Source organism: Arthrobacter sp. CJL-S3 (assembly GCF_056711635.1).
Window position 1 is genome coordinate 2850864 of record NZ_CM160046.1, and the last position, 230686, is coordinate 3081549.

General features: G+C 68.3%; 197 protein-coding genes, 3 tRNA genes, 1 other RNA gene, 1 pseudogene and 2 riboswitches (2 of these 204 only partly in view). Of the genes and pseudogenes, 80 read left to right on the plus strand and 122 right to left on the minus strand.

The genetic code is table 11. The features are described from left to right. The 4 genes from atpB to AC06G6_RS13000 form a co-directional block, all read right to left on the minus strand. A protein-coding gene (atpB, locus tag AC06G6_RS12985) for a F0F1 ATP synthase subunit A (protein WP_479822648.1) crosses the window boundary here: on the minus strand, positions 1–481 show its 5' portion. Its footprint begins 320 nt before the window's first position; the window shows 481 of its 801 coding nt (coding positions 1–481); it begins with the start codon at positions 479–481; the stop codon falls past the left edge of the window. A gap of 91 nt (positions 482–572) precedes the next feature. Further along, entirely contained in the window at positions 573–902 is a 330-nt protein-coding gene (locus tag AC06G6_RS12990; protein ID WP_479822650.1) for a hypothetical protein, read from the minus strand. Then, a complete protein-coding gene (locus AC06G6_RS12995; protein ID WP_479822652.1) occupies positions 895–1380 on the minus strand; it encodes a hypothetical protein in 486 nt (161 codons plus the stop codon). Before AC06G6_RS12995 ends, AC06G6_RS12990 begins: the two co-directional genes overlap by 8 nt. 123 nt (positions 1381–1503) lie before the next feature. Next, a complete protein-coding gene (locus AC06G6_RS13000; RefSeq protein ID WP_479822654.1) occupies positions 1504–2637 on the minus strand; it encodes an MraY family glycosyltransferase in 1134 nt (377 codons plus the stop codon). A gap of 296 nt (positions 2638–2933) precedes the next feature. On the opposite strand from AC06G6_RS13000, the gene AC06G6_RS13005 reads away from it, so the two are divergent. Next, positions 2934–3830, plus strand: a complete 897-nt coding sequence (locus tag AC06G6_RS13005) for a glycosyltransferase (RefSeq protein ID WP_479822656.1) — start codon at positions 2934–2936, stop codon at positions 3828–3830. Here AC06G6_RS13005 and AC06G6_RS13010 read toward each other — a convergent pair. The 10 genes from AC06G6_RS13010 to argS form a co-directional block, all read right to left on the minus strand. Then, positions 3827–4594: a WecB/TagA/CpsF family glycosyltransferase gene (locus AC06G6_RS13010; RefSeq protein WP_479822658.1), complete on the minus strand. Its 768-nt coding sequence runs from the start codon at positions 4592–4594 to the stop codon at positions 3827–3829. The two genes, AC06G6_RS13005 and AC06G6_RS13010, sit on opposite strands and share 4 nt — an antisense overlap. Beyond that, positions 4591–5439, minus strand: coding sequence for an L-threonylcarbamoyladenylate synthase (locus AC06G6_RS13015; protein WP_479822660.1), 849 nt, complete (start codon positions 5437–5439; stop codon positions 4591–4593). The genes AC06G6_RS13010 and AC06G6_RS13015 overlap by 4 nt, the downstream gene beginning before the upstream one ends. Before the next feature lie 33 nt (positions 5440–5472). Then, on the minus strand, positions 5473–6345 hold the full coding sequence (gene prmC, locus AC06G6_RS13020; protein WP_479822662.1) for a peptide chain release factor N(5)-glutamine methyltransferase: 873 nt from the start codon (positions 6343–6345) through the stop codon (positions 5473–5475). A gap of 17 nt (positions 6346–6362) precedes the next feature. Next, positions 6363–7436 (minus strand): peptide chain release factor 1, encoded by a 1074-nt coding sequence (gene prfA, locus AC06G6_RS13025; RefSeq protein ID WP_282382400.1) that lies wholly within the window; start codon positions 7434–7436, stop codon positions 6363–6365. Positions 7437–7625: 189 nt separating this feature from the next. Continuing rightward, complete coding sequence (gene rho, locus AC06G6_RS13030; protein WP_479822664.1) at positions 7626–9827, minus strand: transcription termination factor Rho; 2202 nt, start codon at positions 9825–9827, stop codon at positions 7626–7628. 325 nt (positions 9828–10152) lie between these two features. Next, positions 10153–11139 (minus strand): homoserine kinase, encoded by a 987-nt coding sequence (gene thrB, locus AC06G6_RS13035; protein ID WP_479822666.1) that lies wholly within the window; start codon positions 11137–11139, stop codon positions 10153–10155. Positions 11140–11141: 2 nt separating this feature from the next. Continuing rightward, entirely contained in the window at positions 11142–12248 is a 1107-nt protein-coding gene (gene thrC / locus AC06G6_RS13040; RefSeq protein WP_479822668.1) for a threonine synthase, read from the minus strand. Further along, positions 12249–13583, minus strand: coding sequence for a homoserine dehydrogenase (locus AC06G6_RS13045; RefSeq protein WP_479822670.1), 1335 nt, complete (start codon positions 13581–13583; stop codon positions 12249–12251). Continuing rightward, a complete protein-coding gene (gene lysA, locus AC06G6_RS13050; protein WP_479822672.1) occupies positions 13584–15068 on the minus strand; it encodes a diaminopimelate decarboxylase in 1485 nt (494 codons plus the stop codon). Between the two features lie 5 nt (positions 15069–15073). Beyond that, positions 15074–16738 (minus strand): arginine--tRNA ligase, encoded by a 1665-nt coding sequence (gene argS, locus AC06G6_RS13055; RefSeq protein WP_479822674.1) that lies wholly within the window; start codon positions 16736–16738, stop codon positions 15074–15076. Positions 16739–16910: 172 nt separating this feature from the next. Here argS and AC06G6_RS13060 point away from each other — a divergent pair, with 172 nt between their 5' ends. The 6 genes and pseudogenes from AC06G6_RS13060 to yidC all read left to right on the plus strand — a co-directional run bounded on the left by AC06G6_RS13060 (position 16911) and on the right by yidC (position 22998). Beyond that, positions 16911–17345, plus strand: coding sequence for an FMN-binding protein (locus AC06G6_RS13060; RefSeq protein WP_479822676.1), 435 nt, complete (start codon positions 16911–16913; stop codon positions 17343–17345). An 11-nt stretch (positions 17346–17356) separates the two neighbouring features. After that, a complete protein-coding gene (locus AC06G6_RS13065; RefSeq protein WP_479822678.1) occupies positions 17357–18229 on the plus strand; it encodes an FAD:protein FMN transferase in 873 nt (290 codons plus the stop codon). 20 nt (positions 18230–18249) lie between these two features. Then, positions 18250–19760 (plus strand): annotated as a pseudogene (locus AC06G6_RS13070) (FAD-dependent oxidoreductase). A gap of 77 nt (positions 19761–19837) precedes the next feature. After that, positions 19838–19910, plus strand: a tRNA-Arg gene (locus tag AC06G6_RS13075). Between the two features lie 159 nt (positions 19911–20069). Further along, positions 20070–22094 carry a carboxypeptidase regulatory-like domain-containing protein gene (locus AC06G6_RS13080; RefSeq protein ID WP_479822680.1) on the plus strand — a complete coding sequence of 675 codons (2025 nt, stop codon included), beginning with the start codon at positions 20070–20072 and terminating at the stop codon, positions 22092–22094. A 157-nt stretch (positions 22095–22251) separates the two neighbouring features. After that, positions 22252–22998, plus strand: coding sequence for a membrane protein insertase YidC (yidC, locus tag AC06G6_RS13085; protein WP_479828667.1), 747 nt, complete (start codon positions 22252–22254; stop codon positions 22996–22998). A 27-nt stretch (positions 22999–23025) separates the two neighbouring features. Here the strand turns inward: yidC and AC06G6_RS13090 are convergent, their stop codons facing one another. Further along, positions 23026–23481: an SRPBCC family protein gene (locus AC06G6_RS13090; protein WP_479822682.1), complete on the minus strand. Its 456-nt coding sequence runs from the start codon at positions 23479–23481 to the stop codon at positions 23026–23028. A gap of 199 nt (positions 23482–23680) precedes the next feature. On the opposite strand from AC06G6_RS13090, the gene AC06G6_RS13095 reads away from it, so the two are divergent. Beyond that, complete coding sequence (locus AC06G6_RS13095) at positions 23681–24739, plus strand: M4 family metallopeptidase (RefSeq protein WP_479822685.1); 1059 nt, start codon at positions 23681–23683, stop codon at positions 24737–24739. A gap of 57 nt (positions 24740–24796) precedes the next feature. After that, the gene (locus tag AC06G6_RS13100) at positions 24797–25111 is read left to right on the plus strand and encodes a protealysin inhibitor emfourin (protein ID WP_479822687.1); all 315 of its coding nucleotides are present in this window, start codon (positions 24797–24799) and stop codon (positions 25109–25111) included. A 52-nt stretch (positions 25112–25163) separates the two neighbouring features. Here the strand turns inward: AC06G6_RS13100 and AC06G6_RS13105 are convergent, their stop codons facing one another. After that, positions 25164–26132, minus strand: coding sequence for a GlxA family transcriptional regulator (locus AC06G6_RS13105; protein ID WP_479822689.1), 969 nt, complete (start codon positions 26130–26132; stop codon positions 25164–25166). 92 nt (positions 26133–26224) lie between these two features. Here AC06G6_RS13105 and AC06G6_RS13110 point away from each other — a divergent pair, with 92 nt between their 5' ends. Both AC06G6_RS13110 and hrpA read left to right on the plus strand, forming a co-directional pair. Then, positions 26225–26392, plus strand: coding sequence for a hypothetical protein (locus tag AC06G6_RS13110; protein ID WP_282382371.1), 168 nt, complete (start codon positions 26225–26227; stop codon positions 26390–26392). A gap of 145 nt (positions 26393–26537) precedes the next feature. Then, positions 26538–30602: an ATP-dependent RNA helicase HrpA gene (gene hrpA / locus AC06G6_RS13115; protein WP_479822692.1), complete on the plus strand. Its 4065-nt coding sequence runs from the start codon at positions 26538–26540 to the stop codon at positions 30600–30602. A 51-nt stretch (positions 30603–30653) separates the two neighbouring features. Here the strand turns inward: hrpA and AC06G6_RS13120 are convergent, their stop codons facing one another. Next, on the minus strand, positions 30654–31082 hold the full coding sequence (locus AC06G6_RS13120; protein ID WP_479822694.1) for an HIT family protein: 429 nt from the start codon (positions 31080–31082) through the stop codon (positions 30654–30656). Continuing rightward, on the minus strand, positions 31079–32236 hold the full coding sequence (locus tag AC06G6_RS13125; protein ID WP_479822696.1) for an NAD(P)-dependent alcohol dehydrogenase: 1158 nt from the start codon (positions 32234–32236) through the stop codon (positions 31079–31081). Before AC06G6_RS13125 ends, AC06G6_RS13120 begins: the two co-directional genes overlap by 4 nt. A gap of 164 nt (positions 32237–32400) precedes the next feature. Here AC06G6_RS13125 and AC06G6_RS13130 point away from each other — a divergent pair, with 164 nt between their 5' ends. Further along, the gene (locus AC06G6_RS13130; protein WP_479822698.1) at positions 32401–33981 is read left to right on the plus strand and encodes an HNH endonuclease; all 1581 of its coding nucleotides are present in this window, start codon (positions 32401–32403) and stop codon (positions 33979–33981) included. 124 nt (positions 33982–34105) lie between these two features. Here AC06G6_RS13130 and AC06G6_RS13135 read toward each other — a convergent pair whose 3' ends face one another. After that, complete coding sequence (locus tag AC06G6_RS13135; RefSeq protein WP_479822700.1) at positions 34106–34978, minus strand: sulfurtransferase; 873 nt, start codon at positions 34976–34978, stop codon at positions 34106–34108. Positions 34979–35026: 48 nt separating this feature from the next. Here AC06G6_RS13135 and AC06G6_RS13140 point away from each other — a divergent pair, with 48 nt between their 5' ends. Beyond that, a complete protein-coding gene (locus AC06G6_RS13140; protein WP_479822702.1) occupies positions 35027–36160 on the plus strand; it encodes a PLP-dependent cysteine synthase family protein in 1134 nt (377 codons plus the stop codon). An 11-nt stretch (positions 36161–36171) separates the two neighbouring features. Here AC06G6_RS13140 and AC06G6_RS13145 read toward each other — a convergent pair whose 3' ends face one another. Then, positions 36172–36828, minus strand: coding sequence for an MBL fold metallo-hydrolase (locus tag AC06G6_RS13145; RefSeq protein ID WP_479822704.1), 657 nt, complete (start codon positions 36826–36828; stop codon positions 36172–36174). A 105-nt stretch (positions 36829–36933) separates the two neighbouring features. On the opposite strand from AC06G6_RS13145, the gene AC06G6_RS13150 reads away from it, so the two are divergent. Next, positions 36934–37392 carry a Fur family transcriptional regulator gene (locus tag AC06G6_RS13150; protein WP_479828669.1) on the plus strand — a complete coding sequence of 153 codons (459 nt, stop codon included), beginning with the start codon at positions 36934–36936 and terminating at the stop codon, positions 37390–37392. Here the strand turns inward: AC06G6_RS13150 and AC06G6_RS13155 are convergent. From AC06G6_RS13155 to AC06G6_RS13190, 8 genes are all read right to left on the minus strand, one after another. Next, positions 37389–39014: an MDR family MFS transporter gene (locus tag AC06G6_RS13155; RefSeq protein WP_479822706.1), complete on the minus strand. Its 1626-nt coding sequence runs from the start codon at positions 39012–39014 to the stop codon at positions 37389–37391. The genes AC06G6_RS13150 and AC06G6_RS13155 overlap by 4 nt on opposite strands. Beyond that, complete coding sequence (locus AC06G6_RS13160; protein ID WP_479822708.1) at positions 39011–39640, minus strand: TetR/AcrR family transcriptional regulator; 630 nt, start codon at positions 39638–39640, stop codon at positions 39011–39013. The genes AC06G6_RS13155 and AC06G6_RS13160 overlap by 4 nt, the downstream gene beginning before the upstream one ends. Before the next feature lie 94 nt (positions 39641–39734). Beyond that, positions 39735–40625: a metal ABC transporter permease gene (locus AC06G6_RS13165; protein WP_479822710.1), complete on the minus strand. Its 891-nt coding sequence runs from the start codon at positions 40623–40625 to the stop codon at positions 39735–39737. Continuing rightward, positions 40626–41441: a metal ABC transporter ATP-binding protein gene (locus AC06G6_RS13170; RefSeq protein WP_479822713.1), complete on the minus strand. Its 816-nt coding sequence runs from the start codon at positions 41439–41441 to the stop codon at positions 40626–40628. It lies immediately after the preceding gene. Positions 41442–41495: 54 nt separating this feature from the next. Next, the gene (locus tag AC06G6_RS13175; RefSeq protein WP_479822715.1) at positions 41496–42467 is read right to left on the minus strand and encodes a metal ABC transporter solute-binding protein, Zn/Mn family; all 972 of its coding nucleotides are present in this window, start codon (positions 42465–42467) and stop codon (positions 41496–41498) included. Positions 42468–42566: 99 nt separating this feature from the next. After that, entirely contained in the window at positions 42567–43631 is a 1065-nt protein-coding gene (locus AC06G6_RS13180; protein ID WP_479822717.1) for a hemolysin family protein, read from the minus strand. Beyond that, entirely contained in the window at positions 43628–44965 is a 1338-nt protein-coding gene (locus tag AC06G6_RS13185) for a hemolysin family protein (RefSeq protein ID WP_479822719.1), read from the minus strand. Before AC06G6_RS13185 ends, AC06G6_RS13180 begins: the two co-directional genes overlap by 4 nt. Before the next feature lie 352 nt (positions 44966–45317). Beyond that, the gene (locus AC06G6_RS13190) at positions 45318–46820 is read right to left on the minus strand and encodes a GuaB1 family IMP dehydrogenase-related protein (RefSeq protein WP_479822721.1); all 1503 of its coding nucleotides are present in this window, start codon (positions 46818–46820) and stop codon (positions 45318–45320) included. 304 nt (positions 46821–47124) lie between these two features. Between AC06G6_RS13190 and AC06G6_RS13195 the strand changes: the two genes are divergently transcribed. The 5 genes from AC06G6_RS13195 to AC06G6_RS13215 all read left to right on the plus strand — a co-directional run bounded on the left by AC06G6_RS13195 (position 47125) and on the right by AC06G6_RS13215 (position 53473). After that, complete coding sequence (locus AC06G6_RS13195; RefSeq protein WP_479822723.1) at positions 47125–50913, plus strand: multifunctional oxoglutarate decarboxylase/oxoglutarate dehydrogenase thiamine pyrophosphate-binding subunit/dihydrolipoyllysine-residue succinyltransferase subunit; 3789 nt, start codon at positions 47125–47127, stop codon at positions 50911–50913. A gap of 128 nt (positions 50914–51041) precedes the next feature. Then, positions 51042–51641 carry a GDSL-type esterase/lipase family protein gene (locus tag AC06G6_RS13200; RefSeq protein ID WP_307459791.1) on the plus strand — a complete coding sequence of 200 codons (600 nt, stop codon included), beginning with the start codon at positions 51042–51044 and terminating at the stop codon, positions 51639–51641. A 130-nt stretch (positions 51642–51771) separates the two neighbouring features. Beyond that, on the plus strand, positions 51772–52599 hold the full coding sequence (locus AC06G6_RS13205; RefSeq protein ID WP_479822726.1) for a DUF4097 family beta strand repeat-containing protein: 828 nt from the start codon (positions 51772–51774) through the stop codon (positions 52597–52599). Continuing rightward, positions 52599–53219, plus strand: a complete 621-nt coding sequence (locus AC06G6_RS13210; protein ID WP_479822728.1) for a PadR family transcriptional regulator — start codon at positions 52599–52601, stop codon at positions 53217–53219. Before AC06G6_RS13205 ends, AC06G6_RS13210 begins: the two co-directional genes overlap by 1 nt. 179 nt (positions 53220–53398) lie before the next feature. Continuing rightward, positions 53399–53473, plus strand: coding sequence for a 50S ribosomal protein bL37 (locus AC06G6_RS13215; RefSeq protein ID WP_104061284.1), 75 nt, complete (start codon positions 53399–53401; stop codon positions 53471–53473). A 103-nt stretch (positions 53474–53576) separates the two neighbouring features. Here AC06G6_RS13215 and rsrA read toward each other — a convergent pair whose 3' ends face one another. Continuing rightward, complete coding sequence (gene rsrA, locus AC06G6_RS13220) at positions 53577–53837, minus strand: mycothiol system anti-sigma-R factor (RefSeq protein ID WP_479822730.1); 261 nt, start codon at positions 53835–53837, stop codon at positions 53577–53579. Continuing rightward, positions 53834–54709: a sigma-70 family RNA polymerase sigma factor gene (locus tag AC06G6_RS13225; RefSeq protein ID WP_479822732.1), complete on the minus strand. Its 876-nt coding sequence runs from the start codon at positions 54707–54709 to the stop codon at positions 53834–53836. The genes rsrA and AC06G6_RS13225 overlap by 4 nt, the downstream gene beginning before the upstream one ends. A 322-nt stretch (positions 54710–55031) precedes the next feature. On the opposite strand from AC06G6_RS13225, the gene AC06G6_RS13230 reads away from it, so the two are divergent. The 12 genes from AC06G6_RS13230 (at position 55032) to AC06G6_RS13285 (ending at position 65267) form a co-directional block, all read left to right on the plus strand. Beyond that, on the plus strand, positions 55032–55613 hold the full coding sequence (locus AC06G6_RS13230) for a DoxX family protein (protein ID WP_479822734.1): 582 nt from the start codon (positions 55032–55034) through the stop codon (positions 55611–55613). A 7-nt stretch (positions 55614–55620) separates the two neighbouring features. Continuing rightward, positions 55621–57069, plus strand: a complete 1449-nt coding sequence (gene aroA, locus AC06G6_RS13235; protein WP_479822736.1) for a 3-phosphoshikimate 1-carboxyvinyltransferase — start codon at positions 55621–55623, stop codon at positions 57067–57069. Further along, on the plus strand, positions 57053–58168 hold the full coding sequence (gene rsgA / locus AC06G6_RS13240) for a ribosome small subunit-dependent GTPase A (RefSeq protein WP_479822738.1): 1116 nt from the start codon (positions 57053–57055) through the stop codon (positions 58166–58168). The genes aroA and rsgA overlap by 17 nt, the downstream gene beginning before the upstream one ends. A 55-nt stretch (positions 58169–58223) precedes the next feature. Next, the gene (gene hisN / locus AC06G6_RS13245; RefSeq protein WP_282381733.1) at positions 58224–59036 is read left to right on the plus strand and encodes a histidinol-phosphatase; all 813 of its coding nucleotides are present in this window, start codon (positions 58224–58226) and stop codon (positions 59034–59036) included. A gap of 105 nt (positions 59037–59141) precedes the next feature. Continuing rightward, positions 59142–60476, plus strand: coding sequence for a glutamyl-tRNA reductase (locus AC06G6_RS13250; RefSeq protein WP_479822740.1), 1335 nt, complete (start codon positions 59142–59144; stop codon positions 60474–60476). A gap of 132 nt (positions 60477–60608) precedes the next feature. Further along, positions 60609–60722: riboswitch (SAM riboswitch) on the plus strand. Between the two features lie 34 nt (positions 60723–60756). Next, on the plus strand, positions 60757–62223 hold the full coding sequence (locus tag AC06G6_RS13255; RefSeq protein ID WP_479822742.1) for an aminotransferase class V-fold PLP-dependent enzyme: 1467 nt from the start codon (positions 60757–60759) through the stop codon (positions 62221–62223). A gap of 146 nt (positions 62224–62369) precedes the next feature. Continuing rightward, positions 62370–63128 (plus strand): class I SAM-dependent methyltransferase, encoded by a 759-nt coding sequence (locus AC06G6_RS13260; protein ID WP_479822744.1) that lies wholly within the window; start codon positions 62370–62372, stop codon positions 63126–63128. A 36-nt stretch (positions 63129–63164) separates the two neighbouring features. After that, complete coding sequence (locus AC06G6_RS13265; protein WP_479822746.1) at positions 63165–63872, plus strand: metal-dependent transcriptional regulator; 708 nt, start codon at positions 63165–63167, stop codon at positions 63870–63872. Further along, positions 63865–64278: a fluoride efflux transporter FluC gene (locus AC06G6_RS13270; RefSeq protein ID WP_479822748.1), complete on the plus strand. Its 414-nt coding sequence runs from the start codon at positions 63865–63867 to the stop codon at positions 64276–64278. Before AC06G6_RS13265 ends, AC06G6_RS13270 begins: the two co-directional genes overlap by 8 nt. Further along, entirely contained in the window at positions 64275–64649 is a 375-nt protein-coding gene (locus AC06G6_RS13275) for a fluoride efflux transporter FluC (protein WP_479822750.1), read from the plus strand. The genes AC06G6_RS13270 and AC06G6_RS13275 overlap by 4 nt, the downstream gene beginning before the upstream one ends. Before the next feature lie 62 nt (positions 64650–64711). Continuing rightward, the gene (locus AC06G6_RS13280; RefSeq protein ID WP_479822752.1) at positions 64712–65083 is read left to right on the plus strand and encodes a hypothetical protein; all 372 of its coding nucleotides are present in this window, start codon (positions 64712–64714) and stop codon (positions 65081–65083) included. Between the two features lie 49 nt (positions 65084–65132). After that, complete coding sequence (locus AC06G6_RS13285; protein ID WP_307459832.1) at positions 65133–65267, plus strand: hypothetical protein; 135 nt, start codon at positions 65133–65135, stop codon at positions 65265–65267. Between the two features lie 134 nt (positions 65268–65401). Here AC06G6_RS13285 and AC06G6_RS13290 read toward each other — a convergent pair whose 3' ends face one another. From AC06G6_RS13290 to AC06G6_RS13355, 14 genes are all read right to left on the minus strand, one after another. Continuing rightward, positions 65402–66190, minus strand: a complete 789-nt coding sequence (locus AC06G6_RS13290) for a CatB-related O-acetyltransferase (RefSeq protein WP_479822754.1) — start codon at positions 66188–66190, stop codon at positions 65402–65404. Between the two features lie 150 nt (positions 66191–66340). Further along, positions 66341–66709, minus strand: a transfer-messenger RNA (tmRNA) gene (gene ssrA / locus AC06G6_RS13295). A 129-nt stretch (positions 66710–66838) separates the two neighbouring features. Continuing rightward, positions 66839–67309, minus strand: coding sequence for an SsrA-binding protein SmpB (gene smpB / locus AC06G6_RS13300; protein ID WP_226759107.1), 471 nt, complete (start codon positions 67307–67309; stop codon positions 66839–66841). Between the two features lie 108 nt (positions 67310–67417). Beyond that, positions 67418–68830: a peptidoglycan DD-metalloendopeptidase family protein gene (locus AC06G6_RS13305; protein ID WP_479828672.1), complete on the minus strand. Its 1413-nt coding sequence runs from the start codon at positions 68828–68830 to the stop codon at positions 67418–67420. 34 nt (positions 68831–68864) lie between these two features. Beyond that, positions 68865–69779, minus strand: coding sequence for a permease-like cell division protein FtsX (gene ftsX, locus AC06G6_RS13310; RefSeq protein WP_479822757.1), 915 nt, complete (start codon positions 69777–69779; stop codon positions 68865–68867). Beyond that, positions 69776–70582, minus strand: a complete 807-nt coding sequence (gene ftsE / locus AC06G6_RS13315) for a cell division ATP-binding protein FtsE (protein ID WP_479822759.1) — start codon at positions 70580–70582, stop codon at positions 69776–69778. Before ftsE ends, ftsX begins: the two co-directional genes overlap by 4 nt. 243 nt (positions 70583–70825) lie before the next feature. After that, positions 70826–71941: a peptide chain release factor 2 gene (prfB, locus tag AC06G6_RS13320; RefSeq protein WP_282381705.1), complete on the minus strand. Its 1116-nt coding sequence runs from the start codon at positions 71939–71941 to the stop codon at positions 70826–70828. 65 nt (positions 71942–72006) lie between these two features. Next, complete coding sequence (locus AC06G6_RS13325; protein ID WP_307459848.1) at positions 72007–72420, minus strand: pilus assembly protein TadG-related protein; 414 nt, start codon at positions 72418–72420, stop codon at positions 72007–72009. An 89-nt stretch (positions 72421–72509) separates the two neighbouring features. After that, positions 72510–73055 carry a hypothetical protein gene (locus AC06G6_RS13330; RefSeq protein WP_479822762.1) on the minus strand — a complete coding sequence of 182 codons (546 nt, stop codon included), beginning with the start codon at positions 73053–73055 and terminating at the stop codon, positions 72510–72512. Further along, complete coding sequence (locus AC06G6_RS13335; protein WP_307459854.1) at positions 73036–73434, minus strand: TadE/TadG family type IV pilus assembly protein; 399 nt, start codon at positions 73432–73434, stop codon at positions 73036–73038. The genes AC06G6_RS13330 and AC06G6_RS13335 overlap by 20 nt, the downstream gene beginning before the upstream one ends. Positions 73435–73437: 3 nt before the next feature. Further along, on the minus strand, positions 73438–73686 hold the full coding sequence (locus AC06G6_RS13340) for a hypothetical protein (protein ID WP_479828832.1): 249 nt from the start codon (positions 73684–73686) through the stop codon (positions 73438–73440). A 78-nt stretch (positions 73687–73764) separates the two neighbouring features. Then, complete coding sequence (locus tag AC06G6_RS13345) at positions 73765–74706, minus strand: type II secretion system F family protein (protein ID WP_479822764.1); 942 nt, start codon at positions 74704–74706, stop codon at positions 73765–73767. Next, on the minus strand, positions 74703–75557 hold the full coding sequence (locus tag AC06G6_RS13350) for a type II secretion system F family protein (RefSeq protein ID WP_479822766.1): 855 nt from the start codon (positions 75555–75557) through the stop codon (positions 74703–74705). Before AC06G6_RS13350 ends, AC06G6_RS13345 begins: the two co-directional genes overlap by 4 nt. Then, a complete protein-coding gene (locus AC06G6_RS13355; RefSeq protein WP_479822768.1) occupies positions 75557–76780 on the minus strand; it encodes a TadA family conjugal transfer-associated ATPase in 1224 nt (407 codons plus the stop codon). Before AC06G6_RS13355 ends, AC06G6_RS13350 begins: the two co-directional genes overlap by 1 nt. 557 nt (positions 76781–77337) lie before the next feature. Here AC06G6_RS13355 and AC06G6_RS13360 point away from each other — a divergent pair. From AC06G6_RS13360 to AC06G6_RS13370, 3 genes are all read left to right on the plus strand, one after another. After that, entirely contained in the window at positions 77338–79758 is a 2421-nt protein-coding gene (locus tag AC06G6_RS13360) for a GH25 family lysozyme (RefSeq protein WP_479822770.1), read from the plus strand. Between the two features lie 82 nt (positions 79759–79840). Then, positions 79841–81517, plus strand: a complete 1677-nt coding sequence (locus tag AC06G6_RS13365; protein ID WP_479822772.1) for a DUF2142 domain-containing protein — start codon at positions 79841–79843, stop codon at positions 81515–81517. Further along, entirely contained in the window at positions 81514–82083 is a 570-nt protein-coding gene (locus AC06G6_RS13370; RefSeq protein ID WP_479822774.1) for a GtrA family protein, read from the plus strand. Before AC06G6_RS13365 ends, AC06G6_RS13370 begins: the two co-directional genes overlap by 4 nt. A gap of 85 nt (positions 82084–82168) precedes the next feature. Here the strand turns inward: AC06G6_RS13370 and AC06G6_RS13375 are convergent, their stop codons facing one another. Together AC06G6_RS13375 and rfbB are read right to left on the minus strand one after the other, a co-directional pair. Further along, positions 82169–83578 carry a sugar nucleotide-binding protein gene (locus tag AC06G6_RS13375; RefSeq protein ID WP_479822776.1) on the minus strand — a complete coding sequence of 470 codons (1410 nt, stop codon included), beginning with the start codon at positions 83576–83578 and terminating at the stop codon, positions 82169–82171. Between the two features lie 3 nt (positions 83579–83581). Continuing rightward, complete coding sequence (rfbB, locus tag AC06G6_RS13380) at positions 83582–84580, minus strand: dTDP-glucose 4,6-dehydratase (protein WP_479822778.1); 999 nt, start codon at positions 84578–84580, stop codon at positions 83582–83584. Positions 84581–84637: 57 nt separating this feature from the next. Here rfbB and rfbA point away from each other — a divergent pair, with 57 nt between their 5' ends. Then, positions 84638–85507 carry a glucose-1-phosphate thymidylyltransferase RfbA gene (rfbA, locus tag AC06G6_RS13385; protein ID WP_479822780.1) on the plus strand — a complete coding sequence of 290 codons (870 nt, stop codon included), beginning with the start codon at positions 84638–84640 and terminating at the stop codon, positions 85505–85507. Between the two features lie 53 nt (positions 85508–85560). Then, the gene (locus AC06G6_RS13390; protein WP_479822782.1) at positions 85561–87075 is read left to right on the plus strand and encodes a DUF2142 domain-containing protein; all 1515 of its coding nucleotides are present in this window, start codon (positions 85561–85563) and stop codon (positions 87073–87075) included. A gap of 53 nt (positions 87076–87128) precedes the next feature. Here the strand turns inward: AC06G6_RS13390 and AC06G6_RS13395 are convergent, their stop codons facing one another. The 4 genes from AC06G6_RS13395 to AC06G6_RS13410 all read right to left on the minus strand — a co-directional run bounded on the left by AC06G6_RS13395 (position 87129) and on the right by AC06G6_RS13410 (position 92583). Next, positions 87129–89006: a DUF7657 domain-containing protein gene (locus tag AC06G6_RS13395; RefSeq protein ID WP_479822784.1), complete on the minus strand. Its 1878-nt coding sequence runs from the start codon at positions 89004–89006 to the stop codon at positions 87129–87131. A gap of 166 nt (positions 89007–89172) precedes the next feature. Continuing rightward, a complete protein-coding gene (locus AC06G6_RS13400) occupies positions 89173–89610 on the minus strand; it encodes a DUF2304 domain-containing protein (RefSeq protein WP_479822786.1) in 438 nt (145 codons plus the stop codon). Between the two features lie 2 nt (positions 89611–89612). Then, positions 89613–90314 (minus strand): glycosyltransferase family 2 protein, encoded by a 702-nt coding sequence (locus tag AC06G6_RS13405; RefSeq protein WP_479828673.1) that lies wholly within the window; start codon positions 90312–90314, stop codon positions 89613–89615. Between the two features lie 61 nt (positions 90315–90375). Next, entirely contained in the window at positions 90376–92583 is a 2208-nt protein-coding gene (locus tag AC06G6_RS13410; RefSeq protein WP_479822788.1) for a hypothetical protein, read from the minus strand. 248 nt (positions 92584–92831) lie between these two features. Between AC06G6_RS13410 and AC06G6_RS13415 the strand changes: the two genes are divergently transcribed. The 4 genes from AC06G6_RS13415 (at position 92832) to AC06G6_RS13430 (ending at position 96332) form a co-directional block, all read left to right on the plus strand. Beyond that, positions 92832–93887 carry a glycosyltransferase gene (locus AC06G6_RS13415; RefSeq protein ID WP_479822790.1) on the plus strand — a complete coding sequence of 352 codons (1056 nt, stop codon included), beginning with the start codon at positions 92832–92834 and terminating at the stop codon, positions 93885–93887. Between the two features lie 10 nt (positions 93888–93897). Continuing rightward, positions 93898–94833 carry an NAD-dependent epimerase/dehydratase family protein gene (locus tag AC06G6_RS13420; protein ID WP_479822792.1) on the plus strand — a complete coding sequence of 312 codons (936 nt, stop codon included), beginning with the start codon at positions 93898–93900 and terminating at the stop codon, positions 94831–94833. Between the two features lie 129 nt (positions 94834–94962). Beyond that, positions 94963–95475 carry a GtrA family protein gene (locus AC06G6_RS13425; protein ID WP_479822794.1) on the plus strand — a complete coding sequence of 171 codons (513 nt, stop codon included), beginning with the start codon at positions 94963–94965 and terminating at the stop codon, positions 95473–95475. Beyond that, entirely contained in the window at positions 95472–96332 is an 861-nt protein-coding gene (locus AC06G6_RS13430) for a glycosyltransferase family 2 protein (protein WP_479822796.1), read from the plus strand. The genes AC06G6_RS13425 and AC06G6_RS13430 overlap by 4 nt, the downstream gene beginning before the upstream one ends. Positions 96333–96453: 121 nt before the next feature. Here the strand turns inward: AC06G6_RS13430 and AC06G6_RS13435 are convergent, their stop codons facing one another. From AC06G6_RS13435 to glf, 5 genes are read right to left on the minus strand one after another with little or no spacing between them, the layout of a single operon-like run. Then, a complete protein-coding gene (locus AC06G6_RS13435) occupies positions 96454–98667 on the minus strand; it encodes a glycosyltransferase family protein (RefSeq protein ID WP_479822798.1) in 2214 nt (737 codons plus the stop codon). Beyond that, the gene (locus AC06G6_RS13440; RefSeq protein WP_479822800.1) at positions 98664–99434 is read right to left on the minus strand and encodes an ABC transporter ATP-binding protein; all 771 of its coding nucleotides are present in this window, start codon (positions 99432–99434) and stop codon (positions 98664–98666) included. The genes AC06G6_RS13435 and AC06G6_RS13440 overlap by 4 nt, the downstream gene beginning before the upstream one ends. A 1-nt stretch (position 99435) precedes the next feature. Further along, positions 99436–100305 (minus strand): ABC transporter permease, encoded by an 870-nt coding sequence (locus AC06G6_RS13445; protein WP_479822802.1) that lies wholly within the window; start codon positions 100303–100305, stop codon positions 99436–99438. Then, the gene (locus AC06G6_RS13450) at positions 100306–102297 is read right to left on the minus strand and encodes a glycosyltransferase (RefSeq protein WP_479822804.1); all 1992 of its coding nucleotides are present in this window, start codon (positions 102295–102297) and stop codon (positions 100306–100308) included. Further along, complete coding sequence (gene glf / locus AC06G6_RS13455; protein WP_479822806.1) at positions 102294–103481, minus strand: UDP-galactopyranose mutase; 1188 nt, start codon at positions 103479–103481, stop codon at positions 102294–102296. Before glf ends, AC06G6_RS13450 begins: the two co-directional genes overlap by 4 nt. Before the next feature lie 187 nt (positions 103482–103668). On the opposite strand from glf, the gene AC06G6_RS13460 reads away from it, so the two are divergent. Beyond that, the gene (locus AC06G6_RS13460) at positions 103669–107616 is read left to right on the plus strand and encodes an FtsK/SpoIIIE domain-containing protein (protein WP_479822808.1); all 3948 of its coding nucleotides are present in this window, start codon (positions 103669–103671) and stop codon (positions 107614–107616) included. A gap of 55 nt (positions 107617–107671) precedes the next feature. Here the strand turns inward: AC06G6_RS13460 and AC06G6_RS13465 are convergent, their stop codons facing one another. Further along, a complete protein-coding gene (locus AC06G6_RS13465) occupies positions 107672–108163 on the minus strand; it encodes a hypothetical protein (RefSeq protein WP_479822810.1) in 492 nt (163 codons plus the stop codon). 240 nt (positions 108164–108403) lie between these two features. Here AC06G6_RS13465 and AC06G6_RS13470 point away from each other — a divergent pair, with 240 nt between their 5' ends. Next, positions 108404–108652: a WhiB family transcriptional regulator gene (locus AC06G6_RS13470; protein WP_003804966.1), complete on the plus strand. Its 249-nt coding sequence runs from the start codon at positions 108404–108406 to the stop codon at positions 108650–108652. Positions 108653–108797: 145 nt separating this feature from the next. Here AC06G6_RS13470 and AC06G6_RS13475 read toward each other — a convergent pair whose 3' ends face one another. The 4 genes from AC06G6_RS13475 to AC06G6_RS13490 are packed head-to-tail and all read right to left on the minus strand — an operon-like array spanning position 108798 to position 117234. Continuing rightward, positions 108798–110267: a sensor histidine kinase gene (locus AC06G6_RS13475; RefSeq protein ID WP_479822812.1), complete on the minus strand. Its 1470-nt coding sequence runs from the start codon at positions 110265–110267 to the stop codon at positions 108798–108800. 36 nt (positions 110268–110303) lie between these two features. Continuing rightward, a complete protein-coding gene (locus AC06G6_RS13480; RefSeq protein ID WP_479822815.1) occupies positions 110304–115178 on the minus strand; it encodes an NAD-glutamate dehydrogenase in 4875 nt (1624 codons plus the stop codon). A gap of 59 nt (positions 115179–115237) precedes the next feature. Then, positions 115238–116593, minus strand: coding sequence for a CpaE/TadZ family protein (locus AC06G6_RS13485; protein ID WP_479822817.1), 1356 nt, complete (start codon positions 116591–116593; stop codon positions 115238–115240). After that, positions 116590–117234, minus strand: coding sequence for a CpaB family protein (locus tag AC06G6_RS13490; protein WP_479822819.1), 645 nt, complete (start codon positions 117232–117234; stop codon positions 116590–116592). The genes AC06G6_RS13485 and AC06G6_RS13490 overlap by 4 nt, the downstream gene beginning before the upstream one ends. 148 nt (positions 117235–117382) lie before the next feature. On the opposite strand from AC06G6_RS13490, the gene AC06G6_RS13495 reads away from it, so the two are divergent. Next, complete coding sequence (locus AC06G6_RS13495) at positions 117383–117598, plus strand: helix-turn-helix domain-containing protein (RefSeq protein ID WP_307459933.1); 216 nt, start codon at positions 117383–117385, stop codon at positions 117596–117598. Between the two features lie 37 nt (positions 117599–117635). On the opposite strand, the gene AC06G6_RS13500 is transcribed toward AC06G6_RS13495, so the two are convergent. After that, positions 117636–118244 (minus strand): hypothetical protein, encoded by a 609-nt coding sequence (locus tag AC06G6_RS13500; protein WP_479828674.1) that lies wholly within the window; start codon positions 118242–118244, stop codon positions 117636–117638. Positions 118245–118382: 138 nt separating this feature from the next. On the opposite strand from AC06G6_RS13500, the gene AC06G6_RS13505 reads away from it, so the two are divergent. Together AC06G6_RS13505 and AC06G6_RS13510 are read left to right on the plus strand one after the other, a co-directional pair. Further along, positions 118383–119198: a LysM peptidoglycan-binding domain-containing protein gene (locus tag AC06G6_RS13505; RefSeq protein ID WP_479822821.1), complete on the plus strand. Its 816-nt coding sequence runs from the start codon at positions 118383–118385 to the stop codon at positions 119196–119198. A gap of 115 nt (positions 119199–119313) precedes the next feature. Further along, entirely contained in the window at positions 119314–119841 is a 528-nt protein-coding gene (locus AC06G6_RS13510) for an Rv3235 family protein (RefSeq protein ID WP_479822823.1), read from the plus strand. Positions 119842–120000: 159 nt separating this feature from the next. Here the strand turns inward: AC06G6_RS13510 and secA are convergent, their stop codons facing one another. The 7 genes from secA to mtrA all read right to left on the minus strand — a co-directional run bounded on the left by secA (position 120001) and on the right by mtrA (position 130685). After that, on the minus strand, positions 120001–122736 hold the full coding sequence (gene secA, locus AC06G6_RS13515; protein WP_479822825.1) for a preprotein translocase subunit SecA: 2736 nt from the start codon (positions 122734–122736) through the stop codon (positions 120001–120003). Positions 122737–122806: 70 nt separating this feature from the next. Then, on the minus strand, positions 122807–124072 hold the full coding sequence (locus AC06G6_RS13520; RefSeq protein ID WP_479822827.1) for a winged helix-turn-helix domain-containing protein: 1266 nt from the start codon (positions 124070–124072) through the stop codon (positions 122807–122809). A gap of 32 nt (positions 124073–124104) precedes the next feature. Further along, positions 124105–124830: a ribosome hibernation-promoting factor, HPF/YfiA family gene (gene hpf, locus AC06G6_RS13525; protein WP_479822829.1), complete on the minus strand. Its 726-nt coding sequence runs from the start codon at positions 124828–124830 to the stop codon at positions 124105–124107. Positions 124831–124992: 162 nt separating this feature from the next. Continuing rightward, on the minus strand, positions 124993–126012 hold the full coding sequence (locus AC06G6_RS13530) for a ComF family protein (RefSeq protein WP_479822831.1): 1020 nt from the start codon (positions 126010–126012) through the stop codon (positions 124993–124995). A 125-nt stretch (positions 126013–126137) separates the two neighbouring features. Then, the gene (locus AC06G6_RS13535; protein WP_479822833.1) at positions 126138–127859 is read right to left on the minus strand and encodes an LpqB family beta-propeller domain-containing protein; all 1722 of its coding nucleotides are present in this window, start codon (positions 127857–127859) and stop codon (positions 126138–126140) included. Next, complete coding sequence (mtrB, locus tag AC06G6_RS13540) at positions 127856–129979, minus strand: MtrAB system histidine kinase MtrB (RefSeq protein WP_479822835.1); 2124 nt, start codon at positions 129977–129979, stop codon at positions 127856–127858. The genes AC06G6_RS13535 and mtrB overlap by 4 nt, the downstream gene beginning before the upstream one ends. A gap of 31 nt (positions 129980–130010) precedes the next feature. Beyond that, a complete protein-coding gene (gene mtrA / locus AC06G6_RS13545) occupies positions 130011–130685 on the minus strand; it encodes an MtrAB system response regulator MtrA (RefSeq protein WP_024365603.1) in 675 nt (224 codons plus the stop codon). 184 nt (positions 130686–130869) lie between these two features. On the opposite strand from mtrA, the gene AC06G6_RS13550 reads away from it, so the two are divergent. Further along, positions 130870–131583, plus strand: coding sequence for a DUF4166 domain-containing protein (locus tag AC06G6_RS13550; RefSeq protein ID WP_479822838.1), 714 nt, complete (start codon positions 130870–130872; stop codon positions 131581–131583). 66 nt (positions 131584–131649) lie between these two features. On the opposite strand, the gene AC06G6_RS13555 is transcribed toward AC06G6_RS13550, so the two are convergent. From AC06G6_RS13555 to mnmA, 7 genes are all read right to left on the minus strand, one after another. Continuing rightward, positions 131650–132645, minus strand: coding sequence for a uroporphyrinogen decarboxylase/cobalamine-independent methonine synthase family protein (locus tag AC06G6_RS13555; RefSeq protein ID WP_479828675.1), 996 nt, complete (start codon positions 132643–132645; stop codon positions 131650–131652). 44 nt (positions 132646–132689) lie between these two features. After that, a complete protein-coding gene (locus tag AC06G6_RS13560) occupies positions 132690–133172 on the minus strand; it encodes a chorismate mutase (RefSeq protein ID WP_479822840.1) in 483 nt (160 codons plus the stop codon). Positions 133173–133349: 177 nt separating this feature from the next. Continuing rightward, positions 133350–135053, minus strand: coding sequence for an ABC transporter ATP-binding protein (locus AC06G6_RS13565; protein WP_479822842.1), 1704 nt, complete (start codon positions 135051–135053; stop codon positions 133350–133352). Beyond that, complete coding sequence (locus tag AC06G6_RS13570) at positions 135050–136075, minus strand: ABC transporter permease (protein WP_479822844.1); 1026 nt, start codon at positions 136073–136075, stop codon at positions 135050–135052. Before AC06G6_RS13570 ends, AC06G6_RS13565 begins: the two co-directional genes overlap by 4 nt. 1 nt (position 136076) lies before the next feature. Then, entirely contained in the window at positions 136077–137168 is a 1092-nt protein-coding gene (locus AC06G6_RS13575; protein ID WP_479822846.1) for an ABC transporter permease, read from the minus strand. A 131-nt stretch (positions 137169–137299) separates the two neighbouring features. Then, positions 137300–138934, minus strand: coding sequence for an ABC transporter substrate-binding protein (locus AC06G6_RS13580; RefSeq protein WP_479822848.1), 1635 nt, complete (start codon positions 138932–138934; stop codon positions 137300–137302). Positions 138935–139321: 387 nt separating this feature from the next. Beyond that, complete coding sequence (mnmA, locus tag AC06G6_RS13585) at positions 139322–140503, minus strand: tRNA 2-thiouridine(34) synthase MnmA (protein WP_479828677.1); 1182 nt, start codon at positions 140501–140503, stop codon at positions 139322–139324. Positions 140504–140781: 278 nt separating this feature from the next. Between mnmA and AC06G6_RS13590 the strand changes: the two genes are divergently transcribed. After that, complete coding sequence (locus tag AC06G6_RS13590; protein ID WP_479828679.1) at positions 140782–142026, plus strand: NAD(P)/FAD-dependent oxidoreductase; 1245 nt, start codon at positions 140782–140784, stop codon at positions 142024–142026. Positions 142027–142055: 29 nt separating this feature from the next. On the opposite strand, the gene AC06G6_RS13595 is transcribed toward AC06G6_RS13590, so the two are convergent. Beyond that, positions 142056–143303 carry a cysteine desulfurase family protein gene (locus tag AC06G6_RS13595; protein ID WP_479822850.1) on the minus strand — a complete coding sequence of 416 codons (1248 nt, stop codon included), beginning with the start codon at positions 143301–143303 and terminating at the stop codon, positions 142056–142058. A 50-nt stretch (positions 143304–143353) separates the two neighbouring features. Between AC06G6_RS13595 and AC06G6_RS13600 the strand changes: the two genes are divergently transcribed. Then, positions 143354–144250, plus strand: coding sequence for a DMT family transporter (locus AC06G6_RS13600; RefSeq protein WP_479822852.1), 897 nt, complete (start codon positions 143354–143356; stop codon positions 144248–144250). Here AC06G6_RS13600 and AC06G6_RS13605 read toward each other — a convergent pair. After that, positions 144247–144996, minus strand: a complete 750-nt coding sequence (locus tag AC06G6_RS13605; RefSeq protein WP_479822854.1) for a helix-turn-helix domain-containing protein — start codon at positions 144994–144996, stop codon at positions 144247–144249. The genes AC06G6_RS13600 and AC06G6_RS13605 overlap by 4 nt on opposite strands. Before the next feature lie 90 nt (positions 144997–145086). Here AC06G6_RS13605 and AC06G6_RS13610 point away from each other — a divergent pair, with 90 nt between their 5' ends. Next, the gene (locus AC06G6_RS13610) at positions 145087–145500 is read left to right on the plus strand and encodes a hypothetical protein (protein ID WP_479822856.1); all 414 of its coding nucleotides are present in this window, start codon (positions 145087–145089) and stop codon (positions 145498–145500) included. 11 nt (positions 145501–145511) lie between these two features. Here AC06G6_RS13610 and AC06G6_RS13615 read toward each other — a convergent pair whose 3' ends face one another. Together AC06G6_RS13615 and AC06G6_RS13620 are read right to left on the minus strand one after the other, a co-directional pair. Further along, complete coding sequence (locus AC06G6_RS13615; protein ID WP_479822858.1) at positions 145512–146246, minus strand: hypothetical protein; 735 nt, start codon at positions 146244–146246, stop codon at positions 145512–145514. A 165-nt stretch (positions 146247–146411) separates the two neighbouring features. Next, on the minus strand, positions 146412–147314 hold the full coding sequence (locus tag AC06G6_RS13620; RefSeq protein WP_479822860.1) for a diacylglycerol/lipid kinase family protein: 903 nt from the start codon (positions 147312–147314) through the stop codon (positions 146412–146414). A 125-nt stretch (positions 147315–147439) separates the two neighbouring features. On the opposite strand from AC06G6_RS13620, the gene AC06G6_RS13625 reads away from it, so the two are divergent. The 4 genes from AC06G6_RS13625 (at position 147440) to AC06G6_RS13640 (ending at position 150613) form a co-directional block, all read left to right on the plus strand. Next, entirely contained in the window at positions 147440–148396 is a 957-nt protein-coding gene (locus AC06G6_RS13625; RefSeq protein ID WP_479822862.1) for a J domain-containing protein, read from the plus strand. A 21-nt stretch (positions 148397–148417) separates the two neighbouring features. Continuing rightward, entirely contained in the window at positions 148418–148885 is a 468-nt protein-coding gene (locus AC06G6_RS13630) for a tRNA (cytidine(34)-2'-O)-methyltransferase (RefSeq protein WP_307460005.1), read from the plus strand. A 230-nt stretch (positions 148886–149115) separates the two neighbouring features. Continuing rightward, positions 149116–149721: an ECF RNA polymerase sigma factor SigK gene (sigK, locus tag AC06G6_RS13635; protein WP_307460007.1), complete on the plus strand. Its 606-nt coding sequence runs from the start codon at positions 149116–149118 to the stop codon at positions 149719–149721. A 1-nt stretch (position 149722) separates the two neighbouring features. Next, positions 149723–150613, plus strand: coding sequence for an anti-sigma factor (locus AC06G6_RS13640; RefSeq protein WP_479822865.1), 891 nt, complete (start codon positions 149723–149725; stop codon positions 150611–150613). Between the two features lie 114 nt (positions 150614–150727). Here AC06G6_RS13640 and AC06G6_RS13645 read toward each other — a convergent pair whose 3' ends face one another. From AC06G6_RS13645 to AC06G6_RS13665, 5 genes are all read right to left on the minus strand, one after another. Further along, positions 150728–151288 (minus strand): gluconokinase, encoded by a 561-nt coding sequence (locus AC06G6_RS13645; protein WP_479822867.1) that lies wholly within the window; start codon positions 151286–151288, stop codon positions 150728–150730. Between the two features lie 72 nt (positions 151289–151360). Then, on the minus strand, positions 151361–152140 hold the full coding sequence (locus AC06G6_RS13650; RefSeq protein ID WP_479822869.1) for a PIG-L deacetylase family protein: 780 nt from the start codon (positions 152138–152140) through the stop codon (positions 151361–151363). 4 nt (positions 152141–152144) lie between these two features. Beyond that, a complete protein-coding gene (locus AC06G6_RS13655) occupies positions 152145–153098 on the minus strand; it encodes an electron transfer flavoprotein subunit alpha/FixB family protein (protein ID WP_479822871.1) in 954 nt (317 codons plus the stop codon). Between the two features lie 14 nt (positions 153099–153112). Further along, entirely contained in the window at positions 153113–153913 is an 801-nt protein-coding gene (locus AC06G6_RS13660; RefSeq protein WP_479828681.1) for an electron transfer flavoprotein subunit beta/FixA family protein, read from the minus strand. Between the two features lie 246 nt (positions 153914–154159). Beyond that, positions 154160–155818 (minus strand): S1C family serine protease, encoded by a 1659-nt coding sequence (locus AC06G6_RS13665; protein WP_479822873.1) that lies wholly within the window; start codon positions 155816–155818, stop codon positions 154160–154162. Between the two features lie 295 nt (positions 155819–156113). Between AC06G6_RS13665 and AC06G6_RS13670 the strand changes: the two genes are divergently transcribed. The 3 genes from AC06G6_RS13670 to AC06G6_RS13680 all read left to right on the plus strand — a co-directional run bounded on the left by AC06G6_RS13670 (position 156114) and on the right by AC06G6_RS13680 (position 160698). After that, positions 156114–158153, plus strand: a complete 2040-nt coding sequence (locus AC06G6_RS13670; protein WP_479822876.1) for a TPM domain-containing protein — start codon at positions 156114–156116, stop codon at positions 158151–158153. Positions 158154–158303: 150 nt separating this feature from the next. Next, positions 158304–159089, plus strand: a complete 786-nt coding sequence (locus tag AC06G6_RS13675; protein WP_307460029.1) for a PspA/IM30 family protein — start codon at positions 158304–158306, stop codon at positions 159087–159089. A 169-nt stretch (positions 159090–159258) separates the two neighbouring features. Further along, positions 159259–160698 (plus strand): cryptochrome/photolyase family protein, encoded by a 1440-nt coding sequence (locus AC06G6_RS13680; protein ID WP_479822879.1) that lies wholly within the window; start codon positions 159259–159261, stop codon positions 160696–160698. Between the two features lie 70 nt (positions 160699–160768). On the opposite strand, the gene AC06G6_RS13685 is transcribed toward AC06G6_RS13680, so the two are convergent. The 4 genes from AC06G6_RS13685 to AC06G6_RS13700 form a co-directional block, all read right to left on the minus strand. After that, positions 160769–160842 (minus strand) — tRNA-Met (locus AC06G6_RS13685). Positions 160843–161043: 201 nt separating this feature from the next. Continuing rightward, positions 161044–161117: transfer RNA gene (locus tag AC06G6_RS13690), tRNA-Met, on the minus strand. 215 nt (positions 161118–161332) lie between these two features. Next, positions 161333–164353: a UPF0182 family membrane protein gene (locus AC06G6_RS13695; protein WP_479822882.1), complete on the minus strand. Its 3021-nt coding sequence runs from the start codon at positions 164351–164353 to the stop codon at positions 161333–161335. A 172-nt stretch (positions 164354–164525) separates the two neighbouring features. After that, complete coding sequence (locus tag AC06G6_RS13700) at positions 164526–165674, minus strand: YlbL family protein (protein ID WP_479822884.1); 1149 nt, start codon at positions 165672–165674, stop codon at positions 164526–164528. A gap of 235 nt (positions 165675–165909) precedes the next feature. Between AC06G6_RS13700 and AC06G6_RS13705 the strand changes: the two genes are divergently transcribed. Beyond that, a complete protein-coding gene (locus tag AC06G6_RS13705) occupies positions 165910–167433 on the plus strand; it encodes a zinc-dependent metalloprotease (RefSeq protein WP_479822886.1) in 1524 nt (507 codons plus the stop codon). An 80-nt stretch (positions 167434–167513) separates the two neighbouring features. Here the strand turns inward: AC06G6_RS13705 and AC06G6_RS13710 are convergent, their stop codons facing one another. The 3 genes from AC06G6_RS13710 to nudC form a co-directional block, all read right to left on the minus strand. Beyond that, complete coding sequence (locus tag AC06G6_RS13710) at positions 167514–168146, minus strand: M48 metallopeptidase family protein (protein ID WP_479822889.1); 633 nt, start codon at positions 168144–168146, stop codon at positions 167514–167516. Beyond that, a complete protein-coding gene (locus tag AC06G6_RS13715) occupies positions 168146–170290 on the minus strand; it encodes an ATP-dependent DNA helicase UvrD2 (RefSeq protein WP_479828683.1) in 2145 nt (714 codons plus the stop codon). The genes AC06G6_RS13710 and AC06G6_RS13715 overlap by 1 nt, the downstream gene beginning before the upstream one ends. Positions 170291–170459: 169 nt before the next feature. Then, positions 170460–171527: an NAD(+) diphosphatase gene (nudC, locus tag AC06G6_RS13720; protein WP_479822891.1), complete on the minus strand. Its 1068-nt coding sequence runs from the start codon at positions 171525–171527 to the stop codon at positions 170460–170462. 190 nt (positions 171528–171717) lie between these two features. Here nudC and AC06G6_RS13725 point away from each other — a divergent pair, with 190 nt between their 5' ends. Continuing rightward, positions 171718–173175: a macrolide 2'-phosphotransferase gene (locus tag AC06G6_RS13725; RefSeq protein WP_479822893.1), complete on the plus strand. Its 1458-nt coding sequence runs from the start codon at positions 171718–171720 to the stop codon at positions 173173–173175. Here AC06G6_RS13725 and AC06G6_RS13730 read toward each other — a convergent pair. The 3 genes from AC06G6_RS13730 to AC06G6_RS13740 form a co-directional block, all read right to left on the minus strand. Further along, positions 173172–176801 carry an ATP-dependent helicase gene (locus AC06G6_RS13730; protein ID WP_479822895.1) on the minus strand — a complete coding sequence of 1210 codons (3630 nt, stop codon included), beginning with the start codon at positions 176799–176801 and terminating at the stop codon, positions 173172–173174. The two genes, AC06G6_RS13725 and AC06G6_RS13730, sit on opposite strands and share 4 nt — an antisense overlap. Then, positions 176798–180106, minus strand: coding sequence for an ATP-dependent helicase (locus AC06G6_RS13735; protein ID WP_479828685.1), 3309 nt, complete (start codon positions 180104–180106; stop codon positions 176798–176800). The genes AC06G6_RS13730 and AC06G6_RS13735 overlap by 4 nt, the downstream gene beginning before the upstream one ends. 158 nt (positions 180107–180264) lie before the next feature. Then, the gene (locus AC06G6_RS13740; protein ID WP_479822897.1) at positions 180265–180681 is read right to left on the minus strand and encodes an MGMT family protein; all 417 of its coding nucleotides are present in this window, start codon (positions 180679–180681) and stop codon (positions 180265–180267) included. Positions 180682–180833: 152 nt separating this feature from the next. Here AC06G6_RS13740 and AC06G6_RS13745 point away from each other — a divergent pair, with 152 nt between their 5' ends. From AC06G6_RS13745 to AC06G6_RS13760, 4 genes are all read left to right on the plus strand, one after another. Continuing rightward, entirely contained in the window at positions 180834–181544 is a 711-nt protein-coding gene (locus AC06G6_RS13745; protein WP_479822900.1) for an exonuclease domain-containing protein, read from the plus strand. Between the two features lie 312 nt (positions 181545–181856). Further along, positions 181857–182930, plus strand: coding sequence for a methionine ABC transporter ATP-binding protein (locus tag AC06G6_RS13750; protein WP_479822902.1), 1074 nt, complete (start codon positions 181857–181859; stop codon positions 182928–182930). Further along, on the plus strand, positions 182930–183601 hold the full coding sequence (locus tag AC06G6_RS13755; protein WP_354351424.1) for a methionine ABC transporter permease: 672 nt from the start codon (positions 182930–182932) through the stop codon (positions 183599–183601). The genes AC06G6_RS13750 and AC06G6_RS13755 overlap by 1 nt, the downstream gene beginning before the upstream one ends. Before the next feature lie 164 nt (positions 183602–183765). Continuing rightward, positions 183766–184608 carry a MetQ/NlpA family ABC transporter substrate-binding protein gene (locus tag AC06G6_RS13760; RefSeq protein ID WP_479822905.1) on the plus strand — a complete coding sequence of 281 codons (843 nt, stop codon included), beginning with the start codon at positions 183766–183768 and terminating at the stop codon, positions 184606–184608. A 107-nt stretch (positions 184609–184715) separates the two neighbouring features. Here AC06G6_RS13760 and hemL read toward each other — a convergent pair whose 3' ends face one another. From hemL to hemE, 10 genes are all read right to left on the minus strand, one after another. After that, the gene (hemL, locus tag AC06G6_RS13765) at positions 184716–186047 is read right to left on the minus strand and encodes a glutamate-1-semialdehyde 2,1-aminomutase (protein ID WP_479822907.1); all 1332 of its coding nucleotides are present in this window, start codon (positions 186045–186047) and stop codon (positions 184716–184718) included. Between the two features lie 18 nt (positions 186048–186065). Then, positions 186066–187169, minus strand: coding sequence for an LLM class flavin-dependent oxidoreductase (locus tag AC06G6_RS13770; protein ID WP_479822909.1), 1104 nt, complete (start codon positions 187167–187169; stop codon positions 186066–186068). Then, on the minus strand, positions 187169–188149 hold the full coding sequence (gene hemB, locus AC06G6_RS13775; protein WP_479822911.1) for a porphobilinogen synthase: 981 nt from the start codon (positions 188147–188149) through the stop codon (positions 187169–187171). Before hemB ends, AC06G6_RS13770 begins: the two co-directional genes overlap by 1 nt. Then, a complete protein-coding gene (locus tag AC06G6_RS13780; protein ID WP_479822914.1) occupies positions 188146–189105 on the minus strand; it encodes a uroporphyrinogen-III synthase in 960 nt (319 codons plus the stop codon). The genes hemB and AC06G6_RS13780 overlap by 4 nt, the downstream gene beginning before the upstream one ends. 20 nt (positions 189106–189125) lie before the next feature. Beyond that, complete coding sequence (gene hemC, locus AC06G6_RS13785; RefSeq protein ID WP_479822917.1) at positions 189126–190124, minus strand: hydroxymethylbilane synthase; 999 nt, start codon at positions 190122–190124, stop codon at positions 189126–189128. Further along, a complete protein-coding gene (locus AC06G6_RS13790; RefSeq protein ID WP_479822920.1) occupies positions 190121–191401 on the minus strand; it encodes a ferrochelatase in 1281 nt (426 codons plus the stop codon). Before AC06G6_RS13790 ends, hemC begins: the two co-directional genes overlap by 4 nt. Continuing rightward, a complete protein-coding gene (gene hemQ / locus AC06G6_RS13795; RefSeq protein ID WP_479822922.1) occupies positions 191398–192111 on the minus strand; it encodes a hydrogen peroxide-dependent heme synthase in 714 nt (237 codons plus the stop codon). The genes AC06G6_RS13790 and hemQ overlap by 4 nt, the downstream gene beginning before the upstream one ends. Positions 192112–192241: 130 nt before the next feature. Further along, positions 192242–193087 (minus strand): hypothetical protein, encoded by an 846-nt coding sequence (locus AC06G6_RS13800; protein ID WP_479822925.1) that lies wholly within the window; start codon positions 193085–193087, stop codon positions 192242–192244. 110 nt (positions 193088–193197) lie between these two features. Continuing rightward, on the minus strand, positions 193198–194676 hold the full coding sequence (hemG, locus tag AC06G6_RS13805) for a protoporphyrinogen oxidase (RefSeq protein ID WP_479822927.1): 1479 nt from the start codon (positions 194674–194676) through the stop codon (positions 193198–193200). Positions 194677–194680: 4 nt separating this feature from the next. After that, a complete protein-coding gene (gene hemE, locus AC06G6_RS13810; RefSeq protein ID WP_479822929.1) occupies positions 194681–195778 on the minus strand; it encodes a uroporphyrinogen decarboxylase in 1098 nt (365 codons plus the stop codon). A 181-nt stretch (positions 195779–195959) separates the two neighbouring features. On the opposite strand from hemE, the gene AC06G6_RS13815 reads away from it, so the two are divergent. Next, positions 195960–197297: a glutamyl-tRNA reductase gene (locus AC06G6_RS13815; RefSeq protein WP_479822933.1), complete on the plus strand. Its 1338-nt coding sequence runs from the start codon at positions 195960–195962 to the stop codon at positions 197295–197297. Positions 197298–197494: 197 nt separating this feature from the next. Here the strand turns inward: AC06G6_RS13815 and AC06G6_RS13820 are convergent, their stop codons facing one another. Next, entirely contained in the window at positions 197495–199255 is a 1761-nt protein-coding gene (locus AC06G6_RS13820) for an HNH endonuclease signature motif containing protein (RefSeq protein WP_479822936.1), read from the minus strand. A gap of 357 nt (positions 199256–199612) precedes the next feature. Here AC06G6_RS13820 and AC06G6_RS13825 point away from each other — a divergent pair, with 357 nt between their 5' ends. Continuing rightward, positions 199613–200140, plus strand: a complete 528-nt coding sequence (locus tag AC06G6_RS13825) for a hypothetical protein (protein ID WP_479822938.1) — start codon at positions 199613–199615, stop codon at positions 200138–200140. A 102-nt stretch (positions 200141–200242) separates the two neighbouring features. Here the strand turns inward: AC06G6_RS13825 and AC06G6_RS13830 are convergent, their stop codons facing one another. Beyond that, positions 200243–200680 carry a VOC family protein gene (locus AC06G6_RS13830; RefSeq protein ID WP_479822940.1) on the minus strand — a complete coding sequence of 146 codons (438 nt, stop codon included), beginning with the start codon at positions 200678–200680 and terminating at the stop codon, positions 200243–200245. A 200-nt stretch (positions 200681–200880) separates the two neighbouring features. Continuing rightward, positions 200881–202101, minus strand: a complete 1221-nt coding sequence (gene moeB, locus AC06G6_RS13835; protein ID WP_479822942.1) for a molybdopterin-synthase adenylyltransferase MoeB — start codon at positions 202099–202101, stop codon at positions 200881–200883. 84 nt (positions 202102–202185) lie between these two features. On the opposite strand from moeB, the gene AC06G6_RS13840 reads away from it, so the two are divergent. The 3 genes from AC06G6_RS13840 (at position 202186) to AC06G6_RS13850 (ending at position 203500) form a co-directional block, all read left to right on the plus strand. Then, the gene (locus AC06G6_RS13840) at positions 202186–202851 is read left to right on the plus strand and encodes a TetR/AcrR family transcriptional regulator (RefSeq protein ID WP_307460101.1); all 666 of its coding nucleotides are present in this window, start codon (positions 202186–202188) and stop codon (positions 202849–202851) included. A 52-nt stretch (positions 202852–202903) separates the two neighbouring features. Then, the gene (locus tag AC06G6_RS13845; RefSeq protein WP_307460103.1) at positions 202904–203128 is read left to right on the plus strand and encodes a DUF3107 domain-containing protein; all 225 of its coding nucleotides are present in this window, start codon (positions 202904–202906) and stop codon (positions 203126–203128) included. A 69-nt stretch (positions 203129–203197) separates the two neighbouring features. Beyond that, complete coding sequence (locus AC06G6_RS13850; protein ID WP_282383970.1) at positions 203198–203500, plus strand: hypothetical protein; 303 nt, start codon at positions 203198–203200, stop codon at positions 203498–203500. Between the two features lie 32 nt (positions 203501–203532). Here the strand turns inward: AC06G6_RS13850 and AC06G6_RS13855 are convergent, their stop codons facing one another. The 4 genes from AC06G6_RS13855 to AC06G6_RS13870 all read right to left on the minus strand — a co-directional run bounded on the left by AC06G6_RS13855 (position 203533) and on the right by AC06G6_RS13870 (position 206866). Continuing rightward, positions 203533–204207 carry a 4a-hydroxytetrahydrobiopterin dehydratase gene (locus tag AC06G6_RS13855; RefSeq protein WP_479822945.1) on the minus strand — a complete coding sequence of 225 codons (675 nt, stop codon included), beginning with the start codon at positions 204205–204207 and terminating at the stop codon, positions 203533–203535. Between the two features lie 18 nt (positions 204208–204225). After that, complete coding sequence (locus AC06G6_RS13860; protein ID WP_479822947.1) at positions 204226–205062, minus strand: thiazole synthase; 837 nt, start codon at positions 205060–205062, stop codon at positions 204226–204228. Between the two features lie 5 nt (positions 205063–205067). Beyond that, entirely contained in the window at positions 205068–205304 is a 237-nt protein-coding gene (thiS, locus tag AC06G6_RS13865; RefSeq protein ID WP_479822949.1) for a sulfur carrier protein ThiS, read from the minus strand. Beyond that, a complete protein-coding gene (locus tag AC06G6_RS13870) occupies positions 205301–206866 on the minus strand; it encodes an FAD-dependent oxidoreductase (RefSeq protein ID WP_479822951.1) in 1566 nt (521 codons plus the stop codon). Before AC06G6_RS13870 ends, thiS begins: the two co-directional genes overlap by 4 nt. After that, positions 206860–206991, minus strand: a riboswitch (TPP riboswitch). It overlaps the preceding gene by 7 nt. 26 nt (positions 206992–207017) lie before the next feature. On the opposite strand from AC06G6_RS13870, the gene thiE reads away from it, so the two are divergent. Then, the gene (gene thiE / locus AC06G6_RS13875) at positions 207018–207713 is read left to right on the plus strand and encodes a thiamine phosphate synthase (protein WP_479822953.1); all 696 of its coding nucleotides are present in this window, start codon (positions 207018–207020) and stop codon (positions 207711–207713) included. Positions 207714–207825: 112 nt separating this feature from the next. Here thiE and AC06G6_RS13880 read toward each other — a convergent pair whose 3' ends face one another. Continuing rightward, on the minus strand, positions 207826–208497 hold the full coding sequence (locus AC06G6_RS13880) for a ferritin-like fold-containing protein (protein ID WP_479822955.1): 672 nt from the start codon (positions 208495–208497) through the stop codon (positions 207826–207828). A gap of 41 nt (positions 208498–208538) precedes the next feature. On the opposite strand from AC06G6_RS13880, the gene AC06G6_RS13885 reads away from it, so the two are divergent. The 3 genes from AC06G6_RS13885 to AC06G6_RS13895 all read left to right on the plus strand — a co-directional run bounded on the left by AC06G6_RS13885 (position 208539) and on the right by AC06G6_RS13895 (position 213086). Continuing rightward, positions 208539–210104 (plus strand): RNB domain-containing ribonuclease, encoded by a 1566-nt coding sequence (locus AC06G6_RS13885; RefSeq protein ID WP_479822957.1) that lies wholly within the window; start codon positions 208539–208541, stop codon positions 210102–210104. A gap of 301 nt (positions 210105–210405) precedes the next feature. Next, on the plus strand, positions 210406–212205 hold the full coding sequence (locus AC06G6_RS13890; protein ID WP_479822961.1) for a DEAD/DEAH box helicase: 1800 nt from the start codon (positions 210406–210408) through the stop codon (positions 212203–212205). Positions 212206–212213: 8 nt separating this feature from the next. Then, positions 212214–213086, plus strand: coding sequence for a DNA-methyltransferase (locus AC06G6_RS13895; protein ID WP_479822966.1), 873 nt, complete (start codon positions 212214–212216; stop codon positions 213084–213086). Positions 213087–213170: 84 nt separating this feature from the next. On the opposite strand, the gene AC06G6_RS13900 is transcribed toward AC06G6_RS13895, so the two are convergent. Next, positions 213171–214016, minus strand: coding sequence for a PHP domain-containing protein (locus tag AC06G6_RS13900; RefSeq protein WP_479822968.1), 846 nt, complete (start codon positions 214014–214016; stop codon positions 213171–213173). A gap of 92 nt (positions 214017–214108) precedes the next feature. Between AC06G6_RS13900 and AC06G6_RS13905 the strand changes: the two genes are divergently transcribed. Beyond that, complete coding sequence (locus AC06G6_RS13905; RefSeq protein ID WP_479822970.1) at positions 214109–215692, plus strand: aminopeptidase P family protein; 1584 nt, start codon at positions 214109–214111, stop codon at positions 215690–215692. Positions 215693–215759: 67 nt separating this feature from the next. Here the strand turns inward: AC06G6_RS13905 and AC06G6_RS13910 are convergent, their stop codons facing one another. Next, positions 215760–216677: a YflT domain-containing protein gene (locus tag AC06G6_RS13910; RefSeq protein ID WP_479822972.1), complete on the minus strand. Its 918-nt coding sequence runs from the start codon at positions 216675–216677 to the stop codon at positions 215760–215762. A 77-nt stretch (positions 216678–216754) separates the two neighbouring features. Between AC06G6_RS13910 and AC06G6_RS13915 the strand changes: the two genes are divergently transcribed. Genes AC06G6_RS13915 through AC06G6_RS13925 form a run of 3 tightly spaced genes read left to right on the plus strand, consistent with a single transcriptional unit; the run spans position 216755 to position 220036 of the window. Beyond that, entirely contained in the window at positions 216755–218038 is a 1284-nt protein-coding gene (locus AC06G6_RS13915; protein ID WP_479822974.1) for a magnesium transporter MgtE N-terminal domain-containing protein, read from the plus strand. Then, positions 218019–218858, plus strand: a complete 840-nt coding sequence (locus tag AC06G6_RS13920; RefSeq protein ID WP_479822976.1) for a DUF1003 domain-containing protein — start codon at positions 218019–218021, stop codon at positions 218856–218858. The genes AC06G6_RS13915 and AC06G6_RS13920 overlap by 20 nt, the downstream gene beginning before the upstream one ends. An 11-nt stretch (positions 218859–218869) precedes the next feature. Beyond that, entirely contained in the window at positions 218870–220036 is a 1167-nt protein-coding gene (locus AC06G6_RS13925) for an Mrp/NBP35 family ATP-binding protein (RefSeq protein ID WP_479822978.1), read from the plus strand. Here the strand turns inward: AC06G6_RS13925 and AC06G6_RS13930 are convergent. From AC06G6_RS13930 to sigE, 3 genes are all read right to left on the minus strand, one after another. Further along, positions 220033–220428, minus strand: a complete 396-nt coding sequence (locus AC06G6_RS13930; RefSeq protein ID WP_479822981.1) for a twin-arginine translocase TatA/TatE family subunit — start codon at positions 220426–220428, stop codon at positions 220033–220035. The genes AC06G6_RS13925 and AC06G6_RS13930 overlap by 4 nt on opposite strands. A 156-nt stretch (positions 220429–220584) precedes the next feature. After that, positions 220585–221751, minus strand: coding sequence for a hypothetical protein (locus AC06G6_RS13935; protein WP_479822983.1), 1167 nt, complete (start codon positions 221749–221751; stop codon positions 220585–220587). An 8-nt stretch (positions 221752–221759) separates the two neighbouring features. After that, positions 221760–222392: an RNA polymerase sigma factor SigE gene (gene sigE, locus AC06G6_RS13940; protein WP_479822985.1), complete on the minus strand. Its 633-nt coding sequence runs from the start codon at positions 222390–222392 to the stop codon at positions 221760–221762. 282 nt (positions 222393–222674) lie between these two features. On the opposite strand from sigE, the gene AC06G6_RS13945 reads away from it, so the two are divergent. Then, positions 222675–223307 carry an O-methyltransferase gene (locus AC06G6_RS13945; RefSeq protein WP_307460162.1) on the plus strand — a complete coding sequence of 211 codons (633 nt, stop codon included), beginning with the start codon at positions 222675–222677 and terminating at the stop codon, positions 223305–223307. Positions 223308–223452: 145 nt separating this feature from the next. On the opposite strand, the gene AC06G6_RS13950 is transcribed toward AC06G6_RS13945, so the two are convergent. From AC06G6_RS13950 to AC06G6_RS13965, 4 genes are all read right to left on the minus strand, one after another. Then, on the minus strand, positions 223453–223620 hold the full coding sequence (locus tag AC06G6_RS13950) for a DUF3117 domain-containing protein (protein WP_160664543.1): 168 nt from the start codon (positions 223618–223620) through the stop codon (positions 223453–223455). A 232-nt stretch (positions 223621–223852) separates the two neighbouring features. After that, positions 223853–225136, minus strand: a complete 1284-nt coding sequence (locus AC06G6_RS13955) for a hypothetical protein (protein WP_479828687.1) — start codon at positions 225134–225136, stop codon at positions 223853–223855. Between the two features lie 95 nt (positions 225137–225231). Continuing rightward, positions 225232–225594, minus strand: coding sequence for a DivIVA domain-containing protein (locus AC06G6_RS13960; RefSeq protein ID WP_479822986.1), 363 nt, complete (start codon positions 225592–225594; stop codon positions 225232–225234). A 43-nt stretch (positions 225595–225637) separates the two neighbouring features. Then, positions 225638–226372 (minus strand): LOG family protein, encoded by a 735-nt coding sequence (locus AC06G6_RS13965; protein WP_479828688.1) that lies wholly within the window; start codon positions 226370–226372, stop codon positions 225638–225640. A gap of 426 nt (positions 226373–226798) precedes the next feature. Here AC06G6_RS13965 and AC06G6_RS13970 point away from each other — a divergent pair, with 426 nt between their 5' ends. The 4 genes from AC06G6_RS13970 to AC06G6_RS13985 all read left to right on the plus strand — a co-directional run bounded on the left by AC06G6_RS13970 (position 226799) and on the right by AC06G6_RS13985 (position 230074). Next, positions 226799–227554, plus strand: a complete 756-nt coding sequence (locus AC06G6_RS13970) for an amino acid ABC transporter ATP-binding protein (protein ID WP_479822987.1) — start codon at positions 226799–226801, stop codon at positions 227552–227554. A gap of 59 nt (positions 227555–227613) precedes the next feature. Continuing rightward, positions 227614–228495, plus strand: coding sequence for a glutamate ABC transporter substrate-binding protein (locus AC06G6_RS13975; protein ID WP_307460172.1), 882 nt, complete (start codon positions 227614–227616; stop codon positions 228493–228495). A 98-nt stretch (positions 228496–228593) separates the two neighbouring features. Further along, positions 228594–229244 carry an amino acid ABC transporter permease gene (locus AC06G6_RS13980; RefSeq protein WP_307460175.1) on the plus strand — a complete coding sequence of 217 codons (651 nt, stop codon included), beginning with the start codon at positions 228594–228596 and terminating at the stop codon, positions 229242–229244. After that, positions 229241–230074, plus strand: coding sequence for an amino acid ABC transporter permease (locus AC06G6_RS13985; protein ID WP_479822990.1), 834 nt, complete (start codon positions 229241–229243; stop codon positions 230072–230074). Before AC06G6_RS13980 ends, AC06G6_RS13985 begins: the two co-directional genes overlap by 4 nt. A gap of 169 nt (positions 230075–230243) precedes the next feature. Here AC06G6_RS13985 and dapE read toward each other — a convergent pair whose 3' ends face one another. Next, positions 230244–230686 carry the end of a succinyl-diaminopimelate desuccinylase gene (gene dapE / locus AC06G6_RS13990; protein WP_479822992.1) on the minus strand. It continues 712 nt past the right edge of the window, so 443 of the gene's 1155 nt are visible here — the last part of the coding sequence; the start codon falls outside the window, past its right edge; its stop codon occupies positions 230244–230246.

The following is a 230686-nucleotide window of genomic DNA, read 5'->3' on the forward strand; positions in this document are numbered from 1 at the left end:
ACGGCACGGTGGCCAGCTTGAAGTACTTCAGGCCGTTCTTCTTGACGCCGATGGCGATCCACGTGACATACACGATTCCGGCCATCACGTAGGCGCCGCCGACATGCGAGAAGGTGGGGAGCTGGATCAACGGAATGGCGCCGTAGATGTTGTTCACCAGGATGAAGAAAAACAGGCTGAACAGCAGCGGGACGTACTTCATGAAGTCTTTGCCGCCGATGATGTCCTTGCCGATGCCGTTGCGGACGAAGCCGTAGGCGGCCTCACCGGCGAACTGGAGCCTGCCGGGGACGAGCTGACCCTTGCGGGCAGCCATCAGAAAGAATGCGGCGATAATAACGACCGAAAGGATTACCAGCAGCATCTGCTTGGAGAATCCGTCGGCCGCCCCCCACGGCACGATTGCCGGCAGGTGGATTTCTTCAATTCCAGGAGGCGTAAAAGTTCCTGAATTCTGGGCCGGGAGCGCAAGCGCGATCAACGCGTTTCCTCTCTGCAGTGTCCATCATTGGGCGTTGGCCGGGGAAAGGCGACGTTGCTGTCGCATTCTCCCCGTGTGAAATTATTTGGCATTACTGATCCTCGTCCTGAGACGGGCCACGTGCAGCATTGTCCCCGCCGGCGGATTTATCCGGGCTGGTGAGGCCGTGCATATGAGAAAGATAGAACCCTCCCGCGGCTCCCAACAGGGCGCCTGCGAGCACAATCCAGCGGGTTCCCCACAGATTATCCAGACCCCACCCTATCAAACTCCAGACGAGGATTCCGCCAACAATGTAGCTGAAGACGGCGATGCCGGCGTTGTATCCGCCGTCGCGTCCGTTGTCGGAAACGCCGGGGGCTCCGGAGGTGTTTTCCCGGGTGCGGGGCTTGTTCTTGGGGCGCTCTTTGCGGCTAAACATCGGTGCCGCCTTCCGGGGTCTCGGGGTCGTTGTAGAGCTGGAGCCGGGCCTTGCTGAAACCATAGATTTCGGCGGCCTGCCACAGGACCACGGTCACGACGGCGCCGGCCAGGAACCAGCGCCCGCTCAGCCACTCGGGGCTGCCGATGGCAAACAGCACCACGGCAAAACCGACGACTTTGATGAAATAGGTGGCCGCGAACAGTCCGATGGCCCCGGAGGAGTGATTGCGCCCGCCGAAGTGGCCGACCAGGAGGCTGATCGAAAAGAAGGCGATAACCAGCACGCCGCCAAAGAAGGACGACAGCGCCGCAGCCATACTGTCGAAAAGGAGCGCCGCCAGGCTGGTGAGCAGCAGGGCGCCGCCGGCAACGGCCGAACTGATGGCCAGGAGCCGCAGCCACAATGATTTTGTGGGACCTGAGACACCAACGTCTCCGGCGCCGGACGTTCGTCCGGGTTCGGCGTTGGAGGTCATGAGATCCCAATCGTCGAGGCGTGGTGTGCTGGTCAAAGTGGCGCGGCGAAGTACCGCACATGAATTCTACATGAGATAGAAATTATTCGGAAAAGACCTGCGGAGGGCGGTTCCGCTGCGGCGTCATACGTCCTCGGCCGAAGAACGCGGCCCCAGTCCCGGAGCCCGGTGGCGCAGGTACGGCCACGCCGTCACGCCGGCCATGACGGCCATCGCCGCCCCGCCGACGACCATGACGACCTGCCACTGGAAGATGGCGAGGGCGAGGCCTCCAAAGGCCAGCACACAGGTCCACAGGTACATCAGGATGACGGCACCGCGGTGCGAATACCCGATATCCAGGAGCTTGTGGTGCAGGTGGCCGCGGTCCGCCGACCACGGCGACCGCCCGAGCGCGGTGCGGCGCACGACGGCCAGGCCAAGGTCGAGCAGCGGCAGGAACAGGACCGCAAAGGGAAGGAGGATCGGGATGATGGTGGGGATGCCGTTGGCCCGGTCGTACAGCCCGGATGTGATCTGGCCGGTGGACACAATGCCCGCCGAGGCCATGATCAGGCCGATCAGCATCGCGCCGGAGTCACCCATGAAGATCTTGGCGGGGAACCAGTTGTGCGGCAGGAAGCCGATGCAGGCGCCCACGAGGACGGCGGTCAGCAGGGTGGCCAGGTCCGAGCGGTCCAGCAAAATGGCCGTCCGGTGCACCCAGTACGCCGTCAGGAAGAACGCCGTGCCCCCGATGATCGCCACGCCCGCAGCCAGCCCGTCCAGGCCGTCGATGAAGTTGAACGCGTTCATCGTCGTCACAATCAGCCCGGCCGTCAACGCGATGCTCACGGCATCGCTCTCTATCACATAGGGCTCCGGGACGAACGGAATGATGGTCATCCGGACGCCCCAGATCGCCACCACCAGGGCCGCGGCGCTTTGGCCGATGAGCTTGACCCACCAGCGCAGGTCCAGCAGGTCATCCGCCACGCCGACCAGCACGATCACGGCTGCGCCCGCGAGGATCCCCCAGGGTGCGTCATTGTTGCGGTAGATGTCCTTGACGAAGAAGGACTGGCTGGCGATCAGCAGTGCCACAAAGAACCCGGCAAAGATTCCCAGGCCGCCGAGCCTGGACACGGGGGTCGAGTGCATGTCCCGGCTGCGGATCGGGGAGAACAGCTCCATCCGGTTGCCGACGTAGCGGGCACCCCAGGTCGCTGTGTAGCTCACGACTGCCGCTGAGAGCATCATGAGCAGGTACATAATCACTGCGGAGACACCCGCTTGGAGCCGTCCGCGCAGGGCACACCCGGTTGCACAGCCCGGAGCCACGGTGATGCTGCGTGGCTCCGGGGGTGGGGTGAACTCAGTTGCTGTGGGTCTGTCTTGCGATAAATGAAACTTCTCCGTCGCCGTGCGCAGGGCAGGCAGTGCGTAGTGCCTGACAGGGCTGTATTACAGTGGACTCTAGTCAAGATACTAACGCCAACGGCCACTTGTCTTCGCGTCACACGGCCTATCGCCGGCGGGAAAACCACCGGCGGCCGTGCTGAAAGGAACACTCGATGACCCTGTCGGTTGCAGTTGCCGCCGTGACGTTTGACCGTCCCCGGGAGCTGGCAGTTCTGCTGAACGCCATCAACAACCAGACGGCATCGGTTCGTTCAATCTGCCTTGTCGACTCCGGCACGGTCCCCGCCCAGGATGTCGCGCGGGCGCACGAAAACGTGGACTACGTCCGGTCCGAGGCCAACCTCGGCGGTGCCGGAGGCTTCTCCCTCGCGATCCTCAAGGCGGTCGCCACCGGGGCCGAGTGGATCTGGATGATGGACGACGACGCCGAGCCCGCCGACCCGGAATGCCTCGCCACGCTCGTCCGCGAGGCGGAGGCCCGGGACCTCGAAGCCGTTGTTCCGCTCGTGGTTGCCCCCGGCCACCCCGACCGGCTCTCCTTCTTCTTCCGCCTGGACGGCAAGGTCACCCACGACCGCGCCGAGGTGGAGAAGATCGGTTTCCTGCCGGACGACGGCCACTTCTTCAACGGCGCGCTGATCCGCTCGGATGTCTTTTTCAAGGTCGGCCTGCCGGACATGCGCCTGTTCATCCGCGGGGACGAGGTGGACTTCACCATCCGGCTCCGCAAGGCCGGCATCCGCTTCGGCACCGTCACGACGACGGCGATCACGCACCCCCACGCTTTTTCCGAGACCAAGCACGTTTATGGCGCCCGGTGGCACGTCATCGTGCCGGAGTCGACCTTCAAGCGCTACTTCTACTACCGGAACCGCGGGTACCTCATCCGCCGCCACTTCCGGATTAAGTCGTTCGTCGCGGATGTTGGCGGCTACCTCGGCTATTTCCTGCAGCGCGGCGATCTCCGCGGCCTGGCCGACTGGTTCGGGGCTTTTTCCGCCGGACTGCGCGGCAAGGGCTTTGGCCCCCTCAAGGACCAGAAGTTCTAGCGCCCGGGCAGTAACCGGCGCCGGATCAGCAGCCCGGCGAGCAGCCAGGGCTCGCCGAAGACCCGGTAGGCGACCCGCCGGGGGTGCAGGACCAGCCGCCAGGCCCACTCCAGGCCGAGGCGTCCGAGCCACCGCGGTGCCAGTTTCTGGATCCCCGCAATCTGCTCGATCGCGCCGCCAACGGCACAATAGACCGCCGGGGGCAGCGTTGCCAGCCGGCGCGTGAGAACCTGTTCCTGCAGCGGCATGCCCAGCCCGAGCAGCACCAGCTGCGGCCGGAACTCCGCGAGCCAGGTGACGGCCGAGTCCTCGAGCTCCTCGTTCCAGCCCTCCCCCGGCAGTCCGGCCACCCGGGCCCGCGGGACCAGGGCCGCGAGCCGGGCCACGGCCTGGCAGTTCGCCGCGGGTCCGGCTCCGATCACGGCGATCCGCTCCAGACCCTCGACGTCGGCCAGCGCAGGGATCCAGTCCGTGGAACCCAGCCGGTAGTCCATGACAGGCCCCCCGCCGTGCCGTGCGCCGTTGCCGCGGGCCCAGAGCATCAGCACCGGCGCGCCGTCGATCAGGACCACGTCGCTTTGGTCGTAGAACGCCCGGAAGGCCGGGTCGGAGTGGCACAGTGTGACGCTGTGCAGGTTGTGTCCCACAACCGTGCGGGTGGTGCCTTCGGCCACGAAGCGGTTCAGGACCCCTGTCAGTTCAGGAACAGTCAGGGGCGTCGCGTCCACGTCAAGGACGGGGACGCCTTGTCGCTGGAGGATCATGCGGTGCCGGCCCCCGCGCTGGGACGTTCGACGGGTTCGACCGGTTCAGGATCTGCGGCAGGTTCCGCAGTATCAGCCGGTTCAGGATCTACTGCGGGTTCCGCAGTTTCAGCCGGAACCACGGCAGCTTCCGCGGGCTCGGCAGCTTCCGCCGCAGTGGCCACGTCCTCTACAGCTTCCGGTTCCTCGCCGACGCCCAGCACGGACGGGACGACTTCGCGGAGCCGTTCCAGGCTGATGGCGCCCTGGCGGACCACCCGCAGCGGCACAGCGGTGGCGTCAACAATGGTGGACGGCAGGGCGTCGGCGCCCTCGGCCGGACGCGGGCCGCCTTCGAGGTAGACCTCCACGGACTCCGCGAGCTGGGCTTCGGCCTCGGCGGCGGTCAGCGCGGCCGCCTGGCCCGTGCGGTTCGCCGAGGACACGGCCAGGGGCCCGGTCAGTGTCAGCAGGTCCTGGGCGACGTCGTCGGCCGGGATCCGGAGAGCCACGGTGCCTTTGGTCTCGCCAAGGTCCCAGTCCAGGGACGGCTGGGCATGCAGGATCAGCGTGAGTCCGCCCGGCCAGAACGCCTCGGCCAGGCGCCGGGCCTCGGCCGGAACGTCCGTGGCGAGGCCGTCGAGGGCATTGAGCCTGGGGATCAGGACCGGCGGCGGCATTTTCCGGCTGCGGCCTTTCGACGCCAGCAGCAGGGTCACCGCGAGGGGGGAGAACGCATCGGCGGCGATCCCGTACACGGTGTCCGTCGGGAAGACCACGCACTTGTGGTCCCGGATGGCCCGCTGGGCATGTTCAAGTCCGGCAGCGCGCTGCTCAGCTGCTGTGCAATCGTAGCTAGTCGTCACTGGCCTATTCTTTCATCACTTCGTTTGCCCGTTTCACCGTAAGGCGGCCGGGTCGGCAAGGACGGCGCTGGTGGCCCGGTCCCTGCCGTTGAGGTCACGATGGGTGGCCACCTCGGCCCACAGCCCGGAGCGCTCCAGCATCGCGGCGATCCAGCCGGCCTGGACTTCGGCGTGTTCCATCACGAAGTAGCCGCCGGGGACCAGGAGCCGGGCCGCGGAGACTGCGGCCGCCGTCGGAAGCTCCATGCCGTCCGCTCCCCCGCCGTACAGTGCCTCGGGGGGATCGTGCAGTGCCACTTCGGGTTCGTTGGGGACCGCTTCGGCGGGAATATAGGGCGGATTGGACACGACGACGTCGAAGGTCCCGTTGTGCTCCGGCAGGGCATCGCGCAGATCACCGCGGATCAGGTGGACACCGAGGGGCCGCAGGTTCCGGGCAGCCCAGGCGTGCGCGAACTCGCTGAATTCGACGGCGTGGACCTCCGCGCCGGGAACCTCGTGCGCGATCGAGCCGGCGATGGCCCCGGACCCGGTGCCCAGGTCCACCACCTTGGGATGCGCCTGGCCCTGCAGCCGGTCGATCACAAGCTGCACGACGGACTCGGTTTCGGGGCGGGGTATGAACACTCCCGGCCCGACGGCCAGTGCCAGGTAGCGGAAGTGCGCGACGCCGGTGATGTGCTGCAGCGGAATGCGCTGGGCGCGCTCGGCGATGAGCTCCTCGTAGCCGTCCGGGGCAGCGGTGTCGCCCAGCATCAGGACCCGGAGCCGGCCGAGCCCGACGCCGAGCAAATGCTCGGCGAGGAGTTCGGCGTCGGCCCGGGGACTCGGGACGCCCGCGGCGGCCAGGACGGCTGTGCCCTCGCGGACCGCGTCCGCAAGGCTCAGCACGGTTCCTTCTGTCATCACTGCGCGGCCCGGGATCAGTCGCCGATGGCGTCGAGGCGGGCCTGTTCGTCCATCTCGATGGCCGACTGGATGACCGGCTCCAGGTCGCCGTTCATGACCTGGTCCAGGTTGTAGGCCTTGTAGCCCGTGCGGTGGTCCGCGATCCGGTTCTCCGGGTAGTTGTAGGTCCGGATGCGCTCCGAGCGGTCCATGGTGCGGATCTGCGACTTGCGCTGGGCGGAGTTCTCGGCGTCGATCTGTTCCTGCTGGTGGGCCAGGATGCGGGCGCGGAGGACGCGCATGCCGGCTTCGCGGTTCTGCAGCTGCGACTTCTCGTTCTGCATGGCAACCACGATTCCGGTGGGAAGGTGGGTGATCCGGACGGCGGAGTCGGTGGTGTTCACGGACTGGCCGCCGGGGCCGGAGGAACGGTAGACGTCAATTTTGAGGTCGTTCTGGCTGATGTCCAGTTCTTCGGGTTCGTCTACTTCCGGGAGCACCAGCACGCCGGCAGCGGAGGTGTGGATGCGGCCCTGGGATTCCGTCACGGGAACGCGCTGCACACGGTGCACGCCGCCTTCGAACTTGAGCCGCGCGTAGACGCCCTCGGCCGGATCGTTCGAGTTGCCCTTGATGGCCACCTGGACGTCCTTGTAGCCGCCCAGGTCGGATTCATTGGCGGAAATCATCTCGGTCTTCCAGCCGCGGGATTCCGCGTACCGGGTGTACATCCGCAGCAGGTCGGCCGCGAACAGGGCGGCCTCGTCGCCGCCCTCCCCACCCTTGACTTCGAGGATCACGTTGCGGGCGTCGTCCGGGTCGCGCGGGATCAGCAGCCGGCGCAGCTTGGCCGCGGCCGTCTCCAGCGCAGCCTCCAGCTCAGGCACCTCGGCAGCAAACTCCGGGTCCTCCCCCGCCATTTCCTTGGCAGCCGCAAGGTCATCCTGGATGCCGTGCCAGGCATGGTACGCCTCGACAATGCCGTTCAGCTGGGCAGAACGCCGCCCCAGCTTCCGGGCCAGCTTCTGGTCAGCATAAACAGCAGGATCCCCAAGCTGTGCCTGGATAGCGTCATGCTCATCCAACAGGCCCTGTACGGACTCAAACATTTCAAAACCTCTTTCGACTCTTACAAGTCTAGTAACGCGACAGCGAAGGTGGGCAAACAGCGAAGCCGCTCAAAATATGCCGGCCAGGGAGTGGCTTCGGGCCTGCCGGAGCCGGGTGGCTGACGATCGTAGATCGTCGGCCACCCGGCGGAGGGGCGGGGCCGGCATATTTTGAGCGGCTAAAGCCAGCTACTTGTCGTTATCGGACTTCGCACCAAGCGTCGTCTTCTGCACCTGCATGAGGAACTCGACGTTGCTCTGGGTCTCCCGGATCTTGTTGGTCAGCAGCTCAAGGCTCTGCTGCGTTTCGAGTCCGGAAAGGACGCGGCGCAGCTTCCACATGATCTTGACTTCCTCGGGGGACAGCAGGTTTTCCTCGCGGCGGGTACCGGACGCGTTGACGTCCACGGCCGGGAAGATGCGCTTGTCCGCGAGCTGGCGGGACAGGCGCAGTTCCATGTTGCCGGTGCCCTTGAACTCTTCGAAGATGACCTCGTCCATCTTGGAACCGGTCTCGACGAGCGCGGTTGCCAGGATGGTCAGTGAGCCACCGTTTTCGATGTTGCGGGCTGCACCGAAGAAGCGCTTCGGCGGGTACAGCGCTGCGGAGTCGACGCCACCGGAGAGGATACGGCCGGACGCCGGCGCCGCCAGGTTGTAGGCACGGCCCAGGCGGGTCATCGAGTCGAGGAGAACCACAACGTCCATGCCCATTTCCACGAGGCGCTTGGCACGCTCGATGGAGAGTTCGGCCACGGTGGTGTGGTCGTCGGCGGGACGGTCGAAGGTGGAGGCAATGACCTCACCCTTGACGGTGCGCTGCATGTCCGTGACTTCTTCGGGGCGTTCGTCAACGAGCACCATCATGAGGTGGACCTCAGGATTGTTGGTGGTGATGGCATTGGCGATGGACTGCAGGATGAGCGTCTTGCCGGCCTTCGGCGGCGAAACGATCAGGCCGCGCTGGCCCTTGCCGATCGGGGCAACCAGGTCAATGACGCGGGGGCCGATCTTCTTCGGGTCCGTCTCGAGGCGCAGGCGCTCGGAGGGGTACAGCGGGACGAGCTTCGCGAATTCAACGCGGTCCTTGAGTTCCTCGGGGGTCTTGCCGTTGACCGAGGTGACGCGGACCAGGGCGTTGAACTTCTGCCGTGCGGTCTGCTGCTGGCCGCCCTGCGGGGCCTCGCCTTCACGCGGTGCGCGGATGGCACCGACGACGGCGTCGCCCTTGCGCAGGTTGTACTTCTTGACCTGGGCGAGGGACACGTAAACGTCGTTCGGGCCCGGCAGGTAGCCGGACGTGCGGATGAACGCGTAGTTCTCCAGCACGTCCAGGATGCCGGCAACGGGCACCAGGACGTCGTCCTCGGTGACCTCGACGTCGTCGACGTCCGGTCCCTGGACGCGTCCCCGACGGCGGTCGTTGCGGTCGCGGAAGCGGTCGTTGCGCGAGGCGTTGTCGCGGCTGTCCTGCCCGCCGGAGCGCTCGGGACGGTCATTGCGGTCGTTGCGGTCACGCCGGTTCCGGCGGTTCCGGCGGCTGCCGCCGTCGCTGTCGTCGCTGTCGCGGGTGTCGCGGTTGGCTGAGCTGTCGCGGGTATCGCGGCTGCCGGCAGCCTCGTCGCGGCCGCCGCGGGTGCGGGTGCCCTCACGGCGCTGGCCGTCTTCGCTGCCCTGCTCTGCCTGGCGCTGTTCGGTGCGCTGTTCAGTGCGCTGTTCGGTGCGCTGTTCAGTGCGCTGTTCGGTGCGCTGTTCAGCCTGACGCTGGTCGGCCGGAGCCTCGACTGCGGTCGCGGCCGGGGCTGCGGACTGCGCTGCGCCCTGTCCTGCGGACTGCTCGGCGGCATCGCCGCGGCGGCGGTTGCGGGTGCGCGGCTGGCGGGTGCGGTCGCTGCCTTCCGTCGAGGAAGCAGCGGAGCCGTTCTCGGCAGAGCCAGCCTCGGCGGACGCCGCGGGGGCCTCCACGGCCGGGGCGGCTGCGGGTGCCTCGGCGGCGGGAGTCGTGATGACGCCGTCGCTGCCGGCGCGGCGGCTGCGGCCACGTCCACGGGCACGCGGGTTCTCCTGGGCCGGGGCCTCGGAGTCGGCGGCGGCAGGCGCGGCGGCCGGGGACGACGCCTGGGCGACGGTCCCGTTGTCGGTAGCCTTCTCAGCACCGCGGGCCGGAGCCTTGCTGACCGGAGTACCGGCGCGGTGGGCGGAAATGGCCGACACAAGGTCGCCCTTCCGCATCCGCGAACCGCCGGAAATCCCCAGCTGGCTGGCAAGAGCCTGGAGCTGGGCGAGCTTGAGGCCGGCAAGGCCGCTGCTCTTGGCGGGTGCTGCCGTAGACGATCCGGCAGCAGAAGATGATGTTTCCACAGCTGAAGACAGCTCAGTGGTTTCGGTCACGAAGGATCCTTCCCCCTCGACGGCGTCCAGGCTAGGAGCTGGACGCGATGATTTGATCTGGGCTGCAGTTCAGATCTGCAGCCGGGATTTCGGCCTTGCCGGATGGATATTGGCCAGCACGGCCGGTTATAGCTCCACCTGGCGCGTTCCGGAAGAGAAGGAACGGCGGGCTGACGTTTTCAGGGGTGCAGAGATTGTTTCTGCGGATTCCTGCGTCAGACCAAAAGCAGGTGGCACCGGAAAATATTGCGCAGTGAAAGATGAGAGAGGCAACTAGGCCAACATCGCGGTCTTTTGAACAGTAACTGAATTACTGCCTGCGTGATTACCGCCGGTGCACTTCCACTTTAGCACCTTCGACGTCCACAGCCAGCTTCATCACACGCCAGCCCACGTCCGGCGTGTTGCCGGACGTGAAGGTGCCGATGAACCCGACGGCGGCATCGGCCTGGGCCTCTCCGTTGGCGAGGACCAGCACCGTGGGTCCGGCGCCGGAGACGACGGCGGCAAAACCCGCCCGCCGCAGGGCTGCGATCAGGTCCGCGCTCGGGCGCATGGCGGCGGCGCGGTAGCTCTGGTGCAGGTAGTCCTCGGTGCCGGCCAGCAGGAACTCCGGTTTTTGCGTCAGGGCGTGGATCAGCAGGGCCGCGCGTCCGGAGTTCATGGCGGCGGCGTGGTGGCCCACCGAGGCAGGCAGCAGCGCCCGGGCGGCTTCGGTGGAAAGTTCGAAGTCCGGCACGGCAACCACCGGAATGACGGCGGAGGCGACCGCCGCGCAGGTGCTGCTGTACTGGTCACTGTCCTGCCACGACAGCGCCAGTCCGCCGAAAATGGCGGGTGCGACGTTGTCGGGGTGTCCTTCCATTTCGCTGGTGAGCTGCAGGACCCAGTTCTTGTCCCGGCGGGCCGCCTCCGGGACCAGCGCATTGGCGGCGGTGACCGCGGCGACGACGGCACAGGCCGAGGAACCCAGGCCGCGGCCGTGCGGGTTGATGTTGTCGGCCGTGATCCGCAGGCCGTCGTGCCGGAAGCCCAGGCGGTGCAGGGCCTCGGTGATGGCCCTGACCACCAGGTGGCTGGCATCGCGGGGCAGGGATTCCGCCCCTTCGCCGCTGAGTTCGAATTCCAGCTCGCCGCTGTCCAGGGTTTCCACCGTCAGCGTGTCGAACAGCGTCAGCGCCAGGCCGAGGCTGTCATACCCGGGGCCGAGGTTCGCGCTCGTGGCCGGCACACGGACCGTCACGAGCTGCCCGGCCGGAACCGCCGGCGTGTCGGCGGCGGACTCGGCCGGGATGGTGAGGGTGGTTTCCACGGTTACTTTTCTTCCAGTCCCAGGGCCGTGGCCACGGTGACCACGTCGTTCGAGACCTTGACCGGCTGCACTTCGCTGCCGTCCTCGGTGCGGAGCGCCCACTGCGGGTCCTTGAGGCCGTGGCCGGTGACCGTGATGACGATGGTCTTGCCGGCCGGCACTTCGCCGGCGGCGTGCTTCTTGATCAGGCCTGCGACGCCGGCGGCGGAGCCCGGCTCGACGAAGACGCCTTCACGGGCGGACAGCCAGCGGTGGGCGGACAGGATTTCCCCATCCGTCACCGCTTCGATCACGCCGCCGGACTCGTCGCGGGCGGCGATGGCGGAGTCCCAGGACGCGGGGTTGCCGATCCGGATGGCGGTCGCGATCGTGTCGGGTTCCGTGATCGGGTGGCCGGCGACGAACGGTGCGGCGCCGGCGGCCTGGAAGCCCCACATGACCGGGGTCCGGGTGGAGACGGCGGCCAGCGTTCCGGCGGTGGCGGACTCGAACGGCGCGCAGTATTCCTTGTAGCCCTTCCAGTACGCGGTGATGTTGCCGGCGTTGCCCACCGGGAGCACGTGGAAGTCCGGGGCGTCACCGAGCCAGTCGACCACCTCGAAGGCGCCGGTCTTCTGGCCCTCGATCCGGGCCGGGTTGACCGAGTTGACCAGGAACACCGGGTAGGACTCCCCCAGCTTGCGGGCAATGTCGAGGCAGTCGTCGAAGTTGCCGTCGACCTGCAGCAGGGTGGCGCCGTGCGCGATCGCCTGGCTCAGCTTGCCCATCGAGATCTTGCCTTCGGGCACCAGCACGACGCACTTGAGCCCGGCCGCGGTGGCATACGCGGCGGCGGAGGCGGAGGTGTTGCCGGTGGAGGCGCACACGACGGCCTTGGCCCCGGCGGCGACCGCCGCGGTCATGGCCATGGTCATGCCGCGGTCCTTGAAGGAGCCGGTCGGGTTCATCCCCTCGACCTTGAGATAGACCTCGCTGCCAGTGAGCGCGGAAAGCTGCTGCGCGTGGACCAGGGGGGTGCCGCCCTCCCCCAGGGTGATGACCTTGGTGGCCTCGGTGACCGGCAGTCGTTCGGCGTATTCGCGGATAACGCCGCGCCATTGGTGAGCCACTTAGACTCCTTCTACCCGCAGTACGGATGTAACTGAATTGATGACGTCCAGGCCCTTGACGGCCTCGACGGTGGCTGCCAGTGCAGCCTCGCTTGCGCGGTGGGTCACGATCCGCAGTTCCGCTGACTCGACATTCGAATCGGCATCGCGGTGGATGGTCTGCCGCATGATTTCAATGGAGACGCCGTGGTCGGCGAAGAGCCGGGCGATCTTGGCCAGCACGCCGGGCTGGTCCGCGACGTCGAGTCCGATGTAGTAGCTGGTGACCGCGGCGGTGATGGGAAGCGCGGACACCTGGCCGGTCGTGGTCTCGGCACGGCCGGGACCGCCCAGGACGATGCTGCGGGCAGCGGAGATGAGGTCACCCATCACGGCGGAGGCGGTCGGCTTGCCGCCGGCGCCCTGGCCGTAGAACATCAGCTCGCCGGCGTTTTCGGCCTCGATGAAGACGGCGTTGAAGGCTCCGTGCACCGCGGCCAGCGGGTGTTCGCGCGGCAGCAGGGTCGGGTGCACGCGGACGGACACACCGGTATCGCCGTTGGCGCCTGTTTCTGTGCCTGCGGCGGTCAGCTTCTCGGCGATCGCCAGCAGCTTGATGACGAAGCCGGCGTCCTTCGCCGCGGCGATGTCCGCGGCGGTGACGGAGCTGATGCCCTCGCAGTACACGTCGTCCAGGGAGAAACGCGTGTGGAAGGACAGCGAGGCAAGGATCGCGGCCTTGGAGGCGGCGTCGTAGCCCTCGACGTCGGCGGTGGGGTCGGCTTCCGCGTAGCCCAGCCGCTGGGCCTGGGCCAGGGCGTCGGCGAACTGCGCCCCGGTCGAGTCCATCTGGTCCAGGATGAAGTTGGTGGTGCCGTTGACGATGCCGAGCACCCGGGTGATCCGGTCGCCGGAGAGGCTGTCGCGGATGGGCCGCAGGATGGGGATCGCGCCGGCCACGGCGGCCTCGTAGGACAGCTGCACACCGGCCTTGTCCGCTTCCTCGTGGAGGGTGGGGCCGTCCTTGGCAACGAGCGCCTTGTTGCCGGTGACCACGCAGGCGCCGTTGCGCATGGCGGTCAGGATCAGGGTCCGGGCGGGTTCGATCCCGCCCATCAGCTCGATCACGAGATCGGCGTCCTTGATCAGGGTCTCGGCGTCGGTGGTGAACAGCCCGCGGGGCAGCTCCACCTCGCGGGGGGCGTCGAGGTTGCGCACGGCGATGCCGACCAGCTCCAGGCGGGCGCCGGCGCGCGAGGCCAGCATGTCGGCGTCGTCAAGGAGAATCCGCGCGACCTGGGCCCCGACGTTGCCACAGCCCAGCAGGGCTACTTTCAGGGTTCGCAATTCGGTCATTCAGACTCCCATGTCGCGGTTGAGCAGATCTTCTTCGGTTTCCCCGCGGACAATGAGCCGGGCAGATCCGTCGCGCACAGCGACAACGCCCGGCCGGGCCAGATAGTTGTAGTTGCTTGACAGGGCCCAGCAGTAGGCGCCGGTACCCGGTACAGCGAGCAGATCACCGGCTGCCACGTCCTCGGGCAGATATACATCTCTAACAACTATGTCGCCGCTCTCGCAATGTTTGCCCACTACGCGGGACAGCTGCGGGGCCGCGTCCGACGTCCGGGAGGCCAGAATTGCGGAGTAATCCGCGTCGTAGAGCACCGGACGCGGGTTATCGCTCATGCCGCCGTCCACCGACACATACCGGCGCGGGTACGTAACGCTGCCGCCGGCTTTGCCGGCTTCGCCGGGCGCCGGGGCATCGACCCGGACGGTCTTCAGCGTGCCCACCTCGTAGAGCGTGAAGGTGGTGCTGCCGACGATCGCACGGCCCGGTTCGATCGAAATCCGCGGGGCGGCAATCCCCAGTTCGGCGCATTTGGAGCGGACGACGGCGGCCATCGCCTGGGCGATTTCGGCGGCCGGGCGCGGGGTGTCCACGGGAGTGTAGGCGATGCCGTAACCGCCGCCGAGGTCCAGTTCGGGGAGCACGATCGAGTACTTGGTCTGCATCGCGGCGAGGAAGTCCAGCAGCTTCTCCGCGGCGAGGGCGAAGCCGTCCGGCTCGAAGATCTGCGAACCGATGTGGCAGTGCAGGCCCAGCAGTTCGATGCCGGGGTAACCGGACGCCGCGGCCACGGCTTCCTCGGCTGCGGACAGCCCGGCCTGCTCGGTGGAGTCCCCGGCCATGGAGAGGCCGAACTTCTGGTCCTCGTGGGCCGTGGCGATGAATTCGTGGGTGTGGGCGTGCACGCCCGGGGTCAGCCGCAGCATGACCTTCGCGGTTTCACCGCGGGCGTCGGCGATCTTGGCGACGCGCTCGAGTTCGGCGAGGCTGTCCACCACGATCCGCCCCAGTTTCAGGTCCAGGGCGCGGTGGATCTCGCCGTCGGACTTGTTGTTGCCGTGCAGCGCGACGTCCGGGCCGGGGATCCCGGCGCGGGCGGCGACGGCGAGTTCGCCGCCGGAGGCCGTGTCCAGCCGCAGTCCCTCTTCCTCCACCCAGCGGACCACTGCCGTGCACAGGAAGGATTTGCCGGCGTAGTAGACGTCCACTCCCCCGCAGATGTCGGCGAAGGCGTCGTTGAACGCATCGGAAAAGGCACGGGCCCGGGCCCGGAAGTCGTTCTCGCTCATCACAAACAGGGGTGTGCCGAACTGGCGCTGGAGCTCGCTGACGGTGATGCCGTCAATGGCGAGTTCGCCGGCGTCGTTCCGGGTGACCCCGCCGGCCCACAGCGGCTCGTGCAGGGCATTGAGGTCGGCGGGGACCTGCAGCCATTCCGGGGCGAGCGGGGAGGCTGCGCCGGCGGTGGTGGACGGGTTCGTGGTCATGGCAGTTACATCCGTTCCGGCGCCGAGACGCCCAGCAGTTCCAGTCCGTTGGCCAGCACCTGGCTCGTGGCGTCGTTGAGCCACAGCCGGGTGCGGTTGAGATCGGTGATCGGCTCGTCGCCCAGCGGGGCGACACGGCAGGCGTCGTACCAGCGGTGGTAGGCGCCGGCGATGACCTCGAGGTGGCGGGCCACGCGGTGCGGCTCGCGCAGTTCGGCGGCCTTGGCCACAATCGAGGGGTAGCTGCCGAGGTAGGAGAGCAGCTCGTTCTCGGTCGCGTGCTCCAGGAGGGACGCCTCGAAGCGGTCGTTGCCGTCCACACGGCGCTCTACCCCGGCGGCAACGGCGTTGCGGGCGGTCCCGCGGGACCGGGCGTGTGCGTACTGGACGTAGAACACCGGGTTCTCGTTGCTGTGCTTCTTCAGCAGTTCCGGGTCCAAGGTCAGCGGCGAATCGGCGGGGAAGCGGGCCAGCGAGTAGCGGACCGCGTCCTTGCCCAGCCAGGAGATGAGGTCCTTGAGCTCGATGATGTTTCCGGCACGCTTGGAGAGCTTGGCGCCGTTGACGGAGACCAGCTGGCCGATCAGGACCTCGATGTTGACCTCGGGGTCGTCCCCGGCGGCGGCCGCAATGGCCTTGAGCCGGTTGATGTAGCCGTGGTGGTCCGCGCCGAGCAGGTAGATCTTCTCGGTGTAGCCGCGGTCCTTTTTGGACAGGTAGTAGGCGGCATCGGCGGCGAAGTACGTCGGCTCGCCGTTCGCGCGGATCATCACGCGGTCCTTGTCATCACCGAAGTCCGTGGTGCGCAGCCAGACCGCGCCGCCGTCGTCGTAGACGTGGCCCTGTTCCCGGAGCCGCGCCACGGCGTCCTCGATCGCCCCGCCGTCGTGGAGTTCCTGTTCGGAGAAGTAGACATCGAAGGCGACGCCGAACTCGGCCAGGGTGCGCTTGATGTCGTGCAGCTGTGCTTTGTAGGCCGCGCCGCGGATTACCGGCAGCGCGGCGACGTCGGTCAGCTCGCGGATGTCCGGGTGCTGGGTCAGCACCTCGTGGCCAAGATCCGCGATGTACTCGCCGGGGTAGCCGCCCTCCGGGACCCCGCGGCCGTGCAGCCGGGACAGTACCGAGTGGGCGAAGACGTTCATCTGCGACCCGGCGTCATTGATGTAGTACTCGGCCGTGACATCGGCGCCGGAGGCCCGGAGCACGCGGGCAATCGCGTCACCCAGGGCCGCCCAGCGGGTGTGGCCGATGTGTAGCGGGCCGGTGGGGTTGGCGGAGACGAATTCCATGTTGACCTTGTGGCCCGCGAGCGCGGTGTTCGTGCCGTACTCCGGCCCCGCCTCGACGATGGCCTTGGCGAGGGCACCGGCGGCGGCAGCGTCGACGGTGATGTTCAGGAACCCCGGGCCGGCGATGTCGACGGCGGAGACCCCGTTGATGGACTTCAGCCGGGCACTCAGGACCGAGGCGAACTCCCGCGGGTTGGTGCCCGCCGTTTTGGCCAGCTGCAGGGCGATGTTGGTGGCCCAGTCGCCGTGGTCCCGGTTCTTCGGTCGCTCAACGCGCACCTCATCCGGGACATCGGATGCGGGGAGGGAGATTTCACCGGCGGCGACGGCGTCCTTCAGGCAGGCGGATATGGCGAGGGAGAGTTCTTCTGGGGTCACGGTTCCAGCCTACCGGTGGCCTGCAGTGTGGCGGAATTGAGGCCGGTTCACGGGGTGAACCACTACGCTGATTCATACGTTGTCATGGGAGTATCCGCTGCGGGCCTCCGCGTGCGGGTCACTGCTTCCCGTCATTCCCCCTTCCGACCGTCGCCAGAGAAATGAGCAGCGCATGAACACCTCTCTCCGCAAAAGCGTTTTCGTCGGCATTGCTGGACTGTCCCTGGCCGGGTCCGCCGCTGGCTGCGCCCCGGGACAGGCCACCGGCACCCCGGCAACGCCCGCCGCGCCGTCAGCCGCCGCGGGCAGCGCCAGCTACAAGGACGGCACCTACAGCGCGGACGGCAACTACGTCTCGCCGAACGGCACCGAGACCGTGGGCGTGACCCTGACCCTGGCCGGCGGCGCCGTGTCCGACGTCCAGATCACCCAGCATCCGTCCAACCCCAACACCAAAAAGTTCCAGGGCGAATTCGCCGGCGGCATCCAGTCCCAGATCGTCGGCAAGAGCCTCGACGAGATCAAGGTCTCCAAGGTGGCCGGTTCATCGCTGACCAGCGGCGGCTTCAATCAGGCCGTGGAAAAGATCAAGTCCGAGGCCCAGTAGCAGGAGGAAACGTGCCGCATCCGGGCTGGGCGGATTTCAGTTTCGACGGGATCGGTACCCGCTGGGACATCTCAACACCGTCCCCGCTCTCCGGCGCGCTCCGCCGCCGGCTGCTGGATGCGGTGGCGGACTATGACGCCGCGTGGTCCCGCTTCCGGCCGGACTCCCTGATTGCGGCCGCCGCGCGGGAGCCGGGCCGCTACACGCTGCCGGCCGGGGCAGCCGACCTGGGGCCGCTCTACGCAACCCTGTACCGGCTCAGCGCCGGGGCCATGACCCCGCTGATCGGCGGCAGCCTCGAACACCTCGGCTATAACGCCACCTACTCCCTCCGCCCGGGCGGACCTCCGCTGCCCGCCCCGCCCTGGGACGGCGTGCTCGACTGGCAGGGCACGGTCCTGACCACAAGCGCCCCGGTGGTGATCGACGTCGGGGCGGCCGGTAAGGGCCAACTGGCGGACCTGCTGTCCGCCGAACTGCGCGACGGGGGCATCAGCGAGCACTTCATCGACGCGAGCGGCGACCTGGTCAACGCCGGATCCGTACCGGTACAGGTGGGCCTGGAGCATCCCTATGATCCGGCCCGGGCCATCGGCGTCGTCAGCCTCGGGGCCGGGGCGCTCTGCGCCTCCGCGGCCAACCGGCGCGCCTGGGGCGACGGGCTGCACCACGTGCTGGACGGCACCACCGGCGCCCCGGTGCGCACCGTCGTCGCCAGTTGGGCGATGGCGGCGAGCGCCATGGTGGCCGACGCGCTGGCAACCGCGCTGTTCTTCGTCGAGGGGCCCCGCCTGCGGGAGGAATTCGACTGTTCCTGGCTGACCGTCTACTCGGACGGCCATGCGGAGTATTCGGCCGATTTTGAAGGGGTGTTGTTTACATGACCGCCACCATCTCCACGCCCATGGGTTCGCGGCTGGACACGGCCCTGGGCAGGTTCACGATGTACCGGCTGGTCCTCTGGGTCCTCGCCGTGCTCGCCGTCTACAGCCTGCTGCTCGACGTGCTCGGCTGGCTGACCTTCGGGCTGCCGGAGATGGTCGCGCACCTGGCACTCTGCCTCGGCCTGACGTATGCCTCCAACCGGGTGATCGCGGCGGTGTTCCGCGTGCGGCCGCACTCCGAGTCGTCCCTGATCACGGGCCTGCTGCTGTACTTTCTCTTCTGGCCGACGCAGTTCTCGGCGGGATTGCAGTACCTGGACCTGGCCGGCGTTGCCCTCGCCTGTGTGCTCGCGTCGGCGTCCAAGTACGCCCTGGCCTGGCGCGGCCGCCACATATTCAATCCGGCGGCGGCCGGCGCTTTTATCACCGGGCTGACCGGACTCAATATCGCCACTTGGTGGGCCGCCACGCCCGCGATGCTCTGGCTGGTGCTGCCGGGGGTGCTGCTGGTGCTCTACCGGGTCCGGAAGCTGCTGATGGCGTCCGTGTTCACCGTGGTGGCGGTGTCGATCGTGTCGGTGGAACTGCTGCGCGCCGGCATGGGGCCGGCGAAGCGCTGTGGCAGTCCATCGCCCAGCGCCCGGTCCTGTTCTTCGTCGGCTTTATGCTGACCGAGCCGCTCACCCTGCCGCCGCGCCGCTGGCAGCAGCTGGCGCTTGCCGCCGTCGTCGGACTGCTGTTTGCCATTCCCTACAACCTGGGTTTCGTGGCCAATTCCCCCGAGCTGGCGCTGCTCGTGGGAAACGCGCTCGCCTTCGCCGCCGGCCAACGTGGCCGCATTCTGCTCCGCTTCCGGGGCTCGCGCCCGCTGACGCCGACGACGACGGAGTTCAGCTTCCAGCCCGAGCGGCCGCTCCGCTTCACCCCGGGGCAGTACATCGAGCTGAATCTGCCGGAGGGGAAGGCCGACCACAAGGGCCGGCGGCGGGTGTTCAGCCTGACCAGTCCCCCGGACTCCCCGGAACTGACCATCGGCGTGGGAACGGCCGAACCGCGGTCCACGGCGAAGCGGTCGCTCCTGGCCCTGGAGCCCGGTGACGAACTGACGGCCACCACCGTGGGCGGCGACTTTGTCCTGCCGCGGAGTCCGGAGGAGCCGGTGCTGCTGATAGCGGCCGGCATCGGCATCACCCCGTATCTGGCCCAGCTGTCCGGGGGCACCGCCGGGGGCCGGGATGTGGTCCTGCTGTACCTGGCAAGGACGGCCGCCGAGCTGGCCTACGCCGGGGAACTCGAACGCACCGGGGCCCGGGTCATCGCCCGGCTGGCCGACGGTTCCGCGCCGCCGTCGTTCATGCAGGATGCGGGCGCCGTCCGGATCGACGGTGCCACGCTGAAGGACCTCGTCCCCGATATCGCGGGCCGCAGTGTCTATGTCTCGGGCTCGCCGGCGAGTGTCCGCTCCCTGCGTGCCGCCGCCCGCCGGGCCGGGGCACGGAAGATCCATGTGGACTCCTTCGCGGGCTACTAAGCCGCCGATTTTCCCTTCGAGCCCACCTTCCTGCTAAGCTCTAGGACGTCCCGCCGGAAACGGCAGGAACCCTGACTGCCCTCGTAGCTCAGGGGATAGAGCGTCTGCCTCCGGAGCAGAAGGTCGTTGGTTCGATTCCAATCGAGGGCACAGAAAAAACCCCGTCACTTCATGGAAGTGGCGGGGTTTTCGCTTGTCCGCCTGACAGTGCTCCCCAGCCTGATTTGAGCACGTGTAAAGTTCGATCGTCTGCTAGTGGCAGGCACCGGGTGTTGCGGGTCTGTCCGTCGCACGACCATGGGGGTTAGTATGCGCGACCGCGCCCTGAGATTTGGCCTGATCGTCGCGGTCATAGCCATGCTTTTCAGCGCCCTGGCAGGGGCGGGAACTGCCCCGGCACAGGCGGCACCCGCCCCGGCCAGCATCAGCGGCACGGTGACCGTACCGGCCGGCGTAGATGCCGGGTTGGTGGAGGTGTGGGCTGTCCTCGACCACGTTTATGAACCTGAGCAGTCAACAACACTCAACCCGGACGGCTCCTACCAGCTTTCCGGGCTTCCGCCAGCCAGCTACCGGCTGAAATTCACCGGAAGAAGCGGGGCACTCGAACAGTGGTACAACAACGCCTCCTCGCCGCTCACGGCAGACGACGTCACGGTGACGGACGGCGAGCAAGCCACCGGGATCAACGCCACGCTGGTCAAGGCTGCCACAATCAGTGGCACGTTGACTGCGCCGTCGGGGGTGTCCCTGACCGCTACCAAGATCTACGCCAGTGGTTCCGATGGCAGTTGGCCGGTGGCCGTAGACGGCACGTACAAAGTCGTAGGTCTCAGGGCCGGGCCACACACGCTGTGGTTCTCCGGCGACGGTAATGCCCTTGCCCAGTACTACAACAACGCCACCTCCGCCGAAACGGCCACTGCCGTCAGGGTCGCGGAAGGACAGGATGTCACTGGCATCGACTCGATCCTGGACAAGGGAGCCAGCATCAGCGGGACGGTCACCGCTCCAGCCGGGGTAACGCTCAGTGACACCCGCGTTGAGGCCGCCGTTCCGGGCGAGAGGGGCTGGACCGGACACACCACAGTCGCCGCAGACGGCAGCTACCGCATCACCGGGCTACCTCACGGTGAGTACATCGTGAACTTCAGCGTCAGCGGAGCCCTGGGGCAGTGGTACAGCGCCGCAACGTCCCGGCGCACCGCCAAGGCCATCAGCGTCGCAGCGGGCCAGGACGTGACCGGCATCGACGCGGCGCTGGTCAAAGCGGCCAGCATCAGCGGCACCGTCACCGTCCGGCCCGGAGTGGAGGCGGGCAAGGTGATAATCTCCGCCTACGCAACAGGGAATCCGTCCGCGTCCGTGGGGTCGACCTACCTGAAGGCCGACGGAAGATACTCGCTCAATTACCTGCCTGCCGGATCCTACACAGTCGAGTTCGCCACCGTGTACTCCACTGATTTCCAGGACCAGGACAGCGGCGCCCAGGTCCAGTGGTACAACGACGCGGATTCCTTTGACGACGCCACCGCCATCGTGCTGGGCACCGGCGAGGACAGGACCGGGGTTAATGCCTCTCTCGTTAAAGGTGCGTCCATCAGCGGAAAGGTGAAAGACCCCGACTCCACCGGTGAGTATCAGACCACCGTAAGCCTCTTCGCCTCCGGCACCCCGGGAGTGGCTCTCGAGACTGCGGTCATTAATCAAAGCGACCCGCAGTACGTGTTCAAAGGGTTGCGCGCAGGCTCCTACGTTGTGGGATTCTCCGACGAGAGGAATTTATCGCAAAGCCAGTGGTGGGAGAACGCCGATACGTTTGAATCGGCCAGTGTCATTACGGTCACCCGTGGCCAGGAGGTGGCGGGCATCGATGCCGTCCTGGTGAAGACGGTCAGCAGCGGCGCCCCGGCCCCTGGTTCCGCCCCGGAAACGGTGACACCCGCAGAAACGGGCGCCGAGATAGATGCGGGTCTTGCCCCGGCCGCCGCACCGGTGCGGGTCTCGCCGCCCCGGCCGAACGACCTCAACGATGCCGGCGCCGACGTCACAACCGCGGTTACCGGAGCCCGCGAGCCCACCGGCGGCGAACCCACCGAGGCGCCCGAGTCCAACGTCGGCGAACCCACCGTTGCCGCCGAGCCCGCCGGCGCCGGGACAGCGGAAGAGAGCGAACGGGACAGTGGCGCGGTGGCCCGGCCCAACCCGGACGCCAAGACCGCTGAATCGGCGAACCACCCATACCTGGCAGCAGGCTGGTTCGCGCTGGCTCCGATCCTCATCGCCGGGGCTGTCTTTTACCGACGGCGCCAGGAGTTACCTCCGGCGCGCTGACCGGGCCCGGGAATCCGCTGGCTTCTGGGCGCCCTTTCGTGTTGGCTGACAGAACGCAAGGTCAGACGCCGCGCTGCTGCGGCTCAACGAATGGGGGGATCGGGTGGACTTTGGCGCAGCGCTGCTGTATCCGTTCCAGTGGCTGGTGTCGGCCATCATGGTGGGACTCCATGAGGGCTTGACCGCACTCGGCATGCCCGCAGCCAGCGGCTGGACGTGGACGCTGTCCATCATCGGGCTGGTGCTGGTGATCCGGGCCGCCCTGATTCCGGTAGCGCTGCAGCAGGTGAAGGCCCAGCGCCGCATGCGCCGGCTGCAGCCGGAGCTGAGGAAACTGCAGGACAAGTACAAGGGCAGGACGGACCCGCTCTCCCGCCAGGCCATGGTGCAGGAGCAGATGGCCCTCTACAAGCAGCACGGCACCAACCCGCTGTCGGCGTGCCTTCCGCTGCTGATCCAAGTGCCGTTCTTCTTTGCCCTCTTCACCGTGTTGTCCGGTATTACGACGGCGGCCATCAGCGGTAAGGGCATTGGCGCTATGAGCCCCGAGCAAGTAGTGCAGTTCGACGAGTCGAGCATCTTCGGCGCCCCGCTGTCCGCCTCCATGCTTCACGGCACGCCCGGGGGCGGCAACGTGGTCGCGGTGTGGATCCTCTCGGTCGGGATGATTCTGGCCATGACGGCGGCGCAGTTCATCACGCAGAAGCACATCATGGCCAGGACGGTGCCCGCCGAGTCCGCGGCGGACCCCTTCATGCGGCAGCAGAAAGCGGTGCTCTACGCCCTGCCGATTGTTTTCGGCATTGGTGGCATTGTCTTCCCCATCGGTGTCCTGATCTACTGGACCACCACGAATTTGTGGACCATGGTCCAGCAGTTCGTCCTTGACCCGCGCGCGCCCTGAGAGGCCCGGCGGGAGATTCCGGCCGGTTCAGCTCCGGGCCTCCACGATCTCCTTGAGCTTGTCCAGCGCCAGCGGCCAGGCCTCGTCGAACATGGCGACGAACTCGTCCTCACTGTCGAGCTCCACGTCCACTGTCGTCACCCCGCCGGCAGCCCTGAAGGCGTACTTCTCATGGGCGCCCATAAAAGCTTTCGCGGCCGCGCTGGTGGTGTCATCCTCGCCATTGACCACCTGCCCGATGTAACGCAGGGAAATGAGCTCGTTCGGCCTGTTTTCCTCGACCGTGGCGATCATCCCCGCCAGCGAGCCGTCGCCGTCGGGTCCGAGGAAACGGATTTCGCTGCCCTGGCTCCAGTCCCCCTCATAGTAGGAATCACTGTTGAAAACGCTGGTCCACTCCCGGTACGTGGCATCGTTCAGCATCGTGGTCCACACGTCCTGCACGGGGGCGTTGATCGTCACCGAATACCTTAACTTTTCCATGCGTGATTTTACGTCCGGGCGCGAACTGCAGAACAGGCCGGGTGCGGACCAGCGAAACCAGGCGCGCCACCCTGCCAATTGTCGGTGCCCGCTCGTAGGCTGTCTGCATCGGCAGCGGGGTTCCGGCGGCCGGGTGGCTGGACTGGGTGCCCGCCGCCGCACCACCACGGGATCCCGCCGAAGGACTAAGGGGTCTCACATGCACTGTTCCATCATTCCTCCGTACATGCTCCGCCGCCTGGCGGCCCAGCGCGAACCCGAGCTCTCCGCCGCCGCCCGCGCGGCAAAGGAAGCCCTGCACCACGTCCCGAGCTTCCAGGCGTCCCGCGCCGTGCCCGGGCCCGGCAGCCATCCGGGACTGCGGGAACCCCAGCCGGCCCCGCCGGAACGGACGGTCTACGACGCCAAGTTCGCCGAGCAGCTCCCCGGCAGTGTGGTCCGCAAAGAGGGGGAACCTCCCACCGGCGATCCTGCCGCCGACGAGGCCTATGACGGGCTGGGGCACACCCACCGCCTCTACGCAGAAGCCTTCGGCCGGAACTCGATCGACGGCAACGGCCTCCACCTTGAGGCCACGGTCCACTACGGCCGCCTGTACGACAACGCGTTCTGGGACGGCCGGCAAATGGTGTTCGGCGACGGCGACGGCCAGGTGTTCCAGCGCTTCACGAAATCCTTGAGCGTGATCGGCCACGAACTCGCCCACGGCGTCACCCAGTACTCCGCGGGTCTGGTCTACCGCAACCAGGCCGGCGCGCTGAACGAATCGATGTCCGATGTCTTTGGGGCGCTCGTTGAGCAGCACGTCCGGCAGCAGTCGACGGCGGAGGCCAGCTGGCTGATCGGCGAGGGCCTCTTCACGGACAAGGTCCAGGGGACCGCCTTGCGTTCCCTCAAGGCCCCGGGGACCGCGTACGACGACGACGTGCTCGGCAAGGACCCGCAGCCGGACTCCATGGACGGCTATGTGCACACAAGCGCTGACAACGGCGGCGTGCACATCAACTCCGGGATCCCCAACCGGGCGTTCTGCCTGGTGGCCACGGCGCTGGGCGGCAACGCGTGGGACGCACCGGGCCGGATCTGGTACGAGACCCTGACCGGCGGCACGCTGGCCCCGACCGCCACCTTCGGGGCCTTCGCCAAGGCCACAGCGGCCTCCGCCAGGGAGCTGTTCGGGGCGGACTCCACGGAGCATGACGCCGTGCGGTCCGCGTGGGAAACTGTGAAGGTAAAGTTCCCTGGAGCCAGACGGTAACCAAGCTCATGGCGCCTAAACCCATGAACGTTGCCGTCTCCCGACGATCCGAGACCGATGAAAATCACTGTGCAGCGCAGCGGCGGCATGGCCGGCATGAAGCGGACGTGGACCGTGCAGCCCACACCGCCGGAGGATACGGACCTCTGGCAGCCCCTCATCGAGGCCTGCCCGTGGGACGCCGTCCCCAAGTCGGGCCGGAGTGCCGCCGCGGGCCAGCCGGACCGGTTCCTGTACAACATCCGGGCCGGACAGCACCGCGCCACCCTGCCCGAACAGGCCGTCACCGGGCCCTGGCGGGACCTCGTCGAGACGGCCAAAGCGGCGGCCGAGCCCCCGCCGTCGGACGGGCTGCCGGAACCCCGGCGCTGACGCCCCCGGACCGGCCGGGCCGGTATCTCGCCGTGCCTGATGGGAGGAGTCTCTAGACCGCCGCGGCCAGGTGTCCGCGGAAGGTCCGGCGGTAGGACTGCGGGCTGGTGTCCAGCACCTTGGCGAAGTGGTGCCGCAACAGCACCGAGTGGCCGAAGCCGGATTCGCGGGCGATTTCGTCGATGTTCAGGTCCGTGGTCTCGAGCAGTTCCTGGGCCCGCAGCACGCGCTGTGAATTGAGCCAGGCTGCGGGGGTCGCTCCCGTTTCGGAACGGAAGCGCCGTGCGAACGTCCGCGGCGACATGTGGACCCGCGCGGCGAGTTCGTTGACCGAATGGTCCTCCTCCAGATGCCGCACCATCCATTGCAGGAGTTCCTCCATGGGCTCGGAGCCGCAGCGCGCGATCGGCCGGTCGATGAACTGGGCCTGGCCGCCGTCGCGGTGCGGCGGAACTACCATGTCACGGGCAATGGCCGCCGCCACGTTCGCGCCGAACTCCACCCGGACCAGGTGCAGGCAGGCGTCGATGCCCGCGGCCGTGCCCGCGCTCGTAATGATCCGGCCGTCCTCGACGTACAGGACGTTTTCGTCCACCAGGGCAGCGGGGTAGCGGCTGGCGAGCTCCTGGGAGTAGTGCCAGTGCGTGGTGCAGCGGCGGCCGTCCAGCAGGCCTGCCCGGGCCAGCGCAAAGGCCCCGGTGCAGATGGACATGACCCAGGCCCCGCGGGCGTGGGCGTCCCGCAGGGCGTCCAGGACAGATTCGGGGACCGACTCGTCGTTGCCGAAGGGCGTCATGATGACGAGGTCGGCGTCGCCTGCAGCATCCAGCCCGAGACCCACGTGCAGGGACAGCCCGGACTTCATCGGGACCTCGCCCGGCACCGGGGTGCAGACCCGGAAATCAAACGCCGGGACGCCGTTACCGCGCGCCGAGCGGTCTATGCCGAACACTTCGAAGGCGGTCGCGAACTCGAAGATCGAGAAGTTGGGGACCACGATCATCGCCACTGATTTGATCATGAATCCATTCTGGCAGAACAGTGGCAGAAATTATAGCTTTTTGGGCATTTCTGCCACTTCTTCTGCCTCCCCGACCGGAGAACCATAGAGGTATGGAACTCATCGGAATCGCCCTCATTGTCCTCATCGTCGTCGGCCTCGCCGCTACCGTCGCAGCCCTCCGCAAGGACGGGCTCGGCCACAACCCGCCGGTCCGCTCGGAAGACTACTGGACCGCGCTGGACCTGCCCAGCACCAACTACACCTTCCGGATCTTCTGAGCCCTGGCCAAGACCCGGTCACACACCATCCCGTCCCCTACCCGCCACAACCGTCCCCCGCCCGCTGCCCGGCCCCGACAGGGACCGGGCACTTCTCCGTCCCGGAACCGCCGCGCGGACAGTTCCCAGTAGACTGTGTGCAGCCATGACACTGCATATCTCCTACCCCGCCGAGCTGCCGGTCTCCGAGCGCCGCGAGGACCTGATGGCCGCCATTGCGGCCAACCAAGTGACCATCATCGCCGGCGAGACCGGTTCCGGTAAGACGACCCAGATTCCGAAGATGTGCCTGGAGCTTGGTCTCGGCGAGAACGGGCTCATCGGCCACACGCAGCCGCGCCGGCTGGCCGCCCGCACGGTCGCGGAGCGCATCGCGGAGGAACTCGGCGTCGAAATCGGCCAGGAAGTCGGCTTCCAGGTCCGCTTCACCGGGGAGGTCGGCCGCAACACCAAGGTCAAGCTCATGACCGACGGTATCCTGCTGGCCGAAATCCGGCGCGACAAGCTGCTGCGCCGGTACAACGCCATCATCATTGACGAGGCGCACGAACGCAGCCTGAACATCGACTTCATCCTCGGGTACCTCAAACGGATCCTGCCGCAGCGGCCGGACCTGAAGATCATCATCACCTCGGCCACCATCGACCCGCAGCGCTTCGCCAAGCACTTCGGCAGCGAGGAGGAGCCCTCGCCCATCATCGAGGTCTCCGGGCGCACGTACCCTGTCGAGATCCGCTACCGCCCGCTGTCCCAGCCGGCCGGCGGGGCCGCCGGTGACAGCACCGACGACGCCGCGCTAGCGGCCTCGGACGACGAACTGGAAGAGGACCGCGATCCGCTGGACGCCGTCTGCGACGCCGTCGACGAACTCGCGCAGGAAGCGCCCGGCGACATCCTGATCTTCTTCTCCGGCGAACGCGAAATCCGCGACGCCGCCGAGGCCCTCAACGGCAGGATCCAGTCCAACCGCAAACTGGCCGGCACCGAGGTGCTCCCTCTCTTCGCGCGGCTGAGCTTGCAGGAACAGCACAAGGTCTTCCACCCCGGCAGCAAGCGCAGGATCGTGCTCGCCACCAACGTCGCCGAGACCTCCCTGACGGTTCCCGGCATCAAGTACGTCATTGACACCGGCACCGCCCGCATCTCGCGGTACTCGCACCGCACCAAGGTCCAGCGCCTGCCGATCGAGCGGGTCTCGCAGGCGTCCGCCAGCCAGCGCTCCGGCCGCTGCGGCCGCGTCTCCGACGGCATCGCCATCCGGCTGTACTCGGAGGAGGACTTCGAGTCCCGGCCTCCGTTCACCGACCCCGAAATCCTGCGCACCAACCTCGCCGCCGTCATCCTCCAGATGACCGCGATGGGCGTCGCCCGGGGGCCCAAGGATGTGGAGAACTTCCCGTTTGTGGAACCGCCGGACTCCCGGGCCATCAACGACGGCGTCACCCTCCTGCGCGAGCTCGGCGCTTTGAGCGCGGCGCGTCCGCAGGAGGAGACGGGCGACGGCACCGGCGACGGAGACGGCCGCCCCGGCCGGCGGCCGGCTGCCGGAAGAAGCGGCGGCGGGCTGACCGCCGTCGGGCAGCAGCTTGCCCAGCTTCCCGTGGACCCCAGGCTCGGCCGGATGATCGTCGAGTCCGGCAAGCGCGGCTGCGTCCGCGAGGTCATGATCCTGGCTGCGGCGCTGACCATCCAGGACCCGCGCGAGCGCCCGACCGACAAACAGCAGCTCGCCGCGGAGAAGCACGCGCGTTTCCGGGACGAGAACTCGGACTTCACCGGGTTCCTGAACCTCTGGAACTACATCCAGGAGAAGCAGCAGGAGCTCTCCTCCACGGCCTTCCGCCGGCTCTGCCGTGCCGAGTTCATCAACTACCTGCGCGTGCGCGAATGGCAGGACCTGTTTGCGCAGCTGCGCCAGCTGGCCCGGCCGCTCGGCATCAGCCTGGACAACAAGCGCCTGGCCGATCCGGTGGGCAACCATGAGGGCATCCACATCAGCCTGCTCTCGGGCCTGCTGAGCCACGTGGGCATCCTCGATGAGCGCAAGCGCGAGTACGCCGGCGCCCGCGGCAGCCGCTTCGCGATCTTCCCGGGCTCGGCCCTGTTCAAGAAGTCCCCCACGTTTGTTATGGCCGCGGAGCTCGTGGAGACGAGCCGGCTGTGGGCCCGGGTGGCCGCGAAATTCGATCCGCTCTGGGTCGAACAGGTGGCGCCGGACCTGGTCAAGCGCAGCTACAGCGAACCGCACTGGTCCAAGAAGATGGGCTCGGTGATGGCCCATGAGAAGGTCACCCTGTACGGGGTGCCCATCATCCCGAGCCGCCGGATCAACTACGGCAAGGTGGATCCGGAGCTCTGCCGGGAGCTGTTCATCCGTCATGCCCTGGTGGAGGGCGACTGGCAGACCCACCACAAGTTCTTCCACCGCAACCGCGCCCTGCTGCTCGAAGTCGAGGAGCTCGAGGCGCGGATGCGGCGCCGTGGCATCCTGGTGGACGACGAGACGCTCTTCGAGTTCTACGACGCCCGGATCGGCAAGGACGTCGTGTCCGAGCGGCACTTCGACAAGTGGTGGAAGGAAGCGCGGCAGCAGGACCCCACGCTGCTCGACTTCGACCAGGCGCTGCTGATCAGCGAGGACGCCGATGCCCTGGATGACTCGGCCTACCCGAAGACCCTGCTGCACAAGGGCTTTGAGCTGCCGCTGAGCTACGAGTTCCACCCTGTGGCCCCCGGATCCCCGCCCAACCCGTCCGACGGCGTCACCGCCGAAGTGCCCGTGCTGTTCCTGAACCAGCTCGACGACGCCGCGTTCCGCTGGCTGATTCCCGGCCAGCGGGTGGAACTGGTCACGGCCCTGATCAAGTCCCTGCCCAAACAGGTGCGCAAGAACTTCGTGCCGGCCCCGGACGTCGCCCGGCAGGCCGTCGCGGCCTTGGAGGCGGACTTCGATCCGGCCACCGATGAGCTGGAGGCCTCCCTGGAGCTCGTCCTGCGCCGGATCCGCGGCCAGGTCATCCCGCCGAAGTCGTGGAACTGGGACGCCGTTCCGTCGCACCTGCGCGTCAGTTTCCGCGTCGTGGATTCGCAGGGGAAGGTGCTCGACGAGGGCAAGGACCTCGGAGTGCTGCAGGAACGGCTGGCACCGGCCACCCGCCGGGCGATCGCCGAGTCGCTCGGAGCCACGCCCGCGACGACGGCTCCCGCCACGATCGGCACGTCCAACGGAAGGTCCAGCGGCAAGACGGCAGCCAAGACGGCAGCCATGGCAGCAGCCCAGTCCGCCGGAGCGGCGCCGGGGACCGCCGCTTCCGCTGTGGCGGCGGCCGCAACCGGTTTTGCCGAGCAGGCGGGGCTGACCTCCTGGTCCTTCGGAACCCTGCAGCGCCAGGTCCAGGGCACGGTGAAGGGGCACACCGTCACCGGCTACCCTGCGCTCGTGGATGAGGGCCAGTCCGTTGCCCTTCGGCTGTTCCAGACGCGGTCTGAACAGGAACAGGCCATGCGCGGCGGCGTCATCCGACTGCTCGCCCTGAAGGTGCCGCCGCCGGACCGCTACGTCCTGGAACACCTGAACAACACCGAGAAACTCACGTTCAGCCAGAACCCGCACGGTTCCGTCACGGCACTGATCGCCGACTGCGCCCTCGCCGCCATCGACAAGCTCACCCCGGCGGAACTGCCGTGGGACGAGGCGTCCTTCAACGCGCTGTACGAGAAGGTCCGGGCCGAGCTGATCGACACGGTCTTCACCGTCACCGCCGTCGTGGAGCGCATCCTGGCCAGTACGCGGCGGATCGAGAAGGCACTCAAGGGCACCACGAGCCTGGCCCTGATCAGCGCCCTCAACGACATCAAGAGCCAGCTGGAGCAGCTCGTGTTCCCGGGTTTTGTGGCACGCACGGGCTACAGCCAGCTCAGCCAGCTGCCGCGCTACCTTGCCGCGATCGAGAAGCGGCTCGAGAAACTCCCGACCAACGTCCAGCGGGACGCCCAGAACATGGCCGCGGTCCAGGCCCTGGAGGACGACTACGACGACGCCGTGTCGGCACTGCTCCCGGGCCGGCGGGCCGGCGCGGAGTTAACCCAGGTCCGCTGGATGATCGAGGAGCTCCGGGTGAGCCTCTTCGCCGTCGAACTCGGGACCGCGTATTCCGTCTCCGAGAAGCGGATCCGCGCGGTGCTTAACAAGGCGCTGGCGCCGGTCTGACACCCGGAAAGGGGCGGCAGACCCGCGCCAGCGGGTGGTCACTACGGCGGGCTACGACTCCGGAACGTGGGCCGCGTGTCCGGCTTTCCTAAGGCCGTTGCGGAGCTTCTCGGCGTTGGCGTCCAGCTGCGCGGGATCCGGGTGGTGGTCCACCGAACCGAAATCGAAGTCCGCCATGGTGTTGGACGGCCACACGTGGACGTGCAGGTGGTTGATCTCATAGCCGGCCACAATGAGTCCGGCGCGCGCCGCGTCGAACACCTCGACCTGGACGGCGCCGATCTTCTGGGCCACCTGCATCACACGGGCCAGCAGCTCGGGGGACGCATCGGTCCAGCGGTCCACTTCCTCGGTCGGCACCACGAGAGTGTGGCCGTCGGCGAGGGGGCCCATGGTCAGGAACGCCACAACGTCGTCCTCGCGCCAGACGAAGCGGCCGGGGATCTCGCCCTTGATGATCCTGGTGAAGAGAGTGCTCATGCGTCTGCCCTTTCCGAGGGTGTTCCGAGGGTACTGGTGTCCAAAACAAAACGGTACTTCACGTCGCCGGCAACCATACGGTCATAGGCCTCGTTGAGCTGGTCGGCACGGACCACTTCAACATCGGAAGTGACCCCGTGCTCGGCGCAGAAGTCCAGCATCTCCTGGGTCTCGGCAATGCCTCCGATCAGCGAGCCTGCGTACGCGATCCGGCGCCGGATCAGCGCACCGGGATTCACCGGGGGCATGTCCTCCGAGGGGAGCCCGAGCTGGAAGAGAGCCCCGTCAACGCGCAGGGTGCGGAAGTACGGGTTGAGGTCGTGGGGCGCGGCGACGGTGTCGATGATGACGTCGATGCTCCGGTTCGCGGCGGCCATCGCGGCCTCGTCGCGGGACAGGAGGACCTCGTCCGCGCCGAGTTCGAAGGCTGCGGCGATTTTGGACTCCGAAGTCGTGAAGACCTTCACTTCGGCGCCCATGGCCTTGGCCAGCTTCACGGCCATATGGCCCAGACCGCCCAGGCCGACAACGCCGACGACGTCGCCCTCCTCGACGTCGAAGTGGCGCAGCGGAGAGTAGGTGGTGACGCCGGCGCACAGCAGCGGCGCGGCCGCGGCGGGATCGAGGCTCTCCGGGACGTGCAGCACGTAGCGGCGGTCCACCACGACGGAGGTGGCGTAGCCGCCCTGCGTGATGGCGTCCCCGTTGCGGCGGTCCTTCGAGCCGTAGGTCCCGGTCATGCCGTTTTCGCAGTACTGCTCGAGGCCGTCGAGGCAACTGTCGCATTCACGGCAGGAATCGACCAGGCAGCCGACGCCGACCAGCTCGCCGGGGGTGAAGTCGTCGACGGCGGACCCGACGCGGCTGACCCTGCCCACGATTTCGTGGCCGGGGACCAGCGGGTAGTTCTGGTGTCCCCATTCGCCCCGGGTGGCGTGGACGTCCGAGTGGCAGAGTCCGCAGAATTCGACGGCGATCTCGACGTCGTCTTCCTTCGGCGCGCGGCGAGCCACTGTCAGGGGAACCAGGCCGCTGTCGCTGGCTGTCGCACCGTACGCCGCAGCAAGGCGCGGGCCGTCATTGAGTTCGTCCGGCGCATCGAGGTCGGGCAGCGGCTTGGCGAGGGGCGGTGGTACGGGGCGTCCAGGAGTCATGGCTCGACGCTACCCCCGGTGACGGAACTTACCCAATGAGCACGGGCACACGGGCGTGCTTAGGCCCGGGTCCCGGCGGTGCCAATCGGGCGGGGAAGCCGTGGAGATGCCTACGCCGGATCAGCCGGCGTCTTAGTGTCGGAGGTGCCCGATAGCGTGGTTCCATGGACGGCAATCAGGGGCCCGACCAGCCTCAGCCAGAACAAGCTCAGCCAAGACAGGCTCAGCCAGAACAGGTGACAGTTCTGGATGCGGCCCGTTCGCTGGCCGCTGTCCGGCCGTCCGGGGACGTGCCGGAGCTGGACGGTGCGCGTTTGATTGCTGAAATCCGGTCCCTGGAGGACCAAAAGTCTGCCCTGGCTGCCCGCCAGGCCCGCCTGTCCGTCGCCTTCGACCTGCTCCAGCGCCGCGAACAGCGGGACCGTGGGATACCGGCCGCGGAGCTGGGCTCCGGGGTCGGCGCGCAGATCGCCCTGGCCCGGCGGGAATCCCCGGCCCGCGGCGGCCGGCTCCTGGGCCTGGCGAAAGCCCTCGTCACCGAAATGCCCCACACCCTCACGGCCCTGGACACCGGGCAGCTCAACGAATGGCGCGCCACCCTGCTGGTGCGGGAAACCGCGTGCCTGTCCGCGGAGGAACGGGCCGCTGTCGACGAGGAGCTCGCGGCCGACGCCGGGACCTTCGACGGCGCCGGGGACCGGGGAATCATCGCCGCGGCCCGGGCCGCGGCGTACCGGCGGGACCCGCGCTCGGTCACCCAGCGCGCCAGCCACGCGAGCACCGAACGGCACGTCAGCCTCCGCCCGGCCCCGGACACCATGTGCTACCTCACCGCCCTGCTCCCCGTCGCGGCCGGGGTCGCCGTCTACGCCGGCCTCACCCGGCACGCCGACACCCTCCGTTCCGCCGGAGACCCCCGCACCCGCGGGCAGCTCATGGCCGACACCCTCATCGAACGCGCCACCGGAAAAGCCGGCGGGATCAGCGGGATCGAAATCCAGCTCGTCATGACCGACCGCACCCTCTTCCAGGGCGACAGCGAACCCGCCCGCCTCCCCGGCTACGGCATCGTCCCCGCCGGCTGGGCCCGCGACCTCCTCACCAACGCCGGAAAAGACGCGGGAACCGCCGCGGCTGAACTCGGAGCGGCGCGTGCGGCGGGACAGGGCGCCGCGGGAACCGGTACCCAGCCCGGGGACACCGCCGCCGGGGATGCCGCCTTGAACAGCACCGGGGACAGGGCCATGAACGTCTGGCTCCGCCGGCTCTACACCGCCCCCGGCACCGGCGAGCTCACCACCCTCGACTCCCGCGCCCGGCTCTTCCCGGCCGGGCTCCGCCGCTTCCTCACCGCCCGCGACGACACCTGCCGCACCCCCTTCTGCGACGCCCCCATCAGACACTTCGACCACATCATCCCTTGGCACCATGACGGCACCACCACCCAGGACAACGGCGCCGGACTCTGCGAGGCCTGCAACCACACCAAAGAAACCCCCGGCTGGTCCTCCAGACCACGCCCCGGACCCCGACACACCCTCGACGTCACCACCCCCACCGGCCACATCTACCACTCCACCGCCCCGCCCCTGCCGGGAACACCGCCCCTGCCGGGAACCCCTCTCCGCCACGCCGAACCGAACGCGGACCTGGCCGCGGCCAAAAGCCCGGACCACCGCCGCCAACGCCACCGCCGAGCCAACGACATCCACCGCACCCGAAGACAAGACCAACCCGCGGCCTGACCAAACAACCGTGGAGCCCCGCAGCTGAACAAAGGGCCGACAGCCCGAACAAATAACCGGCTGCCTGCAGAAGCAACCTGCAGCGCGGCCGGCCTGCCTGGATGGTGCCGCCGTCGGACTCCGCTTAGTCCGCGGCGGTGCCGTCGGCGTAGGGTGCATCCCCGGTGACAACGGGGTTCGAGTCGTTGTTGGACCATTCCGAGAATGACCCCGGATAGAGCGCGGCAGGGAATCCGGCGATTTCGAGGGCCGCAATTTCGTGGGCTGCCGTGACGCCGGAACCGCAGTAGACAGCGGTGGGGACGTCGGCGCGCACTCCCAGGCCGGTAAAGCGCTCCCGCAAGGCCGCCGGGGACAGGAACCTGCCGTCGGCTCCGAGGTTTCCGGTGGTGGGGGCGCTTACGGCTCCAGGGATATGGCCGGCCCGCGGGTCCACCGGTTCGAAGTCGCCCCGGTACCGCTCCCCCGCCCGGGCGTCCAGCAGCAGTCCCCGCTGTCCCCAGGAGGCCGCCTCTCCGGCGTCGATCATGGGCATGGCACCGCCCGTCAGCACAACGTCCCCGGGCACTGCGTGGCGTTCGCCGCTTTCGACGCCGAAGCCCGCCCCGCGCCAGGCGGCCAGTCCGCCGTCGAGCAGGTAAACGTCGGCAAAGCCGGCGTTCCGCAGCATCCACCAGAGCCGCGCGGCGGCCTGGTTGCCGCTGTCGTCATAGGCCACCACGACGTCACCGCTGCGGACGCCCCAGGAGCGGACGGTTGCTTGGAACTGGTCCAGGGTCGGGAGCGGGTGCCGGCCGCGGCCCGGATCTGCGGGTCCGGCCAGTTCGGTGGCGAGGTCCACGAAGACGGCGCCGGGGAGGTGTCCGGCAAGGTAGTGGTCCCGGCCGTGCGGGTCGCCGAGCGCCCAGCGCACATCCAGCACCACGGTCCGCCCGCCGGTGTTGTCGGCTGCGTCCAGCCGGTCCTTCAAGGTGGCTACATCCATGAGGGTCTGCATCCGCCAACTCTATCCATCGGAATCTGCCGCCGCGGGTAGGCTGGTGCGGTGATCAGAGGGCGACAGCAGGACAGGGCGTGGGCCGCCGAGGCCATCCGCAGAATCAACGCGGAGAACAACCGGTCCGCGGACACCCACCTGTACGCAGTCCCGCTGCCCCAGCAGTGGGGTGTCCAGCTCTACCTCAAGGACGAGTCAACGCACCGGACCGGCAGCCTGAAGCACCGGCTGGCCCGCTCGCTGTTCCTCTTCGGCCTGGTCAACGGCTGGATCTCGGAGGGCACCACCATCGTTGAGGCCTCCAGCGGCAGCACGGCGGTGTCGGAAGCCTATTTCGCCCAGCTGCTGGGGCTGCCGTTCATTGCGGTGATGGCCCGGACCACCAGCCGGGAGAAAATCGCCCTGATCGAGCAGTTCGGCGGCTCCTGCCTGCTCGTGGACCACCCCTCGGAGGTCTACGAGGCTGCCGCGGAACTCGCCCGGAGCACCCGCGGGCACTACATGGACCAGTTCACCTACGCCGAACGGGCCACCGACTGGCGCGGCAACAACAACATCGCCGAGTCCATCTTCGACCAGCTGGCCCTGGAGGAGCACCCGATCCCCCGCTGGATTGTGGTGGGCGCCGGCACCGGCGGCACCAGCGCCACCATCGGCCGCTACTTGCGGTACCACCGCCACGACACGGAACTCGCCGTCGTGGATCCGGAGAACTCCGCGTTCTACCCCGGCTGGCTGGAAAGCCGCCAGGCTGCCGACGGCGGACGCCCCTCCGATACGGCGGACCCCGCCGCGGCCCCGGCGGGCCTGCCTTCCCGGATCGAGGGAATCGGCCGGGCACGGCTGGAACCCAGCTTTGTCCCGGCCGTCATCGACCACATGGTCCAGGTCCCGGACGCGGCCTCGGTGGCCGCGATGCGCCATCTGCTCGAGCACGCCGGCTTGCACGCCGGACCCTCCACCGGCACCAACTTGTGGGGCGTCTGGCAGCTCATCGCGGACATGATCGACCAGGGCCGCCGCGGCAGCGTCGTGTCGCTGATGTGCGACGGCGGAGACCGCTACGCCGGGAACTACTACAACCCGCAGTGGCTGCAGTCCCAGGGCCTGGACCCCGCACCGCATGAAGCGACGATCCGGGAATTCTTCGCCACCGGCGTCTGGCCGGCCCGGTCGTCCTAGTTGAACTGGACCTAGACCTCGACGCTGTCCCCGCTGGAGAGGTGCCGGTATTCGGTGCCGTACTTGGCGCCGATCCGGGTCACGTGCCCTTCCACGATGCCGCGCCCGTTGTCGTTGAGCAGCGCGTCGTGGATCGGGAAGGCTTTGGGGGCGCGGACTCCGATCACGAAGTCGACCACCTCCCCCACCTTGTTCCAGGGCGCGTGGATCGGCACCAGCAGCGTCCGGACGTCCGCGCCGTCGGGCACGATGAACGAATCTCCCGGGTGGTAGACGTTGGAGTCCACGAAGTAGCCGATGTTGGCCACCACCGGAATCTGCGGATGGATCAGCGCGTGCTGCCCGCCAAAGCACCGGACGGAGAACCCTGCCGTCTCAAAATCCTCGCCGGGGGCGACGGCATGGATCCGCGGCCCGGCGCCGGGGGCCTTGTCGCGCAGTTGTGCCGCGACGCCGACCGGCGCGTACAGCTGCAGGGACGTGCCGGCCGACAGTGCGGCAGCGACGGCGTCGACGTCGATGTGGTCGGCATGTTCGTGGGTGATCAGCACGGCGTCGGCACCGGCGAGGGCCTGGTCGGTCTCGGAGAAGTTCCCCGGATCGAACACCAGCACCTTGCCGTCCTTCTCGAGCCGGACACAGGCATGCGTGAACTTCGTCAGCAACATCTAGCCAGCCTAGGGTCCCGCCCCGGCGGTGTCCACGCGCCCGGCTGGTAATCTGGGACCTTGCCACCACCCCGTATCGAGACCACCAGCGAAGCGAGTTCCACGATGTCCCACGGCGCCACAACCGACGGCAGCCGGGCCACGGTGCCGGCTCCTGCCGCGGCCAAGGAGCAGCGCGTCACCAAGCAGCGCGTCGCCGTCAGCGCCGTCCTCGACGAACTGACGGACTTCGTCAGCACCCAGGAGCTGCACCGCATCCTGCAGGACCGCGGCACCTCGGTGTCCCTGGCCACGTCCTACCGGATTCTGCAGTCCCTCGCGGACGAGGGCCTGGTGGACGTCCTCCGGAACGCCGACGGCGAGGCCGTGTACCGGCGTTGCGCCGTCACCGGCCACCACCACCATCTGCTGTGCCGCAGCTGCGGCAAGGCCGTTGAGGTCGAGGCACCCGCGGTGGAGGCCTGGGCCGCACGGACGGCAACCGAGCACGGCTTCACCTCGGTCGAACACACGGTCGAGATCTTCGGGCTGTGCCCGGACTGCACGGCCCGGGCTGCCGGCTAGACCTTGGCCCTGCTGGCCGGAACTTGGGCCTCGTCGTCGGCGTCGTCGGCGGTGATCAGGATGTTGCCCTCCGAAATGGATTCGGACAGAACGTCGTGCTCAATGGCGGTGGCCAGCGGCTTTTGCTTGACAAAGCACATCAGTACGGCGGCGACCAGCGCCAGCGGAACCATCCAGACGAAGATGGGTGTCAGCGCGTCGTTGTAGGAGGAAATGATGGCCTCCTTGATCGGCGCGGGCAGCTGGCTGACCACCGCCGGAGTCAGCGAGTTTGATCCTCCGGGCGCGCCGCCGCCGGCGGCCGAGGCCGGAAGACGTTCGGCCAGCAGCTGGGCCAGCCGGCTCGCGAAGAGGCTGCCGACGACGGCGGAGCCGAGGGTGGCGCCGATCTGCCGGAAGAAGTTGTTCGACGCCGTCGCGGTGCCGACTTCGCGCAGCGGGAAGGAGTTCTGCACGATGAGCACCATGATCTGCATGCTCAGCCCCAGGCCCAGTCCCATCACGGCCAGGTAGGCGCAGATTTCCCAGAGCGGTGCTCCCGGCTGGAGGGTGGAGAGCAGCACGAGGGCGACGGCGACCAGCACGCCGCCCGCAATCGGCATCCACTTGTAGCGGCCGGTCCGGCTGACCATCTGCCCGGAGACCACCGAGGCAACCAGCAGGGCGCCCATCATCGGGATCATCAGCAGCCCGGATTCGGTGGCGTTGACGCTGAATGCCATCTGCAGGTACGTCGGCAGGTAGCCGATGGCGCCGAACATGGCCACGCCGATCAGCAGGCCGGCGACCGTCGCAAGATTGAAGTTGAGGTCCTTGAACAGGTGCAGCGGGATGATCGGCTCGGCCGTGCGGCGCTCCACCAGGACGAAGGCGACCGCGCTGAGAACCGTACCGGCGATCAGCGCGAGGATGACAGGGTCGCTCCACGCGTACTTGCTGCCGCCCCAGGTGGCAAACAGCACGAGGCAGGTCGTGGCGATCGCCAGCAACAGCATCCCGCCGAGGTCCAGCCGCGGTTTGCCGCTGTGCTTCGGAAGCTTGAGGAAGAACACGGCGCCGGCCAGCGCAAGCAGTCCCAGCGGGATGTTGATCCAGAACACCCACCGCCAGCCGGGCCCCTCGGTAAACCAGCCGCCCAGCAGCGGGCCGGCAACGGAGGCAATGGCGAAGACGCCGCCCATCATGCCCATGTACTTCCCGCGTTCGCGGGGCGGTACGACGTCGGCGATCACGGCCTGCGACAGGATCATCAGCCCGCCGCCGCCGAGTCCTTGGACTACCCGTGCGGTGATCAGCACGCCCATGTCGTTGGCCAGGCCGCCGATGACGGACCCGATCATGAACAGGATGATGGCAGCCATCAGCAGGGCCTTGCGTCCCATCAGGTCACCGAGTTTGCCGTAGATGGGCATGGTGATGGTGGAGGCGAGAATGAAGGCGGTGATGACCCAGAGCATGTCGCTGACGCCGTGGAGTTCGCCCACGATCGTGGGCAGGGCTGTACTGAGCACGGTCTGGTTCAGGGCGGCCAGGAGCATCGAGAGCATCAGGCCCACGAAGAGCAGCACCATGTGCTGCTTTCCTTCGGCCGGTCCCGCTGCGGGGACAGCGTGCTTGGTCATGAAAGTTTCCTTAGTAAATGGTGGAGCAGTGTCAACGACGGTTCGAGGGTCTCCTCGGAGATTCCCTCGACGGGGTCGTAGTCAGCTGACGAAAGATTGAAGCGGATGGGAACGCCGGCGATCATGACCAGCATGCGCGCGGCCTCCTCCGGACTGAAGCCCTCGGCACCGTCCGTCCAGGACGGGTCCCGGGCCAGCACGCCGGAGATCCCCTGGGTGACGAGCCTCTCGGCCTTGACCATGTAGTCCATATGGCGGCGGCCCAGGTTGGGGTACCGGGCAATCAGTTGGCGGCGGCGGGTGCGGTCGGTGCCCCCGATCGCCGTCCAGGCGACCGTCATCAGCAGCCGCGACACCTGCCCGACCAAATCATCGGCCGTGGTGGAGATTCGGGACAGTTGTTCCTCGTCGAGGACAGGCTCACGCAACCCCACGATCGCGTCTTCCTTCACCGGAAAATAGTTGAAGAAGGTCCGCGGGGAGACGCCGGCACTGGAGGCGATGGCCTCCACTGTGGTCTGGTCCACGCCGTCTCGCAGGGCAAGCGAGGCGGCCGCCTCATGGAGGGCGGTCCAGGTCTCGGCTTTTTTGCGCTCACGCAGGGGCACAGGAGCGGCGGCAGTCATGGGTTAAAGAATTGCACGACTGCAAAGATTGCACAAATGCATTCTTGCAGTGATGCACTAATGCCCCCGGGGAGGGTCCGCAGGTCAGGCCGGCTCAGGCGGCTGGCACTGCCGCGCTGCGCAGCACCCGGCCGTTGATCCCGCGCTTGGCACGGATCCCGCCGATAACCCGGCAGACGACGTAGATCAGGAAGGACAGCGTGGTCACGTACGGGCTGATGGGAATCCGGCCGCCGAGGGCCAGCAGGATGCCGCCGACGGTGGCCGTCATGGCGAAGGCCACGCTGAGAATCACCACCAGCCGGGGCGAAGACGTCACGCGCATGGCCGCCGCCGCGGGAGTGATCAGCAGCGCCAGCACAAGCAGGGCGCCGACGATCTGGATGGAGAGCGCCACGCTGACGCCGAGCAGCAGCATAAACCCGATGGCCAGCGCCCGCACCGGCACCCCGCGGGCCGAGGCGACGTCGGGATCCACGCTGGCGAAGGTCAGCGGACGCCAGATCGCCACCAGGGCAATCATCACCACGACGGCGGCGATGGCCAGGACCTGGAGCTGGACGGTTCCGACGGATACGATCTGGCCGGTGAGCAGGCCGAACTTGTTGGCGGCGCGCCCCTCGTACAGGGAGAGGAACAGGATGCCCAGGCCCAGCCCGAACGGCATGATGACCCCGATGATCGAGTTCTTGTCCCGGGCGCGGACGCCCAGCAGGCCCAGCAGGAGCGCCGCCAGGACCGATCCCACCAGGGAGCCCAGGACGATGTCGGCCCCGATGAGCAGGGCAAAGGCCGCGCCGGCAAAGGACAGCTCTGAGATTCCATGGACGGCGAAGGCCAGGTCACGCTTCATCACGAAGGTGCCGATCAGCCCGCCCAGCAGGCCCAGCACCGCACCCGCCCAGAGGGAGTTCTGCACCAGCGCGAGGAGTTCGCCGTAGTTTTCGAAGTTGAAGATTGAATTGAGCAGGCTGTCCAGGTCCATCTAGCCCATCTCCCCCGCCACCGCGTGGGCGTCCTCGTGGTGGTGCGTTGTGGCGTCCGGCAGTCCGACGACGATCAGCCGTCCGTTGGCGTTGATCACTTCGACGTGGCTGCCGTAAAGGTCGGACAGGACTTCGGTGGTCATGACCTCTTCCGGCGGGCCCACCCGGAAGCGTCCGCCGGCCAGGTACAGCACCCGGTCCACGTAGTCCATGATCGGGTTGATTTCGTGCGTCACGAACACCACGGCGCTGTCCTGGTCGTGGCATTGTTTGTTGATCAGGGCACTCACGGCCTGCTGGTGCTGCAGGTCGAGGGACAGCAGGGGCTCATCGCAGAGCAGCACCTTGGGATCGGTGGCAAGGGCCTGCGCCACCCGTAACCGCTGCTGTTCGCCGCCGGAGAGCTGCCCGACGGGGACGCGTGCGTAATCGGCGGCTCCCACCAGATCGAGGAGCTCATCGATTCTGCGGTTCACTTTCGCGGCGCCGAGCCGGAGCCCCCAGCGGTGGCCGTCGACGCCGAGCCCAACGAGGTCGCGGGCGCGCAGCGGCGTGTCGGGGTCGAAGGACTTCTGCTGCGGGACGTAGCCGATCCCCCGGCTGCCGCGCTCCACGGGCCGTCCCGCGAGCATGGCCGTGCCGGAGCTCAGCTCCTGCAGGCCCAGCAGCACCTTGAGGAACGTCGTTTTGCCGCTGCCGTTGGGTCCGAGGACAGCGAAGAATTCACCCGGGTTGATGTCCAGATCCAGGCCCTCCCACAGCGTGCGCTTGCCGAACGCAAGGGAGGCGCCACGGAGGCTCACTACGGGTGTCAACTTGGCTTTCCTCGAATTCTGCACAAGCCGCCGGCTCACGCTGTCCAGCTAATCTTAGGCCAGTGCCTTGCCGATGTTGTCGACGTTGTCCGTCATCCACTGCAGGTAGGACTTGCCCTCCGGCAGGGTCTCGCTGAAGTTCACCACCGGGACGCCGGCTGCTGCCGCCGCGTCCTTGACGGCGACCGTCTGCGGGCCTTCGGTCTGCTGGTTGTAGGCCAGCAGCCTGATGCTGCCCGAGCCCATCAGGTCGGTGGTTGCCTTCAGCACGGCGGGCGGAACATCGGTGTCTTCTTCGATCGCTGCGGTGTACTCATCCGGGGTCTGGTTTTCCAGTCCTACGGCTTCGAGCAGGTAGAGCGGCACCGGTTCCGTCACGGCGACGGGCGCTTCACCGGCGGACGCCTTGATTCCCGCGAGTTTGGTGTCGAGGCCGCCGAGAGACTCCTTGAAGGCTGCGGCGTTACTGCGGAAAGTCTCGGCGGAGGACGGTTCCAGCTCGCCGAGCTTGGCCGCGACCGCGTCAGCCACCCGTGCCATGGCCGGCAGGCTGTACCAGACGTGCTCGTTGAATCCGGCATATTCGTGGCCGTGGCCGTCGGCGGTGGCGGACGGGTCTGCGGTCTCTTCCGGGGCGAGCCCGGACAGCTCCACGGCATTCAGGACGTTGGCGTGGTCCAGCCCCGTGTCGTCCGCGAGTTTGTGGATGAAGCTGTCGTATCCGCCGCCGTTTTCGACCACGAGTTCGGCTTTGGACACCGCCAGCTTGTCCTGTGTGGTGGCCTCGTAGGAGTGCGGGTCCTGGCTGGTGCGCGTGATGATGGAGTTGACCCGCACCTTGTCCGCGCCGATGGTGCTGACGATGTCCCCGTAGACGCTGGTGGAGGCGACCACCTCGACGATTCCGTCGCCGGCACCGGCGGAATTCCCGGAGGCGGAGTTTCCCGACGTCGGGGTGCAGGCCGTCAGCAGCAGGGTGGCGCCGGCAAAAGCGGCGGCGATGGCACGGGCAGCGGGACGGTGCACGGAAGACCTCGGATCTGTTATTGAGAATCAGGAGCAATAGCAACAGCTCCGAGTGTATCCCTAAATAGGAATGATTCCTATTTAGGGATACACCGGCGGCTACTGGTCCTGGCCGAGCCTCCGGTAGCCGGTGGCCTGGGTGGCGTCCCGGATCTCGCCGACGAGCTGCTCTATGACGTCCTCCAGGAAAAGGACGCCCTGGGTGAGACCGTCGGGGCCGATCACGCGGGCCAGGTGCGAGCCGGTCCGCTGCATGACGGACATGGCCTTCTCGATTTCGTCGTCCATCGCCAGGTTCGCCAAGGACCGGATGTGGCTCTCCGCGATCGGCTGGTGATACGCCGCGTCGGGGATGGAGAGCACGTCCTTGATGTGCAGGTAGCCGGAGAGCATCCCGTCGTCGTCGAGCATCGGGAAACGGGAGAACCCGGTGCGGCTCACGGCCTTCTCGAACTCCACCGGAGTGGTGTTCGATTTCATCATCACGAGCTTGTCGAGCGGGACCATCACGTCGGCCGCGGTGTGTTCGGAGAACTCCAGTGCACCGGTGATGAGTCCGGCGTCGTCGTCCACGAGCCCGTGGCGGGTGGATTCCTGCACGATCGACTGGACTTCCTCGAGCGTGAAGGAGGAGGTGACCTCATCCTTCGGCTCGATCCGCATCAGTTTCAGGATGTGGTTCGCGGACCAGTTGAGCGCCACGATCACCGGTTTCACCAGCCGGGCGATGAACATCAGCGGCGGAGCCAGCAGCAGGGCTGCCTTGTCCGCCACGGAGACCGAAATGTTCTTCGGGACCATCTCGCCGATGGTGACGTGCAGGAAGGTGACCAGCAGCAGGGCGACGGCGAAGGCGACAATGTCGGCGATTTCCACCGGGATGCCAGCCGCCTCCAGCGGCACGGCCATCAGGTGGTGGATGGCCGGTTCGGCCACCTGCAGGATCAGCAGCGAGCAGACCGTGATCCCGAGCTGAGCGCAGGCGAGCATCAGCGATACGTTTTCCATCGCCCGCAGAGTAGTTTGAGCCCGCTTGGATCCCGCCTCGGCGAGCGGCTCGATCTGGCTCCGGCGCGCGGACATGACTGCGAATTCGGCACCAACGAAGAAGGCGTTGCCGAGCAGCAGCACCACCAGCCAGAGGATTCCCGCCCAGTCGCTCATGCGGCACCGACCTGGCCGTTGGAGTGCTCCCCGTGGTGCACGCGGACCGGCTTGAAGCAGATCCGGTCAATCCTGCGCCCGTCCATGCGGGTGACGGCCAGGGTGCCGCCGTCGACGTCGACCGTGTCCCCCACCGCTGCGATCCGGCCCAACTTGCTCATGACGTAGCCCCCCACCGTTTCGTAGGCAGACTCGTCGGGCACGGTCAGGCCCGGGATCTGTTCGGAGAGTTCATCGGGGCGAAGCAGCCCCGGGAAGTACCAGTCCCCCGATGCGCTCTGCAGCAGCCCCGGGCGGACCTTGTCGTGCTCGTCGGCCACTTCCCCGACGATTTCCTCGACCAGATCCTCCAGGGTGGCGATGCCGGCGGTGCCGCCGTACTCATCCAGGACCACGGCCAGCTGCAGATTGCCTTCGCGCAGTTCGGCCAGCAGGGCATCCAGGTGAATAGTTTCCGGAACGCGGAGCACATCGGTCATGATGGCACCGGCCTCCAGCTTGGCGCGCCGGCTTGAGGGTACGGCGATGGCCTTCTTGATGTGCACCACGCCGCGGATGTCGTCCGAGGATTCCCCGATGACCGGGAAGCGCGAGTAACCGGTGCGGCGTGCGGCCTCCACAATGTCGGAGACCGGCTGGTCCCCGTCGATGGTCTCGACCCGGATGCGGGGAGTCATGACGTCCGCCGCTGTCCGGCCCGAGAACTTCAGGGTCCGGGCGATGAAGTTGGCGGTCCCGGCGTCGAGGGTTCCCATCGCCGCCGAGCGGCGCACGAGGGAGGCCAGCTCGGCCGGTGTCCGGGCACCCGAAATCTCCTCCTTGGCCTCCAGGCCGAAGATGTTGAGCACCTTGTTGGAGAAGCCGTTGAGCACCACAATGGCGGGTTTGAAGACCGCCGTGAACATCAGCTGCGGCCGGGCGAGGGCTTTGCCGACCTGGAACGAGAGCGCAATGGCCATGTTTTTCGGGACCAGCTCGCCGATCAGCATGGACAGGAGGGTCGCGAAGGCCATCGCCATAACCAGCGACACGGAGGAAACTGCCGCTTCCGGCAGGCCCAGGGCGCCCAGCGGGGCTTCGAGCAGTTTGCCCACCGACGGCTCCATGACGTAGCCGGTGAGCAGGGTGGTGATGGTGATGCCCAGCTGGCAGCTGGAGAGCTGCGTGGACAGGGACTTGAGGCATTTGAGCAGGGGCGCGGCGGCGGTATCGCCGTCATCCACGGCCCGCTGGACGGTGGCCTGGTCGAGGGCCACAAGGGAAAATTCAACGGCTACAAAGAAGCCGGTTCCGAGGATGAGCAGCAGACCTGCTCCGAGAAGAAGCCACTCCATTTAGCGGCCTGCTTCCGGTGCGGCGGCGCGGCGTGGCGCCCGGCTGCCGGGGTGCGGGGACGGGCCCGGCGGAGGATGGTCGGCCGCGGCCGACCCTGTTTCCTGGAAGGTCCCGGGTTTCTGAAAGGCACTTGGCTGGCGTGCCGCCGGGGAGTGATGGGCGCGTGAACGGGGTTTGCCGGCTCTTCGGGTGGACTGCGCGGGAACGGTTTCCGTTCCCGCCTGACAGCCCCCAGGCCGGCACCTAGATTTACTGTCCATAAGAGTTTCAGTCTACAGGAGCGGGGGGCGCCGGCCGCCGTCGGACACCGCAGGTGACGCCCGACGGCGGCCGCTCCGCCGGCGCCGCGGCTCACCAGCTCTGCGGGACCGGACGGCCTTCCTCATACCCGGCTGCGGACTGGATCCCCGCCACGGCGCGTTCCCGGAACTGTGCAAGATCCGCAGCGCCGGCGTAGCTCATCGAGCTGCGGAGCCCGGCCGTGATCATGTCCAGCAGGTCCTCCACGCCGGGCCGCGCCGGATCGATGAACATCCGGGAGGTGGAAATGCCTTCCTCGAAGAGGGCCTTGCGGTCCTTTTCGAAGGCTCCCTCGCGCTGGTTGCGGTTCTGCACGGCGCGGGCGGACGCCATCCCGAAGCTTTCCTTGAACTGCCGCCCGGTGGCGTCCTGCTGCAGGTCCCCGGGGCTCTCGTGCGTGCCGGCAAACCAGGATCCGATCATCACCTGGCTGGCGCCGGCCGCCAGGGCCAGCGCGACGTCGCGCGGGTAGCGGACGCCGCCGTCGGCCCACACGCGCCCGCCGGCAGCCCGCGCGGCCGCGGAGCACTCGAGCACAGCGGAGAACTGCGGCCGGCCCACGGCCGTCATCATGCGCGTCGTGCACATCGCCCCGGGCCCCACGCCGACCTTGACGATGTCCGCGCCGGCCTGGATGAGTTCGCGGGTCGCCTCCGCCGTGACCACGTTCCCTGCCACCACGGGCACACCGGGATTGAGCCCCTTCACCGCGGCCAGGGCATCAAACATCTTCTGCTGGTGGCCGTGCGCGGTGTCGAGGACCAGCACGTTGACCCCGGCGGCCAGAAGTTCCGCGGCGCGCCCGGCGACATCGCCGTTGATCCCGACGGCGGCGGCCACCTTGAGCCGGCCGGCCGGGTCCAGCGAGGGCCGGTACAGCGTGGAGCGCAGGGCGCCCTTCCGGGTCAGGACGCCGGCCAGGACGCCGTCCCGCTGCACCGGCGCGAAGTCGGTCCCGGCGGCGTCCATCGCGTCGAAGGCGCGGCGCAGCCCGGCCCCGGGCCCGGTGCCGGTCCCGCCGCCGGACCCGTTGCCGGACCCGCCGCCGTCGGGGGCGTCTTCCAGCAGTGCCGCGTCCAGCACCAGCGGCTGGTGGCGCATCACCGAGGCGAGCGAGGCGAACCGGTCCTGGCCCTCACAGTCGGCGGCACGGACGATGCCGGTGACGGCACCGGAGTCATCGACGACCATGACTGCCCCGTGCGGGCGCTTTCCCATCAGGTGCAGGGCATCAATGACTGTGTCGGCCGGCGACAGTGTGACCGGGGTTTCCAGGACGGGGTGGCGGGTCTTGATCCAGGACGTGACGTCGCGGATCACATCGAGCGGCACGTCCTGCGGCAGGACCGCCAGCCCGCCGCGCCGGGCCATGGTCTCGGCCATGCGCTTGCCCGTCACCGCGGTCATGTTGGCCGCGACGAGGGGAATCGCGGAACCGGTCCCGTCGTCCGCCGCAAGGTCCACGTCCAGCCGGGAGGTGACGTCGGAACGGGACGGTACAAGGAAGAGGTCCGAGTAGGTCAGGTCGGTGGTGGGCTCGGTCAGGAAACGCACGGCTGCTCCTTAAATGGCATTCCGGTGCTCAACGGGTTCTCAGTGTGATTCTAGCGAGGCTTTCGACGCGTCCCGGCACCGGTCCGGGCGGCCGCTGCGGGCGGCTCAGGAGGGCAGGATGGGGTGCCGTGACGGCGCGTTGAGGCGACTTCATGATTTGAGTCACCCTTATTGGCGGTTTGGCAAGAATCGTCACTAGACTGGCAGAGGTCTGGGTTCACTGGACGCGGAGACTGGTTCAATCGTCGTGCTAAGGCACCGTGAAACCAGTGGGAATCAAACTCATGGAAGAGGCGTAATTCAAGTGCCAGAGCAGCCTAGCCACCGTCTACCAGAGGAATTTGGCGGAAACGAGTGGCTCGTTGACGAACTGTACGAGCGGTATCAGCAGGACAAGAACACGGTGGACGCCAAGTGGTGGCCCTTGTTCGAATCTTTCGGCGCCGACGACAGCTCGTCCACCAACGGAGCCTCAGGCGCAGCGACAGTTGCGCACCCCGCCACCCGCGAACTTCCCGTAGTAGCCCCGGCTGCCGCGGCGGCAACGCAGCCGCCGGCGCCCGCCCCTGCCCCCGCCGCACCGGCCCCCGCCCCGGCGAAGAAGGCCCCGGCCACCGTTGCCCGCGACGGCTCCAAGACCTCGGACGCCGGCCCCGGCACCGCGCCGATCCCGGCCCAGCTCCCCAAGAACATCAAGGCCCCGACGGCGCCCGAGGAAGACGTCGTATCCGTCCTCCGCGGACCGGCCAAGGCCATCGCCACCAACATGATCACCAGCCTGGAGGTTCCGACCGCCACCAGCGTGCGGGCGATCCCGGCGAAGCTGCTGATCGACAACCGCGTCGTCATCAACTCCAACCTGGCCCGTGCCCGCGGCGGCAAGGTGTCCTTTACGCACCTGATCGGCTACGCCGTCATCCGCGCCCTGGCCCAGTTCCCGTCGATGAACGTTTATTACGATGAGGTCGACGGCAAGCCTGTCGCGGTCCAGCCGGCGCACGTGAACTTCGGCATTGCCATCGACATGCCGAAGCCCGACGGCTCCCGCCTGCTGATGGTGCCCAACATCAAGAAGGCGGAGACCCTCAACTTCTCCGAGTTCTGGCACACGTACGAGGACCTGATCAAGCGTGCCCGCGCCGGCAAGCTGACGGCCGACGACCACTCCGGCACCACGGTCTCGCTGACCAACCCCGGCGGCATCGGCACCGTGCACTCGGTGCCGCGCCTGTCCAAGGGCCAGGCCGCCATCATCGGCGTCGGAGCACTGGACTACCCGGCCGAGTTCCAGGGCGCCAGCGCGAAGATCATTGCGCACAACGCCATCAGCAAGGTCCTCACGCTGACCTCCACCTATGACCACCGCGTCATCCAGGGTGCCGGCAGCGGCGAGTTCCTGAAGCTTGTGCACCAGCTCCTGCTCGGCGCGCAGAACTTCTACGACGAGATCTTCGAATCCCTGCGCATCCCCTACGAGCCCGTGCGCTGGAGCCCGGACCTGCAGGTGGACCCGGCCGACGAGATCAACAAGGTCGCCCGGATCCAGCAGCTCATCCACGCCTACCGCGTCCGCGGCCACCTCATGGCGGACACCGACCCGCTCGAGTACGTGCAGCGCAAGCACCCGGACCTCGACGTCCTGACCTACGGCCTCACGCTGTGGGACCTGGACCGCGAGTGGCCCACCGGCGGATTCGGCGGCAAGCCCATGCTCACCTTCCGCGACATCCTCGGCGTGCTCCGCGACGCGTACTGCCGCACAGCTGGCATCGAATACATGCACATCCAGGACCCGGAAGAACGCAAGTGGTTCCAGGACCAGATCGAGCACCCGTACTCCAAGCCGAGCCGCGACGAGCAGCTCCGCATCGTCTCCAAGCTCAACGCCGCCGAGGCCTTCGAGACCTTCCTGCAGACGAAGTTCGTCGGCCAGAAGCGCTTCTCGCTCGAGGGCGGCGAGTCGCTGATCCCGCTGCTGGACGCCATCATCTCCGACGCGGCCGACGACGAACTCGACGAAGTGGCGATCGGCATGGCCCACCGTGGCCGGCTCAACGTGCTCACGAACATCGCCGGCAAGACCTACGCCCAGGTCTTCCGCGAATTCGAAGGCACCCAGGACCCGCGCTCCGTGCAGGGCTCCGGCGACGTGAAGTACCACCTCGGCACCGAGGGCACCTTCACCTCGGACAACGGCAAGGAGACCAAGGTCTACCTCGCCGCCAACCCGTCCCACCTCGAGGCCGTGGACCCCGTCCTCGAAGGCATCGTCCGCGCCAAGCAGGACCGCCTCGACCAGGGCGAAGCCTTCCCCGTGCTGCCGATCATGGTGCACGGCGACGCCGCCTTCGCAGGCCAGGGCGTCGTGGCGGAGACGCTCAACCTCTCCCAGCTGCGCGGCTACCGCACCGGCGGCACCATCCACATCGTGGTCAACAACCAGGTCGGCTTCACCACCGCCCCGTCGTCGTCGCGTTCCTCCACCTACTCCACGGACGTCGCCAAGATGATCCAGGCGCCGGTGTTCCACGTGAACGGCGATGATCCGGAAGCCGTGGTCCGCCTTGGACAGCTCGCCTACGAGTTCCGCCAGCGGTTCCATAAGGACGTTGTCATCGACATGGTCTGCTACCGCCGGCGGGGCCACAACGAGGGCGACGACCCCTCGATGACCCAGCCGCTGATGTACAACCTGATCGAGGCCAAGCGTTCGGTCCGCAAGCTGTACACCGAATCCCTGATCGGCCGCGGTGACATCACCGAGGAAGAGGCCGAACAGCTGCTCCGGGACTACCAGGAACGGCTGGAGCGTGTCTTCGCCGAAACCCACGCCGCGCAGACCTCCCCGATCCCGATCATCAAGGTGGATTCCGCCGCGGTGTCCGATCTGGAGCGCCCGCTGGCCCAGCAGGCCGATTCCGGCACCAGCGCCCCGGCCTCGACGGCGATTTCCGCCGAGACCCTTGCACGCATCGGCAAGGCCCACATCGATATCCCCGAGGGCTTCACGGTCCACGCCAAGCTCAAGCAGCTGCTGGAGAAGCGTGAAGTGATGTCCCGTGAAGGCGGCATCGACTGGGGCTTCGGCGAACTGGCCGCCTTCGGATCGCTCATCATGGAGGGCGTTCCCGTCCGGCTCGCCGGCCAGGACTCGCGCCGCGGCACGTTCGTGCAGCGCCACGCCGTCTTCCACGACCGCGCCAACGGCGACGAATGGCTGCCCCTGGCCCACCTCTCCGACGACCAGGCCAAACTCTGGATCTACGACTCCCTGCTGTCGGAATATGCGGCCATGGGCTTCGAGTACGGCTACTCGGTGGAACGCCCGGATGCCCTGGTGCTCTGGGAAGCGCAGTTCGGTGACTTCGTCAACGGCGCGCAGACCATCATCGACGAGTTCATCTCCTCGGCCGAGCAGAAGTGGGGTCAGAGCTCCTCGCTCGTGCTGATGCTGCCGCACGGCTACGAGGGCCAGGGACCGGACCACTCCTCCGCCCGGATCGAGCGCTTCCTGCTGATGTGCGCCGAAGAGAACATGATCGTGGCCAACCCCACGACCTCGGCGTCGCACTTCCACCTGCTGCGCCGCCAGGCGTACAGCCGGCCGCGGAAGCCGCTGATCATCTTCACGCCGAAACAGCTGCTCCGCCTCAAGGCCGCGGCGTCGTCGGTGGAGGATTTCACCACCGGCACCTTCCGGACGGTCATCCCCGAGCACGAGCAGCTGCAGGGTGACGCCGTCGAGCGTGTCCTGCTGGTGTCCGGCCGCCTCTACTACGATCTGCTGTCCACCCGGCAGAAGACCGGTGACAAGACGACGGCGATCGTCCGGGTCGAGCAGCTTTACCCGCTGCCGGCCGCCGAGATTGCCGCCGAGCTTGCCAAGTACCCGAACGCCGAGGTCGTCTGGGCACAGGACGAGCCCGCCAACCAGGGCCCGTGGCCGTTCATCGGCCTCAACCTGCCGGACGCCCTGGACCGCCGGGTCCGCCTGGTTTCCCGCCCCGCCTCGGCTTCCACCGCGGCAGGGTCGATGAAACGCCACGCAGCCGAGCAGGACTCGCTGCTCAAGCAGGCTTTCGCACGTAAGTAAGGTCAGCGCTGCCCGGCCGGAGATGGAAATACGCAACTCCGGCCGGGCACCGTTGTTTAACCGGCTTTGTCCCCTCCATCGCGGATGGTGGGGACGGCTAATGGACGCTCTGAAGTGAAGAGGTAGTCGTGGAAGATCGAAAGCTGCGGATCGCAGCCGTGGGCGATGAAATGCTGGCCGGCCTGGGAGACCCCCGCGCGCTGGGCTGGCTGGGGCGGGTGCTGGCGCGCACGCCGCAGGACGGGCTGTCCCTGGAGTGCTATTCCCTGCCCTGCCCGCAGGAAGGCACGGAAGGCCTGGCCGCCCGCTGGTTCCAGGAAGCCGGCCGGCGCTTCAACGACCACCACGAGAACCGGCTGGTGATCGGGCTCTCCGGACGCGATGTCGAGTTCGGGCTCTCCACGGCACGCAGCCGGCTCAACCTCGCCAACATCCTCGATTCCGCGTCGCAGAACAAGATCGAGGTCTTTGTCGTGGGCCCGCCGCCGACCCTGGACCCGACCCAGAACCGCAGGCTCGGGGAGCTCAACACCGCCTTCGCCGACGTCACCACGCGGCGCAAACACCTCTACGTCGACACGTTCTCCCCCCTGCTGAACCACGAGCAGTGGCGCCAGGACCTCGCCGCCAACGGCGGCACCCCCGGCCAGGCCGGCTACGGGCTGATGGCCTGGCTCGTGCTGCACCGCGGCTGGTTCCAGTGGCTGAGAATCGACGCCCCGGAGTAGCCTGCCCACCCGCGGCCGCCGGGGCACTTCGCGATATATCTTGACTCTGCAAATCCGGCGATATATCGTGACTTCATAGTCACGATATATCGCAATGATTCGCAGCAGTATCGCCCCGCCCGGAGGAACCATGGCAGAGAATTACTGGACCGTCACCGGTCCGCAGACCATCGACGTCGACGGCGTCAGCTCGCTTAAGCTCGGCATCGTCCGGGGCCGCTTCGACATCGTCCGGCACGATGAGCCCGTCACCCGGGTCGAGGTGTCCGACGTGCACGGCGACCCGCTGGCGATCAGCCTCGTCGACGGCCGCCTGGAGGTCCGGCACCAGCTGCACGGGCCCCAGGGATGGTTCAAGAACCTCATGGGCACCGTCAACAACAGCAGCAGCAACTCGGTGGTGGTCAGCATCGCCCTGCCCGCCGGCGTCGAGGTCGAGGCCGGCACCGTCAGCGGCGACGGCATGGTCTCGGGGATCAGCGGGCGCACCCGGCTGAACACGGTGTCCGGTTCCGTCCTGGCCGACGGCACCTCCGGGGACTTGTCCGTCAGCACCGTGAGCGGCGAAGTGATCGCCCGCAACCACCACGGTGTGCTGACGGCCAAAAGCGTCTCCGGCGAGGTCACGGCCTCCGGTGATTTCAGCCACATCCGTGCCAACACCGTCAGCGGGGACCTGAGCTTCGACCTGCACGGCTTCACCGAGGACTTCGGGGCGAATTCGGTGTCGGGTGATGTCACCATCCGCCTCCCGCACGACGTCGGCGTGGACATCATCGCCAAGTCCGCCAGCGGCGCCATCGTGATCAACGACCAGCGGTACAACCAGCCCAGCGGGAGCGTGCAGACCATTGCCGGCCCCGACTCCCAGCTCATGCTGGTCCGCACCAACTCCGTCTCGGGGAAGACATCGATCTTCCACGGGCGGCCGGGCGCTGATCCCACGAAGGGCCCCTGATGCCTCCGGTTTTTGCCCACGGGGCGCTGCGCCTCTATCTGCTCGCGCTGCTGGAATCGGGTCCGAAGCACGGCTACGAACTCATCAAGGCGCTCAGCGAACGCTTCGGCGGCACCTACTCCCCCAGTGCCGGCACCATCTATCCGCGGCTTGGCAAACTCGAGGAGGAGGGGCTGGTGGCCACCCACACCGAGGGGCGCCGGACGTACTACAGCATCACCCCGGACGGCCTTGCGGAGCTGGACAGCCGGCGGGACGAACTCGCCGGCGTGGAAAACGACATCTCCGCATCGATCCGGCGGCTCGCGGACAACCTGCGGCAGGACATCAAAGTCAACATGCGCGGGCTGCGCGCCGACCTCGCCGCCACGGCCGAGGCCGCGCGTTCCTCGGCCCGTGCGGCCGGATCAACGGTCGCCTCGCTGGCAGGCCAGCGCTACTCGCAGGAGGGCGACAGCCGGCTGCGTGAGGCGGAGATGCTGGTCCAGGCCTTCCGCGATGACATCCGCGTGGAACTGCGCCGGCACGGCGGCCGGCATCCGATCACGCCCATGACGCTGGAGACCGTCAAGACCGTGCTGGACCAGGCACGGATCTCCATTCGCAACTCCCTGGACTGAGCCCCGGCCGTGATCGCCCCACTGCTTGCCCCTGCGCTTGTCGCTGCGGTTGTCCCGGCGCTTGTCCCTGTGCTTGTCCCTCCGGGGGCGCTTCCCGCCCCGCCGGTTCGCGGCGGGTGCCCTGATGTGGGAGACTTGAGGGCAGCTCTTTTGAGTACCAAAAATTAAGGAGGCCAGCTATGAGCAAGCGTGCACGTAAACGTCGTGACCGTAAGCGTGGCGGCGCGAACCACGGCAAGCGCCCCAACGCCTAAGCAAAGCTTGGAATGACAGCTTTAACCGAATGACCCCGGAAACCTCACGGTTTCCGGGGTCATTCGTTTGTGACGGGCAGGACGTCGGGACGTCCCCGCCGGGTCAGGCCTCGACCGGGTTGCTGTTGTGAATCCGGTCCAGGATCGAGTTCTTGAGGTTCTCCGGGGCAGCCTCGGTGCAGGAACGCTTCACTATGACGCGGATGACACATTCGAGGTCGTACTGCTCAAAGCACTCCGGGCACCCATCCAGGTGGTCCTTGATCTCGGCGATGTCATCGTGTGTGAGGGCACCATCCAGATACTCATAGATACGTTGCATCCGGGCGTCGTCGCAATCGCCCAGTCCCTGGCAGTCGCTCATTTCCTGTTCTCCTGTTTGTTGCTTCCGGCCGCCGCAGTGGCATCGGCGCCCTTGAATCCCCGCTCGGCGGCGTAGTCGGCGAGCATGTCCCGCAGCATCTTCCGGCCCCGGTGCAGGCGGGACATCACGGTCCCGATCGGGGTGTTCATGATGTCTGAAATTTCCTTGTACGCGAAGCCCTCGACGTCGGCGAAGTAGACTGCCAGCCGGAATTCCTCCGGGATGGCCTGCAGTGCGCGCTTCACGTCCGAGTCCGGCAGGTGGTCCAGTGCCTCCGCCTCCGCCGAGCGGAGCCCGGAGGAGGTGTGCGACTCGGCCCGGGCGAGCTGCCAGTCCTCGATGGTGTCCGAGTTCGACTGCAACGGCTCGCGTTGCCGCTTGCGGTAGAGGTTGATGTACGTGTTCGTCAGGATGCGGTACAGCCAGGCCTTCAGATTGGTGCCCGGCTTGTACTGGTGGAACGCGGAAAACGCCTTCGTGTAGGCCTCCTGGACCAGGTCCTCGGCATCAGCGGGATTCCGGGCCATCCGCATGGCGGCGGAGTACAGCTGGTCCACGTACTGCATGGCGTCGCGCTCGAACCGTACCCGGCGTTCCTCCGTGGTCTCCGTCGCCACGTCCAGGGCCTGGCCGTCCACGATCGTTTCCCGGGCGGCAGCATCCCGCACGGCGTCAGCCGCGGCGGTGTCCGCTACCGGGGCGCCCGTTACAGGGGCACCCGTTACCGGGGCACCGGACTCCGGGACCGCTCCAGCTTCGGGGGCAGGTTCGGGGAGTGCGCCGGCGGGGCCGGCTACAGGTGACTTCGCGGGCGTGGCGCCGTTTCCGGCGACCTCGTGCATGGCCGCAACGGCCGGATCCATGGTGCTCATTGCGTCCCAGTCTACTGTCACCTTGCTGCGGGCGCCCGGAACAGCCGGAACTGCCGGACTTGTTCGGTCCTGCCGGGCCATGGGCCACAATTCCGCGGGTTCCGCCTCCAGTTGCGCGTCCTTCACCAGAATCAAATGTCCGCCTCCCTGCTCATCATCAGCTCGTCATCAGCTCGTCATCAGCTCATCGTCCGGCCGCAAACCGGCGGCCGGGACCTTTCATGCACAACCCCGCCGGGCAGGCAAATATTCCGCAAAAGTGCAAGACTAGAACCGGTTCTCCCGCATTGATTCCGCGGTTCGTCCATCCAGGAGGAAATTCATGTCGTTTGTCCGCTTTCTCGCCCGTCCCATGCTCGCCTCCAGTTTCGTCCTTGCAGGCATGGACAAGCTCAAGAACGCGGATGACACGGCCACGCAGCTGTCACCCCTGCTGCGCCGCGCGGCTGAATCCCTGCCGTTCCAGACCAACGAAAAGGTCCTGGCCCGCGTTATCGGCGGCACCCAGGTCGGAGCGGGCGTGCTCTTCGCGCTCGGCAAGTCTGCACGCCTCGCAGCGACCATCCTGGCCGTCATCTCCGCACTCAACGGCTACGTTGAATGGCGCAGCGCCGACATCACCTCCAAGGAGGGCCGCGAGGCCCGCCGCAAGCAGCTCCTCAAGAACGTCTCCCTGACCGGCGGCGTGCTGCTGGCTGCCGTCGACACGAACGGCCGGCCCAGCCTGGCCTGGCGCGCCGAGCACCTGGCCGCGGACGTCAAGAAGTCCACCGGCCACCTCGCCGCCGACGTGAAGAAGTCCACCGGCCACCTCGCCGCCGATGTCAAGAAGACCACCGGCAAGCAGCTGAAGAAGGCCGACAAGGCCGTGCGCAAAGCCGTAGACCACACCGTCGGGGCCTAAGACAGCAATGACAGGCACCACCCCCACCGCAGCTGCCACCCCCGCAGCCCATGCCGTTCCGGCAGCAGGCGCTCCGCTCTGGCGGGCGCCGTTCGCCGGACAGCCGCTTGACGCAACCGTCACCGTTCCGGGATCCAAGTCCCTGACCAACCGGTACCTCGTGCTGGCCGCACTCGCCGACGGACCCTCACGGTTGCGCGCGCCGCTGCATTCCCGGGACTCAGCGCTCATGATCGAGGCACTGCGGCAGCTCGGGGCCACCATCACGGAGGTTCCGGGGGACGGCGATTTCGGTCCCGACCTGGCCATCACGCCCATCGGCCTGGACGCCGCCGCGGCCCGGACCGGTATCGACTGCGGACTGGCCGGGACGGTCATGCGGTTCGTGCCGCCCGTCGCGGCCCTGCGCCGGGGCGTGACGCTGTTCGACGGCGACCCGCACGCGCGCAAGCGCCCGATGGGGCCGATCATCGAGGCCCTCACCGGGCTGGGCGTCGCCGTCACCGCGCCCGACGGCGGCCCCGCCACCTCACTGCCGTTCGCCGTCGACGGCACCGGCGAAGTGCGCGGCGGCCACCTCGTCATCGACGCCAGCGCTTCCTCGCAGTTTGTCTCCGCGCTGCTCCTGGCCGGAGCCCGCTTCACCGAGGGACTGCACCTCGAACATCGGAGCAGGGACCAGGCCGGGACGCCCGTCCCCAGCCTGGACCACATCAACATGACGGTCGCGGTGCTCCGCGGAGCCGGGGTGGCCGTGGATGACTCCCGCCCGAATCACTGGATTGTCTCCCCCGGGCCGATCCGAGCCTTTGACCTCAGGATTGAACAGGATCTCTCCAACGCGGGCCCCTTCCTCGCGGCGGCCCTGGCCACCCGCGGCACCGTCCGCATCCCCAACTGGCCGGCCGAGACCACCCAGGTCGGCGATCTGTGGCGCAGCATCCTCACCACGATGGGGGCCACGGTGACGTTCACGGACGGCACCCTGACCGTCACCGGCGGCCCGGAGATCAAGGGCGCGGACTTCGACGAAACCAGCGAACTCGCCCCCACGGTCGCCGCGCTCTGCGCCCTGGCCAGCGGCCCCTCGCGGCTGAGCGGCATCGCCCATCTCCGCGGGCACGAAACGGACCGGCTGGCCGCGCTCGTCACCGAAATCAACCGCCTGGGCGGCGACGCCGAGGAGACCTCCGACGGCCTCATCATCCGGCCCGCACCGCTGCACGGCGGTGTCGTCCACAGCTACGCCGACCACCGCATGGCCACGGCCGGAGCCATCCTGGGCCTGGCCGTTCCCGGCATCGAGGTCGAGGACATTGCGACCACCGCCAAGACCATGCCGGACTTCCCGCAGCTCTGGCAGTCCATGCTCGCCCAGGGCTCCGCCGGCAGCGCCGCCCCCGCAGCAGACGCAGCCCACGCCGAGAAGGGCACGTCCGGTGGCACGCAGCACTGACTCCTGGGACGAATCCGACGTGCGGATCCGCCCCAATAAGAAGGGCACCCGGCCGCGCACGAAGGACCGGCCCGCCTACGACGACGCAGTTACCGGGCGGATCATCACGGTGGACCGCGGACGCTACACGGCCGTCGTCGCCGAGGGCACCCCCGAGGAACGCAAGATCATCGCCGCCCGGGCCCGGGAACTGCGCCGCAACCCCGTCGTCGCCGGCGACTTTGTCTCCCTCGTCGGGGACGTCACCGGCGAACCGGACACCCTGGCGCGGCTGGTCAAGATCCAGGACCGCAGGACGCTGCTGCGGCGCAGCGCGGACGACACGGACCCGATCGAGCGCGCCGTCGTCGCCAATGCCGACACGCTGGTGATCGTGGTGGCGGCCGCCAATCCGGAGCCGCGGACCGGGTTCATCGACCGGGCGCTCGTGGCCGCGTATGACGCCGGGATCGAGCCCCTGCTGCTCGTCACGAAGGCCGACGTCAAGGATCCCGCGGAACTCCTCGCCAACTACCAACACCTTGCCTTCCCGGTGATCATCTCCAAGACGGCGGACTCCGCCGCCTCCGGCATCGATGCCCGCTCGGATGACGGGCTCTCCGCCCGGCTGGACAAGGACGCCGTCTCCCAGCTGCGCGCCCACCTCGACGGGAAGGTCACCGTCATGCTGGGCCACTCCGGCGTCGGCAAGTCCACCATGGTCAACGCCCTGACCGGCGCCGAGCGCGCCACCGGCGGCGTGAACGCCGTGACCGGGCGCGGCCGCCACACCTCCTCCTCCGCCGTGGCCCTCAAGGTCAACGACGCGCCGCCGGGCAGCTGGATCATCGACACCCCCGGCATCCGTTCCTTCGGCCTGGCCCATGTGGACCCCGACCGGATCCTGCGGTCCTTCCCCGACCTTGAGCCCGGCACGGACGACTGCGAGCGGGGCTGCAAGCACGATTCCAGCGCCGTCAACTGCGGCGTGGACGCCTGGGTGGCCGCGGGCCATGCCGGCGAATCGGGCCCCGCCAGGCTCGCCTCGCTCCGCCGCCTTCTGGGGACCGACCCGCGGATGGAAGCGCAGGACGTCAAGGAACTGGGCACCGTCTCCTAGCGGGCTGCGGCGCAGCCTACCGCCCCGCCGCCCGCTTTGGCGGTAGTTTGGAACCATGAGTCAACCCGCTTCGAGCTACAACGATGACCTGCGCCTTGCCCATGTACTGGCAGATTCCGTAGATTCCCAGACCATGAGCCGCTTCAAGGCGCTCGACCTTCGGGTGGAGACGAAGCCGGACCTGACGCCGGTGACCGACGCCGACAAGTCGGTCGAGGAAGCCATCCGCGGCCAGCTCTCCCGCTCCCGTCCCCGCGACGCCGTCCTCGGCGAGGAGTTCGGCAGCTCTGGCCACGGCTCCCGCCGCTGGATCATCGACCCGATTGACGGGACCAAGAACTTCGTCCGCGGTGTCCCCGTCTGGGCCACGCTGATCGCCCTCGTCGACGAGGGCGAGCCGGTCGTCGGCGTCGTCAGCGCTCCGGCGCTGGGCAAGCGCTGGTGGGCCGCCAAGGGCGCCGGAGCGTACATGGGCCGTTCCCTGGCGGCCGCCACCCGGCTGAAGGTCTCCAACGTCGCCAAGCTCTCGGACGCCTCCCTGTCCTATTCGAGCCTGGGCGGCTGGAAGCAGCGCGGCAACCTCGACGAGTTCCTGGGCCTCACCGAGGAGGTCTGGCGCACCCGCGCGTACGGGGACTTCTGGTCCTACTGCCTCGTGGCCGAAGGCGCCGTCGACATCGCCTGCGAGCCCGAATTGAACCTCTACGACATGGCCGCGCTGGTCCCGATCGTCACGGAGGCCGGCGGGCGCTTCACGTCCCTCGAAGGCGAAGACGGCCCGTTCGGCGGCAACGCCCTCGCCACCAACTCCATCCTGCACTCGGAGGTCCTCAAGCGCCTCAACCCGGGCCTGGACGACCTGCTCTAGCAGCCTGCCTCCAAGGATTCCCCAACCTCCCTGTAGGACTCTTTCCAAGACGGCGGCCTGACGGCCTGCCTCAAAGGTAGGGCATCTTTTGGGAGGAGAGCAGCCTTGTCTGACACGCTTCAAGCCGTGGTCCGCGGCACCGGCGGAAACGGCACGGTCCTGCTCGTGTTCGTGGCGAAGTACCGGGATCTGGACATCGGATCCGCCGCCGCTCTGCACGCCGCTTCCGCCGGGCTCGCGCCCCAGCTGGTCTCCGACCGTTCGACCATCACCGCGTCGGTGGTCTTGTCCACGTGCAACCGCTTCGAAATCTATTGCGAAGTTTCGTCCGCGACCGGCGTTGAGGCCGCCCGCGCAGAGGTCCTCGATTCGGTCCACCGCAGCTCCGGGCTGCCCACGGTCCTCCTGTCGGCCCTTTTCGAGGAACTCCGGGGTGCCACGGCTGTCGAACATCTATTCGCCGTTGCCGCCGGTTTGGATTCAGTTGTCGTGGGTGAGCGCGAAGTTGCCGGCCAGGTCCGGCGTGCGCTCGCCGACGCACAGGCCGCCGGAACCAGCAGCGGGCGATTGGCCAGGCTGTTCCAAGCCGCGTCCCGCACAGCGAAGGACGTGGGGGCCCGGACTGCTCTCAGCAGCGCGGGCAGATCCATCGCTGCTGTTGCCCTGGACCTTGCCGCCGCCGGAACAAGGCGGGCCGGGATCGCCGGGACGTCGGCCGTTCTCTTCGGTACCGGCGCCTACGCCGCGTGCGTGGCGGAGCTTCTCAGGCACCGAAATTGTTCCGAGATTTCTGTCTTCTCCCATTCCGGCCGTGCGGAGGCCTTCGTGGCGTCCAGGGGAGGTCGCGCCCTCTCCGCGCAGCAACTGCCGGCAGCCGTTGCCGGAGCCGACCTCGTCATTGGCTGCAGCGGTTCAGGTGCCCGCATCGGTGCTGCCGCCCTCGCCCGGTGGCGTGCGGACGGCGCCCGCCCCCTCGCCGTCATCGACCTGGCACCCAGCCATGATTTCGACCCACAGGTTATGGAGCTGCCAGGTGTGGACCTCATCACGCTGGAGTCGGTCCACATCGCTGCTCCCCCCGCGGACGCCGAGGCGCTGCGCCACGCCCGCGCCCTGGTCCGCCGGGCGGCACGCCAGTTCGAGGAACAGGATGCCGTCCGCGCCGTGGATCCGGCCGTCGTCGCCCTGCGCGAGCACCTCCATCAGGTCCTCCTCAGCGAAATGGAGCGCGTCAACAGGCAGCATGCCCGGGGCGCCTCGGCTGAAGACGTCAACCACGCCCTGCGGCACATGATCCGTCGCCTGCTCCATACCCCGACGGTCCGCGCCCGGGAGCTCGCCGCACTCGGACGTCAAGATGACTACACCGCTGCGCTGGATGCCCTGTTCGGCCTCAGGGTCCAGACCGGAAGCCTGAGCGCGGCTGCCGAGGACTCCTAGCGCGGATTGCTGCCGCCGGACCGTCGCGCCGGGTCGGTGGTTTGGCTGCCCGGCGGGCACCGGCGTAACAAACGGCTTCACATTAAGCCCGCGCCTTTCCGCCGGAACGGGGTATGACCTACGCTCGAAGCAGGTCACGAGTGCCAGCGCGAAACCCCGGTTTGCTGGCCGGCAACCCTCCATTCGCGGTGGGGTGCCCCGGGTGACGACCTGGCCGGTCCGGAACGGACCCGGCAAGCGCGGATCCCCGGCGTGTGGGGTCCTTTTCGAGCGAGGTCCCATGACGACTGCCACCATTCCCGCCACTCCTGAATTCCAGGCCGGCGCCACCGAGTCCCGTCCCGACGCGCGGTTCGCCGACGCCCGCCGGCCGCTGGCCGCCGTGACCGGCGCCGAGATCCAGGCACCGCTGATCCAGGGCGGCCACGTCCGCTACGCCAACCTGGACTACGGCGCCTCGGCCCCTGCCCTGTCCGTCGTCTCGGCCTACCTCAACGAGATCCTGCCGTTCTACGCCAGCGTCCACCGCGGCGCCGGCTACGCCTCGCAGATCAGCACCTCGGTCTACGAAAACGCCCGCACCATTGTCCGGGAGTTCGTGGGCGGCCGGCCGGACGATGCGGTGATCTTCACCCGGAACACCACCGATTCACTGAACCTGCTGGCCGGGTGCCTGCCCGCCGCCGGCGGCGTGCACACCGGCGAGGTGCTGTACCTCGACATCGAGCACCATGCCAACCTGCTGCCGTGGCAGCGCGTCCCGCACCGCAGCGTCATCGCCGCCCCCACCCTCGCCGCCACGCTGGAGCTGCTCCGCGCGGAGCTCGCCCACGGCGGCGTCAGCCTGCTCGCCGTGACCGGCGCCTCCAACGTCACCGGAGAGATCCTGCCGATCCGGGCCCTGGCCGCCCTGGCCCACGACTACGGCGCCAGGATCGTCGTCGACGCCGCCCAGCTGGCGCCGCACCGGCGGATCGACATCGCCGCGGACGACGTCGACTACCTCGCCTTCTCGGGGCACAAGCTCTACGCACCGTTCGGCGCCGGCGTCCTGGTCGGCCGCCCCGACTGGCTCGACGCCGGCACCCCGCACCTGGCCGGCGGCGGGGCCGTGCAGGACGCCCGGATTGACAGTGTCAGCTGGACCACCGGCCCCGCCAGGCATGAGGGCGGCTCGCCCAACGTCCTCGGCGCCGCCACCCTCGCCCGGGCCACCCAGGTGATCGCCGACCTGGACGTGGACCAGTGGCACGCGCACGAAAACGCGATCCGGTCCTTCCTCGTCGAGGGCCTCGCCCGGATCGACGGCGTGACGGTCCACCAGATCTTCTCGGACAGTGCTTCCTTCGACGCTCCGGCTGGCGCCGGGCCGGACACCGCCGCGGGGACAGGCACGATCGGCGTCGTCAACTTTTCGCTGGAAGGCTACGACGCGGGCCTCGTGGCGGCGTACCTGTCGGCCGAACACGGCATCGGCCTGCGGGACGGCCGCTTCTGCGCGCACCCCCTCCTCCGGCGGCTCGGGCTGCCCTCGGGCTCCCTGCGGGCCAGTTTCGGTCTGGGTTCCCGGCTGGAAGACGCCCAGCGGCTGCTCGCCGCCCTCCAGGAGCTGCGCCGGACCGGCCTCGGCTGGGACTACGTCGTGGACGCCGGACGCTGGGTGCCGTCCAACGACACCCGCACCTACCCGCACTGGGCCCCCAACACGCCCGGCACCGCCGGCGCGGCCCCCTGCACCCAGGACTGACGGCGCCGCTGCAGCCCCTACGGTCCCGCTGCGGTCCCGCAGCGGTCCCGCAGGGGGCCCGGTGGCGTCCCGGTGCGGAACCACCGCCCCCACGCGTGCGGTAAATTCGAAAGGTACCCATCCGGACCTGCCGAAGGAGAACGCTCGTGGCACGCGGCGGACCCAAACTGCATGAGGAACGCCGCCAGGAGCTGGGGCAGAGCTTCCAGGACGGCGGGGAACACTACGAACGTGTCCGCCCCGGGTATCCGGCCGAATCGGCTGACTGGCTGATCCCCCCGGGCGCGAGGGACGCCGCGGACCTCGGCGCCGGAACCGGGAAGTTCACGGCGCTATTGGTCGGGCGCGGCCTGCACACGGTCGCGGTGGACCCTTCCGCCGACATGCTGGACCAGCTGCGCCGGACGTTCCCGGGCGTCACCGCCGTCGTGGGGACCGCCGAGCACACCGGGCTGCCCGCCGGTGCGTTCGACGTCGTGACCGTCGCCCAGGCCTGGCACTGGTGCGATCCGCTCCTGGCCAGCACGGAAATCGCACGGATCCTCCGCCCCCACGGTGTGCTGGGGCTGATCTGGAACCAGCTGGACACCTCCGTTCCGTGGGTGCACCGCCTCTCGCGCATCATGCATGCCGGCGATGTCCACAAGGCGGATTTCAGGCCGCCCCTCGGCCCGGAATTCACGGGACTGGAGAGCCACCTCACGCGCTGGGAAGATCCGGTGCGCACCGCCGACATCATCGAGCTGACGAAGTCCCGCAGCTACTACCTGGCGGCCGGTGAGGCGACCCGGGCCAAGGTCCTGGGCAACCTCGACTGGTATCTGCACGAGCACCTCGGCCACCACCCCGGCGAGGTCCTCCCGCTCCCCTACCTGACGCAGAGCTGGCGGGCCGTCCGGGCCTGACGGCCTCCGGCGCCGCCTGACGGTAGGCTGGAAACTGTGAAGACCAGTCTGCCCTCCTCCTCGATCGAGGACTACGTCAAGGTCATCTACTCCTTTACGGAGTGGCAGGACAAGCCCATCACCTCCACCCAGCTGGCCCAGCGACTTGGCGTGGCCAACTCCTCGGTCTCCGAGATGGTCCGAAAGCTCAAGGACCAGGGCCTCGTGGACCACCAGCCCTACAGCGCCATCACGCTGACGGCCGACGGCGTCCGGCTGGCGTTGTCCATGGTCCGGCGGCACCGGCTCATTGAAACGTTCCTGGTCCGGGAGCTCGGCTACCGCTGGGACGAGGTCCACGACGAGGCCGAGCTCCTGGAACACGCCGTCTCGGACACGTTCATCGAACGGATGGCAGCCAAGCTCGGGAACCCGGTCCGGGACCCGCACGGCGATCCGATCCCGGCGGCGGACGGTTCCGTGCAGGTGCCCGCGGCCCACCGGATGAGCGACCTCGACGACGGCCACACGGGCCGGATCACCCGGATCAGCGACGAGAACCCCGAGCTGCTGCGCTACCTTTCGGCCGAGGAGATCGACCTGGACGCCGAGGTCGAGGTCCTGGGCCGCAAGCCGTTCGGCGGTGCCCTGGTGGTGCGCATCGGTTCCGGTGCGGCCCGGCATGAGTTCGACCTCGCCGAGGAAGTCGCCTCCGCCCTCTGGGTCCACAGCGAGTCCGGCCATCCCGGCTGCAGCCTTGGGTGACACCAACGCCTGGCGCGCGTGGGCGGCGGTCGCCGTCGGCGGCCTGATCGGAACGGAACTGCGCTACGGTGCCGGCCTGGTGTTTCCCGAGACAACCGGCGCAATCCCCTGGACCACCCTGGTAATCAACGTCGTCGGCAGCTTTGTCCTGGCGTCCCTCACCACGGTCTGGATCGCCCGGCCGAAGACAGCGTTCTGGCTCCGGGCCGGGCTGGGGCCCGGACTGCTGGGCTCCTTCACCACGTTTTCGGCCGTGGTGTTCGCCGTCGACCAGCAGTTCCGTGCCGGTTTCCACGCCGGCTGGCTGGCGTACCTGGGCCTGTCGCTGGGCCTGGGCCTGGGCGCCGCGGCCGCCGGCTGGAAAACCGGCAAGGCCCTGGCCGACCTCAGCGGCGGAGCCGCATGATCACCGCCGTGCTGGTGGGCATCTTCGGCGTGGCCGGCGCCCTGCTGCGTTTCGCCGTCGACTCCTGGTTTGCGCACCACCCGGGGCGCCACCCGCACTGGCCCTGGGCGACCCTCACCGTCAACGTGACCGGCTCCTTCATCATCGGCGCCGCGCTGGGGATCACCGGGCAGCTGGGACTCGGGGCCGAGTGGCAGACCGGCCTCACGGCCGGGCTCGCCGGCGGCCTCACCACGTTCAGTTCCTGGACCACCGCCACGGTGCGGCTGGTGAGCGAGACGCGCTACCGCGCCGCCGCCCTCAACATTGCCGCGAACCTGCTCGCCGGCCTGGCGGCGGCGGCGCTCGGGCTGGCCCTCACAGGGCTGTGACGAGCCTAACGCCGGCGCCCTGACGGCGATGCGGGGACCCTCCCATCCCGTATCGTTGAAGGATGGTTACCCGACGTGAAGCAGCCCAGATCCTCGACATTCCGCTGGAAATGGCCCACCGTCACGGCATCCCGTCCCGGCTGAGCGACGCCGAACTCGGCGACCTCCTGGACAACCCGCCGGCCTGGCTCGTCCAGTCCAAGGCCAACCGCACCGGCAAGCGCCCCATCTGGGTCCAGCTGACCTGCGCGGTCTGCGGGTTCTCCGAGGCAGCCCGGCCGAAGAAGTGGTGGCCGGAGTTCACCTACGTATGGTGCGCCCACCACGCGCCGTACGAGGTCCCCGGCGTCGCCGCCGGGCTGGTCCGCAGCGAATATGAGGGCGTGGGCAGCCGCTTCGTCGGCATCGTGGACGTTGCGGTGCCCGAGGCGTAACTTAATATCACGGGGCCATCCCGGCCCCCTGCTGTTAGGGAGCGCCCACATGCCTGACAAAACGCCGCACCAGAGCACGGCCAAGAAACCGGTAAAAACCATCAAGGAAAAACGCGCCGAGAAGAAGTCCAAGAACGTCGCGGAAACGCACACGGACCCCGTCGCCCACATCAAGAAGCGCTAACCACGGCCCGCCAGCCGGGCAGTGCAGGCAAAGCAAAAGGCCGGAAGCTGACGCTTCCGGCCTTTTGTGTGGAACCTGTTACGTCCGTTGGGGCAACGGGTTCCCGGGGTTCCTCCCCGCGTATCTGCGAGCTGCTAGGGTGCCGCGGGCAAGGTGACCTGAGCGAACGGGTAGGGGCTGAGGTCCCCCGCGTCGATGCCTTCCAGCAGTTCCGTGAAGTCCGTTCCGAGCGAGTGGAACACCTGGCGCGGATCGTAACTCCACCAACGGCTGCTCAGCAACCGTTCAATGGTGGCTTCGTCGAAGCGGTATTTGATGACCTGTGCGGGGTTGCCGCCCACGATCGCGTAGGGGGGAACGTCCCTGGTGACGGTGCTGTTGGTCGCAACAACTGCGCCCGTCCCGATTTCGATTCCCATCGCGAGAGTGACGTTAGATCCAATCCAGACGTCATTTCCGATGCGCGGGTATGGCTTATCCGGTGTGGTCGAGTATCCGGCTGCGTGTTCCGTGATCGCGTCGGTGACAAACTCGCGGAAAAGGTGGTTTGCGGGGCGGAAGGTGAGAGCGGACGTGGTCAGTAGCTCGAGCGGGTGGCTTGAATCGATGAACCGGAGGCCGCCGGAAATGGAGCAGTATCGTCCGACACTCGCACCGTCAGGCAGCCCGGAATACGAGTACGTAAATGCGCCGACGGAAGCAAGCCCGGATGCTCGCCGCCCGCCGATCATGGGCATGTACGCGCCGCCGTAGAGCCCGACATTCTGCTCGATGACAACGTCGTTGAACAACGTGAGCTCGGCACCCTCAGTGAGCCAGCCGTACGTCCCGCCCTTCGGCGCCGGGCTGTCGCGCCGGAGGAGAATCGTCTTATCGAAGAGTTCCGCTGTGAGTTCGGGCGTTACCGTAAGTCGAGTCTGCATCCCTAGAGCGTACTTTGAGCCTTACGGGATTGTGTCCCTGCACGACTGCCGCAGGTGAGTCCAGCCGCGCTGATTCACCGGCAAGAATCGGGCCTCACGCCAACGGGCAAAAAGAAAACCCCTGGATCACAAGGATCCAAGGGTTTTCTCAGGTGGAGATGGGGGGAATTGAACCCCCGTCCGATGTCGTGTTGTCAGGTCTTCTCCGGGCGCAGTTTGCGTCGGATTTTCTCGGCCCCAGCCATGCTGCAAACAGCTGGCTGATCCGGGCCCAGTCATCAAAGAGTCCCGTTCACCCCGATGACGGGGGTAAACAGCAGTGGCTATTTAAATGACGCCAGGATCCGGGGCAATAGCAACCTCGGGCTGACGGACTGTCTTACTGCTTAGGCAGCGAGAGCGAAGTCAGTGCGTTTTGATTCGGCACTTATTGGTTTGCAGACAGCGTTTACGAGATAATTCTGCATCCTCGGCCCGCTTCACCTGTCGCGACTAACATCGTCGAAACCGATCATCCCCGTATTTTTTTATCAAACCCGGACAGGCCTGGCGCTTGACCGCTGCTGCGGTTTCCGCGCCGTTCCTTCCCGGACTATTAGCATAACGCACGTCCCCGCGGAATCATTCCCGGGTTTCGGGTCTTTGTCCCTAGCGCCGGTTCCGCTCGCGCATAACGCGCAGGGCCTCGCGCTTGTCCTGCTGCTCGCGCAGGGTCTGGCGCTTGTCGTATTCCTTCTTGCCGCGGGCGACGCCGATCTCCACTTTGGCCCGGCCGTCCAGGAAATACAGCTGGAGGGGGACGATCGTGAAGCCTGATTCGCGGATCTTGTGCGAGATCTTGGTGAGTTCGTCGCGGTGCAGCAGCAGCTTCCGGCGGCGGCGGGCGGCGTGGTTGGTCCAGCTCCCCTGGTGGTACTCGGGGATGTGGATGCCCTCCATCCACAGCTCGTCGTTGTAGAAGGTGCAGAAGCCGTCAACCATGGAGGCGTGGCCCTCACGGAGGGACTTCACCTCGGTGCCCATGAGCGCGATCCCGGCCTCGTAGGTGTCGAGGATCGTATAGTCGTGCCGGGCCTTACGGTTGGTGGCCACTACCTTACGGCCACTTTCTTTCGGCACGGTAGAACTCCTTGAATCGGTGGGTGGGCCCGCTGCCGGGGCGGCGCGGGCTTCTTCCAGTTTACGGCAGAGCAGCAGCCCAGCCGCGGGCCTTCCGCTCCGGGCGGATCAGAGCAGGTTCATCGGGTCCACGGCGCGGCCGTTGAGCCAGGTCTCGAAGTGCGAGTGGCAGCCGGTGGAGTTGCCGGTGGTTCCCGAATACGCGATCAGCTGTCCCTGGCTGACCTGCTGTCCGGGGGAAACCGTCACACTGACGTTGTGGTAGTAGATGGTGGTCAGCGAGTTTCCCTGGACGACTCCGTGCGAGATCTTCACGTTGTTGCCGCCGCCGTCGTTGGCCCACCCGGCTGAGAACACGTTGCCGGCCGCCGCGGCGTAGACCGGCGTGCCGCAGGCCGCGGCGAAGTCGATGCCGGTGTGCATGTAGCCACCCTGGCCGTAGAAGTCGGTGGTGCCCGGCGGCGTCACGCGCCAGCCGAAGCCGGAACTGATCCGCACGCCGTTGAAGGGGTGCCGCAGCCCGAACGCCGACGGGTTTCCGGGCGGGGCGGGGACGTACGGAGCCGGGGGCCTGACCTGCCCGGCGGCACGGGCGGCGGCGGCCGCGGCTGCCGCGGCGGCCTCGGCGATCCGGCGCTGTTCGGCTTCCCAGGCCTCGCGCAGCTTGCGGTCGCGTTCGACGATGTCCGCCGCGACGGCGTCCTGCTGGGCCTTGACCTGGGCGATCTGGGTCTGGATGGCGGGCTTCGCGGCCTGGAGTTCGGCGTCGAGCCGGGTGGTGTCGGCGATGAGCTGGTCCACCTGGGCCTTTTTGGCCTCGGCCTCGTCACGGGCGGCCTGTTCACGGGCCAGGGCGGCGTCGGCCTTGGCCTTGAGATCCTTGATTTCGGCTTCCACGGCTTCGAGCCTGGCCTGGGAGTTGACGTTGGTGGCGTTCTGCTGGGTCAGCTTGCCCATCGCCGAGTTCTGGCTGCGCATGGCCTGGTCGGCCAGGTCGATGGTCTCCGTGAGGCTGCCGCCGTTGTTCGAGCCGAAGAACAGCGACAGGTTGGAGGGCACTCCGCCGGACTTGTAGGCCTGGGTGGCGATCTGCCCGATCAGCTTCTTGGTGTCGGCGATTTTCTGCTTGTCCGTCTCAAGCTGCTGGGTGATCTTGGCCTTGTTCTGCTGGGCGAGGTCCACGCGCGCGGCGAGGGCCTCGGCCTCCTTCACGGCGCTGGCCACGCGGCCCTGGGCCTCCAGCAGGGCCTGCTGCGCACCCGGGAGCTGGCCCTGGTACAGGACGAGGTCCGAGGCGGCCTGCGCGATCTTGGAGTCCACGAATTCGAGGGAATGCTGGACCCGGGCCGCTTCCTCGCGGAGCGCGGCCTGCTGGTCCTCGAGGGTATCGGCGAACGCCACCGGGGTCGGGGCGCCAAGGCTTGCCGCCAGAATGAGCGCCAGCGCGGCGCTGACAACGCGGCTGCGGCGGCCGGCCGCCGGGAGCCGGGTCGAAACCGGCCGGGAGGCGGGTCGGTGCATCCGTGTCATGGGTGTTCCCTTTTCGTTGCGCACTCTAAACCCTCAGGTATCGCCGGAGGGTCAGGAGCGATGATACTCCTGCCAGCAGGACGCCGAGGCCGATCAGGGCCGGGGCCAGGATCAGCGTCTGAGCTGCGGAGATAAAGGCGGTGTCCGGATACTGCTGGGACAGGTAGCCGCCGAGGAAGAAGTGCGCCACGGCCCACAGCGTTGCCGAGGCCAGCGCCGCGCCGATCACGGCGGCAATCACGCCTTCCAGAATGAACGGCAGCTGGATCACAACTTTCGACGCCCCGACCAGGCGCATGATCCCGGTCTCCCGCCGCCGGCTGAAGGCCGAGAGCCGGATCGTGGTGGCAATCAGCAGGATCGCGCAGACGATCATCACGCCGGCGACACCGACGGCCACGAGCGACGCGGCGTTCATGACCGAGAAAAGCCGTTCCAGGAGCTGGCGCTGGTCGATCACGGTTTCAACGCCGGCCTGGGAGGAGAACGTCTCGCTGATGATCTGGTACTTCTCCGGGTCCTTCATGTTGATCCGGAACGAGGCCGGGAGCTGGTCCGGCGTCACGGAGTCCACAATCGGGGAGTTGGAGAACTGCTCCTTGAAGTGCTTGTACGCGTCGTCCTTGGACTCGAACTGGAAGTCGTTAACGTACTGGGCCACAGCGGGCGATTCCAGCAGCTTGCCCAGGTTGTCCTGCTGCTCCGGGGTGGCGGGGCCGGTGGCGCAGCCGGCCGCCGTCGAACCGTCACTGCAGAGGAAGATGGCGACCTGGACCTTGTCGTACCAGTAGCCCTTCATCTGGTTGATCTGGAGCTGCAGCATGCCGGCGGCGCCCACGAAGGTCAGGGACACGAACGTCACCAGGATGACCGAGACCACCATGGAGAGGTTGCGGCGCAGGCCGCTGCCGATCTCGGCCAGGACAAACTGGAGCCTCACAGCTGGCCCTCCCCTGCGGCGCGGGCGTCGGGCCCGGTGAAGGCGGCCGGGACGGCAGCGGGTTCGGGTTCCCGTCCGCTCGCATCCCGCAGACGGCGTGACTGTCCCACGATCGGAATCATGGAGGTGTAGAGGGCCTTGGCCTCGTCCCGGATGATGACGCCGTTGCGGAGCTCGACGACGCGTTTGCGCATCTCGTTGACGATGTCGTCGTCGTGCGTGGCCATAACGACGGTGGTGCCGTTCTGGTTGATCTTGTCCAGCACCCCCATGATGCCCATGGAGGTGGTGGGGTCCAGGTTGCCGGTGGGCTCATCGGCGAGCAGGATGCCCGGCCGGTTGACGACGGCGCGGGCGATCGCCACGCGCTGCTGCTCGCCGCCGGAGAGTTCGTGCGGAAGGCGGTTTTCCTTGCCTTCGAGGCCGACGGTCTTGAGGACCTCGGGAACGGTGTCGCGGATGACGCTGCGGCTCTTGCCGATGACCTGCATGGCGAAGGCGACGTTGGCGAACACGGTCTTCTGCGGCAGCAGGCGGAAATCCTGGAAGACGACGCCGATCCCGCGGCGGAGCCGGGGCACGCGCCAGCTGGAGATGTTGGCTACGTTCTGGCCGGCGACGTAGACGGCACCGGAGGAGGCGCGGTCCTCTTTGAGGACAAGGCGCAGGAAGGTGGACTTGCCGGAACCGGAGGCCCCGACCAGGAAGGCGAATTCGCCACGGTCGATCTCAAGGTTGATCGAATCCAGCGCCGGTCGCGCCTTCTGGTCATAGACCTTGGTGACATTTTCGAAACGAATCATGGCCCTAAGTACCCTGCAGGACGTGGACGGGTACGGCCCTGTTCTGCTGCCGGCGCGAGGGCTTTCTAGTGGGGGAAGTAGAGCTCCGGCTTCTCGACTATACGCACGGGTCCCGGCGGATCGGCCTGAGCGCCGGGGCGTGTCGCAGGATTAGCCCGGAGGGGCGGGTGTGGCACAGGTGGCAATAGGGGCGCACGCCAAGGACGCCGGGGCAGCTCTGCCGTCGGCGGGAATAGCCCGAGGCTACTTGTCCGCGTTGCGGTTGTCGGTCCGCCAGCGGATGCCGGCGTCGATGAAGTCGTCGATCTCGCCGTCGAACACTGCGGAGGTATTGCCGACCTCGTGCTCGGTGCGGAGGTCCTTGACCATCTGGTACGGGTTCAGGACGTAGGAGCGCATCTGGTCGCCCCAGGAGGCCTTCACATCGCCGGCGAACGCCTTCTTCTCGGCGTCCTCCTGCTCCTTCTTCAGCAGCAGCAGCCGGGACTGCAGCACACGCAGGGCCGCCGCGCGGTTCTGCAGCTGGGACTTCTCGTTCTGCATGGACACGACGGTGCCGGTCGGGATGTGGGTCAGGCGGACGGCCGAGTCCGTGGTGTTGACGGACTGGCCGCCCGGGCCGGAGGACCGGAAGACGTCGACGCGGATCTCGTTGTCCGGGATGTCGATGGAGTCCGTCTGCTCGATCAGCGGGATGACCTCGACGGCGGCGAACGAGGTCTGGCGGCGGCCCTGGTTGTCGAAGGGGCTGATCCGGACCAGGCGGTGCGTGCCGGCCTCGACGCTGAGCGTGCCGTAGGCATACGGGGCCTTGACCTCGAAGGTGGCAGACTTCAGCCCGGCCTCTTCGGCGTAGGAGGTGTCCATGATGGTGGTCGGGTAGCCGTGGCGTTCGGCCCAGCGCAGGTACATCCGGAGCAGCATTTCGGCGAAGTCCGCCGCGTCCACGCCGCCGGCGCCGGCGCGGATGGTCACGACGGCTTCGCGCTCGTCGAATTCGCCGGACAGCAGGGTCACGACCTCGAGTTCCTTCAGTGCCTTGCGGATCGATTCCAGCTCGACGGCGGCCTCACCCATGGAGTCGGCGTCGTCCTCGTCCTGGCCCAGCTCCACCAAGACCTCAAGGTCGTCGATCCGCGAGGTGAGGGAGTCCAGCCGGGCCAGTTCGGACTGGCGGTGCGAGAGCCTCGAGGTGATGACCTGGGCGGCCGCGGGGTCGTCCCACAGATTGGGTTCGCCGGCGCGTTCGCTGAGTTCGGCGATGTCTTCCTTCAGCGCCTCGACATTCGAAACGTTCTCGATGGAGGCGTAGGTGGCGCGCAGGGCGCGGATTTCTGCGGGAAAATCAATGTTTGCCATGGTTTTTTAAGCCTACGCTATCCGTGCGAGCCGCCCGGACTGGGTTGCGGGGCCCGCCCGGGCACTTACCGCGTGAGCTGGGAACGCGCCGTCGAACTCGCTTCGATCCTGATGCCGTCGGGGACCAGGAAGTTGACCACGGGCGGGTGGACGGCGGCGCTGAGCACCACGACGGCGGTGGAACCGTCCGGGCTGCCCGTTCCCGGCCCGAGGGCGAGGCCGCTAAACCGGGCGGAGGCGCTGCTGCGGTCCAGGAACTCGACGGCGGCGCCCCGCACGCGGGCTCCGGTCAGGACGGCGGTGGGGCTGCCGCCGCCCGTTTCAAGCTGCCCAAGGGTGAAGCTGTCCGCGGCGGCCACCGAGGCGCCGTCCGCCAGCGACAGGAGCTTTTTGTGTTCGATGTAGACGCTGGAGGCGGCCACGACCACGGTGGCCAGAAGCAGCGCGAGCAGCACGAAGCCGATGATCAGCACCGTCATTTGCCCGGCGTCGCTGCCTTGGCCGCGGGGTGGCGGAGCCGTTTCCGGTCCCTGCCGCGGGCGCCCTGTGAGCTGCCTCCGGGGACGGCTCATCGGAAGCGGCCCACCAGTTGTGTGGCGGAGGCGCTGAGCTGCCCGGCGTTCAGGTTGAGCGTCTCGCTGAACGGGACGAAGGGCAGCGGCACCGTCAGGTGGACGGTGACCGTCACGGCCGATCCCGCGGCCAGGCAGTCCGCGGGGGCGCAGCTGGTTTCGACCCGGGCATTCGACGCGGCGTGCCCGTGGTCGGCGAGCGCCAGCAGGACGGCCTGCTCGGCGGCGGCCCGGCCGGCGCCGGCATCGGTCTGGGCAACGAAGACCTTCGCGGCCTGGTCCGCGGCGCCGACGACCGCGAAGGAGCCGCCCTGGAGCTGGCCCATCGTGATGATGAAGTAGACCAGCGGCACCATCAAGAGCGCCGACAGGAACGTGAACTCGACGACGGCGCTTCCCCGTTGTGCATCGTCGGGGACACGGGCGTCCGCTGTCGCGGCCTCTCCCCCGGGCCCGCGGCCCGGCCCGTCAGGGGCGGCCGGCGCGTCAGGGCGGCCCGGCCCGTCAGGGCTGGCCGGCCAGTCAGGGCTGGATGGCCGCATGCCCTTTCACCTCCAGGACTGCGCGGGGACCGATCAGCCCGATCACGGGCAGCGGCGCGCGGACCGTGACTTCCAGGGTCCGGATGCCCTGGTACGTCGCTTCGCTCGTCGTCACGTCCTGGGCGAACGCAGGGTTGAGCGCGACGCCAATCAGCTGCGCCGTCCGTTCCTTGGCGTCAACGGCACTGCGATCCGCGAGGGTGCCGTATCTGGCGCCCGACGCCGCGGCGTCGATCAGCGTGTTCCGGACGTGCAGGACGAGGGTGAGCTGGACGATGGCGAGAAAGAACAGCGTCAGCAGCCCTCCCACGAGGACGAAGTCCACCACCGCCGACCCTCGTTCGTCCGTTTTGCCCCAGCCGGCGCCGGGCAGGCGCACGCGCTACTGCCCGACCTTGTCCATGGCCTGGTTGAACAGTCCTTCCAGGGCAGGGACTGCGATCGCGAGGAGTGCGGCGACGAGGACGGCCGACATCAGGGTGATCATCACCCAGCCGGGCACATCGCCCCGCTCGCGGGGACCACCGGGTGGTTCGGGCTTCCGGGCCATGGCCGAATGCGCCCTGACAACCCCGGGCACCAGGCTGATGGTGCACAGCAACAGCGCCATGCGGTTAAGGATCCGTTTCACGTTCTCCCCTTTTCGTTGGTGCTTCGTTGGTGCTTCGTTGGTCTTCCTGCGCCTTCCCGGCTGTTCCTGGTGCGGTTGTTACAGACCCATGCTGATGGCGGCCAGCCCCGGAAAAACTGCGAACACGACCGTCAGCGGCAGCACGCCGAAAACGACGGGAACCATCATGCCGATTTCCTTCTTGCCGGCCGACTCCATCAATTCCCGCTTTGCCGTGTCCCGGACGTCCTGGGCCTGGGCCCTGAGCACATCAGCGAGGGGCGTCCCGCGTTCGACCGCCACGATCAGCCCGTCGACGAAACGCAGCAACGGGCCAAGCTCCGTCCGTGACGAGAACTCCTGCAGGGCTTCTACGAGTGGTTTCCCTGCCCGGGTCTCTGCCAGGACGCGGGTGAAGTCCTTGGACAGCTCTCCCCGGGCACTGCGGCACACCCTGTCCAGTGCCCCCGTGGCGCTTTCTCCCGCGCTGACGGCCAGGGCCATGAGCTCGGCGATGCTGGGGAACTCCGCCATCATGCGCGCCTCGCGCTTCCTGACCTGGGCGCCCAGCAGGTAGTCGCGCAGCAGAAATCCACCGGCGGCGCTGCCAAGGACCAGCACGACGGCGAGCAGGGGGCTGGACCGTCCGGCCGCACCTAAGCCCGTCACAGCACCGACCGCCGCGACAAAACCGCCAGCGCCCCAGAGAAGCTGTTCTGCCCGGAAGTCCGCCGGCGACTTGTCGCCCCCGGCCCTCGCCAGGCGGCGGTCCAGGGCGGCGGAGCCGGGGTTCAGCCGTCCCAGCCACGAGACGGCATCGCCAAGGACCGGGCGCAGGATCCGTTCCAGCGGACCGAACGGAGTGAAGTTTCGCGGCACGGCGCGCAGGAGCCGGGATTCCAGGTTGTGGGACTTAAGCTGCGGACGGATGCGCTCCACGAAGGTGGTCGGCCGCAGGAACGGCAGCCTGATCAGCAACAACCAGGCACCGCAGCCAAGGACCACGCCGCAGGCGGCGGCAGCCGCCATCTGCCCTGTCATCGGAGGACCCGCTCGTCTGCCGGCAGCGCTCCAATGCGCAGCATGGCGGCATAGGAGACCAGGGACACCGCCAGCCCGCCAATCAAAACGGCGGCGCCGAGGGGCGTGTTGTAGGCCGCCACCGCCTCGGGCCGGCTGGCCAGCAGCATCAGGACGATCCAGGGCGCGGCCACCGCCAGCCGTGCGGCGTTGACGGTCCAGGACTGCCGGGCCTCCAGCTCGCTCCGGGTCCGGGCACTTTCGCGCAGGAACTCCGCCAGCGTGCCCAGCAGCCGGCCGAGATCCGAACCGCCCACTTCCCTGGTCAACCGCAGCGCCTCCACGATCCGGTCGGCGACCGGATCCGCCAGCCGATCCTTCAGCCGGGTCAGGGAGGGATCGAACTGTCCTCCGGCGCGATAGTCGGAGCCAAACTCGCGGAACACATGACGGAGTTCTTCCGGGCCTTTGTCGCCCAGCTGGATGAGGGCTTCCGGCAGCGACAGGCCGGCGCGGATCGCCGAGCGGAGGTGGTCGACGACGTCGGGCCACAGCTGGCGCAGGACAGCCGTGCGCTTCCGCGCGCGCCACTTCACGATGGCCAACGGCAGCCAGCCCCCAAAGAGGCCAAAACAGCCCGCGATCGGCCACGACCGGGTCACCGCAAAGAACACGAGCGTCGTGAACGCTCCAACGCCGAGGCAGCTTGCCAGCAGGCCAGGTCCGCTGACCCTTTCGATTCCGGCGGACCGCAGCAGATCCTCCAGACGGCCGGGGCCAGGCCGGCGTCTGGCCGCCTTCGGCTGTTCCCAGGCGGACCACCAGATCAGCAGGAGTCCGGCACCGGCAAGCATGCCCAGCAGCGCCGCCATCAGCGCTGCTCCAGCAGTGCGGCGACGTCGTGCCCTGCCCGGGCAAACTTCTCGGCCGACGGCATCGAGTTGGCCCTGGGCTGCAGCCGGCCGTCAGCGAGCGCGAACACCATGGACGACTCGATAATGCCGTTCTCCACCCTCCGGCCCAACGACAATATCTCCGTCACTTCCCTGCGCCCGCTGGCGTGGCGGGCGCAGTGGACCACGAGGTCGATGCAGGAAGCAACCGTCGGAACCACAAAGGCACTGGAGATGTTCTCGCCGGCCAGCAGCGGGAGCGTGCAGATCTTGGTCACCGCGTCGTGGGCCGAGTTCGCGTGGACGGTGCACATCCCGGGCAGCCCGGAGTTCAGGGCGATCAGCATGTCCAGGCTCTCGGCCTCCCGGACCTCGCCCACCACCAGCCGGTCGGGGCGCATGCGCAGGGCCTCCTTGACCAGCCGGCGCATGGGAATTTCGCCTTCGCCCTCCAGATTCGGCTGCCGGCACTGCAGCCCCACAACGTCCCGCAGCGGAAACTGCAGCTCGAAGATCTCTTCGACAGTGATGACGCGCTCGCGGGTTCCGATGCTGGCCGCCAGACAATTGAGCATGGTGGTCTTGCCCGCCTGGGTGGCTCCGGAGACCAGGATGTTCAGCCCACTGGCCACGGCAGCGCCGAGGAACCGGGCCGCCTGCGGCGTCAGCGTGCCCAGTTCCACCAGGTGTTCGAGCCGGCTGGCCTTCACCACGAACTTGCGGATGTTGACTGCCCAGTGCCGCCGCGTCACGTCCGGGATAACGACGTGCAGGCGCGACCCGTCGGGCAGCGCGGCGTCCACGAACGGAGAGGACATGTCGAGGCGGCGCCCGGAACTCTTGAGCATCCGCTCCACGAGGTCCCGGACTTGCTGGTCCGTGAGCGAGACCGATGTCAGCTCGGACTCACCGTTCCGTGCCACGAAGATCTCGTTGGGAGCGTTGAGCCAGATTTCCTCAATGGCCGGGTCGTCCAGCAGGGGCTGCAGGGCACCGAACCCCGCCACCGCGTCAAAGACGAACCTTCTGGCGGTCTCCAGCGGCCCGATCGGCGGGAGTGGCCCCAGCAGGGCGCGCTCATCGTAATCCAGTACCGCTGCCTCCACGAGGCGGCGGACTTCACCGGCCTGCCTGAGCGGGTCGAGGCCTCGCCGGCGCATCAATTCGCGGACTTCGTCCTCGACAATGCGTACAGCCTCCACGATGGCCCCCCATATGACTGCCGCCCTGTCCCGGGGCGCTGCAGTTGGCTTAAAGCTATGGGTGGGAGGTCCTCCGGACAAGGGCCCGCAGGCTCACATGTGGAAAACCGACACCACGATTCACAACAATTGTCACACCAGTAACAACAGAGACTCTGGTCCCTTTTAACCGGCGGTGTTAGGGTGAGCGCGACAAGTCAGACATTCTCACATCCGGGCAGCCTCGTCTGCTATCCACCGGGCGCGGGATCACTATGACACTGCCATGAGCGTGTTGTTCCGGAGCGGCAAATGAAGCGGACCTTACTTCCCCCCAACAGTCACCTCGGCAGCCGGGTCGGGGCCGCGCTGCTTGCCGTCTCCCTGATCGCCGGCCCCGGCCTGGCCTCGCCGGCAGCCGCCGTCGAGCCGGCACCAACGGCAACCCCTTCCACAACGGGTGCCGCGACAGCGGCACCGGCCACGCCTGCCCTGGCCACGGCGGCGCCGGCCCCACGCCGGCGGCAAGCAGTGCCCCGGCAACGGTTGACAAATCCACGGAGGCCTACCGGAGCGCCATGGCCGAGGCCACCAAGACCGGCGGGGCGGAGATGGGGCAGGGAACGCGCGCCGCCGACGCATCGCTCGACGGGGACAAGGCCGCGGGCACCGAGGCGCTGGCCACCGAAGGCACCTGGACGCCCAGCTACGGGGTCCAGGGACTCGACGTCAGCAAGTACCAGGCCGGCATCAACTGGCAGACCGAGTGGAACATGGGCGCCCGCTTCGCCTACATCAAGGCCACCGAGGGGAACTACTACACCAGCACCACATTCAGCGACCAGTACCTGGGCTCCAGGGCTGTTGGCATGATCCGCGGCGCCTACCACTTCGCCAACCCGGCGGCCTCCTCCGGGGCCGACCAGGCCCGGATCTTCGTCCAGAACGGCGGCGGCTGGAGCGCCGACGGGTACACCCTCCCTCCCGTGCTCGACTTTGAGGGAAACCCCTACGCCGGCCAGACCATTGGCGGCTACTACCAGGGCAACACCTGCTACGACATGACCCCCGCCCAGCTGACGTCCTGGGCCCGCGACTTCGGCAACACCATGCAGGCCCTGACCGGCCGGCTGCCGGTCATGTACACCACCACCACATGGTGGAACTACTGCACCGGCGGACCCTCCGGTTTCGGCGACTGGCCGCTGTGGATCGCCCGCTGGCCCAGCTCGTTCAGCGACAGCCCGGGCGCCCTGCCCTCCAGCTGGGCCAACTTCAGCTTCTGGCAGTACAGCGAGTCCGGCCCCTTTGCCAACGGCGGCGACTCCAACGTCTGGAACGGGGACTACACCTCGCTCAAGCGCTTCGCCACGGGCAGTGCCCCACCTCCCCCGCCGCCCCCGCCCGCCCCGCCGGTCCCGACCGATCCGACACGCAGGCTTGTCTCGCCCGGCGATTTCGACGGCGACGGCCTGGCCGACCAGATCCAGCGCAGGGCCGACGGCGAGCTCTGGTTCTACCCAGGCAACGGCGCCGGACAGTACCTGGCCGGGCGGCGGATCGGCTCCGGCTGGGGGATCTATGACCGGGTCCTTGGTGTGGGTGACTACAACTCCGACGGAAGGAACGACCTGGTCGCGAGGAGGCTCGACGGCTCACTGTGGTTCTACGCGGGCACCGGCAGGGTGTCGGCCACCGACGAGGGCTACCGTCCCGTCGTCAGGATCGGGGAATTCGGCTGGGACGCCTTTGACAGTCTCCTCGGCGTCCGGGATTTCGACGGCGACGGAAAGACCGACCTGGCGGCACGCACCCCGGACGGAAGCCTGTACCTCTACTCGGGGACCGGCGCCGGGCAGACCGGCACGGCACGCAAGATCGACCACGGCTGGCAGATCTTTGACCAGCTCATCGCGATCCAGGACTTCGACGGTGACGGCACCAACGACCTCGCGGCCCGGCATCCCAACGGCGACTTGTATCTTTACTCCAACACCGGCCGTGCCGTCCTGGTCAACGGGCGCCAGATAGGGGCCGGCTGGGGAATCTACAACGACATCGTGGGGACCGGCGACGGCAACGGCGACCGGATGGCCGACTTCGTGGCCAGCGACCCCACCGGGGCCGTCTACTTCTACGCCGGCACCGCCATGAAGGACCAGGGTTACGGGAACGCCCGGAAAATCGGCGACTACGGCTGGGGCGCCTTCAACGCGCTCGTGGCGGTCCAGGACTTCAACGGGGACGGAAAGGGTGACCTGCTGGCCCGCAAGCCCGACGGAACCCTGTGGTTCTATCCGGGCAACGGGGCAGGAGCCTACGGAACCCCGAAACGGATCGGCGACTACGGCTGGGACGCCTTCGACGCCTTCGCCGGCGTCGGGGACTTCAACGGCGACGGCAGGAACGACCTCGTGGCCAGGAAACCGGACGGGACGCTGTGGCTGTACCGGGGCACGGGCCGCGTGGATGCGGGCAGCAACGGCTATGCCGGCGCCGTCAAGATCGGCCTGGCCGGCTGGGAGGTCTTCGACACGATCACAGGAACCGGGGACCTGAACGGCGACGGCCGGAACGACCTCCTGGCGCGGAAGCCCAACGGCTCGTTGTGGCTGTACCAGGGCACCGGAAAGGTCGATGCGACCAGCAGCGGCTACCAGGGCGCGGTCAGGGTCGGGGACTACGGCTGGGAGGCCTTCGACCAGCTCGTCGGCGCCGGCGACTTCAACGCTGACGGCAGGAACGACCTTCTTGCCCGCAGGCCCGACGGCACGTTGTGGCTCTATCCCGGGGACGGCACCGGAAAACCCGGCGCCACCATCCGGATCGGGACCGGCTGGAACGTCTACGACCGGATCCTCAACGGCTGGAACCTCAACAGCGACGCGAACCCGGATCTGGTCGCGCGGCGGCCGGACGGATCCCTCTGGGCGTATTCAGGAACCGGCATGCAGACCAGCGAGGGCTATCTTCCCCGCACCCTGGCCGTGGTTCTCTGACTTAGACTACATAGAGCCATGACTTGAGGCAGACCCGTCAGCAGCACGGACGATGCCCGCCATTCCCTGAGGAGCCCGCACCTTGAAGCACGCCATCTTGAGTCCACCGGACCGCAACCCCGGTGCCAGATGGTTCTGGTGGCCGCTGCTGGTGATCTTCGTGATGAGCTCCGGATGGGCGTTGGCGTCGCCGATCTCGTCCATCCCGGACGAACCCGCCCACATCGTCAAGGCCGCCGCCGTGGTCCGCGGCGAACTCGTCGGCGCCCAGACCGGTGAGGGCGGTCCGCTGCTGGCGGTCCAGGTTCCCCGCTTTATCGAGCACACGAACCAGATCACGTGCTTCGTGAGGGACCTCGCGGCCACCCCGAAGTGCTCGCCGCGAATCCCCGACGACGCCTCCGAAACGGTGTCGGGGCTGACGACCGCGGGCCTGTACAACCCCGTCTACTATGCCGCCGTCGGGTGGCCTTCGCTGCTGGCCACGGGATTCAAGGCCGTCTACGGCATGCGGCTCGTGAGCGCCCTCCTCACCAGCATCTTCCTGGCGCTGGCGTTTTCAGCACTGTCCCGCCTGCCGCGGAACAAGTGGGCCATCCTCACCCTGGCCGCCGCCGTTACGCCCATGACTCTTTTCCTGAGCGGCTCCGTCAACCCGAACAGCCTGGAGTACGGGACAACGGCCGCCATCGCGGCGAACCTGCTCCTCCTCCTGAAGGGGTCCCTTCGGGGACGCGCACTGGTGGTGCCGGTGGTCGCCACGACCGTCGCGGCAGCGCTGCTGGCCAACACCAAGGCGCTCTCCCTGCTCTGGCTGCTCGTCGTCGTCGTCGCTGTCCTCATCGTCGGCACCGCGGCCGAACTCAGGTCCCTGCTGCGCCGGCCGGCGGTATGGGCCGGTGCCGCGGTCATCGGCGCCTCGTGCGCCTTCGCCCTCTGGTGGGTCGCCAGCCACGACAGCCTCTCCAGCAAGCCCTTCGACGGCGCCGGACTGGGTTTCGATGCCGGCGCTGAAATCATGATCGACAAGACATTCCTCTTTATGCACGGCTACATCGGCCAGTTCGGCTGGCTCGAACTCGACGCCCCCACCGGCGTCATGGCCCTGTGGACCGCGGTCTTCTTCTCCGCCGCCCTAGCGGGAATCATCTACGGCCGGGGCCGCTACCGGATCGCCACCATTTTCGTGTCCGCGGCCCTGCTCCTGCTCCCCATTTTGCTGCAGGCCGTCATCATCACCGACCAGGGAATGGTGTGGCAGGGCCGCTACATCCTGGCGATTTTTGTTCCCTGCCTCATGATCGCGGGCATCGCGCTGGACAACGTGAATCCCCGGCCGTGGCCGGCGCCCGCCGTGCCCGCCCTCAACACCCTCATTGTGCTGCTCGCGGTGTGCCACGTCGTGACCTTCATCTGGGTCCTGCGGCGCTACGTCACCGGCCTGGCCATGGACATCCGGTGGGCTGACATGATCGACAACCCGCAGTGGCAGCCTCCGCTGGGAACCCTAACGATCGTGACGGTCTTTGCGGCCGGCACCATTCTCGGCACGTTCCTTATGCTGCGCCATGTTCGCTCCAACTCGGTGGCCGCAGCCCCTGATGCCCTGGATACGGCCCCGGACACTTCCCCGGACGCCGCACCGGTGCAGCCGTCCCTGCCGGCCGCAGATTCCACCACCCGGCCCGACGACCCTGGCCCGGCCTCCCCCGCCAGCGGGACCGACCGCCGGGCACCGGTCAAGCTGGGCACGCCATGAGCCGGACGACTCCCGCCGACACGGCGGCGGCAGAAAAGCCCCGCGGGCTGCTGGCTAAATTCTTCGGCCACAGCGCCGTCCGCTACCTGATCGTGGGCGGGCTCTCGTTCGCCGTCGATTTTGGCCTCCTGGTCCTCCTGCACGAGGTCTTCCACTGGGAGGTCGGGATTGCCAGCGCCACGGCCTTCCTGAGCAGCCTGGTCTTCAATTTCCTGGTGCAGCGGAAGTTCTCCTTCGAATCCACGCACCGGACCCACGTCAGCATGATCCGCTACGGAATACTGGTGGTCGCCAATACCCTGGCCACGGTGCTCATCGTGCAATTGCTGACGCCCACGGTCCTGGGCTACATGGGCGGCAAGGTCATCTCCACGGCCGCCATGACGGTCTGGAACTTCTTCCTGTACCAGCACTGGGTGTTCGGGAAGAAGCCGGCCCACCACGGGCCGCATGAGCACAAGCACCTGCTGGCCGAGCCGGCCGGGACACAGTCCCCGGCGGAGGACGCGGCGGAGCCGGCAACGGCCTCGAAAGACCCGGAACGGACGCTGCCGGAGTCCTCCTGACAGCAGCGGGCCGGAGCCCCGGCCCAACGAGGAAGGCCCGGACTGGGATCCAGTCCGGGCCTTCCTCATTGCCAGCGGCGTCGCCCTATACGGGGCTGCGCAGGTACTCCGCCAGCCGCTGCGACGCGTCGGCCGGGGTGAACCCGGTCGCTTTGATCTTGTCCAGCTCCAGGACGCTGTTGAGCGGCCGGGGTGCCGCTGCCTTCCCGCGGAAGTAGTCCTCGGTGGAAACACCGGTGACGTCCCCGCGGGACGCCCCCGCCAGTTCGAAGACGTCAGCGGCGACGTCGGCCCAGGACTGGGGCTCGCCGTCGTTGGTCAGGTTGTAGGTGCCGAAGGGCGCCTTGACCTGCAGGAGGTGCCTGATGCCCGCGGCCAGGTCCTCGGCAAACGTCAGCCGGCCCACCTGGTCATCGACGACCGTCGGGGTGACCCCCTTGGCCGCCAGCGCCGCCATGGTGCGGACGAAGTTACTGCCCTCCCCGATGACCCAGCTGGTGCGGACGATGTAGTGGCTGGGGACAACGCTGACGACGGCGTCCCCGGCGGCCTTTGTCTGGCCGTAGACCCCCAGCGGGGCCGGCCCCTCGTCCTCACTGTGGCTCTTCATGGAGCCGTCAAAAACGTAGTCACTGGAAACGTGCACCAGCACGAGCCCGTAGCGCGCCGCAATTTTGGACAGTTCGGCGACGGCGGTGACGTTCAGCGCCCAGGCCGCGCTCCGGCCCTCGTCGGTTTCCGCGTCATCCACCGCGGTGTACGCGGCCGCGTTGATGATGGCGGAGTACCGCCGCCAGTTCCGGCCCGTATACGACGCCGGATCGGCCACATCGAATTCGCTGCGGTCCGCGAACTCCACGCTCGTGTCGCCGGCGTACGCGGCCCGCAATGCTTTGCCCAGCTGTCCGCCGGCTCCCAGCACCAGCGTGCGCCGCGGCGGCATCGGGACGACGTCCTTCAGCCGCGGGTGGGCCTTGTCCTTGTCCGACAGCTCAGCCTGGTCCAGGGGAATGGGCCAGGGAATGCTGACGGTCTCGTCCGCAAGGTTCAGGAAGGTGTATTCCGCATCCGCGGACCAGTGGTCGTTGACCAGGTAAACGTACGAGGTGTCATCCTCAAGGGTCTGGTACGAGTTGGCGACCCCGCGCGGAATGTAGATCGCCTTGCCCGCATCCAGCTCGGCGGTGAACACCGTGCCGAAGCTGGGGCCCTCCCGCAGATCCACCCAGGCGCCGAAGATACGTCCGCAGGCCACCGAGACGAACTTGTCCCAGGGCTCCGCATGGATGCCCCGGGTGGTTCCGGCCTTGTCGTTGAAGGAGATGTTGTTCTGGACCGGCCCGAAATCGGGCAGCCCGAGATCCCTCATCTTCTCCCGTTGCCAGTTCTCTTTAAACCAGCCCCGGTTGTCGCCGTGGACCGGAAGGTCGAACAGCACGACGCCGGGAATGGGCGTCTGGTGCGCCGTCAGCTGCTTGGAGAATTCGATCGGCACGTTCTACTGGCCCTGTTCCTTGTACTTGGCTTCCGTCGCGGCCTTCTGCGGCCGCCACCAGTCCTCGTTGGCCCGGTACCACTCAATGGTGTCCTCAATGCCTGCGTCGAAGTTCGAGAACTGCGGCTGCCAGCCCAGTTCGGTCCGGAGCTTGGCGGAGTCGATCGCGTAGCGCATGTCATGACCGGGCCGGTCAATCACGTGGTCGTAGGCGTCCCGCGGCTGGCCCATGTGCTCCAGGATGAGTTCAACAACTTCCTTGTTGTTCTTCTCCCCGTCGGCACCGATCAGGTACGTCTCGCCGATCAGACCCTTGTCGATAATGGCCAGCACCGCCGAGGAGTGGTCGTTCGCGTGGATCCAGTCGCGGACATTCTCGCCCTTGCCGTAGAGCTTCGGGCGGATCCCGTCGATCACGTTGGTGATCTGGCGCGGGATGAACTTCTCCACGTGCTGGTACGGCCCGTAGTTGTTCGAGCAGTTGCTGATCGTCGCCTGCAGCCCGAAGGACCGGACCCAGGCGCGCACCAGCAGGTCCGAACCGGCCTTGGTGGAGGAATACGGGCTGGAGGGGTTGTACGGGGTGTTTTCGGTGAACCGCTCCGGATCATCGAGTTCCAGGTCGCCGTAGACCTCGTCGGTCGAGATGTGGTGGAAGCGCTTGTTGTGCTTGCGGGCCGCCTCGATGAGGGTGTACGTGCCGATGATGTTGGTGTCCAGGAACGGTCGCGGATCCTGCAGCGAATTGTCATTGTGCGATTCCGCGGCGTAATGCACCACCACGTCGTGGGCGGCCAGCAGTTCATCGACCAGCGGCTGGTCGCAGATGTCCCCCTTGACGAACCGGAAACGGTCGGCCGGAAGATCCTTGAGCGACTCCAGATTGCCCGCGTACGTCATCTTGTCGAGGACGGTCACGAAATTGTCCGTGGTGGACAACACGTAGTGGACAAAATTGGAGCCGATGAAGCCGGCGCCGCCGGTTACTAGTAGTCGCTGCATAGTTTCAAAGGTTACCGGATTTGGCCGATACACGAGTTTGCAGAGAAGATGGCCTGTATGCGCGGAATCATTCTGGCCGGCGGTACCGGCTCACGGCTCCATCCGATTACCCTTGGCGTCAGCAAGCAGCTGATGCCGGTCTTCGACAAGCCAATGATCTACTACCCGCTCTCCACGCTGATCCTGGCCGGCATCCGTGACATCCTGATCATCACGACCCCGCACGACGCCGAGCAGTTCCAGCGCCTCCTGGGTGACGGCTCGCAGTTCGGTGTGAACCTCAGCTACCTTCAGCAGCCCTCCCCCGATGGTCTCGCGCAGGCCTTCGTGCTCGGAGCAGAGCACATCGGCAACGAGCCCGTTGCGCTGGTTCTCGGTGACAACATCTTCTACGGCCACGGCATGGGCACCCAGCTGCGCCGTTTCGAGAACATCGACGGCGGCGCCGTCTTTGGATACTGGGTGTCCGACCCGAAGTCGTACGGTGTGGTGGAGTTCGATGCCAGCGGCAAGGCCATTTCCCTCGAGGAGAAGCCCGCGAAGCCCAAGAGCCACTACGCCGTGCCCGGCCTCTACTTCTACGACAACGACGTCGTGGAGATTGCCCGGAACCTCAAACCCTCCGCGCGCGGCGAGCTGGAGATCACGGACGTCAACCGCACGTATCTCGAACGCGAGAAACTCCACGTGGAAATCCTTCCCCGCGGCACCGCCTGGCTCGACACCGGCACGTTCAACGACCTGAACGACGCCTCCAACTTCGTCCGGACGACGGAAAACCGCCAGGGACTGAAGATCGGCGCCCCGGAAGAGATTTCCTGGCGCCTGGGCTTCCTCAGCGACGACGAGCTCCGCCAACGTGCCGAACCGCTCATGAAGAGCGGCTACGGCAGCTACCTCCTCGGTCTACTGGAAGACGGTCGTTGACCCCGGCGCCGGTGCGTCAACGCCCGGACCGTGACAGCGCAGGCAGTAGCCGCGTGGCCGCAGGTGCGGCCTGGATCGGCCGGCGTCGAACGTTCTGGTGGGCATTCCTGGTGCTCATGGGTCTTTCCAGCGCGTGGACCTTTGCCACTCCCCTGATGGGGGCGCCGGACGAACCGGCCCACGTCATCAAGGCAGCCGCCGTGGTCCGCGGAGAGCTGACCGGCCGTGAAATGCCGGGCGGCGGCGCGTTCCAGCTGGTCACGGTGCCGGCCGGAATCGGCTACTATGACACCTTCGGCTGCTTCGCCCAGAAGATTGACACTCCGCCGTCCTGCGTCCCGCCGTTCAGCGGTGACCGGAGCGCGTTGGTGGAGGCCCGGACCTCTGCCGGCAACTACAACCCGCTCTACTATGCGGTGGTTGGGTTGCCGTCGCTGGTGAACAACGGTGCCGGCGCCGTGTACGGGATGCGCCTCGTCAGCGCGCTGCTCAGCTGCCTGTTCCTCGCCTCGGCCTTTTCGGCGCTCGCGCAGCTGCGGCGCCGGAAATGGGCCGTGGCCGCCACCGCCGCGGCGATGACCCCGATGGTTCTGTTCCTCAACGGGGCCGTGAACCCGAACTCGCTGGAGTACGCCACTTCGGCCGCGCTGCTGGCCAACCTGGTGCTTCTGCTGGAGCGCTCCGCCGACCCGGGAGCCTACCGGCGTTACGTCCCCGTCATTACGGTGGCGGCCTGCGTGCTGGCGAACACCAAGGGTTTGTCCCTGCTCTGGCTGGCCCTGATGGCCATCACCGCCTGCATTCTCGGCACCTGGCCGCAGATCAAGGCGTTGAGCCGCAACGCCTGGGTGTGGGCCGGTTCCGCGGCGATCGGATTGTCCTGCGCCTTCGCCCTTTACTGGCTCACCCGGCACGACAGCCTCTCCAGCGATCCGTTCGAGGCAGCAGGCTCCTCCCCGCTTACAGGTGCTGTGATCATGCTTGAACGGACTCTCTTATACGCCACGGGATACGTCGGACAGTTCGGCTGGCTGGAAGTACCGGCACCGATGTCCGCGTTTGTGCTCTGGCTGGGGCTGGCCGCCGCGCTCGTGCTGGCCGCCCTCGTGCTGGCGAGGGGACGCGGGCGGACTGCCACGGTCTTCCTGCTCGCCGCCCTGCTGCTGCTTCCGCCGCTGCTCCAAGCACAGGCGGTCGAGACGATCGGGATCGTCTGGCAGGGCCGGTACATCCTCGCCGTCTTCGTCCCGCTGCTGATGGTGTGCGGCCTCGCCCTGGACCGAAGGGACGCGCGCGGTTTCTCGCCGCATGCCGCGGCGATCCTGAACGCCGTGGCGGTCGTTCTCGCCCTCTTCCACTTCTGGACCTTTGCCCACGCCCTGCGGCGCTACGTGACCGGCTGGGCGGTGGACCGCCGCTGGTCCGAGATGCTCACCGAGCCGGCATGGCAGCCGCCGGGCGGCACGATGCTGTGCCTTGCCGGCTTCGCCGTGATGCTGGTTCTGGCGCTCTGGCTGCTGCACCGTGCCGTCCGCGCGGAGACCCGTCCGGCCGGGCCTTCGGCCTGAGGCCTCCCCCTGCCTTACCGCTTGTCACGCGGCTCCGGTGGCTCCGCCTGCCCTCAGCGGACGGCGTAGACGTAGGCGGGCTTGCCCTCCCACTGCAGTTCGGAATCCAAGGTCAGGCACGGTGCTTGCAGCGGTACGGAGGACACGATCTTGTCAAGATTCTGCCACGCGCTCTTGAGCGTGCAGGGATCTATACTGACCCCGACGGCGTCGAAGTCGTTTGTGATGTAGTTCGTCGGGTGGCCGGGGGTCCAAGCGAAGAAGATGTAGCCGCCCCCGCGGTTCCATTTGTTGGCGAAGGCCGACTCGGGATCCAGCTTCTGCCACGCCGCCACGTCCGGGCCCGACCGCTGCAGCCCCGAGAGGGACGGCATTCCGTTGGTCAGCAACAGGGTGTTCAGGGACGGACTGTCCGCGGCCCAGAGCTTTCCCTCGGACCTCGCCGCAGGTGCCTGCGCCGCCACGGCCCGTGCGGTGTCCGAAGCGCGCAGATCGCCCAGCCCGGCTAGCACCGGATTCGCCCGGGCCACCGGCAGCGCCGCCAGGAAAATGCAGAGCGCCAGGGGCCACAGCCGCTGGGGGTACTTCGTGACGGCGGCTACCGCGACGCCGACGGCGGCAGACACGAGGAGGATGAGCATGGGTGTCAGCGCCGGCAAGTCCGACGCCTTCAGCAGCGACGCCGCGTAGCCCGTGACAAGGCCGCACGCCGCACCGGCCACGAGCGGGACGCGCCACGAGGCGGGCGGGGACCAGCGGCTGAGCAGCAGGCCCAGGAGGATCACCGCGAGGACGCCCACCACCTGCCCTGCCCGCGGCGGCGTGACGAGGTTGAGCAGCGGGAATTTCTGGCTCATCGGGCCCAGGTCCAGGGTGATCCAGACGATCCACAGGGCGGACCAGGTTCCGAACGTCCATTCGACGATGTTGTCCCGGAAGGTCAGCCGCCACTGTGCGGCCAGGAGGATAACGAGGATCCAGACGAAGAAGACAGTGAACGAGGAAGACAGTTCGCTCGCGTTGATGCCGACCGGTTCGCTGTACTGCAGCGGACCCAGGGCCGGCGCCCCGAGAAGGCGGCCCAGGGGCTGGGGATCGGATTCCACCCGCCGCGAGCCCGGATAGACCGTGTTGAACAGGGCCTGGAGCCCTTCCCGGTTCTCAAACAGCGTTCCCAGGCCAAAGACCACGGCTGTGCCGCCGGTGATGAGGACGGATTTCAGCCGGGGCGCCCATCCGCCGCCGCGCAGCAGGATCCACAACGTCGAGCCGATCAGGACCGGGAGGCCGAGCAGCAGCGACCACGGCGCATAGAAGCTGGGAAGGCCCGCGATCAGGATGCCGCCGAGGACCGCCATCGCCACGGGGGCGAGCCGCTGCCCTTTCTGGAAGCGCTGGAAGGCCGCGATCATCAGCACGCAGCCGCCGAGCGTGTAGGCGATCAGCGCCACCGGCATCAGGGACCACCACGCGCTCGCCGGCGAGAGCACAATCAGGATCGCAGCGAACCAGCCGAACCGCCGGGAGCGTCCGAGCTGGTGGAACCACGTTGGCATGGCGAGCAGCAGGATCAGCGACGGGAGCCACCAGTGCGCGGCGAACAGCATGTGCTCAGGAATGACCGCGGCGGCGCGGAGCATGGTCGAGTCGAAAAAGACGAACTGCTCGAAGAAGCCGTCGGTCGGGAACCGGTGCACCAGGTCGGCCCGGGCGGCCAGCGGACTGAGGCTCGGGGCGCCGTGCGTGGCGAGGATGGAGATCACGATGGCCGAAAAGGCGTGGATCTCATCGGAACGGATCGGCCGGGATTTGCCGAACTGCCAGCCCAGCGGGTTGGCGGGATCCTGCCGAAGCTCTGAAATGCCGACGGACGACGTCGTAATTCCGAACAGTACGAAGACCGCGAAGACCAGCACGGTGATCAGGCGCACCGCACGGTCATTGACACAAACCCAACGGCGGAACCTGCCGCCTGCCTCGGCAACGGGCGTGGGAAATCGCATTTTCAACTCAGTTCCTCCATGCGCTCCACACCATCGCGTGCACGTCCATCCGGACGTGGTGCTGGGAGGCTGATAGTCAGATCAATCCCGTGGATCAATCAGTTGGCCGCGGTGACTGCCATTCCGCCGGAGCCGACGGTGCGGCCGGAGCATTCCGGCCCGCCTTGCCGACGGTCGACGACAAGGCCTCAACCTTACGCTCGAGCTCCTCAAGCCGGACCCGCCCGATCGCGGTTTCCTCGGACAGGGTGCGCGCTTCCTCCTCCAGCACGGAGACCTCCCACGAGAGGTGCAGGGCGACACCGGTCAGGAAGATAATGCCCATCGCAAAGAGCAGATTGGACGGCACCTGCACACCGATCAGGGCGGTGACCCCCCGCAGCATGCCCGGGATCGCCGTCAGCACGAGGCACGCGATGCCGACAAACAGCCACAGGAACGCGTACTTTTCACGCAGGCCCTTGCCGCGCAGCAGGAAGATCACGCTGCCCAGGACAAGCAGGGAGAAGATCAGGGCTGCAATGCTTTCCACGGTCAGATGTCGCTTTCGTGAGAGGTGCGGGCTTTGCCGCGGGTCATGGCAAACAGCAGCGCCAGCAGCGACCGGACCAGATAGATTGCCGACTTCGCCGGGTTGTGGCTGGGCTGCCCGCCCTGGCGGGGCCGCATCTCCACGCCGGTCTGGGAGACCACGCACCCTGACCGGATCGCCACGACCAGCGAGTCGATGGTGTCACCCAGGTACTCGGCGGGATAGTGCTTCAGGTACTGGGAAATGGCGCGGACGTTGCCGGCGCGGAACCCTGACGTCACATCCGTCAGCTCCGTGCCCGCGATCCGGGAAATCACGGCCGCCAGCAGGCGCATCGCCCATTTCCGGGGGCCGCTGACGGTGTACTGGCCTTTGTCCGCGAACCGGGCACCGATCGAGATGTCCGAGTGTTCCAGGCCGGCAATCACCGCCGGAATGTCCTTGGGGTCGTGCTGCCCGTCCGCGTCCACCTGGACGACGGCGTCATAGCCCATCCGGTGCGCGTACTTGAACCCCGCCCGCATCGCACCGCCGACGCCGAGGTTGAAGGGCAGCCGAAGGACATGCGCCCCGGCGGCCTCGGCCAGTTCCGGGGTGCCGTCCTCGGAACCGTCGTCGACGACGAGAACGTCGTAGTTCCGTCCGAGGTCGATGACTTCCCGCACGGTGTTGCCAATACAGGCCCGCTCGTTCCACGCCGGCATGATCACCAGAACCCTGGTCGCGGCTGGAAAACGCACTTTGCTCCCGACTTCTGTCATGTTGCTACTTCGTCCCCTCGTGTACTTTTTCCGGCTGCCCCGAAGGGTCCCGGCGTGAACGCCACATGGCCACCAGGCTCCAGCCCAGCATGCCGGCGACCGCCACGGCCCAGACGGGAATGCCGATCCGCCAGCCGGGCGGCTCAAAGCTGACGGTGATCAGCTTGCCCTGGGCATCCGCCGGGACTTCCAGGCCGAGCAGGTACCCGCCCACGGGACGCTTCATCAATTCTGCCCCATCCACGGTATAGCCCGGCCAGGGCAGCCGGCTCAGGGCCGCACGGCCGCCGCCGGCCGGAACCTCATCGACCTTCAGCACGATCTTGGTGTCGTCCCTTGAGACTTCGGTCAGGCGTGTGCCGGGCTGGCTCCAGCTCAGGCCGCCGGCCGGGCCAAGCGGCACGTCCCGGCTCCACAGCACGGTGCCTTCGCTCTCCGCGGCGACGTGCCAGCCGGCAGGAACGGCGGGGATCTCCAGTTCCTCATCCCGGGTTACATAGTTGTTGGACGCCTTGGCCACCTGCGGCTTGTTGAATGACTCCTTGAGGATCTGCACATTGTCGATGTGCAGCTCATCAACGAGCATCAGGCCCGTCTCCGCCCTGCGGTTGAAGAGCCGCTCTGCCAGCTCCGGGCAGGTGCCCCCCAGGTAGCGCAGGCACAGGAGCTCGTTGAACTTCGAGAAACCCACCAGCTGGTAGCGGTTCAGCACGCTGGCGTCGCTCAGGTACCAGGCATTGGCCATGAGGGTCTGCTCCCAGGTCTCCTTCTCCTGGGGGTAGTCCAGGGCGTCGCCGACCACCAGCACGTCGTTCTCGACACCCTGGAGCACGCCCTTGTAGGTGGAGACATCTGCCGGCTGGTTGGCGATGGACAGGCCGCTCTTGTTGGACGTCCGGTGCTGCAGCAGCGTGGTTGCGGTCGTTGCCAGCAACACCCCGATTGCAATCAGGGACAGGGCGCTGAGACCGAATTTGTTCCACCGGTGAGCCTGCGCTTCCGGATGGTTCAGGAGCCACCACAGCGCCACGAGCGCCACGACGACGACGACGGCCGCGGCAAAGATGGTGAAATAGCGCGAAGGGACCTGTGCCCAGCCAAGGTAGGACCCGAGCACCACCAGGCCGAGCGCGAAGTACAGGGACGGGCGCCCGATGTGCGGCCGCCGTGCCCGTGCCAGTGCCACGATCACCAGGAGCACAGCGCCGGTTGCGACATACGGCATGAACCGTGCGGGGTACCGAAGGGGCCCGATCGTCGTCGGCAGCAGGACGAAGGCGACGGCGGCGGCCAGGAAGAAGAAGAGGTCGCGCAGCTCGGGAGTCAGCTTCTTGAAGCGGCTCCAGCTCACGAAAGCGATGGCCGGCAGGAACCATGCGATGTACGCCGCGGGGCTGGTGGCGCCGGTGCCGTCCCACCACCACGACAGGAGCTGGGGATAGGCGGTGGCAATCGGTGCCATCAGGAGGCTGTTGAAATCGATGCTCATGTAATCGTCGTTCCAAATGCCCGTGGTTCCACGCGTCGTCACCGCCGCGGTCAGCACACCGGGCAGGAACACCACAACCGCCACGAGTCCCATCGACACGCCGGTCACCGCAATGCGGACGGCAGGCCGCCACGCCTTGCGGATCAGCGTCTCAATGCCGACGGCCAGCAGGATGAAGCCGACCGCCACGGTGCCGGCCACATAGCCCACCGTGACGATCAGGTAGCCGGTGATAAAGGCCCAGAACGGGTTCCTCTTCCCGGCCATCAGTTGCCGCAGTTCGGCCCAGAAGAAGGGGAAGATGGCCCACACGAGCGCCCCTGTCACCCAGGAGGGCGCATCAAAGTACATCGTGAACCCGTTCAGCGGCACGGCAATGCCGGCGATGAATGCCCACTCCGGGGGCAGGGAGTAGCTCCGTGCCAAAACGAAGGTTCCCATGCCGGCGGCCACCAACATGGCGACCTTAAGCGCTGTGGTCAGCACCACCGCATTCGGGCTGATGTAGGCGAGCACGCCGAAAAGCATGACCAGCGGATTCCAGGTGCCCCATTGCCCCTCGGCGATGTAATTGCCGCTGGACCAGACGGAAGGGTTGAGAACCGGCACCTGCCCCTGGAAAAGACTTTCGCCGAGGTGGTACCAGACGCCGTAAGCGCCGTTTTCGGTATCGTCCTGGAAGTAGAAGCGGCCGTAGAATACAAGCGGAAGAAGACTCAGCACCAACACTGATCCGGCGGTCAGCAGTAGCCATTTCCTGTTGCTCGACGAGGACGGTAGGGAAGGCTGCAATTCACGATCCGTTCAGTTTGGGCATGCGTCCACCGCAGGACGGCGCGCGAGGGACAGGTTCATATTACCCGAGTGGCCTTTCCCGGGCTCCAAACAACGCCCCCGGCACGGCGCGCACAGGTTCCGCCGGAGAGTCCCTGCGCCACCGGTGAGGACGGGAGCCGGTAGAATCTCCTGATATGACACTCGCTCAACCAGAGACCAACTCGACGCCCCATCGCATATCCGTGGTTATCCCCGTGTACCAAGGCGAGAAGACTCTGGTCGAAGTGGTCAACGAACTTCTCCCCTACCGGGATGTGTCCACCACCAAGGGCGGCCACGATTACGTGATCTCGGAAGTCCTGCTGGTCTTCGACCACGGTCCCGACAATTCGGCCGCCGTCATCCGGTCCCTCACGACGTCCATCGACATCGTCCGTGGCGTCTGGCTGAGCCGGAACTTCGGGCAGCATGCCGCCACGCTGGCCGGGATGGCATCCGCCGGCGGCGACTGGGTTGTCACAATGGACGAGGACGGACAGCATGATCCCGCGGCCATCGGGGACATGCTCGACACGGCCATGGCCGAGAACGCGTCCGTCACGTACGCGATGCCCAGCAACCCTGCCCCGCATGGTTTCCTCCGGAACATGGCATCTAAGAGTGCCAAGCGCACGGTTCGTTTTATGCTCTCCAGCGACGACGCCACGAGCTACCAGAGCTTCCGCCTGGTGACCGGCGAAGTCGCGCGCTCGGTTGCCGCCTACGCCGGCCACGGCGTCTACCTCGACGTCGCGATGGGCTGGATAGCCGATAAGACGGCGACCTGCCCGGTGATGCTGCGCGAGGAGGGCGACCGCCGGTCCGGTTACCGCCTGCGCACGCTGCTCTCCCATTTCTGGCGCATGGTGATCTCCAGCGGCACACGCGGACTTCGCCTGGTCAGCCTGGTCGGGGCCGTCTTCGCGCTCGCGGGCATCGGGCTCGCCATCTACTTCGTGATCGCGTACATGACCGGCCACGGCGCCGGACAGCAGGGCTGGACATCGACCATGGTGGTCCTGCTAGTCAGCACCGGGGCGATCCTGTTTGCCCTCGGGGTCATCGCGGAATACGTGGGCGTGAACGTCAATATGGCCATGGGGAAGCCCGCGTACCTGATTGTCAGCGATCCGGCACTGGGCCCGCTCGGCAAGACCGTGCACAAGGCGCCGGCGACGCTGCCCTCCGGCCCGGTGGCAGATGCAGGCTAGGCCCACTTGGGTGATCGGCGCCGGGGGACTCCTCGGCAAGGCCGTCGTCAGAGAACTCCAGTCCCGCGGCGTCCCGGTCCTCACCAGCACGATCCCCTGGTCCGATCCGGAGACAGCGCTCAAAGCATTCCGGGAGGGTGCCGAATGTCTCCGTGAAGCCGCGGCGTCAGGGCCTTGGACGGTTGCCTGGTGCGCCGGCGCCGGTGTCACCGGGACCTCGCCCGAGGCCCTCGAAGCGGAACTGACCCTGTTCGCCCGGGCACTTGAGGTGTTCGAAGAAATCCTCTGCGACGCCGACGGGGAAAACGGGGCCATGTTCCTGGCGTCCTCCGCCGGCGGGGTCTACGCCGGGTCCAGCACTCCCCCGTTCACCGAGCACAGCCCGGTGCAGCCCCTGGCTCCCTACGGCTTCGCGAAGCTCCGGGCCGAAGCGACCGTCGCTGACTTCGCGCGGCGTACCGGGGTCCGTACCCTCATTGGCAGGGTCAGCAACCTGTACGGCCCCGGCCAAAACCTGCGGAAGCCGCAGGGCCTTATCTCCGTGTTTGCCAAGGCACACCTCACGGGCGCGCCGGTTTCGGTCTACGTGTCGCTGGACACCCTGCGGGACTATCTGTTCATCGACGACGCGAGCCGGCTGGTCGCGGACGGGCTGGACCGTTTGCTCCTCCCCGACGTCCACCCGGGGGAGGCCGTCGTGAAGATCCTGGCCTCCCAGCGGGCCGACACCATCGGCAACCTTATCGGTGCCTGCCGTGCGATCTTCAAGCGCCGCCCCCTGATCGTTCTGGGCGCCTCCCCGTTCGCAAAGGCCCAGGCTCACGATCTTCGCCTGAGGTCCGTCGTCTGGCCGGAGCTCGACGCGCACCCCGTCACACCGCTGGCGGTGGGCATCAACACCACCGTGCAGGAGGTCCAGCGCCTGGCCCTCGCGGGTCAGCTCTGACCGCCTCTGAAACGGCTCCCGAACGCCCGGCCGGGCCGTCCCGTTGTGACGGTGTTGCCGCACTTCGGTAGTCTAGGGTGTGTGTTTGCCGGTTGTCGGCCCCAAGAGTCCAAGGAATAGGTGCGTACCATGAAGCAGCCCGAAACGCCCGGGAAGGCTGTTCCCGAGGAGGCTGTCAAGGGTATCCACAACGGTCCCCCCGGTCCCCTGCTGAGGATCGTCAAGGACCAGCGCGTGGCCTTTTTGCTGGTCGGCGGCGCCAACACAGCCTTCAGTACGGGCCTCTTCATCGCCGTTGCGTGGCTGTATCCGGAGCTGCCCTCGCCGGTGGTTCTGAGTATCGCCTTCGTCATTTCCCTGATCGCCGTTTTCTTTGTCTACCGGAAGCTGGTCTTCCGGGTCAAAGGCCACTTCTGGCTGGATCTTGGCAGGTTCACCCTGGTCAATCTGACGATGTTCTTCACGAACATGGCGCTGCTGCTGGTGGCCCACGAGGTGCTCGGGTACCCCCAGATTCCTTCCCAGATCGCCATTACCTGCGTGACGGTTATCATCAACTACTTCGGCCACAAGTATTTCTCCTTCCGGCGGAGCCCTGAACCCGTGTCCCCCAAGAAAGCCACCGAGGAAAGCACCCCATGAGCCCCAAAGTCTCGATCGTCATTCCGGCGTACAACAATGTCCAGTACATCGAAGAGACCCTGCGCTCGGTGTTGAACCAGACGTTCGACGACTACGAGGTGGTGATTGCCGACCATTCCTCGATCGACGGCACGGCAGACGTGATTGCCCGGTTCGCGGACAACCCCAAAGTACGGATCCTGACGCCCACGCCGACCGGCGGCGGTGCCCAGGCCAACTGGAACCGCGTCAGCCAGGCGGCCACCGGTGACTACCTCAAGCTGGTCTGCGGCGATGACCTGATCACGCCCGATGCGCTGGAGCTGCAGGTCCGGGCCCTGGAAGACAACCCGGGCGCCGTCATGGTGTCGTCGCGCCGCGATCTCGTCGACGCCAACGGCGGGCTGTTCCTGAAGGGCCGCGGCCTGCAGGGCGTCAACGGGCGCGTCACCGGACGCCAGGCCATTCGAGCGACAGTCCTTGCCGGGTCCAACATCTTTGGTGAGCCCGCCTGCTCGCTGTTCAAGCGTGACCTGCTGGCCAGGGAGGGCTGGTGGGACAACTCCCACCCCTATCTCATCGATGAGGCAACCCTGGTGCGCATCTGCCGCCACGGCGACTTCATCGCCCTCCGGGAGACCCTGGCGTCCTTCAGGATCAGTGCAAGCCAGTGGAGTGTGCGCCTGGCCCGCCAGCAGTCCGACCAGGCGATTGCCTTCCATAACCAGCTCCGGAAGGACGATCCCTCACTGTTGAGCTGGGTCGATGTCACTGTCGGCAACGCCAAGGCCATCGCCATGTCGTACGCGCGCCGCCTCGCCTATGTCAGGCTAAACCGGCGCATGGGTCATCAGCACGCCGTGCAGAGCACCGTCTAGGCCGGCCACCTGCCACCCACGCCGGCAGCGCACGAAAAAGCACTCCGGGGCTAGTCACGATGTGATTCGCCCCGGAGTGCTTTTTGCTGCGACCGGGGTTTGCCCTGCCGGGAGGTGCCGGTCAGGTGGCCACTCGCTCGGCTTTCACGGCGCTCCCGGTTTCCGCGGCCGGCGCGTTGCGCCTCCGCTGGCGGTTCAGGACCAGTTCTGTGACGCTCCACGCCGCGGTGACCCCCACGGCCAGAATCATGCAGCCGACAACAACGGGCCACCCGGGCGGTTCGAAGCGCAGGGTGACGGTTTGTCCGGCCGAACCGGCGGGGATGTCCAGTTCCAGAAGGTAGCCGCGGAGCGGCGCCGCGACGTCGGCCCCGTCGGCGTCGTAGCCGGGCCACGCCAGCCTGCTGAGCACGGCCTTGCCCGGCGCATCGCCCATCCGGTCCACCCGGATCACAACCTCCTGGCTGCTTTCCGAGACCAGTGAGAGCGTTGTTCCCTCGGACGTCCAGACGAGCTGGCCGGTGTTGAGCCGGGGCTGGTCCCGGACCCACACGACCGAGTCCGCCGACCTGCTGGCTTCGTGCCATCCCTCCGGAGGGGCGCCGTTGAAGGCCGTGTTGGACGCAGGGTCCGGATCGCGAAGGATTTGGACCGTGTCGATGGACAGGAGATCCGCGAGGACCCTGCCCGTCGTAGCGTCAGTTTCGAAGAGCTTCCCGGCGGCCGCTCCACAGGTCCAGCCGTGGCTCGAGATGCACAGGTCTTCAGCGTATTTGGCGAACATGATGGGTGAGTACAGGTTCTGGACTTCGGCAGCGTTCAAATACCAGGCGTTCGACGCCAGCGTCTCATTCCAGATCTCCGGTCCCAGCTTGGTGGGATCGCCCACGATGAAGGTGCCACCCTTGGCGTCGGGGAGCTGGCGGGAGTAACTGCCCGGGGTGTCCGGCATCCGGTAGTCAGGCAGCGGCGACGATTTGAAGGCCACATGCTGACCCGCGGCAATGACCATGCTTAGGAGCACCACCCCGCCGGCCAACACCACGGGCCCTTTGAAACCGGGCCGCAGGCGGGGGGAATACAGGAAGAAGAGGAGGGCCGCGATTCCGCCGACCGCCAGCACCCCGAAGAGCGCCGCCATCCGGAAGGACGGGAACTGGCTCCAGGCGAGGTACAGCCCGGAGAGCACAATCGCCGCTGTGACGACCAGGCGCCCGCGGCTCAGGACCGGCACCCGGAAACGTGAGACCATCACCGACAGCGCCAGCAGCACGGCCAGGGAGACGTACGGCATGATCCTGATGGGGAAGCGGAGCGGCCCCAAATCGCTGGGTGCCAGGGTCAGGGCCAAAGACAGCAGCCCGACAACCCAGAGAGCTGCCAGTTCCCTGCCGGCTGCCTTCACCCTGGCGTAGTCCACGATCGCGAGGACCGGGAGGAACCAGGCCACGTACAGCAGGGGCACCGTAGCGAACCCGCCCCACCAGCCGGTGACCTGGGGCAGGCTGCCCGGCACCCAGGCGGTAAAGAGTCCGGTCAGGTCAGGGGTCAGGAACCCGCTGTTCGCGATTCCGCCGGAGCGTGCCGTCACGGGGGCGGTGAGAACACCGGGGAGGTACACCGCCATCGCGATGAGCCCGCACACCGCGCCGGCGAGGAGCAGACGGAGGGCAACCCTGCGGCCCCCGTGCAGCCACGCCTCCAGCAGCAGCCCCGCGAAGACGATGACCAGCATGAGCGTTCCGTGGACATAGCCGATGGTTATCAGCACATAGGCTGGAGCGAGCGCCCAGAACGGATTGCCGTCGTCGAACGCCATCCGGCGCAGTCCGAACCAGGTGAGTGGCAGCAGGCTGAACACCATGAGTCCGGTGACCCACGACGCCGCGTCGATGTACACGGTGAATCCGGTCAGGGTGACTGCGACGCCGGCGATCGCGGACCATTCCGGGCTTGCCTTGTAGCTTCTGGCCAGCAGGAAGGTGCCGGCCGCCAGCACGCAGAGGAAAGTGATCTTGAGGATCGTCGAGAAGACGACAATGTTGTCCGAGCGGCTGGCCAGCCAGCCGATGAGGAGGATGAGCGGGTTCCAAATCCCCCACTGCCCCTCGGCGGCATAGTTCCCGGCCCCCCACGCACTGTCGCTGAAGAGCGGCCACTCCCCTGCGCTGAGTTTGGTTCCGATTTCGAACCAGATGCCGAACGCGCCGGCCTGGGTGTCGTCGTAGTAGTAGAACCGGTTATTGGTGATGAGCGGAATCAGCGAGCCGAGGAAGGCGGCAACGACCGTTGCTGTCAGCCAGGTGAGGTCGCTGCGCTGGCGCAAGCGGGTCACAAACTGTCCTCGGACTCCGCATGCGCCGAACGCCGCCGCAGCTCCGTCACAACAGCATGCACTTCCCCGTCCATGACCACCTTGCCGTGCTCCAGCAGCACGCCCCGCTCACAGACGGTGGCGACCAGGTCCAGGTCATGGCTCACCACGAACAGGGTCTTCCCCATTTCCGAGAGTTCCTTGATCTTCGCGATGCACTTGCGCTGGAAGGGCTCGTCCCCCACCGCGAGGATCTCGTCGATCAGGAAGACCTCCGGATCCGTGTGCACGGCGATGGAAAACGCCAGCCGGAGGTACATGCCGGAGGAATAGAACTTCACCTCGGTGTCGATGAACTCGCCGATCTCGGAGAATTCCACGATCGAGTCGAACTTCTCGTCGATCTGCTTTTCGGTCATGCCGAGGATGGCGCCGTTGAGGTAAACGTTGTCCCGTCCGCTGAGGTCATGGTGGAACCCCGCGCCGACTTCGATGAGCCCGGCCACCCGGCCGCGCGTGCGCACCGTTCCGCCGTCGGGCTGCAGGACGCCGGAGATGAGCTTCAGGAGGGTCGACTTCCCGGACCCGTTGAGGCCCATCAGCGCGACGGTCTCGCCCTGCCTGACCTCCAGCGACACGTTGTCCAGTGCCAGGAACTTCTTCGACAGGTCGCCCTTCCGGCCCTTGACCAGCCAGACCAGGGCCTCTTTGAGGGAACGGGTGTGGCGCAGGACGAACTGCTTCCGGAGGTCGATGCAGCTGATGGCCACATGGCCGTGCGAGGTCATGTCAGAGCTCCTGTGCGAAGTGGACGGCGAGCCGGCGGAACGTCAGCTGTCCGAGGAACAGCAGGCCGAGGGAGATCATCATGGCGATCGGCAGCCAGACCGTCAGCAGGCCCGGAGGAATGGTCTCGATCCCCAGTTGTTCGGCGTTGAGCGTCGGTTCCCAGAAGACCCAGTGGAAGACCTCGACGGCGACCGTCATCGGGTTGAGCTGATAGACCCAGAACCAGGAGCCCATCACGTCCTCGACCATCGTCCACACGTAGAGGACCGGTGAAGCCCACGTCACCACCATGACGATCATGTCGACGATGTTCTCGGAATCGCGGAAGTAGACGTTGACGGCGCCGAAGATCAGGCCCAGGCCGGTGGCGAGAACCGCGACCATGAGGAAGATCAGGACGGCGGCGGCGATCTGAAAGATCGACGGCGTCCACCCCACCACGAGACAGGCCCCGACCAGCACCAGCAGTTGTGGCAGGAAGTGCGCGGCGGACACCCAGACCGTGGCCACCGGGAAGAGTTCCCGCGGGAGGTAGATCTTCCGGATCAGATCGCGGTTGTCGACGATTGACCGGGTGGCGTTGGAGAGGCACTCCGTGAAGAAGTTGACCAGCACAATGCCGGCAAAGAGATAGATCGCATAGTTGGGCGTACCCCGCTGGAGGTCCAGGAAAACGCCAAGCGCCACGAAGTAGATCAGGAACTGCACGAGTGGCTTGACGTACGACCACAGCAGCCCCAGCACCGAGCCCCGGTACCGCACCTTGATTTCCTTGCGCACCAGCAGCTTCAGGAGGAAACGGTCGCCGTAAACATCCAGGAGCCCCCGCCCGCTTCCGGGCTTAAGCATCTGGTCGGTTGGACCCGCCATCTAGTCGCCGTCCTTGGAGTTCGCCTCGAAGGTCTTCTTCCACGCGTCGAAGGAGCTGATCTCCGCTACGGCGGACCGGTACTGCTGGGCAAGCGTGTCCCACTCGCGGAAGAGCTGCAGGTGCAGCCGCGTGGTTTCGGTCAGCATGGATTTCAGCTTCTTGGGGTCCCGCTGGTACCAGGACGCGCCCGTGCCTTCGGCATTGGACACCACGACGCTGTCATAGTGGGCCACCCTGTACCAGCGGTTGTCCCGGTGGGCCAGATACCCCTGCGGCCTTTCGGCACTGTCCGGGCCGGGCGCTTTGATCAGCTGCCGCGCGACGGTCTTGATGCCCCACGGGATGAGCTGCTTCTTGCTGGGCAGCCCCACCACGGTCCCGCCCATCGGTCCGCGGCCGATCTTGGGCGCCGGGAAGTCATCGACGTCCTCCTTCAGCTGGGCGTCCGGATAGTCGGCCTTCAGGGCGTTGATTTCCGGCAGCTTGGTGCCGAGCACCTGGTGGAGGTCGTCGGGACCCTTCAGGAGGTCGCGCAGCGCTTCGATGTGTCCGTGCTCGGTGAAGTACTGCATCGACACGAGGTGCTTGACGTCGGACTGGAAAGACTCGCGCAGCACCCGGCCGCCCTTGGGATACGGGCTGTGGATCAGCGTGGTGATCAGCCGGTTACGCGCGTGGAAGTAGGCCTGCCAGCCGACCAGGTCGTCCTTGTCGATCCACGACACGTGCCAGACGGCAGCGCCGGGCATCGATACCGTGGCAAAGCCGGCTTCCCGTGCGCGCAGCCCGTACTCAGCGTCGTCCCACTTGATGAACAGCGGCAGCGACAGCCCGATCTCCTGGATCACCTTGGTGGGGATCAGGCACATCCACCAGCCGTTGTAGTCCACATCCACGCGGCGGTGCAGCCAGGGGGTCTGACGAAGGTTCGCGACGCTGAAATCGTGCCGCGTCTCCATGTCGGCGTGGGGCAGGGCCGGCACGATCCGGTAGGGGTCCACGACCTCGCCGAAGGTGTGCAGGACGCTGCGGTTGTAGAGGTCGAACATGTGGCCGCCGACGATCGTCGGCTTGCGGCAGTGGTCGGCGAACGTCAGGAGCCGCACGATGCTTTCGGGTTCGACGACGATGTCATCGTCGAGCAGCAGGGCGTAGTCACTGCCGTTTTCGACGGCCTCGAACATGCCGCGCGCGAAGCCTCCGGAGCCGCCAAGGTTTGCCTGGTTGATGATCCGGAGCTTGCCGCCGAGGGCATCCCGGACGGCGGCGAAGCCCTCCTGGTCCTCGACTTTCTGCGTGCCCTGGTCCACGATCAGGATTTCCTTGACGTTTTCGAGGACGTCCGGGTTGTCCGCCAGGATGCGGGCGTTGTTCAGGCAGAAGTCAGGCTTGTTCATGGTCGTGATTTCGAGGGTGACCTGCCCCTTGGTGGCGCCGGTTTCCGGGCCCTCCCACTGGGCGCTCTCGAGCACCAATCCGTCCGCGCTGGCGGCGAGGTCGAACCAGTACCATCCGCCGTCGCCAAACGGCTTCAGCGACAGCTCGAACACGGAGGTGCTGTCGCCGTCGACGTGGACACCGTCGACGCGCTGGACGGAGCCGCGGGCGTTGGACTTGTACACGGTGACCGTGCCGGTGCCGCTGGTCCGGACGACCAGCCGGATGTCCCGGACGGACGTCCAGCGCCGCCAGTAGCTCGCGGCGAACGCGTTGAAGTAGGTGCCGAACGAGATCTGTTCACCGGACCGGACGCGCATCGAATGCCGGGTGAGGAGGTCCTCGAAGTGCGCCTGCTGGCTGCCGGAGCTGAACATCTGCAGTTTGTCTTCGGGCAGCTTCGGTGTCCGGGCCAGCTCGTCGTTCTCGCGCAGCCGGATGCCGCTGGCCGTCCCTGCGTCCGCGTACAGGGAAACCGTGTCCGGCTGGTCCGCCGAGGGCAGGATGACGCGCTGGATCGTGGCCCAGCCTGTGGTTCCTTCGGCGGCGCTCATGCGTCCACTCCTCCGCTTTCAATCGTGGCGCCGGCCTCGAAATGCGGCCGGATCTTGTTGTCGAACATGGCCAGGGCAGAGCCGATGGCCATGTGCATGTCGAGGTACTTGTAGGTGCCGAGCCGTCCGCCGAAGAGCACGTCCTTCTCGGCCGCCGCCAGGTCACGGTACTTGAGCAGGCGCTCCCGGTCCGCGGCGGTGTTGATTGGGTAGTAGGGCTCGTCGCCCTTCTCGGCGGCGCGGGAGAACTCGCGCATGATGACGGTCTTTTCCGTCTGGTAGTCGCGTTCCGGGTGGAAGTGGCGCGGCTCGATGATCCTGGTGTAGGCGACATCGGCGTCGTTGTAGTTGACCACCGAGGTCCCCTGGAAGTCGCCGACGTCGAGCACTTCCTCCTCGAAGTCGATGGTGCGCCAGGAGAGGTCGCCCTCGGCGAAGTCGAAGTAGCGGTCGACGGGTCCGGTGTAGATCACGGGGATGTTCCCGACGACCTTGTTCTTGCTGTATTCCTGCGACTCGTCGAAGAAGTCGGTGTTGAGGTGGACTTCGATGTTCGGGTGGTCGGCCATCTTTTCGATCCAGGCCGTGTAGCCGTCCGTCGGGAGGCCCTCGTACGTGTCGTTGAAGTACCGGTTGTCGTAGTTGTAGCGCACCGGGAGGCGGGAGATGATGCCCGCGGGCAGGTCCTTCGGATCCGTCTGCCACTGCTTGCCGGTGTAGTGCTTGATGAACGCCTCGTACAGCGGCCGTCCGATGAGCTGGATGCCCTTGTCGTTCAGGTTCTGCGGATCCGTGCCGGCGAGTTCCCCGGCCTGTTCCAGGATCAGTTCCTTCGCCTGCCCCGGCGTCAGGTTCGCGCGGAAGAACTGGTTGATCGTGGCGAGGTTGATCGGCAGGGAATAGACCTCGCCCTTGTGCACGCCGTACACCTTGTGCACGTAGTTGGTGAAGGTCGTGAACCGGTTCACGTACTCCCAGACACGCTCGTTGGAGGTGTGGAACAGATGCGCACCGTAGCGGTGCACCTCGATGCCGGTCTGCTCTTCCTTTTCGCTGTAGGCGTTGCCGCCGATGTGGTGGCGGCGGTCGATGACAACGACCTTCAAGCCCAGCTCTGTGGCGGCCTGTTCTGCGATTGTCAGGCCGAAGAAGCCCGACCCTACGATGACGAGGTCAGCGGTCACAAACTCTCCTGGTTCGAATGCGGGCAGCGCAATGTTGCGCATTGTCTGCTGCTCTAGCCTACCCGAGCGCCCAACGTAATCGGCCACGCACGCCTTCGTCCACATAGGCCGAATACCCTGCCCCGGGTCGGGGAAACCACGCCTACCGTGGGATCCAAACGACGCCGCGGGAAAGGACTGTTCCTCGATGATGCTGCACTGCACCCTGGTTGCGGCTCCGGGGTCCGCTCTCCGCGCCGGACCGGTGGAACTGGCGATCGAGCTGCCCGACAGGTGTCCCGGCGCGGATCTCCAGGCGGTTCTCTCCCGGCGCTACGGCACCGGGACGCTGTCGGTGGGCCGGGTGCCGGTGGCCGGCTTAAAGGTCGGGGAGGGCCCCCTCGTCCAGGGTGCCGTCCTGGTGGACGGCGCTGCCCCGGCGGCCGCCCGGGACGTGGCGCCGCTCGCACTGGCGGTGCACAGCGGGCCGGGGGCCGGGCTGGTCTTTCCGTTGCGGCGGGGGCTGTTCCGGATCGGCCGCGGCGGAACCGGGATCGTCATTCCGGATGCCGAACTTTCGCGCGAACATGCGCTGCTGGAGGTGACTGATTCCGCCGTCACCCTCCTCGATCTCGGGAGTGCCAACGGGGTCCGGGTCGACGGAAAGCAGGTCCACAAGGCGGTCGTCTCCACGGATTCCTTGATTTCCTGCGGCGGCTCGTCGATGGCCCTGGTCTTCGGCGGCACCGCGGATCCCGGCAGCCTGTCCGCTGCCGGGTCCGACGTCACGGCACCGTTGGCGGTCAGCAACCCGGCGGCGCACGGCAACAGGGCGGCGCTGCTGCTGGCGGCTGCGCTGCCGCTGGCCATCGGAGTCGGGCTGGCCGTCCTGACCGGGATGTGGATCTTCCTGGCGTTCACCGCCGTGTCCGCGGTTTCCGTTCTCGTGCCCGTTGCCGCGGGCAGGAGGCAGCGCCGCGAACTCCGGGCCGCGGTCGCCGCCGCGGCGCGTGAGGACAGGGAACGACGGCGGCGTGCCGCACCGTCCGCCGGTGAGCTGTCGCTGGGAGTTGCCTCGGCGGATCCGGGCCCGCCGAGGGTTTCCGCCACGACCGGGCCGGTCTGGTTGCGGCTCGGACAGTCACAGCAAAGCGCGAATATCCGGCTGGACCCGCCGGATCCCGGGTTCCGCCCGCCGCTGCTCGGCAGGATGCCGGTGACGCTTGATCCCTCGACGGCAGTGACGACGCTGCGTGGTCCGGAACCGTCTGTGGCCGGGCTGGTCAGGTCCTTCGTGGTGCAGCTTGCCGGCTACGCGGCGGCCCGGCGGACCAGGATCCTCATCCACGGTCCAAGCCCGTCGCTGCTTGCCGCGCGTTTCCTGCCGGCCGCAGTCCTCTCCGCGCAGGAGGGTTCCACGCTGGAGACCCTGGCAGCCGGCCCGGGCGGGGACTATGAGCGCGGGGTCCTGATTATTGTCGCTGCCCTTCGCACGGCCGGGCTGCGCGCCGTGGCGGTCAGCCGCGGCTGGCAGGTGATCGACTGCGCCGGCGAACCGGCCCCGGCTGCCGGCGCGGCCCTGGTTCTCACCGGGCGCACTGCGTGGCTCTCGGCGGCCGGCTCGTCGCTGGAGTTCACTCCGGATCTTGTGCCCTCCGGCGTCTTCGACCGCAACTGCCGCCGGCTGGGGGCCCGGGCCCCGGCGCCAGCGCCCGGGGCGGGTATCCCCGGGGCCTGTTCGCTGCCGGGGCTGCTTCCGGTCTCCGCAGAGGACGTATCCTCGCGCTGGGCCGAGTCCACGGCGGGGTGCGGGCTTCCCGTCCTGGTCGGTATGGGGAGGTCCGGCCCCCTGCGGCTGGATCTCCAGGCCGACGGTCCCCACTTCCTGGTGGCGGGCACCACGGGATCCGGCAAATCGGAGTTCCTCCGGACCCTCGCGGCGGCTTTGGCGGCCGCTCATCCCCCGGACCGGATCAATCTGCTGTTCATCGATTTCAAGGGCGGGTCCGGCCTGCGGCCCCTGGCCGGCCTGGCCCATTGCGTCGGGCTCCTCACGGATCTCGACCTGGATGAGGTGGCGCGCACCCTGGTGTCCCTGGGGGCCGAAGTCCGCCGCCGTGAAGTGCTCCTCGCCTCGCATCAGGCCGCCGATCTCACGGCTTATGAGGCCCTTGATCGGCGCGGTCCGCCGCTGCCCCATCTGGTCCTCATCATTGATGAATTCAGGATGCTGGTCGACGAGGCGCCGGACGCGCTGGCCGAGCTCATGCGGATCGCTGCCATCGGCCGTTCACTGGGGATCCACCTCATCATGGCAACGCAGCGTCCCCAGGGGGCCGTGTCCGCGGATATCCGCGCGAACGTGACCAGCTGCATCGCCCTGCGGGTTCAATCCGAGCTCGAATCCCTGGACATCATCAATTCCCGGCTGGCGGCCGCCATCCCCGTGACGAGTCCGGGACGCGCCTACGTGGTCCGCGGAAACGGGGCACCGGAGGAGTTCCAGACGGCAACCCTCACACCACCCGTTCCCACGACGGCCCGCGGTCCGACAGTGACGGAGGCGATGGAACTCCTCAACCGCCCGGCAGCCGCCGGGTCCCCCGGCAGGGCGGGCGGCGCTTCCCCGCCGCCGCCGTCCGCGGCGGCCGCCCGGCTGGCGGAGGCGGTAGCGGCAGTCTGGGCGGCCACCGGCAGTCCGAACCCGCGCCGACCTGTGGCAGTGCCTCTCCCCCGGCAGGCGCCGTTCCCCGCCGACGGGAACCGCAGCCGGATCAGGCTGGGGCTGCTGGACCTTCCCGAGGAACAGCGCGTGGCCGAGTTCGGCTGGGATCCGGGCGCACACGGCCACCTTGGACTGGTCTCGGGTCTCGCCGGTGGTGCCGACGATGCCCTGGGGCTCATCGTCGGGCAGCTCCTCAACGGCGACGACGAATCGCATCTGTACCTTCTGGATGCCGCGGGGTCCTTCAGCACAGCAGCCGCCCACCCGAGGGTCGGGGCGGTCGTGGGACTGCACGAGCTGCGCCGGTCGGCGCGGGTGCTGGAGCGCGTTGCCGAAGAACTGCCCCGAAGGCTGGGCACCGCCGGGGCGGCCGGCGCACCTTCCCTCGTCCTCGCTCTGTGCGGGTGGGGGTCCTGGGTGTCGGCGTTCCGGGCCGGCCCGCTGGCGTGGGCCGAGGACCTGGTCCAGGACATCGTCCGCGACGGCGCCCGGGCGGGGATCACCGTGGTGGTCGCGGGTGAACGCGAGCTGGTCACCTCACGGTTCTTTGCGGCCGTCCCGAACCGGATCTTCCTGCCCGCCGGCTCCACGGAAGAGGGGCGGCTCGCCTGGCCCAGGCTGCCTGCCACCGCGCCGGTTGCCGGACGGGTGGTGGTCTTCGGGCCGCTGTCCGCCGCGTCTTCTCCATCCGGCCACGTGGGACAGCTCTTCGAACCCCGATCTCCCGCCACCGACGGTCCCGCCACCGCCGGTCCCGCCCCGGCCGCCCGGACCCGGCCGTTCCGGGTCGAGCCGCTTCCGGTGCGGGTGTCGGTCGCCGACGTCCTGTCCGGTGCCGCAGCCGGCCCGGCCGCGCCGCCGGGGCAGCTGTGCCTCGGGGTCGAAGGCGATGAACTGCGTCCGGCGTCCGTCCCGGCGCCTCCCGGCGCTGTCCTGGCCGTCCTTGGCGGCCACGCGTCCGGGAAGACCACTCTCCTGTCGGCCCTGCCGGGCCTCAATCCCGGCGCGGACTGGCTTCGGTGCCCTGCCGCCACGGATCCGGAGCCTTGGTGGGCCGGGATGCATGACGCTGCGCTCGCCGGCGCCCTGGACCCGGCGGCACTTCTCGTGGCGGACGACCTCGATCTGCAGTCACCCGAAACCAACAACCGGCTGCTCCTGCTCAACACCCTCGGCTGGCGGGTGGTCCTGACGGCTGGATTCAGCCCGGGCCTTCGGCTGCGGGTGCCGCTGGTGCAGAATGCGGCGGGCCCCGGACGGGGCGTGCTGATCGCCCCGCGGTCGCTGATGGACGGAGACTTGTTCGCAGTCAGGTTCGAAGTGGAGCAGAACCCTCCGCCGGGCCGCGCCGTCCTGATTTCGGACGGGCGGGCACGGGCGGTGCAGTTGGCGTTCGACCCGGATGCCGGCTCCGAGGGCGGCGGACCGTGACCACCGGGCTCCGGCCGGACTGCGGGCACGGCCGCGGGCACAGCTGCAAGAACGGCTAGAGGGCGGGCGGCGCCCCGCCGGCGCGCGAAGCGAACGCGATAACCCGCTTGTCGAACAGCAGGACAATGGCAAGAACCGCCGGGACCAGCATGGCCAGGCCCGCCAGCGGATATCCGCCCGTCAGTGTTGGAAAGCCGATCGTGAGCGTGAAGAGCTGCGCCACCAGGGCGCCGGCGCGCGGCCACCGGTAACCGCGGAACAGGAAGGTGGATACCGCATAGAGCCAGGCGGAGAAGGCCAGGAGGAGCGCCAGCGTGAACACGGCCCCCCAGAAAGAGAGCACCGGGGCGCCGGTCAGCAGTTGGCTTCCGTACCAGACGGCCGCCGCCAGCAGCGCGGTCGCCTCCAGGGCCACGACGATCGCAATCACCAGGATTCCTGCGGGCCGTGCGGGAGCGCCGGTCCCCGCGCCGCCTGCCGGGGTCCCGGCGGGGTCGGCGCCGCGGTTATCGGCGGGTTCGGAGGGGTCTTCAGGGGCGCTTGACACACTGGCACAGTACCGGACATAGTCGGCCAGATGTGAGGTCACCGCCAGCCAATGTGATGTATCGCTCACGATCCCAAGGTATTTTGCAGCCAAGTACCCCTTGTTTACGCAGCGTTAACATGACACGCTTAATCCAGTTGACCGAGGGGGCCCAGAGGGCCCCTTTCTTATGAAGCCTCTAGTGAATAATTTCACAAAGGCCTTTTAACGTGTGCCCAGGAAATGGAGTGACTGATCAGCATGGATTGGCGTAACCGCGCAGCGTGCCTTGACAAGGACCCGGAGCTATTCTTCCCCGTAGGAAACACCGGCCCAGCCCTCCTGCAGATCGAGGAAGCCAAAAGTGTCTGCCGTCGATGCCCCGTCGTCGACACCTGCCTGCAGTGGGCACTTGAGTCCGGACAGGACGCCGGCGTCTGGGGCGGCATGAGCGAAGACGAGCGCCGTGCCCTGAAGCGCCGCGCTGCCCGCGCCCGCCGCGCCTCCTGACACCAGGTCCCTGAAGCCGGCCCGCCGGCGATCCGCGGTGAGCGGCAGGACAGCAATGGCCGCAGACCTTCGTCTGCGGCCATTGCGCGTTAATCAACCGGTCCGGCCGGCGGCGGGCAGGCCGCCGGACCCAGCCGCGGCCGCGCTACCGTTTCGCCAGGCTCAGGACAATCTGGACAGCGGTTCCGCCGCCCTCCCGGGCCTTCCACTGGATGCTGCCGCCCAGTTCGCTCGTCACCAGGGTCCTCACGATCTGCAGGCCCAATCCCTCCACATAGGGGGTGGCCGGGATGCCGACGCCGTCGTCCGCCACCGTCACGGTGAGCAGCTCCTCGCCGTCCTCGCTCTCGGAACGGTCCGCGATCAGCCAGACAGTCCCCGTCCGGCCCTCCAGACCGTGTTCGACGGCGTTCGTCACCAGCTCGTTGATCACCAGGGCCAGCGGCGTGGCAAAGTCGCTCGGCAGCTCGCCGAAGAGTCCGGAACGCGCCGTCTTCACCTGCTGTGACGGGGAAGCCACCTCGGCCGAGAGCCGGAACTGTCGGCCGATGAGCTCATCGAAGTCGACGCTCTGGGTCAGGCCCTGCGACAGCGTCTCATGCACGAGGGCAATCGTGGCCACCCGCCGCATCGCCTGCTCGAGTCCCTGCTTGGCCTCGTCGCTCACCATCCGCCGCGACTGCATCCGCAGCAGCGCAGCGACGGTCTGCAGGTTGTTCTTCACGCGGTGGTGGATCTCGCGGATCGTGGCGTCCTTGGTCACGAGTTCCATCTCCCGCCGCCGCAGCTCGGAGACGTCGCGGCACAGCACCAGGGCGCCAAAGCGCTGCTGCTCGTCCCGCAGGGGAATCGCCCGCAGCGACAGGCTGACCCCGCGGGACTCGATTTCACTGCGCCACGGCATGCGTCCGGTGACCACCAGGGGCAGGGTCTCGTCCACCATGCGGCGGTCCCTCAGCAGGCCCGCGGTCACCTCGGCCAGGCTTCGGCCTTCGAGGGACTCGCCGTCGCCGAGCCGGCGGAACGCCGAGACCCCGTTGGGGCTCGCGTACTGGACGATGCCCTCGGCGTCGAGCCTGATCAGGCCGTCACCGACGCGGGGCGCGCCGCGGCGCGATCCGGTGGGCGAGGCGAAGTCCGGCCACAGCCCCAGCGTCCCCATCCGCAGGAGGTCATAGGCGCACTGCCGGTAGGTCAGCTCCAGCCGTGAGGGCATCCGGGAGCTGGAGAGGTCCATGTGGGTCGTGACGATCGCCAGGGTCCGGCCGTTGCGGACCATCGGCACGGCCTCGACCCGCAGCGCCATGTCGCTGCTCCAGTTGGTCTCGTTGGAGCGCTCAATGGTCCGGCTCTCCCACGCCTTGTCGACCAGGGGCTGCAGGTCCGACCTGATCCCCTCCCCCACGAAGTCGGCATGGAACACCGTGTGCGTGGTGGAGGGGCGGACGTGGGCCAGCGCCACGTAGCCGAACTCAGGGTGCGGAAACCATAGCGCCAGGTCCGCGAACGCCAGGTCCGCGACCATCTGCCAGTCGCCGACGAGCAGGTGCAGCCACTCGGCATCCCCCGGCCCGAAATCAGCATGCTCCCTGATAGGGTCCGTAAAGATTGCCACAGCACCTCCATTTGCGACGCGGGCAGCCCAGCTGCCCTAGCGTCGGACGATTGACCTCAAGAGCCTCAATGCTACCGACAGCGAGGCCATGTCATCGGCCTCGAGGGCGTTCACCTCGTCAAACATGCTCTTCGCCCGGTCCAGCTGCTCCACATTCTGGCTCTCCCAGGCCAGAAGCCGTTCCTCCGCCGGCAGTTCCGGGGATGTGGCCTCCAGCACCGCCGTCGTCATATCCGAAACGGTCGAGTAAAGATCGTCACGGAGGGCCGCCCGGGCGAGCGCCTGCCAGCGGTCCTTCCGGGGCAGCTTGGTGATGCGTTCGAGCAGCGAGTCGGCGTGGAAGCGGTTGAACACCGTGTAGTAGACGTGGGCGATGTTCTCGACGGGTTCCGGGCTGACGTGGACGATCTTGGCGATGTCGAGCAGGACGAAGCTCTCGAACAGTTCCGCCCAGCGGTGGGCCAGGTCCTCGGGCAGGTCCCAGCCGCGCGCCTTTTCGAGCCATTCGGCCACCCGGGCACGGTCGTCGCCGCGCAGGTAGTCCAGCAGGCGTGCCCGCATTGGATCCATCAGCGGCTTGAACTCCCCGACGATCTCGGCAATGGGCCGGGAGGCGTTGCCCTGGCTCAGGATCCACCGCACGGCCCGGTCCAGGAGCCGGCGGATGTCCAGATGCACGGTGCTCCAGTGCTCCGTGGGGAAGGACGCGGGCAGCTCGTTGAGTTCCGCGACCATGATGTTCAGCTCGTACACCTCGCGGAGCGCCACGAACGCCTTGGCGACGGCCGCCTCGGTGGCCGAGGTCTCCTCCATGGCGCGGAACACGAAGGTGATGCCGCCCATGTTGATCATGTCGTTGGCCACCACCGTGGCGATGATTTCGCGCCGCAGCGGATGGGTGTCGAGCTCGGCGTCGAACCTGTCGCGCAGCTGCTGCGGGAAGTAGGCCCGCAGGGTCTGCCGGAACCACGGGTCCTCGGACAGGTCACTGTCCCGGAGCGCCGAGGCAAGTTCGATCTTGGCGTAGGCCGCCAGCACCGACAGCTCGGGCGAGGTCAGGCCCTGGCCCTGCTCCAGCCGCTCCCGCAGGGTCTCCGTGGTCGGCAGCGCCTCCAGATCGCGTTTGAGATCGGCGGACTTCTCCAGCCAGTCCATCAGCCGCTCGTAGCTGGGGCTCCATTCGGAGACCCGCATCCGGTCGTTGAGCAGCAGGATGTTCTGGTCGATGTTGTCCTCCAGCACGAGGCGGCCGACTTCGTCGGTCATCGACGCCAGGAAGTCCGAACGCTCCGCGGGATCCAGCTTCCCTGCGGCCACCATCCGGTCCACGAAGATCTTGATATTGACCTCGTGGTCCGAGCAGTCCACGCCGGCGGAGTTGTCGATCGCATCGGTGTTCAGGATGACGCCCTGGAGGGCCGCTTCGATGCGGCCGCGCTGCGTCATGCCCAGGTTTCCGCCTTCACCGACCACCTTCACGCGCAGGTCTCGGCCGTCGACGCGGATGGAGTCATTGGCCTTGTCGCCGACCTCGGCGTTGGTTTCGGTGCTGGCCTTGACGTAGGTGCCGATTCCGCCGTTGTACAGCAGGTCGGCCGGGGCGAGCAGGATCGCGCGCAGCAGTTCGGGCGGGCTGAGCTGGGTGGTCCCGTCTGGCAGTCCGAGCGCGGCCCTGACCTGGTCCGAAACCGGGATGGACTTGGCCTGGCGGGCAAACACCCCGCCGCCCTCGCTGATCATTGACTTGTTGTAGTCGTCCCAGGAGGAGCGGGGCAGCTCGAAGAGCCGCTGGCGCTCGGCGAAGGAGACGGTCTCGTCCGGGGTGGGGTCGAGGAAGATGTGCCGGTGGTCAAAGGCCGCCAGCAGCCGGATGTGCTTGGACAGCAGCATGCCGTTGCCGAACACGTCACCGGACATGTCGCCGACGCCGACGACGGTGAACGGCTCGGACTGCGTGTCCAGGTCCAGCTCGCTGAAGTGGCGCTTGACGGATTCCCAGGCACCGCGGGCGGTGATGCCCATGGCCTTGTGGTCGTAGCCGACGGAGCCGCCGGAGGCGAAGGCATCGCCGAGCCAGAAACCGTATTCGGCGGCGAGTCCGTTGGCGATGTCGGAGAAGGAAGCCGTTCCCTTGTCGGCCGCGACGACGAGGTAGGAGTCGGCGTCGTCGTGCCGTACGACGTCGGCCGGCGGCACCAGCTGCTCGCCCTCCGGCGTCGTGACGAGGTTGTCGGTGACGTCCAGGAGTCCGCGGATGAAGGTCTTGTAGCTTTCGACGCCCTCCGCCATCCATGCGGTGCGGTCTGCCGCCGGGTCCGGGAGCTGCTTGGCGTAGAACCCGCCCTTGGCGCCGGTGGGCACAATCACGGCGTTCTTGACCGTCTGGGCCTTGACCAGGCCGAGGATCTCCGTGCGGAAATCCTCGCGCCGGTCCGACCAGCGCAGCCCGCCGCGGGCGACCTTGCCGAAGCGCAGATGCACCCCTTCGACCCGGGGCGAGTAGACCCAGATCTCGAACATGGGCCGCGGGAACGGCAGGCCCTCCATGGCGGACGGGTTCAGCTTGAAACTCAGGTGCGGTTTGTTCTGGTAGTAGTTGGTCCGCAGCGTCGCCTGGATCAGGTTCTTGAAGGTCCGCAGCACCCGGTCGGCGTCGAGGGTCGCGACCTGTTCGATTGCGGCGTCCAGTCCGGTGAGGACCTCGTCCTGCCTGGTCCGGCGTGCGTCCTCGTCCAGCGAGGGATCGAAGCGGGCTTCGAAGAGGGCGCTGAGCCCGCGGTTGACATCCGGGTTGGCCAGCAGGGTGTCGGACAGGAATCCGTAGGAGTTGGTGTTGCCCATCTGCCGCATGTACTTGGCGTAGGCGCGCAGCACAACGACCTGGCGCCAGTGCATTCCCTCGCGCAGGACCAGCCGGTCGAAGCTGTCCGATTCCACCGCACCGGACACCGCGGCGCCGAAGGAGTCCGCCAGCAGCTGCCCGGTCTCGAGCGGGTCCACCCCGGCCGGGTACTTCAGGCCGAGGTCGTAGAGGAAGAAGTCCCGGTGGTCGGCGGTTTCGATCTCAAACGGGCGCTCGTCCAGGACCTCCAGGCCCAGGTTGTGGAAGTAGGGCAGGATCTGGCTCAGGCTCTTGGGTTCGAGCATGTAGAGCTTGACGCGGGCGTCCTCTTCAAGCGTCGCGCCGGCGCCGTCCGGGAGGTAGACGTGGACGCCGGGATGTTCCTTGACGGCTTCACCGGCCCGGGCGGCGGCGGCACCGTACTTCTCGAAGCGGGCGATGTCCTCAAGGGCATCCTCCACCTCATAGTCAACCCGGTAGCTCGCCGGGAAGGCCTCGGCCCACACGGCGGCAAGCTCCTTGGCGCGGTTCTCCTTGATGCCGCCGGCGCCGTCGACGCGGGCGTGCAGGACCTCGGCGATGCCTTCGCTCCACGAGCGGGCCGCCCGGACCAGCCGCTTTTCGAGATCGTCGGTGTTAACGTTGCCGACATCGGCGTTCTTCGGGAGCCGGATCCGGAAGAAGAGCCGCGCCAGGGCGGATTCGGTCATCCGCGCCTCGTAGTCGATGGACACGGCATTGAAGGTCTCGCGCAGTTCCTGCTCGATGCGCAGCCGCACGTTGGTGGTGTACCGGTCGCGCGGAAGGTAGACGAGGGCTGACATAAAGCGGCCGTAGATGTCCGGCCGCAGGAACAGCCGGGTCCGGCGGCGTTCCTGCAGCCGCTGGATGCTCGTGGCAATGGCGGCCAGGTCGGGGATCTCGATCTGGAAGAGCTCGTCGCGGGGGTAGGTTTCGAGGATGCCCAGCAGGTCCTTGCCGGAGTGTGAATCCGGCGGGAAGCCGGCGTCCCGCAGGACCGCGGCGACCTTCTCCCGGACCACCGGGATGTCACGCACGGATCCGGCGTACGCGGTGGTGGCGAAGAGTCCGATGAAGCGCCGTTCGCCGTTGACGTTGCCGGCTGCGTCGAAGCTCTTGACGCCGATGTAGTCCAGGTAGGCCGAGCGGTGAACGGTGGAGCGCGAGTTGGCCTTGGTGATGACGAGTGCGCGCTTTTCGCGGGCCTTCTTGCGGCCGGTCTCCGTGAGGTGCTGAATCTGGTGCGGTGTGTCGGCGCTGGCGCGCAGCAGCCCCAGTCCGCTCTCCTCCCGGGGTTCCAGGACATCCTCGCCGGATTCGTTCTTGAGGTCGTATTCGCGGTAGCCGAGGAAGGTGAAGTTCCCGTCGTCCAGCCAGCGCAGGAGTTCCTGGGCCTGGCGGAGTTCGGCGATCTGCGCCGGATTGGCGAGCTTGTCCAGGTCCGCCGCGATCTGGATGGCCCGGTTCCGCATCTTCGGCCAGTCCTCGACGGCGGCGCGCACATCGTTGAGCACCCGGCCGATGCCCTCGGTCAGCGCCGCGCGCTTCGCGTCGTCGACGCGGTCGATTTCGACGGCGATCCAGGACTCCATGTGGGAGGCGTTGTCGCCCTGGGCGATCAGGTGCGAAAGGTTGGGCATCGCTGCCGTGTCGCCGCTGGAGATGCCCAGGTGCGAGGGAACCCGCGCGACCCGGACCATTTCCCCGGTTTCACGGTTGCGGGTCACGACGAACAGCGGATGCATCACCAGGTGGATGGGGGCGTGCTGCCGGACCAGTTCGGCGTTGACCGAGTCAACGAGGAAGGGCATGTCGTCGGTGACGATGTAGACGACACTGCGGTCGGCTTCGTCGGAGATGGTGATGTTGGCGTTGCCCGGGAAGCGCTGCGCCGCCGTTTGGCGGTGCGTCTGCGCCCGCGCCGCGAGCAACTCCGCGGGATAAGCCCGGGCGTCTTCCCCGGCGATGTGCTCGTAGTAGTCCCGCAGGTAGCCTTCTCCGGCACCGATCGAAACGGGTTGATCCTCCACGCTGGACCCAGACGACATCGACAAACGCCTCCATCAAGAAAGTTCATGGCCGCTTCCTTGCGGCCCTCATGGCGAGCCTAGCCCTTAAGCAGGCGCTTCGCTGTGGTGGAAAAGACAGAGGATCGACTGTTTTGCTGGACGGGTGCACAAACCAATCCGGCGATGCCCTTCCGGAGCGGGGAATCCGGCGCCGCTTCAAGCAGCAGCGATCCTGAGAGCAGGGCCGCATCACTCGAGACCGGATCTGCCGGGAGGAACGCCAGCAGCGGCGCGGTCGGGCCGTACCGCTCCCAGGCGTCGCGCAGTTGCCGCTCCGGGGAACGCCCCACCGCGGACTGACGGACCTTGTTCAGCACCACCCGCGGGGACGCCTGCGGGACGGCCGCTTCCAGTTCGGCCAGGCCCCGGACCAGCCGCGGGACGCCGATCGAGTCAGCCGCGCCGACGGCGAACACGGTGTCCGCCAGTTCAAGGCTCCTCAGCGTCGCGGCGTTCCGGCGCGGAGCCATCGTGTCGAAACTCAGCTCTTCGTCGCTTTCGAGGCAGAACCCCGTATCGACGACGGTGACGTCCACGACCTGCCGGGCACGCGCGAGGACGAGGGACAGCGCCGCGGCGCGAAGTTCAGTCCAGCGGTCCGCCCGGGTGATTCCGGTCAGCACACGGAAGGTTCCCGCCCTGGTGACCACGGGTGCCGCAATCCGGAGCAGCGCTTCGGCGTCGAGGAGGCCCTGATCGGCCAGGCGGCAGGCCTGCGCGAGACCTGCGGCTTCGTCCAGGAGTCCGAGCATGGCTGCGACGCTGGCACCGTAGCTGTCGGCATCCACCAGCAACACCGATTTGCCCTCGGCGGCGAGTTCGGCCGCCATGTTGGCAGCGAGCATGGTCCGGCCCGGCGATCCGGCCGGGCCCCACACCGCAATGATCTGCCCGGCGCCGGATCCTTCCGGCCCCTGCGCGGCAGCCGGTCCGGAGTGGCCGGGCGTCGGGCCGGGTCCCTCCGCGGCAGCACCGCCGGAGCGGCCGGGCGTCGGGCCGTCGGTTGAGCCGGGGCCGCCCGCGCGCCGATGCCGCTGGTCAGGTCCGGCCAGGCGTGCCACCGCCCCCGTGATGCGGCTGGCGAGCGCCGCGGCGTCGACTCCGGTGCTGTCGGCGTCCACGCCGATCCCTTGGAGCCGGGCCTTTTCTTCTGGACTGTCGGTCAGGGCCAGGACGGCCACACCGACGGCGGACAGCCGGTCGACCAGCGACGCCGTCAACTCCTCGCTGCCCTGCGCCACGACGGCGGCCCGGGCCAGGCCGCCCTGGCACGCCGCCAACAGCTCCGCCAGTTCGCCGCACCGCCGGACGACGGACACCGGCCCGTGAAGCCGCTCCAGCCTGCCGACCAGGTCCTCACGCGAATCCCCGACAGTGACGACCGGGATGCTCATCGGCCCGTGCCTCCCGGGTTCCAAACCACGGAGATCTTTGCCTTGTTGGCCTGCGCGCCCAGCAGATTGGGCATCTGCCCGTCCGTCACCAGCACCATCACGACGGTGGACCGGGCCGACCCCAGCGCGGTGCTTCCCGGGGCGATCTGGGCGATTTCGGCGCCCGGCAACAGCAGGCTCGGCTGAATGAACCCGTTCCGGTCGTCGGGCAGCGCAACCCAGACATCCACCCGTGACCCGGCAACCGCCTGCGGCGGCAGCGCCTCATCGATGGTGACCGCGACCGGTTTCCGGTCCAGGCCGTCGACCTGCCCGAAGCTCCCGCGGGGCACCAGTTGGTCCTTGCCGATGCGCTGGACGGCAACGAGCCCGTCGGGCACTCCGGACGCGGGCGTCAGATACTGCTGCTCCACATCGCCCAGGCGGACTTTGACGCGGTTCAATTTGTCCGGGGTCAGCTTTTCGCCGACGGCGATCGCCTCGCGTGCGGTGTAGGCCTCGGCTGTCTGGTCCGCGGCGCCGACGAGGGAGATGACTCCGGCAACGGAGGCCAGGACGAGCAGGATGCCGATGAGCAGCCTGGGATCTTTCCAGGATGGCTTCTTCAGCCGCGCCCCGCCGGCCACCGTGCTCCCACTCATGCGCCTGCTCCCCCCGTAGTCGCCGCCCGGCACCGGCCGGGCCTCATCATTGTTACGCCTTCGAGCCCTGACGGGAAGGTGCCGGGACAAAGAAGTGCAAACTGTGGATATCGGGCTCAGACGAAGCCATTAGTGGCAAAATGAACGTATGCCCCGATTCCTGACCCTTGCCGACGTCGCAGAGCAGCTCCAGATCAACGCCCCGGCTGCCTACGCGCTCGTACGCAGCGGCCAGCTCAAGGCCATCCAGGTGGGCGGACGCGGCCAGTGGCGTGTCGAGGAAAAGATGCTCGAGCAGTACATCGAGGAGCGGTACGCCGAGGCAAGCAGGATGATCGAAGAGGCCAAGTCCAAGACCCGCTGAGCCCGGCGTCCCGCGTGCGCTGCGGGCGCCGGCCCATTCAGTGTGCCTCCTGGCCCGGAGCCCGGGCCGACCTGATGCCGGCCAGTGCGGCAAAAGGGATGGTCGCCAGCTGCCGGACGTTGGCCGCCCGCCGGTCCTCGCCCCCGCCGGTGACCGCCAGGTCAAGGTAGTCGCGACCGACCCGGTCAATGACGCCGTGGAGCGTCGTTTCACCCGTCAAGCCGCCGGAGATCAGGACGGCGAGGCCCGTTCGGTCCCGTGCCAGTCCGCGCAAGGCGCTGGCCAGGCCCAGTCTTTGCCGGACCTTGGACGGCTCGGGCACGGCGAGCCGCGAGAGCCCGAGATAGCGTACGGCCGAGGCATAGGGAACCAGCACCTGGTGCGTCGGTTCATCCAGCACGAGCGCCTGGCTCCCAGCGTGGCTCAGGGTCCCTTGAAACGTCGATCCGGACGCCAGTTCGACCACGATCAGCAGTCCCAGCGAGCCTCGCAGCCGGTCTGCGAGTTCCACCGCCGCCGACTCCGTCCGGGTCCTTTCCGCGATTTCCACGTCGAGATCCAGGCGCTCGCTGGCGGCCAGCTGTGTCTCCAGGTCATCAAACAGGGCATCCCAGCGCATGGCGTCAGCGTAGGCGTGCCGGGCCACAAGGGTCAATGACGCCTTTTTGAATTGTCTCTGGACAAATGCGTTCCATGAGGATCAAACTGTCGTTAACGAAGTCAAATAACATCAAAAAGCATCAAACGGCATCAGTAGAGTCACTTCAGATGAGGCGGTCGGACCATGAGGGCAGCAGAATTCCCACCAGCCGGGCGAGGACGCGCGTTCCGCGCCGACGCGGCCATGGCCACCTTCATCCTGTTGCTCGGAGTCATCCTTGCCGCAATCGGCGGGAGCAACGTCCAGCGCTGGCGGGCAACCCCGAGCCGGCAGCTGCCCCTCGGGTTTGAAGACCAGCTTGGCGTCGCGGCCAACACCGCCGGCCTGATCGTCATCGTCTGGTGGGGGATGTCCTTTGTCATTGCTGTCGCGGCGGCACTCCTCGACCGTTGCGGAAACGCCCGCGCCGCCTCGGCTGCCGGAAAGTTCACCCCCGCCTTCATGCGCCGCCTCACCCTGGCCGCGGTCGGGCTCCAGCTGGTCACCGCACCGCTGGCCGCCGCCTCTCCCCTGCCGGTCGGCTCCGGAACCCCCGGGTCCGCGGCGGCAGCATCCGCCGCGTGGACGCCGCCGGCGTCCCCGGCCACAACCGGGACTCTGCCGCCCGCCGCCGTGGCTCCCCCCGGACCGGCGCCGCAGCCGGGCGCTCCGGCCGTGGCCCAGCCACAATGGCGGCCACTCAGCCCGGTCGTCGAACCCGGCCCCCTGGCCGGACGCCCGCTGCGGCAACAGCAGCCCGGCGCCCAGTCCGCGGAGGTGACGGTCCGCGCCGGAGATTCGCTGTGGAGCCTGTCGTCTGCCCGGCTGGGGCCCTTCGCCTCCGACGTCGACATCGCCCTGGACTGGCCCCTGATCTATCAGGCCAACAGGGACATCATCGGCGGGAACCCCAACCTCCTGAGGCCGGGCCAGGTGCTCCAGCTGCCGCCCGGGCAGTGAGTCGGCAGACGCCGCGGGACAACAACAACAACGGCTCCGCCGTCACCACGAGCAACACCACGACCGCACAGCAGTCCAAACCGCCAGCCACCAGCCACCAGCAAAGGAAGCCAACATGAGTGCCCTGCCCAGCCCCCGCGCCGCCGCGGAAGCCCCCGCATCCCCTGCCACGCCCCTGCGCCTGGTGCCCGGGGGCGCCGGCCCGGCCACCCCCGTGGCCGCCCCCGCGTCCGGTCCTGTGTCCGGTCCCGACTCCGGTCCCGGCATTTCAGCGACGCCGTTGCGCGTGACCGATGAGGACCGCGAGATCTGTGCGATCTGCCGCAGCACGGTTCAGGCCGCCATCGAGGTGCTGGCCGGCACCCGGCCGGCGCAGCAGCTCGCCCGGCGGCTCGACGAACGCTGCCTCGCGGCCCTGCAGCACCGGGCCGCCCTGACCCGGAGGGTGCCGTGCGGGGCGTCACCGACCGCCGGACGCCTGCACCGCAATCCCGCGGTCCGCTCGGTCCGGGCCTGCCGGGTCTCCGCCGACGTCTATGAGGCCAGTGCCGTCGTGGTCGAGGAACTGCGGGTCCGGGCGGTCGCGTTGAGGCTGGAGCGAAGCAGGCTTGCCTGGCGGGTCACCGTGCTGGAAATCGGCTGACAGCCAGGGTAAGCCGTCCGTGAAAACCCGCTGGGGGTCCGACTCGCGGAACCGAGGAAAGGAGGAGGAAGCAGCAACGAAAGAGGACCGGAGCATGCTCCGGTCCTCTTTCGTTGCTGCGCCGTTCGGGTTGGCTGCCGCAGCTCAGCCGGCAGCCGGTTAGCGCCGTTTCTTCTTGTTGGCGCGGCGCGGCGAGTCCTGCGCGGCCTTGGCCGGGTTGCCGGAGCGGCCGGAGGCCTTGGCCTCGACGCGGGTCTGGGCCGAACCGTCCTCGCCGGGTGCCGTGTACTGCAGCTGGGCCGGCTTTTCGGGCGCTTCCAGCCCGGCAGCCCGGATCTGCGGCTCGTGGTGTTCGGTATGCTGGCCCGCGGCGTCCGCCACGACGACGTCCTCGGCGGGGGTCACCTCGACCTCAAGATTGAACAGGAAGCCGACGCTTTCCTCCCGGATGGCCTCCATCATGGACTGGAACATGATGAAGCCCTCGCGCTGGTATTCCACCAGGGGATCGCGCTGGGCCATCGCACGCAGGCCGATGCCTTCCTTCAGGTAGTCCATCTCATAGAGGTGTTCCTGCCATTTGCGGCCGATCACGGACAGGACAACGCGGCGCTCAAGCTCGCGCATGCTCTCGTGGCCGATGGCTTCCTCGCGTGCCTGGTAGACCAGGCGTGCATCGGAGAGGATCTCCTCCCGGAGGAAGTCCACGGTGATCCGCGACTTTCCGCCGGCCTCGTCGATGAGGTCGCGCGGGGTGACGCTCACGGGATAGAGGGTTTTGAGGTTGGACCACAGCAGGTTGAAGTCCCAGTCGTCGCCGGTGCCCTCCGCGGTGGCTTCCTCGATGAACGAGTTGATGGTGTCTTCCAGGAAGAACTGGACCTTCTCGTGGAGGTCATCGCCCTCGAGGATGCGGCGTCGGTCTCCGTAGATGGCCTCGCGCTGGCGGTTCAGGACGTCGTCGTACTTCAGGACGTTCCTCCGCTGTTCGGCATTACGGCCTTCGACCTGGCCCTGGGCCGAGGCGATGGCGCGCGAGACGAGCTTGGATTCGAGCGCGACGTCGTCGGGCACCGAGCTGTTCATCAGCCGTTCAGCCGCGCCCGAGTTGAACAGGCGCATCAGGTCATCGGTGAGGGAGAGGTAGAACCGGGACTCACCGGGGTCGCCCTGGCGGCCGGAGCGGCCGCGCAGCTGGTTGTCGATGCGGCGGGATTCGTGCCGTTCGGTGCCCAGCACGTACAGCCCGCCGAGGCTGAGGACCTCCTCGTGCTCGTCCTTGACCGACTGCTTGGCCGCTTCAAAGGCTGCGGGCCAGGCCGCTTCGTATTCCTCGGAGTTTTCTTCCGGGTCCAGGCCGCGCTTGGCCAGTTCGGCGACGGCGGTGAACTCGGCGTTGCCGCCGAGCATGATGTCGGTACCGCGGCCTGCCATATTGGTCGCCACGGTCACGGCGCCCTTGCGGCCGGCCTGGGCCACGATCGCGGCCTCACGGGCGTGGTTCTTCGCGTTCAGGACCTCGTGCCGGACGCCTTCCTTGGCCAGCAGCCTGGAGAGGTATTCGCTCTTTTCGACGCTCGTGGTGCCGACCAGGATCGGCTGGCCCAGGGCGTGCCGTTCGGCGATGTCCTTGACCACGGCGTCGAACTTGACGGCCTCGTTCTTGTACACGAGGTCCGGCTGGTCGATGCGCGTCATGTCGCGGTTGGTGGGAATCGCAACGACGCCGAGCTTGTAGGTGCTCATGAACTCGGCGGCTTCAGTCTCGGCTGTACCGGTCATGCCGGCGAGCTTGTCGTACATACGGAAGTAGTTCTGCAGCGTGACGGTGGCGAGCGTCTGGTTCTCTGCCTTGATCTCGACGCCTTCCTTCGCCTCAATCGCCTGGTGCATGCCTTCGTTGTAGCGCCGGCCGGCGAGGATACGGCCGGTGTGCTCATCAACGATCAGCACCTCGCCGTCGAGGATGACATAGTCCTTGTCCCGTTTGAAGAGTTCCTTGGCCTTGATGGCGTTGTTCAGGAAACCGATCAGGGGCGTATTGGCGGACTCGTAGAGATTGTGGATGCCGAGGTAGTCCTCGACCTTTTCAATGCCGGCCTCCAGCACACCGACGGTGCGCTTCTTTTCGTCGACCTCGTAGTCCTCCTCCGGCTTGAGCCGCGTGACGACCTTGGCGAACTCGCTGTACCAGCGGTTCGTGTCGCCCTGGGCGGGGCCGGAGATGATGAGCGGGGTCCGTGCCTCGTCGATGAGGATGGAGTCCACCTCATCGACGATGGCGAAGTGGTGGCCGCGCTGGACGAGCTCGGACTTGTCCCACGCCATGTTGTCGCGCAGGTAGTCGAAGCCGAATTCGTTGTTGGTGCCGTAGGTGATATCCGAGGCGTACTGCTCGCGGCGCAAGGCAGGGTCCTGGTTGGACAGGATGCAGCCGCTGCTGAGGCCGAGGAACCGGTACACGCGGCCCATGAGGTCCGACTGGTATTCGGCCAGGTAGTCGTTCACGGTGATCACGTGCACACCCTGGCCGGCGAGGGCGTTGAGGTAGGCCGGAGCGGTCGCCACGAGGGTCTTTCCTTCACCGGTCTTCATTTCGGCGATATTGCCCAGGTGCAGGGCGGCCCCGCCCATCAGCTGGACGTCGAAGTGCCGCATGCCAAGGGTGCGGGAGGAGGCTTCGCGGACGGCGGCGAACGCCTCGGGCAGGAGGTCGTCGAGCTGCTCGCCGTCGACGTGGCGTGCGCGGAGACGGTCGGTCTCCTCGCGCAGTTCGGCGTCGGTGAAGGTCTGGAAGGAACTTTCAAGGGCATTAATGGAATCGGCATAGTTCCGCAGTTGCCTCAGGGTTTTTTTGTCACCCGTGCGGAGAAGTTTTTCGATAAGTGATGCCACGTGAAGTTGCTCCCAGTCTCAAGCTGCCGAATTCTGGCGTTTTTAGTCTACGGGAGAGACGCAGGGCCGGTTACGCCTGTTCCCTCTGAGCGGATACACCGCTTCCTGCCCCGGATACGGCGTCCGCGAGCGCGGGCGCCAGGTCCCCCTTGGGGGAGACAACGACCCGGTCCAGTTCCAACCACTCTGCCATGAGCTGCAGTTCCGCGGCGAGTTCGACGGCGGTGTCGGCGGGAGCGCCGGGCTCCGCGTGGGCGGCCCTGGCCAGCAGGAGGCCGTTGCCCCGGTCGGCTTTGAGGTCGACACGGGCCACGATCCCGTCGCGCAGCAGAAACGGCAGCACGTAATAGCCGAACCGGCGTTTCGGCTCCGGGGTGTAGATCTCGAGGCGGTAGTGGAAACCGAACAGGGCCTCCAGTCGCTGCCGCTCAAAGACCAGCGAGTCGAAAGGGCTCAGCAGCGCCCGGCCGGTGGCCGTCCGCGGGAGCTTCGCCTCGACGTGCCGGTAGACGGGCCTGTTCCAGCCGGACACTGTGACCGGGAGCAGCGTGCCGGCGTCGACGAGCTGTTCGACGGCGACGGCGGACGCACGCATGGGCGTCCGGAAGTAATCAGCGAAGCACCGCAGCGTGCCGATCCCGTGGGCCCGGGCGGCGGCGTCGATCAGGCGGACCAGCGCGGCCCCCTGGTCCGGCCCGTCGTCCGGGGCGGCGGCGCCGGGATCCACGTCCGGCCGTCCGGGCAGGACCTTGGCGGTGAGCGTATAGCGCCGTTCAAAGGAGTCCGTGCGGGAGGCTGCCGAAATGAGGCCCGCTTCGAAGAGGTGCTCCAGCACCCGCTTCACAACGTTCCAGTTCCAGCCCCAGTTCTCCTGTTGGCGGTCCTCCACATGGCCCAGCCGGGCGGTGAGCTCGGCAGCGGTCATCGGCCGGCCGGCGGTAAGCGCTTCAAGCACCCGGGCGGCGACGCCGCTCCGCAGCTCGGGATCCATGGAGTGCGCCCCCACCCATGCGCGGCTCTGCCACAGGAGCAGGTCCTGGAAATGGTCGGGACGGATAAAGCTGGCCTCGTGGGCCCAGTACTCCATCATGCGGCGCGGGTGCTGCCCGGCCATCCGGTCCAGGATGGTGCGGTCGTAGTTCCCCAGCCGGGAAAAGAACGGCAGGTAATGACTCCGGGACAGCACGTTGACGGAGTCAATCTGGACCAGCTGGAGACGGGCAAAGGTACGGCCCACCGCCCGTGAAGTCACGGGTCCGGCGGGCCGTAATTTGTCCAATCCCTGGGCTGCCAGTGCGATCCGCCGGGCCTGCTTGAGGCTCAGCGATTCCTGCACGTCAGTCCCTTCGTTGGATGGTCAGCACCAGCTTATGCGCTGGCCGGCTCATCCTCGGAACGATACGCAAGGATCTTTTCTTCCAGCGGAGCCTCACCCGGCTCGCAGGTCTGGTCGAGGGAGATCACCCCGTACGTCCACCCGTCGCGGCGGTACACGACCGAGGGCGCCTTGGTCTCCTTGTCCACGAAGAGGTAGAAGTCGTGACCCACGAGTTCCATGTTGTCGACCGCGTCGTCGAGCGTCAGGGATGCAGCGGGGAAAACCTTCCGGCGGATGAGCACCGGCGAATCTCCGGCCGGAATGTCGTTCTCGACGTCGTAGGGTGACTTTTCGGCGGGAGCTTCCTTGGGCTCCTGCCAGTGGTTCGCCTCGACGTAGATGGGCTCGCTGGTGCTCGCCGGCGCGAGCGTTGCCGTCGCCTCGGTGACGGACTTGGGGGTATGCCTGCCGTGGTGGACCTTTTTGCGGTCCTTCGCCCGGCGCAGGCGTTCAAGAAGCTTGTTGTAGGCGAGGTCGAACGCGGCAAACTTGTCCGCGGCGCTGGCTTCGGCACGAATCACGGGACCCCGTCCCAGGACGGTCAGCTCAACCGTGAGCATCTCGTCGGTCTGCCGGGCCTTGGTCTCCTTGGAAACCTTCGCGTCCACCCTCTGGACCTTGTCCCCCAGCGACGCGATCTTCGAGATCTTCTCGTCGGCGTACTCGCGGAACCGGTCGGAGACCGTCAAATTACGTCCGCTGATCATGAACTCCATGGTGCCCTCCAAATGACTTCGGTGACACGACGGCGGCACTTCCTGGGGCTGATCTGACTGACAGTCGAGCCCCTTTCCGAGCCGCTATCGACAGGTACATCTATTCTTGGTACCCATCTCCGACGTTAGTTCATAGCCCCCTCTTATTCATCCTTTTTTGGTTTATTTTTTTCCTTGACGTGGCGGTTCCCCTGCCACCGCACGGTCCGCGGCGCCGATGTCGAGTGTGCCGGGCGGGCGTGTCGCAGCAACGACAACGGCTCCCCTCACCACGGCGCCGGCCGCCCGCAGCGCCCGGGCCGCCTCGGCCACCGTGGCCCCGGTGGTGAGCACGTCGTCAACGATGATGCACGGCCGGCCGTTCACGTTCGGGGCGAACAGCCCGCGGCGGACCCGCATGGATCCCCGCACCCGCTGTGCGCGGTCCCCGCGGCCCAGCCCCTTCTGTCCGCCGGGTGCTCCCCGGGCTGCCGGGAGCCGGTACGCGGCCCCGGGCGGCGGCTTCCCTGCCGCTCCCCCGGTCGTCGTGGCGGCGGCCCGCCGCCCGGTCTTCCGGAGTGCATGGAAGGTCGTGAAGCCTGTGCGCGGCCGGCTTCCCGGGGCCCGGATCCGCCGCATCCTGCCCAGCAGCACGTGGACCGGGCTGAAGCCCCGCTTCCGGTAGGCGCGGCTGCTGGTGGGCACGGGGACGAGCACCAGCCCCGGGGCGTCCCCGGCAGCGGCCCGGACGGCCCGGGCCAGTCCGTGCGACAACACCTCCGCGAGCTGTCCCTGTCCGTGGCTCTTGAAGGACAGGACGGCCTGCGCCAGCTCCGCCCGGTACGCGCCTGCGGCAACGACCGGAAGGAGCACGGAGCCGTCTACATCCATCAGGGCGGGTGCCTGCGCCTCGGCCCGGAACGGCCGGCGCAGCAACAGCCGGACCTGCCGTTCGCAGCCTCCGCACAGTGCCAGATCCTCGGCGCCACAGCAGACGCAGTCCACCGGCGCCGCGAGGGCCAGCACCTCGGCCGCCGCCTCCGCCGCCGCGTCCGCCAGCCGCGCCAGGGGCCGGCGGTAGCTCCCGCGGTGTCCCGCCGCGGCCCTTGCCGTCGTTGCCAGATCAGGGTCGGTGCTGGTACTGACCCGGCGGTCACGGTCACGGTCACGGTCACGGTCACGGAATTCTCTGGAGGTCCTCACAGACACTAGGTTCCCCCTGCCCGGCGGAGGGCAGCAGGGCCGTGGCACGCCATGTGGAAAAGTCGCCCGTGCATTGAGACGCCCGTGACATCTGTTGGGCCCCCGCGCCCGGACGTCCGTGGCCCCTACCCCGGATAGGACGGGTCGACCGGCCCCTTGAGCTGCGGCGACCAGCCGTTGCCGAGCCGCTGGAAGATCCCTTCCGCGGACTGCGCGTAGATCTCCTCCGCGCCGTTCCCGGCGCTGAGCGCGGTGAGTCCCGGCCACGGCGCAAGCTGCAGCGGCTGGGACGAGGTGAGGGAGAGCAGTTCAGGGGTGACGGATTCGCTCGGGGAGCCCTTCATCACGGCCACTGTGGTGTCATCCACCCATACGCCCTGGTCCGGATCGTTGGTCGCCAGCAGGGTCATTGGCACAGTGAGGTCTTTGGGCGTGCCGTCCGCGGCACGGACAATGCCCGCGACCTGGACCTTGGTCTTGCCGTTCTGCTCCGTGAGGACAAGGGCTCGGGTGCCCTCGCGGGAGATCCGGAGCTCCTTGACGGCCCGTCCCGCGAGCCAGGCCGGGGACAGCGTCACCGCGGGAACGCTTAAGCCCTCCGGCACGCCGACGGGCCGGTGCGCGATGATTTCCGTGGCGCCGTTGGCCCCCGGCCCCGCCGTCCAGACCCAGTCGTACCGGTCGAAGGAGGGGCGGGTCAGCGTGGAGCGGGTGGTCAGCGCCCGGGCGGGCTGCCCGGGCACCACGGAGTACAGCGTGCCGCGTCCGGCGTTGAGGAAGGCGGCGGACTGCGAGACGGGAGACTCCGCCGGGGCCCGCGGCCCCAGGGCCGAGACAGGCTGGATGTCCGGAAGCGGCGAGATCCGGTTGTTCTCATACCGGACCAGGTCGTTGTCGCTGACGGCGATCTGACGGGCCGGGACGTTCTTGTCCCGGATCGGCGGCAAAACCGACCCGTTGTCCTCCACGCGCACCAGATCCTGGTTGGCGCGGAGCTCAACGTTGATGACATCGGGCTGGCTGCGGAAAGTCAAGGCAAGCTGGGTCTGCATCCGCAGCCGGTCCTCGTTGGACGCCTCCACGAGGTCCTTGGCCGTGAGGTCCACCTGGGCGGCGCCGGAGACGACCGGGACGGACTCGCGGGCCAGCTTGATGCCGGAGGGGAAGGCGCTGACGACGGCTCCCTTGAGGTACGGGGCCGGACCGCCGAGCAGGGCGCTGGTCATGGCCTTGACGGTCTTCTTCTTGATGAACCACCGGACATCGGGCACCGCGTAGGTGAACGTCGGGTCATAGAAATAGATCGGATAGGCGCCGTAGATGACCTTGAACGTCTCTTCCGGGATCGCCGTGCCGTCCGGGAGTTCCGCAATCCGCCATTCACCGTCCACCTGGGTCAGGGTGGCGGGGATGTTCTCTTTGGTGCCCTCCGGCAGCTGGGTCGCCACCCCGTCCGCGTCGACGGAGTAGGACACATCCAGTTCATAGTTGAAGACGTTTTCGACGCCGGTCGGCACGACGCGTGCGGCGCGGAAGACCAGCGCCCGCTGGTCCGGCTTCCACGTGACCGACGCTGCCTGGGTCAGGTACTGGCGTGCGACCGCGTAGTCGTCCTCGTAGCCGCTGCCGGCGAGGTAGAAGTCCTCGATGACCGCCTCCGGCGCGGCGCCCTCGCGCGGCGCGGACGGGAAGAAGACGGGGGCGTTCTTGGGGTTCCCGGCGCTCTCGTCGGTGCTTTTTCCCACCGGACCCGAGCGGGGGATCTGGGCGCACGCGGTCAGCAGGAACAGCAGGACCGCCAGCAGGGCGGCGGCCGCGCGGGTGGCCGTCCGGGGGGAAGCGCTCATGACCCGTCCTTCGTTCCGGTTTCGGCCGTTCCGGGGATTGCGGCTCCGGTACGGGCCGCTCCGGTACCGGCCGCCCCGGCATCCCGGGTCCCGGCGGCGGACCCGCCGTCGCCGTCGTTCCCGTTGTCGTTATCGGTGCGCGGCGCCGGCGAGTGGTCCAGCAGCAGCATGGTCCGGTCGCTGCCTGCACCCTGAAGTCCGACGTCGACCGGCTCCAGCTGGAGGGGGGACTTCGTGATGGTCTCGCCCTGGCGCAGCGCGAGGGTGAGACGGAAGTTGGCGCCGCCACCTTTCCTCCCCCAGGCCTGGAGCCAGCCGTTGTGGAGTTTCGTGTCCTCGGCGGCGATGGACAGGCCAAGGCCGCTGCCTCCCGTGGTACGCGCCCTGGCCGGGTCGGCGCGCCAGAACCGGTCGAACACGCGGGCCGCCTCCGCGGGGGTCATGCCGATGCCGTGGTCGCGGACGGCGACAGCCACGGCGTTGTCGTTGGCGGCCACGGAGATGTTCACCGGGCGTCCCTCGCCGTGTTCCAGGGCGTTCAGGACGAGGTTGCGCAGGATCCGGTCGATCCGGCGGTCGTCCATGTCCACAATGATGCTGCCCGCGGGCGCGTTGAGGGTGACCTCGGAGCCGTACTCGGCGGCGACCGGGGCCACGCCTTCCATCACATGCGACACAAGCTGCACGATGTCTCCCGGTTCGGCGTCGAGCGTGGCCACCCCGGCGTCGAAGCGGGAGATCTCCAGCAGGTCCGCCAGCAGGGACTGGAAACGCTCCACCTGGTTGTAGAGCAGCTCCGCGGAACGCTTGTTGACGGGGTCGAAGTCGCCGCGCGCGTCGTAGAGCACTTCGGCGGCCATCCGCACGGTGGTGAGCGGGGTGCGCAGTTCGTGCGAGACGTCGGAGACGAACCGCTGCTGCATCTGGGACAGCGTGGCGAGCTGGGTGATCTGCTCCTGGAGGCTGGCGGCCATGTGGTTGAAGGAAGCTCCGAGCCGGGCCACCTCGTCCTCGCCTTTGACCACCATGCGTTCCTGCAGCTGCCCGGCGGCGAGCTTCTCGGAGACCAGCGCGGCATGGCTGACGGGGCTGACGACGTTCCGGGTCACATACCAGGCCACGGCGCCGATCAGCAGCGCCAGCACAGCGCCGCCGGCCAGGAGGACGTTCTGGATCTCGTCGAGGGTCTTTTGGGCCGTGTTGAGGTCATAGATCAGGTAGAGCTCGTAGACCGTGCCATTGAACGTGACCTTGTTGCCGACGGCAATTCCGGGCCGGTCCTCGGTGCCTACCGGGAACTCCGTTGAGGCCCAGAACTGCTCCTTGCCGGAGTCCTGCACGGCCTTGCGCAGTTCGGGCGGAATGACGCTGATGGTGAGCTGGTCCGACGCCCGCGATTCGACCCAGCGGTTGCGGGGTTTGGTCTGTTCGGGCATCGCCTCAAAGACGTACCGCCGCTGGATCACGGAGCCGCGGCCCTCGACGGCGTTCAGGGTGTCATAGACGAGCGTAATGACGCTGGACTGGTCGGTGACCTGGGCGCCGTCGAACGTGTCCTGGATCTGCTTGACGTTGTAGCGCGTCTCCGATTCGGCCTGGACGAGCCGTTCCTGGAAGAGGTTGTTAGCGATCTGGTTGGACAGGTACGCGCCGACGACGGCGAAGGACGAGATCGCCAGCATGAGGGTCGTCAGCACGGTCCGGAACTGCAGCGACCGACGCCACTTCCGGTGCAGGGAGCGCAGCATGTAGCGGATGCCCGGAAGCAGGCGCGACGCGCCGATGCTGACCAGCCGCGCCACCCGCACACCCACGATCCGGGCGCGCTTCACCCAGAGCCGGGTGCGGAAGCGCATGGACTGCCAGCCGTCGGCAAGGCCTGCAAGGCGAGGGGCGGGAGGTGCCGCAGCGGGTCCGGCGTTGCCGGGCGGCGGCGCAGCGGGTCCGGCGGTGCCGGGTCCGGCGGTGCCGGGTCCGGCGGTGCCGGGCTCGGACTCGCCGGCCGGGGCCCGGCTTGCGTCCGGGGCGGCGGAAGCGGGCGCCGTGACGCCCGGTTCGTGGAGGTCAACTGAGGTGCGGGCGGCGTTCTGCGGAGCGCCCCGCTCCTGCGGGGCGCTCACCGGACCGGCTCCGGGGCGGCCGTCCCGCGGTTCAGGAACCTGCTTTGTAGCCGACACCACGGACCGTCAATACAACTTCGGGGGCTTCCGGGTCGCGTTCGATCTTGGACCTCAGCCGCTGGACGTGGACATTGACCAGCCGGGTGTCGGCGGCGTGCCGGTAGCCCCAGACCTGTTCCAGGAGCAGCTCCCGGGTGAAGACCTGCCAGGGCTTGCGTGCCAGCGCGACCAGCAGGTCGAATTCCAGGGGCGTCAGCGAGATGCGTTCGGTGCCGCGGCTGACGAGGTGTCCCGCCACGTCGATGGTCACGTCGGCAATGCGCAGCGTCTCCGGCGCCTTCTGGTCGCCGGGCCGGAGCCGGGCCCGGACGCGCGCGACGAGCTCGGCCGGTTTGAACGGCTTCGGAACGTAGTCGTCGGCCCCGGACTCGAGTCCGCGGACCACGTCCGAGGTGTCCGCCTTCGCGGTGAGCATCACGATCGGCACGTCGGACTCGGCCCGGATCTGGCGGCAGACTTCAATGCCGTCAATGCCCGGGAGCATGAGGTCAAGCAGCACAAGGTCCGGTTTGGCGGAGCGGAAAACTTCCAGCGCCTGCCCGCCGTCAGCGCAGAAGACGGGTTCAAATCCGTCATTGCGCAGCACAATACCGATCATCTCGGCCAGCGCCTCGTCATCGTCCACTACCAGAATGCGTGCCTTCATATGTATATATTCCCCTATTGAAATGGCTTTGTCGTATTCGGCGGCGCCCCGGCATGGCGCCGCAGGCACCCGGGCCGCAGATCCACGCTGCAGCGCGTCGTCCAGCCGGCTGTGACAAACCCCGCTCCGTCCCGCATGCTGTGGACAGGTACACATCACCAGCCAGGAACCCCAGGAGGATTCTGTGAGCACCCCGATCTACCAGCGCGCCCTCGGCACTGACTATGCCCGGCTGCAGCCGGAGCTGCAGGAGTACTTCTCGCTCACACCCGGCTCCGGCCACTACGGTGTCGGCGAGGGTGTGTTTGAGGTGGTCGGCTGCCGGCAGAAGTGGCTCCGGCCCCTGCTCAGCCTCGCCAGCGGAGAGGAGTCCTTTTTCCCGGAGTACGGGGAGGGCATCCGGTTCCGGATCGAGAACCACGCCCACCTGGACCCCTTCGGCCGGTCCAGCCTCACGGCCCGGCGCGAGATCTTCTTCCCGGGCACCACCCGCGTGTTCCACGACACCACAAGCTTCGATGAATCGGGCAGCCGGCACGGGCTGGTGGATTACGTCGGGCGGTACCGGCGGCTGGTCACGGACCTTAACCTGAGCGTCACCGCCGGGGGCCGGCTGCGCGGGGTCTCGGAGGCGTCACGGCTCTTTCTCGGGCCGCTGCGGATTCCCCAGCCCGGCGTCCTCGATGCAAAGGCCTACGCCGAACAGTGGTGGGCGCCGGAAGAGGGCAAGGCCGGGAAGCACCGGATCCAGGTGAAAGTGATCCAGCCGCAACTCGGGCTGGTCCTGGTCTACGCCGGGCACTTCGACTACCGGCTGGAACCGTATCCCGGCGGTGTGGCCGCCCCGGGCTACCTTCCGGAGCACGCGAGGCCGGACCGCTGGGAAGCCCGCAGGTGACGGCGCCGCGTCCGAACCCCAGCGAAGTCCGAGCTGGTTGAGTCCGTCGCGGCACCGCGTCCGGCGCTAGCCGAGCGCGAGCTGGTTGAGTCCGTCGGCCACCTGGGTCAGCCGGGTCAATACCGCTGTCGCGGACGACGGCGAATACCGGGCCAGCCCGTCCGAGGGCGTCACCCGGAGGGCACCTAGGGTCGAGGCCGGCAGTCCCAGCTGGCGCCACGGCCGCCAGACGGTTTCCACGACGTCGGCCACGCGGGGCAGCGCTGCGGCGGGGTTGGAGACGTCCAGGGCGCCGGCCCACAGCCGTTTGCCCGACTCCACCGCGCCGGCGAGCTGTTCCCACTGGCGGGACGTCAGGGCCCGCAGCGGCACGGCAATCCCGTCGGCCCCGGCGGCCAGGATCCGGTCAAAGGGCGCCTCGACTTCCGGGACGCAGACCACAACCTCGACGGCGCCGGCTGCCCGCAGGGCGTCGATGACCAGCTGCCAGGCGTCGGTGGCTTCCCTGCCCGGCACCGAGCGCAGGGTCCGGTATCCGCTGGAGGTAGGAATGGTGCCGGCCAGCACCGACGCGATTTCCGGCTCGTCGATCTGGACGACGATCCGCGCCCCGGGGGCCGCCGCGGCGATCCGGCTGAGGTAGCCGCCGGCACCGGCCGCCAGTGAGGCCGCCAGGTCCCGCCGGGCGCCATGGTCGATAAGGGCACGTTCCCCGTTGTGCAGGTGCAGGCCCGCAGCGAGGCTCAGCGGACCGCGGAGCTGGACCTTGATGTCCTGCGCCGGGGTGTCCTCCGCGCCGATCACATCGGCAAGGATGTTGATGTCGGTGGACAGGGCTGAACGCGCCCGCTTGAAATCCTTCCCGGGCCGGTCCACGATCCGCCAGCCGTAGGGCTGGACGTCCACGGCCAGGTCCACCAGCAGGGACGCTGTCCGGCCGAGCGCGTCGGAGCCGACGCCCCGGTCGGGGAGCTCGGCCAGGAAGGGCAGGTGCGGGCTGCCGAGCTCGCCGCGGATGATCCGCGCGGCCTCGACCGGATCTTCGCCGGGCCAGGGGCCCATGGCGGTGGCGGTGACCTGTTCCGGCTCCAATGGTGCGGCCACGGCTAGGCGGTGGCGGAAACGGCCGGGCCGGCCGCCCCGGGGACATGGCCGGCGGGACCGGAGCGCCCTGAATCCGCGGCCAGGTTTCCGGCGGCCAGGCTATCGGCGGCCAGTGAGGCTTCGTGGTCCTCGGCAATGGCCTCGTGGTGCCGGATGACCTCGCCGATGATGAAGTTGAGGAATTTCTCGGCGAACGCCGGATCCAGGTGGGCTTCCGCAGCGAGCCGCCGCAGCCGCGCGATCTGCGCCGTTTCCCGGCCGGGGTCGCCGGCGGGCAGCTTGTGGGTTGCCTTGAGGAATCCGACCTTCTGTGTGGCCTTGAAACGCTCGGCGAGAAGGTAGACGAGGGTGGCATCGATGTTGTCGATGCTGGAGCGGATCGACAACAGCTCCGCCATCACCGCAGGATCCACCTGACCGGCCAGCGAGCTGGCCCCGGGGTCATAGGAGTCGGCGTCGGGATGAGTCTGGTTCTGCTCGGTCATTGACCCAGTCTAGGGGCACCGGCGCTAATCACTTCTGCTGTTAAGCCGCTGCTGCACGGCCTGCTGCACGGGCTTCGGGTGCGCCGTCGGGTGCCACTTCCCCGGGTGCACGAAGGGACATGCCCGCCGTTCACTGTGAACGGTGGGCATGTCCCCGGGTGCTGTTGCCGGTGCGGCCTAGGCTTGCAGCACGGCGCGGAATTCCTCCCGGCGCCGTGCCTGCTCGTCCGGATCCGGAACCGGCAGTGAGGCGATCAGCTTCTTCGTGTAGGCGTGCTGCGGGTTGCCCATGACCTGGTTCCCGAGCCCCTGCTCCACCATTTTGCCCTTGTAGAGCACGCCCACCCAGTGGGACAGGATGTCCACCACGGCGAGGTCGTGGCTGATGAACAGGGCGGCGAAGCCGAATTCGGCCTGGATGTCCTTGAACAGTTCCAGCACCACGGCCTGCACCGACACGTCCAGGGCCGACGTGGGCTCGTCGGCGATCAGCAGCTTCGGGTTCAGGATCAGCGCCCGCGCCAGGGAGGCACGCTGCCGCTGGCCGCCGGAGAGCTCATGCGGGAACCGGTCGGCGTAGGCGGCCGGCAGCTGCACGGCTTCCAGCAGCTCCCGGGTCCGTTGCCGGGCCTGGGCCGGGGTCGGTTTGGTGTGGATGATCAGGGGTTCGGCGATGCAGTCCCCGATGGTCAGCTGCGGATTGAAGGATGCGGCCGGGTCCTGGAACACGAACCCGATCTCCTTGCGCAGCGGTTTGAAGGTGCGCTCCTTGAGGTTGAGCATTTCATAGCCCAGCACCTTCAGGCTGCCGCCGGTGGTGCGGTTCAGGCCCGCGATGGCCCGCCCGATCGTTGTCTTGCCGGACCCGGACTCCCCCACGAGGCCGAAGACCTCGCCCTCGGACAGGGTGAAGTTGACCCCGTCCACCGCCTTGAAGGCGGGGGTTCCCAGCCGGCCGGGGTACTCGATGGTCAGGTTCTTGGCCTCGACGAGCACCTTGCCGCCCTGGTGCGCCCGCTGGGTCATGCCTTCGGAGGCGGAATTCCGGCCCAGGTGCGGGACCGCGGCCAGGAGCTTCTTGGTGTAGTCCTGCTTCGGCTCGGCAAAGAGCACCCGCGCGGGCGCCTCCTCCACGACATCTCCCTGGTACATCACCACGACGCGGTCGGCGAGGTCCGCCACCACCCCCATGTTGTGGGTGATGAGCACGATCGAGGTGCCGTACTGGTCCCGGAGGTCCCGCAGGAGCTCGAGGATTTCCGCCTGCACGGTGACATCCAGGGCGGTGGTGGGCTCGTCGGCGACGATGAGCCCCGGGTTCAAAGCCAGCGCGGCGGCGATGACCACGCGCTGTTTCTGTCCGCCGGAGAACTGGTGCGGGTAGTAGTTGACCCGTGTCTCCGGGTCCGGGATGCCCACCTTGCGGAGCGCCTCAATGGCGCGGGTCTTGGCTTCCTTGGCGCTGACCCGGGCGCCTCCCCCGTGGCCGGCGTGGGAGCGGATGCCTTCGGCAATCTGCCAGCCGACCGTGAAGACGGGGTTGAGGGCGGTGGACGGTTCCTGGAATACCATGGCCACGTCCCGGCCCCGGATCTGGCGCAGCTGCGCCGGGCTGACGCTGATGACGTTGTTGCCGTTGATCAGCACCGCCCCGGAGCTGATCGCGGTCTCCGGCAGCAGGCCAAGGATGGTCTTCGCGGTGACGGTCTTCCCGGAGCCCGATTCGCCCACGATCGCCACGACCTCGCCGGGGTTGACCTGGAGGCTGACGTCCTTGACGGCGTACACGTCGCCGGCATCGGTGGCGAAGGTGACCTTGAGGTGGTCGATGTCGAGGACCGGGCCGGCGCCGGTGCCGGGCTTGTCGATGTTGATGGTCATGAAATTCTCGCTTCTGCTTCGAGTGCAGCCTGGCCGCCGGTGGTGGAGTCCGGACCGCCCTTGCCGGTGGCAGCCTTCTTGCGGCCCCGCAGGCGGGGGTCGTTGAGGTCGTTGATGCTCTCGCCGACCAGTGTCAGGCCCAGGACGGTGAGCACGATCGCGAGGCCCGGGAATACGCCCGTCCACCAGATGCCGGACGTGGTGTCCGCCAGGGCCTTGTTGAGGTCGAAGCCCCATTCGGCGGCCGACGTCGGCTCAATGCCGAAGCCCAGGAAGCCAAGGCCGGCGAGGGTCAGGATGGCCTCGGAGGCGTTGAGCGTGAAGATCAGGGGCAGCGTGCGCGTGGCGTTCTTGAAAACGTGGAGGCGCATGATCCGGATGTTCGAGGCGCCCACGACCTTGGCCGATTCCACGAACGGTTCCGCCTTGAGCCGGATGGTCTCGGCCCGGATGACGCGGAAGTACTGCGGGATGAAGACCACGGTGATGGAAATCGCCGCCGCGAGGATGCCGCCCCAGAGGCTGGACCTGCCGCCGCTGATGGCGATCGCCATGACGATGGCGACGAGCAGCGGCGGGAAGGCGTAGATCGCGTCGGCAATCACCACGAGGGTCCGGTCCAGCCAGCCGCCGATGTAGCCACTGACCAGGCCCAGGATCACGCCGATGAAGATCGACATGAGCACGGCCACAATGATGACCAGAACGGCGGTCTGCGCGCCCCAGACGACGCGGGAGAAGACGTCGTAGCTACCGACCGTCGTGCCCCAGAGATGTTTCCCGCCGGGCGCCTGCTGCGCCGGGAAGCTGCCGTCGGCGTCGGAAATCTGGGAGAAGCCGAAGGGCGCGATCAGCGGCGCGAAAACCGCGGTCAGCAGGAAGGCCGCGGTCAGGACGAGACCCGCCACGAGCATGCCCCGCTGCAGGCCGACACTCTTATTGAAGTGCGAAATGACCGGCAGGCGCCGGAACCACGGTCCCCGCGGGTCTTTGATGGGTTCAATAACGGCAGTGGTGCTCATATCAGTACCTCACGCGGGGGTCGATCAGCGCGGCGAGAATGTCCACGAAGAAGTTGGTCACGGCCACGATCACTGCGAGGAGGACCACGATGCCCTGGACGGCCACGAAGTCGCGGGCTGTCAGGTAGGTCGCGAGCTGGAAGCCAAGGCCCTTCCATTCGAAGGTCGTTTCGGTCAGGACCGCGCCGCCCAGCAGGACGGCGATCTGGAGACCCATCACGGTGATGATGGGAATGAGGGCCGGTTTGTAGGCGTGCTTGGTGACGAGGCGGTATTCGCTGACACCGCGTGAGCGGCCGGCCTCGACGTAGTCCTTGCCGAGGGTGCCGATCACGTTGGTCCGGACCAGGCGCAGGAAGATGCCGGCGGTCAGCAGGCCCAGGGCCAGGGCGGGCAGGACGGCGTGGGCCATCACATCAGCCAGTGCGGCCATGTTGCCGCTGCGGATGGCGTCCAGCCAGTAGATGCCCGTCGGCGATTCGAGCGCGGTCAGGGCCAGCTCGTTGGCGGGCGTGGCCCGGCCGGCGACCGGGAGCCAGCCCAGCCAGACGGAGAACGTGAGCTTGAAGAGCAGCCCGGAGAAGAAGACCGGCGTGGCGTAGCAGAGGATCGCGAAGACCCGCAGGCCGGCGTCGGGGCCTTTGTCGCGCCGGTGCGCGGCGACCAGGCCCAGCGGAATGCCCACAACCAGGGCCACCAGCAGGGCGTTAATGGTCAGCTCCAGGGTGGCTGCGCCGTAGGTGGCGAGCATCTCCGCGACCGGGCGGTTGTCGGACAGCGTGGTCCCGAAGTTGCCGGTGATGAGCTGGGCCAGGTATTCGAAGTACTGCACAAAGATGGGCCGGTCGTAGCCGGCAGCGGCGATCCGCTCCTGGAGCTGGTCCGGCGGAAGCCGGCCTCCCAGGGCGGCGGTAATGGGGTCACCGGTGGTCCGCATCAGGAAAAAGACCATGGTGACCAGGATGAGGATCGTCGGGAAGATCAGGAAGAACCTGATCAGGATGTAGCGGCCCAGTCCCCCACCGGACGTTTTTTTCTTTATCGGCAGAAGGCCTTCGCCGTCGGTCGGCGGCGCCTCGATAAGTGTTGTCATTGGTACCTAAATGTGTGTTCCGCGAGCCTCGTGAGCTGCGGAATCGGTTGTCCTGTATCAGCACCAAAGGCGGGGCGCCGTGTGGGCGCCCCGCCTCATTGGCTGGTCAGAACCGGATGGGGAAATGTGACCTACTTGGAAATAACACCAAGACGGGTCTTGAAGGAAGCGTCCAGGGTCTGGTCGACACCCTTGACGTCCTTGCCGGCGACCATCAGCTGGGCGCCCTGCAGCAGCGGCAGCGTGGACAGGTCCTCGGAGACGGCCGTCTGGGCCTCGCCGATGACCTTTTCGCGCTCCGCCTTGTCAACGGTAGTCAGCTGCTTGTTGATCAGCTCCGTGACGGCAGGGTTCTCGTAGTGGTTACCCAGGAAGTTGCCGGGGACGAAGAACGGCGTGAGGTAGTTGTCGGCGTCGGAGTAGTCCGGGAACCAGCCGAGCTGGTAGACCGGGTAGGCATCCGCCGTGCGGTCCTTGGAGTAGGTGACCCACTCGGTGGACTGCAGTTCGACCGTGAACAGGCCGGACTTCTCGAGCTGCTCCTTGATCATGGCGTATTCGTCGCCCGAGGACTTGCCGTAGTGGTCCGGGTTGTACTGGAGCTTAATGGTGACCGGAGCGGTGACGCCTGCGTCTTCGAAGGCCTTCTTCGCCTTGTCGAGGCTCGGCTTGCCGCTGCCGTCGCCGTACATTTCCTTCAGCGGCTGGATGGCGCCGACGAAGCCGTCGGGAACGACCGAGTAGGCCGGCAGGTAGGTGCCCTTGTAGACCTGGTTGGCGATCGCTTCGCGGTCGACGACGTGGGCCATGGCCTGGCGGACGGCCAGCGCCTTCGCGGGATCGGCGTCGGCAGCCTTGGCGCCGAACGGCATGGTGTCGAAGTTGAAGACGATGTAGCGCAGCTCGCCGCCCGGGCCCTTGTAGACCTTGACCTTGGAATCCTTTTCCAGGTCGGCGGCGTCGGTGGCCGTCAGGCTGCGGCCGGCGACGTCGATGTTGCCCTGCTGGACATCCAGCTTGAGGTTGTTCGAGTCGGCGTAGTACTTGATCGTGGCGCCGGCGTTGGCCGGCTTGCCGAGCAGGCCCTGGTAGTCCGGGTTGGCCTTGAGGCTGACAAGTTCGTTCTTCTTGTAGCTTTCGATCGTGTAGGGGCCGGCGAACGGCTTGGCCTTGACGATTTCGTCGTCGGACATCAGCTTGTCGGCCGGGAAGACCTCTTCGTCGATGATCGGGCCCGAGTTGGCGGCGAGGACGCCCGGGAAGACCTGGTCGTTGGCGGCCTTCAGCGTGAAGACCACGGTGCTGTCGTCCGTGACAGAGACAGAATCGAGGTTGCCCAGGAGGGACGCGGGGCCGTTGTCATCGGCGATGCTGACAACGCGGTCGATCGAGAACTTCACGTCGGAGGACGTCAGCGCGTGGCCGTTGGCGAACTTCAGGCCGGGCTTGAGCTTGACGGTGTATTCGGTGGGGCTGGTGAAAGAGGCAGACTCGGCAATGTCGGGAGTGGAGTCGGCGGTGCCCGGCTTCGAGTTGAGCAGGAACGGGTAAATCTGGTTCATCACCATGAAGGAGCCGGCGTCGTAGGAGCCGGCCGGGTCGAGGGTAACGACCTTGTCGGTGGTGCCGTACGTAATGGTGCCTCCGCCGGCCGCGCTGCCGGTCGCCGTTCCGCCGCCGGAGGGGCCGGTGCAGGCGGTCAGTGCGAAGGCGGATACCCCGGCGAGCGCGATGGCGCTCTGCAGGGCTTTCTTGTTCATTGCCATCTGTGAACTTTCTGTTCGATGAGTACTAGTGCGCCGCCCGGGATGGATGTTGGTTACGACTCGGGGGCAGAACACTGTCCTGATGGTCTGATTCAACCAGACGACCAACAGGTGAATCGTTACATCTTGTGAGATGAGACACAAAATTTACACGATCGCTCAGAACTCATCATTATCTTCAGGAATCACGGCTGATTTTCGGCAGGGTGCCCAGCTGGCCCCGGAGGCCGCCCGCGCGGCGACGCGGATCCGAAGACGGACGCAAAAAGCCGCACACCGGGGGTGTGCGGCTTTCCGGCGCGGGGACGGGCGGGGACGCCGGCCGAGCGGTCGTCCGATACCGGGTCGGTTATCCGACACCGGGCGGGTCGTCCGATCCCTGGTTGCCTAGAGTGCGGCCCGCTGCAGTGAGCGTGCGGCGTCGATGGTGGCCTGGCCGAGCACACGGCTGCCCTGGTAAAGGACCACGGTCTGGCCGGGGGCCACGCCGCGCAACGGCTCCGTCAGGGTGACCAGGAGGCTGCCGTGCCCGCCGGTGGCGCCGCCGGTGCGTCCTTCGGTGGCGCCGCCGTCCGGACCTTCGCCGGCCGGAACGCCGCCCTCCGCAGGCAGGCGTTCCATCCGCGCCGTGGCCGGCACGGGGTCGCCGTGGGCGCGGACCTGGGCGTAGCAGTCAAATTCCTCGCCGGTGGCCACTTCGGCGATCGGCAGCCCGGCCCAGGAGACCTTGATGCCGCGGATCTCGTCGATGGCCAGGAGTGCCTCCGGACCCACGACAACCTTGTTCTCCTTCGGCCGGATTTCCAGCACGAAGCGGGGTTTGCCGTCGGCGGCCGGGGTGCCCAGCTTCAGCCCGCGGCGCTGGCCGACCGTGAACGCGTTGGCGCCGGGGTGCTCGCCGACCTTCGCGCCGGACTCGTCCACGATGTCGCCGGTGGTCATCTCGATCTTCTCGGCCAGCCAGCCGGCGGTGTCGCCGTCCGGGATGAAGCAGATGTCATGGCTGTCCGGCTTGTTCGCCACCGACAGGCCGCGGCGTTCCGCTTCGGCGCGGACCTCGGCCTTGGACGGCGTGTCCGCGAGCGGGAACATGGAGTGCTTGAGCTGCTCGTGCGTAAGCACGCCGAGGACGTAGCTCTGGTCCTTGGCCCAGTCCGCGGCCCGGTGCAGTTCGGGATTGCCCTCGGCGTCGTTGATCACCTTGGCGTAGTGGCCGGTGCAGACGGCATCGAACCCCAGGGCGATCGCCTTTTCCAGCAGCGCGGCGAACTTGATCCGTTCGTTGCAGCGCATGCAGGGGTTGGGGGTGCGTCCCGCGGCGTATTCGTCGATGAAGTCCTGAACCACATCCTCCTTGAAGCGCTCCGAGAAATCCCAGACGTAGTAGGGAATCCCGAGCACGTCGCACGCCCGCCAGGCGTCGCGGGAGTCCTCGATGGTGCAGCAGCCGCGGCTGCCGGTGCGCAGGGTACCCGGCATCCGGGACAGCGCGAGGTGGACGCCGACGACGTCGTGTCCCGCCTCGACGGCGCGGGCTGCGGCAACGGCGGAATCGACGCCGCCGCTCATGGCTGCAAGAACTCGCATACTGACTTTCTTTGGGGGTCGGGGGTAAGTGCCGGCACCGGCCGCTGCTGGACGCAGGGAATAACACAATGCCCGCCACACCAGTCTATCGCCACGCCGAATTCTCACCCAAAAGACCTTGACGGCGCGGGTGCGCCGCTTCTAAAGTCAATGATAGTCGTTTTAGACTTACCACGGTTGTAGATTCACTGCGGTTTTAGTCTCCCTACCAGGAACGCGTGGCCCCGGTTGTGCCGGCGGCCCCAGGAACCGAGCGCATGATGGCCACTGAGAACATCGTGATCGTGGGCGGCGGACTCGCCGGCGCCACCGCGGCCAAGACCCTCCGCGCCGAAGGGCATGGCGGGCCGGTGATCCTGCTGGCCGAGGAGCGGCACGAGCCGTACCTGCGCCCGCCGCTGTCCAAGGAATACCTGCTGGGCAAGGCCGGCGACGACGCCCTGCCGGTGGTTCCGGACGGCTGGTACGCGGAGAACGGGGTCGAACTGCGGCTGGGCGTCCCCGTCACCGGGATCGATCCGGCCGCCCGCACCGTGGCGTTCGGGGACGGCGGGACGCTGGGCTACGCCTCGCTGCTGCTGGCCACTGGGGCACGTCCGCGGAGCCTTCCGCTGTCCGGCAGCGGCCTGGCGGGGGTCGGGACGTTCCGGACCGTGGATGACAGCCTTCAACTGCGCTCCGGCCTGGCTGGCGGCGGCCGGAACGTGGTGATGATCGGCTCGGGCTGGATCGGTATGGAACTGGCCGCGGCGGCGAGCGCCTACGGAAACTCCGTCACCCTGCTGGGGCTGGAGGACGTGCCGCTGGGCACGGCGATCGGGCCCGAGCTGGGCGGCTTCTTCCGGTCGCTGCATGAGACGCACGGCGTCCGGTTCCGGCTCCCCGCCTCGGCCGCGGGGATCACGGGTGAGTCGGGGCGGGTCACCGGGGTGCTCACGGATGCCGGGGAGGTCCTGCCCGCGGATCTGGTGATCATCGCCGTGGGCGTCGTCCCCGAGGTGTCGCTGGCCGAGGCGGCGGGCATCGCGGTGCGGAACGGCATCCTCACGGACGCGGCGCTGCGGACCTCCGCGCCCGGAATTTTTGCGGCCGGCGACGTCGCCAACGCCCTGCACCCTTTTACCGGCGAGCATCACCGCAGCGAGCACTGGTCCAATGCCCTCAACGGCGGCAAGGTGGCGGGCAGGGCAATGCTCGGCCTGGACGCCGCGCTGGACGCGGTCCCCTATTTCTACACCGACCAGTTCGACGTCAGCATGGAGTATTCCGGGTTCCCGGCACTCACCGCCGGCCCGCCCACGATCCGCGGTTCGCTCGAGGAGAAGGAGTTCATCGCCTTCTGGCAGCGCGAGGGCAGGGTGGTCGCGGGCATGAGCGTGAACTGGCCCCGGTCCGCCAAACCCCAAAAGACCATCAAGCAGCTCATTTCAGCAAAAATCCCCGTGCGCCCTGAGGTCCTCTCTGACCCCGGCGTCCCGCTGGACCGGCTCCTGCCGGAGGCCTGACGGCGATCGGCCCGCCTAGTTTGGCCCGCCTAGTTTGTGCCGCCGGCGTTTGTGCCGCCGGCGGCGTGGCGGGCGACGGTTCCGGCGGTCTGGATGCTGGACTCATGCCCGGCCATGCCGGCCTGGCGCGCGCGGGCGAAGGCGCCGGCCAGCGCTGCCAGCAGCGCATCGACGTCGGCCCCGGTGGAGGAATGCCCCAGGCTGAAGCGCTGGGCTCCCCGGGCGGTGTCCTCGTCCAGTCCCATCGCCAGCAACACATGGGACGGCCGCGGAACCCCCGCCGTGCAGGCCGATCCCGTGGAGGATTCCACCCCGGCCAGGTCCAGCAGGAACAGCAGCGAGTCGCCTTCGCAGCCGGGAAAGGTGAAGTGGGCGTTACCCGGGAGCCGTCCCGCGCCGGGAGCCCCGCGCAGCACGGCGTCGGGCACGGCTGCCCGGACGCCGTCGATCAGCCGGTCCCGGAGCGCGGCGATGCGCGCCGCTTCCTCCGGAAGTCTGGCCGTGACGGCTTCGGCGGCCGCGGCAAACGCTGCGATCGAGGCGGTGTCGAGGGTTCCGGAGCGGACGTCGCGTTCCTGTCCCCCGCCGTGCTGGACCGGGGTCAGTTTCACGGCGCGGCCCAGCAGGAGGGCCCCCACGCCGACCGGGCCGCCGATCTTGTGCCCGGAGATGGACATGGCGTCGAGTCCGCTGGCACGGAAATCCACGGGCACAGAGCCGAACGCCTGGACCGCGTCCGAGTGGACGGGGACGCCGGCCCGGTGTGCCAGTTCGACAATCTCCGCGATGGGCTGGAGCGTGCCGACTTCGTTGTTGGCCCACATCACCGTGACCAGGGCGACCGACGCCGGGTCCCGGGAGAGCTCTGCGGCCAGCACGGCCAGGTCGACGACGCCATCGGCATCCACGGGCAGCCAGCAAACCTCGGCCCCCTCGTGCCGCTCAAGCCATTCGACAGTGTCCAGCACGGCGTGGTGCTCGATGGCGGAGCACAGGATGCGGGTGCGGGCCGGGTCCGCGGCGCGCCGGGCCCAGTACAGGCCCTTGACGGCAAGGTTGTCGGCTTCGGTCCCGCCCGAGGTGAAAATGACTTCGGAGGGATGCGCCCCGGCCGCGGCCGCCAGCACCTCGCGGGCATCCTCGACGGCGCGCCGGGCGCGGCGGCCGGATCCGTGCAGTGAGGACGGGTTGCCGGTCCGGGCCAGTTCGCGGGTCAGCGCAGCCAGGGCCTCCGGGGCGAGCGTGGTGGTGGCAGCATGATCAAGGTAGACGGGCACAGGGCAATTCTACCTGCGGGCACCTCACGTCACTGGTGTAGATTCGAGCGGTGAAAGCGTCCCTGTACCTGGTCCTGGCCACGCTGTTCTGGTCCGGGAACTTCATTGTCGGCCAGGCCGCCGTCGCCTCGATGACCGCCCTTGACCTCACGTTCTGGCGCTGGACCCTGGCGGCCGTGCCGCTGCTGCTCCTGGCCCACTTCGTGGAGAAACCCGACTGGAGCGCGGTCCTGCGCCGCTGGCCGGTGCTGCTGCTGCTGAGCGTGCTCGGCATGAGCGGTTATACGCTCCTGCTGTACGGGGCGCTCGGCCACACCTCCGCCGTGAACGCCGCCCTGATCACGGCGGCCAACCCTGCCCTGATCGTTGTGCTGGCCATCGTGCTGCTCGGCGAGAGGACGACACGGCTGGGCTGGCTCGGCATCTGTCTTGGCCTGCTTGGCGTGCTGCTGGTACTGACCCGCGGCGAGCTGCAGCGTGCCCTGAGTTTTTCCCTGAATCTGGGTGAGCTCATGATGATCGGCGCGATCATCGTCTGGGGCCTCTACACGATCATCGCCCGCAGGCTGGGCATCCCCGCCATCACGGCCACCGCCGTGCAGGTGGCGATGGCGACAATCACGCTGGCGCCCTTTGCTCTCGCCCTGAATGTGCGGCTTCCGGAGACGCCGTCCGAAGCCTGGTCGCTGGCATATATCGTCGTTTTCCCGTCGCTCGGCGCCTACCTGTTCTGGAATATCGCGCTCAAGACCACCCCGCCCGGGACCGCCGGGAACTACCTCAACCTGATCGTTGTGTTCACGGCGGTCATCACCGTGACCCTGGGGACGCCGCTCACGCTGGTCCAGATCGCCGGCGGCATCCTGGTGATTGCGGGCGTGTTGCTGACCGGTCGGAACGGGCAGCCGAAACCCGTTTTGGCCGCCCCGCCGCGCCTTGCCGCCTAGGCTCCGGGTTCCTGGGGCCCGATCCGGGCGCAGCACTGCGCCGGCCGCGCGGTTCCCTGCGCGCGGAGGTCTTTGATGTCAAGCGCTTGGACCCTGTCCGGGTCGATGCCGCAGCCTGCCGCGGCCCCGGCCAGGAAGGCACCGTTCATGGCGCAGACCACCTCGGTATGGCCTTCGGCGATGCGGTGGAAGGGACAGTTGAGCAGCACCAGGCCTCCCGCGCCGTCGTCCTCGGGACGGTAACCCTCAGCGGCGAGGAACCCGGCGAACGCGGCTCCCCCGGCTGGTGCGCCGGGATCCGCCGGCCCCGCCGCCCCGCCCGCGGTCCGGGCGGCGGCCTCCCCCCGCGTGTAGGCGGTGCGCAGCAGCGCGTCGCGCGCGTTACCGCCGCCGGCCGTTGACTCCTCAATGGCCGAGACGAGCAGCTCGGCGGCGAGATCGTAGTTCCGGTCCGGCACTGAGGCCGCGACCTCCCGGACAGCTGCCAGATACAGCTTGGCCGGGCGGCCCGAACCGGGCCCTCCCCTGCCGCCCAGTTTCCGGAACTCCACGGCCAGGAGCCCGTCGTGCACCAGCCGGTCCAGCTGGAAGGACGCCGTGCTCCTGGGTAGCCCGAGCGCACCGGCGGCATCGTCGCGGCTGACCGCGCACCCCGCCGAGGCGACGAAGTCGAACAGCTTCCGGCGGCTCTCGTCGCCCAGGGATGCGACGGCCGCGATCCTGCGGTTCCAGGGGGTTCGGATCATGGATTCAGCCTAACTCTAAAAACAAGATTCATTGCTTAATCATCCCGGCACTTCTAAAATCAAGCTATCTACTTTTAGAAGGAGTTTCCCATGAAATCCTCTGCAGCCCTGAACACCTCGGCCGGCCCCCTGACATCGGCTCCCGAGCGGCAGGCATTCCTGCTGCTGCGGACGGTCTTCACCGTCGCCCCCGTGATCTTCGGCCTGGACAAGTTCACCAACCTGCTCACCGACTGGACCATGTACCTGGCGCCCGTCGTCACGGATGTTGTGCCGCTCCCGGCGCAGACCATCATGTACGTGGTCGGCGTGGTGGAGATCGTCGCCGGCCTGGCAGTGGCGCTGAAGCCGCGGTTCGGCTCGCTGCTGGTCGCGGCCTGGCTCCTCGGAATCATCATCAACCTCATCGTGCTGGGCGGCTTTTACGACGTGGCACTGCGAGATTTCGGCCTGCTGGTCGGGGCGCTGGCCCTGAATCGGCTCGCCCAGCCAAAGCAGCAGTGAACGCGCTGGACTCAGCCGGACGGGGGAACGACGGCGATCCACGCTTCGGCGTCGGCCCGCGCCGCGGCCAGGGTCGCGGCGTCGGGGCACGAGGCGGACACGTACACGGACGAGCCCGCAGTGCTGAACAGCCGCGCGTAGATCGCCGTGGCCCGGGCGCCGGGGCGCTCTCCGCCCGTGTACACAAGCACCTCGACGCGCGGAGCCGGTTTGCCGGGTTCTCCGCCCCAGCGCAGGGTCTCCGGTTTCAGGTAGGCCGGAAGGATGCTGGCGTCGAGGTACTGGAAGAGCGCTTCCGTGGACGCCCTGTCGTCTCCGGACACGGCGAGGGCTGCCTGGTTGCTCCGGACCTTGGCCGCGACCACACAGCCGTCCTCCTTGACGTACTCGCTGGCTCCGGCCACGTTCTCCTTGCCCGGCGTCCACCGCGGCACATCGCGCAGCCCGTCGGACAGCCCGACAGGCACGCCGGCCGCCAGCGTGCCGCCGGCGGCGAAGGGCATGTCCCGCGCCGCGACTGCGGCGGCGTCGTGGCCGGGAGTGATGGTGGGCGTGGCCAGGGTCGGGGTCGCCGGCGCCGCCTTCGGTGCGGACGGGTCCGGAACGCCGACGCTGCAGCCGGCCAGCGCGGCCGCGACGGCGAGCGCCAGGAACGTGCGTTTCCCCCGCTGTCCGCGAAGGGCGCAACGGGGACCGGGGCGCGTGCCACTCATTGCCGTGACGCCGGTTTCCCGCTTGCTTCCCATGCCTGGCTCCGCCCCAATCCGCCCTGCCGGCTCCGCATTCCGGCCCGGCCCCCGCACGAGTCTAGACTCCCGCCGCGAAAGCATCGCCGGGCGACCCGGCCACCAGCCCCCATCCCAGGCTAAGCCAGGACCCATGACCCAGGAGCCGGCCCCCGGCCCCCGGGGCTAGGCCAGAACCCGCACGGCCCCGGGAACCACCTCGACGGTGAGAGGCAACGGCCCGATCCGCTCGCCGTCCGCATAGGCCACCACCGAGTCCGCGGACAGCTCCACCGTGCGGACCCGCCGGATGTGCACGGCCGGATGCCCGAGGTGGCCGCCGGAAAAGACCTTCGGAAAAACCGTCAGCAGGCCCAGCCGGGACAGCGGGCCGACAATAAAGAGGTCCAGGTGGCCGTCGTCGAGCACGGCGTCAGGCGTGATCTTCATGCCGCCGCCGATCGATTGGCCGTTGGCGACCGCAATCAGCATCGCGTCCTGCTGCCAGCGCTCGCCGTCGGCCGTCACGGTGTAAGTGATCGCCCGGAACGAGGCGAGTTCGCGGAGCATGGCAAGGAGGTAGCGGGCCCGGCCGCGGGGCCACCGCCAGGCGTTGGCCCGTTCGTTGACGGCTGCGTCGAACCCCGCGGACACCACACCGGCAAACCAGCGGGACGTCCCGGACGACGAGGCCCGTCCGGCGTCGATCAGCCGCCCGCCGGAGGCCAGGGCAGCGAGCACCGCCGCGCAGGCGCTGTGAACCTTGTGCGCCGGCACGCCGAGCGCCCGTGCCAGGTCGTTTCCGGTGCCGGTCGGGACAATCCCGAGCGGGACCGTGCCAAAGGGCAGGCCCGATCCGGCGAGGGCATTGACTCCGAGATGGACCATTCCGTCGCCGCCCACCACCACCAGCGCGTCGACTCCCGCGGCCAGGGCCTTGTCCACGGCCCGTGCCAGCGCGTCATAGGAGTCCTCGCACAGGACCAGTACCTCCGCCCCGGCGGCCCGGAAGTACGCGGCGGCTTCGTTGCCGGCGTGCCGCCCGCGGCCAAAGGAGGCCCGCGGGTTGACGGCGAGGGCGATCATCATGCGCTGAATTATGCCAGTGGCCGGGAACCTTCCGTGCCGGTACGCTCGTTCTTCCCCATGCCGGTTAAACTGGCCACGCCGGACGTCCAGGATGGGCTGGCACCACCGAGGCAAAGGATTCTTGCTTGACGCAGGGCAACAGCTCGCATTACCAGGTCCTCCGGATCCCCGTCACGGCGACGGAAAAGGAAATCAAAGTGGCCTACCGCAAGGCCGCCCGCACCGCGCACCCCGACCACGGCGGAGACCCGGCCGCCTTCCGGCGCGTCACGCTCGCGTACGAGACCCTGATCGATGCCAAGAGCCGGGCCGACTACGACCGGTCCTACGGCAGCGGCGTCGGCACCTTCGCCGGGCCCGCCCCCGACGAAGGGGCCCACTTCGATGCCCCGGCGGCCGGCAGCCGCGCCTCGGCCAATGTCCGGCGCCCCAACACGCCACGGAACACGGCCTCCGACGCCGCGGTCTACATCCCGCCCTTCGAGCAGTACGCCGGGACGGGCGAGGTGCCGCTGATCCCGGAGAGCCTCGCCAGCCAGCAGGTCCACGGGCTGCCCCGGAGGCGCGGCATCTTCGGGGCCGAGGCCCGGATCCAGCGGGAGATGCGGACAGTGCAGCTCATCAGCCGGCAGATCCTCCCCGCCATCCCGGCCGCACGGCTCATCAACGGGCTGCAGTCCCCGGCGGACAACAGCCACATCGACCACGTCGTGCTCGCCGGCTACCGCATGGCAATCATCGGCTCGATGCTGCTGCCGCCGGGGGCCTATGCCTGGAACGGCAGCGCCCTGACCCACGGCGGACGGTCCATCGCACCGCCCCAGCTGGCCCACGTGGTGCGCCGGATGCAGGACATCTTCCCGGAACTGAACGTCACCGGCTGGACCGTGGTCCACAGCACGGACGGCAACCTGCACGAGCCGGTGATCGACCGGCACCGCCGCTCGGGGGCGCACGAGACCGTGCAGGTGGTCAACGCCGCCGGGCTCGCCCGCGGGCTCAAGCAGTTCCTTAGTTCCGGCCCGGCCCCCAACACGGTCATCGTCCCGGTGCTGGCCCGGCTGCTGCGCGGGATGCACTAGCAGGCTCGCTAGGATGGGACCGTGTTCCGCATCCTCTTCCACGCCCCAGAAATCCCCGGCAATACCGGCAACGCGATCCGGCTGGCCGCCATCACCGGGGCCGAGCTGCACCTGGTCGAGCCCCTGGGCTTCGATTTCTCCGACGCCAAGCTGCGCCGGGCCGGCCTCGACTACCACGACCTCGCCGTCGTGACCGTCCACCCGGACATCGGCGCGGCCTGGGCCGCCCTCGCTCCGGAGCGCGTGTTCGCGTTCACCTCCGACGGCGAGGCGTCCTACACCGACATCAGCTACCGGCCCGGGGACGTCCTGCTGTTCGGCCGGGAATCGGTGGGCCTGCCCGAGGAACTCAAACACGACCCCCACGTCACGTCCCGCGTCCGGCTGCCGATGCTGCCCGCGCTGCGCTCGCTGAACCTTGCGAACGCGGCCTCGATCGCGGTCTACGAGGCGTGGCGCCAGAACGGATTTGCCGGCGCCAGGCTTTAGGCACCGCAACTTTTCCCCCGCCCGCCCCATCCGGGTGCCCGGCCGTCCCGAATCACTGCTGAAGCCCAGTTCCATCCACGGGCGCAGCGTACGGGGAAGGGAGCGAGGAGCGGCAGGTGACAACCATGCAGGTGGATAGATGTCCATCCCGGCGTGTTGCGGGCGACCACGACCCCGCAGCATCACGCCCTGACCCGCGATCGGCGGCGGGCACCTTATGCTTGAAGGTGATGGACACTCCCAACGCCCCGATTCCCGAGGCCGCCGCTCCCCCTGGCACGCCGGCCGATGTGAACCGCCGCCTCGGCGCACTGCTGGAGCAGATTGCCGCCGGCGACCAGGCAGCCTTCGCCGAGTTCTATGAACTCACCTCCCGGCGCGTCTTCGGCATGGCCCGGCGGGTACTCATCGACGTGGAACTCAGTGAGGACACCACCCAGGAGGTCTTCCTCCAGGTCTGGCAGAACGCCTCCAAGTTCAACCCCGAGGCCGGCAGCCCGCTCGCCTGGCTGATGACCATCTCGCACCGCAGGGCCGTGGACAAGGTCCGTTCCTCCCAGTCCTCCACCGACCGGGAAGCGAAATACGGCGCCAGCAGCCAGGACATCGACCACGATTCGGTCTCCGACGAGGTCGGCAGCCGGCTGGAGGCCGAGGCTGTGGTCCGGTGCCTGGCGACGCTGACCGATACACAACAGGAATCCGTGCGGCTGGCCTACTACGGCGGCCTCACCTACCGGGAAGTCGCAGAAAAGCTCAACGCTGCGGTCCCCACCATCAAGTCCCGCATCCGCGACGGACTGATCCGACTGAAGACCTGTCTGGGGGTGAGTTGAGATGACCGACACAAACGCACAGAACAGCGGCCGCGTCCCCGGCGGCTTTGCAGCCGATATCGCCACGGACCTCGCCTCGGGACGCGCGGCAGACCTCGCCGAGGTGTACGCCCTGGACGCCGTGGACGACGCCGACCGCGCGGCCATCGAGGGTTACCTCCTCTCGGCTCCGCAGGCCGAACGGGCCGCCTTCAATGAGCGCGTCCGTCAGGCCCGGGAGACCCTCGCGACCAGCTTCGCCGCCGAGGAAGAGCCGCCGGCCGGCCTGCTGGACCGGATCATGGCGTCCCTGCCCAGCCAGGACGCCCCGGCAGCGCCGGACGCCCACGCGGTCCACGGGCCGTCGGCGGTCCCGCCGGTCGTCGCCCGTCCCGTCCGGGAGCCCTCCGCGCCCGCTGTCACCGACGAACTCGGCGACGCCCGCAAGCGCCGGGAGGAACGACGCCGGCCGCAGGGTATGCGCGGCTGGCTCGTCGGCGTGGCGGCCGCAGCCATCATCGCCCTGGGCGGGGTCGGCGTCGGGGCCTACGTGGCGAACCAGAACGATCCGCTGAATCAGGTCCTGCAGGCCGGCGATGTGCGGCAGGCGACTGTCAACGTCACCGGCGGCGGCACGGCGACCGTGTCCGTCTCGCCGTCCAAGGACGCGATCGTCGTGAAGATGAACGACGTCCCGCCGCCGCCCGCCGGCAAGGTCTACCAGATGTGGCTGATACCCAAGGACGGCTCGGCCCCGGTGTCCCAGGGCCTGATGGACGCGGAGGCGTTATCCAAGCCGGCCGTCGTCAAGGGCATCAGCACGGCGTCAGCCCTCGGCATCACGGTGGAACCGACCGGCGGATCGGCGTCGCCGACCACGCCGACCGTGGCCGCGGCCCCGCTGGGAGCCTAGGGCCGGGGCCACGCCCCAACCCACGCACCACAGAAGCCGGGCAGGCCGTGGACCTCCTGAAGGGTCCACAGCCTGCCCGGCTTTTATGCTGCCTCAGCTACATGGCGGGTTCGGCTACGGCCTGCCAACGTCGCCGCAGGGCTCCCGGGCGCCGCGGCATCCGGCGTCGAGGTCGAGCCGGTCGATAATTTCCTGCGCTTCGTCCGCAGGTGCCGAGCTGACGCTGAGGGTGATGAAGTTTTCGTCCGCGGTGGGGGCCTCAAGCGCCTCGAACTGGGACTCCAGCAGGGACGGGGGCATGAAGTGCCCGTGCCGGGATGCCAGCCGGTCCGAGATCCGGTCCCTGCTCCCGTCGAGGAACACGAAGACCACACCGTCGCCGCGCAGGACATCCCGGTAGCGCTTCTTGAGTGCCGAACAGGTGACGACGCCGGGGATGCCGGAGTCTGTGTGCTGCCGGATCCAGCCGGCGATGCTTTCCAGCCAGGGCCCGCGGTCGGCGTCGGTCAGGGGCTGCCCGGCCTGCATCTTCGCCACGTTCGACGCGGGGTGCAGATCATCGCCTTCCGCAAAATCCCAGCCCAGCCGGCTGGCCAGCAGGCCGGCCACGGTTGACTTTCCCGATCCGGAAACGCCCATGATCACGAGCACGGGGTGCTGCGCAGTCTTCGCCATCAAAGCCTGTCTTCCTCAAATAAATATGATTTAAACACCAGCTTATGGGAGAGGGCAGCCCGGGGGCAAGGGCTAGAACCCGGCGATGGTCCCCGCTCCGTTGACTGTGACGACGTGGAACGCCTCCGCGCTGCGGCCGGACGGGAGGCTGCCCCGTTCCGCGGTCCGGAGCATCAGCCCGCGGACGGTGCGGTCCATGGCCTCGATGTCCGGGTGCTGGCTGACGTGGATATGGATCGCGGCGAGCTTGGCTGCGACGTGTTCGGTGACGTCGACGACGTGGTTTTCGCGTTCCTCCGGCCCGGCGTAGAGCCACAGCCACGGCAGTTTGTATGCCTCCAGCCCCGCCTCGGCCAGCTCGGGATACGCGAACGGGTTCTCCAGCGCCGGATACACCGCCCGGGTCACCGCCTCCCCCACCGCCAGATGGTCGGGGTGGCTCTTCTGGATCCGGTTCCAGTTCCGTTCCGGGTGCATCGAGAGCACGACGTCGGGGCGCAGCCGGCGGATCAGCCGCACCACCTCCCGGATCACGGCGTGCGAGGGCTCAAGGTAGCCGTCGCGCTCGTGCAGGTAGTGGATGTCGGTCACTCCGACGAGCGCGGCGGCACGTTGCTGTTCCTCGTTCCGCAGCCTGACAATCTCGTCCCGTTGCGCCGGATCAAAACCGCCGGCATCCCCGTCGGTCATGATGCAGTAGCTGACCTGCACCCCCGCGGCGGTCCAGGCCGCGATTGTGCCCGCGGCGCCGAAGTCGATGTCGTCCGGGTGCGCGGCGAAACAAAGCACCCGCTCGATCCGGTGGTGGTCCGGATCGAACGGGCTGCGCGCCTGTGCGGCGAAGGTGTTCAAGGAATCAGCCCTTGCGTTTCTTGATCTCTGCGGTTGCCTGCGGCAGGACCTGGAAGAGGTCCCCGATGATGCCGAAGTCGGCGATCTCGAAGACCGGCGACTCGGCATCCTTGTTCACGGCCACAATCACCTTGGCGGTCTGCATGCCGGCTTTTTGCTGGACGGCGCCGGAGATGCCCGCCGAGATGTACAGCTGGGGGGACACGGTCTTGCCGGTCTGGCCGATCTGCGCGTCGTGGCCGATCCAGCCGGCGTCCGTGGCGGCGCGGGAGGCGCCGATGGCGGCACCGAGGGCATCGGCCAGCTCTTCCACCGGGCCGAAGTTCCCGTCGACGCCGCGGCCGCCGGCCACCACAATCCGCGCCTCTGCGAGGTCCGGGCGGCCGCTGGCGGCCTTCTCGTTGCGGGCCGTGATCCGGGCCGAGGCCGCGGTGGCGGTCTCCGGCACCTCGACGGTGACGGTTCCCGGCGCGGTGCCGGTGACGGCGGGTTCGGGGGTGATGCTGTTGGCTTTGACGGTCAGGACCGCGACCGGCGTTGTCGCCTTCGCCGTGGTGGTCCAGGAGCCGGCCAGCACGGACTTGTGCGCGGTTCCGTCCGGGTCCACGGCGACGACGTCGGTGATGACGCCGGCACCGAGCTTGATGCCCAGTCTCGCCGCGATTTCCCTGGCCTCCGCCGAGTTCTCGGTCAGCACGACCGTGGCATGGGCGGTCAGCACGGCGGCGGCCAGGTAGGAGGCCTTGGGGCCGACGAGGTAGTCGTCGAGGTCCGCCGCGGAGGGCCGGTACAGCGTCTGGGCGCCGTAGGCCCCCAGCGTCGCCGCGACGTCGTCGTGCAGCTCGCCGTTGAAGGCGACCGCCGGCTCGCCCAGGGACCGGGCAATGGTGAGCAGCTCCAGGCTGGCCTTCTTCAGGGCCGGGCCGGGGTTGTCAATGAATACAAGCACTTTTGCCATGTCTGGGAATCCCCTTAGAGCAGCTTCTGGGCGGCCAGGAACTCGACCAGCTTGATGCCGGCGTCGCCCTCGTCGGTGATGATGGTGCCGGCGGTGCGCGCCGGGCGTACCTCGGCGGCTTCGACGGCGGTCCATGATCCGGACCGCCCGACCTGTGCGGGGTCGACGCCGATGTCCGCAAGGCTCAGCGTGGTGATGGTCTTCTTCTTCGCCGCCATGATGCCCTTGAAGTTCGGATAACGCGGGTCGTTGACCTGGTCCGTGACCGAAACGAGGGCGGGCAGGGTGGCCTCGACCGTGTCCGCGTGCGAGTCGCCGTCGCGGCGGGCGGTGAGTTTGCCGCCGTCGAGCTCCAGCGAGGACGCGAACGTGACCTGCGGAAGGTCGAGTCGCTCAGCGAGCTGGGCCGGGACCAGGGACGTTTCGCCGTCGGTGGAGGCCATGCCGGTGATGACGAGGTCTGCGGGGGTGTCCGCGCCGAGGTGGCGGATGGCGGCGGCCAGTGCCAGCGAGGTGGCCGCGGCGTCGGACCCGGCCAGCGCCTCGTCGCTGAGGTGGACGCCTTCGGTGGCGCCGATCTGCAGGGACTTCTTCACCGCGTTGACCGCACCGGCGGGACCCATGCTCAGGGCAATGACCTTGTTGCCGGCCGCTTCGCCGCCGCGGGCCTCGATCAGCTGGAGCGCGGCTTCGAGCGCGTACTCATCCAGTTCGGACAGGATGCTCTCGGAGCGGTCCGCCGTGTTGCCCTCGCCCGTGAGGTGTCGGTCGAACTGGGCGTCAGGGACGTGCTTGACCAGCACGATGATCTTCAATGTCTCTTCCACTGTGTTTACAGCAGCCTTCCATGCGGGTGGACAGCCAGCCGGGTGGGGTCGTGGCCACGGAACGCCCGGGGGTGCCGGGTTGATCCTAGCTAACCACATCGGGGGGCACGGCCACGGCTTGGGTTAAGGCCTGTGTCAGGGCTGCGCCGTGCGGGCAGGTGCGCGGCACGCCGCAGGCCGGGCGGCACCTGAGGGTGCCGCCCGGCCTGCGGATGGTGGCGCCGTGCTCTGTTCCTACTGCTCGGCGGCCGCGCCGAGGGTCACGTCCAGCTGCTGTTCCTTGCCGTCGCGGAGGACGGTGACCTTGACCGAGGCCCCGGCGGGCTGCTCGCGCACGGCCGCGGTCAGCTGGTTCGGGTCGCTGATCGTGAGGTCCTGGAACTTCGTCACGACGTCGCCGACCTTGACGCCGGCCTTGTCCGCGGCGGAGCCGGGCTCCACCGTGGCGACCTCTGCCCCGATGGAGAAACCGGAGGCCGAGGAGCTCGCGGTCTTCTGCTTCACGCTGACGCCGAACTGGCCGTGGGTGGCCTTGCCCGTGCTGATGATCTCCTGGGCGACCCGCTTGGCGTGGTTGATCGGGATGCTGAAGCCAACCCCGATGTTGCCGCTGCTGGCGGAGTCGCCGCCGGCGGAGGCGATCGCGACGTTCACGCCGATGATCTCACCCTTTGTGTTGACCAGGGCACCGCCGGAGTTGCCCGGGTTGATGGCGGCATCGGTCTGGATCACGTTGATCGAGATGCTTCCCTGGTTGGTGGTGCTCTGGCCCTGTCCGCCGTCCGGCGGGGCGAACTGGAAGCCTTGGTCGCCGCCCTGGGGGTTGTCGGCGCCTTCCTTGGGCGCGGCCGAGGAGGCAACACTGATCGTGCGGTTCAGGGTCGAGACGATGCCGTCGGTCACGGTTCCCGTGAGGCCAAGGGGCGATCCGATCGCGACGGCGGTATCGCCGACGTTCAGCTTGCCGGAGTCGCCCAGGACTGCCGGGACCAGCCCGGAACCGTTCTGGATCTTCACCACGGCGAGGTCGGACAGCGGATCAGTGCCGACGATCTCGGCGCTGTAGACCCGGCCGTCGCTCATCCGGACTTCGATCGCGGCGTTGGCCGCCGTGCCGTCGAGGGTGACGACGTGGGTGTTCGTGAGGACATGGCCCTCGCCGTCCAGGATGATGCCGGAGCCCGTGCCGCCCTCGCTGCCGCTGGAGGCCTTGATGGTGACGACACTGGGGGTCGCCTTCACGGCGGCCGCGGTGATGGCGTTCACGTCTTCGCGGTTGTTCACGATGACAGGGCCGGCCTGGCTGCTGCTGCCGGATCCCGTGGACATGATGGCCGGGTCCTCCAGCAGCTGTGTGGCGCCTGCGACGACGCCGCCGCCGACCAGCCCCGCTGCGAGGATGCTGGCCACGAGGGTGGGGACGCCGAAGGCAGCCTTGCGCTTCGGGGCGTGGGCCGGGTTGGTCGCATACGGCGACCCGGGCTGGTTGCTCCCGTAGCCGCCCTGCTGCTGGCCGTAGGGCCCCTGGGCGTACTGCGGGTTGCCGTGCTGGTCACGCGTCGGCTGGTGCTGGCCGAAGGCGGAGTTTCCGGCCGGCGGGCCGTACCCGGGTGCGGGCTGGGCGGGCTGACCCGGGGCGTGGCCCTGCTGCGGGTGTTCCTGGTGTGCACCGAACTGCTGCGTCTCCGGCGCCGGGGGACGGCCGTAGGACGGCTGGTGCTGCGGGTAGACCGGCTGCGGGGGGTTGTCCGCGGCCTGGTCCAGCCGGAGCGTCGGATTCTCGTGGGCTGAGTCCGGCGCGGGGGCAGCCTGCGGGACCCCCGGAGCGCCCTCGTTCGGCGTGGCCGGCTCGCGGTTCTCTGGTGTCGCGCCCTGCGCTGGGTTCTCAGTCATAAGACTTCCTTTCATCCTCGTCTCTATTAACTATGGACGATCTCACTGATACTAGGGCGCACGTTTGCTGGGAGATTGCTGGACACCGGAAGCGCCGCGTCGGCCGTTGCTCCGAGGGGTTCAGCGCTTTTCGCTGGTGGCATATTCCCGCCGGTGGACGGCCTAATGGGTGCACCATAGAATCAAATGGAATCGCCACAGCGACCTGCGGCTTTACATCTGCGTGGGGGCGCTGCTGCATTCTGTGACGACCGGTTCGGCCCGAACTGGTCGCAGAAGTGCTGAAGGGTTGCACATGCGGTCTACCTATAAACGTCTCCTCGCCGTTCTTGGCGTCGTCGGACTGCTGGCGCTTCCTGCCGCTCCGGCCCTCGCCGAAGATCCGGTGACCCTCGACCCCGTCACAAAGGTCGTCGACTCCGCCGGGGTCCTGGGCGACCGGAGGGGCGAAGTCGAACAGGCCATCAAGCAGCTCGGCGCCGACCACGCGATGACGTACCACGTCGTCTACGTGGACAGGTTCGAGAACCCCACCGACCGGTATGAGTGGGCCAAGGAGGTCGCCGACACGGCCAGCCTCGGTGCCAATGCCATGCTGCTGACAGTTGCCACGGACACGCGGCAGTACCTGTTGAGCAAGCCGTCCAACAGCAAGATCACGGACGCCCAGCGCGACACCATCGTGACCAGCGCGGTTGACCCGAACCTGCGCAATGGCGACTATGCCCAGGCCGCCATCGACAGCGCCGCAGCCATCGGCGATGCCGCCGGCGGAGGCAAGGGCACCGTCCCGTCCGAGGGTGGCGGCGCCGGCAGCGCCGTGCTCGTGGGCGTGGGCGTCGTTGCCGCGGGCGGAGCGGGTGCCTACCTGTATCTCCGCAACCGCCGGAAGAAAGCCGCCGCGGGGGCGCAGGCAGGCTACGGCACGCAGGGCGCCGAGCTGGATCCGCTGGCCGGACTCACCGTCGAGGAACTGCGCCGCAAGAGCGGTTCACTCCTGATTGAGGCCGACGACGCCATCAAGTCCAGCGAGCAGGAGCTTGGCTTCGCGCAGGCACAATACGGTGATGCCGCCGTCGGGAACTTCACGAAGGCCCTGCAGGACGCCAAGGGCCACATGTCGGAGTCCTTCAAACTGCAGCAGCAGCTCGATGACCACATCCCCGATACCGAAGAGCAGCAGCGGACCTGGCTCGGTGAGATCATCCGCCGTTCCGAGGCGGCCCTGGCCTCCCTGCAGGAGCAGAAGGCCGACTTCGATTCACTGCGCGAGCTGGAGAAGAATGCCCCGCAGGCCCTGGCCGCGGTCAGCGCCGGCGCGAGTGAGGCGGAGGCCAAAATCGCCAGCGCCGAGCGGTCCCTCGCCGAGCTGCGCGCCAAGTACGCCGAGAGTGCCCTGGTCCAGGTGGGCGACAACATCAACCAGGCCAAGGAACGCCTCGCCTTTGTGCAGAACGCTTCCGTCACGGCCCAGGAGAAGCTCAGCGCCGGCGAAGGCAGCCTGGCCGCCGTCGCCGTCCGCGCGGCGGAGGAAAGCCTGCACCAGACAAACGTGCTGATCGGCGCCATCACGAAGGTCGCCGGAAGCCTCGACGAGGCCCGCAGCGGCCTGGAGTCCGCCGTCGTGGACACCTCCCAGGACCTGGCCCAGGCCCGGGCCCTGATCCAGTCCGGGGCGCACCCCGAACTCGCCGGACCTGTCGCCGCCGTGGAAGCGGCGCTGGCGCAGGTCAAGGCCGAAATCCAGGGCGGCAAGATCGATCCGATCGCCACCCTGGAGCGGGTCGAGACGGCGCACCAGTCGCTCGATGGAGCCCTTTCCGGCATCCGGGACCAGCAGGAGCAGACCCGCCGGGCGCAGGCCTCGCTGCAGCAAAGCATCATGTCCGCGCAGGCGCAGATCAGCGCGACCTCGGACTACATCACCGCCCGCCGCGGCGGCGTGGGCACCGAGGCCCGGACCCGCCTGGCGGAAGCCCAGCGGAACCTCGACTACGCCCTGTCCATCTCGCGCACGGACCCCGTCACCGCCCTGCAGTACGCCCAGCAGGCGCACTCGCTGGCGGCACAGGCCGCGCAGCAGGCGCAGTCCGACGTCGACCACTTCGGCGGCTACGCCAACCAGGGCTACGGCCGCGGCGGCATGTTCGGCGGCGGCGGAGGCGGCGGCCTGGGCGGCGCCATCCTTGGCGGCATCCTGATCAACTCCATCCTGCACGGCGGCGGTGGAGGCGGAGGCTGGGGCGGCGGCGGCGATTCCGGCGGCGGCTGGGGCGGCGGCGGTGACGCCGGCGGAGGCTGGGGCGGCGACTTCGGCGGCGGAGGCGACTTCTAGGCCGGACCCCCCGGCCAGAACACGGCCCCCACGCCGGGCACACACAGACTAGGCGCCAGCGGGCACGTTCCCGCCGGCGGATAGAAGCGGTACATTTCACTGTTCACCGAAATTCAGTGGGAACCACTGAGCAGGACGAAAGGTAACACCATGAAGCAGTCCATTTTCGGCCGCATGGCGCAGCTGGCGAAGGCCAACATCAACTCCCTGCTGGACCAGGCCGAGGACCCGCAGAAGATGCTGGACCAGATGGTCCGGGACTACACCAACAACATCGCCGAGGCGGAGTCGGCCGTAGCCCAGACCATCGGCAACCTGCGTATGCTCCAGGACGATTACAACGAGGACATCAAGAACGCCCAGGACTGGGGCAAGAAGGCCCTCGCCGCGTCCCGCAAGGCGGACGAGTACCGGGCCAAGGGCGACACCGTTGACGCCGAGAAGTTCGACAACCTCGCCAAGGTGGCCCTGCAGCGCCAGATGTCCGCGGAGAACGAGGCCAAGTCCGCCGAGCCGAGCATCGCTTCCCAGACCGAGGTCGTGGACAAGCTCAAGCACGGCCTGGGGCAGATGAAGGGCAAGCTCAACGAACTCACGTCCAAGCGCAACGAACTGGTGGCCCGCTCCAAGACCGCCGCGGCCCAGACCCAGGTGCACGACGCCATGAAGAGCATCGACTTCATGGATCCCACGTCCGAGGTGGGCCGCTTCGAAGAGAAGATCCGCCGCGAAGAAGCCAAGGTCCGCGGCCAGCAGGAACTCGCCGCTTCCAGCCTGGACGCACAGTTCAACTCGCTCGAGGACCTCGGCGAGCAGACCGAGATTGAGGCGCGCCTCGCCGCGCTGAAGTCCGGCGGCTCCCCCGCCGCCATTGGCGCCGGTGAAAACCGCGCCGCCGGTTCCACTGTCGACGAGGCGGACTTCGACAAGCTGTAGGCACAACTCCGGCGCGTTTCCGCCGGAGGATTTAGCACGGATCGGCAGAGGCCGGGCCCGGACCGTCCACCGACGGTCGCTGGGCCCGGCCTCCGTTCTTGGATCGGACGGTGTCCGCCGGTGCTGATGTAGTGCGGCCGCGGCGGGGCACCGCGTGTACCGTTGACCCATGTCTTCGGGAACCCTGTCTTCGACCCTTGTCTGGCTCCGCGACGACCTCCGGCTGGACGACAATCCCGCCCTGAGCGAGGCGGCTTCGCTGGGACAGCCGCTGACCGTGGTCTATGTCCTCGACGAGTCCTCACCCGGCGTGCGGCCCCTCGGCGGCGCGACGAAATGGTGGCTGCACCATTCGCTGGCGGACCTCGCCGCCGGACTTGAAGCCACGGGCTCGCGCCTGCTGCTGCGCCGGGGCGCGGCGGCGGACATCATCCGGGACCTGGCCCGGGAGACCGGCGCCTCGACGCTGCTCTGGAACCGCCGCTACGGCGGCCCCGAACGCGAGGTCGATTCCGGCGTCAAGGCCTGGGCCGCGGACGAGGGCCTGACGGCGGCCAGCTTCCAGGCAAACCTGATGTTCGAGCCGTGGACGGTGCGGACCGGGGCGGGCGGGCCGTACAAGGTCTTCACGCCCTTCTGGCGGGCCTGCCTCGACGGTGAGGAGCCCCGGCTCCCCCTGGACGCCCCGGAGCGCCTCCCTGCCCCGGCTGTGGACGCAGGGGGCCGGGTCCCCGCCGGCGACCCGCTGGACAGCTGGGGGCTGCTCCCCCGCCGGCCGGACTGGAGCGCCGGCCTCGCCAGCACCTGGCAGCCCGGGGAAGCCGGCGCCCACCAGCGGCTGGAGGACTTCCTCGACGGTCCGGCGGAGGAGTACGGCACCGGGCGGGACATCCCCGGGGTTGAGGGAACCAGCCGGCTGTCCGCGCATCTGCGGTTCGGCGAGATCAGCCCCTTCCGCATCTGGCATGCGCTGCGGGAACACTTCGGGCCCGCGGCGCCGGCCGACGTCGGGATCTTCCGCTCCGAACTCGGCTGGCGGGAGTTCTGCTGGCAGCTGCTCTACGAGAACCCGCAGCTGGCCACCCGGAACTACCGACCCGAGTTTGACCGCTTCGCCTGGCAGACACCCTCCGACGCCGAACTCGAAGCCTGGCAGCAGGGCCGCACCGGCTACCCCCTGGTCGACGCCGGGATGCGCCAGCTGTGGCAGACCGGCTGGATGCACAACCGCGTGAGGATGGCCGCCGCGAGTTTCCTGGTCAAGAACCTGCTGGCCGACTGGAGGCTCGGCGAGGCCTGGTTCTGGGACACCCTCGTGGATGCCGACGCCGCCAGCAACCCGGCGAACTGGCAGTGGGTGGCCGGATCCGGCGCCGACGCCTCGCCGTATTTCCGGATTTTCAACCCGGTCACCCAGAGCAAGAAGTTCGACGCCGGCGCCCGCTACCTGCGCGCGTTCCTCCCGGAGCTGTCCGGTCTGGACGACAAAACGATCCACGAACCGTGGAAGGCCGACGGTTTGGCCGCGGGCTACCCGGGACCGATCGTCGGGCTGCCGGAGTCCCGTGCACGGGCCCTGGAGACCTACCAGCGGCTCAAGGACGGCTAGCGCACCAGAGAACTGGGGCAACAGATAAGGCCCGGATCAACAGATCCGGGCCTTATCTTTTCTTCTTCAGTTGCGGGGACAGGATTTGAACCTGTGACCTCTGGGTTATGAGCCCAGCGAGCTACCGAACTGCTCCACCCCGCGTCGCAAGATCAACACTACCGTACTTTTGGGGCCGCCCGGACCACTACCGGGACCACTACCGGGACCACTACCGGGACCACTGCCCGGGCCACCATGGTGCCCGCCTTCCAGGACGCTAACCCCTAACTCCAGGACACCCGTTGCCGACTTAAAGCAGAAGGTCCGGCGCACTGTTTCCAGTGTGCCGGACCTTCTCTTCAGTTGCGGGGACAGGATTTGAACCTGTGACCTCTGGGTTATGAGCCCAGCGAGCTACCGAACTGCTCCACCCCGCGTCGCAAGATCAACTCTACCTGCCGGTGAACTTGAGGCCAAATCGAGGCGGCGTGATGTGCGTCTCCACCCCCGGGCGTGGGGTAGTTCCCTCCGGGGAACGGGAAGGCCGGGTTCCCGCTCCGGTAGGAGCGGGAACCCGGCCTTCAGCCATGCACCGGCGGGCCGGGCGTCAGCCGGCCTTACACCGGCGGACCATGCACCGGCGGGCCGGGCGTCAGCTGCTCGGCGTCGGGGCCGGGGTGGCCGCCGGCGTGGTGGGCTCCGGAGCAGGGCTGGCCGCCGGCGCAGGAGCCGGAGTTTCCGCCGCAATCTTGGCTTCGGCGTCGATGGCCCGCTGCAGGGCCGCGGTCAGCTTCTTCTGCTCCTCGCCGTAGGCAGCGAAGTCGCCCCTTGCAAGGGCCTCCTGGCCGGCCTTAATGGCGGCGTTCGCCGCGTCCAGTGCCGCCTTCAGTTCTGCCTTGGCGTCCGTGCTGCCCGGAGCGGACGGGGTCTCCCCCGGCGTCGTGGGCGTCGCGGGCGTCTGCCCGTTGTTGGCCGAGTCGCCGGCGCTGGCTCCCGACTCACCGCCGAACAATTGGTTCAGTGCCTCGTCAAGGGTCGGCGCGAAGCCGATCTTGTCACCAAACGCCACGAGGACGCGCTGCAGCGTGGGGTAGGAGGTTTCACCGGTGGACCGCAGGTAGACGGGCTGGACGTACGCCATGCCGCCGCCAACCGGCAGCGTCAGCAGGTTGCCGTTGAGCACCGCCGAGGCACCCTGGCGCAGCAGGTTCAGCGCCTGCGAGACCGTGGGGTCGGAGTTGAACTTGTTCTGCGCCTGGCCGGGGCCGGGGATGTTGGCTTCCGGCGGGATCTGCAGGAGCCTGAGCTGGCCGTAGCTCTCGGCCTTCACACCCTTCTCCTTGCCGGCGTCGGAGTCCGCCGCCAAGAAGCCGTAAAGCACGTTGCGGGCGTTTCCGTTGACCACCTGCGGGATGAACGAGGACGTCAGCTGGAAGGCCGGGCTGTCCTGGTCAGGCATTTTCAGGGACATGTAGTACGGCGGCTGCTTGACGTCGTCCTGCACGGTCGGATCGTTCGGGACACTCCAGGCATCGTTGTTGGTGTAGAAGTTATCCGGCTGGGTGACGTGGTAACGGCCCAGGAGTTCCCGCTGGACCTTGAACAGGTCCTCCGGGTAGCGGACGTGGCTCATGAGATCCCCGGACATTTCCGAGAACGGCTTCAGCGAGGACGGGAAGATGTTCTGCCAGGCCTTCAGCACCGGGTCCTGGTCGTCCCAGGCATAGAGCGTGACCTTGCCGTCGTAGGCGTCCACAGTGGCCTTGACCGAGTTACGGATGTAGTTGACGGAGGTGTTGGGCAGCGAGGCTGTCCGCCCCGCAGTGGTCTGCGAGTCGGCGGTGGCTTCGGAAAGCTGCTCCTGCTGGGAGTACGGGTAGTACGGGCTGGTGGTGTAGCCGTCCACGATCCACTTGACCCGTCCGTCGACGACCGCCGGGTAGGCGTTGCCGTCCACGGTGAGGTACGGGGCAACCTTTTCGACACGTTCCCGGGGGTTGCGGTCGTAGAGGATCTGGGATTCGCTGTTCACACCGTCAGAGAGCAGCAGGTCCGAGGACTGGAACTTGATCGCGTAGAGGACCTTGTTGAAGAAGCTGCCCACGTTCGGGCCGCCGTCGCCGGTGAAGGTGTACTGCGTTTCTCCGTCGCCTTCCTTGGCGGCCGGCCGGTCCTGCTCGCGGTTCGGTGCGCCTTCGGGGGCGCCGACGATCGAGTAGTCTGCCGAGTTCTCGCCGAAGTAGATCCGTGGCTGGTAGGTCGAGTCATCGCCGAGCACGCCGGTGGAGGGGATTCCGGCCTGCAGGAATTCCGGCTTGCCGTCGACGGTGAACTTGTTGCCCTTGGCGGCGACGACGCCGTAGCCGTGGGTGTAGACAACGTGGCGGTTCAACCAGGACTGCTGGTTGGCGCTCAGCCCGTCCGGGTTGAGTTCGCGGACGGCGATGACGGTGTCCTGGATCTTCCCGTCAATCTCGTAGCGGTCCACGTTCAGCGCGCTCGGGAACTGGTAATACGGCCGGTACTGCTCGAGCTGGGAGAATGCGTCCGAGATCAGGTTGGGGTCCAGCAGCCGGATATTGGCCGTGGTCTGCGCGTCGGGGGCCAGCGCGCCTGTGGCGGCGGTGGTGGTGGCGTTGTAACGGGTTTCCTGGATCTTGTCCAGGCCGTAGGCCGAACGGGTCATGTTGATGTTGCGTTCGATGTACGGCTTCTCGAGCGTCTGCTCAGAGGGCCGGACCTGGAACTGCTGGATCACCCAGGGGTAGACGCCGCCGGCCAGGATCGAGGTGATGACGAGCATGGCGGTTCCGATGACGGGCAGCCGCCACTTGCCGATCACGGCAGCGACGACGAACAGCACGGCGACGAGGACCGCGGCCACGGCCAGGATGGATTTGGTGGGGATGACGGCGTTGACGTCCGTGTACAGCGCACCGGCCCAGCGGCCGCCGCTGTTCTGCACGGCGGCGTAGCGGTCCAGCCAGAAGTTGGCGCCCAGCAGGAGCAGGAACGCTGCGCCGGAGACGGCGAGGTGGATCTGCGCCGCGCGGCTGGTGAAGATGCCGCGTTCCATGATCCGGATGCTGCCGTACAGGTAATGCGTCAGGATGCCGGCGACGCCGGCGACGATGGTGACGCTGATCAGGAAGCCGGTGACGAAGCCCAGGAACGGCAGTGTCATCAGGTAGAAGCTGATGTCGAGCCCGAACTGCGGATCGTTCTGGCCAAAGGCCTCCTGGTTCAGGAACAGGAGCACCTTTTGCCACTGGCTGGCTGCGGCGCTTCCGGCGAACAGGCCGAAGAGGACCGGCAGGCCGATCATGACGACGCGGCGGATCGGTTCAAGCTGGACCTGGTAGCGGTTCAGGTTGTCCCGGATATCCGCGTCCGGCGCGTACACGGGGCGGGCGTGGTAGGCGATCCGGATGGCGAAGAAGACTGCGGAGAACATCAGGGCGAACCCGACCAGGAAGATGGCGATGCGTGCCAGGTTCTCGGTCAGGAAGACTTCGAAGAAGCCCAGCTGCTGGTACCAGAGGACGTCCGTCCAGACATTGGCGAAGAAGATGAAGCCCACAACAATCAAGGCCACAACAATCAACGTCGGCGTCAGTGCGCTTCGTCGTTGCTGGGGTCTTCCGGGCGGGACAGTGCTGGCGGGACGGGACAAACTCGGTACCTCATAGCTGGTCGTCAGTTACTGGTTTTTAGTTATCTGTGCGGTGCTTCGATGCAGGAACGCGAAGTTGCTGCATTGTAGCGACCGCCGGCACCGCCCCAACAGGGCGGCGAAGCCGTCATAAGTGCCACGAGTGGCGGCGGATCTTAGTTCCGCCGCCAGTCTAGTTGCTGGAGCAAACCGGAAGGCCCGATGTGTCGGCACCGGACGCGGCCAGTTCCACCGCTTTCCGTGCGTCGGCCAGATTCTCGACCCGAACCACCTGCAGACCGTCCGGAATATGTCCTACGACGTCGTCGCAGTTGGCGGCCGGCGCCAGGAACAAGGTGGCGCCTCCGGAGCGTGCGCCGTGCATCTTCTGGCTGATGCCGCCAATCGGCCCGACAACGCCGTCGGGGGTGATGGTTCCGGTACCCGCGATGTGCTTGCCGCCGGTCAGGTCGCCGGGGGTGACGGTGTCCACGATGCCCAGGGCGAACATCATCCCGGCACTGGGACCGCCGACCTTGTCCAGGGAGATCTTGACGTCGAAGGGGAACTTGAACTGGTATTGCAGCAGGACGCCGAGGATGAACCGCCCGGCCTCGGTCCTGGAGGGAGTGATGCTGATGGCTACGCTGCTGCCGTCGCGGTCGACGACGACCTCCACCGGGGCGCCGTTGCCGCCGGCCAGCTCGGCCTGGACGACGCTCAGCGCGGTAGCCGGCTTGCCGTTGACGGAGACCACCACGTCGTTTTCCTGGAGCTTCCCGGCGGAGGCGGATCCCTCCGGGACGCCCGCGATCTGCATCTTCTGCTCGAATGCGATCCCCAGTTCCCGGAGTGCCGAGGCCACGGCGTTCTCCTGTGAAGCGGTCATCGCGACGGCGCTTTCCTGCTGGGACTGTTCCTTGGTCACACCGGTGGGGAAGACGAGTTCCTCCGGATAGACGCCTTTCGAGCCGTCAAGCCAGGCGGAAAACGCCTCGAACACCGTCACCGGACCGTTGGGGCCGCCGTCGACGTAGACCGTGGTCAGGTCCAGGTTGCCCTTGGCGGGAAAGCTCTCGCGGCCGGTGACGCTGATGACCGGCTGGCCGTTGTCATTGCCGAGGGTGTTGAAAGTGGGGCCCGGCGATTCCACCACGTACGGGACAGGCAGGCTCAGGGCGGTGATGCCCAGTGCCACTGCCAGCAGTCCCGAGACGAGCATGGCTGATGAGCGATTGTCCCGCTGCCGGCCGGCACGTGATCCGGGCAGCAGGGCCCTGCGGCCCCGGGTCTGGCCGGCCGCCGGCTCGCTGCCGGGCTGCCCGCCCTGCGTAATCGTCAATGAAGGACCTCTCCGTGCCGGCGCCGGGGACCCTGTGGACCCCCTGATCAGCGCACTGCGCCCGCGCCCGAAGCCGCGGCTGCCGCCTGCCAATATTCCAGTTTCTAACACTACGCGCTCGGCTGCCGGCCGGGCTCTTTGCCTACAGCGAACGTGGCGGGGTTTCAGCAGACAGCCCGCTGGCTGCGCGGTACCGTGAACGTGAGAAGCAGCCACACCGACGATCGGCGGGATCATGACGTCCAACCCACTTAATCCGTCCAATGGAGACGAGGAACCCAAGGATCCGCTGGCAGAAATGCTGAAGAACCTGATGGGCGGCCAGGGCATGGGGAACATCGACCCCGCGGAACTGGCGAAGGCAGCCGGCCTCCCGGACGACCCGAACCTCCTCGCCCAGATGTTCTCCCAGGTCCAGGCCATGATGAGCGCCCCCTCGGAAGGCCCCGTGAACTGGCAGCTGGCGCACGAAAACGCCCGGCGCGTGGCCGCCAGTGGCTCCGACCCGTCGGTCACGGCGCAGCAGTCCCGCGAGGTCGATGAAGCCCTGCGGCTCGCCGAACTGTGGCTTGACCAGGTCACCGGCCTGCCGGCCACGGGCCTGATCGGCCGCGCCTGGTCGCGGGCCGAATGGGTCGAGGAAACGCTCGGCACCTGGAAGCGCCTGACCGAGCCGGTTGCCAACAGCATCGCGAATGCCCTGTCCACGGCCATGACCGAGCAGATGCCGGAGGAAATGAAGTCCATGATGGGCGGCGCGTCCTCCATGCTGCAGAACATGGGCGGGGCGATCTTCGGCATGCAGCTGGGCCAGGCCATCGGCGCCCTGTCGGCCGAGGTGGTCAGCTCCACCGACATCGGCGTGCCGCTCGCGGACCTCGAAATGGCCCTGCTGCCCTCCAACGTGGCGAAGTTCGGCGAAGGCCTCAGCCTGCCGGAGAACGACATCCGGCTGTTCCTGGCCGTCCGCGAAGCGGCCCACGCCCGGCTGTTCGTGCAGGTCCCCTGGTTGCGAGGGCACCTCCTCGGCGCCATCGAGGCCTACGCCCGCGGCATCCACATCGACACCTCGAAGATCGAGGAACTCGCCCGCGAACTCGATCCGGGCAACCCGGAGGGCATCCAGGAGGCCCTGTCGCAGGGTGTCTTTATGCCGCAACGCACTCCCGCGCAGGATCAGGCGCTGGAGAAGCTGGAGACCGCCCTCGCTCTTGTGGAGGGCTGGGTGGACGAGCTGAGCTGGGCTGCCACGGAGAAGCTGCTGCCCTCGGCAGCGGCGCTGCGTGAGACGGTGCGGCGCCGCCGCGCCACCGGTGGCCCGGCCGAACATGCGTTCTCCTCCCTCGTGGGACTGGAACTTCGGCCGCGCCGGCTCCGGGAGGCCGCAGCACTCTGGGCCTTGCTGAAGGACGAACGCGGAGTCGACGGCCGCGATGCGATCTGGCAGCACCCGGATCTGCTGCCCACCGCAGAGGACCTGGAGGACCCGAAAGGGTTCAGCGAACGCCGGAAGCTGGCCGAGGCCAGCGACTCCGAGGTTGACGACGCCCTGCAGAAGCTGCTCAGCGGCGGCTTCGATGAGCAGGAGGAAGCCCCGGAGACCGGGGCAGATACTGGCGGAGAAGAGAGCGGTGAGTCTGTAGAAGACACACGCGCAGCAGGGGACGACAGCGGTGAGTCCGCGGAGGAATCCGGTGAGAACACCGGCGGGACCGGGACCGAGGACGCCCCCGGCAACGGCGAGAACCCCAAGTCCTAGCTACTCGGCTGGCCCCGGCCGGAACTGCGGTTCCGGCCGGGGCTTTTGCGTGCCGGCGCCGCCAGCGCGGGGCGGGGTCTTCAGACGGTCAGAGTGTCCGTCCCGCCGGCGTCCACGTCATCGTCGTCGCCCGGCGTGAGTCCGCGGGACGTGGCGAAGGAGACGCCCTCAAGGAAGGCTTTGGCCCGGGCGGTGTCCGGGTAGGCCTCGAGCAGCCGCCAGAACGCGGCGTCGTGGCCGGCCACCAGCAGGTGCGCCAGTTCATGGAGCAGGACGTAGTCGATGACCCACTGCGGCATGGGCTGCAGCTTGTCCGACAGCCGGATGGTCCCTTCCGACGGCGTCGCGGACCCCCAGCGGGAATTCTGGTTGCCCACCCAGCGCACGGAGGACGGGACTGCCCGGCCGCCGAAGTACTTCGCGGACAGGTCGGCGGCGTGCGCCGCGAGGGCGGCATCGCTGCGCGGACGGCGCCGGCCGGCACCCCGGGTCCCCCGCTCGCCCTGGAGCCGCAGCTTCTCAAGCATCCGGTGCACCCATTCGTGTTCCTGGGCGCGGCTGAAGGAGGCGGGAATGGCGACGACGGCGGTGCCGTTCTCCCAGAACGCCGCCACGGTGCGGCGGCGCCGGGCGGAGCGCCGGACCTCCACCGGGGCGCCGTCGGCAGTGGTCAGCGGTATGGCTGCGGGACCTGGGCGGCTGCTGCCGGCCATCAGAGAGTTGTGCTTTCGACCAGCACTGCCAGCACTGCTTCGCCGTATTTCTCCAGTTTGGACGGGCCCACCCCGGGAAGTTTGGCGAGCTCTTCGAGGGATCCGGGCCGGGCTTCGGCAATGGCGGTCAGGGTGGCGTCGGTGAAGACCACGAAGGCGGGGACGTCGGCTTCGAGCGCGATGTCCTTGCGCCACTGCCGGAGCGCGTCGAAGGTCTGCTCCTCATAGCTGGGCGGGCACTGGTTGCAGCGGCCCACTTTGCGTTCGGCCCCGGACGAGAGCATCGTCCCGCAGGTCCGGCAGGTGGCCGGCACGGCGGCTTTGCGGCGCGGCGCCGCCCCCTTGCCGCGGACCGAGGAGCTGGCCACGGAGTCGGGGCGCAGCCCGTCCAGGAACCGCGAGGGCTTCCGGTTGGCGCGCCCGCCCGGGGTCCGTGCGGTGGACCAGGACAGGAACAGGTGCTCCCTGGCCCGGGTGATCCCGACGTAGAGCAGGCGGCGTTCCTCGTCCACGGACTCGGGGCTGTCGGCGAAGGAGATCGGCATCAGCCCCTCGCTGAGCCCGACGAGGAACACGGCGTCCCATTCGAGGCCCTTGGCGGCGTGCAGCGAGGCCAGGGTGACGCCCTGGACGGTCGGGGCGTGCTGGGCCAGGGAGCGTTCCTGGAGTTCGTTGACGAAGTCCGCGAGCGTGAACTGCGCGCCGCGGCTGATCACGAGTTCGTCGGCCAGCGCGACAAGCGCGGCGAGGGATTCCCAGCGTTCCCGGAGCGCGCCGCCGCTATGCGGGGCAGCCTCCGTGTATCCCAGCGAGGCGACGATGTCGCGGACCAGCTGGCCCAGCGGCTCGGGGCTGGCGGTTTCGGCGACGGCCCGGGTGGCTGCGCGCAGCTGCAGGATGGCGTCCCGGACTTCCTTGCGGGCAAAGAACCGTTCCCCGCCGCGCAGCTGGTAGCCGATCCCCGCCGAGGCCAGGGCCTGCTCGTAGGCCTCGGACTGGCCGTTGGTGCGGAACAGCACGGCGACCTGGCTGGCCGGCGTGCCGGCATCGAGGAGCCCGCGCACCTTGACCGCCACGGTGGCGGCCTCGGCCTCGTCGTCGGAGCATTCGGTGAACTGCGGCACCGGACCGGCCGGGCGCTGCGCCAGCAGCTGCAGCGGCGTCGCCCAGGCGGCGTCGGCGACGGGGCCGCCGCTGCGCCGGCCGGCCAGCAGTTCGTTGGCCAGCCTCACCACCTGCGGGGTGGAGCGGTAGTCGCGGATCAGCTTGACGACGGTGGCCTCGGGGTACTGGGCCTTGAAGCCGAGCAGGTGCTTGGGCGAGGCGCCCGTGAAGGAGTAAATGGTCTGGCTGGCGTCGCCGACGACGCAGAGCTCGTCGCGGCCGCCGAGCCACAGTTCCAGCAGCCGCTGCTGCAGCGGCGAAACGTCCTGGTATTCGTCGACGACGAAGTGGCGGTACTGCTCGCGGACGGTGGCGGCGACCTTCGGGTCCTCCTGCAGGATGCCCACGGTGATCAGCAGCACGTCCTCGAAGTCGATCACGTTCCGGTCCGTCTTGACGTCCTCATAGGACTGGAAGACGCGGGCGACGGCGGTCAGGTCAAAGCCGCCCGGGGCGCCGCGGCCCTGGGCTTTTTCCAGATAGTTGGCCGGGGTCAGCATCGACACCTTGGCCCATTCGATTTCGGACGCCAGATCCCGGATCGAGGCGCGGTCGGTGCTGAGGCGCAGCCGCCGGGCCGCCTCGGCGATCATCTGGGCCTTGTGGTCCAGCAGGTTGGGCAGGACGCCGCCGACCGCCTGGGGCCAGAAGAACTGGAGCTGGCGCAGGGCTGCGGCGTGGAAGGTGCGGGCCTGGACGTTGCCGACGCCGAGGTCGCGGAGGCGGCTGCGCATTTCGGCCGCTGCCCGCGACGTGAAGGTGACGGCCAGGAGGCGCTGCGGGTTGTAGACCCCGGAGTGCACGCCGTAGGCGATCCGGTGCGTGATGGCGCGGGTCTTGCCGGTGCCGGCGCCGGCGAGCACGCACATGGGTCCCTGCAGGGTGCTGGCAACTTCGCGCTGCTCGGCGTCCAGGCCGCCGAGAATGCGCTCCTCCAGGGAGCGGTTGTCCGGCGCCGCGGCGTCGGCGTCCGGCGCCACGTCGCCTGCGCCGGACGGGCCGGAGGGATCGGACGGGCCGGACGGGAAGGCGCTGGACTGAAAGATATCTGTATTCACTTCTGCTGCTCAGTCGTTCGAGGGTGTGCGGTGGATGCGCCGCGGTGGTCGGTCCGCGGAGCGGGGTTGCCGCTGCGTGTTGTCAAGCACCTCACGGGTTCTCCGCGCGGTCTTGGATGACCCCGCCGTACCAGTGCTCGATCAGGGCCCGGGCGATGGACAGCCTGCTGGAGATGACGATCTCGCCGCTGTGGACCGCAGCCTGCAGTTCGCTCCGGCTGAACCAGCGCGCCCGCGTGACCTCGACGCCGTCGGGCGTGGCTTCGGTGTCCGCGGTCGAGGCCGTGAAGCCGAGCATCAGGGACGCCGGGAAGGGCCATGGCTGGGAACCGAGGTACTGGCAGGCGGTGACCCGCACGCCGACTTCCTCGCCGATTTCCCGGACCACTGCCTGTTCCAGCGACTCCCCCGGCTCGACGAACCCGGCGAGGGTGGAATAGTTCCGGGCATCAAGGGGGCCGCCGCCGCCGAGCAGCAGCCGGCCGTCCGGGCCCACCACCGTGACAATGATGGCCGGATCGGTCCGCGGGTAGTGCTCGGAGCCGTCCGCGGGGCACCGGCGGACCCAGCCTCCGGCTTCCGGCGCGGTGGCGGTGCCGCAGCGCGGGCAGTGGGTGTGTGTGGCGTGCCAGTTGGCGATGGCGCTGGCCTCGATGAAGATCGCGGTGTCCGTGGGGTTTAGCGTGGCCGCGACATCACGGAACCCCGCCCACTGCGCGCCCTCCGGGATGCCGGCAATGTGGGCTTCGAATTCCTCGGCCTGGACCTCGAACTGCTGCGGCAGGAGGAAGAGGACCAGTTCGGTTCCCGCCGCCAGGTCCGAGCCGGGCAGGGCCGAGCCCAGGTAAATCAGCTGTTCCGGGGCGTAGGCCGTGTCCTGCAGGTGCCGGGCGAGTTCGGCGGCGTCCAGCAGCACCAGGCTGCTGCCGTTGATGAGGGCCTGCCGGCCGGACAACACCATGGCCCGTGCGGCGCCGGAGGTCAGCAGTTCCTCGAGCATCCCGGGCTTGAGCCGTGCGGCGGAGCCGCGGTCAATCAGCGCCGGGCGTACGGGAAGGACTGTGTCCAAAAGATGGTTGGCGGCCGGGCCGGTGTGCGGGGAGACTGACGTGCCCGCCTGGGCCTGGTGATTGGACGCCGGTGACTCCGCAAGACTCATGTACCCACCGTACTGACTCCCGCTGACAAATGACATTTCTCCCGGGCGTATGTGGGCATCCGCACGTGACCCGCGGGTGGTGGCAGTGCACCGCGCACGAATGGAGCCGCGGTGTGCAATTTATTCCCGAACTTTCAGACTCGCCGTGGTGCATCGCCGTCTTGGGCGCCGCTCAATCTACCGTGGAAGCGTGAGAAGAAAACCAATCGAACTGGCAGCTGTGGCAACCGCGGCAGTCCCCGGACTGACCCCGACCGCCGTCAGCTCTGCGCCCGACGATCCGGCGGACTTCGACTCGGCCCTCCTGCTCGATTCTGAAGGCAAGCGCTGGCGGGTCCGCTCGCCGCGCCACGCCGAGGCCAGCGCACGGCTGGAAACGGAATTCCTGGTGCTGCGCGCCTTCCTCCCGGGCATCCGGGCCGAACTTCCGTTCCTGATGCCCACCGTTGCCGGCACCGTGCGGCAGGGCCCGCTGACCACGTTCGTCTACTCGCACCTGGCCGGCTCGACCCGGTCGGTCGAGGAACTCGGCGCCGCATCCCCCGCGGTGGCCCGCGAAATCGGCGCCGCCCTCGCCGCCATCCACGACTTGCCCCACTCGCTGGTCAGCAATGCCGATCTGCCGAGCTACACCCCCGACGAGTTCCGCCAGCGCCGCCTCAACGAACTGGACCAGGCCGCCACCACGGGCAAGATTCCGCCCTTGCTGCTTCGCCGCTGGGAGCACGCCCTTGAGGACGTGTCCCTGTGGCGCTTCAACCCTTGCGTGGTCCACGGGGACCTGCACGAGGACAACCTGCTGGTCGACGGCGACCGTGTGACGGCCGTGACGGGATGGACCGATCTGAGGATCGGGGACCCGGCCGATGACATGGCCTGGCTGGTCGCGTCCAACGACCAGGACTTCGTGGACGCCGTACTGGCGCACTACACCGCGTCCCGGCGCGACGTGCCGGACGCCCATCTGCTGCGGCGTGCCGCGCTCTCCGCCGAGTTCGCCCTGGCGCAGTACCTCGTCAAGGGCATCGCTGCCGGGAACCAGGACATGATCGACGAGGCCGAGTCCATGCTCACCGCACTCGCCGAGGACGTTGCGGAACACGGCGGGCAGCCGATCAGCGTAGAACCGCTCCCCCAGCCCACCCCTGCTTCGGAGCAGGCAGCACAGACCCCGGCGGCGGGCAGCGCCCCGGTGCCGGCCGTCAGCAAGGTGACCCTGCTGGCGCCGGACTCGGTCTCCGGCCTCCCCGCCGTTCCCTCCAGCACCGCGATGCCTGCCGTGCACGTCACGCCCATCCCCCTCGCGGCCGGCGGAGTATCCGGAGCGGTCGGGGCTGACCGCGGAGCCGGGGATGCCGGCGCGGTTGACGACGCCGGTGCCGACGGGTCCTCCGAGCCGGCGCCGGTGCCCCAAAAGGTGTCCGGCTGCGTCTCCGTCACTGCGATTCCCGATGACGGGCCCGCCGCCGAAGAGTCCTCCGCGGAAGACACCTCAACCCAGTCGATCGCCGTCGTCCAGGCCGATGCTCCGGCCCGGGAACAGGCGCAGGCCCGGCCAGACGCCGGGGATCCGTCCGGGGCCCCGGCGAGCCCGGCAGAGGACACCTCGACGACCGCTCTCACGGTGGTCGAGGCGAAGTCCCGCTAGCCGGTCCCCAGGGCCGTGGCCACGATCCGTTCGAGCCGTTCCGCTGAACCCAGATCGTGCGGCCGGACCACCTGGTTGTCCGCCACGTAGTAGAACGCCGCCCTGACCTGCTCCAGCGGGACGTCCTTGAGCCTGGCCCAGGCCAGCCGGTACACGGCCAGCTGGACCGCTTTGGTCTTCAGCTGCGCGGCGGACGGCCGGCGGCCTGTCTTCCAGTCCACCAGGTCCCAGCCGCCGTCGGCATCGCGGAAGACGGCGTCGATCCGCCCGCGGACCACAACGTCACCGATCCGCGTCTCCACCGGCACCTCAACGTGGGCCGGGGCGCGGTTGGCCCACTCGGACCGGCGGAACGTTTCCACCATGCTGTCCAGGCCGTACGCTGCGTCGATGTGGTCGTCGGAGCCGGCCGCCTCGCCGAGGTCCAGCATGCCGGCGGCGCCGAAGTACTCCTCCACCCAGGCGTGGAAGGCTGTGCCCTTGCGGGCCGACATCCCCGGTTCCCGCGGGACCGGGCGGCGGAGGCGGGCTACGACCGAGCCGGCGTCGTCCTCCAGATCCACCAGCGTGGACGCGGAGATGTGGCCCGGCAGGTGCACCTCATGGACGGCAGTCCGCCGGGAACGGCGCTCCAGCAGGGTCGCGGCCTCGGATGCCCAGCCGCCGGCGGGGCCGCGCAACGGCCGCCGTTTGTCCGGTCCGGGAGCTCCCGGCCCCGCGGCGGCATCCTGCAGCACGCCGGAGTCCAGGGACGCCAGCACCCGGGCCGCCGCGGACTGCATGGCAGCCCGCCGGCCGGGAACCAGGCGCAGCCGGGACCCGGTGCGCGGGTCGATGGGCCCCTCAAGCGGGTCATACGGCCAGCCCGCGACCTCCAGGTCCGAGGTCAGCGGGCTCTCCTCCGGCAATGATTCCTCACTGACGGACTGCGGGTGGATCGCGGCGGCGCCCTCGGCAACCAGCACCTCGAGTTCGGTCAGGAACGGCGACATCTCCGCCATCCCGGCACGCGAGCCCACCCAGGCGGCGCTGGAGACCCAGAGCACGTGTTTCGCCCGGGTGTAGGCCACGTAGGCCAGCCGCCGTTCCTCGGCCTCGCCGTGAACCTGCACGGCGGACTTGAATTCCTTCTCGGCGTCGAGCCAGCCTTTTTGGTCCGGGTGTTCGAGGTCCCACTGCGGCAGGTCGGCGCGGTCCCCGCGCAGCGGCCACGGCAGTGCGGCGCTGCCGGCGCTCCAGCGTGAGTCCCGGCTGCTGGGGAAGGCCCCGGCATTGAGCCCGGGCACGAACACGACGTCCCATTCCAGGCCCTTGGAGGCGTGCACGGTCAGCAGCTGTACCGCTTCGTGGTTCACTTCCGGCGCGGCGGCGTCCAGGCCGTTCTCCTCAGCGGCCGCGGCCTCCAGCCAGGCCAGGAAGGCGAGCACGTCGACCCGGTGGGAGGTGTGCAGGAACCCGGCTGCGGCATCCTGGAACGCATCCAGGTTGCGGCGGGCCTGATGAATGCTGATCCCGGGCCGCGCGGACACCTCGATGTCCAGCAGCATGGCCCGCTCCACCTCACCGAGCAGGGTGGTGAGGTCATCGCCCATGTAGCCGCGCAGCTGCCGGAGTTCCGCCGAGAGCCGCTGAAGCCGCTCCAGCGCCTCGGCACTGAGCTGGCGGCCGTGCGCGGAGATCCAGCCTTCGCGCGGCAGCCAGTCGAGGGCCTCGACCAGGCTGGCGGCGTCCGTGAGGTCGCCCTCGATCACGGCCGCCTCCGCGCCGTCGTCGGCGTCGTCGTCCTCGGTTCCGGGCCGGCCGCGGCGCCGGGCGAGGAAACTGGACCAGTCCCGCAGGGCCATCAGGTCCGCGGGCCCGATCCGCCAGCGGGCGCCGGCAAGCAGGCGCATCAGCGAATCGGACCGGCCCGGGTCGGCCAGTACCCGGAGGGTTGCGACGAGGTCGATGATCTCGGGGGTGTCCAGGAGGCCGCCGAGGCCGACGATCTCGTACGGGATCCCGCGCACCTCGAATTCCCGGCGGATGCATTCCATCTGGGCGCGCCGGCGGCACAGCACCGCCATGGCGGGCGGCTCGGGCTCCGCCGCCGACAAGTCGAAGTCGGTCACCCGGAACTTCAGCACGTCGCCCGCGATGGCCGCGGCCTCGTCCTCGTCGGTGCCAAAGCGGCCCATCACGACCCGTCCCTGGACCGCGGCCGGGCTGGGCTGCAGCGGCGGAACCTCGACACCCCCGGCGGTGTCCCGCTCGCCGGCCGGGCCGGTCCGGGCGGCGGCTTTGCTGAGCGGCGCGGAAATGACGTTGGCGGCGGAGAGGATGTTCCGGCCGTTGCGCCAGGCCGTGGTGAGGTACGACGTCGGGGCGACGGCGAAGCGCGCCGGGCCCGCCATGGCCGCAGTTCCGGCAGAGCTGGCCGTGTTGGCTGTGACGGCTGTGACGGCATGGTTGCCGGCGGCAGCGCCGTCGTCGGAGTCCTCCGTGGGAAGCCGCACCGGGAATTCGCGGACGAAGTGGAAGAGCTGGCCGGCGGAGGCGCCGCGGAAGCCGTAGATGGACTGGTTGGGGTCCCCCACCGCTGTGACTGCGTGGCCGTCGCCGAACAGCCGGGAAAAGAGCACGAGCTGGGCGTGTGAGGTGTCCTGGAACTCGTCCAGCAGCACCACTTTGTAGCGCTGGCGTTCGGTTTCCGCGGCGACCGGGATCTCGTTGGCGACGCGGGCGGCGAGGGCCACCAGGTCGCCGAAATCGAGGGCGCCGCGGGCGCGCTTGGCGTCCGTGTAACGTCCCACCATCTCCGCGACGCTGGCCCGGGTGCGCAGCAGCCCGCTGAGCTCGCCCACGGCCTGGCTGGGGTTTTTTTTGGCGGTTGCGAGGTAGGGCAGCGACTCGAACTCGGCCACCCGGTCCAGCAGCCAGCTGCGGACCCCGGCCGGGTCCTGGAGATGTTCAGCGCACTCCCCGGCGAGCTGGATGACCGCCTTGACAAGGGTGGATTTGGCGGAACGGAAGTGCTCGTATTCGCCGTCGAAGGCTTCCACGACCTCGCTGGCGAGCTGGAAGGACTGGGCGCCGCCGAGCAGCACGACGTCACGCTCGACGCCGAGCCGGAGCCCGTAGTCCGACACGATGCCGCTGGCGTACGAGTGGTAGGTGGAGACCTTGGGTTCGAGCGCGTCGGTGCTGAGCAGCCCGGCGGGGAAGACCTGGTTCTGGGTGTCGGACGCTGCGATGCGCTGCAGCGCGGCCAGCTTCGCGCGGATGCGGGTGGCCAGCTCCCCGGCCGCCTTGCGGGTGAAGGTCACGCCGAGCACCTCCTCCGGCCGGACCCAGCCGTTGGCGACAAGCCACACCACACGGTCGGCCATGGTGGCGGTCTTGCCCGAGCCGGCGCCGGCAATGACGAGCCGGGGTGAGAGCGGCGAGGAAATGATGTGCGACTGCTCGGCGGTGGGGCTGTTCTTCTCGCCCAGCAGCGCCGAGAGCTCCTCGGGGGTAAACCTTGGAGAAGGAAGTGCAGGAAGGGCGGCGGGCGGCGCGACGGGCGCAGCCGCGGGCAGCGGTGTGGGCCCCGCGGCGGGCGCGGCTGCGGGCGCGGACAGGGCCACGGGTGTCTCGGGGGTCATTCGGTGACCTGCTTTCCCCGCAGGCACAGCGGGCAGACTTCGGGCAGGCGGCAGCCGTGACCGCCGTGCCCGCCCTTGGACGGATCGTGTCGGGCTTCGAAAGTGCTCCCGGACATGACCCCGGCGGCATCACCGACCATCCCCAGGGCCCAGTTCTCCGCCGGGTCCAGGGGAGCCTGGGCCTGGATGCCCGGGCTCTTGGTGCTCGTGCCGAGCTGGGCCAGGACGGCCCCGCCGGGCAAGGGGGGCGGGCCGTCGTCGGGGCCGGCAAAGCCTCCGGCCAGCACCGCGGCCTGGTAGGCGCCCAGCTGCGGATGCCGCTCGAGGTCGGCCTTCCCCGGCTGCCGCTTGCCGGTTTTGAGGTCCACGACGACGAGCCTGCCCTCGGCGTCGATCTCGAGACGGTCGACCTGGCCGCGCAGCACGGCCGGACGGGCCGGCCAGGCGTCTCGATCCGCGTCAGCGTCAGCGCCGGTGCCGGTGCCAGTGCCAGTGCCAGTGCCAGTGCCAGTGCCAGTGCCAGTGTCAGCGCCCGCGTCGGTGCTTCCGGCCGGGGTCGGAACGTCCGGGAGTTTGACTTCGAAGTCCAGCTCGACGCCGACCAGGGACCGGCCTTCGCTGCGCATCACCAGCACGTACTGGGCAAGCTTCCGGACCATGGTTTCGGCGCGCTGGAAGTCCAGCTTTCCCTCCCAGTTGTCCTTCATCCCCAGCGCCGGCCAGCGGCGGACGAGTTCGGCCACGTATTCGCTGCCGGAGGCGTCCGGCAGGTCCTGCGCGATGGAGTGGACGAGCGTGCCGAGGCTGCGCGCAAAGTCGGTGGCGGCCTCCCCGCCCGCGGCCTGGACAAACCAGTCCAGCGGCGATTTCTGCACGGTCTCCACCTTCGACGGCGAAACGTACACGGTGCCGCCTGGCGGAACGACGGGCCCGTCCGTGGACAGGGCCGCAAGGCCCCACCAGCTCGCGGGGTGCGCGCCGGGCACGGGCGGCTCGACGGCGGCCAGGGCGCCGAGAACGGCGGCGGCCTCCTGGGCTTCCGGGGTCCCGGCGTCGAGCTGGGCGTACTGCCGCAGTTCGGCGACGAGGGCGCGCAGGGTGAGCGGACGCTCCACCGGGGTGAAGCCGCGCCGGTCCTGGTCCGGATCCAGCGGCGCCACGTAATCCAGGAAGGAGGACGGCTGTTCGTCCTCCGAGGACACGGCGGTGCAGATCAGCATCTGCTGCGCCCGCGACACCGCGGTGGAGAAGCTGCGCAGCTCGTCATAGCGGATTTCGCGCAGCCGGCTGAGGGGATCGAGCTGCAGGGCGTATTCGACGCCGTGCTCGACGGCATCCGCGAACAGCGTGCTGCCGAGCAGTTCGCCGCGGAGCCTGGTGTTGGGCCACACCCCCTCCTGCAGGCCGGGGACGATGACCACGGGCCATTCCCGGCCGGCGGCGCTGGCCGGGGTCATCAGTTCCACCGCGTCCTCCAGCTGCGCCCTCGCGGCGAGGGTGTCCATCGGGAGCTCCTGGCTGAGCAGGTACTCGAGGAACTGCTCCGGCCCGGACCCGGGGAGCTGGTCCACAAAGCGCTCGGCGGTGTGGAAGAGGGCCATCATGGCATCGAGGTCCCGGTCCGCCCGGGCACCGGCCGAGCCGCCGGCCAGCGCCGCCTCGGTCCAGCGCGCGGCGAGGCCGGTGGAGTTCCACAGCGCCCACAGCACCGTTTCGGCGTTGCCGCCGGGAGCCTGGGCAGCGTCCCTGCCGGCCTGGATCATCCGGGCGATCCGGCGCGCGGAGTGCCCCTCGATGCCCAGGGTTGCGAGCGCGCCCGGCTCCAGCAAGGCCTCGACGAGGAGTACGTCACTGGTGCGGCCGCCGCCGCCCAGGATTTCCTCCCGGCGCAGGGACTGGCGCAGGCGCCGCAGCTCGATCGCGGTGGATCCGCCGATCCGTGAGGTCAGCAGCGCGACGGCCGCCTCGGGGGTCAGTACGGCCGGGTCCAGTGCCACGGCATAGGCGTCCAGCAGCGGCCGGACGGCGACCTCGTCGCGGACGGCGGATTCGGCCACCGGGATCCGGACGGGGATGCCCTGGCCTGCGAGGTAGCGCTGCAGCTGGCTGAGCTGGCCGCCGTTGCGGACGATCACGGCGATGTCACCGAGCTCACGGCCGTCGTTGAGCTGGGCCTCCAGAATCCGCTGGGCCACGTAGCGCAGTTCGTGCACCGGTGACGGCAGCAGGTGCGCCTCGACGGTGCCCGCGGAGGAGCCCGGGTTCCCGGGCTGTTCGAGCCGGCGCGCGGACTGCCCGCCGGCGCGGCTGGAGATCCGTCCGGCGACGGACAGCCAGGCGTCCGCCACCGCCGGGGTGTGGCGGTGCGCGGTCCAGAGCGGCCGGTCGAGGACGGTGCCGCCGGCCGGGGCGAGCAGCCGGGGAAGCTCGGCCACCAGGTCCGGGCGGGCGCCGCGGAACCCCTGGACCACGGTGTCCGGGGATGAGGTGATGAGGGCCTCCTTGCCCGCGGCGATGTCCGCGAGCAGTTCGAACACGGCGGGGTTGGCTTCCTGCATGTCGTCCACCAGCACCAGCTGCAGCCGGTCGCGTTCGGCGGCGAGGAAGTCCGGTTCGTCCTGGAAGATCTGCCGGGCTGCGGTGATGATGCCGGCCGGGTCGAAGGATTCGGGCATCCGCAGGTCCAGCACGTCGCGGTATTCCGCGTACAGCGCCGCCGCGGCCACCCAGTCCGGCCGGTGGCAGCGCCGGGCGAGGCCCACAAGGTCTTCGGCGGTCCGCCCGGATTCGATGATCCGGTCAAAGAGCTGGCGGACCTCCTGCCGGAACCCGCGGGTCTGCAGGGCAGCGCCCAGGTCCTCCGGCCAGGGCAGCTCGAGTCCGGGCTGCGCGTGGCCCTCGAGGAGCTCCTTGATGATCAGGTCCTGTTCCGGGCCGGACAGGAGTTTCGGCGGGCGCGGCAGCGGCAGGATCCCTTCGGCCTTGGCGCGCCGGATGAGGTCGAAGGCGTACGACGCCCAGGTGCGGGCCGGCGTCGTGCTCAAACTGCGGTCCAGCCGTGCGGTGAAACGGTCCCGGAGCGTGTCGGCGGCGAGGCGTCCCGGGGCGAGGATGAGCATCCGTTCGGGATCGACGCCGTCCCGCAGGGCACGCCGGACGGCGGCTTCGACGAGCACCGTCGATTTGCCGGTCCCCGGCGCCCCGGGGACGAGGACCGGGCCGGAGCCGTGCGGGACGTCGACGGCGGCGAGCTGGTCCGCCGTCAGCACGGGAGCCTCGTTGTGCAGCGTGCGCGGGGGCAGCAGACGGAGCGCGGAGCCGGAGGCTCGCGGCCTGGCGGTGCGCTGCCCGCCCCTGGCGGGCCCGCTGGTCGCGGGCTGTGCGGGCTGTGTTGATGTCTGGTGTGTTGGTGCGGGGTGTGTTGGTGTGGGCTGGAGGGGCTGGGGGCTCTTGCTGGGGATGCTCACACAGTCATTTCATCATCCGGGGCCGACAGTTTGCGCAAGGACCGTTCCAGCCGCTCCGCCACGGCGTCGATCCGGTCGAATTCCCCGTCGCTCGGTGCCCAGCGGGCGGCCATCAGGTCCACTCGCCAGCGCCCCTCGCCGGTGCGGAGGTAGTCCGCATAATCTCCCAGCAGCGGGGTTCCTTCCAGGATGTAGAGGGTCAGGGCCTCCCGTTCGTGCCCCGGGGGCGCGTCGCCGCTGGCCTTCAGGACCCGCCACCAGGGCACGGAACTGCCGTGGTGGCTCATGACAGTGCCGATCTGCCGGGGGCCGCCGGATCCGAGGAGCTCGGCGACGTCACCGTACGCCACCGCGGCGCCGGCGGGGATCAGTGCCACGACCTCCAGCACCGCCTCCACATACTCGATCCGCATGGCACAAGCCTAGCGGCCGCGGCGCTGTCACGGGCCGCCGGGCGGGCCGCCTTCGGGCGTTCGGGCGTTCCTGGGCGGGGCCCGCGGTGACGCCGGACCGGGGCGCGGGGTGGTGGCGCATTTCTGTCGGTGGCAGCAGGTAGCGTTGACGCATGAGCACTTGGAACACCCTCCCCCGCGCAGCCTTCGACCTCGAGACCACCGGGCGGAACTCCCGCTCCGCGCGGATCGTCACGGCGTCCATCACCGTGGTGGACGCCGACGGCGGGATCGTCAAGGAGCACGAGTGGCTCGCCGATCCGGGGGTCGAGATTCCCACGGAGGCCAGCGACATCCACGGCGTCACGACGGAGCGGGCCCGCAGCGAAGGCCGCCCTGCCGCGGACGTGACGCGGGAGGTCGCCGCGGCGCTCCAGGAGCTGTTCGACACCGGTGTGCCGGTCATCGCCTTCAACGCCAGCTACGACTTCACCGTGCTCGCCGCGGAGTCGGCCCGTTACGGTGTGCCGCAGCTGAGCCGCTTCCCGGTACTGGATCCGTACATCATGAACAAGCAGGTGGACCGGTACCGCAAGGGCAAGCGCACTCTCACCGCCCTCTGCGAGGAGTACGGGGTGAACCTGGACAACGCCCACACATCGGCGGCCGACGCCCTGGCCACCCTGCGCATGCTCGACGCCATGGCCGGGAAGTTCCCCAAGCTACGGATGCCGGCCACCCACCTGCACCAGCTCCAGATCGAGTGGGCCTCCGCCCAGGCCTCCGATTTCCAGAGCTACCTGCGCAAGACCAAGCCCGCCGCCGTGATCGAAGGGGACTGGCCCGTCCTGCCGCCCGAGGACGCCAGCCGCGGGGACTTCTAGGACGCGGCTGCCGCCGGCCTGCCCCGCGGGGCCAGGCCGCCCTGGTCACCGCACACCGCGGCTGGCTGGGACAGAGATCACAGGACAGGGCCCTGCCAGCCCGGCAGGTTTGGCCCTGCGGGGATTCCGCAGACTGCCACCCGCTCCGCCAACCATCCGACTCCTTGGTACATAAACCGAATTTTTGACGGCCCTGGACGCTTTGTTACGAACATGATTCGCAACTGGCTGCCAAATCGCGCCGCTGACATAATTTAGTTCATAACCGGGCGTGTGCTAAGCCGCGCCCACTCCCCCAACGCCAAGGGATCAATGATCACAGTTACCGACCTGCGCAAGGTCTACCAGCAGGGCAAAAAGGAAGTGGTGGCCCTCGACGGCGTCACCCTCTCCGTGCCGAAGGGGTCCATTCACGGCATCATCGGCCACTCCGGTGCCGGCAAATCGACCCTCGTGCGCTGCCTCACCCTGCTGGACCGTCCGACGTCGGGATCCGTCAGCATCGACGGCACGGAGCTCAGCTCCGTCAAGGACTCGGAGATTCGTGCTGCGCGGCGGCGCATCGGCATGGTGTTCCAGCATGCGAACCTGATGGACGCCCGGACTGCCGCCGGTAACGTGGCGCACCCGCTGGAACTCGTGAAAACGCCGAAGGACCAGATCAGGACCCGGGTCGCGGAACTCCTGAAGCTCGTTGGGCTTGAGGGCTTCGAGAACGCCTATCCTTCGCAGCTTTCGGGCGGCCAGCGTCAGCGCGTTGGCATCGCCAGGGCCCTGGCGTCGGACCCCGACGTGCTCCTGTGCGACGAGCCGACGTCGGCTCTGGACCCGACCACCACGGATGAAATCCTGGACCTGATCCAGGACCTCACCAAGCGCCTCCAGCTCACGGTGCTGATCATCACGCACGAGATGAACGTTGTGAAGCGCGTCTGCGGATCGGTGTCCCTGCTCTCGCGCGGCCGCATCGTCGAACACGGGGAGCTGCAGGACGTGGCCGGCGATCTCGACAGCATGCTGGCACGCGCATTGCTCCCCCTCCCGCCGTCGGAGCCCCTACCGGGTGCCCTGCAGCGCGGGCCGGTGCTCGAGATCCTCTTCTCCGGCGACAGCGCCAAGGAACCGGTCCTCACCGGCGTCGCCCGGCATTTCGACATTGACATCAACGTCCTGGCCGGCAGCGTCGAGACCCTCGGCGGGCAGCAGTTCGGCCACCTGCGTGTTCAGCTGGCGGAAAATGCCGACCTCGACGCCGTACTTGCCTACCTGCACGAGCGGGGCATCTCCGCGAAGCGCGCGGCCCCTGCGGCAGCCCCGGTCCCGGACTTCGCCGGCTCGGCACTCTCAACCTCAGTCCTCTCCAGCGGGGAACAGGGAGGCAACTGATGAACGACATCTTCAGCAATCCCGTCCTGGCCAAGGCCCTGCCCGAAGCCATCATCGAAACCCTGCAGATGGTGGGGATCTCGTCCTTCTTCACCGTGCTGATCGGCCTGCCGCTGGGTGTCTTCCTGCACGTCTCCGCCCCAGGCGGGCTCCGCCCGATGCCGGTCACGAACCGGATCCTCAGCGACGTGATCGTCAACATCACCCGCTCCATCCCGTTCGCGATCCTGATGGTGGCGCTTATTCCGGTGGCCCGCACCCTGACCGGCACCAGCCTCGGTCCGGTCGCAGCCTCGGTATCCCTCTCGATTGGCACCATTCCGTTCTTCGCACGCCTGGTGGAGAACTGCCTGCGCGATGTGCACCACGGCAAGATCGACGCCGCGCAGGTGATGGGGTCGACCAAGATGCAGGTCATCAACAAGGTGATGCTGCGCGAATCCCTCCCCGCCCTTGTCGCGGCCGCCACCACCACGGTGGTCACGCTGGTGGGGTACTCCGCCATGGCCGGGCTTGTCGGCGGCGGCGGCCTCGGCAAGCTGGCCTACAACTACGGCTTCCAGCGCTTCGACGTCACGGTCATGCTCGTCACCATCGTGCTGATCATTGTCCTGGTCCAGATCATCCAGCTGGTCGGCGAGCGGATCTCCCGCGGACTCGACCACCGCTGACCCGTCCCGGCTCCAGCGACCACTGACTCCGGCAGCCCGGCCCGACCCCGGCCGGCCCGCCGATCCCTGCACCACCCACCCTGCAGCGGGTAGCCGCCCCCTGCACCTGCGCGGATTACGGCGCCGACGTCGTGAATCCAGCTATTTCGAAAGGAACGCATCCAATGCGTAAGTCACTTACCCTCCTGGCCACCGGCATTGTCACTGCCCTGGCGCTGACGGCTTGCGGTGGTTCGTCCACCCCCAGCGCCCAGGTCACGACCCTCGACCCGGCAAATCCCGCCACCCTCACGGTCGGCGCCAGCCCCGTGCCGCAGGCGAAGATCCTTGAGTTCATCAACCAGGACCTGGCCCCGAAGGCCGGCCTGAAACTGGATATCAAGGAGATCGAGGATTACCAGACGCCGAACACCGCGCTGAGCGACGGCTCCCTGGACGCCAACTACTACCAGCACCTGCCCTGGTACGAAGATCAGGTCACCACGAAGGGCTACAAGTTCGGCCACGGCGAAGGCGTCCACATCGAGCCCTACGCCGCGTTCTCCGAGAAGGTCCAGGACATCAAGGACATCCAGGACGGCGCCAAGGTAGCCATCACCAATGACCCGTCCAACCAGGTCCGCGCCCTCAAGGTTCTCCAGGTCGCAGGCCTGGTCAAGGACATCAAGGACGACACCTCGGTGCTGACGCTCACCGACGAGCAGAACCCGAAGAAGCTGAAGTTCTCCGAAAACCAGCCGGAACTGCTGATCAATGACCTCAAGGACCCGTCCGTGGACCTGGCCCTGATCAACGGCAACTTCATCCTCAAAGCCGGCCTGAGCACCCAGGACGCCCTCGCGGTGGAGTCCGTGGAGAACAACCCCTACGCGAACTTCCTGGCCTGGCGCGAGGACTCCAAGGACGACGTCCGGATCAAGAAGCTCGACGAGCTCCTGCACTCCCCTGAGGTCAAGGCGTTCATCGAGAAGGAATGGCCCAACGGTGACGTCACCGTGGCCTTCTAGTCCCGGACTGACCGCAGCATAAACACTTGAGGCACCCGCCGCGGCGGGTGCCTCAAGTGTTTAACGACGACCGCTGAACGGACGGCCGGGCCGTGCGGCCCTCGGGACTATGCCCGCGCGGCGGCCGCGGCCTTGGCGGCCGCGGGCAGCGCGTCGAAGATCCGGTTCATCGCGGAGTCGTCGTGCGCTGCGGACAGGAACCAGGCTTCGAATACGGACGGCGGCAGGTACACCCCGGAGTCGAGCATGGAGTGGAAGAACGGCGCGTAGCGGAAGACGTCCTGGCCCTGGGCGTCGTCGTAGTTGTGCACTCCCCGGGCGGAGGTGCCGAAGGCCACCGAGAACAGGTTCCCGGCACGCTGGATCGAGTGGTCCACCCCTGCCGTGTCCAGGGCCGCCGACAGGGCCGCGGAGAGCTCCAGCGAGCGGGCGTCCACGAAGGAGTACACCTCGGGGGTGGCGTGCGTCAGGGTCGCGACGCCGGCGGCCATCGCCACCGGGTTGCCGGACAAAGTGCCGGCCTGGTACACCGGGCCCAGCGGCGCGAGGTAGTCCATGACCTCGGCGCGGCCGGCGAGGGCCGCCGTCGGCATTCCGCCGCCGATGACCTTCCCGAAGGTGAGCAGGTCCGGGGTCCACGGCTGGGCGGCATCGGCAGCGCCGCCGGTGAGTCCCCAGTAGCCGGAGTACCCGGTGCGGAAGCCGGTGAGGACCTCGTCGAGGATCAGCAGGGCGCCGTGTTCGCGGGTGATGCGGGACAGTCCCGCGTTGAAGCCCTCCCCCGGGGTGACAACGCCCATGTTGGCGGGGGCCGCCTCGGTGATGACGGCGGCGATGTTGCCGCCGTGTTTGGCGAAGGCGGCCTCGACGGCGGCGAGGTCGTTGTAGGGCAGCACGAGGGTCTCGGCGGCGGTGGCGGCCGTGACGCCGGCGGAGCCCGGCAGCGCCAGGGTGGCGAGGCCGGAGCCTGCCGCGGCGAGCAGCCCGTCGAGGTGGCCGTGGTAGCAGCCGGCAAACTTGACGATGAGGTCACGGCCGGTGAAGCCGCGGGCCAGCCGGACGGCGGTCATGGTCGCCTCGGTGCCGGTGGAGACCATCCGGACGCGCTCGGCGGCGGGGACGCGTTCCTGGACGATCGCCGCGAGGTTGGCCTCGTCCGGGGTGGATGCCCCGAAGGACAGCCCGCGGTCCACCGCGGCGTGCACGGCGGCGAGGACCGCCGGGTGGGCATGTCCCAGCAGTGCCGGGCCCCAGGAGCAGACCAGGTCGACGTATTCGGCGCCGTCGGCATCGGTCAGGTACGGGCCCTTGGCGGAGACCATAAAACGCGGAGACCCGCCGACGGAGCCGAACGCGCGGACCGGCGAGTTGACGCCGCCCGGCATCAGCTTGCGGGCGCGGTCAAAGAGTTCCTCGTTGCGAGGATGGCTGGAAGTCATGGTTCCTATTCTTTCAGTTCAGTCTTGCGGGGAGGCCGCTGCCAGCCGGGTGGCCACCCGGGGGGCCACCTCGGTGCCGAACAGCTCGATGGAGCGCATCATCGCCTTGTGCGGCAGGGTGCCGTTGCTGTACTTGAGGTCAAAGCGGTCCACGGCCAGGTTCTTCTTGAGCAGCAGGATCTTCGCGGCCACGGTGTCCGGGGAGCCGACGTAGAGGGCGCCCTCGGGGGTGCACATGGCGTCGAACTCTGCCCGGTTGCCGGGGCCCCAGCCGCGCTCGGCGCCGATCAGGTTGCGCTGGCCGAGCCAGTGCGGGAAAAACTCCTCCCGCGCCTCCTCGTCGGTCTCGGCAACGTGGCCCGGTGAATGCGTGGCCATCTGCTGCATCGGGTGGCCGTATTTCGCCATCGCGTCGCGGTAGAGGTTCGCCAGCGGGGCGAAGGACCGCGGCTGTCCGCCGATGATCGCGAAGATGATCGGGTAGCCGTATTCGGCGCAGCGCAGCACCGATTCGGGCGTCCCGCCCACTCCGATCCAGGCGGGCAGCAGGTGGTGTTCCAGCGGCGGGTAGGCGCTGAGCCCGTTGATGGCCGGGCGGGTGCGGCCCTCCCAGTGGATGGGCTTCTGGGCGCGGGCCTTGTCGAAGAGCTCGAGCTTCTCCTCGAACAGGACCTCGTAGTCGGCCAGGTCGAGGCCGAAGAGCGGGAAGGACTCGACGAAGGAACCGCGGCCCAGCATGACCTCGGCCCGGCCGTTGGAGATGGCGTCCACGGTCGAGAAGCGCTGGAACACGCGGATGGGGTCATCGGAGCTCAGGACGGTGACGGCCGAGCCGAGCCGGATCCGTTTGGTCCGGGCGGCCGCCGCGGCGAGGAACACCTCGGGGGCGGACACGGCGAAGTCGCGGCGGTGGTGCTCCCCCACACCGAAGGCATGGAGTCCCACTTCGTCCGCGAGTTCGGCCTGTTCCAGCAGCTGGCGCAGCACCTGGGCATGCGGGACCGGGTGTCCGTCGGGGAAGACCCCGACGTCGCCGAAGGTGTTCAGGCCCAGCAGGATGCGCCCCGGGCCCACGGGCGCCGTGGGGTTGGACCCGGAGGCCGGGCCGGTCGCCGTGCTCATCAGGACTCCTTCAGCCAGCCGGCGAGTTCGCTCGCCCAGTACGTCAGGACCATGTTGGCCCCGGCGCGTTTGATGCCCAGCACCGATTCGGTGATCGCGGCCCGGCGGTCGATCCAGCCGTTGGCGGCGGCGGCTTCGATCATCGAGTACTCACCGGAGATCTGGTAGGCGGCGACCGGCACGGAACTCATGGCGGCGACGTCGGCGAGGATGTCGAGGTAGCTCATGGCGGGCTTCACCATGACCATGTCGGCGCCCTCGGCGAGGTCCAGCTCCACTTCGAGGATTGCTTCGCGGCGGTTAGCGGCGTCCATCTGGTAGGTGCGGCGGTCGCCCTTGAGTTGGGAATCAACCGCTTCGCGGAACGGGCCGTAGAACGCCGAGGCGTATTTCGCGGCGTAGGCGACGACCGCGGTGTTGGTGTGGCCGGCGTCCTCCAGGGCCTGCCGGATCACACCGATCTGGCCGTCCATCATCCCGGACGGGCCGAGCACGTGGGCGCCGGCCTCCGCCTGGGCCACGGCCATCCGGCCGTAAATCTCGAGGGTGGCATCGTTGTCCACGTAGCCGTGGGCGTCGAGGACACCGCAGTGCCCGTGGTCGGTGAATTCGTCCAGGCAGACGTCGCTCATGATGACCAGCTCGTCGCCGACCTCGGCGCGGACGTCCCGGATGGCCTTGTTCAGCACGCCGTCGGGGTCCAGTGAGGCGGTGCCGGCGGCATCGCGGACGGCGGGGATACCGAAGAGCATGATGCCGCCGACGCCGAGCGCCACGGCCTCACTGGCGGCGCGCTTCAGGGTGTCCGTGGTGTGCTGCTGCACGCCGGGCATCGAGGCGATCGGGTTCGGCTCGGTCAGGCCTTCACGGATGAACGCGGGCAGGATGAGTTCCGAGGCCGAGAGGCGGTGTTCGGCCGTCAGCCGGCGCATGGCCGGGGTGGTGCGGAGCCGGCGGGGTCGGTGGGTCGGGAAGCTCATACGGTGTCCTTTGCGGTGGGCTCTGCTGCTGGCTGAGGTGGTGGGGACGGCCGGCCGGCCAGGGACCGGACGACGGCGGCGACCAGGCCGGAGGCGGTGGGCGCCTCGGCTACGGCGGCGACCGTGAGGCCGAGCGACTCAGCCTCGGCGGCGGTGGACCGTCCGATCGCGACGAAGCGGCAGCCGCCCAGCGGGGCGAGGTCCTCGTGGATGCGCCGGGCCGCGCTGGGGGAAGCGGCGACCACGGCGGCGAGCCGGCCGGCGCCGATTTCGGCTTTCGCCTGCTCCGGGGTGAGGACGGCGGCCGCATGGTCCCCGTGCGCGCCGGCGGCTGTATTGTGCCCGCGGGGCGTGGCGGGCTGGCACGCGGCGAGGCTCCGGCGCGGGTCGGCCGGGTAGTCCACGGTGCTGTAGGCGGTGACGGCCTGCACGAAGGCGCCCCGGGCCTCCAGTCCGCGGCGGAGCCGGGGGTCGGCGATGTCGGCCTGCGGCAGGAGCACGCTGCCCTGGTGCTCGGGCCAGATATCGATGAGTCCGGCCCCGGACTGCTGCCCGGTGGGCGCCAGATCGACCGCAACTCCCCGGGATTCGAGGAAACGCCGGGTCGCGGGCCCGATCGTGGCCACGAGGAGGCTGCCCGGCAGCCAGCGGCTGAGGGTGGTTCCCCGCTCGGCGGCCTTGGCCTCGAGCGCCTGGACCGTGGTCACGCTGCTGACCACGAGCCACGTGTAGGCGCCGGCGCCGAGGGCGTCGAAGGCGACGTCCAGGGAGTGCTGGTCCCGGGCGAGCTCGAAATCGATCAGCGGCAGCAGCAGCGGGTCGGCGCCGACCTTGCGCAGCGCCGCGACCAGGTCCCCGGCACGGTCCGGGCTGCGCGCGACGAGAACCCGGGCGCCGTCGGGCACCAGCATCACCGCTTGCCCGTCGGTGTCGTTGCGGCCGCTGTGCCGTCCCATGAGCTGATGGTTTCCGCCGTTCAGGAGGCGGCCAGGTCCGCGATGTCAGCGGCGCCGCGGGCCAGAAGGATTTCGGCGAGCTCAATCCCGAGCAGGGTGGCCCCGACCTCGGTCAGTCCGTCGGTGGCCTTTTTGTCCCGGACCGAGGCTGTTCCGTCCACGGCGCAGACCACGGCCTCGAGGTAGAGCAGGCTGCCTTTCCGGAACGCGTAGGCGCCCACCGGCGCGGCGCAGCCGGCTTCGAGGCGGGCCAGGAGCGCCCGTTCGGCGGTGATGGCAAGCCTCGTGTCGGGGTCGTCGAGGGCGGCGAGGGCCTGCGCGAGCACGCCCTGGGAGCCTTCGGTGGAACCCGCCTTGCGCGGCGCGTCAGCGGAACGGCATTCGATCGCGAGGGAGCCCTGCCCGGCGGCGGGCAGCATCACCTCGGTCTCAAGGTATTCGCTGACGGCGTCGAGTCGGCCGATCCGGGACAGCCCGGCGGCGGCGAGCACGACGGCGTCAAGATCGCAGCTTTTGCCTTCGACCACGGCGTCGGTGCTGTTGCCGGGCAGCCCGGGGACGCGGCCGAGCCGGGTGTCCACGTTGCCGCGGATGTCACGGATGTCCAGGTCCGGGCGGGCGGCCCGCAGCTGGGCTGCGCGCCGCGGCGAGCCCGTGCCGACGGTGGCGCCGGTGGGCAGGTCCGCGAGCTTGAGCCCGTCGCGGGCGCAGAGCACATCCCGGACGTCGGCGCGTTTCGGCGTCGCCGCGAGCGTCAGCCCGAGGGCTGCCCCGGTGGGGAGGTCCTTGAGCGAGTGCACCGCGACGTCGCAGCGGTCCTGCAGCAGGGCATCGCGGAGGGCCGCGACGAAGACGCCGGTGCCGCCCATCTGGGACAGCGACCCGGTGAGGACGTCGCCGTCGGTGCGGATGTGCACCAGCTCGACGGGGAACCCGCCGACGGCGGCCAGCTGGTCCGCGGTCTGCTGCGTCTGGGTGAGGGCCAGATTGCTGGCCCGGGTTCCGATCCGGACGCTCACAGTGCGTCCCGATCCGCCGCCGGAGCGGCTGTGCCGGCGGCAGCGGCGGCCGGGTAGGGGTCGTGGCCGGTGCCGGTGGTGGTGTCGGCGCCCGCGATGGTCGGCTTTTCGCCGCGGAAGTTGGCGCAGCAGCCCGGACGGCAGACGTCGTACCACGGGCCGAGCTTGGTCAGGTGCGGGCGGTCGGCGATGTTGTTCTCGGCGGTCCGCTCGCAGATCAGGTCCACGAGCCCGCCCACGAACTTGCGGTGCGTCCCGGGCGTGGGGACCCGCGTGGCGGCGAGGTCCAGCCGGGCGCAGGTTTCCAGGGCCTCGGTGTCGAGGTCCCAGACGACTTCCATATGGTCGCTGACGAAGCCGAGCGGGACGATGACGATGCCCTTGACGCCCTGGCCGGCGAGTTCCTCGATGGCGTCGTTGATGTCCGGTTCCAGCCATGGCACGTGCGGGGCGCCGGAGCGGGACTGGTAGACGAGGGACCAGGGGGCGGTGTCGCCGGTCGCGGCCTCCACGCGGCGGATGACCTCGGTGCCGGAGGCCAGGTGCTGCGCGACGTAGGCGGAGTCTTCCTCGAAGCGGCGCGGTTCCGCGTCGGAGCGGCCGGCCGCTTCGGCGTCGCGGGTGGGGATGGAGTGCGTGGCGAACAGGATGTGGACGGGCGCGTCCGGGGTGCCGGCGGCGGCCAGCTGGGCGCGGACGTCGGCGAGGCCTGCGGCGGTGCCTTCCACGAACGGCTCGACGAAGCCGGGGTGGTCGAAGTACTGGCGGACCTTGTCGACTTCGAGCCGTCCGTCGAGGCCGGTTTCGGTCAGCGCGATGCCGATGTCCTCGCGGTACTGGCGGCAGCTGGAGTAGCAGGAGTAGGCGCTGGTGGTGAGCATCAGGACCTTGCGGTGCCCGGCGTCGTAGATGTCCTGGAGGGTCTGCGGGATGTAGGGGGCCCAGTTGCGGTTGCCCCAGAAGACCGGCAGCCCGATCCCGCGTGCGGCGAGTTCGGCCTCGAGGCCGGCCTTGAGCTCGCGGTTCTGCTGGTTGATCGGGCTGATGCCGCCGTTGGCGCGGTAGTGGTGCGAGACCTCTTCGAGGCGCTCGTCCGGGATGCCGCGGCCGCGGGTGACATTACGCAGGAACGGGAGGACATCGTCCTGGCCTTCCGGGCCGCCGAAGGAGGCGAGCAGCACGGCGTCGTAGGCCTTCGGGGCCATCCGGCCGGCTTCGGTCACCTCGTTGATGGAGGTGTCGGCTGCGACAACGCTCTGCGGATCGAGCGGGCTCATGACAGGACCTCGGCAATCTCGGCGGCGCTGACGCGGCGACCGGTGTAGAACGGGATTTCCTCGCGGACGTGGTGGCGGGCTTCGGTGGCGCGCAGGTGGCGCATCAGGTCCACCAGGTCCACCAGTTCGGGGGCTTCCAGGCCCAGGATCCATTCCCAGTCACCCAGGGCGAAGGAGGACACGGTGTTGGAGATGACCTGGGGGAAGTCCCGGCCCAGCATGCCGTGGTCGCGCAGCATCGCGCCGCGTTCGGCGTCGGGCAGCAGGTACCACTCGTAGGAGCGGACGAAGGGGTAGACGCAGAGCCACTCTGCCGGCTCCACCCCGCGGGAGAAGGCGGGGGTGTGGTTCTTGGCGAACTCGGCCTCCCGGTGCACTCCCATGGCGGACCAGGCAATCTCGGTGCCGGTGAACAGCTTGCTGCGGCGGATATCGCGGACCGCGCGCTGAAGGGCCTCCGGCTGGGGGCCGTGCAGCCAGACCATGATGTCGGCATCGGCGCGCATCGCTGAAACGTCGTAGCTGCCCCGGTGGACCACCCCGGCCTCGGCCAGCCGTGCGGTGAGGGCTTCGTATTCCTCGGCAGCATCGCCGCTGCGGAGGACGTCGGCGGATCGCTTGAAAACGGTCCAGAGGGTGAAGAACTGCTCGCCTGATTCTTCGCTGGCTGATTCAGTTTTAGTGACAGTTTCGGCAGAAGTGTGGCTCATGGATACCAGTCTGCCCCTTCCCCTCAATGAAGTCGAAATAAAGCACTTCTACAGCGCGTAGAAGTGCTTTATTTCACATCGCCGGGGACTCCGGTGCCGGACGCTGCACCCTGAGGCAGCCGTCGGGATGTCAGACGCGGCGCAGCCGCAGGACCACGACGCCGGCTGCACACGACAGTGCCACGAGGCCGATGCCCAGGCCGAGCAACGGCGAGGCTCCGGCGGGTTCCCGGGTCGAAGTCGCCTCCATCGAGGTGCTCCCGGAGCGTGGCCTCGCGGACGACGTCGCGGGGCTGGCCGTGGCTGTCGGGGAAGCTGTGGCCGTGTTCGACGGCGACGCCGCCGCTGACGGCGATGCCGGGGTTTCGGCGGGGGCCGCGGTCCCGGCGGGAACTTCGGCGGCCGGTACCGGATCGGCAGCGGACCCGCCCGGGGCTCGAACCGCAGGCGCGGCCGGGGTGGCGGGCTGCGGTCCCGCCGGCACGGCCGGCTGCGCGGGCTGCGCTGGCACGGCTGGCACCGCGGGCTGCGCTGGCACGGCTGGCACTGCGGGCTGGGCTGGCACGGCCGGCACGGCGGGCTGGGGTGCCACAGGCTGCGGAGCGACGGGCTGGGGTGCCACGGGCTGAGGGGTGACGGTCCGGCCCGGCGACGGCTTGGGGCTGCGGCTGGGCTCCGGCTCGTCACGATCCTCGGAGGAGGTGGGCTGCGGGGAGGGGCCTGAAGGCGTGGCGCTCGGCGAGGGGTGCTTCGACGGCGCCAGCAGGCCGCCAACCCGGCCGGCGAGACCAAGGGACTGCAGGTCCGTCGCGCCGGCAACTGAGGCAGCAGCGGAAGAAACTGTGGCCGCGTGCGCGGCTGGCGCGCCTGCGGAAAAAGCCAGCACCACTCCGAGCGCGGCAGCCGCCGTGCCGCGCCGAAGTCCCCCGTGGTGACCGGTCTGCGTTTTTTGTACGTTGGACCTGTGAGTAAGCATGGTCATCGACATTAGCCGTCAGCGGAGGCGGGGGAAAATTTGCCGTTTCCCGCTTTTTATGGGTGCCCGGGCGGCCAAAACGGAGGGCGGTTACACGGCTCCGGCCCCACTCAGGGCAGCAGCTGCCGGACCTGGTGCGGGGTGTCGGCCACGATCGCGGCCAGGCCGTTGCCGGACAGCCAGCCGCCCACTATTGCCAGGGTGCCGTCCGCAGCGCAGATGCTGCGCACCTGCCCGACGCGGCGCTTGTGTCCGAGCGAGGCGAACGGCAGTGCACCGCCCCAGCGCACTACGTCCCAGTCCACCACGTCGCCGGCGGTGACCGGAACGGAGAGCAGGGCGGAGGCGTCCTTCAAGGCCGCCTCGAACAGCTCCGTGTCGGTGCGGGGCTCCGGCCGGGCCGCGGCCCCGTGCCGGGTCTCACCGCGGCCGTAGGACAGCCGGACAACGTGGGTGCCGGGGCCGGTCTGCTCGGCCAGCCACTCCCATTTGGCGGTGGCGTGGGTGAGGGCCTTGGCCTGGATTCCGGGGCTCTGCGGCGCGACCAGGACTCCGGTGCCGCGCGGCCGGGCGTCGAGCTGGGGCAGGTCCACCACGAGCGTGACCAGACTGACATCGGGTCCGGGCTCGGGGCGGTGGCCGGCCAGCTCCGGCAGGGCGTCGGAGAGCAGTTCGATGGCTGCCGGGCCTTCCACGGCGATGACCAGGAGCCCGGCGTCGTAGGCGGTGCCGCCTGCGGTGACCCGCCAGCCGCCGGCAGTGCGCTCCACGGTGTCGGCCCGGGTGCCGCCGAGCAGCGTCGCGCCCTGGCGGCGCAGCTCGGTGAGCAGGGCCGGGATCAGGGTGTGCATTCCGCCGCGCAGTCCCGCCACGGCCGATCCCGCCTTCTGCAGTCCCGGTGACGGCGCCGCGGGGACAGCCCCTCCCCCCGTCGGGGCGCCACGACGTTGCGCCCCCACGGCGGCGGCGAGGGAGCCGTGGTCCCGGATCCCGGCGCGCAGGCCGGGGGCCACCATGTCGATGTCCAGGACGTCCGGGTCTGCAGAGTGGACGCCGCCGACGACGGGCGCCACGAGGCGGTCGAGCACGCGCCGTCCCATCCGCGCGCGGACCAGGGCCGAGACGCTCACGGCCGCGTCCCGTGTCCCCAGCGAGGCGGGCAGCAGCTTGTCGAGCGAGGCCCGGAGCGACCCGAGCAGGCCCAGGGAGCGGCGGACTTCCGGGTCCCAGGGGTTGGCCGGAATGCCAAGGACTCCGGTGCGGGGAAGTTCGCGCGGGCCGTCGGGCAGCTGGACCCAGGCGCCGCCCGGCTGCGGGGCGACGATTTTCCCGGACAGCCCCAGTTCGGCGGCGAGGTCCGCGACGGCGGAGGAACGGGTGGCGAAGGACTCGGCGCCGCTGTCCAGGGTCAGGCCGGCCACGACATGGCTGCCGACGCAGCCGCCCCACGTGCCGGAGGCCTCCAGGACCGTGGTGCGGACGCCGGCGCGGGCCAGTTCGCGGGCGGCCAGCAGGCCGGAGATCCCTCCGCCCACCACCACGGCGGTGGGCGCTGCGGTGTCCCCGGCGGCGCCGCGGGCTGCCTCCACGCGCTTACTCCGGGGAGATCGAGTGGATGAGTGTGACGACGCGCGTCAGCACGTCGGGATCGGTTTCCGGCGGCACACCGTGGCCGAGGTTTAGCACGTGGCCGGGGGCTGCGGCGCCGGCGGCGATGACGTCGCGGACGTGGGCTTCCAGTACTTCCCACGGAGCGGACAGCAGGGCCGGGTCGATGTTGCCCTGCAGCGGAACCGTGCCGCCCAGCCGGCGGTTGGCTTCATCCAGCGGCAGCCGGTAGTCCACCCCGACGACGTCGACGCCGACGTCGCGCATGGCGACGAGCAGTTCCGAGGTGCCGGTACCGAAGTGGATCAGCGGGGCGCCGAGGTCACGCACGTGGTCCAGGGCGCGGGAGGAGGCCGGGGCGACGAAGCGCTTGTAGTCGGCCAGGCCGAGGGATCCGGCCCAGGAGTCGAAGAGCTGCCCGGCGGAAGCGCCGGCTTCCAGCTGGGCCCGCAGGAACATGCCGGAGGCGTCCGCGGCCCAGTTGGCCAGCGCGGTCCAGGTCTCCGGGTCGGCGTGCATCATGGTGCGCGGGCCGAGGTGATCACGGGAGGGCTTTCCTTCGACCATGTAGGCCGCGAGCGTGAACGGCGCGCCGGCGAAGCCGATCAGCGGGGTCTTCCCCAGCTGGGCCACGGTGAGCCGGACGGCCTCGCGGATGGGTTCGAGGGCTTCCCAGGTCAGCTGGGGCAGGGCGGCGACGTCGGCCGCGGTGCGGACCGGTTTCTCCAGCACGGGACCGACGCCGGGCACGATGTCGACGCCGACGCCGGCCAGCTTGAGCGGAATGACGATGTCGGAGAAGAAGATGGCGGCGTCGACGTCGTGACGGCGGACCGGCTGCAGGGTGATCTCGGAGGCCAGTTCCGGCCGCAGGCAGGAGTCCAGCATCGCGACGCCCTCGCGCAGCTTGAGGTATTCGGGCAGCGAGCGGCCGGCCTGTCGCATGAACCACACCGGACGGCGGGAGGGCTTGCCGCCGCGGTAGGCGGTGATCAGCGGGGAATCCGCGGTGCGGCCGTCCATCAGGGGGTGCCCGGCGTCAAGGCCGGAGAGTTCGGGGGTTGCCGCAGCGCGAGGAGTCATGACTTCGATTGTGCCGAAAATCAGCCCCAAAAGATAACGACAGCCTGTCACCGGCAAGGGCTGCGACCCGGGCCGCGCTCAGCCTGGGCCCCGGCCGTGGCGGGAATCACAGCCCCGCGTGGGCAGTCGCACGCCGGGCTGTTGTTCTACGCGGGAACGAAAAAGCTATGATTGTGATGCTGTGGTTCTTTTTTCTCTGGTGGCGACCCACGCCGACATCGACCTCGAGACCGTTGCTCTACTGAGCACCGGTGCTTCCGAGCTCGCCACATCCGCCCTCGCCGGATCGCCGGCCGTGGCGGGTGCCATTGTGCTTGCCACCTGCAACCGCTTCGAAATTTACGGTGAAGCGCACCGGCAGGACGACGTCGAAGACGCCCGCCTGGCCCTCATCGCCCAGCTCAGCGGCTCCACCGGACTCAACGAACAGCTCGTGGCGCGGTCCTTCAGCACCCGCACAGGCGCGGACGTCACCCAGCACCTGTTTTCCGTCAGCTCCGGGCTGGACTCCGCCGTCGTTGGGGAACGCGAAATAGCCGGCCAGGTCCGGCGGGCCCTGATTACGGCCCAGCACGAAGGCACGGCCAGCGCCGGCCTTGTCCGGCTCTTCCAGGCGGCGTCGAAGACCGCCAAGGACGTCGGAGCGCAGACGGCCCTGGGCGCCCGCGGCCTCTCGGTTGTCTCCGTGGCCCTCGACCTCGCCACCGAGCTGTCCGAAGTCCCCGACTGGTCCACCAAAAAGGTCGTGGTGTTCGGCACCGGCGCCTACGCCGGCGCCACCATGTCGCTGCTGCGTGAACGCGGCTGCACCGACGTGTCCGTGTACTCCTCCTCGGGACGCGCCGCCGGTTTCGTCGCCACCCGCGGCGGGACCGCGCTGGACGGCGACAGCCTCCCGGCCGCCGTCGCCGCCGCCGACGTCATGATCGGCTGCAGCGGCGCGGACACCCGCGTCGAAGCATCCGAACTGGCCAGCGTCCGGGCGGCATCGCCCCAGCCCCTGATCGCCATTGACCTCGCCCTTACCCACGATTTTGATCCCGCTGTCGGCGGACTCGACGGCGTCGAACTGCTCACGCTGGAATCGGTCCGCCTGGCCGCCCCGCAGGAACAGTCCGAATCGCTGGCGCAGGCCAGCAGCATCGTGGCCGGCGCGGCCAGCGCGTTCGAGCAGGAACGCGAGGCCCGCTCGGTGGACTCCGCCATCGTCGCCCTGCGCCGGCACACCATGAACGTTCTGGACACGGAAATGGAAAAAGTCCGGGCCCGCCACGGCTGCACCGCCGCGGCCGAGGAAGTCGAGTTCGCGCTCCGCCGGATGGTCAAGCAGCTGCTGCACGTCCCCACCGTCCGGGCCCGCGAGCTCGCCGCTAACGGCCAGCAGGAAGACTATGTGGCCGCCCTGGAGGCGCTCTACGGCATCACGGTCGAACAGCCCGTGGCAAAACCGGCCGACGCCGGGTGCCCGGTTGAACACCGTGACAGTTCCGCACCGGGCGGCGTGCAGGAAATCGCTTAGGCGGCTTAACCGGCGCTTCCGCCTGGCATGACCGCCCGATGGCCTTAGCCGGCTGGCTGGCACGCAGGCATGACCCTGAAGCGACGGCTTCACGTCGAAACTCGGCGTCAACAATTCGATCCGATCTCTTGTGCATCCGCCGAGACGACAGCGGCGACATAGCCCAGCAAGCCAACCCGTTACAAACTAACTCAGAGTCAGGCCCCGGCGGTCGGTGTCTTTGTTGGGCAGGGGTGCCCGGCTGTGAACAAGTACCAGTCCGTGAAGGGATCCGGCGGCATTTCCAGGTTGGGATCCCGGCCGGGGTCAGGCGGCGCGTCCACGTCGGGATCACAGCCGGGATCCCAGTCCGGGTCCGCGGGCAGGTCCAGATCTGGGTTCCAACCTGGATACGCCGTCAGGGCCGGTTCGGGATCCGGGTCCGGATAAGATCCTGGATCCGGGGGCAGGGTTTGGTCCGGTCCTTCGTCCGCGGGCTGGACTTCGTCTAAGCCGTCGCCGGCGGGTTGGAGGTGGGGTGGCCAGTGGGGTGGTTCCCAGTCCTGCTGTTCGCTGGGGTAGTACCGTCCGGAGGGTGAGGTCCAGCCTGGGGGTTTGTCTTTGCTGGCCCCGGAGGGTGTCCATCCGGAGCCGTGTTTGAGGCCGTGGTGCTTGCGGCATGGCTGGCCGAGGTTGGTGATTCCGGTGGTGCCGCCGTCGGCCCAGGCCAGGAGGTGGTCGGCCTCGTTGTCCAGGGACTGGTTGTTGCAGCCCGGGAAGGGGCACCGGCCGTCGCGGAGCCGGAGCCAGCGGCGCTGGGCCTTCGTGGGGCGGTAGTTGGTCCGGCCGATTTCCAGCGGGGCCCCGTCGCGGGGGTCGACCAGGACCCGGTAGAACGAGTCCGCGCCGTCGGCGACCAGGCGGCGGGCCATGGACGGCGGGATCGGCCCGTATCCGTCGAGCATCGCCGGTTCCTCGGTGGCTCCGAGCAGGGACAGGACCGGGACGGTGATGAGGACCTGCGCGCGCGGGACCGGCACCTCCCCGGTTAGACCGTTGCCATCAGCGCCGCCGTTGCCGTCGGCGCCGCCACCGGGGCCCAGGAGCAGGGAGGCGGCGACGTCGGCGCGGAGCTGGGTCAGGGTCCGGGTCTCGTCCGGGCCCTGGAGGGCGCGGGCGGCGGCGGTGGTCCGTTCCCAGATCCCCGCGGCCGTTACCGCCGGCAGGTACGCGGAGAACCAGGCCATCCCGTCCCGGTCCGGGGCGAACTCGACCCGCCGGTCCGTGGCGGACTTGATGTGGCGTTTCTCGATGCTGTCCGGGTGGTGGCGTTCGCGCCAGGTGCGGGATTTGGCGCGGAACCGGCCCGGGACGAGCTCCCCGGCCGGGCACCCGCGGGCCGGGTGGGGCGCGTCGGGGTCCAGGAAGTGCGCTTCCAGCGCCGCGGCCCCTTCCGGGCCCAGGTCGGTCGTTTCGTCGACCATGATCCGGGCGTGGGCCCAGGAGATCGTCCCGGCCTGCAACGCCTCCAGGGTCAGCGGCAGCTGCGTTGTCAGGGCCTGGCTCTGACCCAGCAGGGCACCGGCGGCGTTTTCGCTCACCGTCAGGACACAGGCGAGCTCGGCGACCATCGCCATCTCCTGGACGGTGTGGTCATGAAGGGACGCGGTCGGGGACGCCATCGCCCGCGTGGCCTCCGCGTAATCAGCGGTCAGATGCACCTTCAGCGCGGCCGAACTAGCTTCCAGAACGGCCCACCCTGAGAGACCGTCCAGGGAGGAATCCGCCCGATCCCGCAACGGATCAGCCCACAGCGGATCAGACTCGGTCTCCCGGGACGGAACGGCGCCGGACGGATCAATGCCGGACGGATCAGCGTGGTCCGCCCCGGCGCCGCTGATTGCGGTCAGCGCGGCAACGGCCGCCGCGACAGCCGCCAGGGCCGCCCTGCTCTCCGCACTCCACACCGTGCTTTCCATACCCGCAGATTATCGGGTGGCTACGACAATTTTTGATGGAACTGGCGATGACCGTGCGATGTCGGTGACAGCAACGATCAACGCCACTGAGCTGTGGAGCTCAGCACTTAGTGACGGAGTTCTGTGATCGCTTAGTGCCGCTGAACGGGGCTTTGAGTTGTCTTGCGTCGCATGCTTCTCGGGACATGCAGACAGCACTAACTCCGACTACACACCTATGATCACCAGTAGCAGGTTCACGGTTTGTAGCAGTCCACAGACGTCGACGGCTTCTGTCCGAGATACTCGTCCTCTACACCCCGATGCGGGTCATCGACGCGTACCCGTTCTACGTGCATCGCCTGAAAGGCAAGGCCTGTGATCCAATCAGCGGATTTCGACATCAACGCGTGGAGCCACCTTGTCGACCTGGTCGTGGAACCGCCCCAACCCGTAGATCCCGTCGAGGCGCTCAAAGCGGCACAGAGCAGAAAGACACCTCCAACGCTCAGGGTGCCTTTGGTCTTCACCGGAATCTACGGCGGACCTATCCACCTGACGATTGAGGTCCTTGATCGCGAGCCGGACACGGTCACCCCCGGCTGGGAAGACGTTGCTGACGTGTCCCTGGTCATCCCGGAGGGCAAGGTGTACTTCAACCAGCCCACTGGCGCCGACACGCACGATGTCGGGTCCATGTCAGCGGCGGAGGCGGGCAGCTATCGGGCCCGGCTTCACGCCGTCGGCAGGGACTTGGATTACGACATCGTCGTGGAAGAGTCGAAGGAAAGGCACCTGGTGCAGTTCTGGAGGGCCCCGCCCGCGAACACGATTGTGCTGGCTAACGCTTCTTCTGTGGGGAAGTCTCTGCCGCGGTTTGTCGCTATGTGGCAAAGCAACCTGTGACCGGTCCAGGGACACGCCAAAGGGGCCCCTGAATTTTCTGGGGGTCGTCTTGTGCATCGGGGGAGGCTACTAGCGACACGCTGCACCGCACCGATCCGGGTGTCAGTCTTTCTTCAGTTTCTCGGCGAGCATCACGATGATTCCGCTGGGACCGCGGAGGTACGTGAGTTTGTATTCGTCGCCGTAGGTCGCCACGCCGCGCAGCGGATGGCATCCGTGCTTGGCAGCGATCTCAAGTGCTTTGTCGATGTCGTCGACCGAGAAGGCCACGCGGTGCATGCCGATGTCGTTGGGACGAGTTGGGTTCGACTCGTTCGCTTTGGGGTGGATGTATTCGAAGAGCTCAAGTCGACCATGACCGTCTGGGGTCTGGAGCATCGCTATGTTGGCGTGGTTGCCGTCAAGTCCGACGGCCGTGTCGGTCCACTCGCCGCTGACCGTGTCACGGCCGACGACCGTGAGCCCGAGGTCGGTGAAAAAGGCGATTGTTGCTTCGAGGTCGCGAACGGCGATACCGACGTTCTCAAGTTTGATGGCCATGCGTTGAAGCTACCAAGCCGGACCGATTAGCTCCAGTGCACGCGGTCTGGCCGTTGATCCGTCGGGGCGGGGCACCCATATCTGCCCCTTGCGATGGAAACACAGGAGAACATGGACCCGGTGACATGCTCCGGGCCGACGAAGGGCCCGGTGTCGGTTGTCGAGCCGCGCCCGTCACTAGGGAGACGCTGCTGAGCCGGTCAGTAGACCGGTTTGTCCGGCTCCACGTCCCGCACCCAGGCCAGGATTCCGCCGTCGAGGTGGCTGACGCGCTCATAGCCGGCGGCCCGGGCGGCCGCGAGGACGGCCGCGGACCGGGTCCCGGCCTTGCAGTGGAACACGATGTCCATGTCCTGCGGCAGCTCGTGCCAGGCCTCGCCGGCCAGGATCCGGCCCTGCGGGATCAGGACGGCCCCGTCGATCCGGACGATGTCGTACTCCCCTGTTTCCCGCACATCGACCAGGTGGAAGTCCTTGAGTCCTGCCGTGCGGGAGGCCAGCATCGTGGCCAGCTGCGTTGCGGTCACGGTGTGTTCGGTGCCCGCCTCCGCGGCCGGGGTGATGCCGCAGAACGCCTCATAGTCGGTCAGTTCCGTGATCCGCTCCGCCTCGGGATCGCGGGAGACCTTGATTTCGCGCCAGGTCCCCCCGAGGGCGTCGAAGAGCGCCACCCGGCCCAGCAGTGAACGCCCGACGCCGGTGATCAGCTTGACGGCCTCCGTCACCATGAGCGAGCCGACGGCGGCGCAGAGCATCCCGAACACGCCGCCTTCCCCGCAGGACGGCACCGACCCAGCCGGCGGCGCCTCCGGGTACAGGTCGCGGTAGGTGGGGCCGAACTGCTCCCAGAAGACGCTGACCTGCCCGTCGAAGCGGAAGATCGAACCCCAGACGTAGGGCTTGCCGAGGATCGCCGCGGCATCGTTCACGAGGTAGCGGGTGGCGAAGTTGTCGGCGCCGTCCAGGATGAGGTCGTAGCCGGCGAACAGCTCCAGGGCATTGGAGGCGTCCAGCCGGACGTTGTGCAGCCGGACCTCCACGAGCGGGTTCAGGGCGGCAATGGCGTCGCGCGCCGACTCGATCTTGGGCCGGCCCACGTCCGCCACACCGTGGATCACCTGGCGCTGGAGATTGCTCAGGTCCACGGTGTCGTCGTCGACGATTCCCAAGGTTCCCACGCCGGCGGCGGCCAGGTACAGGAGCGCGGGAGAGCCCAGGCCGCCGGCGCCGATCACGAGGACCTTGGCATTTTTCAGCCGGCGCTGCCCGATCGACCCAATCTCCGGGATGATCAGGTGCCGGGAGTACCGTTCCACCTCGGCCGGGCTCAGTCCGTCGGCCGGTTCCACCAGCGGTCCGGACGCCGCGGGCGCAGTTTCCGGGGTTGCGGGGCCTGGGCTGGGGGTGAACTTGGAAGCCATACTTCAATCTATGCCCGAAGATGCCGCCAGGTCATATTACCGGCACGTAAAGTGGACGTAACAGCAAGCGAAAGAAGGCCGACAGTGGTTCATCAGGCACCGGTTGAGCGGGGTCATGCCGGTAAGTCACCGGACGTCCCGGCACGCAGCGGACAGCGATCGGCGCGGCTGCCCCGCGATGAGCGCCGGGCACAGTTGCTCGCAGCGGCCCAGGAAGTGTTCGTGGCGAACGGTTACCACGGGGCCGCGATGGACGAAATCGCCGAGACCGCCCATGTCAGCAAGCCCGTGCTGTACCAGCACTTCCCGTCCAAACGCGAGCTCTACCTGGCCCTGCTCGACAGCCAGCTGAGCAAACTGATTGAGCTGCTGCTCGGTGCCCTGAACTCCACCACGGACAACGATGAGCGCGTCCAGGCGGTCATGCGGGCCTATTTCCGCTTCATCGCCAGCGACGACCAGGCCCACCGCCTCGTCTTCGAATCCGACCTCGTCAACGACGCCGATGTCAGCGCCCGGCTGGAAGCGTTCAACAAGACCTTCGCCGACGCCGTCGCCCGGGTCATCGCCGAGGACACCAAGCTGCCCGAACTGGAGTCCCAGCTGCTGGGCCGCGGGCTCGCCGGAATGGCGCAGGTCAGCGCCCGGTACTGGCTGGAAACCGACGGCAATCTCGACCTCGATGTGGCCAGCGATCTGATCTACCGTTTAGCTTGGCGCGGAATCTCACGCTTCCCCAAGGAAACCTAGACTACAAATAGACATAACACCTGAGAACTTTGATTGGCTGGGAGGCCTTGCTGTGGAAGTAAAGATCGGCATACAGAACATCGGCCGCGAAATTGTCCTGGAATCGTCCCAGGAGGCCGACGCCGTGGCCAAGGTGGTCGGCGAGGCCATCGCGAAGGGCACGGAGCTGCGCCTGACGGATGAAAAAGGCCGCCTGATCATCATTCCCGCGAACGTCCTGGGCTATGTTGAAATCGGCGCCGAGGAAGTACGCCGCGTCGGCTTCGGCGCGCTCTAACCACCAGCCGCCCCTGTGCGCCGGCAGCACCGCTGCCGGCCGGCGCCCCGACCCGCAAGGAGTCCCGACATGCTTTCCCTGATTGTGGTTGCCCTGGTGACCGTGGCCGCGGGCTTTGTGGTGTGGGCCAACGACAAGCGCCACGCCAAGTACGGCATCGCCGTGCCGGCCGGGGTGTCTCTGACGGTCGGGATGCTGAGCTGGATCGCCTTCATGGCCGCCGGGCTTGGCTACCAGCCGGGCCTGACCTGGATTCCGTGGGTGCTGCCCATGGTCCTGGGCGCCGCCGCCTCCGTGGCGGCCGTGCTGTACCTGGGCAGGACCCGCACGAGCCGCGACACCGCCCGGCTCACCGCCATCCTGCGCTACTAGCCGCTTGCCGGCAGCGGGCGGGCTGCCGCGGCTCAGGCCTCCGGAGCTCCGGTTCCGTGGCCTGCCTCGGTGCACAGGCACAGCTGGTTTCCCTGCGCATCCGTGACCACGACCCAGTTGGGTGCGTGGTCATGGTTCATTAAGGCCCCGGCAGCCGCCGTCTTCTCCAGCACGGGACCCGATTCGGCCCTGCTGCGGTGGATGTCCAGGTGCATCCGGTTGGGGCTGGGGGTGGAGGTCTCCTGGAACCAGAGCGTCGGGCCACGCCCGTACGGGTCCACCAGGTCATTCGCGCCTCCGCGGCGGTAGCCGAGGGCCACCCGCCAGACCTCCGCGATGGCGGCCGGGTCCTCGGAGTCGATAGCCACCTCCACGGTCCGGTGCAGGCCGGGTTCCGCGGTGGCGCCGACGGCGGCTGCTGCCGCCCCGGCGGCCGTGGCGGCCGCGACGTCCCGCCGCGTGACTTCGTCCCCGGCGTCGTGGGAGCTGTAGCGCAGGAAGACCCGGTTGTAGCGCCAGTCCAGGTCCGGGTGGTGGTTCTGTTCCTCGGCGAGGCGTCCGACGGCGGCGATCAGTTCCAGCGCGGCGGCCGCCGTCGGTGCCTTGTAGGCCGTGACGAGACCGCCGAGCCGGTACCTCCAGTCCGGCAGCTCCGCCAGGGCCGCGTCGACCTGGCCCTCGTCGAGGATGTCGTCGGTGGCTGCCATGGCGGGCTCCTTCGCTGCCTAGAGGAATTCGGCCCGGCCCTCCATCGCCGAGGACGCCAGCGCGTGCTCCCGGCGCGGGATCCTGCCGGCCCTTTTGGCCAGCCTACCGGCGATCACGGCATGCTTGAAGGCCTCCCCCATCAGCACCGGATTCTGCGCCCGGGTCACTGCCGTCGCCAGCAGCACCGCATCGCAGCCAAGCTCCATGGCGAGGGCAGCATCGGAGGCGGTGCCGATCCCGGCATCCAGGACCACGGGCACGGAGGCCCGGGAGACGATCAGTTCGATGTTGTGCGGATTCAGGATGCCCAGGCCCGTGCCGATCGGTGAGCCCAGGGGCATCACCGCGGCGGCGCCGAGGTTTTCCAGCCGCAGGGCCAGCACCGGGTCGTCGTTGGTGTACGCGAAGACCTTGAACCCGCGGCCCACCAGCTGTTCGGTGGCCTCGACGAGTTCCACGGCGTCCGGCAGCAGGGTGTGCTCGTCGGCAATGACTTCCAGCTTCACCCAGTCCGTGTCGAGGGCTTCGCGGGCCAGTTCGGCGGTCAGGACGGCGTCCCTGGCGGTGAAGCAGCCCGCGGTGTTGGGCAGCACGCGGATGTTGTGGTCCAGCAGCAGCTGGAATAGGGACCCGGTCTCCGCGGGCGAGTAGCGCCGCATCGCGACGGTGGTCAGTTCGGTGCCGGAGGCCAGCAGCGCGGCGCCCAGACCGTCCAGGCTCGGCGCCCCGCCGGTGCCCATGATCAGCCGGGACCCCAGCTCCACGCCGTCGACGGTGAAGGGATCTGCCGCGGCCGGTGCGGCTGCCGGTGCCGGGGGAACTCCGGGGGCCGCTGCCCGTGTGGTTTCAGCCATGCTGCTCATCCTCCCTGTACCGCCGTGACCAGCTCGATGTCGTCGCCGTCGGCGAGCGCGGTGCCGTGCCATTGGCTGCGGGGAACGACTTCCGCGTTGCGGGCCACGGCGACCCCGAGTTTTCCGCCGTCCGCGGACCGGCCGTTCGGGGCCAGCGGCCGGCCGGTGATCTGGCTGACGAGGGTACTGACCGAGGCACCCTCGGGGAGCGCGTGCTCGGTTCCGTTCAGTCTGATGTTCATACCGTTTCCTTGCTGTGCTCAGGGGTGGTGTCCGGGCGGGTGGTACTCCGGGGGGCCGTAATTCGGGGTGCTGTGATCCCAGGGGTTGTTTCCGGCGGTCCCGCGGCCGGCGGAACGGTGTCGTGTGTGCGGGAATCCTGCGTGCCGATGTCCTGCGCGCCCGTGTCCTGCGTGCCCGTGTCCTGCGTGCCGCCGGCGAACCGGTCCGGCCTGAAGTGTGCCCAGCGCGGGTCCGCGACGCCGTCCAGGAGCTGCCGGCAGATCTCCGCGGCGGCGGGGGTGAGCAGGATTCCATGCCGGAAGAACCCGGTGGCGATGATCAATCCCGCAACGTCGCCGTGGCCCCCCGGTTCCGCAACGCGGCCCAGCAACGGCGCGTTGTCCGGGGTTCCGGGACGGGCTCTCGCGGTGGACTCGAGCAGTTCCAGTTCGGCGACGGCAGGGACCAGCTGCTGGGCGTCGCGCAGCAGCTGGTAGACACCGCCGGCGGACACGGCGCCGCCGGCGCTGCTTCTGCCCGCCTCGGGGGCGCCGGCCTTGGGGGCGCCGGCAGTGTTGCCGCCGGCCGGGGCCCCCGTCTGACTCTCGGCCCCCAGGGCATCCTCCCGCTGCGTGGCGCCGATCACCACCGTGCCGTCCTGCCGGGGGACGATGTAGACCGGGACGCCGCGGACCAGTCCCCGCACCGTGGAGGTCAGCAGCGGCCGCAGTCTTTCCGGCACCCGCAGCCGGAGGATGTCGCCGTGGACCGGCCGCAGCGGCAACCGCAGCCCTGCGGGCAGGCCCCCGAGCGCCGCGGCGCCCAGGCCGTTGGCCACAATGGTTTCCGTGGCCCGGACGCTGCCGCCGCCGGCGAGGCTGGCACCGACCACCCGCCCGTCCGCCCAGAGCAGGCCGGCGGCGCGCCGGGTGACGGTGTGGCATCGTCCGTCGGCGGCGAGGAGCTTGCCGATCCGGGTGAGCAGCCGGCGGGGGTCCACCTGGTGGTCGGCGGGAATGTCGAAAGCACAGGAGATACCCGGGCTCAGGAGTGGTTCCCGCACCCGCGCCGCACGGACGGTCAGCGGCTCCACGGCGAGGCCGTGCGCCTGCTGGACGGTGCGCAGGTCAGCGAGCGCCCGGCGGTCGGCGGCGTCGGCCCCCACGGCGAGGGTCGGCGTCGTGAGGTATCCCGTGCCGGTGTCCGCCCGTGCGCCTCCGGCGACGGTCTGCCCCGAGTCCAGTCCCGCGGCCGGTTCGCCGTCCAGGGCGGCGGCGAAAGCCGGCCAGAGGCGGGAGGATTCGAGCATGAGCTCCAGGAGCGCTTCCTCCTGGTAGTGCAGTTCACTCACCGGGGCGAGCATTCCGGCGGCGGCCCAGCTGGCGCCGGTTCCGGGGGCGTCGTCGATCAGGGCGACCGAACGGCCTGAGAGTCGCACCGCCCAGGCGATCCCGTGGCCGACAACTCCGCCGCCGATCACGGCAACGTCGTAACATTCCCGGGTTTCGGCGTCATCGGGCGCCGCAGCGTCGGTTGCAGTGTCAGCTGCCGCGGACATGCCGCGGGCGGATGGGGGGCCCATGAAGGATTCCTTCCCTACGCCGGTACTAACCGGATCAGGTCAAGCGGTCGGCTCTGACGCCCTCTCAGCCTGCCGGTGCCGGACGCCTGGGGCGTGACCGGCGGCGGGCTCCCGCGGTATTCGCCCAGTTTAGAGGAACTAGGCTGGAGACATGAGCCAGGATGCCGTCCACACCACTGCCCGCCTTTACCTTTGCACCGGTGCCCGCCGGGACCGCGGCGACTTTGCGGACTTCGTGGACGCCGCCTTTGCCGGCGGTGTTGACATCATCCAACTGCGCGACAAGTCTCTGGAGGCGGCCGAGGAGCTGGAACTCCTGGACGTCCTGCACGAGGCGGCCCGTCGGCACGGCCGGCTCTGGGCCGTCAACGACCGGGCGGACATTGCCTCGCTGTCCGGGGCTCCGGTGTTCCACATCGGGCAGAAGGACATCCCACAGGGGGCCGCGCGGGACTTCCTCGGCAAGGACACCGTGATCGGGCTCTCCACCCACAGCCCGGACCAGGTCGACGCGGCCATCGCCGCCGCCCCCGGCCGCAGCGGCCTGGACTACTTCTGTGTCGGGCCGGTGTGGGCCACCCCCACCAAGCCGGGGCGCGCCGCCGTCGGACTTGAGCTCGTGCGTTACGCGGCCGACTCGGTCCGCCGGGCGGCCGAGTCGGACGAGGGCAAGATCGCCGGAGAGGTGCCGTGGTTCGCGATCGGCGGCATTGACCTCGGAAACGTGGAGCAGGTGGTGGAGGCCGGCGCGCGCAGGATCGTGGTGGTCCGCGCCATCACCGACGCCGACGATCCCGCGGACGCCGCCCGGGCCCTGCTCGCGGTCCTCGACGCCGCAGGGAACTGAACGGCGGAATCACTCAGGGAACGGGACCCGCGGAACTAACGAGCGGAACCGATCCCGGCCAGGACCGCTCAGGACCGGCAGGCGTTGACCGTTCGGGCGGCCGGGCCTCCGGTCAGCCCGCCAGGCCGAGCTGGGTCATACGGCGGGAGTGGTTCGCGGCCAGTTCGTCCATCAGCTCGCGGACAAGTTCCTTGGACCGGTCCTCGTCCGCGCCGATCAGGCCCCCGACGAACGAGTGCTCAAAACTCACCCGCTGCGCCTGGGTCAGCGCTTCCCCGAGCAGGCGTCTGGCCCACAGTGCCAGCCGCGAGGCCAGCCGCGGGTCATCGGCGAGGGCTGCCTTGAGCCGCTCGCGCAGCACCTCCGTGGCTCCCCCGTCGGCCTGGATCTGCTCCACGAGGGCCCGGGTTCCGGCGTCGACGTAGCGGGAAATGGCGCGGTAGAAATCGGCGGAGACGGTGTCGATCACGTACGCCTTCATCAGCGATTCGTACCAGTCCGCCGGGCGGGTGCGTTCGTGGAAATGGTCCACGGACGGCTGGAACGGCAGCATGGCGGCCTCCGCGTCCAGGCCCATGGCGTCGAGTTTGGCGCTCACGAGCTCGTAGTGCTGGAACTCGATCACGGCGAGCCGGCCCAGCACCGCACGGTCGTGCAGGGTGGGTGAATACCGGGCATCGGAGGAGAGCCGTTCGAAGGCGGACAGCTCGCCGTAGGCCATGACGCCGAGCAGATCCATCAGGAACGTGTTGTAACGGGCAGGATCAGCCGGGGATGTGCTCATGATCCAAGACTAATGGCGCAAATGGAGCTAATCTGATTTTCGTGTCCCATCATCGCTTGACCCCGAATGTCCACCAGCAGAAAAACCAACTTGCCGAGGCGCTCAACGCGCTGCGCACGACGCTGGAGCTGCCGGGGCCCTTCCCTGAGGACGCGCTCCGGGAGGCCAAGGAGGCCGTCGCCGGGCACGAGCTCCCGGAGCTGGATTTCACGCATATCGAGTTCGTGACGATCGATCCGGCGTCCTCCACCGACCTGGACCAGGCCCTCTTCATCGACCGCTCCGGTGAGGGCTACAAGGTCTTCTACGCGATCGCCGACGTCCCTTCCTTTGTGGTCCCCGGCGGCGCCCTCGACGCCGAAACCCGCCGCCGTGGCCAGACCTACTACACTCCGGACGGCCGGATTCCGCTGCATCCGGAAATCATCAGCGAAGAGGCCGGCAGCCTGCTCGCCGGCCAGCTCTGCGCTGCGTTCGTGTGGGAATTCGAGCTGGACGCCGCGGCCGAGGTGTCCGGGGTGCTGGTCCGCCGCGCGACGGTCCGCAGCCGGGCGAAGCTCAGCTACCGGGGCGTGCAGGCCGAGCTTGACGCCGGCACCGCCGCGCCCGTGCTGCAGCTGCTCAAGGAAGTGGGGATGAAGCGGGTCGAGCTGGAACGGCTCCGCGGCGGCGCCAGCCTGAACATGCCGGAACAGGAAATCGAACAGCTGGCCGACGGCGGCTACCGGATTGCCGCTGCGCCGCCGCTGCCCGTGGAGGATTGGAACGCCCAGATCTCCCTGATGACGGGGATGGCCGCCGCGGAGATCATGCTGGCGGGCAAGGTCGGAATCCTGCGCACCATGCCGGCCCCGGATGAAGCCTCGCTGGGGCACTTCCACCGCCAGACCCGCGCCCTGGGCAAGCCCTGGGACGGCGAGATGAGCTACGGCGAGTACCTGCGCACCCTGGACCCGACGGACCCGCGCCAGCTGGCGATCGTGCACTCGGCCGGCATGCTGTTCCGCGGCGCCGGTTACACCCCCTTCGACGGAACCGTGCCCGAGGCCGCCACCCAGGCGGCCATCGGCGCTGCCTACGCCCACTCCACCGCCCCGCTGCGCCGGCTGGTCGACCGGTTTGTCCTGGTGATCTGCGAGGCGCTCAGCAACGGCACGGCCGTCCCGGACTGGGCCCGCGAGGCCCTGCCCTCCCTTCCGGGGATCATGGCGACCTCGGACCAGCTGGCTGCCAAGCTGGAGCGGCTCTCCCTCGACACCGTCGAGGCGGCGCTCCTGGTGAACCACGTCGGACAGGAGTTCGACGCCGTCGTGATTTCGGGATCCAAGATGGCCCGGAACGGGAAAAACGCGGACGGGAAAACTGCGAACGGGAAGACCGCGGACGGGAAAACTGCGAACGGGAAGAACGGCAACGGCAGGAACGGCAACGGAGGCGTCGGCACCAAGGCGGGAAACGGCAACGGACCCTCCGGCATCGTGCAGATCGCCGACCCCGCGGTGACCGCCCGCTGCCCCGGCGAACTGGAGCCCGGCACCCAGGTCCGGGTGCGGATTGTGTCCTCCGACATTGCCACCCGCGAGGTCCGGCTGGAGCTGGTGGGTTAGGGAACCGCCGGCCCTCCCGCGCGCCGTCTGCGCTGTCAGTCGGGGATCCGGGCCGGGTACAGCTAGACTGGAAGGGTAGATATGGATGCCCGGTCGTTGATTTCCTTGATTTTCGAATTCAACAAGCCCGCCCCTACGCGATCTTGAGACAGACCCGCTGGTCCCCAGTGCCAGCATTTAGATAGCCCGCGATCGGCTTCCACTGGAATTGCCTGCGCGCCTGAGCGTGCTCCGGAACGGCCTCCCGGCCGGCCCCGTTGAGCAAGCAGCGCAGCCCAAAATGAATAAGGAAACTCCCCTAGTGAGTGAATTGCATACGCACCAGCTTCTGACCGACGAATCCGGAACGGAAACGCTCGAGCCGGAAGAGACCATCATCTCGGACGAGAAGCCGCACGAGATAGCCGAGAAGACCTTCGCCGACTTCAACGTCCGCGCCGACATCGTGGAATCGCTGGCCGACGCCGGCATCACGCACCCCTTCCCGATCCAGGCCATGACCCTGCCGGTCGCCCTCAGCGGCCACGACATCATCGGCCAGGCCAAGACCGGCACCGGCAAGACCCTCGGCTTCGGCATCCCGGCGCTGCAGCGCGTCGTCGGGCCGGACGATGCCGGCTACGACTCGCTGCCCGCACCCGGTGCCCCGCAGGCCCTCGTGATCGTTCCGACCCGCGAGCTCGCCGTCCAGGTCGCCAATGACCTGCAGAACGCCGCCCGCAAGCGCAACGCCCGCATCACCACGATCTACGGCGGCCGTGCGTACGAGCCGCAGGTCGAGGCCCTGACGAAGGGCGTCGAGGTCGTCGTCGGCACCCCCGGGCGCCTCATCGACCTGTACAAGCAGAAGCACCTCGTGCTGAAGAACGTCAAGATGGTCATCCTTGACGAAGCCGACGAGATGCTGGACCTCGGGTTCCTCCCGGACGTCGAGACCCTCATTGCCGGCACACCCGCCGTCCGCCAGACCCTGCTGTTCTCGGCCACCATGCCCGGTCCCGTCGTCGCCATGGCGCGCCGCTACATGACCAAGCCGACCCACATCCGCGCCGCCGACCCGGACGACGAGGGCCTGACCAAACGCGACATCCGCCAGCTGATCTACCGTGCCCACAGCATGGACAAGATCGAGGTCGTCGCGCGCATCCTGCAGGCCCGCGGCCGGGGCCGCACCATCATCTTCACCAAGACCAAGCGCACCGCAGCCAAGGTTGCCGAGGAACTGGTGGACCGCGGCTTCGCCGCCGCCGCCATCCACGGCGACCTCGGCCAGGGCGCCCGCGAACAGGCGCTGCGCGCCTTCCGCAACAACAAGGTGGACGTCCTCGTCGCCACCGACGTTGCCGCCCGCGGCATCGACGTCGACGACGTCACCCACGTCATCAACTACCAGTGCGTTGAAGATGAAAAGATCTACCTGCACCGCGTGGGCCGCACCGGCCGTGCCGGCAACAAGGGCACCGCCGTGACCTTCGTCGACTGGGACGACATGCCCCGCTGGGGCCTGATCAACAAGGCCCTGGGCCTGAGCGTCCCGGAGCCCGTGGAAACCTACTCCTCCTCCCCGCACCTCTTCGAGGAACTCGACATCCCCGAGGGCACCAAGGGCCGGCTGCCCCGCGACAAGCGTGTGCTGGCCGGCGTCGACGCCGAGGTCCTGGAGGACCTGGGCGAGACCGGCAAGAAGAACGCCCCCCGCACGGGACAGGGCACCGGCGGACGTGACAGCGCCCGCACCGGCGGACGCGACAGCGCCCGCACCGGCGGACGCGACGCCGGCGCCACCGGCGGAGGCCGTGACGGCGGCCGCACCACCGGCGGGGGCAGCCGCGACGGCAGCCGCGACACCCGCCGCAGCGGCGGCGCCACCGCCGCCAAGGACAGCGGACGCTCCGGCGACCGCCGTCGTCGTCCGGCCGAGGCTGCTGAAGCCAGCACCGGTCCCGCCGCCGAGGCACCGGCCCGGTCCGCCGCGGCCGCGCCGACCGAGGTCGACCGCGCCACCCGCGCACGCCGCCGCACCCGCACCCGCCGCCACAACGGCGAAGTGGTCGCAGGCGAGGCACAGGCCGGGGCTCCGGCAGGCAGCACCGAGGCCTAAACCCCTACATGACTGACACCGTCTGGGCGCCGGACGGCAGCAACCTGGTGGTACACGCGGACAACGCGGCGTACCTCCCGACGCTGCCGGACGGCGCCTTCACACTCATTTACGTGGATCCGCCCTTCAACACCGGCCGGGTCCAGAAGCGCCAGGAAACCAAAATGGTGCTCAACACCGGCGGCGACGGCGACCGGGTCGGGTTCAAGGGCCGCTCCTACGACACGATCAAGGGCGCGCTGCACAAATACGACGATGCGTTCAGCGACTACTGGACCTTCCTGGAGCCGCGCCTGGTCGAGGCCTGGCGGCTGCTGGCCGACGACGGCACCCTCTACCTGCACCTGGACTACCGTGAGGTGCACTACGCCAAGGTGATGCTGGACGCGATCTTCGGCCGCGAGTGCTTCCTGAACGAGATCATCTGGGCCTATGACTACGGCGCCCGCGCCAAGTACCGCTGGCCCACGAAGCACGACAATATCCTCGTGTACGTCAAGAACCCGGCGAAGTACCACTTCGACAGCGCCGAAGTGGACCGGGAGCCCTACATGGCGCCCGGGCTCGTGACACCGGCCAAACGGGAACTCGGCAAGCTGCCCACCGACGTCTGGTGGCACACCATCGTCTCCCCCACCGGCAAGGAAAAGACCGGCTACCCGACGCAGAAGCCCGAGGGGCTGATCCGCCGCGTAGTGGCAGCCTCCAGCCGGCCCGGTGACTGGTGCCTGGACTTCTTCGCCGGCTCGGGCACCCTGGGCGCCGTCGCCGCGAAGCTCGACCGCAGGTTCGTCTGCGTGGACCAGAACCAGCCGGCCATCGACGTCATGGCCAAACGGCTCACCCCGCACGCCGCCTTCACTGTTTTTCCGGGCAACTAGCTCGCACTACCAACTGACTCGCAGCAAAGGCCGTCCTGAGCGCTCAAAACGGCCCCTGCTGCCAGTCAGTTGGGTCGAAGGGCGTCAGCGCACCACCGGGGTTCCGGTTCCCTGTTCCTCGATCCGGGCAAACACTTCGGGTGAGGTCAGGTTCTCGCCCAGCCGGTTCGGCTTCCCGGCGCCGTGGTAGTCGGAGGACCCCGTGACCAGCAGCCCGTGCCGGTCCGCGAGTTTGCGCAGGAACACCCTGCCCTCCTCGGGATTGTCGCGGTGGTCGATTTCCAGCCCGGCCAGCCCGGCATCGATCATTTCCTGGTAGACCCGCTCCCCCACGATCCGTCCGCGGGCGGACGCCACCGGGTGGGCGAACACCGGCACGCCGCCGGCGGCACGGACCAGTTCGACGGCGAACGCCGGGTCCGGCGCGTAATGCTGCACGTAATAGCGGGAGTGCGAGGTCAGGATGGAATCGAATGCCTCGGTGCGGTCCGCCACCACGCCAGCGGCGACGAGGGCGTCGGCGATGTGCGGCCGGCCCATGGTGGCACCGGGCGCCACGTGGTGGATGACGTCGTCCCAGCTCAGCGGATAGTCCTCCGCGAGGAGGCTGACCATCCGCTCGGCCCGGGTGAAGCGCGCGTCCTTGGCCTTGGTGATTTCCTCCAGCAGCCCGGGGTGCGCGGGGTCGTGCAGGTAGCTGAGGAGGTGCACGCTGATCCCCTCCATCGTCCGGCAGGAAATCTCCATCCCCGGAACCAGCGCCACACCGTGCCCGCGGGCGGCGAGGGCGGCCTCCGCCCAGCCGTCGGTGGAGTCATGGTCGGTCAGGGCGACGACGTCGAGCCCCGCCTCCGCCGCCGAGGCCATCACCGCGCCGGGCGCTTGGGTGCCGTCGGAAACATTCGAGTGGGCGTGCAGGTCGATCTTCACCTCACCAGCCTAGTAGATCGCCCCCGCGGCGCCCGGGACGGACCCCGCCGGCCTGTTGGCCTAAGCCGCTCCGCTGGTGAGACTATGGGACGGTGAAAGATGCAGATAACACCCAAGTCTCCGCTTCCCAGCCCCTCGATGAGCGCGTCAACAACCGCTCGCAGCGGCCCAGCTCCGACGCCTTTAAGGCGTTTATGGCCAGCAACTGGGCACCGTCCAGCGAGCAGCTCCCGGAACGCGACGCCGTCGCCGGCCACGCCGCCACCCGCCGGCGCGCCATCTCGGAGAAGTTCAAGGGCGAACGCCTGGTCATTCCGGCCGGCCCGCTGAAGGTCCGCTCGAACGACTGCGACTACCGCTTCCGGCCGCACTCCGGCTTCGCGCACCTGACCGGCCTTGGCCTGGACCACGAGCCCGACGCCGTGCTCATCCTGGAGCCCGTGGAGGCAGGCAAGGGCGACGACGGCGGCCACCACCACGCGACGCTGTACTTCCGCCCGCTGGCCGGCCGCGACACCGAGCAGTTCTACGCCGACTCCCGGGCCGGCGAATTCTGGATCGGCGCCCGCCCCACCCTGGCCCAGTTCAAGGCCCTCCTCGGCCTGGACACCGCGGACATCAGCGAACTCGAACTGGGCATCACCAAGAACGTGGGCGCCCCCGAAATCGGCGGGATCTCCATCCGGCTGGTGCGGAAGGTCGACGAGAACATCGACGCCCTCGTGGACACCGCCCGCTACAACACCGCCAAGGACCCGGAGAACCTGGACATGGGCATCCTGGACGCGCTCGACGAGAAGCTCTCCGAGGCCCTGTCCGAACTGCGCCTGCTCAAGGATGAGTGGGAAATCGAGCAGATGAAGACCGCCGTCGCCGCCACGGTGCAGGGCTTCACGGAGGTCGTCAAGGTCCTGCCGCGGGCGCTCACCCACCAGCGCGGCGAGCGTGTCGTCGAGGGAGCGTTCTTCGCCCGGGCCCGGGAGGAAGGCAACGAACTCGGCTACGACACCATCGCGGCCTCCGGCAACAACGCCACGGTGCTGCACTGGACCCGGAACACCGGCAAGATCAACGCCGGCGACCTGCTGCTGCTCGACGCCGGGGTCGAGGCGGATTCGCTCTACACCGCGGACATCACCCGCACCCTGCCGGCCAACGGCACCTTCTCCGAGATCCAGCGCAAGGTCTACGAGGCTGTGCTGGACGCCGCCGACGCCGGTTTTGCCGCCGCCCAGCCCGGCACCCGGTTCCGCGACATCCACACCGCCGCGACCACCGTGCTGGCGGAACGGCTGGCCGCCTGGGGCCTGCTTCCGGTCTCCGTGGAGGAGGCCATCAGCGCCGAGGGCCAGCAGCACCGCCGCTGGATGCCGCACGGCACCAGCCACCACCTCGGCCTCGACGTGCACGACTGCGCCCAGGCCAAGCGCGAACTGTACCTCGACGGCGTCCTCACCCCCGGCATGGTCTTCACGATCGAACCCGGGCTGTACTTCAAGGATGAGGACCTGGCGATCCCGGAGGAATACCGCGGGATCGGCGTCCGCATCGAGGATGACATCCTCATGACCGCCGACGGCCCGGTCAACCTCAGCGCGGCCCTGCCCCGCAAGGCCGACGACGTCGAGTCCTGGATGGCGGGAATCTACCAGGAAGTTGACGGCCCGGCGGCGTAATTCCGCGCCGGCACGAAGAAGGCCTCCGCCCGGATCACTCCGGGGCAGAGGCCTTCTGCGTTGCCGGTCAGTGCTGCGAACCGCCCTCGTCGGGACCCTGCTTGGGCGTATCGGTGACGCGGACCCCGTACTGCGGGCGGCCGTCCGGCAGGTCCGGGTAGGCGAACCCGGTGGACTTCGGCGCCTCTTCCGTGGCCGGCTCGGTCTCCGCAGACGGCTGCTGCGACGGTTCAGCGTGCCGGCCTGGCGCGTGCTGGCCTTCGGGCTGCTGGACTGGCGCGTGTTGGCCTTCGACCGGCTGGCCGCCGGCGTCAGGCGTGCGCTGGCCGTAGGGGTCGTTCCAGGCCGCGGGCCGCTGCGGGGCGTGGCCGTGCTGGCCCGGCTGCTGGGCGCCCTGCCCGGGACCGGGCTGGTACGGCTGGTGCTGGTAGTCGCGCTGGGAGTATCCGGCCGATGCGGCGGACGCCGAGGCGTCGTGCTGGGTCATCGGAAGCTGGTGCAGCAGCCGCCGCGCCTCGTTCGCCGCCTCGAAGGAGACCACGACGTCGTAGTTCGTCGCCACCACCTGGCTGGTGGACGTGAAGTCGCGCTTGCCCTTCTGCATGGCGTACGTGACGATGCCGAACAGCATAAAGAAGGCCGCGCCCATGAGCACGGAGGTCACGATGGAGAAATACCCCGGCGTAGTGGAGAAGAAGGAGAGCATGATGCCCACGAACAGGCCGAACCACATGCCGCTCAGGGCACCCGACAGGGCCACCCGGGGGTAGGTCAGCCGGCCGGTGACCCGCTCCACCATCTTCAGGTCATTGCCGACAATCGAGACCATCTGCACCGGGAACTGCTGGTCCGCGAGGTAGTCCACCGCCTTCTGGGCATCCAGGTAGGAATTGTAGGAACCGACGGTGTCGCCCTTGGGGACACTGCGGGCCTCGTCCGGGCCGTTGGGGGCGCCAGCCCTGGGAGCACCAAAAATGTTTGACATACGCCTATTCTTACCTATCCGGCTGGGCACCGGCTGTAAATTCAGCTAAAAGAGAGCGGACTCGGTAGCCTGTACAGGTGAGCACAAATCTTTCGCGGGTGTTTGTCGCGCGCCTCCTCGGACTGGACGTCTTTGACCCTCTGGGCGACCGTCTGGGCCGGCTGCGCGACGTCGTCGTGCTCTCCCGCGGAACCCGGGGCGCCCCGCACGTGGTGGGCATCGTCGTCGAGGTTCCCGGGAAGAAGCGCGTTTTCGTGCCGATGACCCGGATCACCTCGATCGACCAGACCCAGATCATCTGCACCGGGCTGGTGAACCTGCGGCGCTTCGAACAGCGCGGCGCGGAAACCCTCGTCGTGGCCGAGATGTTCGACCGCCGCGTCACGCTCGCCGACGGCAGCGGGGACGCCACGATCGAGGACATTGCGATGGACAAGCACCGCTCCGGTGACTGGTTTGTCAGCAAGCTCTTTGTCCGCCGCGGCCACTCCCTCTCCCCGCTGAGCCGGCTGCGCCGCAACGAGACCCTGATTATCGACTGGGCCGACGCGCACCCGGACGCGCGCACCGAGCCCCAGGCCGCCACCCAGTTCGTCGCGACCCACGAGGACCTCAATCCTGCGGACTTCGCCGAAGCCCTGCACGAGATGAGCGACAAGCGCCGCTTCGAGGTCGCGAGCGAGCTGCAGGACGAACGCCTCGCCGACGTCCTGCAGGAGATGCCCGAAGACGACCAGGTGGAGATCCTCTCCGCCCTCGACGTGAACCGCGCCGCGGACGTGCTCGAGGAGATGGACCCGGACGACGCCGCCGACCTCCTCGCGGAACTGCCCAGCGCCCAGGCCGAGGAACTGCTCCAGCTGATGGAACCCGAAGGCGCCGACGACGTCCGCCGGCTGCTCGAATACGACGAGGACACCGCAGGCGGCCTGATGACCCCGGTCCCGGTTATCCTGCCCCCGGAAGCCACCGTCGCCGAAGCCCTGGCCCATGTCCGCCGCGAGGAGCTCTCCCCCGCTCTGGCGTCGTCGATCTTCATTGCCCGGCCGCCGCTGGAGACGCCCACGGGCCGGTTCCTCGGCGTCGTCCACATCCAGCAGCTGCTGCGCTACCCGCCGCCCGAACCGCTGGGCAACCTGGTCGACAAGACCCTGGAGCCCGTGTCGGACCAGGCCCACATCAGCGAGGTGGCCCGCACGCTGGCGACCTACAACCTCAACTCGCTCCCCGTCGTCAACAGCGACGGTCGGCTTGTGGGGGCGGTGACTGTTGACGACGTGCTGGACCATCTGCTGCCCGATGACTGGCGCGCCCACGAGGACGATGTCCCGATAAGGAAGCTTGGAGGCCGCATTGGCTGATAACAGCACACCACGGAACCCGCACGTCCGGCCGGGCAGCAAATCGGCCAAGGGAAGCCTCGACACACCCCTCAGCGGCCGCCAGCGGATCCTGCCGAAATTCTCACCCAACCCGGACGCCTTCGGCCAGACCACGGAAGGGTTTGCCCGTTTTATGGGCACGCCGCAGTTCCTGGTCTACATGACCGTGTTTGTCGTGCTCTGGCTCACCTGGAACACCTTCGCCCCGGTGGAGTGGCAGTTCGACTCCCGGGCGCTCGGCTACACCCTGCTGACCCTGATGCTCTCGCTGCAGGCCTCCTACGCCGCGCCGTTGCTGCTCCTTGCCCAGAACCGGCAGGACGACCGTGACCGGGTTTCCCTCCAGCAGGACCGCCAGCGTGCGGAACGCAACCTCTCCGACACCGAATACCTGACCCGGGAACTCGCCTCGCTGCGGATCGCTTTGCGCGAAGTCGCCACCCGCGACTACGTCCGGGCCGAACTGCGCAGCCTGCTCGAGGACATGCTGGAGGCGCAGGAGGAACTGCGCACCCACGATCCATCCGCCGGCGTCCACGAGACGCCGCGGGACAAGGCCAAGGAAAAGCTGAAGGACCGCCGCGACAAGCAGCGCAGCCCCCGGACCCAGCAAATGCCCCGGATCAAGTCCGACAGGAACGACCGCAAACCCGCCAGGAAAACCGACGCGGCGCCGGACACCCTTGCGCCGGGAACACACCAGCGCACCGCACCGGACACCCTTGCGCCGGACACCCTCCAGGGTGCCGGGCCGGACAACGCCGGCGCACCCGCGCACCCCGCTTCCCCCGAGAACTGAGCCGTCACCGCATGAACTCCAGCCAGGACAGCACCACCCAGGGCATCCCCGCGGCCTCCGCTTTGGACGGTGCCGTGCACGCCGCCCTCGCCACCGTCATCGATCCCGAGCTCCGCCGTCCCATCACCGAGCTCGGCATGGTGGACGCGGTGGAGGTTTCCGACGGCGGCCGGGTCCGGGTCGCGGTGCTGCTGACGATTGCCGGCTGCCCGCTGCGCGGAACCATCACCGCCGACTGCGAGGCGGCACTCTCCGCCGTGCCCGGGGTCACCGGCGTCGAGGTCGACCTGAAGGTCATGACGCAGGCGCAGCGCGACGCGCTCAAGGAGCAGTTGCGCGGCGCCGGCGGGCAGCGCGGGATCCCGTTCAACGATCCCGGCTCGCTGACCAAGGTCTACGCCGTCGCGAGCGGCAAGGGCGGCGTGGGCAAGTCCTCCGTGACGGTGAATCTCGCCTGCGCGCTGGCCGCCCAGGGGCTGCGCGTGGGGATTGTGGACGCGGACGTCTACGGCTTCTCCGTCCCGGCGCTGATGGGGATCACCCAGGCCCCCACCCGCGTGGATGACATGATCCTGCCGCCGGTGGCGTACGGGGTCAAAGTCATCTCGATCGGCATGTTCGTCACCGGCAACCAGCCGGTCGCGTGGCGGGGCCCCATGCTGCACCGCGCCCTGGAGCAGTTCCTCACCGACGTCTACTTCGGCGATCTCGACGCGCTGTTCCTGGACCTTCCGCCCGGTACCGGCGACATCGCCATCTCCGTGGCCCAGCTGCTGCCCAAAGCCCAGATCCTCGTCGTGACCACCCCCCAGGCTGCCGCCGCGGATGTGGCCGAGCGGGCGGGCGCCATCGCGACCCAGACCGGCCAGAGCGTCGCCGGCGTCGTGGAGAACATGTCGTACCTGGAATTGCCCGACGGCGGCCGGATGGAGCTGTTCGGCAGCGGCGGCGGCGCCGTGCTCGCCGAGCGGCTGTCCGCCACGGTGGGAACGGACGTTCCGCTGCTGGGACAGATCCCGCTGGACATCCTGCTGCGGGAGGGCGGTGACGCCGGGATCCCCCTGGTGCTGGGCCGCCCCGAAACGCCGGCGGCCGTGGCACTGCTGGACATCGCCGGAAGGCTTGCCTCGGTCCCGCGCGGGCTGAGCGGAAAGCCGCTGGGCCTGCAGCCCCGCTAGGTAGCTTCGGAATCGAAGGGCGCCGGCTCGCCGTCCGGGAGCCGCTCGATCATCCGGGCCGGCGGGCGTTCCGCGGCCGCCGCGGCGGCTGCCGCCACGGTGGCTACGGCCGGGGCACCGGCGCTGACCGGTTTGGTGTCATCGTCGAGCAACGCTTCCTTGATGATTCGGCGCGGATCGTACTGCCGGGGGTCGTACTTCTTCCAGTCGACGTCATCGATATCGATGCCGACTTCTTCCTTGATCTGTTCCCGCGCGCCCGACGCCATCCGGCGGACTTCCTTGACGATGTTGGCAAGTTTCTGGGTGTATTCGGGCAGCCTGCTGGGACCGATCACCAGAAGGCCGATGATCAGCAGAAGTACAAACTCCGGTCCATTGATTCCAAGCACTGTAGGAAGATTACCCTCTCAATCGGGGCTGGGACGATTCGGCCGCGACACACGGGGCATGCCCCCTCGGCCGGTGCCACCGCCGAGGTGATATTTCGCGCCCATTGCCGTGCGGCCCATGGGCGCGAGCTCTCACCTCGGGCCGGCGCAGGCCGGTCACGGGGCCAGCAGCTCCATGATCCTGCCCATGCCGCGCTCGATCCGCGCGGCGAAAGTGTCCCCGGCGCCGTCGACTGTTGCGACCTGCCCCGATGCCCCGCTGCCGGCCGGACCCGCCGCCGCGGAACGGGCCCGCACGAGGGCGGCCACGCCGTCGTCGGCCTGCTCGGCCGGCCGGTCCGAGACGTAGGTGAAGGTGACCCCGCCCGCCTGGTAGATCGCAGCGAAGGGGGCTGCCTGGTGTACCCACAGGGTCCCGCGGCCGGCTCCTGTCCCGTCGCCCGCCGCGTCGGCCACTGCCGGCACCGCTGCGGCGGTGAAGCCGTCCGACGTCGCCGGGCGGCCCGTGAGCACGTTCACCGGTGCCGGCGGGGCGGTTTGCGGCCCGGCGCCCGGGCTGCCGGTCTGCCCGGGCACGCCGCTCTCCCGGGCGTCACTGTCCTGGTCACTGTCCTGGGTGTCACTGTCCCGGGTGTCACTGTGCTGTTCCAGGACGGTGGCGAAATTCCGGCCGTCGGTGAGGCGCAGTTCCAGGATGTCGCCGCCGGCGTGCACCCCTGTCCTGGCCCAGACGAGGTGGTAGCCGAGTTCGCGCAGTTCGGGGCAGGTCCAGCCCGCGGAGCGCAGGGACGCGAGCTGTTCGTCCGTGAGTGCTCCGGCCGGGGTGAAATCGGGTTCGCCGGTGAGGCTCCACCCCGTCGGCGCCCCGGGCCCGGCCTCGACGGCGGCAGCAGCAGCCCCCGAGGCGGCAAGGTCCCGCTGCAGAAAGACCGGGGCGGATGCGCCGGCGGCCGTCGGGGCGCGGTCCCCGCCCAGCAGGTAGGCCGATCCGCCGAGCAGCGCGGTGGCGGCCGCCGCGGTCCCGGCGACGAGCACCGCTGCCCGAAGGGCAGGACGGAAACCGCGGGCAGGACGTAATCCGCGGGCCGGACGGAATCCGCGGGCAGCCGGCGGGGCGCCCGGCGCTTCGTTGCGGGCCAGGTCCGCGGTGCGGGCGAGCAGCCGTGCGGTGAGGTCATTGCTGGCCACGGGCACTTCGGCGCCGCGCAGCCGCTCCAGGTACTGGCGTTCCCGGCGCTGCCGGAGCCGGCATTCCGCGCAGGAGTCCACGTGCCGGGGCCGCCGTTCGTGCGGGCCCCGGAGCAGTCGTTTCAGCAGACGCATTGCCTGGGTCAGAGGAGACCGGCGATGCGCGGCAACTTCAGGCGCGGTTTCAGCGAGGCCTTGGCCGTCTGCGGCCGCGGGTCGCGGTGTGCGAGCTTCTCGCGCAGCATGGTCCGGCCGCGGTGGATCCTGGAGCGGACCGTGCCGAGCTTGATGCCCAGCGCTACGGCGACCTCGTCATAGGACAGGCCTTCAAGGTCGCAGAGGACGACGGCGGCGCGGAAATCCGGGGGAAGTTCCTCCAGGGCGGCCTGCACGTCGACGTCCAGGTTGTTGAACTCGAAGCTCTGCTCGGGGCCGGGCTCGCGTCCGGGCAAACGGGATTCGGCGTCATCGGCCAGGGCGTCGAAACGGATCCGGCTCTTGCGCCGCGCCTGGTCCAAAAAGAGGTTGGTCGTGATCCGGTGCAGCCACCCGTCGAGCGTTCCCGGCTTGAAGTTCTCCAGCGACCGGAAGACGCGGACGAACACTTCCTGGGTGAGGTCCTCGGCGTCGTACTTGTTGCCGGTGAGCCGGTACGCGAGGCGGTACACCTTTGCGGAGTGGTTGGTCACCACTTCCTCCCAGGTGGGCCGGACCCACTCGGCCTCCGCCGCGGGCTGGGACTGTTCAGTTGCAGGGACAGCTGCCGCTATCGACATTGTCCGCTCCCCTCGTGGATGGTGCTTACGCCGTGGACGGTGCTTGCGGCTGCAAGCTCCTGCATCCGTGATTCGGCGCCGATCACCTCGCGGATGAGCGGATATCCATCATTTCAAATCAAGCTGGGAATTTCCTGACGCCGGCGGTCCTTCCGCCCACGGCAGAAACCGGCCGCCGGGGCCGCAGTGCGGCCGCCGCAGCGGGGGCGCCTCCCGGCGGGGTACCGCCTGACACAGTACGCTGGAGGGAACAATCCCCCTGCCGCCCAGAAAGCGAAATCCATGAGCGCCGATAAGTCCACGAGCTGGTCCTACGCAGAAGATCTGCCTGCCGAGGATGAGGTCCTGTTGCACGCGCGCGAACGGTCCTTCGAACTGGGCGTCACCCCCGTCGGCCCGGGCGTCGGGGCCGTCCTGACCGTCCTGGCCGCCGCTTCCAAGGCCCAGACCGCTGTCGAAATCGGCACCGGCGCGGGCGTCTCGGGCGTCTGCATCCTGCGCGGCCTGGGTCCGCAGGCCGTCCTGACCACCATCGACGTCGACGTCGAACACCTCAAAGCCGCACGGGAAGCGTTCCAGGAGGCCGGCAGCCCGGCCAACCGCACGCGGACCATTTCCGGCCGGGCCCGCGACGTCCTCCCCCGGCTGACCGACGCCGCCTACGATCTGGTCTTCATCGACGCCGACAAGCCGAACTACCCGGGCTACGTGGAGCAGGCCATCCGCCTGCTCAAGTCCGGCGGCCTGCTGATCGTCAACGATGCGCTGGACAAGGACCGCGTCGCCAACCCGGCCGCACGGGACGCCACCACCGTGATCCTGCGCCAGGTGGGCAGGGCCATCCGCGACGACGACCGCCTCGCGTCGGCCATGCTGCCCACCGGCGACGGCCTGCTGGTCGCCGTCAAAAAGTAGCTGTACAAAAACTGGCCGTCCAAAAGTAGCCGTCGGGAAATCACAGTCGAGGGCTGCGGCAGTTCCGCCGCAGGACAGCAAAAAGCGGGCGGGGTCCGCAGCCCTCCGGCTGCGGGCCCCGCCCGCTGTCAAGTATTCCTTGACGCTATTCGGTGACGCCGACGAGGCATTCCTTCAGGTTGGCAGCTTCGGCGGAATTGAGTTCGACCACGAGCCGTCCGCCGCCTTCGAGCGGAACACGCATGATCAAGCTTCGTCCTTCTTTGGTAACTTCCATCGGGCCGTCGCCGGTGCGTGGTTTCATTGCCGCCATAAGGAATATCCCCTCCATTAGTCCAGTGACATACCAGCCCGGCCGGGCTGCGTCCGCTTAGTCAATCAAGCTGCCCGGCGGCCGTGATGGGTGCCATCAGGGCCATATACTCAGTTTGCTTCTTGTCCTTGCTTACCAACTATTATCGCGTAACAACGCGGCTGTAGCTAATCGTTGGACTTTCCGACGCGCCGCGTCGTGCCGGGCCGGCAGCCGCCAAAGGTGCCGCGGGTCACGGCGGATAGTCCCCGCCGCCGGGCAGCGGAGCCCAGGCCCACAGCCAGACGATCCAGACAATCTGCAGCAGCACGAACATGACCACCACCGTGCCGCGGTACGCGCGGGACCGGGAGATGAGGGCCGCGGCGAGAGCCAGCGGAAACAGCGGAAGCAGCATCCGGAAGGTGCTCGTCTGCGGGTGCAGGAAAAGCAGCAGGTAGCCCATGTAGCAGGCGCACCACAGCCGCAGTTCCGTGCCCAGCGCCCGCACCGGACGGCTCATCAGGAGCAAGGCGAACAGGGCAACGAAAACGAACGGCGCCAGCACGCCCAGCACCGGCCCGAAGAGCAGGATGCCGGTGTCGAACCAGGGCTTGAACGGCACCAGGTCGTGGCCGCGCCAGACGGTTTCGGTCTTGGTGTAGGCCTCGATGTCCCCGGTGACTGCCCAGGCGATCCCCGGCCACATCAGGGCCCCCAGCCCGCTGACCGCCGTCAGTCCGGCGAGGGACCAGAGCTGGGCGCCGGTGTGCGGCACAACGGTGTGCGGCACGCCGCCCGGCTGCCCGCCGTCCGCCGGGTCCGGGTCATCCCCGCGTGCCGGGCGGCGGGACGCCGAGTAGGACTGCCACCCGCGGTAGAGGAACAGCAGGCCCGCCATCGCCGCGAACGGCACGCCGGTCGGCCGGGACAGGCACATCAGCACGACGACGGGCAGGGCCCACAGGTAGCGGCGTGTCACCACCAGCAGCAGGGCCGCGGCCAGCAGGAGCAGGTTCAGCGACTCGGCGTAGGGCACCTGGAGCACCGGGGACACCGGAAAGGTGGAAACGAACACCGTTCCCCAAAGCGCGGTCCGGTGCGATGCCTTGTGCCGGAACAGCCGGTAGATGACCAGGGCCGCGCCCAGCCCGCACACCATGGCGATCAGCGTCAGGCTCAGCGCCGGGTGCAGTCCGGTCACCCCCGCGACCACGCGGCCCAGCACGGGAAAGAGCGCATAGAACGCCCAGGCGTTCTCCTGGACGTTCCCGGCACCGTCGGTCGGAAGGACGTCCGGGTAGCCGTTCAGGAGGATCTCGCCGTACCAGCGGGCATCCCAGATATTGACGAAGGACCAGTAATCCGGCTTCGCGGGAAACCAGGGGTTCACGCCCTGGTGCAGGGCAGCGGCCATGAAGATGCAGGCACTGACGAACCGGGCGGCGACATAGAGGACGCCGACCTGAACCCACCAGGGCCAGTGCGCCGCCCGGCCCGCCGCCGCTGCGACGCCGCTCCGTGCCGCGTCGGTCAGGTCCCGCAGCCCGGAGCTGCGGGGTCCGCCCGCCTGCTCCTCACGGCTGTGCGGCTGCACCGCCGCCGGCAGGTGCGCCTTTGGCGGGTCACTGCTCACGGGGTACGCTCCGGTCCGTGCCGCCGGCGTCCCAGTTCGGCCCCGAGGTCCGCGATTTTCCGGTCCTTCGTTGCGAGCTGGTCCCGCAGCTCGTCCAGCACCTGGTCCACCTGGTCCATCCGGTAGCCCCGCAGGCCAATGGCGAACCGGAGGCGGTCGACGTCGGCCGGCTCCGCCTCGGCCGGCAGCAGCACCGGCGGGAGGTTGGCGACCGGCTGGTCGAAGCCGTCGTCCAGGACCCGCGGCTCACCGGCGTCCGTCCCGCGGCGCCGGCGGAAGAACCCCGCCGCCCGGCCGGTGCCGAGGAGGAAAGCGGCGCCGACGAGCGCAATCGCCAGGAAGATCAGGAAAAAGCTCACTCCCCCATCGTGCCAGACGCCGGTGGGTCCGGCGGGTGGGCCGTTAGGCCCGCGTGCCGCCGGCGGGGCCGGTGCCGTTCCCGTTCCCGGCCCCGGTGCCGTTGGGGTTCCGGTGCCGGGCGGCGCCTTCCACCACGAGCTCCACGGCGAGCGCCGGATCATCGACGACCTGCAGCAGGTCCAGATCCTCCTCGGACATCATTCCCTCGGCCACCAGCGTGTTCTGGATCCACTCCACCATGGGGCTCCAGAACGCTGTTCCGATCAGGACAATCGGGAAGGAGGTGACCTTCCGGGTCTGGACGAGCACCATCGCTTCGAAGAGTTCGTCCAGCGTGCCGAGGCCGCCCGGCAGCACGATGAACCCCTGGGCGTACTTCACGAACATGGTCTTGCGGGCGAAGAAGTAGCGGAAGTTGATGCCCAGGTCCACCCACTGGTTCATCCCCTGTTCGAAGGGCAGCTCGATGCCGAGACCCACGGACACGCCGTTGCCCTGCACGGCGCCCTTGTTGGCGGCCTCCATCGAGCCGGGTCCTCCCCCGGTGATGACTGCCAGCCCGGCTTCGGCCAGCTGGCGCCCCACCTCGACGGCGAGTTCATAGTTCAGGCTGCCGGGCACGGTCCGCGCCGAGCCGAAGACGCTGACCGCCGGGCCCAGGTCTGCCAACGCGCCGAACCCTTCCACGAACTCGCTTTGGATCCTGAGGACGCGCCACGGGTCAGTGTGGACGAACTGTCCGGGTCCCTTCGTGTCCAGCAGGGTCCGGTCGGACATCGTGACTTTGGCAGCCTTGCGCCGCAGCTCCAGCGGACCCTTGTGCCTGATCCCGGCCGGGGCCGGAATGTCGCGGGGTTCGCCGGCGGTCTTGGCGGGGGCCTGACCGGCCGCCTCTCCGACGGTCTTACCGGCTGTTTTGCCGGCTTGATTTCCGGCGGTTTTTCCGGCGGATTTTGCGGCGGCGGCCGGGGGTCCCTGTTGCTGCGGATCGGTACTCATGCCCACAGGTTAGCGCGCTTCCCCGTGAGCGCCCGTCCGGCACGGCCCGGACGTGCGGGCGCCGGCGCAAGATGCCCGGCCGGCCCCGCAGACTACCCGAGGACGCCGCTGGCAGGCTGACCTGCAGGTATCTCTTGAATCACGATCTGTAGGAAGTGGGAGTGATTGCGGTCATAATCCGCGGATGTTCGCTAGATTCTTCTTATGACTACTCAAGTGCCCGGCGATGCCCTCGTCTCCCTGAATGCCGTCAATAAGCACTACGGCCAGTTGCACGTCCTGAAGGACATCAACCTCGATGTCCGCAAGGGCGAGGTTGTTGTCGTCATCGGACCGTCGGGTTCCGGCAAGTCAACGCTGTGCCGTGCCATCAACCGCCTCGAGACCATCGACGACGGCGTGATCAAGATCGATGGCAAGGAACTGCCCGCCGAGGGCAAGGAACTCGCCAAGCTGCGCGCCGACGTCGGGATGGTCTTTCAGTCCTTCAACCTCTTCGCCCACAAAACGATTCTTGAAAACGTCACGCTCGGCCCGATCAAGGTCAAGGGCCTCTCGAAGGCCGAGGCCGACAAGGACGCGATGGCCCTGCTGGAGCGCGTCGGCGTGGGGCACCAGGCGCCGAAACTTCCGGCCCAGCTCTCCGGCGGCCAGCAGCAGCGCGTTGCGATCGCCCGCGCCCTGGCCATGAAGCCGAAGGTCATGCTCTTCGATGAGCCGACCTCCGCTCTGGACCCGGAAATGATCAACGAGGTCCTCGACGTCATGATCCAGCTGGCGAAGGAGGGCATGACCATGATCGTGGTCACCCACGAGATGGGCTTCGCCCGCAAGGCCGCGCACCGCGTGGTGTTCATGGACGGCGGCCAGATCGTCGAGGACTCCACTCCCGAAGAGTTCTTCACAAACCCCAAGAGCAGCCGCGCCAAGGACTTCCTCTCCAAGCTGCTGACCCACTGAGTTCCCTCCGAGTTCGCACCCTGGCCGCCGCAAGGCGGCCGTCCAATGAAAGGTACGTCATGATGGCATTTTTGACCCGAAGGAAATCCCTTCTGGTTGCCGCGTCCGCGGCTCTGGCCCTCAGCCTGAGCGCCTGCGGCGGCAGCACCTCCTCTTCCAACCCGCCCGTGGCCGAGAAGCCGAGCTTCGCTGCCGATTCAACCATGGCCAAGCTGTCATCCGCCGACAAGATCATCATCGGCACCAAGTTCGACCAGCCCCTGTTCGGCCAGAAGGGCCTCGACGGCAAGCCCATCGGGTTCGACGTCGAAATCGGCAAGCTGATCGCCGCCAAGCTGGGCATCGCCGCCGACAAGATCGAGTGGGTCGAGACGGTCTCCGCCAACCGCGAGCAGTTCATCAAGCAGGGCAGGGTCGACCTCATCGTCGCCACCTACACGATCAACGACAAGCGCAAGACCGAAGTCGACTTCGCCGGCCCGTACTACGAGGCCGGCCAGGCACTGATGGTCAACAAGGACAACACGTCCATCACCAAGCCCGAAGACGTCAAGGGCAAGAACGTCTGCTCCGTGACCGGTTCCACCCCGGCCGCCACGATCGTCGAGAAATACGGAGCAGTCCTCGTCCCGGCTGCCACCTACTCCGCCTGCCTCGAGCCGCTGCGCAACAAGCAGGTCGAAGCGATCACCACCGACAACGTCATCCTGGCCGGTTTCGTGGCCAAGGAGCCGGACGCCTTCAAGCTGGCCTCGGACCAGACCTTCACCAAGGAGCCCTACGGCATCGGCCTGAAGAAGGACGACACCGCTTTCCGCATGTGGATCAATGACCAGCTGGAAGCCTTCGACAAGGACGGTTCCTACAAGAAGGCCTGGGAAGACACCGCCGGAACGGTCATCAAGACCGCGCCCGCCCTTCCCACGATCGACCGCTACTAGCCAGGTGTGGCGGTTGCCGGGGCACGCGCCCGACGCGGCCCCGGTAACCGCCATTCCCGTCTCCCGCTCCACTTCCCTCAAGGCAGCCTAAGGAACCTATGGACGTCATCATTGAAAACCTTCCCGCATATGTGGACGGTTTTCTCAGAACCCTCTTCCTGTCCGTGGTCTCGGGGATCTTCGCACTGATTTTCGGCACCCTGCTCGCAGCAGCCCGTGTCTCGCCCATCGCCGCCCTGCGCGGCTTCAGCATGACGTACGTGGAGATCGTCCGGAACACCCCGCTGACCATCGCGTTCTTCTTCGCCGCCGTGGTCCTTCCCCGGCTTGGGGTGACGTTCCAGCAGTTCGAGGTCGCCGCCATCATCGCCCTGAGCGCCTACACCTCGGCCTTCATCGCCGAAGCCGTGCGCTCCGGCGTCAACAGCGTCCCCGTGGGCCAGGCCGAGGCCGCCCGCAGCATCGGCATGAAGTTCAGCCAGGTCCTTACCCTGATCATCCTGCCGCAGGCGCTGCGCACGGTGATCCCGCCCTTGATCAACATCCTCATCGCCCTGGTGAAGAACTCCTCGGTGGCCGGAGCCTTCTACGTCCTGGAGCTCTTCGGCTACGGCCGTCAGCTCGCCAACGCCCACGGCGACGCCGTGCTGTGGGTCCTCGTCGGCGTCGCGTTCTTCTACCTGCTGATCACCGTCCCCCTTGGCTATCTCGCCAACCTGGTTGAACGAAAGGTGGCGATCGCCCGATGACTTCGGTCCTTTACGACGTCCCCGGCCCCAAGGCCCGCCGTGTCTCCCTGATCGGCTCCATCGTTGGCGCCGTCGCGATTGCCGGGCTGCTCTGGTGGGCGGTCTCCATCCTCGCCGCGCAGGGAATTTTCGAACCCGAACGCTGGGCCGTTTTCCAGATTCCCGAGGTCTGGGTGCTGATCGGCAACGGCATCATCGCCACACTCTCCGCCGCGGCACTTGCCGCCGTCATCGCGTTCCCGCTGGGGCTTGTGCTGTGCCTCATGCGCATCTCCGACGTAGCCTGGATCCGCATCCCGACCCGGATCGCGCTGGAGTTCCTGCGCGGCATGCCCGTGGTCCTGATGATGTTCTTCGTGCTGCTGGTGTTCGCGACCGCTCCTTTCGCCGCCGTCGTCGCCGGCCTGGTGCTGTACAACTCGGCGATCTTCGCCGAGATCATCCGCGCCGGCATCCAGTCGCTGCCGAAGGGCCAGCGTGAAGCCGGCCTCGCGATCGGCCTCACCAGCTTCGCCTCCCGGCGCAGCATCGAACTGCCCCAGGCGATCCGGCGCATGCTGCCCTCGCTCGTGGCCCAGCTCGTGGTGCTGCTGAAGGACACCTCGCTCGGCTACATCGTGTCCTACGAGGAACTGCTGCGCAAAGTGCAGATCATGGCCGACTTCCTCGGCCCGGACTACCTGTTCCCGGTGTTCTTCGTGGCGGCGGCGATCTACATCGCCATCAACTTCTCCGTTTCCCGGCTCGCGATCTGGATCGAGAAGCGCGGTTCCAAGAAGGCCGCCGGCGGCGTCGTGCACGTTCCGGTCGCCGGGATCCCGGTCAAGTAACTCCCCGGCGGTGCAGCCTGCGCCTCACCAAGGCTGCACCGCACGCACAAAGGTCCGGAATCCCGCGAGGGGTTCCGGACCTTTGTGTTGCCGGCTGCAACGCCTGTGGCGTTTCGCGGCGGTACCGCCTGCCGTGTTACCTGCTGTACTGGCTGCTGCCCTGCCTGAGTCAGGCCGTGAGCCAGCTCCGCAGGACCCGCAGGCATTCGCGGATCGCGTCGGCCTCGACGTGTTCGTTGTCCTTGTGCGCCAGCAGCGGGTCCCCGGGACCGAAGTTCACCGCCGGGATGCCCAGTTCGCTGAAGCGCGCGACGTCGGTCCAGCCGTACTTGGGCTTGGGCGCGGCCCCCACAGCGGCGACAAAGGACGCGGCGGCGGGGTGGTTGAGTCCCGGCCGGGCGCCGGCGGCACTATCGGTGCGGACGACGTCGAATCCCTCCAGCAGGTCCCGGACATGCTGCTCCGCCTCATCCGGGGTCTTGTCCGGGGCGAAGCGGTAGTTGATTTCCACGACGCACCGGTCCGGGATGACATTGCCGGCCGTCCCGCCGTTGACCTTCACGGCGTTGAGGCTTTCCCGGTAATCGAGGCCGTCCACGGTGATGGTCCGTG

What these genes read in the sequence shown, in the direction of transcription:
- AC06G6_RS12990 (WP_479822650.1), bottom strand. Translation starts at nt 902, where the DNA reads ATGTTTAGCCGCAAAGAGCGCCCCAAGAACAAGCCCCGCACCCGGGAA.
- AC06G6_RS12995 (WP_479822652.1), bottom strand. Translation starts at nt 1,380, where the DNA reads ATGACCTCCAACGCCGAACCCGGACGAACGTCCGGCGCCGGAGACGTT.
- AC06G6_RS13005 (WP_479822656.1), top strand. Translation starts at nt 2,934, where the DNA reads ATGACCCTGTCGGTTGCAGTTGCCGCCGTGACGTTTGACCGTCCCCGG.
- AC06G6_RS13010 (WP_479822658.1), bottom strand. Translation starts at nt 4,594, where the DNA reads ATGATCCTCCAGCGACAAGGCGTCCCCGTCCTTGACGTGGACGCGACG.
- prmC (WP_479822662.1), bottom strand. Translation starts at nt 6,345, where the DNA reads ATGACAGAAGGAACCGTGCTGAGCCTTGCGGACGCGGTCCGCGAGGGC.
- prfA (WP_282382400.1), bottom strand. Translation starts at nt 7,436, where the DNA reads ATGTTTGAGTCCGTACAGGGCCTGTTGGATGAGCATGACGCTATCCAG.
- AC06G6_RS13045 (WP_479822670.1), bottom strand. Translation starts at nt 13,583, where the DNA reads ATGACCGAATTGCGAACCCTGAAAGTAGCCCTGCTGGGCTGTGGCAAC.
- lysA (WP_479822672.1), bottom strand. Translation starts at nt 15,068, where the DNA reads ATGACCACGAACCCGTCCACCACCGCCGGCGCAGCCTCCCCGCTCGCC.
- AC06G6_RS13060 (WP_479822676.1), top strand. Translation starts at nt 16,911, where the DNA reads ATGAACACCTCTCTCCGCAAAAGCGTTTTCGTCGGCATTGCTGGACTG.
- AC06G6_RS13080 (WP_479822680.1), top strand. Translation starts at nt 20,070, where the DNA reads ATGCGCGACCGCGCCCTGAGATTTGGCCTGATCGTCGCGGTCATAGCC.
- yidC (WP_479828667.1), top strand. Translation starts at nt 22,252, where the DNA reads ATGGTGGGACTCCATGAGGGCTTGACCGCACTCGGCATGCCCGCAGCC.
- AC06G6_RS13090 (WP_479822682.1), bottom strand. Translation starts at nt 23,481, where the DNA reads ATGGAAAAGTTAAGGTATTCGGTGACGATCAACGCCCCCGTGCAGGAC.
- AC06G6_RS13095 (WP_479822685.1), top strand. Translation starts at nt 23,681, where the DNA reads ATGCACTGTTCCATCATTCCTCCGTACATGCTCCGCCGCCTGGCGGCC.
- AC06G6_RS13100 (WP_479822687.1), top strand. Translation starts at nt 24,797, where the DNA reads ATGAAAATCACTGTGCAGCGCAGCGGCGGCATGGCCGGCATGAAGCGG.
- AC06G6_RS13105 (WP_479822689.1), bottom strand. Translation starts at nt 26,132, where the DNA reads ATGATCAAATCAGTGGCGATGATCGTGGTCCCCAACTTCTCGATCTTC.
- AC06G6_RS13110 (WP_282382371.1), top strand. Translation starts at nt 26,225, where the DNA reads ATGGAACTCATCGGAATCGCCCTCATTGTCCTCATCGTCGTCGGCCTC.
- hrpA (WP_479822692.1), top strand. Translation starts at nt 26,538, where the DNA reads ATGACACTGCATATCTCCTACCCCGCCGAGCTGCCGGTCTCCGAGCGC.
- AC06G6_RS13120 (WP_479822694.1), bottom strand. Translation starts at nt 31,082, where the DNA reads ATGAGCACTCTCTTCACCAGGATCATCAAGGGCGAGATCCCCGGCCGC.
- AC06G6_RS13125 (WP_479822696.1), bottom strand. Translation starts at nt 32,236, where the DNA reads ATGACTCCTGGACGCCCCGTACCACCGCCCCTCGCCAAGCCGCTGCCC.
- AC06G6_RS13130 (WP_479822698.1), top strand. Translation starts at nt 32,401, where the DNA reads ATGGACGGCAATCAGGGGCCCGACCAGCCTCAGCCAGAACAAGCTCAG.
- AC06G6_RS13135 (WP_479822700.1), bottom strand. Translation starts at nt 34,978, where the DNA reads ATGCAGACCCTCATGGATGTAGCCACCTTGAAGGACCGGCTGGACGCA.
- AC06G6_RS13145 (WP_479822704.1), bottom strand. Translation starts at nt 36,828, where the DNA reads ATGTTGCTGACGAAGTTCACGCATGCCTGTGTCCGGCTCGAGAAGGAC.
- AC06G6_RS13150 (WP_479828669.1), top strand. Translation starts at nt 36,934, where the DNA reads ATGTCCCACGGCGCCACAACCGACGGCAGCCGGGCCACGGTGCCGGCT.
- AC06G6_RS13155 (WP_479822706.1), bottom strand. Translation starts at nt 39,014, where the DNA reads ATGACCAAGCACGCTGTCCCCGCAGCGGGACCGGCCGAAGGAAAGCAG.
- AC06G6_RS13160 (WP_479822708.1), bottom strand. Translation starts at nt 39,640, where the DNA reads ATGACTGCCGCCGCTCCTGTGCCCCTGCGTGAGCGCAAAAAAGCCGAG.
- AC06G6_RS13165 (WP_479822710.1), bottom strand. Translation starts at nt 40,625, where the DNA reads ATGGACCTGGACAGCCTGCTCAATTCAATCTTCAACTTCGAAAACTAC.
- AC06G6_RS13180 (WP_479822717.1), bottom strand. Translation starts at nt 43,631, where the DNA reads ATGAGCGACTGGGCGGGAATCCTCTGGCTGGTGGTGCTGCTGCTCGGC.
- AC06G6_RS13185 (WP_479822719.1), bottom strand. Translation starts at nt 44,965, where the DNA reads ATGGAGTGGCTTCTTCTCGGAGCAGGTCTGCTGCTCATCCTCGGAACC.
- AC06G6_RS13205 (WP_479822726.1), top strand. Translation starts at nt 51,772, where the DNA reads ATGGCAGAGAATTACTGGACCGTCACCGGTCCGCAGACCATCGACGTC.
- AC06G6_RS13210 (WP_479822728.1), top strand. Translation starts at nt 52,599, where the DNA reads ATGCCTCCGGTTTTTGCCCACGGGGCGCTGCGCCTCTATCTGCTCGCG.
- rsrA (WP_479822730.1), bottom strand. Translation starts at nt 53,837, where the DNA reads ATGAGCGACTGCCAGGGACTGGGCGATTGCGACGACGCCCGGATGCAA.
- AC06G6_RS13225 (WP_479822732.1), bottom strand. Translation starts at nt 54,709, where the DNA reads ATGAGCACCATGGATCCGGCCGTTGCGGCCATGCACGAGGTCGCCGGA.
- AC06G6_RS13230 (WP_479822734.1), top strand. Translation starts at nt 55,032, where the DNA reads ATGTCGTTTGTCCGCTTTCTCGCCCGTCCCATGCTCGCCTCCAGTTTC.
- aroA (WP_479822736.1), top strand. Translation starts at nt 55,621, where the DNA reads ATGACAGGCACCACCCCCACCGCAGCTGCCACCCCCGCAGCCCATGCC.
- hisN (WP_282381733.1), top strand. Translation starts at nt 58,224, where the DNA reads ATGAGTCAACCCGCTTCGAGCTACAACGATGACCTGCGCCTTGCCCAT.
- AC06G6_RS13255 (WP_479822742.1), top strand. Translation starts at nt 60,757, where the DNA reads ATGACGACTGCCACCATTCCCGCCACTCCTGAATTCCAGGCCGGCGCC.
- AC06G6_RS13275 (WP_479822750.1), top strand. Translation starts at nt 64,275, where the DNA reads ATGATCACCGCCGTGCTGGTGGGCATCTTCGGCGTGGCCGGCGCCCTG.
- AC06G6_RS13280 (WP_479822752.1), top strand. Translation starts at nt 64,712, where the DNA reads ATGGTTACCCGACGTGAAGCAGCCCAGATCCTCGACATTCCGCTGGAA.
- AC06G6_RS13285 (WP_307459832.1), top strand. Translation starts at nt 65,133, where the DNA reads ATGCCTGACAAAACGCCGCACCAGAGCACGGCCAAGAAACCGGTAAAA.
- AC06G6_RS13290 (WP_479822754.1), bottom strand. Translation starts at nt 66,190, where the DNA reads ATGCAGACTCGACTTACGGTAACGCCCGAACTCACAGCGGAACTCTTC.
- AC06G6_RS13305 (WP_479828672.1), bottom strand. Translation starts at nt 68,830, where the DNA reads ATGCACCGACCCGCCTCCCGGCCGGTTTCGACCCGGCTCCCGGCGGCC.
- ftsE (WP_479822759.1), bottom strand. Translation starts at nt 70,582, where the DNA reads ATGATTCGTTTCGAAAATGTCACCAAGGTCTATGACCAGAAGGCGCGA.
- prfB (WP_282381705.1), bottom strand. Translation starts at nt 71,941, where the DNA reads ATGGCAAACATTGATTTTCCCGCAGAAATCCGCGCCCTGCGCGCCACC.
- AC06G6_RS13325 (WP_307459848.1), bottom strand. Translation starts at nt 72,420, where the DNA reads ATGACGGTGCTGATCATCGGCTTCGTGCTGCTCGCGCTGCTTCTGGCC.
- AC06G6_RS13330 (WP_479822762.1), bottom strand. Translation starts at nt 73,055, where the DNA reads ATGCGGCCATCCAGCCCTGACTGGCCGGCCAGCCCTGACGGGCCGGGC.
- AC06G6_RS13345 (WP_479822764.1), bottom strand. Translation starts at nt 74,706, where the DNA reads ATGACAGGGCAGATGGCGGCTGCCGCCGCCTGCGGCGTGGTCCTTGGC.
- AC06G6_RS13350 (WP_479822766.1), bottom strand. Translation starts at nt 75,557, where the DNA reads ATGGCGGCGCTGCTGGGCATGCTTGCCGGTGCCGGACTCCTGCTGATC.
- AC06G6_RS13360 (WP_479822770.1), top strand. Translation starts at nt 77,338, where the DNA reads ATGGCCGAGGCCACCAAGACCGGCGGGGCGGAGATGGGGCAGGGAACG.
- AC06G6_RS13370 (WP_479822774.1), top strand. Translation starts at nt 81,514, where the DNA reads ATGAGCCGGACGACTCCCGCCGACACGGCGGCGGCAGAAAAGCCCCGC.
- rfbB (WP_479822778.1), bottom strand. Translation starts at nt 84,580, where the DNA reads ATGCAGCGACTACTAGTAACCGGCGGCGCCGGCTTCATCGGCTCCAAT.
- rfbA (WP_479822780.1), top strand. Translation starts at nt 84,638, where the DNA reads ATGCGCGGAATCATTCTGGCCGGCGGTACCGGCTCACGGCTCCATCCG.
- AC06G6_RS13405 (WP_479828673.1), bottom strand. Translation starts at nt 90,314, where the DNA reads ATGCCGGCGTGGAACGAGCGGGCCTGTATTGGCAACACCGTGCGGGAA.
- AC06G6_RS13415 (WP_479822790.1), top strand. Translation starts at nt 92,832, where the DNA reads ATGACACTCGCTCAACCAGAGACCAACTCGACGCCCCATCGCATATCC.
- AC06G6_RS13425 (WP_479822794.1), top strand. Translation starts at nt 94,963, where the DNA reads ATGAAGCAGCCCGAAACGCCCGGGAAGGCTGTTCCCGAGGAGGCTGTC.
- AC06G6_RS13430 (WP_479822796.1), top strand. Translation starts at nt 95,472, where the DNA reads ATGAGCCCCAAAGTCTCGATCGTCATTCCGGCGTACAACAATGTCCAG.
- AC06G6_RS13440 (WP_479822800.1), bottom strand. Translation starts at nt 99,434, where the DNA reads ATGACCTCGCACGGCCATGTGGCCATCAGCTGCATCGACCTCCGGAAG.
- AC06G6_RS13445 (WP_479822802.1), bottom strand. Translation starts at nt 100,305, where the DNA reads ATGGCGGGTCCAACCGACCAGATGCTTAAGCCCGGAAGCGGGCGGGGG.
- AC06G6_RS13450 (WP_479822804.1), bottom strand. Translation starts at nt 102,297, where the DNA reads ATGAGCGCCGCCGAAGGAACCACAGGCTGGGCCACGATCCAGCGCGTC.
- AC06G6_RS13460 (WP_479822808.1), top strand. Translation starts at nt 103,669, where the DNA reads ATGATGCTGCACTGCACCCTGGTTGCGGCTCCGGGGTCCGCTCTCCGC.
- AC06G6_RS13470 (WP_003804966.1), top strand. Translation starts at nt 108,404, where the DNA reads ATGGATTGGCGTAACCGCGCAGCGTGCCTTGACAAGGACCCGGAGCTA.
- AC06G6_RS13480 (WP_479822815.1), bottom strand. Translation starts at nt 115,178, where the DNA reads ATGTCGTCTGGGTCCAGCGTGGAGGATCAACCCGTTTCGATCGGTGCC.
- AC06G6_RS13485 (WP_479822817.1), bottom strand. Translation starts at nt 116,593, where the DNA reads ATGAGCATCCCGGTCGTCACTGTCGGGGATTCGCGTGAGGACCTGGTC.
- AC06G6_RS13490 (WP_479822819.1), bottom strand. Translation starts at nt 117,234, where the DNA reads ATGAGTGGGAGCACGGTGGCCGGCGGGGCGCGGCTGAAGAAGCCATCC.
- AC06G6_RS13495 (WP_307459933.1), top strand. Translation starts at nt 117,383, where the DNA reads ATGCCCCGATTCCTGACCCTTGCCGACGTCGCAGAGCAGCTCCAGATC.
- AC06G6_RS13505 (WP_479822821.1), top strand. Translation starts at nt 118,383, where the DNA reads ATGAGGGCAGCAGAATTCCCACCAGCCGGGCGAGGACGCGCGTTCCGC.
- AC06G6_RS13510 (WP_479822823.1), top strand. Translation starts at nt 119,314, where the DNA reads ATGAGTGCCCTGCCCAGCCCCCGCGCCGCCGCGGAAGCCCCCGCATCC.
- hpf (WP_479822829.1), bottom strand. Translation starts at nt 124,830, where the DNA reads ATGGAGTTCATGATCAGCGGACGTAATTTGACGGTCTCCGACCGGTTC.
- AC06G6_RS13535 (WP_479822833.1), bottom strand. Translation starts at nt 127,859, where the DNA reads ATGAGCGCTTCCCCCCGGACGGCCACCCGCGCGGCCGCCGCCCTGCTG.
- mtrA (WP_024365603.1), bottom strand. Translation starts at nt 130,685, where the DNA reads ATGAAGGCACGCATTCTGGTAGTGGACGATGACGAGGCGCTGGCCGAG.
- AC06G6_RS13555 (WP_479828675.1), bottom strand. Translation starts at nt 132,645, where the DNA reads ATGGGCCCCTGGCCCGGCGAAGATCCGGTCGAGGCCGCGCGGATCATC.
- AC06G6_RS13560 (WP_479822840.1), bottom strand. Translation starts at nt 133,172, where the DNA reads ATGACCGAGCAGAACCAGACTCATCCCGACGCCGACTCCTATGACCCC.
- AC06G6_RS13565 (WP_479822842.1), bottom strand. Translation starts at nt 135,053, where the DNA reads ATGACCATCAACATCGACAAGCCCGGCACCGGCGCCGGCCCGGTCCTC.
- AC06G6_RS13570 (WP_479822844.1), bottom strand. Translation starts at nt 136,075, where the DNA reads ATGAGCACCACTGCCGTTATTGAACCCATCAAAGACCCGCGGGGACCG.
- AC06G6_RS13575 (WP_479822846.1), bottom strand. Translation starts at nt 137,168, where the DNA reads ATGACAACACTTATCGAGGCGCCGCCGACCGACGGCGAAGGCCTTCTG.
- AC06G6_RS13580 (WP_479822848.1), bottom strand. Translation starts at nt 138,934, where the DNA reads ATGGCAATGAACAAGAAAGCCCTGCAGAGCGCCATCGCGCTCGCCGGG.
- mnmA (WP_479828677.1), bottom strand. Translation starts at nt 140,503, where the DNA reads ATGAGCGGCGGCGTCGATTCCGCCGTTGCCGCAGCCCGCGCCGTCGAG.
- AC06G6_RS13590 (WP_479828679.1), top strand. Translation starts at nt 140,782, where the DNA reads ATGGCCACTGAGAACATCGTGATCGTGGGCGGCGGACTCGCCGGCGCC.
- AC06G6_RS13605 (WP_479822854.1), bottom strand. Translation starts at nt 144,996, where the DNA reads ATGATCCGAACCCCCTGGAACCGCAGGATCGCGGCCGTCGCATCCCTG.
- AC06G6_RS13610 (WP_479822856.1), top strand. Translation starts at nt 145,087, where the DNA reads ATGAAATCCTCTGCAGCCCTGAACACCTCGGCCGGCCCCCTGACATCG.
- AC06G6_RS13615 (WP_479822858.1), bottom strand. Translation starts at nt 146,246, where the DNA reads ATGGGAAGCAAGCGGGAAACCGGCGTCACGGCAATGAGTGGCACGCGC.
- AC06G6_RS13620 (WP_479822860.1), bottom strand. Translation starts at nt 147,314, where the DNA reads ATGATGATCGCCCTCGCCGTCAACCCGCGGGCCTCCTTTGGCCGCGGG.
- sigK (WP_307460007.1), top strand. Translation starts at nt 149,116, where the DNA reads ATGGACACTCCCAACGCCCCGATTCCCGAGGCCGCCGCTCCCCCTGGC.
- AC06G6_RS13640 (WP_479822865.1), top strand. Translation starts at nt 149,723, where the DNA reads ATGACCGACACAAACGCACAGAACAGCGGCCGCGTCCCCGGCGGCTTT.
- AC06G6_RS13645 (WP_479822867.1), bottom strand. Translation starts at nt 151,288, where the DNA reads ATGGCGAAGACTGCGCAGCACCCCGTGCTCGTGATCATGGGCGTTTCC.
- AC06G6_RS13655 (WP_479822871.1), bottom strand. Translation starts at nt 153,098, where the DNA reads ATGGCAAAAGTGCTTGTATTCATTGACAACCCCGGCCCGGCCCTGAAG.
- AC06G6_RS13665 (WP_479822873.1), bottom strand. Translation starts at nt 155,818, where the DNA reads ATGACTGAGAACCCAGCGCAGGGCGCGACACCAGAGAACCGCGAGCCG.
- AC06G6_RS13670 (WP_479822876.1), top strand. Translation starts at nt 156,114, where the DNA reads ATGCGGTCTACCTATAAACGTCTCCTCGCCGTTCTTGGCGTCGTCGGA.
- AC06G6_RS13675 (WP_307460029.1), top strand. Translation starts at nt 158,304, where the DNA reads ATGAAGCAGTCCATTTTCGGCCGCATGGCGCAGCTGGCGAAGGCCAAC.
- AC06G6_RS13680 (WP_479822879.1), top strand. Translation starts at nt 159,259, where the DNA reads ATGTCTTCGGGAACCCTGTCTTCGACCCTTGTCTGGCTCCGCGACGAC.
- AC06G6_RS13705 (WP_479822886.1), top strand. Translation starts at nt 165,910, where the DNA reads ATGACGTCCAACCCACTTAATCCGTCCAATGGAGACGAGGAACCCAAG.
- AC06G6_RS13710 (WP_479822889.1), bottom strand. Translation starts at nt 168,146, where the DNA reads ATGGCCGGCAGCAGCCGCCCAGGTCCCGCAGCCATACCGCTGACCACT.
- nudC (WP_479822891.1), bottom strand. Translation starts at nt 171,527, where the DNA reads ATGAGTCTTGCGGAGTCACCGGCGTCCAATCACCAGGCCCAGGCGGGC.
- AC06G6_RS13730 (WP_479822895.1), bottom strand. Translation starts at nt 176,801, where the DNA reads ATGACCCCCGAGACACCCGTGGCCCTGTCCGCGCCCGCAGCCGCGCCC.
- AC06G6_RS13740 (WP_479822897.1), bottom strand. Translation starts at nt 180,681, where the DNA reads ATGCGGATCGAGTATGTGGAGGCGGTGCTGGAGGTCGTGGCACTGATC.
- AC06G6_RS13745 (WP_479822900.1), top strand. Translation starts at nt 180,834, where the DNA reads ATGAGCACTTGGAACACCCTCCCCCGCGCAGCCTTCGACCTCGAGACC.
- AC06G6_RS13750 (WP_479822902.1), top strand. Translation starts at nt 181,857, where the DNA reads ATGATCACAGTTACCGACCTGCGCAAGGTCTACCAGCAGGGCAAAAAG.
- AC06G6_RS13755 (WP_354351424.1), top strand. Translation starts at nt 182,930, where the DNA reads ATGAACGACATCTTCAGCAATCCCGTCCTGGCCAAGGCCCTGCCCGAA.
- AC06G6_RS13760 (WP_479822905.1), top strand. Translation starts at nt 183,766, where the DNA reads ATGCGTAAGTCACTTACCCTCCTGGCCACCGGCATTGTCACTGCCCTG.
- hemL (WP_479822907.1), bottom strand. Translation starts at nt 186,047, where the DNA reads ATGACTTCCAGCCATCCTCGCAACGAGGAACTCTTTGACCGCGCCCGC.
- AC06G6_RS13770 (WP_479822909.1), bottom strand. Translation starts at nt 187,169, where the DNA reads ATGAGCACGGCGACCGGCCCGGCCTCCGGGTCCAACCCCACGGCGCCC.
- hemB (WP_479822911.1), bottom strand. Translation starts at nt 188,149, where the DNA reads ATGAGCTTCCCGACCCACCGACCCCGCCGGCTCCGCACCACCCCGGCC.
- AC06G6_RS13780 (WP_479822914.1), bottom strand. Translation starts at nt 189,105, where the DNA reads ATGGGACGGCACAGCGGCCGCAACGACACCGACGGGCAAGCGGTGATG.
- AC06G6_RS13790 (WP_479822920.1), bottom strand. Translation starts at nt 191,401, where the DNA reads ATGAGCCCGCTCGATCCGCAGAGCGTTGTCGCAGCCGACACCTCCATC.
- hemQ (WP_479822922.1), bottom strand. Translation starts at nt 192,111, where the DNA reads ATGAGCCACACTTCTGCCGAAACTGTCACTAAAACTGAATCAGCCAGC.
- AC06G6_RS13800 (WP_479822925.1), bottom strand. Translation starts at nt 193,087, where the DNA reads ATGCTTACTCACAGGTCCAACGTACAAAAAACGCAGACCGGTCACCAC.
- hemE (WP_479822929.1), bottom strand. Translation starts at nt 195,778, where the DNA reads ATGACTCCTCGCGCTGCGGCAACCCCCGAACTCTCCGGCCTTGACGCC.
- AC06G6_RS13820 (WP_479822936.1), bottom strand. Translation starts at nt 199,255, where the DNA reads ATGGAAAGCACGGTGTGGAGTGCGGAGAGCAGGGCGGCCCTGGCGGCT.
- AC06G6_RS13830 (WP_479822940.1), bottom strand. Translation starts at nt 200,680, where the DNA reads ATGGCCATCAAACTTGAGAACGTCGGTATCGCCGTTCGCGACCTCGAA.
- moeB (WP_479822942.1), bottom strand. Translation starts at nt 202,101, where the DNA reads ATGGCTTCCAAGTTCACCCCCAGCCCAGGCCCCGCAACCCCGGAAACT.
- AC06G6_RS13850 (WP_282383970.1), top strand. Translation starts at nt 203,198, where the DNA reads ATGCTTTCCCTGATTGTGGTTGCCCTGGTGACCGTGGCCGCGGGCTTT.
- AC06G6_RS13855 (WP_479822945.1), bottom strand. Translation starts at nt 204,207, where the DNA reads ATGGCAGCCACCGACGACATCCTCGACGAGGGCCAGGTCGACGCGGCC.
- AC06G6_RS13860 (WP_479822947.1), bottom strand. Translation starts at nt 205,062, where the DNA reads ATGGCTGAAACCACACGGGCAGCGGCCCCCGGAGTTCCCCCGGCACCG.
- thiS (WP_479822949.1), bottom strand. Translation starts at nt 205,304, where the DNA reads ATGAACATCAGACTGAACGGAACCGAGCACGCGCTCCCCGAGGGTGCC.
- AC06G6_RS13870 (WP_479822951.1), bottom strand. Translation starts at nt 206,866, where the DNA reads ATGGGCCCCCCATCCGCCCGCGGCATGTCCGCGGCAGCTGACACTGCA.
- thiE (WP_479822953.1), top strand. Translation starts at nt 207,018, where the DNA reads ATGAGCCAGGATGCCGTCCACACCACTGCCCGCCTTTACCTTTGCACC.
- AC06G6_RS13880 (WP_479822955.1), bottom strand. Translation starts at nt 208,497, where the DNA reads ATGAGCACATCCCCGGCTGATCCTGCCCGTTACAACACGTTCCTGATG.
- AC06G6_RS13895 (WP_479822966.1), top strand. Translation starts at nt 212,214, where the DNA reads ATGACTGACACCGTCTGGGCGCCGGACGGCAGCAACCTGGTGGTACAC.
- AC06G6_RS13910 (WP_479822972.1), bottom strand. Translation starts at nt 216,677, where the DNA reads ATGTCAAACATTTTTGGTGCTCCCAGGGCTGGCGCCCCCAACGGCCCG.
- AC06G6_RS13925 (WP_479822978.1), top strand. Translation starts at nt 218,870, where the DNA reads ATGAACTCCAGCCAGGACAGCACCACCCAGGGCATCCCCGCGGCCTCC.
- AC06G6_RS13935 (WP_479822983.1), bottom strand. Translation starts at nt 221,751, where the DNA reads ATGCGTCTGCTGAAACGACTGCTCCGGGGCCCGCACGAACGGCGGCCC.
- sigE (WP_479822985.1), bottom strand. Translation starts at nt 222,392, where the DNA reads ATGTCGATAGCGGCAGCTGTCCCTGCAACTGAACAGTCCCAGCCCGCG.
- AC06G6_RS13945 (WP_307460162.1), top strand. Translation starts at nt 222,675, where the DNA reads ATGAGCGCCGATAAGTCCACGAGCTGGTCCTACGCAGAAGATCTGCCT.
- AC06G6_RS13950 (WP_160664543.1), bottom strand. Translation starts at nt 223,620, where the DNA reads ATGGCGGCAATGAAACCACGCACCGGCGACGGCCCGATGGAAGTTACC.
- AC06G6_RS13965 (WP_479828688.1), bottom strand. Translation starts at nt 226,372, where the DNA reads ATGTCCGACCGGACCCTGCTGGACACGAAGGGACCCGGACAGTTCGTC.
- AC06G6_RS13970 (WP_479822987.1), top strand. Translation starts at nt 226,799, where the DNA reads ATGACTACTCAAGTGCCCGGCGATGCCCTCGTCTCCCTGAATGCCGTC.
- AC06G6_RS13975 (WP_307460172.1), top strand. Translation starts at nt 227,614, where the DNA reads ATGATGGCATTTTTGACCCGAAGGAAATCCCTTCTGGTTGCCGCGTCC.
- AC06G6_RS13980 (WP_307460175.1), top strand. Translation starts at nt 228,594, where the DNA reads ATGGACGTCATCATTGAAAACCTTCCCGCATATGTGGACGGTTTTCTC.
- AC06G6_RS13985 (WP_479822990.1), top strand. Translation starts at nt 229,241, where the DNA reads ATGACTTCGGTCCTTTACGACGTCCCCGGCCCCAAGGCCCGCCGTGTC.